This window comes from Bacillus sp. FJAT-27245, assembly GCF_001273955.1.
GTDB lineage: Bacteria > Bacillota > Bacilli > Bacillales > Cytobacillaceae > Bacillus_D.
The window spans coordinates 907003-1137688 of the sequence record NZ_LIGI01000001.1 but is presented as its reverse complement, the minus strand read 5'-3'; the positions used below and the strand labels follow the sequence as shown (position 1 = coordinate 1137688).

At 46.4% G+C, this 230686-nt stretch carries 242 protein-coding genes, 2 riboswitches and 3 other annotated features (2 of these 247 running past the window's edge); of the genes, 72 read left to right on the top strand and 170 right to left on the bottom strand.

Annotated features, from left to right (window positions below; genetic code table 11):
* Positions 1 to 157 carry the 5' end (the start) of an Lrp/AsnC family transcriptional regulator gene (locus tag ADU24_RS05600; RefSeq protein ID WP_053365701.1) on the bottom strand. 290 nt of this gene lie to the left of the window's left edge, so only the first 157 of its 447 coding nucleotides appear in the window; the start codon lies at positions 155 to 157; its stop codon lies beyond the left edge, outside the window.
* Between the two features lie 306 nt (positions 158 to 463).
* On the opposite strand from ADU24_RS05600, the gene ADU24_RS05595 reads away from it, so the two are divergent.
* Positions 464 to 1183 carry a suppressor of fused domain protein gene (locus ADU24_RS05595; protein ID WP_053365700.1) on the top strand — a complete coding sequence of 240 codons (720 nt, stop codon included), beginning with the start codon at positions 464 to 466 and terminating at the stop codon, positions 1181 to 1183.
* Positions 1184 to 1255: 72 nt separating this feature from the next.
* Here the strand turns inward: ADU24_RS05595 and ADU24_RS05590 are convergent, their stop codons facing one another.
* The gene (locus tag ADU24_RS05590) at positions 1256 to 2257 is read right to left on the bottom strand and encodes a VanW family protein (protein WP_053368797.1); all 1002 of its coding nucleotides are present in this window, start codon (positions 2255 to 2257) and stop codon (positions 1256 to 1258) included.
* Positions 2258 to 2560: 303 nt separating this feature from the next.
* Here ADU24_RS05590 and ADU24_RS05585 point away from each other — a divergent pair, with 303 nt between their 5' ends.
* The gene (locus ADU24_RS05585; RefSeq protein ID WP_156324521.1) at positions 2561 to 3388 is read left to right on the top strand and encodes an STAS domain-containing protein; all 828 of its coding nucleotides are present in this window, start codon (positions 2561 to 2563) and stop codon (positions 3386 to 3388) included.
* Between the two features lie 272 nt (positions 3389 to 3660).
* Here the strand turns inward: ADU24_RS05585 and ADU24_RS05580 are convergent, their stop codons facing one another.
* On the bottom strand, positions 3661 to 3969 hold the full coding sequence (locus tag ADU24_RS05580; RefSeq protein WP_053365698.1) for a winged helix-turn-helix transcriptional regulator: 309 nt from the start codon (positions 3967 to 3969) through the stop codon (positions 3661 to 3663).
* Positions 3970 to 4122: 153 nt separating this feature from the next.
* On the opposite strand from ADU24_RS05580, the gene ADU24_RS05575 reads away from it, so the two are divergent.
* From ADU24_RS05575 to ADU24_RS05565, 3 genes are read left to right on the top strand one after another with little or no spacing between them, the layout of a single operon-like run.
* Positions 4123 to 4968 carry a VOC family protein gene (locus ADU24_RS05575; RefSeq protein ID WP_053365697.1) on the top strand — a complete coding sequence of 282 codons (846 nt, stop codon included), beginning with the start codon at positions 4123 to 4125 and terminating at the stop codon, positions 4966 to 4968.
* A 39-nt stretch (positions 4969 to 5007) separates the two neighbouring features.
* The gene (locus ADU24_RS05570) at positions 5008 to 6069 is read left to right on the top strand and encodes an LLM class flavin-dependent oxidoreductase (protein ID WP_053368796.1); all 1062 of its coding nucleotides are present in this window, start codon (positions 5008 to 5010) and stop codon (positions 6067 to 6069) included.
* A gap of 22 nt (positions 6070 to 6091) precedes the next feature.
* The gene (locus tag ADU24_RS05565; RefSeq protein ID WP_053365696.1) at positions 6092 to 6688 is read left to right on the top strand and encodes an NADPH-dependent FMN reductase; all 597 of its coding nucleotides are present in this window, start codon (positions 6092 to 6094) and stop codon (positions 6686 to 6688) included.
* Positions 6689 to 6809: 121 nt separating this feature from the next.
* Here the strand turns inward: ADU24_RS05565 and ADU24_RS05560 are convergent, their stop codons facing one another.
* From ADU24_RS05560 to ADU24_RS05490, 14 genes are all read right to left on the bottom strand, one after another.
* Entirely contained in the window at positions 6810 to 7106 is a 297-nt protein-coding gene (locus ADU24_RS05560; RefSeq protein WP_053365695.1) for a hypothetical protein, read from the bottom strand.
* Positions 7107 to 7390: 284 nt separating this feature from the next.
* On the bottom strand, positions 7391 to 7714 hold the full coding sequence (locus ADU24_RS05555; RefSeq protein WP_053365694.1) for an SdpI family protein: 324 nt from the start codon (positions 7712 to 7714) through the stop codon (positions 7391 to 7393).
* Positions 7715 to 8417: 703 nt separating this feature from the next.
* Positions 8418 to 8603, bottom strand: coding sequence for a hypothetical protein (locus ADU24_RS05545; protein ID WP_053365692.1), 186 nt, complete (start codon positions 8601 to 8603; stop codon positions 8418 to 8420).
* 121 nt (positions 8604 to 8724) lie between these two features.
* On the bottom strand, positions 8725 to 9570 hold the full coding sequence (locus tag ADU24_RS05540; RefSeq protein WP_053365691.1) for an MBL fold metallo-hydrolase: 846 nt from the start codon (positions 9568 to 9570) through the stop codon (positions 8725 to 8727).
* 262 nt (positions 9571 to 9832) lie between these two features.
* On the bottom strand, positions 9833 to 10972 hold the full coding sequence (locus tag ADU24_RS05535) for a YdcF family protein (protein ID WP_053368795.1): 1140 nt from the start codon (positions 10970 to 10972) through the stop codon (positions 9833 to 9835).
* Positions 10973 to 10996: 24 nt separating this feature from the next.
* A complete protein-coding gene (locus tag ADU24_RS05530; protein WP_053365690.1) occupies positions 10997 to 11842 on the bottom strand; it encodes an endonuclease/exonuclease/phosphatase family protein in 846 nt (281 codons plus the stop codon).
* A 259-nt stretch (positions 11843 to 12101) separates the two neighbouring features.
* Positions 12102 to 12650: a DUF4240 domain-containing protein gene (locus ADU24_RS05525; RefSeq protein WP_053365689.1), complete on the bottom strand. Its 549-nt coding sequence runs from the start codon at positions 12648 to 12650 to the stop codon at positions 12102 to 12104.
* A 214-nt stretch (positions 12651 to 12864) separates the two neighbouring features.
* Entirely contained in the window at positions 12865 to 13218 is a 354-nt protein-coding gene (locus tag ADU24_RS05520; protein ID WP_053365688.1) for an acylphosphatase, read from the bottom strand.
* A complete protein-coding gene (locus ADU24_RS05515) occupies positions 13190 to 14047 on the bottom strand; it encodes a nucleotidyltransferase domain-containing protein (RefSeq protein WP_053365687.1) in 858 nt (285 codons plus the stop codon). The genes ADU24_RS05520 and ADU24_RS05515 overlap by 29 nt, the downstream gene beginning before the upstream one ends.
* Before the next feature lie 608 nt (positions 14048 to 14655).
* Positions 14656 to 15999 (bottom strand): Na+/H+ antiporter family protein, encoded by a 1344-nt coding sequence (locus tag ADU24_RS05510; protein ID WP_053365686.1) that lies wholly within the window; start codon positions 15997 to 15999, stop codon positions 14656 to 14658.
* Between the two features lie 135 nt (positions 16000 to 16134).
* Positions 16135 to 17640: a histidine ammonia-lyase gene (hutH, locus tag ADU24_RS05505; protein WP_053365685.1), complete on the bottom strand. Its 1506-nt coding sequence runs from the start codon at positions 17638 to 17640 to the stop codon at positions 16135 to 16137.
* A 92-nt stretch (positions 17641 to 17732) separates the two neighbouring features.
* Positions 17733 to 18887, bottom strand: a complete 1155-nt coding sequence (locus ADU24_RS05500) for a M20/M25/M40 family metallo-hydrolase (RefSeq protein WP_053365684.1) — start codon at positions 18885 to 18887, stop codon at positions 17733 to 17735.
* A 3-nt stretch (positions 18888 to 18890) separates the two neighbouring features.
* Positions 18891 to 20159 (bottom strand): imidazolonepropionase, encoded by a 1269-nt coding sequence (gene hutI / locus ADU24_RS05495; RefSeq protein WP_082306824.1) that lies wholly within the window; start codon positions 20157 to 20159, stop codon positions 18891 to 18893.
* Positions 20160 to 20249: 90 nt separating this feature from the next.
* The gene (locus tag ADU24_RS05490) at positions 20250 to 21968 is read right to left on the bottom strand and encodes a urocanate hydratase (RefSeq protein ID WP_053365683.1); all 1719 of its coding nucleotides are present in this window, start codon (positions 21966 to 21968) and stop codon (positions 20250 to 20252) included.
* A gap of 233 nt (positions 21969 to 22201) precedes the next feature.
* Between ADU24_RS05490 and ADU24_RS05485 the strand changes: the two genes are divergently transcribed.
* Positions 22202 to 23089, top strand: a complete 888-nt coding sequence (locus ADU24_RS05485; RefSeq protein WP_053365682.1) for a LysR family transcriptional regulator — start codon at positions 22202 to 22204, stop codon at positions 23087 to 23089.
* 61 nt (positions 23090 to 23150) lie between these two features.
* Here ADU24_RS05485 and ADU24_RS05480 read toward each other — a convergent pair whose 3' ends face one another.
* From ADU24_RS05480 to ADU24_RS05470, 3 genes are all read right to left on the bottom strand, one after another.
* Positions 23151 to 23828, bottom strand: coding sequence for a hypothetical protein (locus ADU24_RS05480; RefSeq protein WP_053365681.1), 678 nt, complete (start codon positions 23826 to 23828; stop codon positions 23151 to 23153).
* A gap of 272 nt (positions 23829 to 24100) precedes the next feature.
* Positions 24101 to 24433: a hypothetical protein gene (locus ADU24_RS05475; protein WP_053365680.1), complete on the bottom strand. Its 333-nt coding sequence runs from the start codon at positions 24431 to 24433 to the stop codon at positions 24101 to 24103.
* Between the two features lie 27 nt (positions 24434 to 24460).
* Complete coding sequence (locus ADU24_RS05470) at positions 24461 to 24901, bottom strand: SRPBCC family protein (RefSeq protein WP_053365679.1); 441 nt, start codon at positions 24899 to 24901, stop codon at positions 24461 to 24463.
* Positions 24902 to 25041: 140 nt separating this feature from the next.
* Between ADU24_RS05470 and ADU24_RS05465 the strand changes: the two genes are divergently transcribed.
* Together ADU24_RS05465 and ADU24_RS05460 are read left to right on the top strand one after the other, a co-directional pair.
* On the top strand, positions 25042 to 25887 hold the full coding sequence (locus ADU24_RS05465; protein ID WP_053365678.1) for a DUF2268 domain-containing putative Zn-dependent protease: 846 nt from the start codon (positions 25042 to 25044) through the stop codon (positions 25885 to 25887).
* A gap of 113 nt (positions 25888 to 26000) precedes the next feature.
* Positions 26001 to 26444 carry a hypothetical protein gene (locus ADU24_RS05460; protein WP_053365677.1) on the top strand — a complete coding sequence of 148 codons (444 nt, stop codon included), beginning with the start codon at positions 26001 to 26003 and terminating at the stop codon, positions 26442 to 26444.
* A 351-nt stretch (positions 26445 to 26795) separates the two neighbouring features.
* Here the strand turns inward: ADU24_RS05460 and ADU24_RS05455 are convergent, their stop codons facing one another.
* Both ADU24_RS05455 and ADU24_RS05450 read right to left on the bottom strand, forming a co-directional pair.
* Positions 26796 to 28088 carry an Nramp family divalent metal transporter gene (locus tag ADU24_RS05455; RefSeq protein ID WP_053365676.1) on the bottom strand — a complete coding sequence of 431 codons (1293 nt, stop codon included), beginning with the start codon at positions 28086 to 28088 and terminating at the stop codon, positions 26796 to 26798.
* A 297-nt stretch (positions 28089 to 28385) separates the two neighbouring features.
* A complete protein-coding gene (locus tag ADU24_RS05450; RefSeq protein ID WP_053365675.1) occupies positions 28386 to 28841 on the bottom strand; it encodes a GNAT family N-acetyltransferase in 456 nt (151 codons plus the stop codon).
* Positions 28842 to 29036: 195 nt separating this feature from the next.
* On the opposite strand from ADU24_RS05450, the gene ADU24_RS05445 reads away from it, so the two are divergent.
* Positions 29037 to 29453: an ester cyclase gene (locus tag ADU24_RS05445; RefSeq protein WP_053365674.1), complete on the top strand. Its 417-nt coding sequence runs from the start codon at positions 29037 to 29039 to the stop codon at positions 29451 to 29453.
* Positions 29454 to 29494: 41 nt separating this feature from the next.
* On the opposite strand, the gene ADU24_RS05440 is transcribed toward ADU24_RS05445, so the two are convergent.
* The 6 genes from ADU24_RS05440 to ADU24_RS05415 all read right to left on the bottom strand — a co-directional run bounded on the left by ADU24_RS05440 (position 29495) and on the right by ADU24_RS05415 (position 34092).
* Positions 29495 to 30283 carry a TatD family hydrolase gene (locus tag ADU24_RS05440; protein ID WP_053365673.1) on the bottom strand — a complete coding sequence of 263 codons (789 nt, stop codon included), beginning with the start codon at positions 30281 to 30283 and terminating at the stop codon, positions 29495 to 29497.
* Positions 30270 to 31028, bottom strand: coding sequence for an ABC transporter ATP-binding protein (locus ADU24_RS05435; RefSeq protein ID WP_053365672.1), 759 nt, complete (start codon positions 31026 to 31028; stop codon positions 30270 to 30272). Before ADU24_RS05435 ends, ADU24_RS05440 begins: the two co-directional genes overlap by 14 nt.
* Positions 31028 to 31789, bottom strand: a complete 762-nt coding sequence (locus ADU24_RS05430; RefSeq protein WP_053365671.1) for an ABC transporter permease — start codon at positions 31787 to 31789, stop codon at positions 31028 to 31030. Before ADU24_RS05430 ends, ADU24_RS05435 begins: the two co-directional genes overlap by 1 nt.
* Entirely contained in the window at positions 31789 to 32079 is a 291-nt protein-coding gene (locus ADU24_RS05425; protein ID WP_053365670.1) for a thiamine-binding protein, read from the bottom strand. The genes ADU24_RS05430 and ADU24_RS05425 overlap by 1 nt, the downstream gene beginning before the upstream one ends.
* Positions 32080 to 32092: 13 nt before the next feature.
* Positions 32093 to 33085: an ABC transporter substrate-binding protein gene (locus ADU24_RS05420; RefSeq protein ID WP_053365669.1), complete on the bottom strand. Its 993-nt coding sequence runs from the start codon at positions 33083 to 33085 to the stop codon at positions 32093 to 32095.
* Positions 33086 to 33268: 183 nt separating this feature from the next.
* Positions 33269 to 33376, bottom strand: a riboswitch (TPP riboswitch).
* 62 nt (positions 33377 to 33438) lie between these two features.
* Positions 33439 to 34092, bottom strand: a complete 654-nt coding sequence (locus ADU24_RS05415) for a DsbA family oxidoreductase (RefSeq protein ID WP_269432247.1) — start codon at positions 34090 to 34092, stop codon at positions 33439 to 33441.
* 196 nt (positions 34093 to 34288) lie between these two features.
* On the opposite strand from ADU24_RS05415, the gene ADU24_RS05410 reads away from it, so the two are divergent.
* Positions 34289 to 34552, top strand: coding sequence for a hypothetical protein (locus tag ADU24_RS05410; RefSeq protein ID WP_053365667.1), 264 nt, complete (start codon positions 34289 to 34291; stop codon positions 34550 to 34552).
* Between the two features lie 216 nt (positions 34553 to 34768).
* Positions 34769 to 34927 (top strand): hypothetical protein, encoded by a 159-nt coding sequence (locus tag ADU24_RS22925; RefSeq protein ID WP_156324518.1) that lies wholly within the window; start codon positions 34769 to 34771, stop codon positions 34925 to 34927.
* An 86-nt stretch (positions 34928 to 35013) separates the two neighbouring features.
* Here the strand turns inward: ADU24_RS22925 and ADU24_RS05405 are convergent, their stop codons facing one another.
* Positions 35014 to 35859 (bottom strand): nucleotidyltransferase domain-containing protein, encoded by an 846-nt coding sequence (locus ADU24_RS05405; RefSeq protein ID WP_053365666.1) that lies wholly within the window; start codon positions 35857 to 35859, stop codon positions 35014 to 35016.
* Positions 35860 to 35884: 25 nt separating this feature from the next.
* Positions 35885 to 36745, bottom strand: a complete 861-nt coding sequence (locus ADU24_RS05400; protein WP_082306820.1) for an AraC family transcriptional regulator — start codon at positions 36743 to 36745, stop codon at positions 35885 to 35887.
* 218 nt (positions 36746 to 36963) lie between these two features.
* Between ADU24_RS05400 and ADU24_RS05395 the strand changes: the two genes are divergently transcribed.
* Together ADU24_RS05395 and ADU24_RS05390 are read left to right on the top strand one after the other, a co-directional pair.
* A complete protein-coding gene (locus ADU24_RS05395) occupies positions 36964 to 37782 on the top strand; it encodes a cobalamin-binding protein (protein ID WP_053365664.1) in 819 nt (272 codons plus the stop codon).
* Between the two features lie 33 nt (positions 37783 to 37815).
* Complete coding sequence (locus ADU24_RS05390) at positions 37816 to 38328, top strand: GrpB family protein (protein WP_053365663.1); 513 nt, start codon at positions 37816 to 37818, stop codon at positions 38326 to 38328.
* A gap of 143 nt (positions 38329 to 38471) precedes the next feature.
* On the opposite strand, the gene ADU24_RS05385 is transcribed toward ADU24_RS05390, so the two are convergent.
* From ADU24_RS05385 to ADU24_RS05370, 4 genes are all read right to left on the bottom strand, one after another.
* Complete coding sequence (locus ADU24_RS05385) at positions 38472 to 39011, bottom strand: GNAT family N-acetyltransferase (protein WP_053365662.1); 540 nt, start codon at positions 39009 to 39011, stop codon at positions 38472 to 38474.
* Positions 39012 to 39098: 87 nt separating this feature from the next.
* On the bottom strand, positions 39099 to 39455 hold the full coding sequence (locus ADU24_RS05380) for a cupin domain-containing protein (RefSeq protein WP_053365661.1): 357 nt from the start codon (positions 39453 to 39455) through the stop codon (positions 39099 to 39101).
* Positions 39456 to 39576: 121 nt separating this feature from the next.
* Positions 39577 to 40104 carry a histidine phosphatase family protein gene (locus ADU24_RS05375; protein ID WP_053365660.1) on the bottom strand — a complete coding sequence of 176 codons (528 nt, stop codon included), beginning with the start codon at positions 40102 to 40104 and terminating at the stop codon, positions 39577 to 39579.
* A 288-nt stretch (positions 40105 to 40392) separates the two neighbouring features.
* The gene (locus ADU24_RS05370; RefSeq protein ID WP_053365659.1) at positions 40393 to 41544 is read right to left on the bottom strand and encodes a DUF4317 domain-containing protein; all 1152 of its coding nucleotides are present in this window, start codon (positions 41542 to 41544) and stop codon (positions 40393 to 40395) included.
* A gap of 232 nt (positions 41545 to 41776) precedes the next feature.
* On the opposite strand from ADU24_RS05370, the gene ADU24_RS05365 reads away from it, so the two are divergent.
* From ADU24_RS05365 to ADU24_RS05355, 3 genes are read left to right on the top strand one after another with little or no spacing between them, the layout of a single operon-like run.
* A complete protein-coding gene (locus tag ADU24_RS05365; RefSeq protein ID WP_197277475.1) occupies positions 41777 to 43585 on the top strand; it encodes a S41 family peptidase in 1809 nt (602 codons plus the stop codon).
* A gap of 21 nt (positions 43586 to 43606) precedes the next feature.
* On the top strand, positions 43607 to 45415 hold the full coding sequence (locus tag ADU24_RS05360; protein ID WP_053365657.1) for a S41 family peptidase: 1809 nt from the start codon (positions 43607 to 43609) through the stop codon (positions 45413 to 45415).
* A 50-nt stretch (positions 45416 to 45465) separates the two neighbouring features.
* Positions 45466 to 45915: an NUDIX hydrolase gene (locus ADU24_RS05355; protein ID WP_053365656.1), complete on the top strand. Its 450-nt coding sequence runs from the start codon at positions 45466 to 45468 to the stop codon at positions 45913 to 45915.
* Between the two features lie 41 nt (positions 45916 to 45956).
* On the opposite strand, the gene ADU24_RS05350 is transcribed toward ADU24_RS05355, so the two are convergent.
* A complete protein-coding gene (locus ADU24_RS05350; RefSeq protein ID WP_053365655.1) occupies positions 45957 to 46385 on the bottom strand; it encodes a hypothetical protein in 429 nt (142 codons plus the stop codon).
* A 114-nt stretch (positions 46386 to 46499) separates the two neighbouring features.
* On the opposite strand from ADU24_RS05350, the gene ADU24_RS05345 reads away from it, so the two are divergent.
* On the top strand, positions 46500 to 47060 hold the full coding sequence (locus ADU24_RS05345; protein ID WP_053365654.1) for an AAA family ATPase: 561 nt from the start codon (positions 46500 to 46502) through the stop codon (positions 47058 to 47060).
* A 23-nt stretch (positions 47061 to 47083) separates the two neighbouring features.
* Here ADU24_RS05345 and ADU24_RS05340 read toward each other — a convergent pair whose 3' ends face one another.
* The 3 genes from ADU24_RS05340 to pnuC form a co-directional block, all read right to left on the bottom strand.
* A complete protein-coding gene (locus ADU24_RS05340) occupies positions 47084 to 47677 on the bottom strand; it encodes an NUDIX hydrolase (RefSeq protein ID WP_053365653.1) in 594 nt (197 codons plus the stop codon).
* Positions 47678 to 48475: 798 nt separating this feature from the next.
* The gene (locus tag ADU24_RS05335) at positions 48476 to 48889 is read right to left on the bottom strand and encodes a GNAT family N-acetyltransferase (RefSeq protein ID WP_053365652.1); all 414 of its coding nucleotides are present in this window, start codon (positions 48887 to 48889) and stop codon (positions 48476 to 48478) included.
* A gap of 27 nt (positions 48890 to 48916) precedes the next feature.
* A complete protein-coding gene (gene pnuC / locus ADU24_RS05330; protein ID WP_231689569.1) occupies positions 48917 to 49621 on the bottom strand; it encodes a nicotinamide riboside transporter PnuC in 705 nt (234 codons plus the stop codon).
* A gap of 224 nt (positions 49622 to 49845) precedes the next feature.
* On the opposite strand from pnuC, the gene ADU24_RS05325 reads away from it, so the two are divergent.
* Both ADU24_RS05325 and ADU24_RS05320 read left to right on the top strand, forming a co-directional pair.
* The gene (locus ADU24_RS05325; RefSeq protein ID WP_053365651.1) at positions 49846 to 50331 is read left to right on the top strand and encodes an acyl-CoA thioesterase; all 486 of its coding nucleotides are present in this window, start codon (positions 49846 to 49848) and stop codon (positions 50329 to 50331) included.
* A 125-nt stretch (positions 50332 to 50456) separates the two neighbouring features.
* Positions 50457 to 50843 carry a RidA family protein gene (locus ADU24_RS05320; protein ID WP_053365650.1) on the top strand — a complete coding sequence of 129 codons (387 nt, stop codon included), beginning with the start codon at positions 50457 to 50459 and terminating at the stop codon, positions 50841 to 50843.
* A gap of 95 nt (positions 50844 to 50938) precedes the next feature.
* Here the strand turns inward: ADU24_RS05320 and ADU24_RS05315 are convergent, their stop codons facing one another.
* Positions 50939 to 51652 carry a nucleotidyltransferase domain-containing protein gene (locus ADU24_RS05315; protein WP_053368792.1) on the bottom strand — a complete coding sequence of 238 codons (714 nt, stop codon included), beginning with the start codon at positions 51650 to 51652 and terminating at the stop codon, positions 50939 to 50941.
* Positions 51653 to 51825: 173 nt separating this feature from the next.
* On the opposite strand from ADU24_RS05315, the gene yfkAB reads away from it, so the two are divergent.
* Positions 51826 to 52944, top strand: a complete 1119-nt coding sequence (gene yfkAB, locus ADU24_RS05310; protein WP_053365649.1) for a radical SAM/CxCxxxxC motif protein YfkAB — start codon at positions 51826 to 51828, stop codon at positions 52942 to 52944.
* 31 nt (positions 52945 to 52975) lie between these two features.
* On the opposite strand, the gene ADU24_RS05305 is transcribed toward yfkAB, so the two are convergent.
* Both ADU24_RS05305 and ADU24_RS05300 read right to left on the bottom strand, forming a co-directional pair.
* The gene (locus ADU24_RS05305; RefSeq protein ID WP_053365648.1) at positions 52976 to 53938 is read right to left on the bottom strand and encodes a hypothetical protein; all 963 of its coding nucleotides are present in this window, start codon (positions 53936 to 53938) and stop codon (positions 52976 to 52978) included.
* Between the two features lie 12 nt (positions 53939 to 53950).
* Positions 53951 to 54430, bottom strand: coding sequence for a GNAT family N-acetyltransferase (locus ADU24_RS05300; RefSeq protein WP_053365647.1), 480 nt, complete (start codon positions 54428 to 54430; stop codon positions 53951 to 53953).
* A 119-nt stretch (positions 54431 to 54549) separates the two neighbouring features.
* Here ADU24_RS05300 and ADU24_RS05295 point away from each other — a divergent pair, with 119 nt between their 5' ends.
* On the top strand, positions 54550 to 55092 hold the full coding sequence (locus ADU24_RS05295; RefSeq protein WP_053365646.1) for a DUF402 domain-containing protein: 543 nt from the start codon (positions 54550 to 54552) through the stop codon (positions 55090 to 55092).
* A 115-nt stretch (positions 55093 to 55207) separates the two neighbouring features.
* On the opposite strand, the gene ADU24_RS05290 is transcribed toward ADU24_RS05295, so the two are convergent.
* On the bottom strand, positions 55208 to 55726 hold the full coding sequence (locus ADU24_RS05290; protein WP_053365645.1) for a DNA topology modulation protein FlaR: 519 nt from the start codon (positions 55724 to 55726) through the stop codon (positions 55208 to 55210).
* Positions 55727 to 55870: 144 nt separating this feature from the next.
* On the opposite strand from ADU24_RS05290, the gene ADU24_RS05285 reads away from it, so the two are divergent.
* Together ADU24_RS05285 and ADU24_RS05280 are read left to right on the top strand one after the other, a co-directional pair.
* A complete protein-coding gene (locus ADU24_RS05285; RefSeq protein ID WP_231689568.1) occupies positions 55871 to 56377 on the top strand; it encodes a GNAT family N-acetyltransferase in 507 nt (168 codons plus the stop codon).
* Positions 56378 to 56973: 596 nt separating this feature from the next.
* Positions 56974 to 57474 carry a DoxX family protein gene (locus tag ADU24_RS05280; protein WP_053365644.1) on the top strand — a complete coding sequence of 167 codons (501 nt, stop codon included), beginning with the start codon at positions 56974 to 56976 and terminating at the stop codon, positions 57472 to 57474.
* Positions 57475 to 57564: 90 nt separating this feature from the next.
* Here the strand turns inward: ADU24_RS05280 and ADU24_RS05275 are convergent, their stop codons facing one another.
* Entirely contained in the window at positions 57565 to 58047 is a 483-nt protein-coding gene (locus ADU24_RS05275; RefSeq protein WP_053365643.1) for a hypothetical protein, read from the bottom strand.
* A 158-nt stretch (positions 58048 to 58205) separates the two neighbouring features.
* Positions 58206 to 58643 (bottom strand): RrF2 family transcriptional regulator, encoded by a 438-nt coding sequence (locus tag ADU24_RS05270; RefSeq protein WP_053365642.1) that lies wholly within the window; start codon positions 58641 to 58643, stop codon positions 58206 to 58208.
* 166 nt (positions 58644 to 58809) lie between these two features.
* On the opposite strand from ADU24_RS05270, the gene ADU24_RS05265 reads away from it, so the two are divergent.
* Together ADU24_RS05265 and ADU24_RS05260 are read left to right on the top strand one after the other, a co-directional pair.
* On the top strand, positions 58810 to 59682 hold the full coding sequence (locus ADU24_RS05265) for a sulfite exporter TauE/SafE family protein (RefSeq protein WP_053365641.1): 873 nt from the start codon (positions 58810 to 58812) through the stop codon (positions 59680 to 59682).
* Between the two features lie 213 nt (positions 59683 to 59895).
* Positions 59896 to 60396, top strand: coding sequence for a DoxX family protein (locus tag ADU24_RS05260; protein WP_053365640.1), 501 nt, complete (start codon positions 59896 to 59898; stop codon positions 60394 to 60396).
* Positions 60397 to 60456: 60 nt separating this feature from the next.
* On the opposite strand, the gene ADU24_RS05255 is transcribed toward ADU24_RS05260, so the two are convergent.
* From ADU24_RS05255 to ADU24_RS05235, 5 genes are all read right to left on the bottom strand, one after another.
* Complete coding sequence (locus ADU24_RS05255; protein WP_053365639.1) at positions 60457 to 61014, bottom strand: hypothetical protein; 558 nt, start codon at positions 61012 to 61014, stop codon at positions 60457 to 60459.
* A gap of 60 nt (positions 61015 to 61074) precedes the next feature.
* The gene (locus tag ADU24_RS05250) at positions 61075 to 61713 is read right to left on the bottom strand and encodes an HAD family hydrolase (RefSeq protein ID WP_053365638.1); all 639 of its coding nucleotides are present in this window, start codon (positions 61711 to 61713) and stop codon (positions 61075 to 61077) included.
* A 127-nt stretch (positions 61714 to 61840) separates the two neighbouring features.
* Entirely contained in the window at positions 61841 to 62170 is a 330-nt protein-coding gene (locus tag ADU24_RS05245; protein ID WP_231689567.1) for a hypothetical protein, read from the bottom strand.
* A complete protein-coding gene (locus ADU24_RS05240) occupies positions 62160 to 62621 on the bottom strand; it encodes an HIT family protein (protein ID WP_053365636.1) in 462 nt (153 codons plus the stop codon). Before ADU24_RS05240 ends, ADU24_RS05245 begins: the two co-directional genes overlap by 11 nt.
* Before the next feature lie 43 nt (positions 62622 to 62664).
* Positions 62665 to 62893 (bottom strand) — a binding site (T-box leader).
* Between the two features lie 48 nt (positions 62894 to 62941).
* Positions 62942 to 63499, bottom strand: coding sequence for a GNAT family N-acetyltransferase (locus ADU24_RS05235; protein WP_053365635.1), 558 nt, complete (start codon positions 63497 to 63499; stop codon positions 62942 to 62944).
* A 148-nt stretch (positions 63500 to 63647) separates the two neighbouring features.
* On the opposite strand from ADU24_RS05235, the gene ADU24_RS05230 reads away from it, so the two are divergent.
* Positions 63648 to 65066, top strand: a complete 1419-nt coding sequence (locus ADU24_RS05230; protein ID WP_053365634.1) for a S8 family serine peptidase — start codon at positions 63648 to 63650, stop codon at positions 65064 to 65066.
* A gap of 655 nt (positions 65067 to 65721) precedes the next feature.
* Here ADU24_RS05230 and ADU24_RS05220 read toward each other — a convergent pair.
* On the bottom strand, positions 65722 to 66045 hold the full coding sequence (locus ADU24_RS05220) for a hypothetical protein (RefSeq protein ID WP_156324517.1): 324 nt from the start codon (positions 66043 to 66045) through the stop codon (positions 65722 to 65724).
* Between the two features lie 134 nt (positions 66046 to 66179).
* Positions 66180 to 66419, bottom strand: a complete 240-nt coding sequence (locus tag ADU24_RS05215) for a hypothetical protein (RefSeq protein WP_156324516.1) — start codon at positions 66417 to 66419, stop codon at positions 66180 to 66182.
* Between the two features lie 340 nt (positions 66420 to 66759).
* Between ADU24_RS05215 and ADU24_RS05210 the strand changes: the two genes are divergently transcribed.
* Complete coding sequence (locus ADU24_RS05210; RefSeq protein WP_231689566.1) at positions 66760 to 67176, top strand: cbb3-type cytochrome c oxidase subunit I; 417 nt, start codon at positions 66760 to 66762, stop codon at positions 67174 to 67176.
* A gap of 77 nt (positions 67177 to 67253) precedes the next feature.
* On the opposite strand, the gene ADU24_RS05205 is transcribed toward ADU24_RS05210, so the two are convergent.
* The 4 genes from ADU24_RS05205 to ADU24_RS05190 all read right to left on the bottom strand — a co-directional run bounded on the left by ADU24_RS05205 (position 67254) and on the right by ADU24_RS05190 (position 71498).
* Positions 67254 to 68477 carry an MFS transporter gene (locus ADU24_RS05205; RefSeq protein ID WP_053368789.1) on the bottom strand — a complete coding sequence of 408 codons (1224 nt, stop codon included), beginning with the start codon at positions 68475 to 68477 and terminating at the stop codon, positions 67254 to 67256.
* A 263-nt stretch (positions 68478 to 68740) separates the two neighbouring features.
* Positions 68741 to 69286 (bottom strand): signal peptidase I, encoded by a 546-nt coding sequence (gene lepB / locus ADU24_RS05200; protein WP_053365630.1) that lies wholly within the window; start codon positions 69284 to 69286, stop codon positions 68741 to 68743.
* A gap of 93 nt (positions 69287 to 69379) precedes the next feature.
* Positions 69380 to 69877, bottom strand: a complete 498-nt coding sequence (locus tag ADU24_RS05195; RefSeq protein ID WP_053365629.1) for a cupin domain-containing protein — start codon at positions 69875 to 69877, stop codon at positions 69380 to 69382.
* Positions 69878 to 70016: 139 nt separating this feature from the next.
* Positions 70017 to 71498, bottom strand: a complete 1482-nt coding sequence (locus ADU24_RS05190) for an MFS transporter (RefSeq protein ID WP_231689565.1) — start codon at positions 71496 to 71498, stop codon at positions 70017 to 70019.
* Between the two features lie 241 nt (positions 71499 to 71739).
* On the opposite strand from ADU24_RS05190, the gene ADU24_RS05185 reads away from it, so the two are divergent.
* Positions 71740 to 72162, top strand: a complete 423-nt coding sequence (locus ADU24_RS05185) for a MarR family winged helix-turn-helix transcriptional regulator (RefSeq protein ID WP_053365628.1) — start codon at positions 71740 to 71742, stop codon at positions 72160 to 72162.
* Positions 72163 to 72624: 462 nt separating this feature from the next.
* On the opposite strand, the gene ADU24_RS05180 is transcribed toward ADU24_RS05185, so the two are convergent.
* Positions 72625 to 75936, bottom strand: coding sequence for a polysaccharide deacetylase family protein (locus tag ADU24_RS05180; protein ID WP_053365627.1), 3312 nt, complete (start codon positions 75934 to 75936; stop codon positions 72625 to 72627).
* 578 nt (positions 75937 to 76514) lie between these two features.
* Between ADU24_RS05180 and ADU24_RS05175 the strand changes: the two genes are divergently transcribed.
* Positions 76515 to 77483 (top strand): LCP family glycopolymer transferase, encoded by a 969-nt coding sequence (locus tag ADU24_RS05175; protein WP_053365626.1) that lies wholly within the window; start codon positions 76515 to 76517, stop codon positions 77481 to 77483.
* A 184-nt stretch (positions 77484 to 77667) separates the two neighbouring features.
* Here ADU24_RS05175 and ADU24_RS05170 read toward each other — a convergent pair whose 3' ends face one another.
* The 17 genes from ADU24_RS05170 to ADU24_RS05095 form a co-directional block, all read right to left on the bottom strand.
* Entirely contained in the window at positions 77668 to 78822 is a 1155-nt protein-coding gene (locus ADU24_RS05170) for a DegT/DnrJ/EryC1/StrS family aminotransferase (protein WP_053365625.1), read from the bottom strand.
* 6 nt (positions 78823 to 78828) lie between these two features.
* On the bottom strand, positions 78829 to 79467 hold the full coding sequence (locus tag ADU24_RS05165) for an acetyltransferase (RefSeq protein ID WP_053365624.1): 639 nt from the start codon (positions 79465 to 79467) through the stop codon (positions 78829 to 78831).
* Between the two features lie 3 nt (positions 79468 to 79470).
* Positions 79471 to 80070: a sugar transferase gene (locus tag ADU24_RS05160; protein WP_053365623.1), complete on the bottom strand. Its 600-nt coding sequence runs from the start codon at positions 80068 to 80070 to the stop codon at positions 79471 to 79473.
* Between the two features lies 1 nt (position 80071).
* Positions 80072 to 81310 carry a glycosyltransferase family 4 protein gene (locus tag ADU24_RS05155; protein ID WP_053365622.1) on the bottom strand — a complete coding sequence of 413 codons (1239 nt, stop codon included), beginning with the start codon at positions 81308 to 81310 and terminating at the stop codon, positions 80072 to 80074.
* 27 nt (positions 81311 to 81337) lie between these two features.
* On the bottom strand, positions 81338 to 82495 hold the full coding sequence (locus ADU24_RS05150; protein WP_053365621.1) for a DegT/DnrJ/EryC1/StrS family aminotransferase: 1158 nt from the start codon (positions 82493 to 82495) through the stop codon (positions 81338 to 81340).
* The gene (locus ADU24_RS05145; protein ID WP_053365620.1) at positions 82467 to 83618 is read right to left on the bottom strand and encodes a glycosyltransferase family 4 protein; all 1152 of its coding nucleotides are present in this window, start codon (positions 83616 to 83618) and stop codon (positions 82467 to 82469) included. Before ADU24_RS05145 ends, ADU24_RS05150 begins: the two co-directional genes overlap by 29 nt.
* Positions 83615 to 84916, bottom strand: a complete 1302-nt coding sequence (locus ADU24_RS05140) for a hypothetical protein (RefSeq protein ID WP_053365619.1) — start codon at positions 84914 to 84916, stop codon at positions 83615 to 83617. The genes ADU24_RS05145 and ADU24_RS05140 overlap by 4 nt, the downstream gene beginning before the upstream one ends.
* Before the next feature lie 14 nt (positions 84917 to 84930).
* A complete protein-coding gene (locus tag ADU24_RS05135) occupies positions 84931 to 86172 on the bottom strand; it encodes a lipopolysaccharide biosynthesis protein (RefSeq protein WP_053365618.1) in 1242 nt (413 codons plus the stop codon).
* Positions 86173 to 86243: 71 nt separating this feature from the next.
* Positions 86244 to 86381 carry a hypothetical protein gene (locus ADU24_RS23270; protein ID WP_197277474.1) on the bottom strand — a complete coding sequence of 46 codons (138 nt, stop codon included), beginning with the start codon at positions 86379 to 86381 and terminating at the stop codon, positions 86244 to 86246.
* A gap of 34 nt (positions 86382 to 86415) precedes the next feature.
* Complete coding sequence (locus ADU24_RS05130) at positions 86416 to 87753, bottom strand: nucleotide sugar dehydrogenase (RefSeq protein WP_082306817.1); 1338 nt, start codon at positions 87751 to 87753, stop codon at positions 86416 to 86418.
* Entirely contained in the window at positions 87750 to 88775 is a 1026-nt protein-coding gene (locus tag ADU24_RS05125) for a Gfo/Idh/MocA family protein (RefSeq protein ID WP_053365617.1), read from the bottom strand. Before ADU24_RS05125 ends, ADU24_RS05130 begins: the two co-directional genes overlap by 4 nt.
* Positions 88776 to 88825: 50 nt before the next feature.
* Positions 88826 to 90643, bottom strand: a complete 1818-nt coding sequence (locus ADU24_RS05120; RefSeq protein WP_053365616.1) for a polysaccharide biosynthesis protein — start codon at positions 90641 to 90643, stop codon at positions 88826 to 88828.
* Positions 90644 to 90802: 159 nt separating this feature from the next.
* Complete coding sequence (locus tag ADU24_RS05115) at positions 90803 to 91564, bottom strand: tyrosine-protein phosphatase (protein ID WP_053365615.1); 762 nt, start codon at positions 91562 to 91564, stop codon at positions 90803 to 90805.
* Between the two features lie 38 nt (positions 91565 to 91602).
* A complete protein-coding gene (locus ADU24_RS05110; RefSeq protein WP_053365614.1) occupies positions 91603 to 92301 on the bottom strand; it encodes a CpsD/CapB family tyrosine-protein kinase in 699 nt (232 codons plus the stop codon).
* A complete protein-coding gene (locus tag ADU24_RS05105) occupies positions 92291 to 93040 on the bottom strand; it encodes a YveK family protein (RefSeq protein WP_053365613.1) in 750 nt (249 codons plus the stop codon). The genes ADU24_RS05110 and ADU24_RS05105 overlap by 11 nt, the downstream gene beginning before the upstream one ends.
* Positions 93041 to 94009: 969 nt before the next feature.
* Positions 94010 to 96385 (bottom strand): M14 family zinc carboxypeptidase, encoded by a 2376-nt coding sequence (locus tag ADU24_RS05100; RefSeq protein ID WP_053365612.1) that lies wholly within the window; start codon positions 96383 to 96385, stop codon positions 94010 to 94012.
* A 217-nt stretch (positions 96386 to 96602) separates the two neighbouring features.
* Positions 96603 to 97229 (bottom strand): class I SAM-dependent methyltransferase, encoded by a 627-nt coding sequence (locus ADU24_RS05095; protein ID WP_053365611.1) that lies wholly within the window; start codon positions 97227 to 97229, stop codon positions 96603 to 96605.
* Positions 97230 to 97473: 244 nt separating this feature from the next.
* On the opposite strand from ADU24_RS05095, the gene ADU24_RS05090 reads away from it, so the two are divergent.
* Entirely contained in the window at positions 97474 to 97689 is a 216-nt protein-coding gene (locus tag ADU24_RS05090; protein ID WP_053365610.1) for a hypothetical protein, read from the top strand.
* A gap of 45 nt (positions 97690 to 97734) precedes the next feature.
* Here ADU24_RS05090 and ADU24_RS05085 read toward each other — a convergent pair whose 3' ends face one another.
* Entirely contained in the window at positions 97735 to 98187 is a 453-nt protein-coding gene (locus ADU24_RS05085; RefSeq protein WP_053365609.1) for a GNAT family N-acetyltransferase, read from the bottom strand.
* A gap of 135 nt (positions 98188 to 98322) precedes the next feature.
* Here ADU24_RS05085 and ADU24_RS05080 point away from each other — a divergent pair, with 135 nt between their 5' ends.
* Positions 98323 to 98613: a GNAT family N-acetyltransferase gene (locus ADU24_RS05080; RefSeq protein ID WP_053365608.1), complete on the top strand. Its 291-nt coding sequence runs from the start codon at positions 98323 to 98325 to the stop codon at positions 98611 to 98613.
* Between the two features lie 172 nt (positions 98614 to 98785).
* On the opposite strand, the gene metG is transcribed toward ADU24_RS05080, so the two are convergent.
* Positions 98786 to 100420, bottom strand: coding sequence for a methionine--tRNA ligase (gene metG, locus ADU24_RS05075; protein ID WP_053365607.1), 1635 nt, complete (start codon positions 100418 to 100420; stop codon positions 98786 to 98788).
* 55 nt (positions 100421 to 100475) lie between these two features.
* Positions 100476 to 100747 (bottom strand) — a binding site (T-box leader).
* A gap of 552 nt (positions 100748 to 101299) precedes the next feature.
* Between metG and ADU24_RS05070 the strand changes: the two genes are divergently transcribed.
* From ADU24_RS05070 to ADU24_RS05060, 3 genes are all read left to right on the top strand, one after another.
* Positions 101300 to 102022 carry an alpha/beta hydrolase gene (locus ADU24_RS05070; RefSeq protein ID WP_053365606.1) on the top strand — a complete coding sequence of 241 codons (723 nt, stop codon included), beginning with the start codon at positions 101300 to 101302 and terminating at the stop codon, positions 102020 to 102022.
* A gap of 245 nt (positions 102023 to 102267) precedes the next feature.
* On the top strand, positions 102268 to 102786 hold the full coding sequence (locus ADU24_RS05065) for a YjcG family protein (RefSeq protein ID WP_053365605.1): 519 nt from the start codon (positions 102268 to 102270) through the stop codon (positions 102784 to 102786).
* A gap of 3 nt (positions 102787 to 102789) precedes the next feature.
* On the top strand, positions 102790 to 103212 hold the full coding sequence (locus ADU24_RS05060) for a GNAT family N-acetyltransferase (RefSeq protein WP_053365604.1): 423 nt from the start codon (positions 102790 to 102792) through the stop codon (positions 103210 to 103212).
* A 39-nt stretch (positions 103213 to 103251) separates the two neighbouring features.
* Here the strand turns inward: ADU24_RS05060 and ADU24_RS05055 are convergent, their stop codons facing one another.
* A complete protein-coding gene (locus tag ADU24_RS05055; protein WP_053365603.1) occupies positions 103252 to 103476 on the bottom strand; it encodes a hypothetical protein in 225 nt (74 codons plus the stop codon).
* A gap of 147 nt (positions 103477 to 103623) precedes the next feature.
* Between ADU24_RS05055 and ADU24_RS05050 the strand changes: the two genes are divergently transcribed.
* Entirely contained in the window at positions 103624 to 105885 is a 2262-nt protein-coding gene (locus ADU24_RS05050; RefSeq protein WP_053365602.1) for an ATP-dependent helicase, read from the top strand.
* Between the two features lie 74 nt (positions 105886 to 105959).
* Here ADU24_RS05050 and ADU24_RS05045 read toward each other — a convergent pair whose 3' ends face one another.
* Complete coding sequence (locus ADU24_RS05045) at positions 105960 to 106490, bottom strand: GNAT family N-acetyltransferase (RefSeq protein ID WP_053365601.1); 531 nt, start codon at positions 106488 to 106490, stop codon at positions 105960 to 105962.
* A gap of 64 nt (positions 106491 to 106554) precedes the next feature.
* Here ADU24_RS05045 and ADU24_RS22920 point away from each other — a divergent pair, with 64 nt between their 5' ends.
* On the top strand, positions 106555 to 106707 hold the full coding sequence (locus tag ADU24_RS22920; RefSeq protein ID WP_156324515.1) for a hypothetical protein: 153 nt from the start codon (positions 106555 to 106557) through the stop codon (positions 106705 to 106707).
* 80 nt (positions 106708 to 106787) lie between these two features.
* On the opposite strand, the gene ADU24_RS05040 is transcribed toward ADU24_RS22920, so the two are convergent.
* From ADU24_RS05040 to ADU24_RS05010, 8 genes are all read right to left on the bottom strand, one after another.
* Positions 106788 to 107042, bottom strand: a complete 255-nt coding sequence (locus tag ADU24_RS05040; RefSeq protein WP_053365600.1) for a stage VI sporulation protein F — start codon at positions 107040 to 107042, stop codon at positions 106788 to 106790.
* A 137-nt stretch (positions 107043 to 107179) separates the two neighbouring features.
* On the bottom strand, positions 107180 to 107317 hold the full coding sequence (locus ADU24_RS22490) for a YjcZ family sporulation protein (RefSeq protein WP_082306816.1): 138 nt from the start codon (positions 107315 to 107317) through the stop codon (positions 107180 to 107182).
* A gap of 173 nt (positions 107318 to 107490) precedes the next feature.
* Positions 107491 to 107847, bottom strand: a complete 357-nt coding sequence (gene spoVAE / locus ADU24_RS05035) for a stage V sporulation protein AE (protein ID WP_053365599.1) — start codon at positions 107845 to 107847, stop codon at positions 107491 to 107493.
* Position 107848: 1 nt separating this feature from the next.
* Complete coding sequence (gene spoVAD / locus ADU24_RS05030; RefSeq protein ID WP_053365598.1) at positions 107849 to 108871, bottom strand: stage V sporulation protein AD; 1023 nt, start codon at positions 108869 to 108871, stop codon at positions 107849 to 107851.
* A complete protein-coding gene (gene spoVAC, locus ADU24_RS05025) occupies positions 108871 to 109344 on the bottom strand; it encodes a stage V sporulation protein AC (protein WP_053365597.1) in 474 nt (157 codons plus the stop codon). The genes spoVAD and spoVAC overlap by 1 nt, the downstream gene beginning before the upstream one ends.
* A gap of 13 nt (positions 109345 to 109357) precedes the next feature.
* Positions 109358 to 109828 (bottom strand): YhcN/YlaJ family sporulation lipoprotein, encoded by a 471-nt coding sequence (locus tag ADU24_RS05020; protein ID WP_082306815.1) that lies wholly within the window; start codon positions 109826 to 109828, stop codon positions 109358 to 109360.
* 183 nt (positions 109829 to 110011) lie between these two features.
* On the bottom strand, positions 110012 to 110137 hold the full coding sequence (locus tag ADU24_RS23635; protein WP_269432217.1) for a hypothetical protein: 126 nt from the start codon (positions 110135 to 110137) through the stop codon (positions 110012 to 110014).
* A 67-nt stretch (positions 110138 to 110204) separates the two neighbouring features.
* Positions 110205 to 110549, bottom strand: a complete 345-nt coding sequence (locus tag ADU24_RS05010) for a DUF1360 domain-containing protein (RefSeq protein WP_053365594.1) — start codon at positions 110547 to 110549, stop codon at positions 110205 to 110207.
* A gap of 143 nt (positions 110550 to 110692) precedes the next feature.
* On the opposite strand from ADU24_RS05010, the gene ADU24_RS05005 reads away from it, so the two are divergent.
* A complete protein-coding gene (locus tag ADU24_RS05005) occupies positions 110693 to 111202 on the top strand; it encodes a CotY/CotZ family spore coat protein (RefSeq protein WP_053365593.1) in 510 nt (169 codons plus the stop codon).
* 229 nt (positions 111203 to 111431) lie between these two features.
* Here ADU24_RS05005 and ADU24_RS05000 read toward each other — a convergent pair whose 3' ends face one another.
* On the bottom strand, positions 111432 to 112310 hold the full coding sequence (locus tag ADU24_RS05000; protein WP_053365592.1) for a hypothetical protein: 879 nt from the start codon (positions 112308 to 112310) through the stop codon (positions 111432 to 111434).
* 153 nt (positions 112311 to 112463) lie between these two features.
* Entirely contained in the window at positions 112464 to 113234 is a 771-nt protein-coding gene (gene fabI / locus ADU24_RS04995) for an enoyl-ACP reductase FabI (protein ID WP_053365591.1), read from the bottom strand.
* Positions 113235 to 113521: 287 nt separating this feature from the next.
* Between fabI and prpE the strand changes: the two genes are divergently transcribed.
* Positions 113522 to 114262 (top strand): bis(5'-nucleosyl)-tetraphosphatase PrpE, encoded by a 741-nt coding sequence (prpE, locus tag ADU24_RS04990; protein ID WP_053365590.1) that lies wholly within the window; start codon positions 113522 to 113524, stop codon positions 114260 to 114262.
* A 497-nt stretch (positions 114263 to 114759) separates the two neighbouring features.
* On the opposite strand, the gene ADU24_RS04985 is transcribed toward prpE, so the two are convergent.
* The 4 genes from ADU24_RS04985 to ADU24_RS04970 form a co-directional block, all read right to left on the bottom strand.
* Complete coding sequence (locus tag ADU24_RS04985) at positions 114760 to 115671, bottom strand: RluA family pseudouridine synthase (protein ID WP_053365589.1); 912 nt, start codon at positions 115669 to 115671, stop codon at positions 114760 to 114762.
* A gap of 209 nt (positions 115672 to 115880) precedes the next feature.
* Entirely contained in the window at positions 115881 to 116681 is an 801-nt protein-coding gene (locus tag ADU24_RS04980) for an NAD kinase (protein ID WP_053365588.1), read from the bottom strand.
* Positions 116682 to 116723: 42 nt separating this feature from the next.
* Entirely contained in the window at positions 116724 to 117359 is a 636-nt protein-coding gene (locus ADU24_RS04975) for a GTP pyrophosphokinase (RefSeq protein WP_053365587.1), read from the bottom strand.
* A 163-nt stretch (positions 117360 to 117522) separates the two neighbouring features.
* The gene (locus ADU24_RS04970; RefSeq protein WP_053365586.1) at positions 117523 to 117882 is read right to left on the bottom strand and encodes a hypothetical protein; all 360 of its coding nucleotides are present in this window, start codon (positions 117880 to 117882) and stop codon (positions 117523 to 117525) included.
* A 122-nt stretch (positions 117883 to 118004) separates the two neighbouring features.
* On the opposite strand from ADU24_RS04970, the gene ADU24_RS04965 reads away from it, so the two are divergent.
* From ADU24_RS04965 to ADU24_RS04955, 3 genes are all read left to right on the top strand, one after another.
* Entirely contained in the window at positions 118005 to 118604 is a 600-nt protein-coding gene (locus tag ADU24_RS04965) for a CYTH domain-containing protein (protein ID WP_053365585.1), read from the top strand.
* 146 nt (positions 118605 to 118750) lie between these two features.
* Positions 118751 to 119158, top strand: a complete 408-nt coding sequence (locus tag ADU24_RS04960; protein ID WP_053365584.1) for a globin domain-containing protein — start codon at positions 118751 to 118753, stop codon at positions 119156 to 119158.
* Complete coding sequence (locus ADU24_RS04955; protein ID WP_053365583.1) at positions 119155 to 120021, top strand: ClpXP adapter SpxH family protein; 867 nt, start codon at positions 119155 to 119157, stop codon at positions 120019 to 120021. Before ADU24_RS04960 ends, ADU24_RS04955 begins: the two co-directional genes overlap by 4 nt.
* 50 nt (positions 120022 to 120071) lie before the next feature.
* Here the strand turns inward: ADU24_RS04955 and ADU24_RS04950 are convergent, their stop codons facing one another.
* The 6 genes from ADU24_RS04950 to spxA form a co-directional block, all read right to left on the bottom strand.
* Complete coding sequence (locus ADU24_RS04950; protein ID WP_053365582.1) at positions 120072 to 120368, bottom strand: hypothetical protein; 297 nt, start codon at positions 120366 to 120368, stop codon at positions 120072 to 120074.
* 785 nt (positions 120369 to 121153) lie between these two features.
* Positions 121154 to 122971, bottom strand: coding sequence for an oligoendopeptidase F (pepF, locus tag ADU24_RS04945; protein WP_053365581.1), 1818 nt, complete (start codon positions 122969 to 122971; stop codon positions 121154 to 121156).
* A gap of 151 nt (positions 122972 to 123122) precedes the next feature.
* Complete coding sequence (locus ADU24_RS04940; RefSeq protein ID WP_053365580.1) at positions 123123 to 124313, bottom strand: competence protein CoiA; 1191 nt, start codon at positions 124311 to 124313, stop codon at positions 123123 to 123125.
* 198 nt (positions 124314 to 124511) lie between these two features.
* On the bottom strand, positions 124512 to 126008 hold the full coding sequence (gene cls, locus ADU24_RS04935; RefSeq protein WP_053368786.1) for a cardiolipin synthase: 1497 nt from the start codon (positions 126006 to 126008) through the stop codon (positions 124512 to 124514).
* Positions 126009 to 126212: 204 nt separating this feature from the next.
* A complete protein-coding gene (gene mecA, locus ADU24_RS04930) occupies positions 126213 to 126872 on the bottom strand; it encodes an adaptor protein MecA (RefSeq protein WP_053365579.1) in 660 nt (219 codons plus the stop codon).
* 395 nt (positions 126873 to 127267) lie between these two features.
* Positions 127268 to 127663 carry a transcriptional regulator SpxA gene (gene spxA / locus ADU24_RS04925; protein WP_053365578.1) on the bottom strand — a complete coding sequence of 132 codons (396 nt, stop codon included), beginning with the start codon at positions 127661 to 127663 and terminating at the stop codon, positions 127268 to 127270.
* Between the two features lie 548 nt (positions 127664 to 128211).
* On the opposite strand from spxA, the gene ADU24_RS04920 reads away from it, so the two are divergent.
* The gene (locus ADU24_RS04920) at positions 128212 to 128394 is read left to right on the top strand and encodes a hypothetical protein (RefSeq protein ID WP_053365577.1); all 183 of its coding nucleotides are present in this window, start codon (positions 128212 to 128214) and stop codon (positions 128392 to 128394) included.
* 264 nt (positions 128395 to 128658) lie between these two features.
* Here the strand turns inward: ADU24_RS04920 and ADU24_RS04915 are convergent, their stop codons facing one another.
* The 5 genes from ADU24_RS04915 to ADU24_RS04895 form a co-directional block, all read right to left on the bottom strand.
* Positions 128659 to 129591: an ABC transporter ATP-binding protein gene (locus ADU24_RS04915; RefSeq protein ID WP_053365576.1), complete on the bottom strand. Its 933-nt coding sequence runs from the start codon at positions 129589 to 129591 to the stop codon at positions 128659 to 128661.
* The gene (locus tag ADU24_RS04910; RefSeq protein ID WP_053365575.1) at positions 129592 to 130659 is read right to left on the bottom strand and encodes an ABC transporter ATP-binding protein; all 1068 of its coding nucleotides are present in this window, start codon (positions 130657 to 130659) and stop codon (positions 129592 to 129594) included.
* Between the two features lie 13 nt (positions 130660 to 130672).
* Complete coding sequence (locus ADU24_RS04905) at positions 130673 to 131587, bottom strand: ABC transporter permease (protein ID WP_053365574.1); 915 nt, start codon at positions 131585 to 131587, stop codon at positions 130673 to 130675.
* Positions 131588 to 131589: 2 nt separating this feature from the next.
* A complete protein-coding gene (locus tag ADU24_RS04900) occupies positions 131590 to 132525 on the bottom strand; it encodes an ABC transporter permease (RefSeq protein WP_053365573.1) in 936 nt (311 codons plus the stop codon).
* A 254-nt stretch (positions 132526 to 132779) separates the two neighbouring features.
* Positions 132780 to 134411 carry a peptide ABC transporter substrate-binding protein gene (locus ADU24_RS04895; protein ID WP_053365572.1) on the bottom strand — a complete coding sequence of 544 codons (1632 nt, stop codon included), beginning with the start codon at positions 134409 to 134411 and terminating at the stop codon, positions 132780 to 132782.
* Positions 134412 to 134879: 468 nt separating this feature from the next.
* Positions 134880 to 135101 (top strand) — a binding site (T-box leader).
* 60 nt (positions 135102 to 135161) lie between these two features.
* Here ADU24_RS04895 and trpS point away from each other — a divergent pair.
* Positions 135162 to 136154: a tryptophan--tRNA ligase gene (gene trpS / locus ADU24_RS04890; RefSeq protein WP_053368785.1), complete on the top strand. Its 993-nt coding sequence runs from the start codon at positions 135162 to 135164 to the stop codon at positions 136152 to 136154.
* Positions 136155 to 136363: 209 nt separating this feature from the next.
* Here trpS and ADU24_RS04885 read toward each other — a convergent pair whose 3' ends face one another.
* The 10 genes from ADU24_RS04885 to ADU24_RS04840 form a co-directional block, all read right to left on the bottom strand.
* Positions 136364 to 137110: a YjbA family protein gene (locus ADU24_RS04885; protein WP_053365571.1), complete on the bottom strand. Its 747-nt coding sequence runs from the start codon at positions 137108 to 137110 to the stop codon at positions 136364 to 136366.
* Positions 137111 to 137198: 88 nt separating this feature from the next.
* Positions 137199 to 137414, bottom strand: a complete 216-nt coding sequence (locus tag ADU24_RS04880) for a hypothetical protein (RefSeq protein WP_053365570.1) — start codon at positions 137412 to 137414, stop codon at positions 137199 to 137201.
* A 147-nt stretch (positions 137415 to 137561) separates the two neighbouring features.
* Positions 137562 to 138473 (bottom strand): oligopeptide ABC transporter permease, encoded by a 912-nt coding sequence (gene opp4C, locus ADU24_RS04875; RefSeq protein ID WP_053365569.1) that lies wholly within the window; start codon positions 138471 to 138473, stop codon positions 137562 to 137564.
* Between the two features lie 12 nt (positions 138474 to 138485).
* Positions 138486 to 139451, bottom strand: coding sequence for an oligopeptide ABC transporter permease (gene opp4B, locus ADU24_RS04870; RefSeq protein ID WP_053365568.1), 966 nt, complete (start codon positions 139449 to 139451; stop codon positions 138486 to 138488).
* A gap of 268 nt (positions 139452 to 139719) precedes the next feature.
* Complete coding sequence (gene opp4A / locus ADU24_RS04865; protein ID WP_053365567.1) at positions 139720 to 141426, bottom strand: oligopeptide ABC transporter substrate-binding protein; 1707 nt, start codon at positions 141424 to 141426, stop codon at positions 139720 to 139722.
* A 96-nt stretch (positions 141427 to 141522) separates the two neighbouring features.
* Complete coding sequence (locus tag ADU24_RS04860; protein WP_053365566.1) at positions 141523 to 142533, bottom strand: ABC transporter ATP-binding protein; 1011 nt, start codon at positions 142531 to 142533, stop codon at positions 141523 to 141525.
* A complete protein-coding gene (locus tag ADU24_RS04855; protein WP_053365565.1) occupies positions 142530 to 143558 on the bottom strand; it encodes an ABC transporter ATP-binding protein in 1029 nt (342 codons plus the stop codon). The genes ADU24_RS04860 and ADU24_RS04855 overlap by 4 nt, the downstream gene beginning before the upstream one ends.
* Before the next feature lie 170 nt (positions 143559 to 143728).
* Positions 143729 to 144499: a DUF2268 domain-containing protein gene (locus ADU24_RS04850; RefSeq protein ID WP_197277473.1), complete on the bottom strand. Its 771-nt coding sequence runs from the start codon at positions 144497 to 144499 to the stop codon at positions 143729 to 143731.
* Positions 144500 to 144644: 145 nt separating this feature from the next.
* Positions 144645 to 145883 carry a beta-ketoacyl-ACP synthase II gene (gene fabF / locus ADU24_RS04845; protein ID WP_053365563.1) on the bottom strand — a complete coding sequence of 413 codons (1239 nt, stop codon included), beginning with the start codon at positions 145881 to 145883 and terminating at the stop codon, positions 144645 to 144647.
* Between the two features lie 45 nt (positions 145884 to 145928).
* Positions 145929 to 146861 carry a beta-ketoacyl-ACP synthase III gene (locus ADU24_RS04840; protein ID WP_053365562.1) on the bottom strand — a complete coding sequence of 311 codons (933 nt, stop codon included), beginning with the start codon at positions 146859 to 146861 and terminating at the stop codon, positions 145929 to 145931.
* A 193-nt stretch (positions 146862 to 147054) separates the two neighbouring features.
* Here ADU24_RS04840 and ADU24_RS04835 point away from each other — a divergent pair, with 193 nt between their 5' ends.
* Positions 147055 to 147318: a hypothetical protein gene (locus ADU24_RS04835; RefSeq protein WP_156324514.1), complete on the top strand. Its 264-nt coding sequence runs from the start codon at positions 147055 to 147057 to the stop codon at positions 147316 to 147318.
* Positions 147319 to 147519: 201 nt separating this feature from the next.
* Here ADU24_RS04835 and ADU24_RS04830 read toward each other — a convergent pair whose 3' ends face one another.
* Positions 147520 to 148170, bottom strand: coding sequence for a hypothetical protein (locus tag ADU24_RS04830; RefSeq protein ID WP_053365560.1), 651 nt, complete (start codon positions 148168 to 148170; stop codon positions 147520 to 147522).
* 121 nt (positions 148171 to 148291) lie between these two features.
* Positions 148292 to 149023, bottom strand: a complete 732-nt coding sequence (locus tag ADU24_RS04825) for a hydrolase (protein ID WP_053365559.1) — start codon at positions 149021 to 149023, stop codon at positions 148292 to 148294.
* 175 nt (positions 149024 to 149198) lie between these two features.
* Here ADU24_RS04825 and ADU24_RS04820 point away from each other — a divergent pair, with 175 nt between their 5' ends.
* Positions 149199 to 149381: a YjzD family protein gene (locus ADU24_RS04820; RefSeq protein WP_053365558.1), complete on the top strand. Its 183-nt coding sequence runs from the start codon at positions 149199 to 149201 to the stop codon at positions 149379 to 149381.
* A gap of 228 nt (positions 149382 to 149609) precedes the next feature.
* On the opposite strand, the gene ADU24_RS04815 is transcribed toward ADU24_RS04820, so the two are convergent.
* Positions 149610 to 149789, bottom strand: coding sequence for a YjzC family protein (locus ADU24_RS04815; RefSeq protein WP_053365557.1), 180 nt, complete (start codon positions 149787 to 149789; stop codon positions 149610 to 149612).
* Between the two features lie 242 nt (positions 149790 to 150031).
* Between ADU24_RS04815 and ADU24_RS04810 the strand changes: the two genes are divergently transcribed.
* The gene (locus tag ADU24_RS04810) at positions 150032 to 150724 is read left to right on the top strand and encodes a Crp/Fnr family transcriptional regulator (RefSeq protein ID WP_053365556.1); all 693 of its coding nucleotides are present in this window, start codon (positions 150032 to 150034) and stop codon (positions 150722 to 150724) included.
* Between the two features lie 102 nt (positions 150725 to 150826).
* On the opposite strand, the gene ADU24_RS04805 is transcribed toward ADU24_RS04810, so the two are convergent.
* From ADU24_RS04805 to ADU24_RS04790, 4 genes are all read right to left on the bottom strand, one after another.
* The gene (locus ADU24_RS04805) at positions 150827 to 151549 is read right to left on the bottom strand and encodes a YwiC-like family protein (RefSeq protein WP_053365555.1); all 723 of its coding nucleotides are present in this window, start codon (positions 151547 to 151549) and stop codon (positions 150827 to 150829) included.
* 160 nt (positions 151550 to 151709) lie between these two features.
* Complete coding sequence (locus ADU24_RS04800; RefSeq protein WP_053365554.1) at positions 151710 to 152159, bottom strand: respiratory nitrate reductase subunit gamma; 450 nt, start codon at positions 152157 to 152159, stop codon at positions 151710 to 151712.
* Positions 152160 to 152281: 122 nt separating this feature from the next.
* Positions 152282 to 152821 carry a molybdopterin-guanine dinucleotide biosynthesis protein B gene (gene mobB / locus ADU24_RS04795; protein WP_053365553.1) on the bottom strand — a complete coding sequence of 180 codons (540 nt, stop codon included), beginning with the start codon at positions 152819 to 152821 and terminating at the stop codon, positions 152282 to 152284.
* Positions 152809 to 154074 carry a molybdopterin molybdotransferase MoeA gene (locus tag ADU24_RS04790; RefSeq protein ID WP_053365552.1) on the bottom strand — a complete coding sequence of 422 codons (1266 nt, stop codon included), beginning with the start codon at positions 154072 to 154074 and terminating at the stop codon, positions 152809 to 152811. Before ADU24_RS04790 ends, mobB begins: the two co-directional genes overlap by 13 nt.
* A 220-nt stretch (positions 154075 to 154294) precedes the next feature.
* On the opposite strand from ADU24_RS04790, the gene ric reads away from it, so the two are divergent.
* Positions 154295 to 154990 carry an iron-sulfur cluster repair di-iron protein gene (gene ric, locus ADU24_RS04785; RefSeq protein ID WP_053365551.1) on the top strand — a complete coding sequence of 232 codons (696 nt, stop codon included), beginning with the start codon at positions 154295 to 154297 and terminating at the stop codon, positions 154988 to 154990.
* A gap of 368 nt (positions 154991 to 155358) precedes the next feature.
* Here ric and moaA read toward each other — a convergent pair whose 3' ends face one another.
* Complete coding sequence (gene moaA / locus ADU24_RS04780) at positions 155359 to 156375, bottom strand: GTP 3',8-cyclase MoaA (RefSeq protein WP_053368784.1); 1017 nt, start codon at positions 156373 to 156375, stop codon at positions 155359 to 155361.
* Positions 156376 to 156775: 400 nt separating this feature from the next.
* Here moaA and ADU24_RS04775 point away from each other — a divergent pair, with 400 nt between their 5' ends.
* Positions 156776 to 157480, top strand: coding sequence for a Crp/Fnr family transcriptional regulator (locus ADU24_RS04775; RefSeq protein WP_053365550.1), 705 nt, complete (start codon positions 156776 to 156778; stop codon positions 157478 to 157480).
* A gap of 295 nt (positions 157481 to 157775) precedes the next feature.
* Here the strand turns inward: ADU24_RS04775 and ADU24_RS04770 are convergent, their stop codons facing one another.
* From ADU24_RS04770 to ADU24_RS04755, 4 genes are all read right to left on the bottom strand, one after another.
* Positions 157776 to 158933, bottom strand: coding sequence for a TIGR04053 family radical SAM/SPASM domain-containing protein (locus ADU24_RS04770; RefSeq protein ID WP_231689564.1), 1158 nt, complete (start codon positions 158931 to 158933; stop codon positions 157776 to 157778).
* A 358-nt stretch (positions 158934 to 159291) separates the two neighbouring features.
* Positions 159292 to 159630, bottom strand: coding sequence for a DsrE family protein (locus tag ADU24_RS04765; protein ID WP_053365549.1), 339 nt, complete (start codon positions 159628 to 159630; stop codon positions 159292 to 159294).
* Positions 159631 to 159674: 44 nt separating this feature from the next.
* A complete protein-coding gene (locus ADU24_RS04760; protein WP_053365548.1) occupies positions 159675 to 159983 on the bottom strand; it encodes a metal-sulfur cluster assembly factor in 309 nt (102 codons plus the stop codon).
* 55 nt (positions 159984 to 160038) lie between these two features.
* Entirely contained in the window at positions 160039 to 160860 is an 822-nt protein-coding gene (locus tag ADU24_RS04755; RefSeq protein WP_053365547.1) for an alpha/beta fold hydrolase, read from the bottom strand.
* 205 nt (positions 160861 to 161065) lie between these two features.
* Between ADU24_RS04755 and ADU24_RS04750 the strand changes: the two genes are divergently transcribed.
* The 3 genes from ADU24_RS04750 (at position 161066) to ADU24_RS04745 (ending at position 162384) form a co-directional block, all read left to right on the top strand.
* A complete protein-coding gene (locus ADU24_RS04750) occupies positions 161066 to 161890 on the top strand; it encodes a Cof-type HAD-IIB family hydrolase (protein ID WP_053365546.1) in 825 nt (274 codons plus the stop codon).
* Positions 161891 to 162040: 150 nt separating this feature from the next.
* Positions 162041 to 162193: a hypothetical protein gene (locus tag ADU24_RS23265; protein WP_197277472.1), complete on the top strand. Its 153-nt coding sequence runs from the start codon at positions 162041 to 162043 to the stop codon at positions 162191 to 162193.
* A 2-nt stretch (positions 162194 to 162195) separates the two neighbouring features.
* On the top strand, positions 162196 to 162384 hold the full coding sequence (locus ADU24_RS04745; protein WP_053365545.1) for a DUF3813 domain-containing protein: 189 nt from the start codon (positions 162196 to 162198) through the stop codon (positions 162382 to 162384).
* Positions 162385 to 162677: 293 nt separating this feature from the next.
* Here the strand turns inward: ADU24_RS04745 and ADU24_RS04740 are convergent, their stop codons facing one another.
* The gene (locus ADU24_RS04740; protein ID WP_053365544.1) at positions 162678 to 163484 is read right to left on the bottom strand and encodes a BsuPI-related putative proteinase inhibitor; all 807 of its coding nucleotides are present in this window, start codon (positions 163482 to 163484) and stop codon (positions 162678 to 162680) included.
* Between the two features lie 98 nt (positions 163485 to 163582).
* Positions 163583 to 164425, bottom strand: coding sequence for a YitT family protein (locus ADU24_RS04735; RefSeq protein WP_053365543.1), 843 nt, complete (start codon positions 164423 to 164425; stop codon positions 163583 to 163585).
* 226 nt (positions 164426 to 164651) lie between these two features.
* On the opposite strand from ADU24_RS04735, the gene ADU24_RS04730 reads away from it, so the two are divergent.
* Together ADU24_RS04730 and ADU24_RS22485 are read left to right on the top strand one after the other, a co-directional pair.
* Complete coding sequence (locus ADU24_RS04730; protein WP_053365542.1) at positions 164652 to 165512, top strand: DegV family protein; 861 nt, start codon at positions 164652 to 164654, stop codon at positions 165510 to 165512.
* A 150-nt stretch (positions 165513 to 165662) separates the two neighbouring features.
* A complete protein-coding gene (locus ADU24_RS22485; protein ID WP_082306811.1) occupies positions 165663 to 165794 on the top strand; it encodes a DUF3941 domain-containing protein in 132 nt (43 codons plus the stop codon).
* 89 nt (positions 165795 to 165883) lie between these two features.
* On the opposite strand, the gene ADU24_RS04725 is transcribed toward ADU24_RS22485, so the two are convergent.
* On the bottom strand, positions 165884 to 166747 hold the full coding sequence (locus ADU24_RS04725) for a CvfB family protein (RefSeq protein WP_053365541.1): 864 nt from the start codon (positions 166745 to 166747) through the stop codon (positions 165884 to 165886).
* Positions 166748 to 166904: 157 nt separating this feature from the next.
* Between ADU24_RS04725 and ADU24_RS04720 the strand changes: the two genes are divergently transcribed.
* Together ADU24_RS04720 and ADU24_RS04715 are read left to right on the top strand one after the other, a co-directional pair.
* Positions 166905 to 167396, top strand: a complete 492-nt coding sequence (locus ADU24_RS04720; protein ID WP_053365540.1) for a YajQ family cyclic di-GMP-binding protein — start codon at positions 166905 to 166907, stop codon at positions 167394 to 167396.
* A 491-nt stretch (positions 167397 to 167887) separates the two neighbouring features.
* On the top strand, positions 167888 to 168757 hold the full coding sequence (locus ADU24_RS04715; RefSeq protein ID WP_053365539.1) for an SDR family oxidoreductase: 870 nt from the start codon (positions 167888 to 167890) through the stop codon (positions 168755 to 168757).
* Between the two features lie 246 nt (positions 168758 to 169003).
* On the opposite strand, the gene ADU24_RS04710 is transcribed toward ADU24_RS04715, so the two are convergent.
* The gene (locus ADU24_RS04710; RefSeq protein WP_053365538.1) at positions 169004 to 170554 is read right to left on the bottom strand and encodes an alpha-amylase family glycosyl hydrolase; all 1551 of its coding nucleotides are present in this window, start codon (positions 170552 to 170554) and stop codon (positions 169004 to 169006) included.
* 176 nt (positions 170555 to 170730) lie between these two features.
* On the opposite strand from ADU24_RS04710, the gene ADU24_RS04705 reads away from it, so the two are divergent.
* Positions 170731 to 172497, top strand: a complete 1767-nt coding sequence (locus ADU24_RS04705) for an alpha-glycosidase (RefSeq protein ID WP_053365537.1) — start codon at positions 170731 to 170733, stop codon at positions 172495 to 172497.
* Between the two features lie 285 nt (positions 172498 to 172782).
* On the top strand, positions 172783 to 173349 hold the full coding sequence (locus tag ADU24_RS04700; protein WP_053365536.1) for a DUF2777 domain-containing protein: 567 nt from the start codon (positions 172783 to 172785) through the stop codon (positions 173347 to 173349).
* A 108-nt stretch (positions 173350 to 173457) separates the two neighbouring features.
* On the opposite strand, the gene ADU24_RS04695 is transcribed toward ADU24_RS04700, so the two are convergent.
* The 14 genes from ADU24_RS04695 to ADU24_RS04630 form a co-directional block, all read right to left on the bottom strand.
* A complete protein-coding gene (locus ADU24_RS04695; RefSeq protein ID WP_053365535.1) occupies positions 173458 to 173814 on the bottom strand; it encodes a YisL family protein in 357 nt (118 codons plus the stop codon).
* 91 nt (positions 173815 to 173905) lie between these two features.
* On the bottom strand, positions 173906 to 174817 hold the full coding sequence (locus ADU24_RS04690; protein ID WP_053365534.1) for a fumarylacetoacetate hydrolase family protein: 912 nt from the start codon (positions 174815 to 174817) through the stop codon (positions 173906 to 173908).
* Positions 174818 to 174961: 144 nt separating this feature from the next.
* The gene (locus ADU24_RS04685) at positions 174962 to 175879 is read right to left on the bottom strand and encodes a type II secretion system F family protein (RefSeq protein WP_053365533.1); all 918 of its coding nucleotides are present in this window, start codon (positions 175877 to 175879) and stop codon (positions 174962 to 174964) included.
* A gap of 3 nt (positions 175880 to 175882) precedes the next feature.
* The gene (locus ADU24_RS04680; RefSeq protein WP_053365532.1) at positions 175883 to 176845 is read right to left on the bottom strand and encodes a type II secretion system F family protein; all 963 of its coding nucleotides are present in this window, start codon (positions 176843 to 176845) and stop codon (positions 175883 to 175885) included.
* A 1-nt stretch (position 176846) separates the two neighbouring features.
* Positions 176847 to 178277, bottom strand: coding sequence for a CpaF family protein (locus ADU24_RS04675; RefSeq protein ID WP_082306810.1), 1431 nt, complete (start codon positions 178275 to 178277; stop codon positions 176847 to 176849).
* Positions 178278 to 179129 (bottom strand): AAA family ATPase, encoded by an 852-nt coding sequence (locus tag ADU24_RS04670; RefSeq protein ID WP_053365531.1) that lies wholly within the window; start codon positions 179127 to 179129, stop codon positions 178278 to 178280.
* 26 nt (positions 179130 to 179155) lie between these two features.
* Positions 179156 to 179857 carry a Flp pilus assembly protein CpaB gene (gene cpaB, locus ADU24_RS04665; RefSeq protein ID WP_053365530.1) on the bottom strand — a complete coding sequence of 234 codons (702 nt, stop codon included), beginning with the start codon at positions 179855 to 179857 and terminating at the stop codon, positions 179156 to 179158.
* Positions 179858 to 179865: 8 nt separating this feature from the next.
* Positions 179866 to 180771, bottom strand: a complete 906-nt coding sequence (locus ADU24_RS04660; protein ID WP_053365529.1) for a Tad domain-containing protein — start codon at positions 180769 to 180771, stop codon at positions 179866 to 179868.
* Positions 180772 to 180784: 13 nt separating this feature from the next.
* Positions 180785 to 181168, bottom strand: a complete 384-nt coding sequence (locus tag ADU24_RS04655; protein WP_053365528.1) for a TadE/TadG family type IV pilus assembly protein — start codon at positions 181166 to 181168, stop codon at positions 180785 to 180787.
* Positions 181165 to 181680: an A24 family peptidase gene (locus tag ADU24_RS04650; protein WP_053368781.1), complete on the bottom strand. Its 516-nt coding sequence runs from the start codon at positions 181678 to 181680 to the stop codon at positions 181165 to 181167. Before ADU24_RS04650 ends, ADU24_RS04655 begins: the two co-directional genes overlap by 4 nt.
* Before the next feature lie 137 nt (positions 181681 to 181817).
* Entirely contained in the window at positions 181818 to 182006 is a 189-nt protein-coding gene (locus ADU24_RS04645; protein ID WP_053365527.1) for a Flp family type IVb pilin, read from the bottom strand.
* A gap of 30 nt (positions 182007 to 182036) precedes the next feature.
* Positions 182037 to 182369: a DUF192 domain-containing protein gene (locus ADU24_RS04640; RefSeq protein WP_231689672.1), complete on the bottom strand. Its 333-nt coding sequence runs from the start codon at positions 182367 to 182369 to the stop codon at positions 182037 to 182039.
* 100 nt (positions 182370 to 182469) lie between these two features.
* Positions 182470 to 182556: riboswitch (cyclic di-GMP riboswitch) on the bottom strand.
* Positions 182557 to 182655: 99 nt separating this feature from the next.
* Positions 182656 to 183180 carry a DNA topology modulation protein gene (locus ADU24_RS04635; protein ID WP_053365525.1) on the bottom strand — a complete coding sequence of 175 codons (525 nt, stop codon included), beginning with the start codon at positions 183178 to 183180 and terminating at the stop codon, positions 182656 to 182658.
* Positions 183177 to 184364 (bottom strand): DUF418 domain-containing protein, encoded by a 1188-nt coding sequence (locus ADU24_RS04630; RefSeq protein WP_053368780.1) that lies wholly within the window; start codon positions 184362 to 184364, stop codon positions 183177 to 183179. The genes ADU24_RS04635 and ADU24_RS04630 overlap by 4 nt, the downstream gene beginning before the upstream one ends.
* A 205-nt stretch (positions 184365 to 184569) precedes the next feature.
* Here ADU24_RS04630 and ADU24_RS04625 point away from each other — a divergent pair, with 205 nt between their 5' ends.
* Genes ADU24_RS04625 through ADU24_RS04600 form a run of 6 tightly spaced genes read left to right on the top strand, consistent with a single transcriptional unit; the run spans position 184570 to position 186501 of the window.
* The gene (locus ADU24_RS04625) at positions 184570 to 184791 is read left to right on the top strand and encodes a spore germination protein (protein WP_053365524.1); all 222 of its coding nucleotides are present in this window, start codon (positions 184570 to 184572) and stop codon (positions 184789 to 184791) included.
* Between the two features lie 14 nt (positions 184792 to 184805).
* The gene (locus ADU24_RS04620; protein ID WP_053365523.1) at positions 184806 to 185045 is read left to right on the top strand and encodes a spore germination protein GerPB; all 240 of its coding nucleotides are present in this window, start codon (positions 184806 to 184808) and stop codon (positions 185043 to 185045) included.
* A gap of 41 nt (positions 185046 to 185086) precedes the next feature.
* Positions 185087 to 185686: a spore germination protein GerPC gene (gene gerPC, locus ADU24_RS04615; protein ID WP_053368779.1), complete on the top strand. Its 600-nt coding sequence runs from the start codon at positions 185087 to 185089 to the stop codon at positions 185684 to 185686.
* Positions 185683 to 185862 (top strand): hypothetical protein, encoded by a 180-nt coding sequence (locus tag ADU24_RS04610; protein WP_053365522.1) that lies wholly within the window; start codon positions 185683 to 185685, stop codon positions 185860 to 185862. The genes gerPC and ADU24_RS04610 overlap by 4 nt, the downstream gene beginning before the upstream one ends.
* Before the next feature lie 4 nt (positions 185863 to 185866).
* Positions 185867 to 186247: a spore germination protein GerPE gene (locus tag ADU24_RS04605; protein WP_053365521.1), complete on the top strand. Its 381-nt coding sequence runs from the start codon at positions 185867 to 185869 to the stop codon at positions 186245 to 186247.
* A 35-nt stretch (positions 186248 to 186282) separates the two neighbouring features.
* Positions 186283 to 186501 (top strand): spore germination protein, encoded by a 219-nt coding sequence (locus ADU24_RS04600; protein WP_053365520.1) that lies wholly within the window; start codon positions 186283 to 186285, stop codon positions 186499 to 186501.
* Positions 186502 to 186538: 37 nt separating this feature from the next.
* On the opposite strand, the gene addA is transcribed toward ADU24_RS04600, so the two are convergent.
* The 6 genes from addA to ADU24_RS04570 all read right to left on the bottom strand — a co-directional run bounded on the left by addA (position 186539) and on the right by ADU24_RS04570 (position 198440).
* A complete protein-coding gene (gene addA / locus ADU24_RS04595) occupies positions 186539 to 190318 on the bottom strand; it encodes a helicase-exonuclease AddAB subunit AddA (protein ID WP_053365519.1) in 3780 nt (1259 codons plus the stop codon).
* Positions 190311 to 193808 (bottom strand): helicase-exonuclease AddAB subunit AddB, encoded by a 3498-nt coding sequence (gene addB / locus ADU24_RS04590; protein ID WP_053365518.1) that lies wholly within the window; start codon positions 193806 to 193808, stop codon positions 190311 to 190313. The genes addA and addB overlap by 8 nt, the downstream gene beginning before the upstream one ends.
* A 126-nt stretch (positions 193809 to 193934) precedes the next feature.
* Positions 193935 to 194486, bottom strand: coding sequence for a signal peptidase I (lepB, locus tag ADU24_RS04585; protein WP_053365517.1), 552 nt, complete (start codon positions 194484 to 194486; stop codon positions 193935 to 193937).
* 22 nt (positions 194487 to 194508) lie between these two features.
* Positions 194509 to 195117: a TVP38/TMEM64 family protein gene (locus ADU24_RS04580; protein WP_053365516.1), complete on the bottom strand. Its 609-nt coding sequence runs from the start codon at positions 195115 to 195117 to the stop codon at positions 194509 to 194511.
* A 76-nt stretch (positions 195118 to 195193) separates the two neighbouring features.
* Entirely contained in the window at positions 195194 to 196018 is an 825-nt protein-coding gene (locus ADU24_RS04575) for an LCP family protein (RefSeq protein WP_442853752.1), read from the bottom strand.
* Between the two features lie 427 nt (positions 196019 to 196445).
* Entirely contained in the window at positions 196446 to 198440 is a 1995-nt protein-coding gene (locus tag ADU24_RS04570) for a S9 family peptidase (protein WP_053365515.1), read from the bottom strand.
* Positions 198441 to 198730: 290 nt separating this feature from the next.
* On the opposite strand from ADU24_RS04570, the gene ADU24_RS04565 reads away from it, so the two are divergent.
* A complete protein-coding gene (locus ADU24_RS04565; RefSeq protein WP_053365514.1) occupies positions 198731 to 199114 on the top strand; it encodes a hypothetical protein in 384 nt (127 codons plus the stop codon).
* On the opposite strand, the gene ADU24_RS04560 is transcribed toward ADU24_RS04565, so the two are convergent.
* The gene (locus ADU24_RS04560; RefSeq protein ID WP_053365513.1) at positions 199111 to 199683 is read right to left on the bottom strand and encodes a competence protein ComK; all 573 of its coding nucleotides are present in this window, start codon (positions 199681 to 199683) and stop codon (positions 199111 to 199113) included. The two genes, ADU24_RS04565 and ADU24_RS04560, sit on opposite strands and share 4 nt — an antisense overlap.
* A 205-nt stretch (positions 199684 to 199888) precedes the next feature.
* Here ADU24_RS04560 and ADU24_RS04555 point away from each other — a divergent pair, with 205 nt between their 5' ends.
* Positions 199889 to 200125 (top strand): IDEAL domain-containing protein, encoded by a 237-nt coding sequence (locus ADU24_RS04555; RefSeq protein WP_053365512.1) that lies wholly within the window; start codon positions 199889 to 199891, stop codon positions 200123 to 200125.
* Between the two features lie 69 nt (positions 200126 to 200194).
* On the opposite strand, the gene ADU24_RS04550 is transcribed toward ADU24_RS04555, so the two are convergent.
* From ADU24_RS04550 to ADU24_RS04525, 6 genes are all read right to left on the bottom strand, one after another.
* Complete coding sequence (locus tag ADU24_RS04550) at positions 200195 to 200863, bottom strand: SOS response-associated peptidase (protein WP_053365511.1); 669 nt, start codon at positions 200861 to 200863, stop codon at positions 200195 to 200197.
* A 134-nt stretch (positions 200864 to 200997) separates the two neighbouring features.
* Complete coding sequence (locus ADU24_RS04545) at positions 200998 to 202188, bottom strand: M14 family metallopeptidase (RefSeq protein WP_053365510.1); 1191 nt, start codon at positions 202186 to 202188, stop codon at positions 200998 to 201000.
* Between the two features lie 238 nt (positions 202189 to 202426).
* Positions 202427 to 202885, bottom strand: coding sequence for a hypothetical protein (locus ADU24_RS04540; RefSeq protein WP_053365509.1), 459 nt, complete (start codon positions 202883 to 202885; stop codon positions 202427 to 202429).
* A gap of 210 nt (positions 202886 to 203095) precedes the next feature.
* The gene (locus tag ADU24_RS04535; RefSeq protein WP_053365508.1) at positions 203096 to 204367 is read right to left on the bottom strand and encodes a M48 family metallopeptidase; all 1272 of its coding nucleotides are present in this window, start codon (positions 204365 to 204367) and stop codon (positions 203096 to 203098) included.
* Positions 204368 to 204494: 127 nt separating this feature from the next.
* Positions 204495 to 204800 carry an AzlD domain-containing protein gene (locus ADU24_RS04530; RefSeq protein ID WP_053365507.1) on the bottom strand — a complete coding sequence of 102 codons (306 nt, stop codon included), beginning with the start codon at positions 204798 to 204800 and terminating at the stop codon, positions 204495 to 204497.
* Complete coding sequence (locus ADU24_RS04525; RefSeq protein WP_053365506.1) at positions 204790 to 205524, bottom strand: AzlC family ABC transporter permease; 735 nt, start codon at positions 205522 to 205524, stop codon at positions 204790 to 204792. Before ADU24_RS04525 ends, ADU24_RS04530 begins: the two co-directional genes overlap by 11 nt.
* A 179-nt stretch (positions 205525 to 205703) precedes the next feature.
* Between ADU24_RS04525 and ADU24_RS04520 the strand changes: the two genes are divergently transcribed.
* The 4 genes from ADU24_RS04520 to ADU24_RS04505 all read left to right on the top strand — a co-directional run bounded on the left by ADU24_RS04520 (position 205704) and on the right by ADU24_RS04505 (position 210185).
* The gene (locus ADU24_RS04520) at positions 205704 to 206552 is read left to right on the top strand and encodes a MurR/RpiR family transcriptional regulator (protein WP_053365505.1); all 849 of its coding nucleotides are present in this window, start codon (positions 205704 to 205706) and stop codon (positions 206550 to 206552) included.
* A gap of 217 nt (positions 206553 to 206769) precedes the next feature.
* Complete coding sequence (gene murQ / locus ADU24_RS04515) at positions 206770 to 207654, top strand: N-acetylmuramic acid 6-phosphate etherase (protein ID WP_053365504.1); 885 nt, start codon at positions 206770 to 206772, stop codon at positions 207652 to 207654.
* Positions 207655 to 207665: 11 nt separating this feature from the next.
* Entirely contained in the window at positions 207666 to 209039 is a 1374-nt protein-coding gene (locus ADU24_RS04510) for a PTS transporter subunit EIIC (protein ID WP_053365503.1), read from the top strand.
* 81 nt (positions 209040 to 209120) lie between these two features.
* A complete protein-coding gene (locus ADU24_RS04505) occupies positions 209121 to 210185 on the top strand; it encodes a DUF871 domain-containing protein (protein ID WP_053368777.1) in 1065 nt (354 codons plus the stop codon).
* A gap of 447 nt (positions 210186 to 210632) precedes the next feature.
* Here the strand turns inward: ADU24_RS04505 and ADU24_RS04500 are convergent, their stop codons facing one another.
* The 4 genes from ADU24_RS04500 to ADU24_RS04485 form a co-directional block, all read right to left on the bottom strand.
* Positions 210633 to 211409 carry an enoyl-CoA hydratase-related protein gene (locus ADU24_RS04500; RefSeq protein WP_053368776.1) on the bottom strand — a complete coding sequence of 259 codons (777 nt, stop codon included), beginning with the start codon at positions 211407 to 211409 and terminating at the stop codon, positions 210633 to 210635.
* Between the two features lie 130 nt (positions 211410 to 211539).
* On the bottom strand, positions 211540 to 213102 hold the full coding sequence (locus ADU24_RS04495; RefSeq protein ID WP_053365502.1) for a fatty acid--CoA ligase family protein: 1563 nt from the start codon (positions 213100 to 213102) through the stop codon (positions 211540 to 211542).
* 178 nt (positions 213103 to 213280) lie between these two features.
* Positions 213281 to 214270: a lipoate--protein ligase gene (locus tag ADU24_RS04490; RefSeq protein ID WP_053365501.1), complete on the bottom strand. Its 990-nt coding sequence runs from the start codon at positions 214268 to 214270 to the stop codon at positions 213281 to 213283.
* 72 nt (positions 214271 to 214342) lie between these two features.
* On the bottom strand, positions 214343 to 215077 hold the full coding sequence (locus tag ADU24_RS04485; protein ID WP_053365500.1) for an MBL fold metallo-hydrolase: 735 nt from the start codon (positions 215075 to 215077) through the stop codon (positions 214343 to 214345).
* A gap of 318 nt (positions 215078 to 215395) precedes the next feature.
* Here ADU24_RS04485 and ADU24_RS04480 point away from each other — a divergent pair, with 318 nt between their 5' ends.
* Positions 215396 to 215695 carry a hypothetical protein gene (locus ADU24_RS04480; RefSeq protein WP_053365499.1) on the top strand — a complete coding sequence of 100 codons (300 nt, stop codon included), beginning with the start codon at positions 215396 to 215398 and terminating at the stop codon, positions 215693 to 215695.
* 101 nt (positions 215696 to 215796) lie between these two features.
* Here ADU24_RS04480 and ADU24_RS04475 read toward each other — a convergent pair whose 3' ends face one another.
* From ADU24_RS04475 to hemE, 8 genes are all read right to left on the bottom strand, one after another.
* On the bottom strand, positions 215797 to 217992 hold the full coding sequence (locus ADU24_RS04475) for a YhgE/Pip family protein (protein ID WP_231689563.1): 2196 nt from the start codon (positions 217990 to 217992) through the stop codon (positions 215797 to 215799).
* Between the two features lie 73 nt (positions 217993 to 218065).
* Positions 218066 to 218638 carry a TetR/AcrR family transcriptional regulator gene (locus ADU24_RS04470; protein ID WP_053365498.1) on the bottom strand — a complete coding sequence of 191 codons (573 nt, stop codon included), beginning with the start codon at positions 218636 to 218638 and terminating at the stop codon, positions 218066 to 218068.
* Positions 218639 to 218754: 116 nt separating this feature from the next.
* Positions 218755 to 219144, bottom strand: a complete 390-nt coding sequence (locus ADU24_RS04465; protein WP_053365497.1) for a hypothetical protein — start codon at positions 219142 to 219144, stop codon at positions 218755 to 218757.
* Between the two features lie 5 nt (positions 219145 to 219149).
* Complete coding sequence (locus tag ADU24_RS04460) at positions 219150 to 221387, bottom strand: molybdopterin oxidoreductase family protein (protein WP_053365496.1); 2238 nt, start codon at positions 221385 to 221387, stop codon at positions 219150 to 219152.
* Between the two features lie 4 nt (positions 221388 to 221391).
* The gene (locus tag ADU24_RS04455) at positions 221392 to 221607 is read right to left on the bottom strand and encodes a hypothetical protein (protein ID WP_053365495.1); all 216 of its coding nucleotides are present in this window, start codon (positions 221605 to 221607) and stop codon (positions 221392 to 221394) included.
* A gap of 232 nt (positions 221608 to 221839) precedes the next feature.
* A complete protein-coding gene (hemY, locus tag ADU24_RS04450; RefSeq protein ID WP_053365494.1) occupies positions 221840 to 223258 on the bottom strand; it encodes a protoporphyrinogen oxidase in 1419 nt (472 codons plus the stop codon).
* Positions 223259 to 223285: 27 nt separating this feature from the next.
* Positions 223286 to 224224, bottom strand: coding sequence for a ferrochelatase (gene hemH / locus ADU24_RS04445; RefSeq protein WP_053365493.1), 939 nt, complete (start codon positions 224222 to 224224; stop codon positions 223286 to 223288).
* Between the two features lie 254 nt (positions 224225 to 224478).
* Entirely contained in the window at positions 224479 to 225522 is a 1044-nt protein-coding gene (gene hemE / locus ADU24_RS04440) for a uroporphyrinogen decarboxylase (protein WP_053365492.1), read from the bottom strand.
* A 236-nt stretch (positions 225523 to 225758) separates the two neighbouring features.
* Between hemE and ADU24_RS04435 the strand changes: the two genes are divergently transcribed.
* Together ADU24_RS04435 and ADU24_RS04430 are read left to right on the top strand one after the other, a co-directional pair.
* Positions 225759 to 226253 (top strand): antibiotic biosynthesis monooxygenase family protein, encoded by a 495-nt coding sequence (locus tag ADU24_RS04435; protein WP_053365491.1) that lies wholly within the window; start codon positions 225759 to 225761, stop codon positions 226251 to 226253.
* 219 nt (positions 226254 to 226472) lie between these two features.
* Entirely contained in the window at positions 226473 to 227873 is a 1401-nt protein-coding gene (locus ADU24_RS04430) for a hypothetical protein (RefSeq protein WP_053365490.1), read from the top strand.
* 264 nt (positions 227874 to 228137) lie between these two features.
* Here the strand turns inward: ADU24_RS04430 and ADU24_RS04425 are convergent, their stop codons facing one another.
* The 3 genes from ADU24_RS04425 to ADU24_RS04415 form a co-directional block, all read right to left on the bottom strand.
* On the bottom strand, positions 228138 to 228791 hold the full coding sequence (locus tag ADU24_RS04425; RefSeq protein WP_053365489.1) for a phosphatase PAP2 family protein: 654 nt from the start codon (positions 228789 to 228791) through the stop codon (positions 228138 to 228140).
* A 12-nt stretch (positions 228792 to 228803) separates the two neighbouring features.
* Complete coding sequence (locus ADU24_RS04420) at positions 228804 to 229538, bottom strand: EcsC family protein (protein WP_053365488.1); 735 nt, start codon at positions 229536 to 229538, stop codon at positions 228804 to 228806.
* Between the two features lie 173 nt (positions 229539 to 229711).
* Positions 229712 to 230686, bottom strand: partial view of an ABC transporter permease gene (locus ADU24_RS04415; RefSeq protein WP_053365487.1) — the 3' portion only. 237 nt of this gene lie beyond the right edge of the window; only the last 975 of its 1212 coding nucleotides appear in the window; the start codon falls outside the window, past its right edge — the gene reads right to left on this strand; it ends in the stop codon at positions 229712 to 229714.

Genomic DNA, 230686 nt, shown 5'->3' with positions numbered 1-230686 from the left:
CCCCCATAATCCCATTATCCAGAAGGTTTTTGTAACGAAGGCGAACGGTTTTTTCAGTCACATTTAAAGCAGCCGCAATTTCTGTAAACGACATCCGGCCATCCCTTGCCAAATGTTTAATTATGCCCCTGTCGAGCTCATCAACTTCATACTTCATACGCACTCCCCATTCCCTTTCGATACTATTTTCCTATTTTTCTTCCTAATTCAGTAATATATTTTGTCGAAAATATCATAATTAAGTAGTCTTTTTTGATTTTAGTACGATTTTCGAAATTAAAGAGAATTATAGTAAAACATTTTTCAAAAAGCAAGAATTATATGAAAATTTTATTATTTTTGTAAAAGAAGTTTTTTTGCTAAAAATAAAACCTTTCCCCCTGCAAAATTGCAGGATTCAGGAAAAGGCCTGGAGAACTACCTATATACAAATAAAATTTATTCTCCCAAGGGGGCAGAGCGTGTGTGGTTTAAAAGGAAGCAGAAGGTATCGAAATCCGGGGCGCCGGTGTACCAGTACGATCCGGTAGAGACGAAGTTTGAGGGGATAAGGGATTTTGACGCTGAGGCGAAGGAGTTGTTTGAGGAGCATATTGAAAAATATATCGGAAAAATCAATATGGTGTTCCACGAAATCATATCGAATATCGTCCATGTAGATGTGTACCATGTGGCTCCTACAGACGAACGTCCCTTCCATACAATGATCACGCACGGGATGAGCGACCTTCCGATGGCTGTCCCGGAAGGTGCGGAAGATTGGAGATACGCCGAGCTCGTTTGCTTTTTGCCTAAGGAATACGATGTTACCGAAGAAGGATTCAAGGATGATCGAAACTACTGGCCAATCAGGAATATGAAATTTCTGGCCCGCTTCCCGCATGAGTACAAGACATGGCTCGCTTACGGCCACACATTGCAGAACGGAAACCCGATTGAGCCGTTTATCGATGGCACGAAGCTCTGCGCCTCCCTGCTGATACCGCCAACGATTGTGGAAAGTGGATTTTTTCGGCTAAAAGTGAGGGATGGCAAACTGATCAATATTTACAATGTATTCCCTATCTATCTTGAGGAAATGCAATTTAAGATGGATCATGGCGTTGACGAGCTGACCGAGAAATTTGACCAATTCGGGGTGAATGATTTATACGATTTGAATCGTGTTAATACGTGTCGGTAACCCTGGCTGTTTTATAAAATAACCCACAACAAAATCCGCTTTCCCGAAAAGGAAAGCGGATTTTTCATGGAACTACCCCCGCTTCTTTATAACCCCTTTAAATTTGCCGGCAGTCCGGACTTCCACGGTCAGCGTGCCCTTCCCATAAACCGCCTTGATGAGGAACGGTGCGCCAGTTGTGTTTTTAAACCGGAAATCAGGGCCTCCGTAGGAAACGGTCGCGTCCCTTCCGGCCGGAACATATCCAACACTTAAGGAATGGTTGTGCTTCTCTACATACTCGACCCCCAACTGGTCGACTGCGTTAAAGAGCGTGGACGATGTTTGGCAAATGCCTCCGCCGATTCCCATGACGAGCTGTTTGTTGACGATTTCCTTGGCAGGCTGGTAGCCATGCGCCTCGTCGCTAGGGCCGACCATCGTGTTAAATGAAAAGATGTCCCCTTCCCCGACAATCACGTTGTTGATCGCTTGCGCGGACAGCTCGATGTTTTTCGCCCTGCCGGCAACTTTGCTATCAAATTTAGTCGTATATGAAGCAACAAGTTCTTCAGCTAAATGCGCGGCGTCCGCAGGGTCATAAGTATTTTCTGTTTTAAAAATTGGCAGAACGACATCCCCGCCTTGTTCGGAAACTTCCAGCACCTTTTCCACGAGTTCTGCTTCTTCAAGAATGACCCGCGGCTCCCCTTTAATGATATTCCCGTTGGCATCAATCCGGTCAAGCAAGCCGCGCCTATCATATCCAGGCTGGCCTTCTTTCCCTACCGCCAGTTCCCGCGCCCATTTTTCAAGCTCTTTCTTGTATTGCTCGTTGTTCGTCCCGTATCCCATATCCTTTGGGATAAACGCATAAATGGCATTGCTGATTGCTGGATCTTTTATATAAACGACTGCGGCCGGAGGTTTTTCAACAGGTTTACTTGCCGGCTCTTCCGCCTTTGGCGGTTCCGTTGTGTCCGCAGCTTGGACTGCTGTTGGCTCGGCTTTTTTAACCACTTCCGACTGGCCCGAACACCCGGCCAAACCAATGAAACTGCTAATCAACAATACTGTAACACTCCTTGTACGCATCAAAACCGTTTCCCCCAACCCGAATAAATGTTTTCACTTCAGAAAAAACACACTTCAGTATTATATTCATTATTTATTATACTTATCCCTTCAAGTTTATGGAAAAACTAATATTTTCCAACAAGGGATCACCAAGGCTTATCACCAAAAGTACGTTAGCTTACCTTTCATCTTTTCCCATGTAATTTCCCAAAACAAATTGCGGAATTATGACAAAAAATAACAAAATGTCTTATGTCCATTTTAGTAATGAGCTTGTATACTATTTTTAGATTAAATGAAACTGAAAGGGTGGTTTAAAGTTTGAGGTCTACAATGGAAGTTTGCCTACAGGAAATGGCCGAACACATAATAAGCCAAAAGGAATTTCTCGCCAGGCAACGGTTCGATGCTGATGAAAACATTTATTCCAATAAGGTGGATGAATCGTTAAAATGGTGGCGCGAAAACTTGATTTCTATATTTGCCCATTCCATTTTTGATAGTCTGGAAAAGACATATGGCCATTTGCAAGCTTGGGGATCAGAGGGTGTCAACCTCCTTGTTAACCTCAACCTCCCTTTGGATTTGGCGGTTGAAGAGGTACGTTTTTACCGCAATTCAATCGGTGAGTTTCTTAAAGAGGAAGCCGTAAAAGCGGGCTTAACAATCCCCGAATTCTATGAAATTATATCGCGGTTCGATTCGGTTGTTGACCGGGCAGTGCATTGGCTCAGCGTTTCGTATTCCACTACATATGCAGCCCGTATTACGGCCGCTGAGATCACTTCGATGGAGCTGTCCATACCGATTGTAAGAATAACCGAGCATATCGGAATTCTCCCGTTAATTGGGGATATTGATACAAAGCGGTCTCAGGAACTGATGGAAAAGGCTTTGAAACAAGGGGCGGATTTTGGGCTGAGCCATATGATCATCGACTTATCGGGCGTTCCAATCATCGATACGATGGTTGCGAACCACATTTTTAAAGTCGTTGATGCTTTGAAATTACTCGGCATCCAGTCCATATTGACCGGCATCCGCCCTGAAATCGCCCAGACAATGATCAGCCTCGGCATCAAGGCGAGCGGCGTCTCTACGTTTGCAAGCCTCCATAACGCTGTTAAATACCTTCAAGCGAAGATTTAACTATTTTTAGTACATTCACACGAATGTACTTTTTTATTGCCACAAACTTTTAAGCGACAGAAAAAAGACTATCTCAGGTTTTGGTGTCGCTCAAATAAAATAAGTAACAAGATTGAGCAAAATCGGGTATCACTCAAATTCTGCTGATAAAAGCTTATTTTACGGGATATTTTTTTGAATAGTAAAGCTCAAACAGCCACTTGTTCCGGAAACAAAAAGGATACAAACCAGTGCGGCCTGCCTCACTTGTTTGTATCCTTTTTAAAATAGTTTTAAACTTCCAGCCAGCTTTGGGACCATTGTTCAATTTCTTTCATTAACGGTTCCAATGCCTTACCTTTATCGGTCAGCGAGTATTCAATACGGACAGGGGTTTCGGGATAAACCTTGCGTTTAACGATTCCTTCATTCTCCAGATCCTTCAGCCTTTCGGAAAGCACCCTCCCGCTGACGCCGATGGAAGATTCAATGGTACAGAACCGCTGCGGACCCGAAAGGAGCTGGTGAATGATCAATCCAGTCCATCTCTGGCTCAGAAAACCCATGGCTTTTTCGAATTTAGGGCAAATAGATTTATCCAACTTGATCAGCTCCTTACATCTCCATTATACCCATTTTAAAAAAATATTAAATTACTTTTTACAAACTTAGGCACTTGACGTAATTTAATTATAAAAATATAATTACTTACATAAAGTAACTAACTATCAAAACATGCAAAGGAGGTAACGTTTATGAAATTCCACCGTGAGCCTGCAACTTTTGTTGGGCAGGTACATTTGAAGGTACAGGATTTGGAGAGGGCCATTTCTTTTTATAAAGAAGTAATTGGATTTAAGGTTTTGAACCAAGCTGAACAAAAAGCAAGCCTTACTGCTGATGGAAAGACCGTTCTCTTAACTTTGGAGCAGCCGGAAGCCGTCGGGCCGAGACAAGCTGGGACGACCGGGCTTTACCACTTCGCCCTTTTGCTTCCAGAACGCTCCGACCTGGCAAGTATCGTGGGGCATTTTATGAATATTGGCCAGCGGATTGGTTCATCCGATCATCTCGTCAGTGAAGCCCTGTATTTATCAGACCCTGATGGAAATGGCATCGAGATTTATATCGACCGCGATCCTTCAGAATGGACTTGGTCCGGAACTGAGGTCGACATGGCTGTTGATCCTCTGGACTTCTCAGCTCTACTTTCCGGCGGCATGCCAAAATGGGAAGGCCTCCCTGCTGAAACAGTGATGGGCCATATCCATTTGCATGTAGCCGAGCTAAAAAAAGTCGAGGAATTTTATACAAAAGGCCTTGGCTTTGAGGTTGTGAACCGTTTCGGTAGCCAGGCGCTCTTTATTTCCACAGCGAAATACCATCACCATATTGGGTTGAATACGTGGAATGGCGTCGAAGCTCCTCGGCCTGATAAAAACAGCCCCGGACTGGAGTCATATACACTTGTGCTGCCGGACGAGGAGTCAAGGGCTGCCGTTGTCGCGAATTTGAAGGCAATTGGCGCGAGTGTCACAAAGGAAGATGGCCTATTCGTAACCGAGGACCCATCCGGAAATCGGATTATCCTGGTACTTTAACTATGAAGGAGTTCAACTGAAGGGAGGGGAAAAACAATGATGGAAATCGGCCTTTATACACTGGGCGATATTTGCCCCGAGCCTTTTAGCGGTGCCACTATCAGCGCTCATCAAAGGATTAAGGACATTATTGAAGCGGCAAAACTCGCTGAGGAAGCAGGCCTGGACCTATTCGGGGTCGGTGAGCACCACCGCTTGGACTATGCGGTTTCAGCGATTCCGGTTGTGCTTGCTGCAATTGCCGAGGCAACCAGCCGAATCAAACTGACGAGCGCAACGACCGTTTTGAGCACAGTCGACCCAGTCCGCCTATTCGAAGATTTCGCCACTCTCGATCTCGTTTCCGATGGCCGCGCTGAAATCATTGCAGGCCGGGGGGCATTTATTGAATCCTTCCCTCTGTTCGGGTATGACACGAATGAGTATGACGCCTTGTTCACTGAACATATTGAGCTGTTCTTAAGACTGAATAAACACGAACGTGCCACATGGAACGGCCATTTCCGTCCTCCTTTGCGGAATGCGGAAATTGCACCGCGCCCCCTTCAGAAGGAGCTTCCGATCTGGGTTGGAGTCGGCGGCTCGCCTGAAAGTGCAGCCCGCGCAGGAAGACTTGGAGTCGGAATGGCGATTGCCATCCTGGGTGGTAAGCCGGAACGATTCAAGCCGCTGGTCGATTTATACCGTAAAGCAGGAATCGAAGCCGGCCACCATGCCGAAAAGCTGAAGGTCGGAATTACCGGGCATGGCTACATTGCGAAAACGACCCAGCAGGCAAAGGACGAATATTATCCTTATTACTCAAATTACTGGTCAAACGTAAATCGCCAGCGCGGGATGGGCGGCACCATTGGAAGGTCGGACTTCGATCGCATGGCTGATCCGGACACAGCGTTGTTCGTGGGCAGCCCGCAGCAAATTATCGAAAAAATACTTTACCAATACGAATTGTACGGCCACACGCGTTTCATGGCGCAGATTGACATCGGCGGCCAACCATTCAAAAAGGTCGCGGAAGGCATCGAGCTGTTGGCAACACAGGTCGCTCCGATTGTCCGCAAGGAAACAAACACGGAAAACAAACAAAAAGTTGCAAACTAGACATCTTGAGGCGGTGCAGAAAATGGGTTTTTTCAATAAATTGTTTGGTACATCTAAGGAGGAAGTTGCAATGACAACAGAAAAATTGAACATCGGGATTATTTTGGGAAGCACACGCCAAGGCCGTGTAAGCCCACAAGTTGGAGAATGGGTAAAGTCAATCGCTGACAAGCGCGGCGATGCAAACTATGAAATCGTGGATATCGCTGATTTCAACCTTCCATTCCTCGGAACAACCGATGGAACGGAGCCGGGGATCGCAGCTTGGAACGAAAAGCTGGCAAACCTGGATGGATTCGTGTTCATCGTGCAGGAATACAACCACAGCATTAGCGGCGCATTAAAAAATGCCCTTGATTTCGCACGTGAACCATGGAACAACAAGGCAGCGGGAATCGTGAGCTACGGTTCAACAGGCGGAGCACGCGCTGCCGAGCATTTGCGCGGAATTTGCGGCGAGCTGAAAATCGCCGATGTCCGCACACATCCAACCCTTTCCCTGTTCACTGACTTCGTAAATGGATCTGAGTTCAAGCCACATGAACTTCACCTTACAAACGTCAATGCCATGCTTGATGAAGTTGTTTCATGGAGCGGAGCACTGAAAACGATTCGATAAAATGCAAAGAGCGGGATTCGTACCCGCTCTTTTGTTATGTTGGCTCAGATAAATTTTAATAGTGTTCCCAATTAAGATTAAAGATAATGTATTTTTATCACTTCCCCCTACACTTCGTAATTTACCGTAAAAAGCAATAATGAATTGGTGGGAAAATTAATAACAATACAGAGAAAGATACTACAAGATTAGTGGTTTTTCGAGGTAGCGTTACTTTACCTTTTCCTTCGTACCAACCTTCAAATTGCCATTTGTTCCTATACCTAACAAAAAGCAATAACAAAATAGCCAAGGAGCCCAACCACTCATATTGGGTAACGCCTAATGATTTGTAAAAGTGGGTTAGAACGGAAGAGAAAACACCTCCTAAAAGTCCAAATATCAGAATGATTCGTATAAATTCTAATAAAACTCTCATTGTAGACCCTCCCTCTCCTTGTTTATTGATTTTCAAAGTTAACTCCTTTAACTTAGGTTCAGATATTTACATATAATAAATAGTGCATATCCTAGTTCTCCAAATAGACCATATCCACAGATTTGATAGATGTCATTCTAAAAAGCCTTAAAAGTCTTTTCAGCATCACTATTAATTTAAAGTAATTCCAGGTGATCATACTGTACACTTTCTCCATACTAATCCCATTCATTAGTTTATAAATTTATCGCAGAACACTGAGTACCCCACCTCCATTACCAGTATTATGGTAATCTAAGTTCCACAATGACGAAAATCGCAATACCTAGTATTATCATAGTGATGATGGTAATTAAGTAACTGGATGTTAAATAAGCTACAATACAGATGATGGCTCCAAATAAAATTAATAGTTTACTTGCGAGTTTATTTGCAGCCTTCCAATTTCCTATATTCCGCTTAGAGCTTTGGGTTCTGTAACCGTAAATGTTATTCATTTCACGTGGGGGGAAAATAAATAAAACAAGCCCCGCAACTAAGAAAATACATCCAATTAATAGTGGTTGCACTTCCCTCACACCTCGTATACTAGTAGTATGATCTCTCACCAGAAAATCCCCAGTTGATTAGGAGCCTTATCTCGTTAACCTGCCCGCTCAATATTGAAATTTAAAAAATGTGGTTAATCCAATCTTTTTATCCCGAATTAACTATTACGTTTTTTTTAACAATCAAATTAGCGATAATTAAAAGAACAATAAACATTACGACGTATATGAGGATATGCATTCCCAACACATAAGCTAATTTACCATCAGAAGACCTTTCACCTCTCGACAGCAAGATGAATAGGTAAATTAATGGAATGATAGAAGGAATATATATGTACTTAGTCTTCTTCGGTTTCATTGAATACATAATTAAACCTGCTAGTAAGAAAGGTACAACAAAATCAGTTACTATCCAGCTTAATAAAAACACTTACTTTCCCCTTAAAATGTTCAGTAACATACTCATTAAGAGCCAGTATCCATCTTTCTTTAACTAAACACCATCAATACTTTGGAGCGTTTCTTCATTTCATTTCAACATAAATACCCAGTGGTAATTTCATCTATATTTTTAAAATGATCATCCCTTCAAACTTGAGGATAGAGAACCCAGATGCTTATGGGTTTCCCTTCGTCCCGATGGATTTTTTAAGCCATGTTTCTATGAATTTAGAGGTAATTTGATTTGTTTTCCAAAAATCAATGAACAAAGCCTGCAAGTTTACTGTGTAAAAAATAATAAATCCAAGTATCTAAAGGCTTAATCAGAAGAATCTCCTTTTACCGCCAGTGCGATTATTTCATCGACACTTTTGATGACCAGTTCCCGTTTTGAAGGGGGCAAATCTGACAGGTTTTTAATGATTTCCTTTCTTTTCGCTTCCATTTGTTCCAAAGCTTTATGATTAATCCCCTCTATATCAAAACTCTTTTCACTAGCCTCCATTTTGTGAACCCCCTCTCAAATTAAATCGCTTCTATAGCTTTAATCTATTCATTATTTTCAACGAAAACTCCCCCATTAGCCTGGGGGAGTTGTTACTATAATTGACCTGTGGTTGAATACTCTAATTTACGTACTTTCCGTAATCAGGCTTGGCAACTTTATCAAAGTTTTTAACCAGGAAGTCCAGACTGTCTGATAACAATGCACCAGACATAGGTAATCCATGTCCAGTAACTGCGAAAGTTGGTTGAAGTTCAGCCAACTTTATAACCGATTCCTTGGCAGCTTTCCAATCGGTCGTCAAATACCTTGGAGGGCCACTGATTTCCTGTTCTTGTGTTAAAACCTTATCAATATATTCTTGTTTAACGGTAGAAAATGCATCACCAGCTATGAGTACCTTGTCTCTTTCCCTAAAGAAAGAAACATGGCCGGGCGAATGTCCAGGAGTGTGGATCCACTTGAATCCTGTCATATATGGTACTGATCCATCGGAAGACAGTGGTTTGACGTTATCTCCTAAATTGATGGGTTCATTAGGAAACATCGGTGATAATTTTGCAATCATGCCTCCTTCGACAGTCGGATCGGGTGCTGGGTAACCTTTTTGCCCTGTTAGAAAAGGCATTTCCAACTCATGTGCATAGACAGGAACTTCCCATTTTTTTACCAGCTCAATAATTCCCCCAACATGGTCAAAATGTCCGTGCGTTAAAATAACTGCCTTTGGACGGCTGCCTTTGCCAAATCTGCTCTCAACAACTGAGATAATTGCCTCAGCCGACTCCGGCATTCCCGCATCTACTAATACAAAGTCTTTCGACTCTGGGTCGCCAACCAAGTGAATATTCGATATTTGGATTGTATGGCTTAAGAGGTCTGGCAATACTTCTACCCCAGTGCCATTAGCAAGAGAAGTTGTTGGGATAAATTTATAATCTTTGCCATAATTCATTTGCTTGTCCACAATAATCTCCTCCTTCAAAAGTTGAATCCCCACATGTTTATAGGTACCCATTATTTAGTGTATAACACTAACAAAATGCTATATCGATAAAACGACTGTTTAACTAATTGTCGGAAGAGGGGAAGCCTTTGAAGAGGCTTTGGGACAATTTGTTATCTGATGCAATCATTTTTTATTTTTTCAAATTCCTTCTGCCCCGCTCAAAATAAAATGCTTGGAGCTGGTCCAAGCATTTTATATGCTTATTCAATTACAAAATGTTTTACCTCTGCATGCCAGGATATTGCCAGATGCCGCTTGCCCGGAAAAGGTCACGGTAGATGACGAGAACCTCATCCATCGTTACTTTATGCGCATTTTCTAGTGATGGATTATCGAGATAAACCATATTCGTGAAATTTCGGTTGCTATTTTTTGCATTCATTTCATCGTAGAAGCGGGTTGCTTCGTGGAAGATAGTCAGGGCGCGCCTCATATGGCTGGCACTGGTGACAAGCGTGACATCCTTCAGCCCTTCTTTTTCAAGGATTGCCGTTGTGAAGAGGGCATTTTCGACGGTGTCGGTTGATTTATTTTCCTTGATGATCCGGCCGGCGGCTATCCCGTTGTCAATGAGCCACTTGTTCATTGCATCGGCTTCTGTAACCCCTTCCTTCGGGMCCCCGCCTGTCACAATAATTTTCGAGTTCGGATACTGCTTGGCCACCGCAAGGCCCGCCTTCAGCCTTTCAATCAACGGTTCCCTCATCGTTCCGTCATCAGCAAGGGCATACCCGAGAATGACAATGGCGTGGTCCTTTGCTGGCAGGTTACCCGGAACGGATGTGTTTAATTTCGTTTTAAGAATGCTTTCAGTAACATCAAACTTATCAAGGTATTCTTTCGTTTTATCATTGTCAATTTTTCTTAATCTGGAGATGGATTTTTTATAAGCTTCATCATCCCTATTGAGTTTTGAATAAACCGCGTATAGAAGATTTGCGTTAAAATGATTCGGTTCCAAATTTAGAATCTGTCTATAAGTTGTGAGAGCTTCGGGGATTTTCTTTTGGATGATTTGTGTGGACGCCAATGAAAGCTTCAGGTCTACACTATGCGGGTCGAGAATCGTTGCTTCCTTATAGGCTGCTTCAACAACATCGTATTTTCCTTTGAGTGTGATTCCTCTGAAAATTTCTTCTTCGGCTTTTTTCAGATCGCCGCCATGCCAGTAATAATACATGGCAATTTCTTCAAGCTGCTTGATTCTTTGCGCGGTTGGTTCATCGGTCTTGATGGGAGCGATAATTGGTTCTTCTGTCGCCTGCGGTTGCTGCGTTTCTGTGGAACCATATGCTGTTGGCAGAGTAAGAGTTGCACAGATTACCAGGATTAAGCCAAGCCTTTTTCTAAAATTCGTCATGCCTTGCATCCCCTTTTTCATATATTAATTCCCATTTTGGTAAGGAGCCGTGCGTTCCAATTCAAAATCCGCAACAACCGGCAAATGATCGGAATAGGTTGAATAGACCACATACTGATTGGAAACCTTCAGCCCAAGGCTTGAAAAAATATAATCGATGCGAATCCTCGGGTCTTCAACAGGAAACGTATTTACGGAATCGATATTTTCAAAAACATCAATAAAGTTTGATCCTTCCAGCAGCAGCCTGATTTCATCACTTTCCGGCTCGGCATTTAGATCACCAATTAAAATGGCCGGCGTCTTTTTCGCAGCAACAATCTTTTTGATTTCCGTTACTTGTGCAAGGCGCTGTGGAACATCCAACCCAAGATGCGTATTGTAAACACGGATTTGATTGCCCTTCACATTAATGGTCGTTTCCAAAAGCCCTCGCTGCTCCTGGCCGAAACTCGGCAAAAAGTAGTTTTGAGAGTGGATAATCGGGTATTTGCTTAATACCGCGGTTCCATATTGGCGGCGGTTTGCCCCGTCCTCAAGTGGATTGAGATCAAGATTGGCCGCGTAAACATAATGATAGCCCAAAAGGTACGCCAGCTTTTTCGCCTGGTCTTCAAAATTGCTTCGCGCGCCAAAGTGCCTGTCTACTTCCTGGAGCGCCACAATGTCCGCCCCTTCTTCATCGATCAGGCCGGCAATCCGACCTAAGTCCAGGACATTATCAATACCCACACCGTGATGGATGTTGTACGACATCACCTTAATAGGCGTACTTCCACCCTTTGGAAAAATAGATTGTGCCTTAACACTATGTACTGTACTCGCCACCAGAAGAAACATGCATAGCAAGGCTCCGACTCTCTTCCGCAAACCTATCCCTCCCTCTTAGTTTTCGGGGTTTTTCACCCACTTGGTTATTTACCCTGCTTTCCTTTGTGGAAACTGCATCTAAAATCCTAATACAAAGCTCATGGCTGCCTATCAACAAATAGGAAAAGGCATCCGAAACGGCTTCTCGGATGCCTTTTTCTATCTATCACATTCGTATGTTGGCAAATCTATCTGCAACTCTCCAGATAACTGGTATTACGAGATTTTGAGATAATTCCATTAATAAAATTCTCTTCATTTAACCTAGTGGTTCTTCTCCAAATCTTTCCCATAGAATAGGGAATAAATGTTCCAAATCATCTTCTTCCCAATCAAATTCTATGTCGGGTACAGGCTGTAACCCCTTTTTGCCAAGAGCCTTCAATAGCTCATCGTATATACTGTCATCCCATTCAAGAGTACCTGTCTTTATCAGGTTATAGGCATCCCATCCAACCAGGAGCAATTCTTCATTTTGCGGGAACCCTTCATCATCAAGGTTATCTTCATTTATGTATTCTGCTAAAAATTCAGGGTCTTTCATTACCTTGTTAAATATTTCTTCACCCTGTCCAATCAGCCATCCACGAAAATAATCAAAAGCATCGTCAGAACAGCCACCCATCAAAACAAATGCCGCTCCCCATAACCGAGATTTATAACTAGAGTTCATTAATTCTCGAAATAAAAATTCAAAATCTAAAACTTTCTCTAATCCTTTTTGAGCTAGTACCTCAATTAACCATTCCGCTTGATCATCATAATCTCTGGACTTTTCAATTAAGCTCCAAAATTCTTTCTGTTCCACTAAATAAAACCCCCACTTCATAGAAAAATTAATTTTATTAAAGTATTCCCACGCTCATCAAAAGCACTATATAAATGAGTTACACATAAAGGTTCTCCTCTACCGATACAAATACTTCAAATTCCTCTCTCTCTGTATCAATAATTAATCGTTCCCACATGTTTTCTCTCTCTCACCTTATATACAATAAAAATCTTTGCCTACATATACTTATTTATTTTACTATTGCAAAGTCTTTCCCAGTCTTACTAATAGGAATGTTTATGACATCACATTCCCTTACAGATGCACGTTTCAAAGACTTCATCGATTTTATTAAAAAATCTACTTTCGATACTTCCCCCTGCAATTCTGCTTCTACGCTCCCATCTTCCAAATTTTTCACCCATCCCGATAGTTTCAGTCTCTTAGCAAGAGTAAATAATTCTAAACGGAATCCTACTTTTTGAACTCTTCCAGAAAAGATCACTTTTTTTCTAACTATAATACTCGAATTAAAATCGGGGAAATCAATACTATTGGCATGCCAAATCACGTATTTATCTCTTAACCTTTTTAATGCATTCATTTATCTTATCCCCTTCTCTGTTCGTATTGTGGTAGTTGATTAATTTTTGTACCTTGCTGGCAATATAATCTCTTATGGCTAGGAGCTCTTCCTCTTTAAAATCATAGAAGTCATACTTGTGGGAGTAGTTGTGATTTACCTTCTTAAGTGTTCGGGTCATCTCTTTTGGCAATGATGAAAATCCCCAGGTTCCAGCTTCCTGTTTCGATGAGATAATTCCTTCGCTTAGGTACCAATACACTCTAATAAAATTCAGAGTACAGTATACAGGGTTCTCGAATATATTTTCCAAACAGTCATTAAAATCCTCCATTATGGAGGAAATGTAATAGGAGTGGGGAATCGAAGGAAATACTTCCCCAATGGATTTTCCTTCAATACAAATTCCCCGATGGGTGGTTATCATTATGTGTGCCGCCAAATCAGGATCTCTCCGAATCTCTCTATTCAAGTGCTTACATGTCCCTACTGACAAATCCTCTTCATACCGGGCTCTCCAGAATTCACTAAAATGGAAATCATAAGGGCTTGGGTGCTCAAACTTCTTTAATTGTTCGCGATTTATTATGCTTATTTCAATAGGAAAGGGGTTGTTCGAGTAGGTTAAAAATAGTTTAGCGAGCCTTTTCCTGGTTTCAATTTCTATTGACCTTTCAGTGGCAACCAAGATATCAATGTCACTGCTAGCAGGATTGAAGCCTCCCATTGCCAACGAGCCATGCAGGTAAAAGCCAATAAAATTATCACAGAGTATTTCTTTGGTCTTATTGAGGATAGAGAAAACAAATTCTTTTATCTCCGGGGTACTTTCAGCCCAACTATAAGTCATATATAAAACCACCGCCTCCCGCTTAGCAGCCAGCTTCTAATAGATACAACAAACTTCTTGTTTTATCGTACTGCTAGCTCAAAAATATCTGCAATTATTAACAGGAAGTCTTGGCACCATTCAATTCAGCTTCCCACAATACTTGGTATAAGCATCTTCTTCGACAATTCATGCTCATCTTCCTCCCCTCCTGCAAATACTCGTATTGGCAATTATAATTTTTTTTGTTTTAAACGGCTAAAAAAGCCATTAAAACTACTAATGCATAAAAAAAGAGGGCTCCATTATCGTAAAAGAGGCCCTCTATATTTTGGATGTGATTTCATGCTATTGAATTATCTATGCGGCTAAAACCTGTTAGAGGATGGCTCTCAAGATATATGAAAGGCATCCAATCATAAATACACCCCACAAAATGATGTCAACAATTCCGATGATGTCATGCTTCTGTTCCAGGGTCTCTTTACTTTCCAAAACCTTGCATCTCCCTTTGAGTAGTAGTCGTTATCGCAATCATAAATTGAAATAACCTGATCTACTGTAAGGTTTGTTACACTTTTTTTATTTGTCATAGATTCGACATTACTGAATCATTACTTGTTAAGAAGTTATAGCACAATCGCCGCAATGGTTCCGAATATCAGCAAGGGAATATTATAATGCATAAAGGTTGGAACACATGTGTCCCAAATATGGTCATGCTGCCCATCTGCGTTCAAGCCTGCCGTTGGGCCAAGGGTGCTATCCGATGCGGGCGACCCTGCATCCCCAAGGGCACCAGCTGTTCCAATTAATGCGATTGTAGCCAGTGTACTAAACCCGAGTACTGCACATAGTGGAACATAGACCGCAGCAATAATCGGCACTGTTCCGAACGAGGTTCCGATTCCCATTGTAATAAAAAGTCCAACCAAAAGGAGTACAAATGCTGCAACAACCTTGCTGCTGCCATCAAGGATTGAACTGGCGTTTCCCACGAACTCCTGGACCGCTCCTGTTTCTTTCAAAACATTTGCATAACCGGAAGCAATCAACATAATAAACGCAATCGCTCCCATCATGACCATCCCTTCCTGGACAACTTTGTCTCCCGTATTAAGAGGTATGGCTCTTGATAAAAACAGGATGGTGATTCCACCAATAGCGCCTACTACCATGGATCCAAAAACCAGCTGGAGGACGAAAGCTGCAACAATTGCAAGTAATGTAAAGAAAAAAAGCTTTTTATCATTTCCATTTAACTTAGGCCGATTTTCCGCTCCAACAGCCGTTTCTTCTATACTTTTATCGATTTTTTTCAGTTCTGCAAAATTGTAATCCCTTGGCTTTTTATACGTAAACAAAATGGCAATAATTAGTCCAAGGATCATACCTGCTCCCGGTAGCAGCATGGCAAAAGGTACATCTGACATATTAATTGCCATCCCATTATTTTTCATCTCGGCTGCAATAATGCCGTGAAAAATAAGCCCATATCCTATTGGCAGGACCATATAGGGKGTCTTTAGGCCGAATGTCAGGGCTGATGCTACCGCCCGTCTGTCAATTTTAAGTCTATCGAATAAAATTAGCAAAGGTGGAATTAATATGGGAATAAAAGCTATGTGGACTGGAATCAGGGTTCCCGATAAACATGTAAGCCCAGCGATGAGGAATAGCAAAAAATACTTCTTTTCTTTTATCACTTTAAGCAAATATTGGACAAGAGCGTCCGTAATGCCCGTTAAGGCAATCATGGCAGCAAATATCCCAAGTAAAATATAGCTTAAAGCTGTTTCGGCCTGTCCGCCCATGCCGCCAATCAGCGTGGAAATCGTTTCATTAAGCGGCAGTCCAGCCGTTAATCCAGCTACTAAGGCCGAGACAACCAATGCAAAGATTACATGTACTCGAAACAGGCTTAAAATAGTTAACGTTAAAACAGACAACACTACAGGGTTTAATAATGCCATTTTATCACTCACCTTTTATAAGGATTAATAATTATTTGAAGATTCAGTTATCTTTAGGCAAAAGTATGGCTCAGCCATACTTTTTCATGGTGTAATCTTGTTTAACGTTGGTGAATGAAGCATGTTTCTAGTAAGCTATTGAATAATCTCATTCCTTAAAATGAAGGTTGCCAAAGCTTCTATTTCTTCTGATATATCCCGGTCACTTTCAAGTGGCGGGCAAATGCTCCGAATCTTTTTCAAATACTCTCTTGTTACAGGAGCCAGTTGATCCTCGGCATTTTCCAGGTAAATAGCCTGGGACGAACAAATCATTTCAATTGCTATGACCCGTGCTGAGTTATGGATGATTTCACGCGCCTGCCTTGATCCGATCGTTCCCATGCTTACATGGTCTTCCTGATTCGCCGATGTTGGAATTGAATCAACACTGGACGGGTGTGCCAATACCTTATTTTCAGAAACAAGAGAAGCAGCTGTATATTGGGCAACCATTAACCCGCATTCCAATCCTGGATCTTTAGCAAGAAATGGCGATAGGCCGCTTAATTGTGGATTTACAAGCCTTTCAATACGCCGTTCCGCTATATTGGCCCACTCAGCCGCGGCAATTTTCAAATGATCCATCGAGAGAGCAATCGGCTGTCCGTGAAAATGCCCGCCAGATAAAACCCTGCCATCTTCCAATATAATTGGGTTATCCGTTGTGGAATTAAACTCCGTACTCAACACAGATTCAACATGCCTGAATGTTTGCCAGGAAGCACCATGAACCTGGGGAATACAGCGAATCGAATAAGCATCCTGCATCCGGATTTCTCCCTGTTTGGTAATTCGGTTACTCCCCTCAAGCCATGTCCTTATTCTGTTTGCCACATTTTCTATTTCCCGGTGAGGGCGAATTGCCAATAAATCAGGATCAAAGGCGGAAATGATTCCCCTGAGGGCCTCCATTGTCAAACATGCCGACATATCCGCTGCCAAACCCAGGCGCTCTGCTTCATTAATGGAAATGGCCCCTACACTTGTCATCGCCTGCGTCCCATTTATCAACGCAAGCCCTTCCTTTGCCTTTAAGGTAACAGGGCGCAATTCTGCTCTTTTCAAGGCTTCTCCCCCAGGCAGAACTTCTCCCTGGTATTCTGCCTTCCCCTCACCAATTAACACAATCGCTACATGTGCAAGAGGAGCCAGATCCCCGCTCGCCCCAACAGAACCCTTACAAGGAACAATAGGGTGGACTCCCTTATTTATCATTTCCATAAGGAGAGCCACGGTTTCCTCCCTGATTCCGGAGAAACCTTTCACTAGGGAATTGGCACGCAGTACCATCATTGCTCTTACAACCGGTATTGGAAAAGGTTCTCCAACCCCTACCGCATCCGCCCGTAAAAGATTAAGCTGTAACTTCTCGATATCCTCGTCCCTTATCTGAATATCACTTAGCTTTCCGAAACCAGTGTTAACCCCATAAACAATCTGTCCTTCATTAAGCTGCCTTTCAATTCGTTCCCGGCTATTTCTGATTTTCTCCTTCGTTTCTTCCGATATGGCCACTTTAGCCATTCCATAAGCAATTTGTTCGATTTGATGGCGGTCCAATCCAGAACCATCTAGTTGGATAACTTGGTCAGATAGCAAAATTAATCTCTCCCTATGTTTTTTAAAATGTCGGCCAGCTAGTCGAATGGGCAGTAATATAGTAGAGCCAGCTTCAACAAAGACCTTTGTATTTAGTTTTTCTTATGGGATTCATACCAATCCTTGATTAACGTGACTACATATCTTCCACCATTCATTAAGTTCTCAATACTGATATGCTCCTGAAAGGTATGAAGGTTTTTGAATCCATTTCCCAGTGTCAGGCACTCAAGTCCGTTTTCATTAAGGACATTTGTATCCGCACCGCCCAGGGTTTTCGTTGTGTATTTTTTAACGCCAATCTGATCGGCAGCTCTGATGGCCGTTTTTGCTATTTCATGTTCGAGCGGAATACGAAATCCCGAATATTTCTTTTCAAATCGCACGTTAGCCCTGCCGCCATGCTTACTGGCCGCTTTCTCAGCAGCTTCTTTCATATTTCCCAGTTGGGTATCCAGTGCTTCTTTCGAAAAACTTCGAACCTCACCTATTAACTCAACTTCACCAGGGATAATGGAGGACATGGTTCCGCCTTTTATTACGCCAATATTGGCGAGCGTCTGGTCATTAACTTTCCCCAGCTCCATATCTCTCAGCGCATCCGCGGCAATAAGGAACGCATTAATGCCATCTTCCGGATTCAGGCCAATATGGGAGGACCTTCCTTCTATTTCGCAATAAATCCTGCAGCTGAAAGGACCCTGCAAGATGATTTGTCCAACGTCGCCGGTACTGTCAAAAATAAATCCCTTTTTGCTCCGCACTAATGAGTAATCAAGATATCTGGCACCCACAAGTCCAGGCTGTTCATTGACGGTAAGAATCAACTCAATCGGCCCGCAAGGAATCCCTGACTCCTGGATTACTTTTATCCCTTCCAGATAGGCAGCCAATGCGGCCCTGTCGTCCGCCCCAAGAATGGTCGTTCCATCTGAATAAATAATGCCATCCTTTATAACCGGTTTTAAGCCTTCCGTAGGAAGAACTGTATCTAGATGCGTTGAGAAAAATAAGGGCTCTGCATCCGGATCCGTGCCATTCCACCATGCAATAAGGTTACCGCAATTTCCGCCAAATTCTTTATGGGCCTCATCAAACTGAATGGAAAAACCTAATTCCTGAAGCTTCGGAACCAGATATTCAGCCATCGGTTTCTCGCTGCCACTGGGTGCATTGACCTTTGCCATTTGCAAAAAGCTTTCCAATAAACGGTGTTCGTTTATTTTAATCAACGTTTTACTAGCCATTCTTTAACGATCCCTTCCGAGTTGATTTTTCACAAAAATGGTTTTCCCTCTTTTTAAGACACGATCAACCACGTTACTGCCAAGACGGTAAATTACATGTTCATATGATGGGATATCCCAAATTTGAATGTCTGCAAGTTTGCCTTTTTCAATAGAGCCTCTGTCGTGTTCCAGTTCCAGAGATTTTGCACCATTGATTGTGGCAGCGCGAATGGCCTCTTCTGGTGACATACCATACAGCCTGCATGCAAGGACCATGACAAATTGCATCGATTCTGTCCAGTTCCCTGGATTCAGGTTGGTAGCAAGTGCTAAGGTCATGCCGGAGTCAATCATTGCCCTCGCGGCAAAAGGCCGCTTGTGGGCTACCGCGAAATCCAATGAGGGCATCAGGACTCCCACAACACCCGCGTCGGCCAATCTTTTCATCACCTCTGGCGGAGTAAAATTAAGATGGTCAGCAGAAACAACCTTCCTTTCCGCTGCGAGATCAGATCCCCCAATATACGAGTAGGCATCCGTATGGACCTTCGATTTTAATCCTGCCTGTTCACCGGCATCCAATAACCGAATTGTATCTTCTACATTAAAATGGGAATCCTCTATCCAAACATCATGGAAAACCGCAAGCTTCTTTTCTTTAATCCGCGGAATCATTTCATGAATAATCAAATCGATATAGCTTTCCTTGGTCATGTCTTCCGGCCATCCATGTGCGCCAAGAAATGTATTGATTATATCGATAGGAGTATTTTTATTTAGCTCGGCTGCCACCTCCAAAATTTCCAGCTCATCTTTTGTACTCAGGCCATACCCGCTTTTTATTTCAACCGTTGTTGTTCCGGACTCAAGCATGCCCTTGATTCGTTTTTCAGTAGACTTATAAAGTTCCTCCTTGGTTGCCTTCCTGGTTTTATTCACAGACACCGTTACACCTGTTTCAATACCTTTTCGTTTGAGTTCAAGCGGATCGGATATAGTCATTTTTGCCGCATATTCTTCAACACGGGAGCCACCAAAAACCGCATGAGTATGGCTATCCACGAAACCGGGTGCCACTACTTTTCCTGTAGCGTCAATAATTTCCGCCTGTTCAATGTCAACTTCCTGTAATACTTTTTCCTTTGTACCGGCTGCTGCAATTTTCTCACCCGTTATAGCTACCCAGCCATTTCGTATCCTTCCAATAGAATCTGCTGTATCTCCGGTACATGTAATGAGTTCATTTGCATTTACGATGATAATGTCGGCTTTCTCTTTTTTTCCAACCAACTGCTTTACCTCCTGGAATCATGAACTTTTAAGAGAAAAGGGTACGGAATCCATTGCCGTCCCCTTAAATCTTGTTCTATTATTGGATCGTTAATTTTCATCCGGCCCAAAAGTTGCAGTAGGTGTCCACCAAAGTGGGATCTTAATGCTCTCTTTTGTAAGTTTGCCTTGTCCATTAGCAACGTCTTTGGCTGTTTCATAGCCAGCTTGGGCATGGCGGACAACACCGATACCAGAATCCACTGTCATACAAATCTCTAAGCGCATATCCGCTTCTTCAGTTCCGTCGGCTATCATTGTGACACCTGTATGGACTGCCTCGCCCATTGAATAGTTTGCTTGCAGAGCTATTAGATCACACATTCCAACAGCATTAAGCAGGCCATTGAGGACAGGCCAATCAGAAATCAAGTCGCCGCCATCCGGCATATTTTCCGATTCGAAAGTAGGGTTTACGATTGAACCGGAATCGAGATTGTCCCGAGAGAATGCTACCGGTCCCTTTAGCTCACCGCTCTTAACCATTTTATTGACTTCCAAGGCAAATTCCTTTCTTTGCCCGAAGCCGAGGTAGCATATACGTGCAGGCAAACCTTCAATCGGGATATGCTGCTTGGCTAATTTGATCCACCGGGTAACCAGTAAATCATCTTTAAACTTTTCAAGAACCATGTCATCTATTTTTTCCAAGTCAGATGGGTCACCCGACATACAAGTCCAGCGGAAAGGACCCCGTCCTTCGCAGAATAGCGGCCTAATGTATTCAGCCACAAAGCCAGGGATCTTCATTGCTTCTTCTTCAGGCATCCCTGCATCGCGGCACTCCTTGCGCAGGCTTGTTCCGTATTCAAAAGCATGTACGCCATCCTCGAAAAATTTATTGGTAACTCTTAATTCTCGGATCATCGTTTCCTGGGCTTTTTTCAAATATAATTGCCGATCCTTTTTCCGTAATTCTGCTGCTTCTTCCACCGAGTATCCAGATGGAAGGTAGGAAATAGGGTCGTGGGCAGGAGTCATGGAAGTAAGTATATCTGGCTTGAATCCCTTTTCGTATGCTTCTTCAAAAAGATCTGCCGAGTTTCCAACTACTGCAATTCCTATTGGAGTACCTTCAGTCGCATGCCTTTCCGCCAGCTCAATCGCTTCATCGAGCGATTCTGCGAGCACATCAATATAGCCAACTTCCATTCTGCGCTTGATTATTTCAACATTTGCATCGCAAACGATTCCAACGCCTCCATGCATGGCCATAGCCCTAGTCTGGTTTCCGCCCATGCCTCCCGCGCCTGCAGTCAACATGATTCTTCCAACGAGAGAATCATTATAATGTTTCCGGGCAATAGCGGAAAGGGTCTCAAATGTCCCCTGAATAACGCCTTGTGTTCCAATATATTGCCATGGAGCCGCAGTATACTGCGCAAACATCGTTAAGTTCTTATCCTGCAATTCATAGAAAGTTTCCCAGGAAGGCCTCATAATATTGGTTGTCGCCATAACGACTGTAGGGGCATATTTATGTGTTTTAAAAACCGCTACGGGCATACCGGACTGGACAACCAATGTCTCGTTGTCTTCCAATTCCTTCAAAGCCTTTATAATAGCATGGTAAGACTCCCAGTTCCGGGCAGCCTTTCCAATCCCACCGTAAACAACAAGTTCCTCTGGCTTTTCGGCATTTTCCATATTATTTTCTAGCATCCTAAGAATGGTTTCCTGCCTCCAGCCCTTGCATCGCAATTCGGGTCCCCGTTGTGCTTTGACAGAATAAAGAATCTCCGGCTTTTCTATAATGTTTTGATTAACCATAATCATGCCTCCTGTAACGAATTTTTTTCGATAGTTTCTTCCTTTTAGCAACCGCCAGTTAAGATAGCGCTTACAATTTTGAGTACTTATTGCTTTTTTTAAAGCGAATCCACCCCCTGGCCACTTTTTAGAATTTTCTAACTTTAATTTATATTGTAAATAGAGTAATCTATAATTACAAATACATCTTAACAATGGTTCTATAGTTTGAAACTATAAGAGGTGAGAGATTAATGGATTTACAGCAACTTTATTATTTTGTAATGGTTACGGAAAACTTAACATTTACTGCTGCGGCCGAAAAACTGCATATTTCCCAACCTTCTTTAAGCACTTCAATTAAAAAGCTGGAAAGAGAAATGGGATTTGAACTTCTGGATAGAAGCAAAAGGGATTTAAAGTTAACAAATGAAGGGAAAATTCTGTACCAGGAAGCCAAAAAGCTCCTGATTCACTTTGATCATGTATCTGAAGAGATGGGAAGGTTAAAAAAAGAGGGGCCGTTAGAATTGTCAATTGGAATTATCGAATCCTCAAAGTTTTGGGTTCCTAAAGTCTTAACCAAATTCAAGCAAGAATACGATAATGTGTTTATCCGATTATTTGAAGTCCTCAGTTTAAAAGATGTTGAGCAGGCATTGGACAACTTCGAAATCCATCTTGCTATTACGAACCAATACATTAACGGTGATAATATCAATTTAATTCCTTTATATGACGAGAAATTAGTGGCAGTTATACCAAATTCGAATCCATTAAAAAACAAAAGTTTTATTACTATCAAGGATCTTGAAAATGAACAGCTAATCATTGCCAAAAAAGGCTTCCAAACCCGGACAGATATTTTAAATGCTTTTCGAAAAGCTGGTATAAAGCCAAAAATCCAATTTGAAATCGGGCGCTTTGAAACAGCTATCGACCTTGTGGAAGCGGGGTTGGGAATTACAGTAGCACCTGAGAACTATGTTAAGCATATAAACAGGTCCAACTTCCACTTTAAGCGAATACACGATTCAAATATCTCAAGGACTGTTTACCTGGCTTTTGATACAAACAGATACTTACCTCCTTTGGTCGATAAATTCATTGGATTGGTTAAAGATAACTTTGGGAAGTCCTGAAGCGGTGCAAACCCTTTTCAGATAAGCGTATCGATACAAAAATGGTTCACCGGCAACTTTCCTACTGAGCCTGTCCGCTTCTCCGCTTTACCCTGAATTTATAGAGCAGCCATGATTTGACGATAGATTCCGTGTCTTTGTGGCAGGAAACCTTGTCTAGAAAATAAAAGTCGGTGGGTTCGACGCTAATTTTCGCAATCGGCTTCACCGGGGTTTTGCTGACCCACTCATCAAAGGAAACGAGCCCGCTGCCTGCCCGTTCGAATGTTTCACCGGGCAGGAAATATATCATCCCGCTTGTCCATGGATCGCCTTCAAGTGTTTCTTTATTCAAGGAAAAAAAGTAATGGGGACGGCCGCCAGCCACCTTTAAACAGGCGTTGCGGATTCCTCCTTTGACCTTGTTCTTATCAAGGACTGCGTAAAACAAAGGCCAGATTCCGTCCTTCGTGCCAAATACCGCATTGACGAATTGTCCGTTGTACAGTGTTTGCCTTCTCGCTTCAAATTCGCCAATTTCCCGATTGTTCGAACCGTGAACAATGACTTGCTTCCTTGACGCGATGTACTGAATGAAGCGGTGTTTTGGGAATCTGCTGGAGTAGTTGACTTCGATGTTGCCCGCTGCGGATTCCTCGTATATTTTTTCAAACTCCAAGCGCTCTTCCTCCGAAAAATCAAGCACAGGCGCACGGTAAAAAAAGAATCCCATTAATCCTGACACAGCTTTACTGATCATCTTCATCCTCCAGAAAATAAAGTTGCTTAATCCGTTATCCTTCTTTATACATATTCAGCCATCCGGGCCAAAATCCTCCAAACATCTTTTATTACCGCATAAAGAAAGAGCAGCCACTTTTAGCGGCCGCCCTCAACATTGTCGATGAATTCTATTCCATGGTCTTTGCACCATTCGATGGCGATTTGTTTCAGTTCGTTGTCACGGTAAGCAAACCAGTCATCACGGACACCCAGGTCAATAATTTTGTCCTTGAATCTCCGGAATGCTCCTTACCCGCTAATTGCACTTAGCAATGCGTCCTGTTTACGATCGTCATTGAGGGAATAGCAAAACCTTTCCATGATGCTGTACTCGTGGATATCATATTGGCTCGGTAAAGGGATGTAGTTCTCTTCGTCCTCCAAAATTTCAATCGCGGCATCACGGTCTTCGATTTGCCAATCGAGTAAATCATCGTCAGCTTCTTCCTCTTCGGCAAGCCGGATGTCGTCCGCAGTCAACCTTACAATTTCTCCTGTCTGCTTATTCAGCAACACTTGCTCATCGTCAAACTGAATGTCCATTTCATCGATAAGTTCCCTTAACTTCACCGGTTTGTTCAAAACATTTCACTTCCTTATAAGTCTAACCTAATGCACCAATGAGGCACGCAGAGTATTAATTCCGTTTTCCAGATAAGCTTTTAAACAGGTCAGCATGTAAATCCAGCCCTGCTGCTGGCCCAGCAATTTGCTAATTAGTTGAGGGTCGTCTTCCTTAAAGCCGGATTCAGTCACTTTGACAATCGTGTCACCGAACTCTTGCTGTTCCAGGAGGATTTCCACAACCGTTTCTTCCCCTGCCCCGCCCCAAGAAAAAACAATTTTCCGATTTTCTTCTGTTTCATTAACATGAATGTTCCCTTCTGCGTTGTACTCATCGTACCTCCAGGTGATGGTCTTGCCTTCTTCGACTCTCGCAGTACCGGATGAAAACCAGTAATTCGCCATTTTTTCAGGATTTACAATCGCTTCAAATACTTCGTTGGCAGGCTTATGTATGTTCATTTTGGATGTGATTTCGGTGATCATTCAAGTCTTCCCCCTTTCTGAATTTATTAATTCAAGAATAAAAGATTTATTTCCTCCTGTCCATTTCACCCTAATTAAAGGATTTTGATAGCTCAGTGTTAAATATTTACAATGTGATGATTCATTTAGGGGGATGGCTCTTGAATATTTATAATGGATTAGACCTGTTTAGGGAAATAATTAGCAATCGTTCTAATGAAGAAAAATACAAGGCTTGGTTCAGATATTATGAGGAGTACCAGGAAGTTTTCAACGCCATTTTCCAAAGAATTTATATGGCGGATGTTGAAGCATTAAGGCCGGTTATTAATTCCCTTGATTTTGATGCACTCCTGTCCAAGGCGGAAAGCGGGCTGGCTTTACACACGGTTTCAAAAATCAAAGAAGCCTTACGCCGATGTGCCGAGTTTTTCAAATTGGATGAGGGGTTTGATGTATTTTTACTAGTGGGATTCGGCCATATTGACGGAACCGCACCGCCTACTTCCAAACCGTCCTTGTATTTTGGCCTTGAGAGGCTTGCTGAATCCGATATGAATATCTTAATCCCCCACGAATTCAATCATCTTGTACGTTTTCACAAACTAAATTCGGCCGGGAGTTCTGAACGTCTAACAGTAAAACAGTTAGTGATTGCCGAGGGGCTCGCGACGATAACCCCTTTGATTCTAAATCAAGCGGATCTTACCGACGCCAATTTTGCAAAAGCACTGATGCTTTCCGAAGAAAAATACCAATTACTCAAAACCAATTTAACTGAAATTGAAAATGAAATCCTGAAAGACTTCGATCAACCTTTGACCCAGCCATTCCTGGAAAAGTATTTCATGGCCAATGAAGGCGGCCAGTTGCCTGTGAAATCCGGTTATTATTACGGACTTAACATTATCACAGCACTTTTACAAAATGGACTCTCGCTAACTGATTTAACAACCCAGGAAACGGATGAGATTTATGAGAAGTATATGAATTTGCAGGATGGTTAAGCAATTTGGCTCGCAATAGAATTTTTCAAATGGCTGTTTCTAAATAATTGTTATTTTGATTCCAAGAAATTTTCAAAACGACAAAGTAATCTGGTTAACTGCTGGAGGTACGTATGAAAAGAACTGCAATGTTTTCTCTAATGCTGATAATTTTGTTTTCTTCCTCAGTCCAGGCCTTATCATGGGCTTATCCTTTTGTTGTCTGGAAAGGGAAGGTCTATGAGGTGAAACGGGAAGAGATAATCGCTGCCAGCGAGATTGGCGAAGTCATTGGAAAAGTTAAGACCAAACCCAATGAGATGACGGGGAATTACTACGGAGATGCTTCAAACTATTATCCAAAAGGCACAAACTATTATGAAATAAAAGGGACATCAACTTCCACTGCCATTGCTGTAAAAGAAAATAACCAATGGGTAAAGGCTGTTTATGTCCATAGAGCACCTTTTCACATAATGAATGTACTCTCTAACGCCTATTTCCTAACAGCCATTGTACTCATTGCAGTCGGAGTAATATGGAAAAATACTAAATCTAAAAAATCACCAGTTAGATAAATATGAAACCTTAATTTACCACAGAGGAAGGGGGCACGTTCAATATGTGGGCGTTTGTTGGTTTTGTTCTCATTATGCTAGCTCTACTATCTATTGAAGGCCTGCTCAGGAAAGGGCATAAACAAAATGAAGAAATAATTGGGTTACTAGAACAAATAAAAGATAAATTGTGATAACGGGGGCTGGAATTTGAGTAAAAGAAGAAAGATGCTTTTTCGATTTTCAATTGGCCTAAATATGTTGCTTATCGCCTTATTGACTTGGAACTATATAAAAATGAATATTGCCTCATCTCATAATTCAAAATCGCTCAAAGTTTTACCTTGAGCGATTTGTTTCGATTTCTAGGGTTTACCCCAGGAAAGTCTCCCCCAGCAGGAACAGGTTCAGGGCGATAATGATGACCGCGATGATCCAGGCAATGGTGGTGGTAATCTTCTTGTTGACGAGCCCTGCCATAATCTTTTTGTTGCTGGTGAACATGATGAGCGGGATCAGGGCGAACGCAATCCCAAATGACAGGACGACCTGGCTGAGGACGAGCGCCTTTGTCGGATTGATGCCGAGGACAATTATGGTGAGCGGCGGCAGCATCGTAATGAAGCGCCTTAAGTAAACCGGAATCCTCCTCCTGATAAATCCCTGCATGATGACGTCGCCCGACATTGTTCCGACCGAGGAACTTGAAAGTCCCGCGAGCAGCAAACCGATGCCAAAGCATATCGCGGAATGCTGGCCGAGTAATTGGCCGAATTGGTTATACGCTACATCAAAATCCTCAACCTTCAGGCCTGTTTTATGAAAAAGTGCCGCGGCAACAATCAGCATGCTCGCGTTAATTCCACCAGCGATGACCATCGCAATGATGACATCAATGGTTTCAAATTTAAAAATCCGTTTTTTCTCGCGCTCATCTTTTCCAACAATCCGTTTCTGCGTTAAGGCAGAATGGAGGTAAATCGCATGCGGCATGACGGTCGCCCCGAGCATCCCGGCCGCGAGCAGCACACTGTTGACCCCTTCGAATCTTGGTACAAACATACCTGCCAGCATTGGTCCGGCTTCGGGCTTGGCGTCGAAAACCTGGATGCCGAATGCGATGACCACTACGAAAATCATTCCCGTAATGATTGCTTCGAGCGGCCTGACTCCCCGCCTTTGCAGTTCCAGGATTGCGAATGACCCGACCGCCGCGAGGAGCGCAGCCATGATCATAGGTATGTCGAACAGCAAATATAAACCCAACGCGGCCCCGATAAATTCGGCCAGGTCGGTCGCCATAACAACGAGCTCAGCCTGGATCCATAACAGTATCGACGTTTTTTTGGAAAATTGGTCCCGGCAAACTTCCGGAAGGTTTTTCCCCGTCGCAATGCCAAGTTTTGCCGACATGACCTGGATCAGCACCGCCATTAAATTTGAAGCGAGGATGACCCAGAGCAATTTATAGCCATATTGCGAGCCGGCCGCTATGTTCGTGGCATAGTTTCCCGGGTCGATATAGGCGACCGCTGCGATGAATGCAGGTCCGAGGAACGGCAGCAGCCCCCTAATTCCATTGGCGTTTCCCGACAGCGACTTAGCCGCACTCATTTGCAGGCCTTTATTCCACTTTCTTGCTGTATTCTCTTGATGTACGCCCATCTTTATCCCATCTCACTCTCTTTACTGTTTGACAAAATGTTTCCTTAGGAGAACTTTTTTTATGTTGTTGGACTAAAAAATGTCAATCCTGAATTTCCGTAATTTTAATTAATTTAAGGAACCAAACTTTATACCGAATTCAGGCCATTGCCTTCAGTGAATAGTTCGATTCATTTTTAATGTTATCGTTTCGTTTTCGTATTGTAACGATTCATTTTTTCCTAATATCGTTCTTTATACCCGCACATCAGCAAATTAAAAAATCACCCTTTCCAATTTGGAAAAGAGTGATTTCACTTAAAAATTGTATTTAATCATCAAATACCTTGGGTCGCCGTTTTCGTCTTCGTACGGCCTGATGATTTCGTAGCCGTTCCGTTCATAGAAGGCGACGGCTTCTTCGTTCATCCCGCTAGCCTGAAGGATATAATAGCCAGGTTCCTCCAATCCCTGCTCGAAATGGTTGAGGAGCACTTTCCCGTACCCCTTCCCCCGCAGCTTTCCGGAAACGAACATCTGCGATAAGTAGCCTGCCCCTTCCAGGTATTGGGCCAAGTAGAACCCGGAAACCTCTTCATCTACAAGCAGGACGAATGCCTTCCAATCCTGGTTTTCCAGTGCAACTTGGTACCAGGAAAGAATCATATCGTAAAACTCCTTGTTGAACACCATGTTCCTGAAGTTCATGCTATACAGCTCTTTTTGAGCGTGAAGGATTTTCGGGATATGAGTAATCTCCAGCTGAACAATCATGGCGGCGCACTCCGTTCTCTGTTTATCTTCCTCTATTTTAGCCGAAACAGCATGTTTATGAAAAATAATAGAGCAGGACCCTGCTACAGAGTCTCCGAAGCCTCATAAAGATAGTTGTCTTTATTTAAAAAATGGCCCCACTATCATAAATTGCATTTAAATGCATATATCATAAAAATGAAGGGGGGAGATACTATGTCCAATAAAGAAATTGTTCAGCGTTTCCATGACGAGGTGTTAAACGAAAGAAAGTACGAGAACACCGGTGAGTTCGTTTCACCACATTTTGTTTTTTACTCAAACAACAGCCCTGCATCTGAAGGAATGGAGTCATTTAGGCAGTATATGGGGGTCTTCCAAGGGGGATTTCCTGATTTGATATTTGAAACGCTGCACCTCGCAGAAGATGGAGATGCCGTTTATCTTCACTGGAAAGGAAAAGGAAAAAACACGGCTTCATTGATGGGATTGCCGCCAACGAATAAATATGTTGAGATACAAGGCATCTCCCTATTTGAACTGGAGCAAGGAAGGATTAAATTGAACCGGGTTGTTTTCAATACGTTGGACATATTCCAACAAATTGGCGTAAATCCTTCTCAACTGAACTAGTGCATTTGGAGACACAGATTTTTTAAATCGGTGTCTCTTTTTTACTTGGTATCCTTAAGCTTGTAAAATCGCTTCGTATTCGCATAAAGAATGGAGGAAACTTCTTCAACAGGCATTCCCTTGATCATCGCCAGCTCTTTCACAACGTCATGGGCCATGGCGGGATGAGTCATTTTTCCGGAAAACTTTCCTTCAAACGGCCAAGGTCCGTCTGTTTCCGCCATCATTAGCTGCAAAGGATACTGTTTGGCAACCTCCCTCGTCTCTTTTTCATACAGGATGTCCGGGGTGAACGAAACATGATACCCATTTTCAATCATCCGCTCAACTGTATTCCTGTCGCCTTTGAACCAATGGAAGTGCGCGTTCTCGATGTTGTGCTTTTCCAACAACCCGCAGGCAATTGGTGCGTCGTCGTAAACGGCATGCAGTATGACTGGCTTGTTGAACTTTTTTGCCAATAGGATGAACTGCTCGAGCAGCTCGACATACCCTTCATAAGGGAATGCGGCGTTCTTGGACTCGGCACGCATATAATACGGAAAGCCGACCTCGCCAATCGCAATCATTTTTTCCTTGTTGCCACTGATCCAGTTGAACAGTGTAGAGAGCTCAGCATCGGAAGGAAGCGGCTGCTCCGGGTGGTAACCGAATGCGGGATGGATCCGTGAGCAGCTTTCAGCAAGCTTCAGGTTTTCCTTGCAGGAAGGCAGGTCCATCGAAACGGAGATCAAAGCCTTAACCTGATTTTCCCCTAAACTATTGATGATCAGCTTTTGTTCCGCCTCCGGATATTTGTCCAAATGGATATGTGCATCAATGACTTTCAAGCATCTCGCCTTCCTTCATGGCAGAGTAAATCTCGCGTTTCAGGTGTAAAAAGTGATCCTCCAGCAGCAGGCGGTCCGTCCTCGGTCGATTGAACGGTACCTTAAATTCTCTTATTACTTTCGCCGGGCGCTGCGACAGAAGTACAATCCGGTCTGATAAAAACAGTGCCTCTTCGATATTGTGGGTGATGAACAGGACCCATTTCCGCTTTTCTTCCCATATGGATAGGAGCCATTTTTGCATATCGAACCGTGTAAATTCGTCTAGTGCGGAAAAAGGTTCATCGAGCAGCATGACGGGCTGCGGACAGAGGAGAGCCCGAATGAACGCAACGCGCTGCTTCATTCCGCCTGAGAGCTGGTGCGGGTAGGCATTTTCATAGCCCGAAAGGCCAACCTTGGCAAGCCACGTTCGCGCTTCAGCTTCATCCGTCTTGCCAGCAAGCTCCTGGGCGAGGAGGACATTTTTTAAAACAGTCCGCCACGGAAGCAGCGAGGACTGCTGGGGCATGTAGGCAATGTTCCCCGTTTCCCCGTTAATCCTTCGCCCCTCCAGAAAAATGTCTCCCCCTTCTGGCTTCAGCAAACCGCCAATCGTTTGAAAAATAGTGCTTTTCCCGCTTCCTGACGGGCCTATAATTGAAACAAATTCACCATCGTTTACATGGAGCGAGATTCCGTCAAGGACAAGGCCGGTTTCGTTAAATGAATGGGTTATATTTTCAAGCCTGATTTTCACGTCCATCACTGCACTCCCTCCCTTGCCCATTTGATGACTGTTTTTTCAAGCATAGTAATAAGGCTATAAAACAGCATACTAAAGATTACAATAATGAAAATGGCAATAAAAACGCGATCGGTACGAAATGCTGAGGACGAAAGGGTCATAAAAACGCCAATCCCCTTTTCCGCGCCGAGCCACTCGGAGATGACCGCCCCCATGACACTGTATGTTGCGGATATCTTCAAGCCTGAGAAAAACGGAGGCAGCGCATTGGGAAACTGGACTTTCGAAAACAGCTGGAAAGCTGTCGCACCGGACATTTTCATGTAATGGACGAGCTCTCTTGGCGCACTCCTGAAGCCGTCCAACAGTGCGATTGTTATTGGGAAGAAGCAGACAAGCGTTATGATAATCAGCTTTGGCAGGTAGCCGAAGCCAAACCAGATGACCAACAGCGGCGCAAGGACGATGATTGGGACATTTTGCGAGATGATTAAAAAGGGGTACATCGTTGTTCGCAACGGCGGTACGAGGTGCAGCACCGTCGCGATGATGAAGCCGATTAATGCTCCGAGTAGAAGCCCTGAAGCAGCTAGCATCACCGTTGCCCCCACATCCGGCAAAAATAGCTGGTAATTGGCGAAGGCTTCTTTTAAAATCGCGCTCGGGGTAGGCAGAAGCCAGGCTGGAATTTCAAATAGCTTGGCAGCCCCTTCCCAAACAACGAAGAAAAGGAGGAGCACCGCAATCGGGCTCCACCCTTTGTTCCCGTACTTTTTCATCAGCGGTACTTCTCCGTTAACCGGTCCATCGTAATGCCATCCGGCTGATAGAGGATTTTCACCTGAGAAATGACGTTCGGCGTCCCCAGTTCAATCATTCTTTCATTCATCTTTTCAATGACGCCAAGCAGCTCGCTAAGTTCGCCTTCCAGCGTTGTTTCAAGAGGATGGACCTCGTACTTCACACCTGCCTGGTCAATTACCTCAATCGCGGCATCGACCAATTTGATCGTCTCCTCGCTTGTCGCGGCTTTCGGTATGATTTGGATACTCACTAGCGCGTTCGCCATTTTCAATTCCTCCTTATTCAGGTAAAAATTCATTCGTAAAAGCTTTTTCGGCTTCGAGTTCCTTTTCGAGAAGGCCGTTTTCGAACATCCATTGGCTGTAATTTTCCCATATTTCAAGTTTTTGTTCGCCCCATCGCTTTGCATCGTCCTGATACTTTGGCGAGAGCCACTCCTGGCTTTTTTTCACAAGCGCGGGATCAAGGTCAGGGACCGCTTTTAGTAAAATATCAGCGCTCTCGGATGGGTTCTTAATCGTAAATTGGTACCCCTCGGAAACTGCTGCAACGAACGCCTTCACTGTCTCCGGGTCGTTCTTTATCATTTTTTCATTCGTGGCAATGACAGGCGTGTAATAGTCGAGTTTTTTGGAATAGTCGGTCAGGTATACCATGTTGATCGGTTCATTCCGCAGCTCCGCTTCAATCCCAGTCCATGCATAGTAAATCCATGCGAAATCAATGTCCCGCTTCACAGCCGTAAAGAAATCAGAGTCGCCCATGTTAACGATTTTCACTTTGTCCACATCAGCATTTTCCTGTTTCATCAACAGGCTCAGAACCGCTTTTTCAACTGGCGATCCCCAGCCGCCGTATGTTTTACCTTCAAATTCTTTTGGTGAAGTGATGTTTTTCACTTTTGGTGAAGCAAACCCGGACGTGTTGTGCTGGATGACAGCCGCTATCGACACAAGCGGTACACCCTGGATTCTCGCTTGGGTAATCGATTCCTGGTAGCTAACCCCGAATTCTGATTTACCGGACGCAACCAGCTGGTCGGCACCTGCCTCGCCAGGAAGAATAATGTCGACATCAAGGCCGTGTTTTTTAAAATAGCCCTTCTCTTTCGCCACATAAATCCCTGTATGGTTCGTATTCGGCGCCCAATCAAGGACGACCTTGACCTTCTTCAACGATTTTGCATTGTCTGGCTCCTTTTTGTCCGCTGAACAAGCAGTCAGGCCAATTGCCAGTAATACTGCAGATAATACGATAAGCAGCTTTTTCATACTTTTCCCTCACATCCTGATTTTTTTGACATTGAAGCGGAAAAGATGGCGGGTATGTAAATTAGGGCTAGCTCGTTTTTTGCTGCCAAGCTGATAGAGGCGTTCATCAACTTGCCAAGGATAGCCAAATAAAAAGCGCCCGGGATGTCCCGAGCGCAAAAAAATCCATAATAGGCGTTTATACGTCTACTAGAAGATGTTCCCTACGCTGGTACGAACCAGATCAGGTAAAAGGGTCAGCATCTCTGGATACTATCTCAGCCGGCCACACCGGCTCCCCTACATTTCCAAACCTTCAATTGTCACTATTACTATATAAGAAAGATGTTTAGCCGTCCAGAAAAGAGGTTTCCCTACTTTTTTGGAATTTCGCATCCGTCTTCGTCACACATATCTCCATCCAGGTTGTTTAAGACGACGATTTGGTCCTCGGCGAGTACTTTTTCCAACGCCTGGACGAATGCTTCGGTCGGCTGCGCACCGGAAATAGCGTATTTTTTATTAATAAGGAAGAATGGAACTCCGGAAATCCCATACTGCCGCGCTGTTTGTTCATCGGTATGGACAGCATCGGCCATGTCATCGCCGGCAAGCATTTTTGCCACTTCTTCCCGGTCGAGTCCGACTTCAACCGCCAATTCCGTCAATGTTTCATGGTCGCCAATATGTTTGGACTCCGTAAAATAGGCACGGAGAATTCTTTCCGTTATTTCCTTCGCAAGGCCCTTCGTTTTCGCGAACATCGTCAAACGGTGCGCGTCAAAGGTGTTGGTCAAAATGACTGAATCCAAATGGTACTCAAGCCCAACTTCCTTCGCCATCCGCTCCACATTGTCGCAATTTGCTTCTGCCTGGGCAATGCTCATCCCGTATTTTTTCGCCAAAACTTCATACATGTTCTCTTTGATATCACGGCCCGCATTTGGGTCCAGTTCGAAGCATCGATATGTCACATCGATCTGTTGGCCAATCTTCTGAATAGCGTCCTCCAGACGCTTTTTGCCAATATAGCAGAATGGTCAGGCGAAATCTGTCCACATTTCAATCTGCACATGAATCCCTCCAATCTTTCCTATTAGTATAGGGGTTGGGTCTTTATTTTACACAAAATATGCCTGTACGAACTATAAGATTTCCACACAATAAGCATGGCGCATGCTCCGGCTGGTAAAACTAACCCAAACCAAAAAAGGGGCGGAAACAATGATTATTGAAGGTTCCATTATTTCAGGAGAATTTGATCAATCAATGAATGAATTCTCCTTGCAAAAAGTGAAAAATCTTAACACCGAATCTATCCTGAAGGAAAGCCAATTAATGAGCATCTACAACTATTTAAAAAAGCATGAGCACGAAGCGGATGGGCAAATCATAACCCTTAATGACCAAATGCCAATTCGCTTAAATCCGGACGAACTGCGGCAATTAATGGTTGACCTTGAAAAAATTTTGTCCATGTATGGCTAAAAAAGCGCCAGAATACTCCTCTTTTTGAAGAAAAAAGTCGAAAATAGTCGTAATGTATCTTGATTTATTTATAAAAATCCTAAATAATACTGACAGGGAATGGTTTTCAAGCAGGAGACCACCTGCAATCATTCTGAGCCTTGAAGGAAGCAATTTTTAAAAAAAGATATTGTTGGCAGTCATGGGTTATTTCACATGAATGGGAAGGTAGAAAGTATGAACGTTAATAAAGATGAATTAATCGAGAGGGCCAGTGCAATTTTAGGTCGCGATGTAACGCATGAAACAATCATGAAAACAGTTGAGTCCCTTGTGGAATTGCTGGAAAAGGAAAAGGCAGCCAAAGAAGACCGGTATGCCACTGTGAAATTATAAGTTTAAATAGCCATTGGTTTTAACCATTTTCCTGTGTAAAAAACCCTTTAAGGTCCATTTTCCTTAAAGGGTTTTTATTTGATCCACTAGACGTTCGCATTCATACAAAGTTCATCAGTTTCTTCAATGATCTTCTTAAGCCTATGAATTGCCTCGGTTAATTGGGCTTGGTTGGGTGCAATCATTTCAAAAATATCATTGACCCTTTCCTTATAATGAGGAGGCTTCACCTCAAATGAACTGATGAATTCGACAGCTCCTTTTTCATTCGTGCAATAGCGTTCGTTAATCGCAAATATCACTTGGTTCAAACAAGAAACACTCCGAAAGAAACACCCGGCAACGTACGCTATGTCTTCCCTGGCGACAGCTTTCTTTGCTGCTTCAAGGGAAAAGGAAGCCTCCCATAAAAATTTCTGAATCGTTGCCTTTTTAAATTTTCCAGAGAAGGGGCTTGTTCTTTCTTTTAATCCGGTAATGATATTTTTAGACTCCCACAAAATTTTACAGGAAGCTATTTCGCCTAAATAGATGCTATTCACAAATCCGTGGGGATGTCCCGGATAATAATCGATGGTTATGTTTCCATCAAGACAGGCATCGATCGTTCGGGAAACAAGGTTTAGGTCACGGTAGAGAAGATCAACTGCGACGTTTTGAACTTTAAGCCAGCCTCCGCCATTCACCCAGTTTCCCCATTCGTTCACTTCCGTCATGATATTTTCACGGTGGCCATCATCAATTTCTCTCGCTATTTTTTGCAATCCCTCAATATCAAGGTCTTTCGCAGATTCATAATAAAGGCCAATATCAATATCCGAATTTGAGATATGCGTCCCTTTAGCCCGAGAGCCCCCTAGGACGATGGCGGAGATGCCTGAAATGTGCTTTAAACGATTGGTTATATCAGCTAAGATATTTTTTCCGTCCATAAAACCACCTCGTTACCACTATCTATTATTTCTTAATAGGAATCCAAATCTCGCTATAATAATCCTCGGAGTAAGGGTCAGCCGGGCTGCAGTAAACCTCCATCTCCATACCGCCCGCATGCTCGTACCCGGTTGCTGGAAACCATTCTGAATAAATCCTGCCCCAAACCTTTTGGATTGCAGCAGGCATGGCGCCGTGTACCGGAAAAACCGCCCACGTTGCTGCAGGTATTTCCCTTTCCTCCCAATCTTCCGGAAGCTGGCTAATATTTTTTTCCGCCCCGATCATGTAGGTTAGGTTTTCTTGATCTTTATCAAACTCCACGCAGGCTCCGATTAACCCAAGCGGACCGCAATTTTTCGCAAGCTCCTTGACCAATCCGTCCCGATTCGATTCAACCCAGAATGCAGGAATATTCCGTCTGTTTTCTCCTCCAATGGTGGATGTCCGAATACTTTTCCCAACAACCGTAAACGCTTCTTTTTCCACAATCCTGTAATCCATTTCCACATCACCCTTCAACTGAATTTGAAAAGAGAGCCTTGGGTACGCCTTCAAGGTTTGGCTGATTTTCTTGGCATCCGACGGGCTGATTCCATGAATGCGCCGAAAAGCTTTTGTAAACGATTCCGGGCTTTCGTATCCGTATTTCATGGCAACATCAATTACCTTGGTCTTCGAGTTAACCAGCTCCTGCGCGGCTAAAGTAAGACGCCGGTTTCGGATATATTCACTTACGGTATATCCAGTCAGCATACTGAACATCCGTTGAAAGTGAAACTTAGACATACAAGCTACTGCCGCTATGTCTTCAATCATAAGATTGTTGTCCAAATTCCGTTCCATATAGTCAATGCTGGCCAGCATTCTTTGAAGGCCCTCCATGCGCAACCCCCTCCTCTTAAACACAGTCTATCAGCTGTGACTCGTCCACTCCTGTTCTTCCGTGCTCAAATAAAACAGGTGATTATGTTGGTTTTTACTTATTAGGTTATTTTCGACTAAACCGTTTGTTTTTCCTGTAAAAATAATTACCTTTAGCTTCAAGCTAACGATTTTACTATAATAGGGGTAACGAAGGAACTTGGGAGGAGCCAATTTCTATGAAACTGATTTCCATTTGTCCGAGCAATACCGAGCTGGCCGCTTACTTGGGGTTAGCGCCTTCGCTTATTGGTGTGGATGACTTTTCCGATTGGCCAGCGGAAATCAATGGGCTGCCCCGTCTTGGACCTGATTTGAATATCGACATGGATAAGATTGAAGCCCTGCAGCCGGATCTGGTTTTGGCCTCCCTGTCCGTCCCAGGAATGGAACGAAACATTGAGGAACTCGAGAAACGAAACATTCCGTATGTGATTGTTCCAAATCCGAAAACATTGAAGGAAGTCGGCGACTGTCTACTTTTCGTCGGCCAAGTTACGAAGACATACGATAAGGCTGAACAGCTTTTTGAAAAATTCAACCGAGTTCTCGTATTCTATGAGTCCTTAAGCATGCAGGTAGAAACACCGAAAACCCTTTACTGGGAGTGGTGGGCAAAGCCGATTTTCACACCGGGCGCAGCTAACTGGCTGACTGAAATCAGCAGGCTTGCTGGGGGACGGAACGTTTTTGAGGACAGACCTGAAGCGAGTGTGCAAACCGATTGGGATGATGTAAAGGAACGGAATCCGGACGTCATTTGTGTTGTCTGGGTCGGCGTCCACAAAAAGAAGGTCAATCCAAAGGTCATCCTGAAACGGCCAGGCTGGGAAGAAATCACGGCAATCAAAAACAATCAGTTGTACATACTCGATGAGCCGCTGTATTGCAGGCCGTCTCCCCTATTGCTGAACGGCTTGGCGCAAATCGCCCACATCCTGCATCCTGGCATTTATCCCCCGTTCGACGAGGAAAAGGATTTGTTAATGGATTACTGACCTTTTTAAAAAGACAAGAGGGAGATGGATTGAATGCTAGGCTTGCCGCGCGGAGAGGTGTTCCTCGTTCCCTGGTCATTTGAATGGGAAGAAGAGTTTTTAAAAGAGAAAGTCCTGATTGAAGAAAAAATTGGCCAATACATTGTGGCGGTCCATCATATCGGGAGCACGGCGGTACACCATTTAAGCGCGAAACCAATCCTTGATATCGCAGTTGAACTTGAGCATTTCGGCGATGGCTTGTATTGCGTTCACGCTTTGGAAGCTTTGGGTTATCGGTATAGAGGAACAAACGTGTTGCCTGACCGGCATTATTTTAACAAAGGCGAACCGAGGACCCACCAGATTCATATGTACGAAAAGGGAAACAAGTATTTGATCGAACAGCTCCAATTCAGGGACTACTTGCGAAAAAATGAAGCCGCCCGTATTGAGTATGAAAACTTAAAGATCCGGCTTTCTGGTAAAAACAAACATGATAAGCACCAATATGCGGACGATAAAACTGCGTTTGTAACATCAATATTTCGTAAAATAAATACATAAGAAAAAAGCTTGCGGGTTACTTGCCAAATAACAAAAGTTTCGCAAAATACATCATAGGTAAAAAAGGCTTAGATCCCCCTAAGCCTTTTTCATGCTCTTATTTAAAAACAGCACTCTTTAAGTGTAATTCTCCTCATTCACAATTATCTATCTGATAATCTTTTGTTTCGTAAAACAGTTATAAACCCATTCAAAATATTATGGCTTACAGCAAAACCTTTACGTTTATAAAATTCTAATGCATCATTACCATTTGAAACAAAAATAAAATAATCCTCTATATCATCAAATTCGTTCAACCATTTTATTGAAATATCAAAGAGCACTGAACCAATCCCATATCGTCTATATTCTTCTTTTATATAAAACTGTGATAAACACCCTACATTGTTACCATTCACTGAAGAAGGGTCAAAAAAAGTTGCAAAATCATTTGAGTAGGCTTCTTTAGGAGAGATATTTGAATAAACATAACCAACAATTTTGTCACCATCTCTCACAACCACGATTTGATTGTCTATTGCACTTTTTATAGAAGGAAGCATCCTTGTCTCAAAATTCATGTCATCAAACAGTTCAGGTGCAATTTTTGCCTTTGATTTTTGAAAAGCCATAAGTTCATTGCACAACTCTTTACAATAGTAAGCTTTTTCAATTGGTATAATTTCATATTTTATATTCATCTTTTATTTCACCCCTTTTGATATCATACTAATAATTATATAATCCTTCCTTATCTAACAATTCTGCTTTGTTAGTTTAATAACAACCTAATTCTTTAACGGCATAAAGGATGCAGGAGTCAATTCCTCACTTTCAATGACAATAGCAGTTAATCCTGCATACGTTTTAGTTTCGTGCCACTCACCTTTTTTCCAAAAAACAGCATCCCCTGGCTCAACTTTAATATATTCGTCTTGTTCATTACGGACATAACCCTCGCCGTTCAAAATTAAAAGAAGCTGGGATACTACTGCTTGATGATAGCCAACTATTCCATTTTTATCTAAGTGCATACATCCAATGTTAGTTTCCTTATTTGTTTGGATAATACGAGACATAATAAAATCCGAATTGAATTTTGAAATCTTTTTACCGTGGTCTTTGTTAAAGTTATAAAACCCCATTATGACCTCCTGGAATGGGAATTAACCCCGTTGCTTAATAAGGAATTCAACAAAAAAGGGGGGAATCCTGCTAGACAACCCACCCGTTTGTTAATGTATACTTCTTCACACAGACCAGACCTTACTTAAAATTGAATGTTTTATAATCCCCTGTATCAGAGGAAAATTTAAGCAAATTTCCATCTGTCGGTATTCCTTCAAAATAAGCACCTATACAACCAGTGGTACATCTGTGACCAGATATAAGAATATTAAGTTCTTCCTTTCCATATTGGCTTTCAAGTTCTTCCATAAAGCTAAACACTCTTTTAACAAATCTATTTGGGTCTTCTACCCCTTGATAGACCGAAGAATCAGGTAATGGACCAGTCATTTTTACTTCATTAATATGTAGCCTATCCGCTTCTCCTAAATCAAAAACATCCAATCTATCATCCAAATTAGCTCGTTTCCCACTAACAATTTCTGCTGTTTGTACCGCTCTCTCTTGTGGGGAAGAATATACAAAATCAAAATCTATATTCTTTAATCTCTCTCTTAAAGCCTTGGCTTGTTCTATTCCGTGCTCGTTTAATGGTAAGCCCATTCTTCCCTGCATTTTATGTTCTTTATTCAAGTTTGTTTGCCCATGTCTTATTATGTATATCATGTCTAATCCCCCCTTATGTTGAATAGCTTTCCTATCATTTTAACATAAATACCCAAAAACCAACTTATCATCTTCAGCACACCAAATCGCATTCTAATTCGCATGTTGACAATAATTTTTGTCAGTCTGCTAAAAGGGGTGCAAATTCGAATGTTAAAAGGCCATTAAAGGCACGGAAAACCTAAATACATCCACAATAAAAAGCAGTCCAATTCAGTTGCGAATTGGACTGTTTTTTTGCGTGCTAATTAAGTTCTTGAACTTGAAAACAAAACCCTTTATCCGAAACTACAAGGACACATTCTCCAGCTGGAATCCTTCTACTACCGCGTCTTCTTCGACTTCAAGCAGCAGGCAGCGTTTTCCGTTGATGGTTACGTAGCGGACGTTGCTCAAGTCTTCGGGGCTGATTGTCACGGTTGCAACCTTCGTATTGATTTTTATCGTTTTTGGAACGAGGCTGGTTGCCTTGATTTCTTTTTTCTCATTGTCGAGGACATTTTTAAAAGCGAATTCGACTTTTTCCGATGTAACGTCCTTCACGCCGCTATCGGCTAGGATCCGTTCAACATCGTGGTAGTCCAGCAACGGCGCTTCCGTCTCCTCTGCTTCCTCTACTACTTTATTGATTTCGCTGTAGATGTTCGAGAGAATGTCCGTTTCAACCTTCTCGCCAATCAGCGTCTGCAGGACTTGCTCGAAATTTTCCTTCTCTTCTTTTGCCGTATTGATTGGCTCGCATGACAAGACATGTTCAACAAAATGCGGCGAAGGCTGGTTAGGCTTGCCAGCGGAATAAAGGATGTGGTTCACATCCGCCGCCCCCTGGTTGAATGTCGGGAAAAGGAAGCCGAACATCGGTGCCGACAAGTTGATGATCGGATCAACCGCGCTGCTTGCCTTGAATGCCTTCTCAATATAATCGAAGATGAGCGCTGATTTTGGCTGGTCGGTCCGGTTCAGGCTACAGAGGATGAACTTTTGAGCATATACTTCATCGTCCCCGCCCTCTTCGGAATCCGCACTCCTTTTGCTCGTTGGAATCCTGAATTCACCGCGGATAAACGTGACAACCGTATCCATTTCATAAAACAGCCCGTCGAACAATTTGGCTACAATTGCGAGCATCGCTTCCTGCCAGGCCTCGGTGTCAGCGTAATGCAGGCTGTCGAACAGAATGGTCTGAGTGCTCCCTTCCTCCCCGCGCCTGAATTTCAAATCAAACAGCTTTGAATCCAGCTGCCCCGCCACAACCTTCTTAAAGTTATCCATAAACAACTCTTGTTGGAACTGCTCCAGCATCCCGAATGGTTGGCTTTCCATATGATAGATTTCCGACGTTTCCTTTTTTACATATACATTGAAAATCTCTGAAATATTTAATCGGTCATTGTCTATTTTGAATTGCTTCCGTAMGGTGCTGACATCTTTATTGTTCAAGTGAATTCTCCTCTCTCAGAAAGTTGATTTTATCACTGCTGTTCTGGCGTTACAAGATTGTTGGCCTTTTTTTAAAAAAGCCAGATTGGGAAAGTTTAAGAGTTTGGCCTTTTCATCCTATGCATGTCCATGCAACTTTTTTCTAGGAAAATTTATAAAATTTTTCTCAGACTCTTCCAACTGGACTATAATGGAAGTTAAGGAAATGGATAACCAGGGGGATATTTTAAAAATGGACAGAAAGAAACTGCGCATCATTGGATTCATCTTGATTATTGGCTTGGCCGTAGCGGGACTTAATTTCGTGCCTGACGACGAAGCTGGAACGACGGTAAAGAAACAAAACATAGAGCGCCGAGTTGCGAATCTTGAGGCGTTTGGCAGACTGTATGGATATGTGCGGTATTTTCACCCGAGCGATGAATCGGCGAGCCTTAACTGGGATCGATTTGCAGTTTACGGGGCAAGCCGGGTCAAGGATGCCGCCGATGACGAAGAGTTAAAGAAAGCGCTCGAGGAGATATTTTTGCCAGTCGCACCTTCACTGGTGATTACGGAAAAAGAAAAAAAGGCTCCTAAACTACCAGAACCACAAAAGAGCTCGGAGGTAGTCGCCTGGCAGCATTATGGTCCGCCCGGGACGGACACTCAGTTTTTCAAAAGCAGCCGGGTCCACGCCTACCTAATTGATGGTGCATATTCATTCGATGACAGAATGTTATTTTCAAATTATCCGAATCTTGACCAAAAACACAATGAGACGTTGAGTGGGACGCTTCGTGTTTCCATGCCGCTTACCCTATATGTCGAGAACGGCAAAACACTTGGCGCCACGAAGAAAAGCTGGAACAGGTTTGAAAAGCTGAAAGAAGAACTCGCAAGTATGGACCCGAATCTGACGAGCGAGGATGAGGATGTCCGGTTTGCAGGGGTGATTACTACCTGGAATCTCCTTGCCCACTTTCATCCTTCCGCTCCCAACCCAAGTGAATTAAAGGCAAGCCTTGCGTCTGCTCTGAAGTCTGCCGCCGATGATCGGACACGGGAAGAGTATATGGAAACGATAACCTTTCTTTTGGAAAAAACAGGTGACGGCATGGCGGAAAATACATTCAATCAGGATTACTCAATTTGGGAGCGCCTCCCCTTCGCTCTGGATATTGTGGAAGGCAAGCTGGTCGTGACGGCCGCAGACCAAATAGCATATGTGAATGTTGGCGACATCGTTGAAAAGGTGAACGGTGTTAGCTGGAATGATTTTTTGGAAAAACAGGCCAGTAAGATTCCGGGTTCCGGGCAATACAAGGGCTGGCGGGCAATCAATTCGCTCATCTATAAGGATGAAATCAAGCTCCGGATTATGCGGGAAGGCCTTTCGAGTGACATCACGGTCGATAAGAGCCGCTATGGATTTATGGATGAATTCAACCGAAAGGATACTTTTAAAGAACTCGGAGATGGAATTTACTATCTGAATATGGCGCTTGATGCCCGGGGCGCGTTTGTAAGAAATATGGACGCACTCAGCAAAGCAAAAGGGATCGTTTTTGACCTCCGTAATCCTGAATACGATGTGGATTTCACTGAAAAAATTATTACACAGCTGCTGGATAAGCCTGTAAAGGGGCCGGTTTTAAGAATAACGCAAACAGTCTATCCGTATCAGTGGAAAGCAACATACAACGAAATCCAGGAGGAACTAACGCCAGAAGAGCCGGAATTCAAAGGAAAAGCCGTTTTCCTTGCTTACAGCGGTACAAAAGCGAGGACTGAAACCCTTATTTGCTATGTAAAAGATAACGCTCTAGGGACAATTGTCGGACAAAGAACTGCTGGTGCACATGGATATTTGCAAATGTACCCAATCAACGGGAACCTGAGAGGTGTGATGACCGGTACAGAAACGTACAATGCTGCCGGGAAATCGACCTATAAGTTCGGAATCGAACCCGATGTGCAAGTTTCAAGGACAATGAACGGCGTTCGGAATGGCGTTGACGAATACATTGAAAAAGCGATTGAAGTGATTGAAGGGAAATAAGTTTTCCAAAAGGGGGCTGCGATGGAGAGGTCAAAGCTGCGAGTCATTGGGTTTATTTTCATTGTCTGTATGGCAGTTGTGGGGCTGAATTTCCTCCCTGAGGAACAGGCTTCAGTCAAGGTGAAAAAGAAAACTCCTGATCGCCTTTATACCAATTTGGAGGCGTTCGGACGGCTTTATGGCTACATCCGCTATTTTCACCCGAGCGATGAAGCCACCAAGCTTGATTGGAACCGATTCGGGATTTATGGAGCAAGCAAAGTGAAGGATGCAAAGAATGATAAGGAATTGAAGGCTGCGTTAGAAGAACTGTTTTTGCCGATTGCTCCCACCCTCACGTTATTTTTAAAAGAAGAAAAGCCCCCAGCGCCGAAAAAAGGAACGCCTGCTGGAAAGGTTGTTGCCTGGCAGCACTACGGTCCACCCGGACTTCAAAGTTCTTTTTATAAAAGCAAGCGTGTCGAGGCTACAATTGTGGACGGCAACTTGGCATTCGAAGACGGGCAATTGTTTCCCAACTATCCGAAAGTTGTGGAACGGTACGAAGGCGAGCTGGCGGATTCAATCAACTTCCAGTTCCCCCTCGTCCTCTTCGTGGACAATGGCAACACGGTTGGCACCACGAAAAAAAGCTGGGAAAACTTTAAAAAACTCAAGACTGAACTCGACCAATTGGACGAAGAGGTGAAATCGGAGAATGAGAATTACCGGTATACCGGCATCATTTCAGCCTGGAATATCCTTGTCCACTTCCACCCAGCTGCGATAAGTTTCTCCATTAATCCAAATCAGGAGCTGCGGGCAGCGCTTGAAGATGCCGCGGATGACAAAAATCCGGAAGATTATTTCAGGACTCTAACCGCTTTAATGAAGAAAACCGATGATGGACAGGCGATTTTATCCTTTAGGGAATCGATGAAAGACAACAAGCGGCTGCCAATCATGATGGATGTCGTCGAAGGCAAGGTCGTTGTGACCGGCTCCAAAGATTCCCCAAATTTTAAGGCTGGAGATATCATCAAATCGATAAATGGCGTGGAGGCCCGCGGGTATGTAGAACGCCTTTCCCAAAGCCTTCCGGGATCACGGCAATTCACAACATGGATGGCGATTGATTCGCTCCTTGATTCCGATCGGGCGGAAATCGTCTATACACAGGACGGAGAGGAGAAAACAGCTACCCTAACAAGCTGGGAAAATGCCAATGTTGATGAGTTCAACCGCATGGACGATGTCTGGGAAATCGAAGACGGCATCTATTACTTCAACCTGTCCAAGGACATAAAACAGACATGGAATGCATATCTGAACCTTCTTGAAAAGGCAAAGGGCATTATTTTTGATATGCGCACAATGAAATCCGACGATTTACTGTATAGGGATATAATCGGGCACTTAACCGACCAAGCCATCTCAGGCCCAGCCGAACAGGTGATACAGGTTATTTACCCCCACAAGGAAAAGGCCACTTTTTCAGAAATGCAGGACATGATTGAGCCAGCCCAGCCCAAGCTCAAAGGAAAAATTATATTTCTCGCAAATGCCGGAACAGTTGGCCAGTCCGAATATTTCCTTCGTTATGTTAAAGATCATAAACTTGGGACGATTGTCGGCCGTCTGACTGGAGGAAGCTACGGGAAAACCCAGTCCTATCAGGTTGTCCCTTCTATCCTCGGAAAACTGAGCGGCTCCCAAACAATTGGATTGGATGGAAACAAGATATTTCATACCGGCATCGAACCAGATGTACCTGTTACAAGGACTTACGAAGGCGTCAGCAATCAAATCGATGAGGATTTATTAAAAGCCCTTAGATTGATTAAGGAATAGATTTCAGGAAAATCAACTCTATCATTTTTTTCAAGAAAGGTGTTTTCGTCATGGATAAGAGTATTGTAGTGGCTGTAAAAGGGGTTGTGGTAAGAGACGGCAGGATGCTGATTGTGAAACGCTCATCGGATGACGAGACGGGCGGCGGCACATGGGAATGCACTGGCGGAAAGCTGGATTTCGGGGAGACACTCCAATTTGCGTTAGCACGGGAAATTGTGGAGGAAACCGGACTTGAAGTTGCGGTCGGGGAATTGCTTTTCGCGACAACCATCCTCACGAGTCCCGTCAGACAGGTCGCCATTCTAACTTATCTATGCCGTGCTGAATCTGATGCAGTCCTGCTATCTGCGGAACATTCCGATTTCTGCTGGGCGGACAAGGATGAAGTTAAAGCGATGCTTGCCCCGGATATTATCAGCGATTTTGAAAAGCATGGCGTTTTTGAGCGCGCTGAAATCTGGGAAGGTGTGGGAAACCTCTCCAGCATCATTCACTAGGCTGTTCGGAAAGATATTACTGCTTTGACCAAAAAGAGCCCTTACTTGCAGGGCCTTTTTTCATAATGGTCTCCATCCCCCGGAAGTTTCCCCTCCGGCGGAATCCAGCCGGTTTGGCAAATCTTTTTATCGTTACCCACAAAATACATATACGTCCAGTCCATTTCATTATTGAATGTAACCTTAAATATGTTCTGATTCTCATGCCTGCCGGTGCCCCTAAAGATTTCCCATTCCTCACCCGGGTATTGGGAATCCAGGTATGAGTGTAAAATGGCACTCTTTTTAACATACTGAAAATCATACCAAAAGGGTCGAAAAGTAAAAAAGACAATGATAGCCGCGGTAAGGAGCAAGACAACTGTGAATCCATATATCCTTCTTCTTAATGGCAAAAGAAACACACTTGCAAAAAGGACAATGATAAAAACACCAGATGCGATAATTTCAACCACTGATTTCGGATCCATAAAGGCCCCCCTTTAAAAAATGAAGCTTTTAAGTGAATGATTTACTATAATGATATAAAAAGGAAATAATTTACGAGAGATGTGTCGCGCTTTTTTCGTAAAAAAGGAGGATTTATGAAATTCGTCTTGATTGTCGGGCCTCAGGCTGTAGGGAAAATGACAGTCGGCATCGAACTTGCTAACTTAACTGGTCTTAAGCTTTTCCATAATCACATGACAATCGACCTCGTCAGTCAGTTCTTTGATTACAGCACCCCGGAAGGGAAAAGATTGGTGGGCCTCTTTCGCCAGGAAATTTTTGAAGAAGTGTCAAAGAGCAATCTGGACGGGCTGATTTTCACCTATGTGTGGGCATTCAACCTTCAGGCGGATTGGGATTATGTCGACCGCATCTGCTCCCTTTTCGAATCGAGGGGTGCTGCCGTTTATATCGTCGAACTGGAGGCCGACCTGGAGGAAAGACTCCAGCGGAATAAAACGCCGCTTCGGCTGGAGCAGAAGCCGGGCAAAAGGGACCTCGCTTGGTCAGAAGCGAATTTACTGAAGTCATTGGAAAAATACCGTTTGAATTCCTATGATGGGGAAATTACCAGGGAGAATTATTTAAGATTGAACAACACGAATATAAGTGCAGTGGAAGCTGCCCGTTTGATTAAAGAGAGATTTAATCTGTAAGGACCGGAATTTCCGGTCCTTTTTTAGAGCGGCTCATTCATTTGTTCTCTTATCCTCTTTAAAACCTTAACGTAATAGGAACCGTGGCCGACAAAGCTGTCTGTTGCAACGATTTGGCTTTCTTCGCCATCAAGCGTAGTTACTTCAACCGTTTGCGAAACGCCTTTGAAAAGATTCAGCGCGTCTTCAAGCCTTATTTTATGGATGCTTTCCACTTCTTCTTCTTGAAGTGTAAATGTCGGCATTTCGCGGCACTCATACAGAAAAACATGGCAAAATTCCCGATCGTATATCGTCTCAAGTTTAATCTCTTCTTTTAAAACGCCCAGGGAAATCAGGTCATTGAATTGGAGTTTGACCCCAAGTTCTTCCTCAATCTCCCTGATTCCGTCCTCAATCGTTTCATCCGCCATTAAATGGCCGGCGGAGGTTATATCGAAGAGGCCGGGATAATCCTTTTTCGTCCTGGATCGTTTCTGAAATAGTACATCCTCTCCAAGTGTGAACCAGCAATGGAAGGTCTCATGCCAGTCGCCTGTCCTGTGAACTTCTTCCCTCGCCTTCTCACCAATGCAATTCATATCAGCATCAAAAATTCGTATGATTTCTGTCGTCATGTATAGTACCTTTTACCTCTCATTTAAGATCGGGGTTCATAATGTTGATCTCAAAACCGTTTTACGGAAAATCTCCGGTGCAAACGGTCTTCATAACCGCCATCAAGACCGTTTCAGGGAAAATCATCACGACAAACGGTCTTCAGAACCCTCATCAAGACCGTTTCCATTCAATTCTCAACCCCAAACGGTCTTGATGACCTCGATGAAGACATTTTCAGCCTTCCAACCGCTCCCAAACAGTCTTCATAAACTCAATGAAGACACTTTCAGTCTTGCCACTTCTCCCAAACGGTCTTCATAAACTCAATGAAGACATTTTTAGCCTTCCAGCCCCCTCAAAACGGTCTTCATAAATTCAATGAAGACACTTTCAACCTTCCGGCCGCTTCCAAACTGTCTTCATATATTCAACGGGGAAAACCTAACCCTTTCAAAGTGAACACACTGCCAGCCATTCTTAAAACACCACGTTTTTTAGATAGAAAAATCCATACAGCAATGCGCCGCCCAGTAAAACGAATGCCGAAAACAAAATAAACCCATAAACAAATCCCTTAATCATCGCCCAAATATCCAAAAAGAGGTTCTTAAAAAAATCAACAATCACGTACATAGGCTAACACCCGCCCGCAGCATTTTCTCCATTATACCATAATCATCCAATTCAATTTCCAATCATGCAGAAGAACTTTATTAACCTCTGTCCCGAAGGAGCTACAATGTCTTTAATTTTTTTCCCAATGATTACAATAAGGAAAACCTGATAATGCCAAAAAGGAGCAGCTGCCTGCTCCTTTACCTGTTCAACCTCATCAATGTGCTGCCGTTGACTTCCGTTGAGAAGCCGAATCGTTTATAATAGGGCAGCAGTCGCTCGGGGCAATAAAGTTCCACCCTTTCAACATCCTTTATCTTTGGGTGGCTTAAAATTGCATTCATTAAAATGGAACCGGCTCCTTTTCCTCTGACATCCTCAGCGACGATTACATCGAAAATGAATGCCCTGTATAGCGTATCGGTCATGGCGCGGGCGAAGCCAACCAATTTGCTGGACTGGCTGCATACTAACCCGACCGCAACCCCGCTTTGGGATATAAGTTCCTTAACATCCTCAAAACTCCGATTGCGTGTCCACCATTCATTTTGAAATAACTCGTGGACCTCAACCAGCCGGTGAAAATCAAAATCTTCAATGATAGAATACTCCATTTGAAATCCTCCGTTTAATTATCGAGCTTATAGCTGCTTTCCTAATTTGTTTGCAGTCCCCTGCATCTTGGACATTCTGATCCAGTTGATGTAGCCGTAAATGCTGTTAATGAGGAATGCGGTCCACATGACGAGCATGTTATAATCATTGCCACCGGTTTTATAAAGGGTAATTGCCCAGAGCGCGATTGACAGAACGTTAACAAGAATCCAGAGGGCCCACTGTTCGGCAAAGCGCTTGACCATTAAGATTTGCGCAATGATGGACACTACGACAGCCACAGAGTCGAGCCGGACCTGCTGGCCACCTATCAAATGGAGGAGTTCGGCGTACAGCGCGGACGAAGCGACCGTGATGGCGCTCAGCCAAACCCACTGCTTTTTGTTCAGGCGCTTGACTTCGACATCCTCACCGATCGTCCCCTCGCCAATCTGATTCTTTTTCCAAAAATAAATGCCGATAAACTGGAGCGGGAAATAGAACGCGGCGTTCAGCATGGCCTCCCCGTACAAGCCATAGCCATAGGAGATATACGCATATGTAGCAGTCTGGATGATACCGAAATAATAGTTGCTAATCTTTCCTTTCGCGACCAACACGACACAAAGCATGCCGGAAATCGAACTGATCAGCCCGATCAGCGTGTCCTTCCACGCATAATACAAAAAGATATTCACCGCTGTAAAAACAACCAGCCATACTTTCTCAAACAAGGTCCAGTCCTTTAACACGCCTATCCCTCCCCCAAAATGTTTGAATGCAAGCCCCAAAAAGGCGAACCAACCCAATAGTGGTAAAAAAATCATACTGTTGGCATACTAGAAATTGTATACTACATTAAATATATACGTCGAGTTGGTTTTTTATTGTTTTAAAACTTAATATAGGGATAACCCGGTCCATCAATCTAATATGATGGGTTTTTTACATAAAATATCGAAAGAAGGACGTTGCAATGAAAAAAAACCTATCTACCAATGTGTCCAGGACAATTCAAACAAAACTTGTCCTGCCGCCGGATACGAACCATATGGGAACGATTTTTGGCGGGAAAATCCTCGCCTTGATCGATGAAATCGCAGGAATCGCAGCCATGAGGCACAGCAAGGCAGAAGTGGTGACTGCCTCGATAGACAAAGTCAACTTCCTGTCCACTGTAAAAGTAGGCGACATCCTCACGTTTGAGGGATTTGTGATTTCAACCGGAAGGACTTCGATGGAAGTGTACGTGAAAGTGGTGTGCGAGCATCCCGATACCGGCGAGCGCAGGCTGACCACAGATTCATTCCTGACGATGGTCGCCGTTGACAGCTCCGGCAAGCCAATCCCGGTTCCCGGAGTCATCCCTGAAACGGATGAGGAAAAGGAACTGTATAAACAATCACTAGAACGGCGAGAGCGCAGGCTATCGGCAAAGCAGTTCAGAAAAACGGACCAGTAAAATCATACATTGAAATGGGGCATTCAATTGGATGCCCCCTTTTCATTTTAGTCTATTCAGCCAAAATAGCCGTGTTTCGTGCTGTTTGCTATAATTAGGAAAAATCCTTTTGCAGGAGGCAAAGCATGAAGATTCAAAAGTCAAATCCCGAAAACGTTGCGCCGCCAATCGCCGCGTACCATCATGTAACGGTCATTCCCCGGGATGCCGACCTGGTTGTTTTATCCGGCCAAATTGGCAGCGACAAGGAAGGCAATTTGCCCGATGACATTGAGAGCCAATTCGCAAATGCATTGGAGAATATTAAAGCCATTTTAAAAAGCGAAGGCGTCGAACTCAGCAATGTTTTCAAAATCAACTTTTGGCTAACTGAGAAAATTGACAGGGAATTCTATTTGGAAAAATGGAGCGCCATCCACAATCAATCGCCACCCGCGACGACCCTCGCGTATGTATCCGCTTTGGCCCGGCCGGAAATCAAGGTCGAAATCGAAGCCTGGGCGGCGAAATAGACTTTTTAGATGCTGAGAGGCATCTTTTTTTAAATTCGATAAATCTACTCTGCCTTTCGAATCAACCCTATCCTGCCCAAACCACAACGCTCCCTCTACATAAGCCCTGGAATTTTCCCAAGGCTAAAACCGTCAAATAACCGCCCGCCATACGGTTCCATAATCCCGTCAACGAGTTCAATAATCTTATCTTTCTGACCGGTTTTGTAAAAACAGTCAAACGCCTCGGTGAAGTGTTCCGCAAATTTTTCATCATATTCCCTAAGGGAACGAAAAATCCATTTTGATTTGCCAAGCCATTTCCGGTTTACCCGCAAAACAAATTCACTCGCCAAATTTGCTAGAGTCATTGCGATGAAGAGGGATTCCGCCCTGTTAGAGCTGCCAATGAAATCATCCAATACGTCGGTTAAAAAGTAGCGTTTTGTTATGATCAGATCATCTGGCCACTCTTCTGGCCCTTTTTCCAAAAGCTTGTTCGCTTCTTCTTTTATGGGGCCGATAATGTCGGCACCCTTTAGGACGATGCCCTCGGAAACCATTCTTACTAAAGACGGAACTCCCCGCTCTATGTCCGACTTGAAGAACTCCTTATATGAGGTGAGGTTATGGACAAACAGTTCGATCGGCCAGCCGTTGTCTATTAAAGATTCCCGGTAGCAAGCGTAGAGATTTCCATCAAATAAGATGATATCAAGGTCTGACGTATCGGTTGCTTCCCCGCGGACCACACTGCCCGCAAGCAATGCAGCTTGGCAATTCGGGAACTTGGCGTTTATGAAATTCTTGGCATCTTCAATTGGTTTCAGAGTATCCATTCTATTTTTCATCTCCAATACATTTTAAAAGTACCTCCGGAATTTCCTCAGGAACCGGACAATATAATGCTAATGAACTATTAAGTTGAATAGTATGGTTACAATAGGAACCCAAACAGTGATATAATAGAATAGTTTTTCAAAAAGCTTGTAAGGAGTTTATCATGTTAACAAAACAAAAAATGACCCCGCAGTTTGACCCGTGGGAGGCTTACCTGGACATTGAACAGTATGGCAAGCCCATGCTTACCAATATTGAATTTACGACGACAACGCTTTGCAATATGCGCTGCGAACACTGTGCGGTTGGCTATACGCTTCAACCAAAGGATCCCGATGCGCTTCCACTAGATTTACTTCTCGGACGGCTGGATGAAATTCCAACATTGAGGTCATTAAGCATAACGGGCGGAGAGCCGATGCTTTCGCTGTCGTCTGTGAAAAATTATGTTGTTCCGATTTTAAAATATGCCCATGAACGAGGAGTAAGAACGCAAATCAACTCTAATTTGACTCTTGACTTGTCCCGCTATGAACTGATTATCCCCTACCTCGATGTTCTTCACATTTCCCACAACTGGGGAACGACCGATGATTTTGTCGAAGGCGGTTTCGCCCGGATGGAAAGAAAGCCGGACTATCGGCAAAGGGAGAAATATTTTGAAAGAATGATTGAAAACAGCAGGGCGCTTGTGAAGGCCGGAGTCATGGTGTCGGCGGAAACGATGCTCAACAAACGCACACTGCCTTATCTCGAAAAAATACATAAGCAAATTGTCAACGGCATGCTTTGCCAGAGGCATGAGGTGCACCCTATGTACCCGAGTGACTTTGCGAGCAATCTTGAGGTGTTGACCCTTGAGGAAATTCGGCAAGCCATCCACCATTTGCTTGATATACGTGATGAAAATGTCTGGATGCTGTTCGGGACGCTACCTTTCTACGCCTGCAGCCATAATCCCGATGACCAGAAGCTGTTGAAGAGGCTGTATGGCAGCAGGAACGTTACGGTCCGGAATGATCCTGATGGACGTTCCCACCTGAATGTAAATATTTTCAACGGAGACATCATTGTTACGGATTTTGGCGATACGCCTCCACTTGGCAATATCCAGACGACAAGCCTCCCGGACGCTTATGATAAATGGCAGGGAACCGCGCTTGCAAAAGAGCTAAGCTGCCATTGCCCTGCTGTGGCCTGCCTCGGACCAAATATACTGGTGAAAAATAGCTATTATCAAGATACAGATTTTACAAAGCTCCATAATTTAATTGAAAAATAGAAAGCAGGGGCGCCTGCTTTCTATTTTTGTTTTATAAGACTTCTTGAACGGATTTCCTGTACACCACAAATTGTTTTCCCCAGGCCTCAAAAAGCTTTTCCTTAGTGATGATTTGCCACGGATTCATGAACGTCTGGCCGTGTTTGTTAAAGAAAAACCCGTCCCTTAAATGGAAGGCTGCATGCTGGATGCCGTTTGAGTTTTTCCAGACAAGGACGTCTCCCGGCAGCAGCTTTTCACTGCCTTCCTCTTCGTAAAAATAATGATTTGCTTTAAGGCCATTTTCAAAAACATAACCACCGACCCATTTTGAAATCAGCCATTCCGTATCGGCGGATCTGCCAGCGATTGCGGCGAGGACTGCGGCTAGGCAGTTTGCCCCGTTGGCAGCCGAAAATGTATTCATAAATGGGGCGATATAAGGATATTCCATTCGAAACTCAGTTAATTGGGACTCACTTATGTCTACATCATCGATGAATTGACCAGCCATTCCTACTAGAAACGCCTGCTTAAATTCAGTGGATAGCTGCGCCCATAATCCTGCCTGCAGGGCAAGGTATTGTTTTGACTCATAGCCAAAAACAAATGGAGCCAGCATTTCTAGCAGCGGTTCCATTCCGTGTTGGGCTACGAACGGCTCAATCATTTCCCATTCAAAAAGCATCCCCCTATTCAGCTTTTTCTGAATCTGAAAAATTCTTTTCCGGAGAGAGGCATCGACCGAGGAGATTGCCCCAGGGTGTACGACGCATACAAATGCCGCCTCCTGCCGATCGATTTGCCACAACTGATAACTATTCAAGGTGTTAAAATCATTAAAGAACGAGTCCGGGAAAAACTCTTTTACCGGGATGGCCATCACATTCGGTCCCAATGCTTCAATCAATGATTCATCTTCTTCGGTGAAGAAGAACAGATCATTTTTGGGAAAATTATTTCCCATCCAATAGCATAACGTTTCATCCTTTATTTCAACATTTTTTAAAAACATTGCTTCCCCCTATTAAACTTCCAGCACCATCCTGATTGTTTTCAAAATATGGCCTTCGAAATCTTCTTCCATTTCCTGTAACATCTTAAAACCTTTCGCTTCATAAAAAGCCTTCCCAATCGAGTTGTCGCGATTGACACTTAGGTAAATTTCCTTCACCCCGTCCGACTTTGCAATTCCTTCGTTTAACAGAGCGGTTCCGATTCCCTTTCCCTGAACCTCCGGCAGTAGGTATATCGCATAAAGCTCCACCTTTCCTCCATCCCTAACAGGGGAAAAATTTGCAAAACCGGCAATTCCCCCATCCGCTTCAGCAACTAGCATCAATGAACGCTCCATCCGCCGTTTCATTATTTCGTCATTGTACGCGGAATTTAAAAATCGTTCCTGGACCTCATAGGGAATAATCCCCTCGTATGTCGCATTCCAGCTCGTTTTGGCAACATGCTGAACCTGTTTCGTATCTTCCGGACTCATTTTTCGGATCACCATCGATTACTCCCCCCTCTTTGATTTGAAGCTCTTAAATTAGAATTTTACGAATTGGAAAATATATCTATAATAATACCATTGCAATGCTATAATTAGGTAAAACTTTTTAGGGGGATAAGATGCAAAAACGAGTGTTCGGAAATCGGCCTGGATGGAAACGGATCACCAAGAGAAGATATGCCCAATCTTATTTGGATACGCCGGAGTTTAAAGGCTATGTCACACTGCTTCATACAGTGGAGGCAGCCGCACCCCTGGTCGTCGACTATAAAACGAGGAAGGTATGCATCGTGGACAGTGGCTACTTCTGGCTTCAACAGTTTCCAGAGGGAAAGAACCATTCCGTTACCACGATGTTCGATTGCACCGGTGAAGTTGTCCAATGGTACATAGACATCTGCCTCCAAAATGCTGTCGAAAACGGCATTCCTTTTTACGATGACCTATATTTGGACCTTATTGCTTTTCCATCCGGCGATGTAATTTTAAAGGATGCCGAAGAGCTTGATGAAGCCCTGGCGAAAGGAATTATTAATCAAACTCAATACGATATGGCCTGGACGGAAGCAAAATTTATCAAGCAGCAGCTCGCCAATGGCAGCTTTCCATTGCTGAAATTGTCTTGCGTACATAAAGACCAGCTTCTCGAAATGCTGGAGTAGTTTTTATAAATGGGTACGTGTCCAAAAGGTGCCTCATGCTTGGACAGCATAGTGATTTTTCTAAGGGTGCGTGTCCAAGGAGGCACTTTCACTGCGGATTAGCTTAAGACTGTCTTCATTTATCCATAAACTTTTTCAGCTGTCTGTTATTCTTCAATATTATGATTTTATCCGTGTAGAGAGAGTAGTTTTTAAAGAAATTCGGCTTTCCGTTCTGCTCGAAATACATATTCCATTTGAACATCTTGATTAAAATCTCATATGTAACTTTATAGTGGGCCTTTTCGCGGCCGAGCTTTTGTAATATGAATCGCTTTATAATCCGGAAAGTCCTGACGGAATAAGCGGGATCGAGAAAAACAATGGCGTCCGCCTCCCTGAAGCTCCCCTCTGTCCATTCTTCATTATGGACCCCTTCAATAATCCAAGCCTCTGACTTTAAAATAGAATCCAAGTATTCCGCTCGCTCTTCCTCTGTCCTTCTCCTATCCCCAGCAGGGTTCCTTTGCCAGACAACATTGTCCAGTTCAAAATAAGGTATATTCCACTCATCGGAAAGCTTGCGCGCCAATGTCGTCTTGCCGCTTCCGACAGAGCCAATAATGCGAATTCTATTAATAGCATTTCCCAACAATACCCGCCACCTTTCCGATACTTCTTTAATCCATGGCACCTTATTAAGCCTATTATAGGGTATTTACGAAATTAATAGTCAAAATTTTCTTTATATATAGCTGCATGATAGTATAAAAAATATACTTCACATTGGGGGATACACATGGAAATCACAATTCGAAAAGCGACTCTAGAGGATGCCGGGGCTATCGCCAAAGTTCACGTTGCGAGCTGGCAAACAACCTATAAGGGCATTATGGATGAAGGCTTTCTAAGAAGGCTGAGTGTGGACAAGCGGAAGGAATTGTGGCTAAATAACATTCCACGTGAAGGGAGCATCGTCCTGGTTGCCGAATTGGATTGCGAAATTATCGGTTTCGCGGATGGGTCGCCTGTAAAGGAAGGCGAGTACCCGGGATATGACGGCGATGTCACGTCGATTTATTTTTATGAAGAACATCAGGGAAAAGGGTACGGAAAACAGCTCCTGAACCGCCTTCTTGACGGGTTCAGGCAGCAAGGCTTTACGAGCGCTATTGTTAAAGTGCTTGAAGACAATTCAGCATGCAGGTTTTACGAATCACTCGGTGCCAGGCACATTGATGAAAATATGATTGAGGTCGCAGGTGGAAAAGCGAATCTGCTTACTTATGCATGGGGCAAACTCTAATGCAAAAATTTCACCGATTAAATGTTTTTTAAAAAAATGGGTTTAAAACGGTTTCCTCCCGGGTAGAGAACTAATGTAGCGTCGCAGGACAGGGATAACCGGGAATGTGAAGGTTGATGGTAACAGAACATTGACGAATGTTAATGTGGATCGGTTATCATACTGTTGTTGTGATTGCCTACTTTGGAGAAAGATTTGCTTTCTCTGGCGATGGCAAGTATGCGCCAACGGTATATTTAGCAGTAGCTGCTAAATTGGGGCAGGGTTTGACTGCTGAATAGGGCAAGTCTCACTCCTCAAATTCCCCAATCTGGGGAATGGAGAAAGCCTGTACCAGAGCCGGTAGAGGCTTTTTTCATTGTTTTTTAAATAGACTGTGGCCGCAATCCATTCGTGGATTGCGGCCTTTTTGTATGCAGTGATTTCGTTTGCATAGGACTTCCCCTTCTCGTTTTGTGACCTTTGTCACACCTTCGTCAAGAAGCTTTGTCTATTTGTTGAATAAACTGGAAACCCCCTACCGATAGGTTGAAAACCGGATTATGATAACAGTGTAAACAACATATTTAAATTAATAACGAAAAGGGGAATTATCCATGTTTAACAATTTCTTAAGGGAAAACAAAATCGCCGCCGCTCTTCTCGCTGTGTTACGTATCTATCTTGGCTACGCCTGGCTCACTGCCGGCTGGGGCAAAATCACTGGAGGCTTCGATGCAACAGGATTCCTGAAAGGCGCAGCCGCAAATCCTGTCGCTGGCCCTAACGGAATCGTCTACGGCTGGTATGTCGACTTCCTGAACGCTTTCGCCATTCCAAACGCTGAACTGTTCAACGTCCTGATTCCTTGGGGTGAATTCCTTGTCGGCCTTGGCCTCATCCTTGGCTGCCTGACTACTGCGGCAATGTTCTTCGGACTTGTAATGAACTTCAGCTTCATGCTTGCTGGAACAGTCAGCCACAACCCAACTGACATCCTGATGGGCTTCATCATCCTTGTCGCTGGCGCCAACGCAGGCAAATACGGCCTTGATCGCTATGTGCTTCCTTTCATCAACAAGACTGTTTTCAAAAAAGATGCCCGGCTTCAAGAGTAACAGGTTCTCTTTCGGAAGAAAAAAGTATATTTAATAGAAAAATATCTTAACAAACAGGGAGTGCCAAAATGGTACTCCTTTTCGTCTTCTTTAAATTGGTACACCTTCTATTAAAACTTTATTTTCCCAATCGCGTGTAATTTTTATATCTCCATCCTTCAAAACTGTTAATTGTCCATTCTTTTCAATTACCTTACTTGATTGTTCATCCGATATCTTTAATTTTAATGTGTATTTATAATCTATTGTTCCATCATCATTTTCTTCTTCTTTTTCAAGAATAACATCCTCTAATTCAATCGTTTTGTTGGTACTCATCACGAAATTAGGTGCAATTTGGAAAACTCGATTTGCATTTAATTTATCGAATGCACCTTTTGATAGGTATTTTTTCACCTTATTTCCAATTTCAATCTCTGATGGAGGTTTAGTAGAATCTGTGAGGTTATATTGTTCAGCTTTGTATTCCTTCACAAACTTTTCTACATCTTCTGTTTTGATTGTGTGATTACTGCAAGCAGCGGCAATTACACCAATAATGAAGACGAAAACTATGCCAAGTATTTTTTTCATAAAACTCCCCCCTCGTATATTCTCTACTCCATTATACAAAATGTGGAATTCGTTTCATAATTAATCACCAAAATCACCAATTGAAGTTAAACTTTTTTCGGATATCCCTAATAAACCCGCAAGAATCCCTCCGAATTAATGGCAAAGGGCAGGCTATTTCATTTACCGCAATCCGGAAGCTTCGGTACTACCTTTCCATCCAGTAAATCTTTCAAAGTTGTCCTATCCAGCAATTCCGCAACCGTATCCCGGACAAGAGCCCATAATGGTTTCAGCAGGCAGCCTTCTTCAAGCGGGCAGCTTTCGTATGACGTAATGCTGACACAACCCATCGGCGCCAGCGGACCTTCCAGGTTCCGTATGACATGCCCAATTACAATTTCACTGGGCTTTTTGCTTAGTTTGTATCCTCCATTTACCCCTCTTTTGCTTTGAACGTAACCATTTCGTTTCAACTGCAAAAGGAGCTGCTCCAAATAATTGATTGGTACGAGAGTCCTTTCGGAAATCTCGCCAATAGGAACGAGTTTATGATCATTTCCCCCTAAACAGATGAGTGCCCGCAGCGCATATTCTCCCCTGCTCGACAGCTTCATTGCGGCACGCTCCTTCTGGGCATTCGGACTATTTTTCCCAATTGGTTAGAACCACCAATTTTGTCCGTACATACAGTAGGTTACAAACCTGATTAGATTAGTCGACAATTAGAGAATGCCCTTTTTCATAGTCTATTCAGGACTTTTTTAAAAAGGAGAGATTTTTTTGAGGAGGCTAATTGTTCTGGCACTGATTGGATTGGCCGCCCAGCTAGTAGACGGTTCACTGGGAATGGCATATGGGGTAACTTCGACCTCTTTGCTGCTGATGTTCGGAATTGCGCCAGCTGTCGCATCCGCATCCGTCCACATGGCTGAAGTCGTCACGACCGCGGCTTCCGGCGTTTCTCATATACGCTTTGGAAATGTTGATAAGCTGGTTGTTAAACGGCTGATCATCCCGGGTTCCATTGGCGCATTCATTGGCGCATGCTTTCTGGGGAGTATCCCAGGCCATCTAATCAAGCCGTATATCTCTGTTTTTTTACTTATGCTGGGCGTGTTTGTCCTTTATCGTTTCTTATTTAAGTTCAATCCTTCAAAAAAGCCTGCTGAAAGGAAGTTCGGCAAAAAGTTTTTCATCCCGCTCGGTTTCATCGCCGGCTTTTTTGACGCGACCGGCGGCGGAGGCTGGGGCCCAATCGCCACTCCAGTCCTTCTTACCAGCAACCGCATGGAGCCAAGGAAAGTTATTGGATCAGTAGATACAAGCGAATTTGCGATCGCAGTATCCTCCACAATTGGATTCCTTTTGACACTGGGCTGGTCGACGGTCAATGTCCAATGGGTCCTCGCCTTGATGATAGGCGGAGTCATCGCGGCTCCAATTGCTGCATGGCTTGTAAAAATCATTCCTACAAACCTGCTCGGCACTCTCGTCGGCGGCATCATTATCTTGACGAACATCCGGACTCTGTTCGGTGCTTTGCATGTTTCCCAGTCCGTTGCGCAGTACACTTTTGTTGGGCTAGCCATCCTCTGGGCCGCGGCGGTCATTACTGTAATATATAAAATAAAGAAGGTGGCAGTTGAAGCTTAGGTTGCAAAGAGGAAGTTGGATAAACGTCCACCAACCAGAAAAGGTCTATTTCCCGCCTCCCTGGCAACAATTGTGACCATTGTCACACCTTCGTCAAGAAGCTTTGTCTAATTGTTGAATAAACTGGAAACCCCCTATCGATATGTTGAAAACCGGATTATGATAACAGTGTAAACAACTTATTTAAATTAATAACGAAAAGGGGAATTATCCATGTTTAACAATTTCTTAAGGGAAAACAAAATCGCCGCCGCTCTTCTCACTGTGTTACGTATCTATCTTGGCTACGCCTGGCTCACTGCCGGCTGGGGCAAAATCACTGGAGGCTTCGATGCAACAGGATTCCTGAAAGGCGCTGCCGCAAACCCGGTCGCTGGCCCGAATGGAATCGTCTACGGCTGGTATGTCAGCTTCCTTAAAGCTTTCGCTATCCCAAATGCCGAGCTATTCAACGTCCTGATCCCTTGGGGCGAATTCCTGGTTGGCCTTGGCCTGATTCTTGGCTGCCTGACTACTGCAGCAATGTTCTTCGGCCTTGTGATGAACTTCAGCTTCATGCTTGCCGGTACAGTTAGCCACAACCCAACTGACATCTTGATGGGCTTCATCATCCTTGTCGCAGGCGTCAACGCTGGCAAATACGGCCTTGACCGCTACGTGCTTCCTTTCATCCGCAAGGCTGCAACAAAGAAGGAACATCAAATTCAGAGTTAACTAAGGGATAACCAATTTCATGTATTAAAAAGAGCACCTAGCCTGGTGCTCTTTTTGCATCTAAAATTCATATGGATAGTCATTTGGTGGAATTGAAGCTGGCTTTCCATTAAAATCAATAAACTGATCTTTTTGTTGATAATATAAAACCATCCCCCCAATAAAATTATCCTGGCCATTTGAAGTCACCTGGCCACCATATATTATTACTCTTTGCTTGTTCAGTTCCATATCAGGCAAATCATTTTTTATAACAAATGGGTAAATATTGCCGTTCTTATAAGGACTAACGACACCATCCGCCTCGCTTTGGTATGTTTTCTCGACAAGCAGATTTAAAACATCTTTTCCGTCTTTATTCTTTTGAATACTCTCAACAATCCCTTGTACATAGTACAGCCTATGTCCCAATTGAACCCATTTCCCATCCGTTCCAGGCGATGTTGAAGTAGTTTGATCAGGGTCCGCTTTTCCTAATTTGTTTTCACTTTCAGCTGAAGTTGTTGAGACAGCCTTTTCTTGTGTAGCCTTGTTTTTTTCATTAACTGAAGATGTTTCTTTAGTGCAACCAACTAAAGCTAAAACCAACAAGGTAGATAAGATAAAGACTTTTTTCATATTTAGTCTCCTTCGATATTATAAAGTGTTTTTATTAATATCATACAGAAAACTGAGTCCTCAAGGCTTTTTCAACATTTCCACCAATTCCCCAAAGCTTGTGAACACCTCATCCGGTTCTACCGTAAACTCAAGCGATTGGTAGTTAGGGAGCCATTGGACCCCGATTGTATGAACGTTCGCCTGCTTCCCGGCAAGGATGTCCGCATCGCTGTCCCCGAGGAAAATTGTGTCGTTCTCCGAAACCCCGAGCTCAGAAAGCGCGTTGTGAATCCCTTCTGGATGGGGCTTCGGGAACTCCACATCATCCCCTGTAACCTCAACATCGAACATTCCTTCCATCCCAAGGCACTGAAGCGAAATATCAAGGCTCCTCTTTGCCTTTCCAGTCACGATACCCATTTTATAGCCTTCGCTTTTCAACTGCTTCAGCAGGCTGATTATTTCCTCATTTTTTTCGACCAATTCTCCATGTTTTTCGCTGTATGTTTCATAAAATAACTCAATCACCTCGTCATGGCTATTGTGCAGTAAATTTTCTCGGATAATGCCAGTTTCGGAAGGGCCGAACATTGCCTTAATCTGCTCAGGTGTTAAATCCAAGCCGTCATATTCTTTAAAAACCGACTGAAAGGCAAAATAGCAAATAGGCAATGTATCGGCGATGGTTCCGTCAAAATCAAAAATAATCGCTTTCATTTTTAATCATCCTTTCTGCCAGCTGAATCGCTTGGCTGGCTTGCCGCTTTTCCATTTTCAATCTACCAGGAAAGAATTGTCGTACTGTCGCGAACATTTCTTTCCTTTACCACTTTCAACAGCTTTCTTACCCCTTCTTCATTCGTATTCGCTTTTCCAATTCCTTAAAGCATATATTCATCGGCATCCGTAGAATCTCCTGTATTTCTTTATTCCATTTTTCAAATTCGCTCACAACCAATTCCGCACTGTCGGCTGTACTGTGCGAATCGAGAAGGACTGCAAATTCATACCGATTGTCCAAATCCGTCCAAACGATGCAGCCATCCTCATTTTTATGCTGGCCCGCAGAAGAATTCCCGCCAAACCAGCCGAGGACTATCGGGCCCACCATTTCAACGCTGATTTCATCTACAAAATCTTTCTCGCTTCCAACCCAGCTGATTTCACCTTTCACTTTTTCCATCCGCCTCAAGAAACGACCGGATGCGCCGGCAAACCTGGATTACTTCGTTGTTTGTCCCCATCCGCGCGTTTGGCGAGTCATAAACGGCAAATGGCCCCCAAAACTCTTCCGGTGTGCCCGGATACCTTGGCACCAGGTGCATATGAAGATGCGGCACGGCATTTCCCGAGACAACAGCATAAATGTGCTCGCCCCCTTCACATTCCTTCAAGCCCTTGCTTACCCTGGACATAATCAAGCCAAATGCCTTCGCTTCTTCCGGCTCCATGTCAGCAAGCGTTGGTGCATGCCTTTTTAGATCGATCATGACATGGCCAAGATAATTCGGCTTGCCGCCGCTCTCGATATGGCCCACGTACACATAGTCGTCTTCATAAATCAATTCCCCTGCTGTTTGAATCAATCCTTTATGCTTTTTGCAAATAAAGCATTCCTCCGACATCCACACTTCCCCCTTTTTGAAAATAAAAAAGCCTGCCGCCCCATAAAGAGACGACAAGCTTTTGCTTCCGTGGTACCACTCTTCTTGGTCTGCAAAATGAATAAGCAAACCATCTCAAGACTCGATTACGGGAGTTAACCGTCCAGGCCTAATCAGTTCAGCTCAGCCTGGCCCCTCAAAGGCGAGTTCAGAAATGGTATTGACTGCTTTTCACCAGCCAGCAGCTCTCTGACAATAAGAAATCCCCTACTGCTCCTCATCATTGCGTTTTTTTATTGAAAACTTTCAATTATCTTACTGCTCGCCGAAAGTTCTGTCAACTATTTCCTGTTATTTTCTTCCTCCCCGAAATCCTTCTTCAACAGTGAATACACATATGTATCATGAACCGCCCCATCCTGGACCATATAATCACGCAGTATCCCTTCCTTTTGAAAGCCGGCTTTCAGAAGAAGGTTGCTTGATGCTTCATTTTCGAGGAAAACGACCGCACCAATGCGGTTCAACCCCAATTCTTCAAAACCATACGAAATGACTCTCTCCAACGCCTCTGATACAATCCCCTTTCGCCAGTGGCCTGGATGGAGTTCATAGCCAATTTCGGCGCGTTTATGCTTTGGGCTCCAGGCGTTGAAGCCAATGGTCCCAATCAACCCTTTTTCCCCTTTTAGTTCAATTCCCCAGCGGATGCCCCTTTTTTCGTGAAAGTTTTTCGAAAAAAACTCCACGAATCCTTCTGCCTGTTCAATTGTTTCAAGGCGCTCCTGTCCATAAAAACGGACCACATCCTCATTAGAAAAGCAGGCGAAAATGGCCGCCGCATCTTCTTTTCCGATCTCACGCAAAATTAGCCTGTTTGTCTCAAGTACTGGAAACATATAACTTCCCCCTTATCTTGTCCCCATCATACCCGATGGCTGCAAAACATACATCTCATTTTTTCAAAAAACCCACTAATTCCCTTCGTTAAATTGAGCAGTTGATTGCACCCTATACATATACAAGAAAATTGGGGTGATTTTTGCCATGATTAATAAATATCTTCTTGCGGGCGGCATCGTCGCGGTCGCGGTGCTTGCAGGCGGCGTCCTTTTCCTCGATAAAGGCGAGACGAACCGCCAAGGGACATCCCGGGTTCAGTTAAGCCAGGGACTCCAGGAAATTCAGCAGCGCGACGGCCACAGGCTGCGGATTACCGAATATGACAACGTCTGGAATGGCGGGGAAACGAAACGCTACCTGGACACACATCCTTCCATCCAGAAAATTTATCATAATGACCGTGACACAAGCCATTTTGTGGAAAACGAAGTGGTCGTCGACTTTGCCGGCCACCCGGCGCCCGCGGAAATAACACGGATCAATGCGGAAATTAACGGCGAACTTGTGAAAAAATTCAATTCAACCTATATTTTCAAGTCAAAAACTTTGAACGCCGAAAAGCTAATTGCTTTTTTTGGAAAAAGAAAAGATGTCGAGTTCGCGGAGCATCATTATATCCTCATGCAAAATGCAGTCCCTATTCCAAACGATATTTTTTACCGCGAGCATTACCAATGGAATCTCCCTGAAATCGGGACTGAAGGCGGGTGGGTGATTTCGCGGGGTTCGAAAAAAGTCACGATTGCCCTTGTCGATACCGGAGTTGATTTGGACCATCCGGATTTAAAAAACAGGCTTGTTACCGGCTATAATGTCCTCGCCGGTAATAACAATCCCGATGATGACAACGGCCACGGCACCCACGTCGCCGGCATCATCGCATCGGAGACGAACAACGGCCGCGGGGTTGCCGGAATAACCTGGTTCAACAAAATCATGCCTGTAAAAGCGATGGGCAAAAAAGGGTACGGAACCACTTCCGATATAGCAAAGGGCATTTATTGGGCCGTCGACCACGGAGCGAAGGTAATAAATTTAAGCCTAGGCAACTATCAGCCGTCACGGGTACTGAAGGAAGCGATCGATTATGCCTACAAACGTGACGTTGTGCTCGTGGCCGCAGCTGGAAATGACCATTCACGGCAGCCAACCTACCCTGCCTCCTATCCGGAAGTCATGGCTGTTTCTGCCGTCGGCCAGGATGGAATGCTCGCGGAATTTTCCAACCATGGAACATACGTGGACGTCGCCGCGCCGGGTGTTTATATTCCAAGTACGTATTTCAAAAATCAGTATGCGGCATTGTCCGGCACCTCGATGGCTTCGCCGCATGTTGCCGGACTTGCCGGGCTAGTCCGCTCGGAAAACCCAAACCTGACAAACAGGCAAGTCACCCGGATTATCAAAAGATCATCAGCCGACCTTGGCATCCCCGGCAGAGACGCACAATACGGAAACGGATTGATCGATGTGAACCGGGCCCTCCAGCTCGCCCGCGAAAGCAAACAGGCCCCCCGCAAGCCTGGAACGGAAAGCTGGCTGCTTAACCTCTTCAATCAGTGAAGACCAACGCCCGCCTAAGTAGCGGGCGTTTCTTTTAAAAAAGCCGTGGGATCTCAACCAAGTCGAAACGGAATCCATATTAGCGTTCCGATAGCTATTCAGGATTTCGACCCAATCGAATCAGAAGCCCCTGCTACTTCCGACAGCTTTTCAGAATTTCGCTCAAATCGAGTCAGAAGTTCACCCATCTATCTGGACCGCTTTATTAAAAACCGAACCCCTTGGTCTACCGAATGGCTCCCTTACTCAATTCGCCTTGCTAGGTTCCATCCATATAAATGGTGGAGGATCCCATTTCACTTTATCAAATCGGCACATTACACAGTTATATTATTTAAACACAGCCTTCATATTTACCACCTTCGCCTTGTATACTTTACTCTGATACTCCCACGGCTAAACCCGTGGGGTTCTGAATCCATTGCCTTCTTCCTGGCCGGCAGCCACAGTCCGCATCTTGATACGCTCGGCATCTAGGGCCAGGACACTGGGACAACTACATTCAGGACTTTCACGGCCAAAGCAGCCCCCGCTGCCATTAGCGGCCGCATCTTTTGGCTTTCGCAAGCCCGGTGGCATCACACCGCCTAATGTATTGTATTTTTCCATTACAGGAGAATCCCGGAGTTGAGGATCTTCCTTTTTTCTTTTTTGATTATATGGATTTCTTGGTCGTGTAGGTTCCTGAATCGTGGAAAGGTTTCCATGCATGCATTGCGTTTCGCTTTACCTTCCCGCGGATGGCTTTCCTTACAATTCGGACATATTTGACATGATAAAAATCGGTGATGGCTTGGGTTTCCCCTTTTTTCTTGGTGGAATAGGTGAATGGGGTTTTCTTTTCAAGATGGGAGAGGATTTCGGATACATAGCCGTCATGCTTCTTCCACTTCAGCGGGGTGGACATGTCCTTATAGACGAGATGCTTATTGTTATACCGCCAGCCTGTCGTGTTGGTTTTCCCTTCGAAGCTCGCCATTTCCCCTTTTTGTAGGAACACGACCTTCTTTGCCTTTCCGAACAGTTTCTTCCTGAAGGCAAGCCAGGCGCAGGAAGCTGTTTTCTGGGCGACGGCTGCGTTTAGCCTGTCCCCAAAATGCTTACGGATGCTCTTTACTCAGCGTGGGAGGCATATTCGGTCAGCTGGTATTGTTCCCTTAAGTCCTTGAGCCTTTCCCGGAGGCATTCCAGCTCGTTTAGCAGGCAGGGGTTCCCTTCATCAATTGCTAATTTTCTCTTGAGTCCATGTAGCTGCCGTATGCTTCTTTTGTATTCCTTCAGCCGTTTCATCTGGTTTTCCCGCTTCAGGTAGTTGCCAAGGACAGTGTTGTAGATGACACGGAGGATTTCCAATTCTTTGTCGGCAGCGGACAACGCCTGGGATGGCTGTCAAGCTCCAGGGTGAGGACAAAGCTGGGCGAGCGTGGAATGGCCATATCAAAAACCCCCAAAAAACAAACGTATGTTCCCTCATTTTGATTATACTATAGCTGAAGCGAGGATACAAGAAATGGCCTCTATTATTAATGCAAAACAATCATGATGCTAATTCCGGCTTCCAGATACTTGAGGTGCCTAAAAGCTGTTGGTTTACGGCACCCCGTATCTGGCCTCACTCCCATCCCACCCCTGAAGGAGTGGGCTTTCCCGTTAGGAAAGTCTGTAAACAATTCCTACTAAGGAGGTGATTTTCGTGAAAATCGGCACTCTCTTCCTGAAACTCGCCGCTCTTTACTTTTTGATTGGCGTGGGAATGGGGCTGACGATGGAGATTATCGGCGACCACCGTCTGATGGGGGCACATGCCCATATCAACCTCGTTGGCTGGGCATCCATGGGTTTGTTCGGCGTCATCTATGTCCTTTTTCCAAAAGCCGGCGAGACACTGCTGGCAAAGCTTCACTTCTGGCTTTATAACATCTCATTACCGTTATTCATGCTTGGCCTGTCTTTCCTTCTCCTTGGAAACGAATCACTCATGCTCCTGCTGCAAATCTTCCCTAACGTCCTCGTCCTCGCCGTCCTGTTCTTCGTCATCAATATCTTTCAAAACGTCAAAGCCGCAGATGTCGCACATCATTTTCACAGGGATAAAGGCTTATCCCTTTAAACTCGAAAAAGTAGTGCCTGCCAGCTTGGCAACGCACTACTTTTTCAACTCGGCCCATTTTTATAAAAAATGGCTCCCTAACTTGTAACACCCTGGGCCTTTTCTTTAAAATACCCCGCCCTTGACGGCATGATGATTGCCGCAAACAGGCTTGCAGATAAGAAAAGCCCTGCAACCGAGAACGCGATGCAAATAAACTGGAGGCTGAACCATTCCGCAAAGAAGCCGACCAATAGTGTCAACCCAATCTGGATGACCCCCTGCGCCATTTCCGCCACGCTTGCAAAACGCCCCATCAACTCGACCGGCACCTTGTTCTGGAAAAATGTTGCATAGCCGGTTGTCGCGAATGCCATGAAAAATCCAAGGAAAACAAACGCCGCCGTAGCGGTCAGGAAATTAAACGACGAATAAAATGCCAAATAGCCTACCGATGTCAGCAGCATACCCCCGCCGAGATAAAATTTCAGAGGGATTTTCTTCGACACCATCGCAGCGACAGACGAACCTGCCAGCGCCCCGATTCCTGTAATGCTCACAATTAACCCGTAATCCCTGGTCGACAAGCCCAGGATTTTTTTAATAAACGTCACTTCCTGAGGATCAAGGGCGAACCCAATCAGGACCGCACCCTGGTACAACAAATAGACGACAATAAAGAACTTGGCACCGACTACGAAATTCCGGACCGCCTTCCAATCCTCCACTAATGTTTTCAGTCGGATCGGCTCCCTGCCTTCCGCTTTTGCCTCATCGACATCCGGGAGCAGGTAGATAAAGAATGCGCACACAATGAACGAAATTGCGTTGATGATGATGCAAATATCCGTCCCCGCCACCATAATAAGCGCACCCGCGATGGCCGGCCCGAGCAAAAACGCCCCCGAAGCGGTCATGCTCATAATTGAATTGAACCGCTTCCGGTTTTCTTCAGGTACCAATTTTGTAATATACACAGTTGAACTAGGGCCGAAGAACGCCCCAGCAATATTGATCAAAAGCATCATAAAATAAATCAGCCAAAGCGAGTCTGTAAAAGGAATAACAAAGACAAGCAAGCCCCGAATGACATCGGTCGCAATCATAAGCTTTCGTTTATTTGCCCGGTCGATGACAGTTCCCGACCATGTATTCGTAATCAATACCGCAATTGGCCTGATAATATACAAGCCAGCGACTGCTGCGGCCGATCCCGTTAAATCGAGGATGGATATGTTCAGCGCGACAAGATACAGCCAGCTGCCCAAATACGAAATGCCTATCCCCGTCAACAACAGAATCGGATTTTTCCAAGAACCCATTCGCTCACCCTTCTCCTTCCAATTTCCCCCATAATACCATTTTTCCGAAAATTTTAAAAAGATTTTTTTCTTCGGCAATAGAGCAAACACCCAACCCGCCAAAAATTTTCCCAACCTCGGAGTGAAGCCGGGATACGCCAATATTTCACAAAAAAAGGGAAGCAAGGGCCATCCAACACTCTACATTAAAATGTAAGGCAGACAAACCTTCCCGCCAAATCACAACAAAAAAAGCTGCCAAACCGGCAGCTTTTCGCACGCAATTATTCTTTAATAATCCTCATTTCCTTCAATGGCCAGTACACAACCTTTGTCGTCCCGACCACATTTTCAATCGGAATTGCCCCGATATGGCGGCTATCCTTGCTGTTTCTCCTGTTATCACCCATCACGAACAAATGGCCCTTCGGAACAACAGACTCGCCAACAGCCGTATCCTCCAGCTTAAACGAATCCGTCAGCGTACCACCCGGAATCTCCTTTTTAAATTCGTCAAGGTACGGCTCATCATACGCCTTGCCATTCACATAGAGCGTATCATCCTTGTACTCGACCCGGTCCCCCGGCAGCCCAATGATCCGCTTTATGTAATCCTCCCGCTCATTCGCATGGAAAACCACAATATCAAACCGCTTCAGCTCGCCAATCTTCGTGACAATCATCCGTTCATGGGTCTGCAAGGTCGGTTCCATCGAAGCACCCTCAACCTCAATCGGCGTAAGGAGAAAATTCCTTATCAAAAAAGCTAACAGAATCGCAATCACAATGGCTTTTCCCCATCCAAGCATTTCTTCCCTGCTATTCACCATTCTCTTCATCCTCTCACGTTAGCCATGGCAGTTTTTTTACCAATCAAAGGCACATTTCGCCAAATAAATCAAGCCACAAAAACAGGGCGGTTCCTATTCAGGAAGCGTTTCATACGCCATTTTCCCAATAATCTCCCGATGCTGGGGATACTCGTTTTTCAATTCCTCCTGGGTAAAAAGCTCGAAATCCACATATTCAAAACCAGGAGACACCATGCAGCCAACAAGCGCATACGTGCCATCCCCCGAAACAGACGACCCAAAAATCGTATTCTTCGGCACAAGAACCTGGGGAACCTCCCCCTTATCCAAATCCAGCCCGAGCAGCACTTCCTCATACTCGCCATTCTCATGGATCATATGCACCGAAAGCGAATCCCCCGCATGAAAATACCACAGCTCATCCGACTTCAGCCGATGAAAATGCGACACCTCCCCGGAACGAAGCAAAAAATAAATGCTCGTATAAAGCGCCCGCTCCTTCCCCGGCACATCCTCCTCCGACCGGTACGCCTGCTTAAAATAGCCGCCCTCCGCATGCGCCTCAAGCCCCAACCGGGAAATCCAATAATCCGCAGTCTGTCTGTCCATTCGTTCAGCTCCCAAAATCAATGTCTTTCCCTTATTTTTGCACACCCGTTCCCCAAATGACAAATGAAACTTGGACCATTTTTACGTTCAACCCTCTCTTTTTAAAAAAGGGCCTGCTTTCCGCAGACCCTCGTCCACATCAATGGCCGGCATAGGCATCATCGACGTGTTTCACGTGCACATGGTTCACTGCAATAAACACAACAGACAGCATCACAAACGCCGCGCCAACGAAGAAAGGCATGCTTGGATTAAACCATTCGGCAAGCTTTCCGGCAAGGAAAGGCGCAATCGCCCCCCCAATGAACCGGAGGAAGCTGTATGCCGCTGAAGCGGTGGCGCGCTCAACCGGCGCTGAATTCATGACAGCCGTCGTAATGAGTGTATTGTTGTTGCCAAGAAGCGCGCCCGCAATAATGACAGACACAATAATAACCCACTGCGTCGACGTCCATATCCCCATTGCGGCGAGGACGAGCGCAAACAGAGTCAACATGGCGCACATCGCCTTGACCGTCCCGAACCATTTTTGCAAATACGGCGCCGTGAACACAGACGTTACCGCCAGCAGCAGCCCCCAGCCAAGGAAGACATATCCGATGCCATGCTCATCAAGCCCCATAACAAAGGGCGCGAACGCAAGCAGTGTAAAAAAGCCGAAATTGTACAAAGCCGCACCGATTCCGAAAACAAGCAGCGCGCGGTGTTTAAGCGCACGGAATGGATCCTTGATTGAAGACTTTGCCCGGGATGCACCAGCCTGTTGTTTTGCCTGGGGCATTAACGTAATAAGTCCGATAAAAGCAATCACCATTAGGGCAGCAACACCAAAGAACGGCCCCCTCCACGACATGCTCCCAAGCCATCCACCAAGCAGCGGCCCGACGGAAATCCCGAGGCCGATTGCCGCTTCATACAGGATAATCGCTTTTGCGGTCCCGCCCCTCGACAGTGACACCATCGCCGCAAGCGCGGTTGCAACAAACAACGCATTGCCTAGGCCCCAGCCGCCACGCAGGCCGACCAGCGCCCAAATATTGTTCGAAAGGCCGCCAAGACCGGAAAATACTGCGATAATGACGATTCCGGCAAGAAGCGTCCACTTTATTCCCAGCCGTGAAGAAATCATTCCCGTCACCAGCATTGCCACAGCCATGACAGCATTGTAGCTTGTGAATAGAAGCGTCACCTGGCTCGGTGTCGCGTGAAGCTGCTGTCCAATTGCGACAAGGATCGGATCAACAAGGCCAAGGCCCATAAAGGCAATAATGCTGGCAAAAAAGACTGCCCATACCGATTTCGGCTGGTTTAACAATCCGCCTTTTGATTTCCGCCCGGTTCCGGCCGCCCCTTCCGTTCCCCGAGCAATTTCATCCGCCGCCAAAGCCCCTGCCACTCCCGCTGTTCCAACTGGGGACCCAGATTCCGCCAAAGGCACAGTTCCGTCTGCCATCACAGATCCTGTTAAAGGCTCGGTTCCTGCGGCCACCACTGATTCTGCTATTGGCGAAGTTCCTCTTGCCACCACAGATTCCGCAGTCCCCGATGTTCCAATAGTGGACACAGATTCCGCTTCTCTCGAAGTTCCATCCGTATCCGGAAATTCATTTATATCCCGCATTCCATTCCCTCCTCTAATTCATTCCTCTATTTTTTGCTTTATAGCCAAATTTTATAGTTGTATAATAAAACTACATAATTGCATTATACAACTATTATGTTTTATGTCAAGAACACGAACAGTGCCTGGCACCACCCGAATAATCCTGTTCCACAGTTATGTTTCACAGAAGCGCGAATGTTAAAAATGTGGCCTGTATGGTAAGATAATGGAAGGAAGATAGAAAAAGTGAGGCAAAACGATGAAGGATAGTAGTATAAAAATTATAGATATGGAGCTCGCCCGCCTGATTCGCCGCGTTACCTCTACAAGCAGGAAAATCGGCCATCTCGACCGCTCCGCCTATCTGATTCTATATCGGATTCTTTCTGAAGGACCCGCGGGAGTAAAGGCACTCGCCGAGGAATCGCACCTCGATATTTCCACGATAAGCCGGCAGACCGCCTCCCTTGAACAAAAAGGATACGTTGAAAGAATTCCAGACCCGATTGACCGCAGGGCCTACACACTCCAGATCACCGAGCTTGGCAAAAAGGAATTTCTTGAACACCAGAGATTGCGTTTCGCCGCCCTCGATCAAGCCCTTGCGGAATGGACTGATGAAGAGAAGGAATTATTCTCCAAACTATTAATGAAATACAACAACCCGTTTCAACATAAATAGGACCAAATATATTTTAAAGACCGGTTCGCCTTTCATTTCCAGGCGAACCGGTCTTTGCGTTCCTCTATTGGCCAATTCGCCTGAAAACCTCCTTGTAATGGTCTTCTGGAAGCAAAAAAGTGATTTTAGCTGATTCCCTTCTTACTCGAAAGTTTCTTTATCTGGATTCTGATAGCACATTGCTAGCATTTTGCTATCGATTCCCTGAATTTTTTTACTTTTATCTGGGATTTTCACTACTTATCCAGAGATTCTTTTTTACTTCTTATCCAGAGATTTTTACTTTTTATCCTTAGGATTATGAAAAACTCGTTTATCCAAAAGTTTACCGGATGTATCCGCAAATACTTCAATAGAACACCTCTCTAAACAGAACAAGACCGCTTCACTTTTTCAAAGCGAAACGGTCTTATCCTGCAAACTATTAATAAAAGCTCCCCAAATCATAGGGCCTAAAATCTTCTACCCGAAAAACCCCCGTTCCGGTGCCAAATCTCCGCTCCGCTTTAATTTCCCCCAGCCAACCCGGGTTCCCTTAAGCGCGACCATCAACGATTTCCAGGTAACCCACAGCAGCAAGTAGCGATAAACAATTCTTTGCAGAATCACCGTCATCAGCGGTTTCACACTTAACTTTTCAAACCTGAAGGCAACCAGGCTGACAATCAAATCGATTAGGAAATACGTCCCGAAAATAAGCAAGGATGTGCCTACTTCGCCAGTTGCGAGCTTCCAGATAAACAACACGTCAATAACCGGCGCAAAAAATGGCACAACGAACTGGAACAGCAGCATATTCGGCATCGCCAGGAATCCGAGTGTTTTATGTTCCCTTCCAGCGAATGCTTGCTTATGCTTCCAGAAGCATTGCAACGTCCCGAATGTCCACCTGAAACGCTGTTTAAGGAAATCACGCAAGGTTTTAGGCGCCTCGGTATAGGCCAACGCTTTTTCTTCAATCGTTACTTTATAGCCTCCACGAAGGATCTTCAAGGTCATGTCCGTATCTTCAGCCAGGGTATCATCGGAAAAATAGCCGAGCTTCTCAACGACCTGTTTCCTCCAGGCACCAATCGCTCCGGGTACAACCGTAAGGCAGTTTTGCGTGGCAAAAGCACGTTTTTCGATATTAAAACCGGTCACATACTCAATGTGCTGCCAAACCGTTAGCAGGTTCCGCCTGTTTCCAACACGGACATTCCCTGAAACCGCCGCCATCGCTCCGTCCTCGAAGTGGCCCACTAACATAGAAATTGTTTCACGGGTGACACTTGTATCGGCATCCACAACGACGAGGATTTCCCCATTCGCCTTTTTCGTTCCTTCATTGAGTGCAGACGCTTTTCCGCCATTTTTTTTACGCACTAGCCGGACATTATCGTGTTCTGAGAAATTCCCCTCCACTGTAAGGGAAGTCCCATCCTTCGAGCCGTCATCGACGACGATGATTTCAAGATTCGGATAGTCGCTATCCATGATCGACTCAATCGTCTTTTTTATCACTCTTTCTTCATTGTACGCAGGAATGACAACACTGACTAAAGGAGTAAAACTCTCTCCCTGGCTAACCTGCCGCCGCACAACTTGCTTTTTATGCTTTATAGCCAAAAAGCCTAGGACCAAAAGCCGAAGAGCGAGAACAAGCATGAAACCGATCAGCAACCCCACGGTTATTGTTTTAAAATGCGCGGCCCCCCAAAGAACGAGTTTCGAACTATGGACAATCGGTTTTTCCACATCGGCCACAGCGGGCATGACATTGTTCTTATTTTGGCCTATCAGCTCACCGACAGTCGTAAATGTATATCCCTTGCTCTTTAATTGTTCAATGATGATTGGCAGGGCTTCAACCGTTGCCTGCCTGTCCCCGCCGCCGTCATGAAGCAAAATAATATCTCCGCCGGAAGCCTGTTTCAGGACTTTATCCACAATCGCATCCTTGTCACGAAGCTCCCAGTCCCTAGAATCAACATCATAGTTTACAGTTATATAACCCATTTCCGTCACATTCTTCATCCGTTCGAAATGCTCCGGAAAATATTTTGCCTCTTCATCTCCCAAAGGAGAACGATAGAGCAAAGTAGTATGGCCGGTAATCCCCTGAATCACTCGCTGGGCACCATTCAACTCGAACTTCAACTTTTCCTTGGACAGATTCTTTGTATTCGGATGTGTAAACGTATGGCTGCCAACCTCATGGCCATCCTTAACCATCTGTTTCACGATGTCCTGATGGAGGGCCGCATTTTTCCCAATCAAAAAGAACGTCGCAGGTATTCCTTGTTCTTTCAGGATTTTCAAGATTTTTTCCGTATATTCGGGGGTTGGCCCATCATCAAACGTCAAAACAATTTCCTTCCCATTCGCTTTGCTTAACCGCTCAAACTCATATGCCCTAGGATTGGAAATATACGATTCATTCGTAATGAAGCCTTGCTTATCGAACGAAAAGCTGCGCCTTCCTTCCTCCCTGCTTTCCGAGGCCCTGTAAATATTCCCTTGCCCCTTGCTGAAAATGTTCCCGCCATTTTTGACCGTTTGCATATTTTCAAGCTTATTCCCCTTCAAGATATCCCACACCGAGGGGTCCTCTGCTCCAAGGCGCCAGAGGGCAATCCCTTTCGCACCGGCCTCTTCGGAAAGTTTCAGCTGATTGTAGAAAGTTGCACTGTCAAGAAACCACACTTCATGCACTTCACCGTTTTTCGTATATTTCACATATGGGTTTTGGCTAATATCATCCCACTGGATGTTCAAGCCTGCTTTTCCGGCAAGCCTCGTAATATCATCAAAAGAAACGGCCTCCCCCGGCTCCTGGCTTTCCCACTCCCAATCATAGCCGTAATTCCCCAGGGCCACGATAAGCTTATCCTTAGGCAATTTCTCCAGAATACTTTTAAACCAGGCGTTCGAAGCAATCGGACCCGGTGAGTCGACATTCTCATCGTAGGCCATCACAATCAACCGGTCCACATGCTTTTCCAGCTGCCGATAATCATACGCAGGATTTGCAGCGGCGACATCCATCGAGACGGTAAGCCCATCCGCATGGAACACCCCATACAATTCCCTCATAAACTGCGTCAATTCATCCCGGTCGGACCTGTCCAGATTTTCAAAGTCAATATTGATTCCATCAAAGCCATTTTTTTTAATAAGAGCATGCAGATTACTTATCAACTTCGCCCGTTCCCCTGGCGAATTCAACAAGGCACTTACCCTTTCCCGGCTCCACTTGCCATCCTGTATGTTATGTAGCAAAGGGGTAATCTTCATCCCCTTCTCGTTCGCAAACTTTACGATGTCCGGATCGATCTCGCTCTCTACCCCAAGGTCCTCATTCAGGCGCAGCCATTGCGGAACCAGCACATCAATTTCATCACTATGCTCCTTAAGCGACTGTTCACTGTTGCTGTCCCAATTCACATAAAAAGCATAAACATCCTTGTTATACGTGACTTTTTTTTGAAAAAAACTGACATCCTGTTCGGATGGATCAGGCAGTGCGGCCGCCCGCGACTCCGATGGTGCAATAACGTTAAATTCATCGGCTACCTTCATTTCCAGTTTTGGCATCACAGGATTAAAATAAAGGCCTAGGCCGGAAAAAAAGATCGCAAGCGCGAACAGTGCGGCAAAGGAAGCACAGAAAAAGACCATCACATTCCAGCGTTTACTTGATTCACTTTCAAAAATGAAATCCTTATCGCCACGTTCACCCGTTACATCCATGTTCCTACTTTTATCCCTTTTGAATTGAAATCGTTTCTTCATTTATTTACCTGCCTCGAGTCATTTTGCCCCACTCTTTTATAGGGCCTACTTATGGAAGATTCCTAAACATTTTCCAAAATAAATCTGTTCTTCAATTTTGAAGGAATTTTGGCATGTTTGAGTCTTCTATTTCCTTTATAGCCATATCAACCGTACCACTGAGGTTCGATTGTTTGATATATGCTTATTTATTCATTTTGAAAAACGCCGTTCGTGCATCTCAGCAAAAGGAACTATAAACGAACCACATTTATCTGTTGAAATCACGCTCCTGGTACTTATGTAGCATAACCCTTGATATCCCTTATCCCATCAGAATTCCATTCCCTAAAAACACCATTTACTCGATCCAAAGGCCGGTTTTTCAAAAAGAATCACTCTTTCGTAACATATAGTTAACAAGCCATTAATATAGCGGAAAAATTTTTAATGATAAAAAGGACCTCTCTCCCAGGGATTTTTCCCTAGTGATAGTGATTTTTCCGGAATATTGGGGTTTTACTAGTCATTTCGTCGAATAACGTTAAGCTGTCCCGAATGATACAATTAACCTAGAGTGCATCAAAGGAAGTGTAATAATGGAAAAAGAAAACAAGTCACCAAAAACGAACAAACGAAAAAAAGGTTTTCGAATTACGCTCGCCCTCATCCTGCTTTTATTCGCAGGGGCAGCTGTGTACGGTTACTCTGTCTATCATTCGATAGCCACCACACTAAAACAAACACATGAACCCCTGAATAGGGGAAAAAATGCCCACCGCCAGATTGATTTAACAAAACGGGATCCCTTCTCGGTCTTATTATTAGGGGTTGACCAGCGTGAAGGAGACCGTGGACGCCCGGATTCGCTCATGCTGCTCACAATTAACCCCGATGAGGAATCGATTAAATTGGTCAGCATTCCCCGTGATACATATGCGAAAATTATCGGAAAAGGGGTAGAGGATAAAATCAACCATGCCTATACATACGGTGGAGTGGATATGAGCATTAAAACAATTGAAAATTTCCTCGATGTCCCAATCGATTACTTCATCGCGGTTAACACCAATGGTTTCGAGGACCTGGTCGATGCTGTAGGCGGTGTAACGGTGAATAACACACTCGATTTTTCATACGGCAAGTTTCACTTTCCTGTAGGGAAGCTGCATTTGAATGGAGAGGAAGCCCTTAAATTCACGCAAATGCGCCATCTCGATCCAAAAGGGGATTTCGGCCGCCAGGAACGGCAGCAAAAAGTCATCCAGGCGTTTATTAAGGAAGCTGCAAACGTAAAAACACTCACAAATTACCGAAATATTTTAGAGGTTATTGGCGATAACCTGAAAACAAATTTAACCTTCAATGAGATGAAGAATATCCAAAAAAACTATTCCAAGGCGAGAAAAAACCTTGATCGCATCCAGATAAGCGGAAACGATATGAATAAAAACGGAGTCTATTATTATGATGTACCTAATGAAGAGCGGCAAAAGCTCTCACTGATGCTCAATGAACATTTGAATATTGAATCGAGCAAGAAAACCGCAAGCGCTGAAGCTAATTGAATCTCACGGAAAACCTCAAAAGCTATTTTTATAAAAGCCATGCCCATGGACACCTAGGGGCATGGCTTTTTCTTTGAACCGGCCAAACAAACAAGAGGTCCATTTAAACCATCTTGGATGTTGATAGAATCGTAGTTTAAAATGCAAAGAGGAGGCCTGTCTACGGCCTCCTTATTTTAATGGATCAGTTAAACGCATCCTTTACCGCTTCTATGACCCGTTCCTGTTCATCCAATGTCATATTCGAGCCCGAAGGCAGGCAAACACCGTTCCTGAATAAAGCCGATGACACACAATTCCCTGGCTCATGCGGGTAATAGTCGACTCCATCGAAAACCGGCTGCAAATGGAGCGGTTTCCAAACCGGGCGGGCTTCAATATTTTCTTCAGCAAGACTGTTGATGAGCTCCATCGGAGAAACGCCAGAAACGCTTTGGTCAAGTGTAAATGTCGTGAGCCACCGATTTGACATGGTTCCTTCCAGTTCAGGCATAAATTTGAGCCCACGGATGCCCCTAAGTGCTTCAGCATACCTGTTGAAAACGGCCCTTCTTGCCTCAACCCGTGCATCAAGGACCTCGAGCTGGGCACGCCCGACTCCAGCGAGGATATTGCTCATCCGATAGTTAAACCCTACCGTGCTATGCTGATAGTGAGGAGCGGGGTCACGCGCCTGCGTAGCTAAAAACCTCGCTCTTTCCAAAGCAGCTATATCATCGGAGATAAGCATGCCCCCTCCTGACGTGGTGATGATTTTATTTCCATTAAACGAAAAGATGCCAAATTTCCCAAAGCTGCCACTTTTTCTTCCTTTATATTCAGACCCAAGCGATTCAGCCGCATCTTCAATGAACGGTACTTCGTATTCATTGCAGATGGCCGAAATTTCATCCATCTTGGCGCTTTGCCCATAAAGGTTGACGACAATTACGGCTTTTGGGAGCTTATTTGTTTTGGCGGCTATTTTAAACGCCCGTTTCAATGCCTTTGGGCACATATTCCAGGTGTCGGGCTCCGAGTCAATAAAAACAGGCTCCCCTCCCTGATAGAGAATCGGGTTTGCACTGGCCATAAAGGTTAACGACGAACAAAACACCCGGTCACCCCTGCCAATCTCCAAAAGTTCCAGTGCCAGGTGGATTGCAGCAGTTCCCGAACTGACCGCTGCCGCGCCATTCACACCGGCATAAGCGGCAATTTCCTCTTCAAACGCATTGACATTCGGGCCCAATGGGGCAATCCAGTTTGTTTCAAAAGCCTCCTGGATATAAGATTGCTCCCGTCCGCTCATGTGTGGGGAAGATAGGTAAATTCTTTTTTGTTTTTGTTTAACGATCATTCAGTATCACACCCTTACCTTAGTAATTGGTTTTGCCGGTGTTCCTGCTACGGTTTCAAAGTGATTTACAGGATTGATGACAGTTGCTCCGGCCCCTACCATGCACCAGTCGCCAATTTGGATGCCTGGTATGACAGTTGCGCCGACCCCAATCTGCGTTCCTTCCCCAACTCGAACCCCGCCTGTTAAAGCGGCATTCGGACTCACATGAGTGTAATCTTCCAGAATCGTATCGTGTTCAATCACGGAACCGGTATTTAGGATTGCATGATTACCAACTGTAGCAGCTGCATTCACGATGCAGTTGGGCATGATGACCGTCCCGTTGCCAATCCTTGCCGACATGCTGACTACAGCAGTTGGATGTGCAAGGACAGCATAACGGTCCAGCGGCAATGAAAGCTCCCCGGAAATCTTTTTCCGGGCTTCATTATCTCCTATGGCAAGTACAAACTTCATACTCTTGTCGGTTTGCGAAAGTTCCTTCGCCAGGAAAACCGGGCCATACACTATCCCATCTTTTTGCTCGACATAATTAAATTTGTTATCAAGGCGTGCTGCTATTTTATATTCATTCGACGAGAGAACAATATCTTCGACTACTTTGCTGTGGCCGCCCTGGCCAATGATGCATAGTTTTATCATGATTTACCCCCGTTCCGATGATCCCTTGAATTTTTCAACGGTAGCAATGCCCTGCTGGCTAATCCCTTCGGATTTAACGACCTTGTAAAATGTCATGAATAAAATTTTCATATCGAGCCAAAAAGACCGGTTATCGACATACCACACATCAAGCGCGAACTTTTCTTCCCAGGAAATATCATTACGCCCATTTACCTGGGCCCAGCCAGTGATTCCCGGGCGAACCTCATGTCGGCGCGCCTGCTCCTCTGTATAGAGTTCAAGGTATTCCATCAATAATGGGCGTGGCCCGACAAGGCTTAAATCGCCCTTCAATACGTTCAGCAGCTGCGGCAATTCATCGAGGCTCAATTTTCGCAGCATCTTGCCAAATCCCGTCAGACGCACATCATCCGGGAGCAGTTCCCCGTCTTCCCCCCGCTCATCTGTCATGGTCCGGAACTTATACACATGAAACGGTTTGCCATGCAGGCCGGGGCGCTGCTGTTTAAAAAGAACCGGGGAGCCGAGTTTTATCCTTACAAGGAAGGCTGTCAGTAATAGAACTGGCCAAAGGAAGGCTAATCCAATGAGTGCACAAGTAAAATCAACTAATCGTTTCATGTTATTTCACACCACTAACATCATTTACGATGAACGTTTCAAGGCTGTCGGCGAGCTTTCCCCAACAATAATTTTGTTCAGCGTATTTTTTGAGCTGGTTTCCTTCCCGCTCCAATAGCTTAGGGTTCCGGTAATGCTCCTCGAGCCAGTGTGCAGTTTCTTCTATATCGTTGTTTGCATAGATGCCGCTTTGGCTGCTTAATGACCCGATTAAGCCCGGGTCAGTAATCATGATAATCGGGAGGCCCGCTGCCATATAGTCATATATCTTGTTCATGCTGAAACCCCAATAATAAAGAGGCGAATCCATGATCGAGAGGATTCCCATCTGCGCCTTGCTCAACAGGTAAGGAATTTCCGTTTTCGGAATGGCATCGTGAAACGTGATATTTCGGATCCCTTCCCGCTCAGCTTTTTCCATAAGCCTGCCTTTTTCCGGCCCATTGCCGATAAGGAGCAGATGCAAATCCGGATTGTTTTTTAAGCGTGAAAATAACTCGATGACTGGCTCCAGGTCATTGGCAATACCATGGGAGCCGGCATAGACAACAACAAACTTGTCTTTTAGCTTACTGAACAGGATGTCAGTCTCGACTGATTTTTCCAATTGGTCGTATTTTGAGAGATCCACGCCATTTGGCAAGTATATAACCTTGTTCGGGTTAACGCCTCTCGCTTGTATGTAGTACTTTGCTTTATCAAACAGGACGATGATGCGGTCCGCCTTTTTATATAAAAAGCTTTCCAGCCGGTACAGGGCGACTGCCACCGGATTTCCCGGCGACAGCTTTCCAAAGTCGACGAACGTTTGGGGCCATAAGTCCCGCTCTTCAAAATAGAATTTGCACCCGGCTTTCCTGGCAATCAGGTATCCTACGATAGCTGCGAGCGGGTGGACGCTCGAGCCGATCACGATGTCGGGCTTGCTTTTGCCGCAAGCCGCTCTCCCAATTTTATGGCTTTTCCACGTGTAGCTCATGATATTTTTGACTCTTCCCACGATACTTTCATATGGAGGAGTATGAATCCAAACATACTTTACTCCATCAATCATTTCTGATTTGTATTCGCTTTTCTCTCCTTGGAAAACCATCTCTTTTTTTGAAAAGTGATTAAAGGAGGAAGCAAAGATTGTAACATTGTATCCTTTATCGGTGAGATGCTTGGCTAAATCGTAGTGCCTCGTTCCACCTACATGAGTAGGAGCGGTTGCATAATGGTTAAATATCCAGATGTTCACTCAGGCACCTCATTTCTTCTCTTCTTTCTACTGGCCAATCGCTTTAAGTTCCTCTTGCTGGTTATCATTCTGGTGTTTCGTATAGAATTCTACGATTTTTTTAATCACATAATCTTGTGCTTCCCGCTCCAATTCAGGATACATTGGGAGTGATAAGGCTTCTTTTGCGGCTTTTTCCGTTTCCGGCAGGTCGCCTTCCTTGTAGCCAAGATTTTTGAATACTGGCTGGACATGCAATGGCAGCGGATAATAAATCATTGTTGCAATGCCCGCCTCTTTCAGGTAGTTCTGCAGTTCGTCCCTATGCGGAACCCTTAGTGTGTACTGGTGGAAAACGTGATAATTTCCTTCTTTTTCAGTTGGCGTTTGAATGACGTCGGCCAATTGTTCGTTCAGCTTTTCGGTATAATAGGCTGCCCTTGCACGGCGGGCTTCCGACCACTTATCAAGATGCGGGAATTTCACATTCAGGATTGCTGCCTGCATTTCATCAAGCCGGCTGTTGTAGCCCAGTACATGGTGGTAATATTTCGGCTTGCTTCCATGGACACGGATGACACGCGCTTTTTCAGCGAGGTCCTCATTGCTCGTAATAATCATGCCGCCGTCCCCATAGGCTCCAAGATTCTTTGTCGGGAAAAAGCTGTACGTAGCCGCTGTCCCAAGTTCGCCAACATTATAGCCCTTGTATCTTGCTCCAATTGCCTGGGCCGCATCTTCAATTACCGCCAATTGATGCCTGTCCGCTATTTCCTTGATTTTGTCCATATCGGCCATTTGTCCATACAAATGAACCGGGATGATTGCTTTTGTTTTAGCGGTAATCGCCGCTTCGATTTCGGAAGGATCGATGTTAAAGGTAACCGGGTCAATATCGACATAAACCGGGGTTGCGCCGGCACGGACAATTGCCCCGCCTGTCGCGAAGAACGTAAACGCGGTCGTGATGACCTCATCCCCTTCTTTGACTCCGGCTGCCTGGAGGGCAATATGGATCGCATCGCTGCCGTTTCCGACCCCGATCCCGTAGCCTGCAGCGCTGTACCTGGCTACATCCCCCTCAAGTTTCTTAACATTTTCTCCTAGAATAAAACGGGAAGAAGACATGACTTCATCAATCGTCTGAAGGATTTCTTCTCTCATTGATTGATATTGTTCAGATAGATCTAGCATTTGAATTTTCATGGACATATACCTCTTTTGAAAAATTTTCGTTAATCAGTTGTTCATAGGCGTCAATGAGCTTTTTGCTCTCCGATTCCCAGTTATACTCGGTTTCCACAGCCCTGCGCCCGTTCTCACCCATCTGTTTTGCCAAAGCGGGATTTTCCTGAAGGAAACCAATCGCCTCGCTTAGCTCGTTCGGATTAGCGGGGTTGACGCAAATGCCACAATTATGTTTTTCAACGATTTCGCGCCATAAGGGAAAATCGGAGCAGATAACGGGAATACCAGCGGACATATATTCAAACATTTTGACAGGAAGCGAATATTTAAAAGGTTCATTTTCCTCAAGGACGACAAGGCCTGCCAATGAATTTCCCAGTAAACCGGCAACGCCCTCCTTGTCCAAAAAGCCAACATAGTTTACTTTTTCGTTTTTCATCTTTTCAATTCTGGCTTTGTCAGCAGGATTGTGGAAATTGCCTGCCAGATACAGGTTGCAGTTGGACAGGCGGATGGCTTCTTCCATTACATATAAGCCCCTGTCCCCTGCCAATCCGCCTATATAGCAAACATACTTTTCTGCCTGGGAGACCGGGTTCAAAACCGCAGGCTGTTTTCCCAGTTTTGGATAGTTCTTCACATCAATTCTTCGCGGGTTGTATTTTTCGAACTTTTCGCTAATATGCGGAGTCGCCGCGCATATGAGATCAAACTTCCTGGAGGCATTCTTCTCCACAATCTGAATGCCTAGCGACATTGGCTTTTTCAGGAAATTAGGGATGTATGGTTTCCGGTAAATTTGCATCGGCAAATCTTCATGGACGTCATAGACCACTTTCTTGCCGAGCTTTTTTAGCTCCCTGCCAACAAAAATCAATTCGGGATCATGGAAGTGGTATACATCCGCATCGATTGCTTTTACCTGGGCCAAAATATATCGTTTATTTTTCACAATTCTTTCGAAACGGTTTTTATTATGAACCCTAAGCCGTCGGAGATGCACCCCGTTTATTGTTTTCTCGGGGGCATCCGGTGCGAGTAAATACACCTCATGCCCAGCCCTGGCAAGGGATACACATTGCTTCAGGTTGATTCTTATATCGGTGTAAGGGTGCACAGATGTCAAATGACATATTTTCACGATGGTACTCCTTCTGCTTTAGTTTTCTTAAAGATTTGAGAAAACAGCCAAATAGCCGTAATCTCAAACAGGATGCCGTGGGTCACCAAGCTTGTCGGCAGCGCTGAATTGATAAGTGCCATTGACGGAATGACGATCAATGGCGCCGAAAAATAAATCGGCACATTCCTTGCGACACTGTCCAGCATTTTCAACACCACTCCGAGAGTAATCGAGTAGACAATAATCCCCATGATTCCGAAGTTGGAAAAGGCATCACCCAAATAGCCGACATTCGGGCTGAAGTTTTCATTGTTAAAGACCACACTGGCAATAACATCTACCGGAGTTGGGCTGTTATAGGGATTTTCAAATAAAAAGGATAAAAAGGAATGTGACAGTTTCATCGTTTCATGTGTGGAAAAGAAATCGAAATAGACAAAATGCAGTTGGGCTGGTACGAGCAGCAATCGCCTGACAAAAATGGATGCTGTATTGATATTGTCAAAGACGCTGTAAAGCAGCACCGACAATGAAACGATGAAGAGCACGCCGACAGTCATCATTTCAAGAACAAGATTTCTTAATCTGATGTTTTTCAAGACATAGTACAAACCAATCACGACGACTGGCGAGAACAGGAAGCTTTTTAAGCCTGTCATGCCAAAAAGCAGCAGCTGCAGGAACAGGAAAAGGCAAAATAGCGGTTTCTTCCGGCCCTCCAGCGCATAAATGAGCATCGACATATTGATGGCATAGGCCTGCCAGGTAACAAGATAATTCATCAGGCCGGAATTATTTTGCTGGTACACGCTCCGGACGTCATAAACTGCAAGCAGGTTGAAGCTCAGCCGCGAAAGCCCCCCAGTTGCGATTAAATAGGCGTATACATAGAGGGTGATTACGGCAAGGAGGAAAAAGACCGGCTTGACACTGTCTTCAATCATGATGACGCGAAAGTCTTTCAATCTTTTAACAATCCAAACTGTGAGCATGAATCCAAACAGAATGCTGTACAAATACAGCCTTGCTCCGTCCTGCATTGAATAAAAGGTTAAGAGAGGGACCAGAAGATTAAGCAAGATGATGTACAGGATCACTTTGCTCGGCTTCTCCATTTCCTTTGTATACATAACAACCCCGGAGATTAACAGGAATAACAAAAGCCACGACTCACCGTATTTAATGTAATTTTCCTTAATGACAAATCCCGAATAGGCAAAATTCCCGACCAGAAATGTCTTATACGCATAATCGAGAATGAACTTGTAAAGAAAAGCCAATAAGAGAATAAGTGTATAGTTTTTTTTATTGCCCATGCTGTTTACTGCTCCTACCTTTGTTTTTTCAGCACCCTGAAGATCATCCCGTACAATAGGGCATAGCTTGCGACTGAACATATTCCAAAAAGCCTGATCAGCTGATAGAAATCATATTCGAATAAGAAGCCGGCCAGAAATGGCACTACTGTCAGGATGAGCCGTACAATATCCCAGATAAGCTGCAAATCCTGCCTGTTTAAAATATTCAATGTCTGGGACAGAGGGCTGACGATAAACTGGGCAAGATACATCAGGGACAGGATTTGAATGATTGTTCCCGTTTCCTTCCAGGCATTGCCGAAAATGAGCCCGAACAGGCTCTCTCCGGCAAAATAAAGAATGCCGATTGGAATCATCCCGACGAGAAGCAATTTAAAAGACGTCTTTATAAACATCCGTTGCAGTTCGCCGGGAGTTTCGATTTTCGCCGCCGTCCCGTAGAAAACATCAGCGACCGCCCGCCCAATAATGGACAGGGGTGAAACAATAACCCGCTGGGCGAGCGCGAACAGCCCTACCTCCGCCTGGCTGTACATCGCACTAAGCAGGATTGGGGCCAACTGAAGGCCTGCGCTGTTTATAAATGACGAATAACTTGAAATAAGCGGGAATTTCCGGTATTTCCCGGCAACTTCCCTTATTTCATTTAAGCTGATTAAATTGGCGGATTTCCTGATTTCCCTGAACATTTTCATCATCAGCTTAAAGCCGCCGAGGATTCGGCCCATCACATCACCGGCAACCAATCCTACCGACTGAAGGGAATACAGCCCCGCCTGTCCTCCGACCGTAAAAAGCGACTTGTTGACCTTCAGGATAGCCAAATCCTTGTACTTGCTTTTATGAATCCCGTAATAATTTGTTATCGCAGTAATTCCTTCTCCTAAAAAAGCAAGCGGCAGCAGCCAAAAAAGAAACTCGGCAAACTGTTTTTCAAAGAAAAAGAAACCGAGTATGAAAACCGCCGCCGTGCAAATAATTGTTGTGCCGCCCAGGATACCAAGGCACAGCACAACCAGGTTCAAGAACTTCTGTTGGTCCCGTTCAAGGGGCAAGGCAAGTTCATATTTCAGGCTTGTAAACACATTAATCATCGCCACGACCGAGATGAATACAGCCAGTTGGCCAAAAACTTCTGGAGAATACAGCCTTGTAAGAAGAGGGGATGATGCGAAAATCAGCCCCTGTGACAGTACGTTCCCGCCCAGTACAATGAATACTGACCGGTTAAATGATATTTTTTTAGTTGACAAGCTTGGCACTCCATCACTGTTTCGAATTTAGGCTCCTCGCCACGAGGAGTGGTTTTGTTAAATTTGTTGATTTACGCTCCAGGCGCTTCGCTTTCCGCGGGCCTTTCGGTGAGCCTCCTCGGCGTAAGCGCCTGTGGGGTCTCACCAGTCCCGTGCATCCCGCTGGAGTCTTCGCGCCTTCCGCTCCAATCGTCTACTACAAAATTCATTAATAAACCAGCATTTATGGTGAAGAAACCTAATTTAGATTTTTTGGTAGATTCCCGAGAATTCTTTGCTTGGTTCAAATGTATTCCGTGTGTCCAGAATAAGCTTTGCATTGTTTTGCAGCATTTCATGGTCAAAGCAGCTGTGATTCGTCGTAATTAATACAAGATCTGCCTTGCTCAGCAGGTCCTGGTCCAACTCCTTACACGCAACTTGCTCCCCGTTGAGGGTGAATTCCTTCACATACGGATCAACTGCCACCCAATCGGCTCCCGCCTTTGTCAGTCTTTCCAATATTGGCAATGCCGGAGATTCGCGGTAGTCCTCGATGTCTTTTTTGTAAGCAACGCCAAGGACAACGATTTTGGAACCGTTGATTGCTTTGCCTTGATCATTCAGCATTTCAGCGCAGCGCTGCACAACAAAATCAGGCATGCTGTCATTGATTTCGCCGGCCGTTTCAATCAGCCGCGTATGATAGTTATATTCGCGCGCTTTCCAGGTCAGGTACCACGGATCGATTGGGATGCAGTGCCCGCCAAGGCCAGGGCCCGGATAGAAAGGCATGAATCCGTATGGCTTCGTTGCCGCCGCATCGATGACTTCCCACACATCGATGCCCATTTTGTTGCAAAGGATCGCCATTTCGTTTGCTAAGGCGATATTGATATTACGGAATGTGTTTTCAAGGATTTTTTCCATTTCAGCTACGGCCGGGCTTGAAACCTCATGTACTTCCCCTTCGAGCACAGAGCGGTACATGGCCGCCGCTACTTTTGTACAGGCCGGTGTCATGCCGCCGACTACCTTTGGGGTATTTTTTGTATTAAACTGTTTGTTTCCCGGATCCACCCTCTCTGGTGAATAGGCGAGGAAAAAGTCTTCGCCACAAACAAGGCCGGATTGCTCCAGGATTGGCTTGATCAATTCCTCAGTTGTCCCCGGATATGTTGTACTTTCGAGAACAACGAGCGTTCCTTTCGTAAGGTGCTCGGAAATTGCTTTTGCAGAGCTTTCAACATACTTCATATTAGGCTGCTTATAAATGTCCAATGGTGTCGGCACGCAAATCGCAACCGCGTCCACTTCGCCAATAAAATTGTAATCGGAGGTCGCCATCAGCTTCCCTTCCGCAACGAGCGCTTCCAGGTCAGCCGGGATTACATCCCCGATATAATTTTGTCCTTTGTTTACAGCGCGGACTTTTTCCTCCTGTACATCAAAACCAATGACATGAAAACCAGCTTTCGCTTTTTCAACCGCGAGCGGCAAACCGACATAGCCAAGCCCGACTACACCGATGGTCGCTGTTTTCGTGTGAAGCTTGTTTATCAGTTCTTCGGCCAATTTGTTTTCTTTCACTTCAGTCATCATAGTAAAACTCCTCTTCTCATTCCGATTGGCGAGTTAGTTCTTGCTGTTTCATAAAATGCCAGCACCAGTTCGAGCGCCCTTTTGCCATCCTCGCCTGTTACAAGGGGCTCGCGGTGTTCCTTTACGGCTAGAATGAGATCGGAAATCGCCTGCTCATGACCCGGAATTCCCAATGGGTCTGCTTTAACTTTTTCCATAATCTGTTCCGTTTCCGTTTCAGACAAGCTCTGAACATCAAAATGTTCGAACGAAAGGGCGTTTTGGCCGCCGATCTTAACCGTTCCTTTTTCTCCAAAGATGGTGATTGACTCCTCGAAATTGCGGTAATAAACGGATGTCGATGTTTCGACCATTCCAAGCGCCCCTGATTCAAACCGGATCAGCCCGGCGGAAACCTCTTCCGTGTCCATGTTTCCAAATCCCGTCGCCATGCTGAACACCTGCTCCGGCTGTCCCATGAACGATAGGAGCAAATCCAGATAATCAATTGCCTGGCCCATTAGTCCTCCAGCCTCACGCAGTTTCGCTACCCGCCACAAAGCCTCGTCGCAGAAATCCATGTTTCTGTTCAAGTTGATCCTCGCGCTCGCGTGGCTGATTTTTCCGAGCATTCCTGCGTCAATGATCTTCCTCAGTTCCATGACGACAGGGCGGAATCGGTGTGGATGGACAACTGTAAGCTTCACACCATTCTCCCGGCAAACCTCCACAATCCGTTCCGCTTCATCAAGCGTCATCGCCATCGGCTGGTCTAGGACGATATGTTTCTTTGCCATGGCTGCCTGCTCGGCCATGAATGCGTAAGAACTGGCTGGAGTACAGATGCAAACCGCATCAACCGCTGCATCCGCCAGTATCGCATCGTAATTTTGATGAGCCCGCGCCCCGTACTCTTTCACATACGGCTCCATGGCTGATTCGTCGATATCGCAGACGGCGGCCAATCTTGCTTCGGGAATCCGCTCGATTGCCGTTGCATGTTTCCGTGCCATAAATCCACAGCCGATCATTGCAAAATTCATAAAAGGAACGCCTCCCTGGGCAGCGCATGCCATTTTGTTGGTTTTCTGGCTCACTTAATCACCGACAGTTGCTTTTCTTTTTTGTTAACAAGATTCAAAACATAGTCTTTAAGCTCACGTTCATTGAATGAATAGTAGTTTTGGATTAGATTCGATATCATCTCATAATTGCTTAGCGAAGCTTTGCCGACAAGGATCTTCGGATAGATCGGCACATCATTCACTTCATTTTCATTTAGAAGCTCTTCAAACATCTTTTCCCCAGGACGAATGCCGGAGTATTTAATGTTGATTTCATCGAGTGAAAAACCGGAAAGTTCAATAAGGTTTTTAGCCAAATCAACAATCTTGACCGGCTCGCCCATATCGAGGACAAATACTTCCCCGCCCCTGGCAAGGGAACCGGCCTGAATAACAAGCCTCGATGCCTCCGGAATGGTCATGAAGTAACGGGTCATTTCAGGATGGGTAACTGTCACTGGCCCGCCAGCCTTGATTTGCTTTTTAAAAAGGGGAATCACACTGCCCCTGCTGCCAAGCACATTCCCGAAGCGGACGGCAACAAACTTGGTCGCGCTTCGCTGGTCAAGGTGCTGGATGACCATTTCCGCTATTCTTTTCGTCGCCCCCATTACATTCGTCGGGTTGACCGCTTTATCGGAAGAGATGAGAACAAACGTGCCGACATGGTTTTGGTGGGCTGCTTCTGCGACATTTTTTGTTCCGAGGACATTGTTCTTCACAGCTTCCCTTGGGTTATATTCCATGAGCGGAACATGCTTATGCGCGGCTGCATGGTAGACGACATCCGGTTGATGCTCCGCCATTATTTCCATCATCCGTTCCCGATCCTGGATATCGCCAATCGCCGGGACAATTTCCACTGTATCCCCATACTTATTGCGAAGTTCCATGTCAACCAGATAAATACTGTTTTCTCCATGGCCAAGCAATACAATTTTTTCGGGTGAGAATTTACAAATTTGCCGGCAAATCTCCGACCCAATTGAACCTCCCGCGCCTGTTACAAGGACTGTTTTCCCGGATATGTATTCAGAGATGCCTTCAATATCAAGCTCTACCGGTTCGCGGCCCAGCAAATCCTCTACTCCCACATCCCGAAACTGGCTGACGGCGACCTTTCCGAGCATGACATCCTCAATCTTCGGCATCACCTGCGTCTTCACTTTCGCCTTTGAACATTCGAGATAAATTTTGTTCATCTCAAATTTCTTTAATGAAGGGATGGCGATGACGATTTTATTGATTCCAAATTTCTCTACGGTTTCAACAATGTCATTCGTTGTCCCGGCTACCGGTATGCCCAATATATGCAATTTCAATTTCCCCGGGTCATCATCAATAAAAGCGGCAGGTACAAGCCTCAATTCAGGATTGTTTATGAGCTGCCGTGCCACGAGGGTTCCCGCCTGGCCGGCGCCTATGATAAGCACTTTTTTCATGCCTTGTTTCGGCTTAAGGCAATGGTCCAGATACAAGCGCCAGGAAAACCGCGAGCCACCTACGAAAAACATTGTCATCATCCATACGGAAAGCAGCATCCTTGGGTAAAAATTCGACAATGTTAACAGCTGGAAAGCTGCTGTCGTAACGATTGTAAGTGTGACGGCTTTGAAAATGCTTTTCAGCTCCATGACACTGGCATATTCCCATGATTTGTTATACAAATGAAAACTGTTTGCGAAAATATAATAGCTAATTAGCAAGATAAGAGAATTTAACAAGAGCTCTTCATCAGGGACTGATCTCAGTAGCGGATGAAATTGGATATAGCTGATAACCGCTGCGGCCAACACCAATACCGAGTCCAGAACTGCCAATAACAGAAAACGTTTTTGGTAACTCATCAAAATCCTCCTTTTTAAAAAAGTTCTAAACGCTAAGCGTTGCCCGCTGGCTTGGTTCCTCCGAAGAATTGGGAAATTATTTTTAACAATATTTAATTCGATTAGTCCTATTGGCTAACTTAGTTTTGTGAATAAAAACAGCCATTTGCCAAGCGTTCTTCAGAAGATCCCAAGAAGCTTTTTTCTTTTCACCTTTTGCGGCTCATCTTTATAGACGTTTTTCCCTTCAACCAACCGTTCGGCATTCTCCATAAAAAAGTAGGAAACATCGCTGCCGTACCTGGTTTTTAATTCATCAAAAGCCCTCTGCATATGAAACGTGCGGCGTTTTGTATTGTGCGCATCCGAAGCGATAAAATGGACAAGGTTTGCTTCAATAAGCTGCCGGGAAAACCTCTTTATATTCTTTCCGAACACGCCACAAAGGCTGGATGCGGTCAGCTGCGCCAATGCCCCATTTCGTATTAGCCCATAAAGGATTTCCGGTTGCTCAAGAATTCCCTGGTTCCGCTCAGGATGGACAATTATCGGAATGGCGCCGGAATTTTGCAGCTCGTATAAAATATGTGAGGTATATCTAGGTACATGGCCCGACGGTAGTTCGATAAAAACATATTGAGTGTTATTCAGCGCCAAGATATTCCCTCTCTGAAAATCTTCGAGAAAGTCCCCGGTAATAGCCGGCTCCTGCCCAGGCAAGATGGAAAGCGGGACATCCTCCTCCCTAAGCCTGCGGTTCAATTCAGCGGCCTTCTGAATAACAGCCTCTTTCGGATTTTCGTAAAAACGATTACGATGGGGCGTTGCGATGATTGCCTGTATCCCTTCCTTTACAGCTTCCCGCGCCATTTCAACGCTTTCCTCCATCGATTTTGCCCCGTCATCAACGCCGGGAAGTATATGACAGTGAATATCGATCATGAGTGAATTCCCTACTTTCGACTAAACCAACCTACCGACTAAGTCCCATAGTAATAAGAATAAGTGTCGTTCTTTATTTTTTTCTGGTTAAGAACGACGCCAAGAATCTTCCCATTAGCAGCTACTAACAGGTCTTTTGCTTTCGTTGCCTGCTCAATCTCTGATTTCCCGCTGTACAGGATTAGGAGAACACCGTCACAAAGGTTGGCCAGGATTTGGGCATCTGTCACAGCGAGTGTTGGCGGTGTATCAAAAATAATCACATCAAACTGCTTTTTTGCTTCCTCCAGCATTTCCTTCATTGATTTTGAACCCAAAAGTTCAGCGGGATTTGGAGGGATTGGCCCGCTTGTTAAAACGGATAGAAAAGGGATGTCAGTTGAGCGTATTGCCTGGTCCAGCGATTTGCTTTTTGCAAGTACGCTTGTAAGTCCATACTGATTCACTAAATCAAACGTATAGTGAACCGTCGGCTTGCGGAGATCCGCATCGACCAGAAGCACCTTTTTTTCCTGTTGGGCCATGACAACCGCCAAATTAGCCGCCGTCGTCGATTTTCCTTCCCCCGGCCCGGCGGAAGTCACCATCATTGCCTGTATATCTTCGTCTACCGAGGAAAACTGGATATTCGTCCTGATTGTCCGATATTGCTCGGAAACGACCGATTTCGGATCAAGTGAAGCAACAAGCTTCCTTCGATTAGATAGGCTTGCCTTCTTTTTTTTCTTAAGAACCAACTGTTTCACCCCTCGTCTCCAACGTTTTCACTGAGTTGGGCGCTTTCTTTGTCCGAAATTTCACATCTTCAATCACAGGAATGATGCCAAGGACTGGCAGGCCAAGGACTCTTTCAACATCTTTTTCCGTCTTGATTGTGTTATCAAAATACTCGAGGAGAAACGCCAAACCCACACCCGCCATCAAGCCGACAACAAGGGCAGCCACCATATTTAAAAGTGGCTTTGGTTGAACGGGCGCCTGCCCTTCCGTCACTTCCGCCTTTGCCAAAATGCTGACATTGTCGACATTCATAATTGCAGCAATTTCCTGTTGGAAAACCGCGGCGATCGTATTCGCAATTTTGGCCGCCATTTCCGGATTCTCATCCTGCACCGAAATTGTTACAACTTGCGAGTCTTTTTCGCTCGCCACGCGGATTTTTTCATTTAACTGCTGAAAGGTTTGTTCCAAATCCAGCTGCTTTATAACCAGATCCAGGATAGCCGGGCTTTTAATAATGACATTATATGTATTGATGAGCTGTAGATTGGTTTGCACATCCGCTGTACTGTAAACTGCCTTCTGATCCTTTGCCTGGTTTACAAGGATTTGCGTAGATGACTGATACACTGGGGTTAAAAATGAATAACTAACAACCCCCGTTATCACTACTGCCAGAATGGCGAGCGATAAAATGAGGATGAGATGTTTCTTTAACGTTTGCAGCAATTGTTTCAAGCTAATCGTTTCTTCCATAATTCCTCCACTTGTTCCGACATTTAAAAAATGAAAAATTTGCTGATATGTGACGAATTTTGCCTACCTCTTAATTGAATCCTAGTTTTTTATTCGTTAAAAGTGAATAAGGGATTATTTCATACCAAAGGGAAATTCTCGAAGTTTCAGTTTCGGGGATAAAGTAGGGGTAAACATTAAAATTATGTTACGTTCTTTACATGCCTAGGTAAAACAACCTGTTTTTTAAAACTTATGGAAGAAACGCATGAAAAAATAACTACGTAAAAGAAAAGAAAAGGAAAATTTCCGATAAGTTTAGTATGGGGGTCAAAAACAAAAATAGGCCTTTCTCATACAGTTTTTTTGAATAAAAATTCAAATGTAAAAAAGATATTAAATATTCTAGGTAAAACTACCCTCCTGGCAGCCCTACCTTAAGTCCTACTTGCGATTTTTTTTAACATTTCATTTAGGTACTCAGCAAGCTTGACAAATATAAAAACAGAGCAAAATTCCCCTATTATCCCAGTTATTATTTTCCAAAGGACTTAACTCTTCACCATAAGGAGGAGGGTTAATTCCTCTTTTTGCCCGCAGGAGGGGCTCTCCACAGCTGTTCGGGCGTTACACCTTCCTTAATTGCCCGAAGGAGGGGCTAGCCAACACTATTCGGGCGTTTAGAACGCCATACCGATTTCCATGGCGAAAGCTAGCCTTTAGTACTCGAAAGAATGCCGGGAGGTTCCAGTTCTGCCATCCAGCTAGCAACCCTGTTTTATGCTACTTTTTTGAGAGGGCAGTACTCTTACTTTTTGTGGGGCTTTTCTTCTTGTATTTTTCGGATATTCGCGGATGGTCCTGTATCAGCTCATTCGTTAAAACCACTATTTGCGGTAAAAAACGCGTTACACACAAAAAACGCATTGAATCCAACAATCAATTCAATGCGTTTTCCTGGATATTTATTATGTGAATCCCTTACACATCTTACTTCGTAAAAATCGCGTTCGACAGGAGCCTGAACAGGTAATCCGTATGGTCGCGGAATCCGGCTTCAAGCCCGATCAACGTTACATCCTTCGTATCTTCTTTTACAATCACCGGCTGGGATGCCACGTTCGGGCGCCCTCTCCAATGGCCGGCAAGGAAATAGTCCTGGCTGTTGTCAAACGTTGCGGCAACCGTGTCATTGCCAACGACCGTGTACCATGCCGGGCGGTAGACGAAGCCGATGTCGTCCTGCCCGTATCCAGCCGCAAGCCCCGTTCCGCTGTAATCAACCTTCACGATGCCATTGCTATTGCTGCCGCCCGAGTTGATGGTGTTATCCGTCAATCCCAGCGTTTTCGTTGCCCGTGAAGCACCGGCGCCGACAGCGATGTATTTGCCACCATTCGCAAGGAAGTTATTCAAGTTCGACTTAAATGCATCAAGCTGGCCAGCGTTCTGGAAGCCAAACTCCTTATTCGCCGCGCTTAGATTCGTCGAAATGAGGCTTTCCGTCCCGCTATACACGAATACATCAACTCCGCCAAGCCCCTTCACAGCAACATCAACAGGCGTTACCTCACTTACATTAAATCCAAGGCGCTTAAGCGCAAGCTTTGTTCCTGAATGCGATTGGACCTTCCCCATACCGCCATCCTTCAAAATCGCGACCTTTACGTTTTTAACAGCCTCGGCGCCAGCCGGTACTTTGGCAGTGCCAATTTGCAGTCCGCTCTCCTTCACCGCGGCGAAAATTTCATTCGCCGCCGCTTCGGCGTAGAAGTTGCCTGAAGCATCTCGCTTTACAGCAACACCTTTTGCCAGCAGGTCATTCACCAGCTTCACCGCCTTAACGGAGCTGTTCGGAATGAGGAATGGCCCTTTGCCATACACAGATCCCTGGCCGCTGACACTGTTCACCTTGGATGCAACAACATCAAGCTTTTCATGAACCTGGTCCGCTTCAAAGCCCCACAGCTCTGGAAGGCTCCATGCCGAGATGTCATACATCGCCGCGGTATCATTCGAGATGTCTTCCCCATCCCAAAGCATCGTGTTGGCGAGGCCGGCCTTCGCCTGGTCCATTTTCACGATATACGTCCCTTTTGCATACGGCTTGCCGCCCGCGGTAAACGGCTTAGCCGCCTGCACGACCTCTATGTCATTGTTGATCAAATGGTTGACTGCTTTCTCCACGACAGTCGGATCTTTTTCATCCACCGGTAAAATATAAGCCTCAGGGAAATGCCCTTCCTTATGGGTCGGATGCTCGAAATTGATGCCGCGCTTGAAAATCTCAATTTGGTCCTTAATCATCGTTTCCTTATTCTTAGTCGCGAACTTCAAAGCCCCCATGATTGCGTCGTACATCCAGCGCACCCCGTCTTCATTGTTCGTCGGGGCTTCAAGCGTATGCCCGTAAGCGCCATGGTACATCGCGTACATCGGCGTGAAAATCGGCGGATAATCATCCCAACCGTCCGCATCATTCCGTTGCGGGATATACGTACCCTTCATATCCTTATATAGCTGTCCTTCATAGGCGGACTTGTTGCCCATGATTTCAGCTTCCATTGCTTCCGCCTGCCCAAAAGCCCACTTATTGTACAAATCATACTCATAGTTCGGGTTATGTGGAGGCGTACACGGCTCAATCAGCCCCTGCAAGTTAGGACCGTAATTTTTCACATAGCCATGCGTATCCAGGAACACCATCGGATTCCACTCTTTCAAAAGCGCCACCGTTTCCCGTGTTTCCGGCTGGGACTGGGTGATGAAATCCCGGTTCAAGTCGATCCCTTCGCCGTTGAAACGCGTCGCATCGACACGCCCATCCGGGTTCTGGACAACGTTGAAGATAAGAATATTATTATTCAAAATTTCCTTCGTTGTTTCATCGTTCCCAGTCGCAAACCGCTCAATCAGCTGCATGACGGCATCACTTCCGATAAACTCGGTCCCATGAATGGAACCATTAATCATCACTGGCACCTTGAAATCAGGATTCGCCGCAATAAAATCCTGCGCCTTCTGAGGATTTTTGAACATCTGCTTCCTCAGCGCCTGGAACTTCCCGAACTTCCCCTGTGCTTCCGGATCGGCAATCGTCACCACGTAAAGCGGATACCCCTTCGACGAAGTCCCCTTCACCTCAACCTTCACCCGGTTCGACTGCTTGCTGATTTCCTCAAGCTTTTTGCCAATCTGTGAAAACTTCATAAACTCATAGTTTTCACTATTGAACAGGCTCCCATCCTGCTCCTCGTTCACATTCACATTCACCCACTTCACCGGGCTCGCCATCGCCGCCGGCCAAGGCAGCGCCGCAAGCATCCCCACTGCCAAAAATCCCGAAACCAACCTTTTCTTCTTCACTCAATATCCCTCCCCAATATGTATATAGGAATAAGCATTTCGTATAAATATACGAACATTTCCATTCTAATTGTGGGGGTCGCCTCAGCGCAATAGGATGAAATAACTAAATTATTTTCCCTCTTTCTAAGTACAATCCAACCCCTTTTTTTATAAAAAAAACCGCCCACACAAACAGCGGGCAGTGGCAAAACAATACAAAATATGCACAAAATATTCACTTTGAAACGACAAAAACTCCGCCGCAATGCGACTTCGGAAAAAATTCGCACTTACAAAAGCCATTTAACTCTCTGGAGATTTTATCACTGACAAAATAATACTCATCTTCATCCCAATACTCCCGGCTTTTCTCCCTGCACGCTTCGAGCTGATCCTCTGTGCCAAACGCGATATCGCCAATCAGTGTTTTCCCATCACCAGCAACGCACGTGAGCAATTCCTTTATAAAGAGAATTTTCTCATCATCAGCCAAGTGGTGCAGCGTATACGTGCTTATGATAAAGTCATACGTCTTTTCTTTTACAAAATCGGGAAGTCCCTTTGAAATATCCCATTCGACCAAATTCGCGGCGGGCATCTTTTCCTGGGCGATTTCAATCATCTTTTTTGAAAAATCCACCCCGTCAATCCTGTGGCCATTTTCATAGAGCTTGGCCGTCAGCACCCCGGTTCCGAATCCGATATCCAGCACTTTTGCTTCCTTCTTTTGCATCACTTCATTGAAAATCGTCCCCAATACGGCCTTGTAGCCGGCAAAAGGATATGAATCGCTTTCCTCGCTTAGCTTGACGGACTGGTCGTAGCCATCAGCCCATAAATCAAACCCCTGGTTATTTAGCATGAATTCTCCTCCTGAAAATCATTAGCAACCGCCGTTTTAAGCCCCTCCATTATAATACCGGTTGTGGTTCCAACATTATTCAGCCCCAATATATATCGGCTACCCTATCCGAGCTGGCATAATTTTACAATTATCCGTCCGAAACGCCACTAGATTTTTCTATAAAAAAACTTAATTTCCAGGCAAATACTATGAATAAAGAACAGATGTTCGTGTATAATAAGAATAGAAAGAAGGTGTTGAGATGAATGGAATGCTACACCGTTCAATGGAAGAAAACATGCCTCTTGAAGTGATTTATTTGTCCAGGAAAAATGAAATTTCCCAGCGCAAAATGATTATCCGCAGCGTAAAGGGAAACGATGTCTATGCGTTTTGCCTGCTCCGGAACAAAATGCGCACGTTCAAGCTAGAAAACATCCTCTCGGCAAGGCCAGACAAGCCAAAGCGTGTAAGTTAATATATATGGAAAAAGAACCGTTTTGCATGAATGGTTCTTTTCTTTTTAAAGCGTTTGGGACAGGCGGATCATATCCATGCAGCGGATACCGTTTTCAAAAATTTCTTCCTTGTAATTTTCAACAAAATGATCCCTGACAACTCGCTCGATGCGGAAGCCACATTTTTGATAAAGCGCCAGCTGCCCAATGCTCGAATTTCCAGTCCCGACTTCAATACTTTTAAAACCCAGCGATTTTGCCGTACGAATGGCATCGAGGACGAGCGCCTTCCCAATTCCCCTGCTATGCAAATGTTCGGCGACAGCAATGTTTTTCAACTCGACAGTCCCTGCTCCTGCCTTCAGAAGTACATACGCACCAATCGTTTCACCTTCCGCTTCCGCGACAAAGCAATTCCCTTTGCTAACATACTCTTTTACAAGCTCCTCCGACGGGTCCGCCAACAGCAATAATTCCATCGGCGGCCGCTCCCTGCGTTCCAACTTTCTGATTCTCATTTTCTTGCACTTCCCCCGCAACATTTTTTACCATCTATTGTACATGAATAATCAATTTTTTCACCTTATCGATTAATCGCTTCTTTTTGGGGAAAATGATGAGTAGGATGATTGAACTGGATGGGAGCTGATTAGATGGCGGAAATTAAACACGGCAACAATGAATTTTATATTGAGGAAAATGGCAAAGTAATCGGCCGGATTCAATATGTCCCAAGCGGCACCGGCAAGGATGGCAAAGAAATCATCACCGTCACCCACACACTCGTCGATGAGGACCAGAATGGCCGCGGGCTTGGCAAAAAGCTAGTTTACCGGATCGGGGATTATGCGAAGGAGGAGCAGAAGCTGATTATACCCGCATGTTCCTTTGCGAAAAGAGTTCTTGAAAGGAAAGAGGAGTACCGGGAAGTTCTTGCCGAATAGGAAGGTGGCTGAATCACTCAGCCACCTTTTTTGGGGGGATAGCTAGCTCATTGATAGCACTTTGCTATCGATTCCCGGAGATTTTCCTTGTTTATCCGGAAGTTTTTCTGGTTTATCCGGAAGTTCGGTTTGCCTACTATATCCGTATATCCACAAACTCATCCAATCTCCCCTACTTCGCCCGTCCCTTTAATTTCTCAACCTCTTCATCTATCTTCTTTATGTCTATCCTTTCAAATAGGGGTTCCACCCTTTCTATCCCCCCGGAAAAATTCAAAACGGGTTCCCAGGTAGCCTCCTCAATCCCCAGCATCGCATTCAGCTTCCCGCTTGAATAAGGTAGGAATGGCGCTAGGAGCCTCGCCAGATTCGCAACCACAACTACACAATTAAACAGCGTCCTGTGGCACCCAGCCTGGTCTTCCACTACCTGCTTCCAAGGCTTTTGGTCATCGAAGTATTTATTCGCAAGCCTTACAAGCGCGAAGATTTCCTCCAGCGGCTTCTTAAAATGGCCTCCTTCAATATGCCGCCCCACTGACTGGTAAATAAGATTAATCTCCTTCTCTATCCGAGAGTCCAGCTTTGCCTCAGGCACCTCTCCGCCATAATATTTTTCAATAAACTTCAGTGTCCGGTTCACAAGATTTCCATATCCGCCAAGCAGCTCGGAATTGTGGCTGTAGATGAACTCCCGCCACGAGAAATCCGTATCCCGGCTTTCCGGAGCGTTAATGGTGAGAAAATAACGGATCGAATCCGGATCGTAGTCCTTCGAAATATCCGGAAGCCATACGGCCCAGTTTCGGCCAGTCGAAATCTTTCTTTTTTCAAGAGTGAGGTACTCATTCGAAACAATATGGGTCGGCAAGGACGGAGTTCCCGCACCCATGAGGATTGCGGGCCAGATAATACTGTGGAACGGAATGTTGTCCTTCCCGTGCACATAGTACGCCTTCGTCCCTTCGTTCCAAAACTCCGAATCGTCGGCACCCGTTTGCTCCGCCCACAGTTTCCCCGCTGAGTAATAGCCGGACACAGCTTCAATCCAAACATAAATCTTCTTCGCCTCGTAACCCTTCACAGGAATGCTGATGCCCCTGTCCATATCCCTTGATACCGCCCTATCCTGTAGTCCCTCTTTCAAATACCGCTCACTTAACTGAATGGCATTTTCCCGCCAGGCCGACGAATTTTTCGCCTCAGCCACATATTTGCCGATTCGCTTCTGGAAATCCGACAGGGAAAAATAAAAGTGTTCGGTGCTCCTGACAGACGGCGGGCTGCCGCACAGTTTGCATTTCCGATCCAGCAAATCGAGCGGATCAAGTATTGCTGAGCAATGGTCGCACTGGTCGCCGCGGGAATGCTGCCCGCAGTGAGGGCAATTTCCCTCAACATATCGGTCGGGAAGAAACTGTGCACACGTTTCGCAGTACGTTTGCTCGATTTCTTTTTTATAAATATGGCCTTTCTCCAAAAGCTTCAGAAAAATTTGCTGGACGGTTTCGTGGTGGTGCCGTGAGTCCGTCCGCGTGTAGCAATCGTATGAAAAGCCAAGTTTCTTAAACGTTTCCTCAAACTCTTTGTGATAGCGGTCAGCCACCACGTCGGGAGTTATCCCTTCCTGTTTCGCCCTTATCGTAATTGGCGTCCCGTTGCAGTCACTCCCTGAAACATAGAGCACCTTTTCCCCTTTCTGCCGGTAATAACGAGCCAGAATATCGCCTGGGAGCAGGCTCGCGATGTGCCCAAGATGCAGCGAACCGTTCGCATACGGCCACGCCCCACCAATAAAAACTGCCATTCCAATCTCCTCCTTATTTTAAAAACAAAAAAGCCCCGCCCTCATCTAAAAAATAGATAAGGACGAGGCTACAGTCTCGTGGTTCCACCTTAATTCACCGGCTGCTCGCACAGCCAGTCTCTGCAAGTACGGAGCAGCCAGACTGCTCTTATACCGTGGCTTTGATAACGAGGGCCCGCACTCGCCGCAGCCTACTTGCGCAATTTCCACGCTTTCGGTACGGGGCTCCGAGGCCATTGTTCAAATGGGTATTTTTGCTTCTTTTCAGCACCCGAAGCTCTCTGTGAAAAATCACATCATTCTACTTTTCCTCTTCAACGCCTGTATTCAGTTAGGTTGGATTTATTATAATTCGGCTGGCAATTTTATGCAATAACTATAGAGTTGATTTTCTATACTTTATCATTCCGTTTTTAATTTTCACATACCGCTTCCATTTCTCTATGCTTTATTGATAGAGCACTTCTCCTCCCTCTTGATGACTGGGCCGCGCCCGGATAAGCCGGTCTTCATTCTTCCCTTTTAAAAGTCTCCTTCCCGCAGTCGGCTTCCGGCAATTTTGTAAAATCAACCTCTTTCTTCTTTTCATTTACAAGAAAAGAGACTATTGTCTCGTTAGTAAAGCATTCAAAGCCTCTGCTATCATTATGCTAGCAGTCTACTATCGATTCCCGGAGATTTTCCTTGTTTATCCGGAAATTTTCCCCTTTTATCCGGAAATTATTCACCGATGCGTCCCCTTGCTCCGCAGATTCCCTAACCTTTCACAATTTTGACAATTACTTCATTTAACAACCTCTCCGTTTCTCTTCCGAAAAGCTTTTCCGCCCCTGTTATGATAAACTCTTTTTGAATATCTTATGAGCCGGAGGAACTGCAATGGAATACCCGCGTGGAACTATCCAGGAAGTACAATTTGAAAGCGTTGCCTTGGGTGAGGCAGTCGAATTATTGGTCCACCTGCCCGCAACTTTCTCGCCTCTTTATAAATATTCCATCATGGTCGCCCAGGATGGACACGATTACTTTAGGCTAGGCCGGATCGGAACGCTTGCCGATGAACTTTTAGAAAAAAAGGAAATTGAAAATGTGATTATTGTTGGTATCCCATATAAGGACACGGACGACCGACGGAGCAAGTATCATCCTGATGGAGAAAAGCATGAAGCGTACATCCGTTTCCTCGCCCACGAACTCGTTCCGTGGCTTGACAGGGAATACCCGACATACCAGATGGGGTCGACCCGCGCGCTTGCCGGAGATTCGCTGGCCGCGACTGTTTCGCTGCATGCGGCGCTTACGTATCCGCATACTTTCGGGAAAGTGCTGGCACAGTCCCCTTTTGTCAATGATGCCATTCTGGACGCCGTAAAAAAATACAATGCGAATCCACCACTTCATGTGTACCATTCAGTTGGGAACAAAGAGGATGCGGCTGAGCTCACAAATGGGAAAATCGTGGATTTCCTCTCGCCAAACAGGGAACTGAGCTCCCTATTTGCAAAAATGCCGATCAGCTATCAGTACCGGGAATTTGAAGGCGGACATGCCTGGACCCATTGGCAGCCCGATCTGCGCGGCGCACTGAAAGCATTATTTTAGAACCTCCATCAGGGCTAGGTAAGCCCGTTGGTATTAAATTCCTTTTACCAATAAAGCTTTTTCCTTATTTTAAAATTTAAAACAGTACTTATATCCCTTAATTCGACAGACTTTTTATCTATTTTTTCTATTTTCCTTGACAACAATATATTTTAGAAAACAAATTTGCTATAATATTCAGAAGGATAAAAACCATAAGCTGTATAATCACATACAGCAAATTTGGAATCTTGGAGGTAGGTCGTATGAGATTCGGAGTTGCGCTTTTCCCATCAAAACAGCTTCAGGACTGGGTGAATTCTTACCGAAAACGGTATGATCCACATTATGCCCTGATCGCCCCGCACCTTACGCTTGTCAACGCGTTTGACACATCTGAAGAAGAAGCTGAGACAATTGCAAAAAAGCTGCGTGATGCAGCAGAAAAACACGAACCTTTCAAATTAAGGACATCCAAGATTAGCTCCTTTCATCCTGTAAACAATGTGATCTACCTGAAGGTCGAACCAAATGAGGAGATTACAGCCCTTCATAAAGAGTTGAATGACATCATAAACACCCCTGGCCAAGATTACAAATTCGTCCCTCATATTACGATTGGCCAGAAGCTGTCCAACGACGAACATTTCGACGTATACGGGACACTCAAGATGCAAGGAATCGAACATGAAGAAGAAATCGACCGCTTCCACTTCCTCTATCAGCTGGAAAATGGCCAGTGGACGGTTTATGAAACATTCCGACTTGGGAAGGAAGCCGAGTAATTTATGGATGTCGTTTTAGCCACAACCGAGAGAGAAATACAAGACGCCTTTTCTGTCAGAAGAACGGTATTTGTTGACGAGCAGCAAGTGCCGGAGGAAGAAGAAATTGACCAATACGAGGATGATTGCGCCCATTTTGTCCTTTATAATGGGACGGAGGCGCAGGGCGCGGGCCGATACCGCTTTGTCGATGGATACGGGAAGGTGGAACGTATCTGCGTCCTGAGAGAAAGCCGTGGCACCGGCGCCGGCAAGGCAATCATGAACAAAATCGAGGAATACGCGAAGGAGCAGGGAGCAAAAAAGCTGAAACTGAATGCCCAGGTCCACGCGATTCCCTTCTATGCAGGACTTGGTTACGAAGTTGTTTCGGATGAATTCCTGGATGCGGGAATCCCGCACAAGACAATGGTGAAATCCATATAAGCAGAAAAGCTCTTGCCGGAATAATTGGCAAGAGCTTTTTTATAAGTATGAGTCACCTGTAATCTCTTCCGCTCCGAAATCCTGGTTTACCGCCGAAAACTTAAGGCCGGCCGAGACGGATGCAGCGATGAACAGAAATCCCAACAGGGAGCCCAATCTGTAATATTCAAGCAAAATACTGGCGATTGCCGTGCCCATCAGCATGACCAGGCTGTATACGACGGTATTTTTCATTGCCGCGCCTCGTTTCATCATAATCTGCATCGACTCTCCTTTACCCGATACTCGAACTCTTTAAACCATCAACCGAAAGCTGTTTATAAAAAAACGTGACAATCGAAACTTCCGGGGACACTGAATGTCTGTTATCATAGAGTTCGTGTTATCACTGTTAGATATGGGGATAGTAAAATGAAATCAGCAATTTTTCAAAACGGAACAATCCATTTACATACATTGAGCCGCGAGCGGTTTCAAAAGATTTATTTGGCAGGCCGGAATGGGGAACTGTCATGCCCCGCCTGCCTTGAGCCAGTCCGCCTTTATTTGGGGATTGACCAGGAACCTCATTTTTTCCATCTTTATGATTCTAATAAAAAGTGCCCCGATGCGGCAGATACAATCCGGGAAACACGTGAAATCGGAGGCTTCCGCGTCCCTACAGCCAAACCGGTCGGTGAATCCTTCCAGGCGGCCCAGGAGCTTGCGATTCAGGGAGGGGCAGCCACCGCTGTGCTACCTGTACCGGAAGACCCGCACGATTATTTGAAACTGCTGGAGGCGGAAGGGTTTACGCTCGACGGCAACCAGGCAGCGGCCGTGACAGAAACAGAAGGTCCAATCCTTGTCCTTGCCGGTGCCGGAAGCGGCAAAACGCGCGTGCTCACGGCAAGGACGGCTTACATGATTGATGTGCGCGGCATTGCCCCATCTGAAATTATGCTTGTCACGTTTACAACTAAGGCCGCCCAGGAAATGAAGTCCCGTCTTCTCCGCTATCCGAATATGAAAAGCCAGCTTCTTTCAAAGCTTGTGTCCGGGACGTTCCACAGCATTTTCTACCGGATTCTGATGCATGCGGACCACGACAAATGGAATGGGGACAAGCTGTTGAAAAAAGAGTGGCAGCGCGAACGGATCATCAAGGATGCGGCCAGGGAGCTCGGTTTGTCCGAAAAGGAGTTTCCATTTGACCTTTCCCTCCAGCAGATCGGTTTTTGGAAAAATTCACTCCTGTCTCCCCCGGATGTCAGGCCGGACTCCGAATGGGAGGAAACCGCGCTCCTCCTCTATGAGCGTTATGAAGCATATAAACAACGGCAGGGCCTGTTTGACTTTGACGATATGCTGACCGGCTGCCACGATCTGTTCCGTTCTTCTCCGGACACTCTTGAAATGTACCAGGACCGGTTCCGTTATTTCCTTATCGACGAATTCCAGGATATTAACAAGGTCCAGTATGAATTGATCAAAATGCTGTCGGCAAAAACAAAAAATGTCTGCGCCGTCGGAGATGACGACCAGACGATTTATTCATTCCGCGGCAGTTCGCCGGAGTTCCTGCTGAATTTTGAGCATGATTTTCCAAATGCCCAGCTTGTTTTGTTAAGCCAGAATTACCGGTCCACAACAGAAATTGTCGCTGCCGCGAACCGGATTATTTCATTTAACAAAAAAAGGCGCAGGAAGGAAATGGCCGCGCAATCGATAGCAGGCATTCCCCCGGTTGTGTTTTTTCCGTATGACGAAGAGGAAGAGGCGACAATGGTCGTGACCGACATCCAGGAAAAGATCGCGGCTGGCGCCGATCCAGGAGACTTCGCCATCCTTTACCGGACCCATGCCGGCTCAAGGGCGGTTTTCGAACGGCTTGCCTCGTCGAATCTCCCCTTTAGAATCGAACAGGATGCCGAATCATTTTACGAGCGCCGGACGGTGAAAACGGTCCTAGGATTCCTGAAGCTAGCTGTTGACGAGGATGACATCCAGGCCGTCTCCTCCATCCTTCCGGCATTATTTTTAAAACAGGAAGTCCTTTCGGATATAAAAGCCGCCACAATCCTTGACGACTGCACCGCCCTCGAGGCACTCGGCAAAGTAAAAACCGCCCATGCCTTCCAGCAGAAAAAGCTGAAGTCAGCTGTCGAGGCACTAAAGTCGATGAGGTGCCTGGCACCGTATGCCGCGATAGAGAAAATCGAAAAAGAGCTTGGATTTCTGGATTATTTGAAGAAGCGCGGCAGTGAGGGGAATAAGCTTGAGAAAGGCTCGGATGATGTAAAGGATCTAAAGGTTGCAGCGAAGCCATTCGATTCTATTCCGGCGCTCCTTGAGCATGCTTCGCACATGGCAGCGATGAACAAAGAAATCAAGAATCTCAGCAAGCATTTTACAACCGCCATTACCCTTAGTACAATTCACCGCGCGAAAGGCCTCGAATACAAGACCGTTTATATCCTCGGTGCTGTCGATGGCAGCCTGCCGCATGATTATGCGCTTGAAAGCCTGCGGAGCGGGGACTCGGCCCCACTCGAGGAGGAACGCCGGCTCTTTTATGTCGCGATCACAAGGGCAATGCAACGGCTGTACATTTCCGTCCCGTCAATGCGCCGCAACCGGGCAGCCAATCCGACGAGGTTCCTCACCCCAGTGAGGAAGGATTTAAAGCGTTAATGGTATTTTTCTATAAAAAAACAGGGCACCCCGCCGATTTTGGCAGAGTGCCCTGTCTTATGTTTGCCCGGAGTTTACCGGATTTCGACCTTCCAAATCATATGGTCAAACCCTTCGCCCCAATAATCCTTTAATACGAAATCGGGTTCGCCAAACTTCTTCTTCCAGATTTGCTGGGCGTTCCGGTATCCGCTGTCAAGGCAGCAACCCCCAATCCCCCGACTCTTAAGCACCCCAAATATCGACGCCAACAGCAGATTGCCAATCCCCTGCTTCTGGAATTCAGGATGGACGAAGACAGTCCCGACCTCCAGCAGGCCACTTAACTGGCCATCCGTGCATTCCCGGATGAGGCTGCTGGCTGGACCAAATTCAATGGTGCCGACGATCCTTCCCCCCGTCTCCGCGATTAAAAAGTACCGTTGCCCTCCATCGCTCGATAAGTCTTTTCGAAGGTAAGCTTCTTTTGTTTGGATCTCATCTTTCATATCGTCCACAAGATCTCCAATGCCTTCCCTCATGTATGTATCCGAAATGACTGTCCGAAAAAAACGGTGCAGTTCTTCGGCATCGGCGCTGTTTGGCCGCCTAATGGCAATGTCCATCCCCACTCCCCTCCCTTGAATATTCGGCTCCTGTACTGCCAATGATAAGGGAGAGGTGAATGTGATGGAAGAAAAAACTTATTCTGCCGCGGATTTGTCCGAACAATTGGTTAACGAAATCAAATCCTTTGAAAAGTCCCTGAGCGGCCAGGCCAATAAAAATCTTGTAGTCATTGCCTATGAAAAGGAAAACCAAGCTGAAGCGAGGACTGAATAGCGTCCTAAAAGACTGGCGTGGCAAACCTCATCCTAACAAGAATAAAAGTCCGGCCAAATGGTGAAACGGCCGGACTTTTATTATTTTTTGTTCAGCATATTCGCGATCGTGTTAAAATCAAGCGATTTTCCATCATTGATAATGGACTGGACAATTTTATCCTCCATGTCCTTAGCAACTGGTTTCCGCGCAATCTGGGACACCCGCTGAATGACGCCCCGTACGGTCTGTTCATCTTTAAAATTCGCATTTTGCAAAGACGCGGCAAGATCAAAGATATCCTTCATATTGACACCGGTCTTTTTTTCAATGTTCTTGAAAAAGCCGTTATCCATGTCTGTCGTCACGCTCCTTCATAGGCTACTTTATAGTATGAAGGCCGCGCGATAATGTGATAGGAAAGTGTTCCCCATAATAAAGAAACGCGGAAATAAAAGCCCTGCTGGATGTCCGGCAGGGCTTTATTCCTGTATTAGTAGAGGCTGGCGCCTACAATAATCAACAGGATGAACAACACCACAATCAAAACAAATGTGGAACCATAACCATAGCCGCCGCCGTAGCCATAACCGCCATAGCCGTATCCGCAGCCACCGAATCCGAAGCACATAGATAGTCACCTCACTTTTCTACTTTCACTACTACAGTATGTGAAGTGCAGACAAAGTGTATAGGCCTCATCCCATCCGCTTTGTGATTCATTTTGAAAAAATTTTATACTCATCACCCACAGGGTGAAGGGCATAGTTTGGTGAATCCTGATAAATCACAGGCATTGAAGCGTCATCCCTTTGGCTTAAAGATTAGCGCCCCGATGAAGCCGAAAATGATTGCCGCCGAAATACCCGAGCTCGTTACTTCGAACATCCCGGTCAAAACGCCGACAAGCCCGTGCTGTTCGGCTTCCTGGAGCGCGCCGTGGACGAGCGAGTTGCCGAAGCTTGTGATCGGTACAGTTGCTCCCGCCCCGGCGAAATCCATGAGCGGCTCATAAAGGCCAAGGCCATCGAGAATGGCCCCAATAACGACGAGCAGGCTCAGCATATGGCCCGGAGTCAGCTTGCCGACATCAAGGAGGAGCTGGCCAACCACGCATATCAGCCCGCCGGTGACGAACGCCCAAAAAAACATTGCCAGCATTTTATTGCCTCCCGTCCATTTCAATTGAGACCGCATGAGCGATACAAGGAATGCTTTCACCCTGCTGGAACGTGAGCGGGGACAGAAGCGCTCCGGTTGCCACAACAAGGATGCGCCGGTACGTCCCTTTTTTCAGTTCATTCAGCAAATGCCCATAAAGGACAATGGCAGAGCACCCGGCACCGCTTGCGCCCGCCTGGACGGGCTGGCTGTCTTTGAAAAGCATCATCCCGCAATCTCGGAACTGGTCTTGCCGAATTTTTAGGCCTTTATTATTAAGAAGCTCATAAGCGACGCTGCTGCCTACCTTTGCAAGGTCGCCCGTCACAATTAAATCGTAATACGATGGATCGAGGCCGGTATCGCTGAAATGGGCCGAAATTGTATCAGCTGCTGCGGGTGCCATCGCTCCACCCATATTGAACGGGTCGGATAGCCCCATGTCGATTACTTTGCCAATTGTCGCCGACGTTATGTAGGGAAGCGTCCCTGACCCGCTGTTTGTCTGCAAAAGTGCCACCCCGGCGCCTGTTGCGGTCCACTGAGCCGTCGGCGGCTTCTGCCCGCCATACTCGGTCGGATACCTGAACTGCTTTTCGACAGCGGCATTGTGGCTCGATGCACCTGTCAGGATGTAACGCGCGCCCCCGTTATTTAGGATAAATGCTGATAAAGCCAGTCCTTCCATTGATGTTGAACAGGCACCAAACAAACCAAAATAGGGAATTTGCGCCTTTCTGGCAGCGAAGCTTGTAGGGGTAATCTGGTTGATCAAATCMCCCGCCAAAAAAAATTGGACTTCCTTCCCCGTTACGCCCCCCTTCTTCAGGGCCGCATCGACTGCTTTATCAATGAGGAGCCTGTGCGCTTTCTCATACGTGTCCTCCCCCATCCACAAATCATCGTGAAGGACGTCAAAATCGTCCGCAAGATTGCCGGCCGCCTCAAGGGGGCCGACGGTTACGCCGGTGGACAGGATTTCCGGCCGGTTGTCGAAAATCCATGTCTGGCTGCCCTTTAGCATTAAATGACCCCCCACATAACCAGCAAAGTTTTAATAAGGGCAACGACAAACGCTGAAAACACCCCAAAAAGAATGACCGATCCGGCAAGCTTGAACATATTCCCGCCAACCCCAAGAACAAATCCCTCTGTCCTGTGCTCGATTGCGGCCGATATGACCGCGTTTCCGAAGCCTGTAACCGGAACCCCGCTCCCTGCGCCCCCATATTGCCCTAGATGGTCGTAAACGCCGAAGCCGGTCAGAAGCATCGATAAAAAAACCATCGTCGCGACTGTCGGATTTCCCGCTGTCTGTTCGGTAAAATTAAAAAAATAAATGTAAAAGTAGCTGATGGCCTGCCCTACAAGGCAGATTGCCCCGCCTACCCAAAAAGCCCTTAGGCAATTTTTTGCCACTGGCCGCTTCAGTTCATGTTTCTTTTGAAGTTGTTCATATTTTTCCTGCTCGGCAGTTTTTTGATTTGAGCCGCCCATCGTCCTAGCCTCCTTATGTTTTCTCCTGCTGCAATGAAATAATTTGCTGAAGGCGGTCCTCCGCTTTTTTTCCGGACAATTTTCCGCGCTTTATCCCATCCCTTAACCTTGAGGCTTCGAGGAATATTTTATAATCGCTGGAAACAGTGAAATTGGCGTCCGGGTATTTTTTCTCCAGCTTTTTTGTCAGCTTTGACTCGATCGCCTTCATCCTGAAGCGGTACATGTGTTTAACCTTGTAGGCTACCAGGATATCCTTTTTCCCTTTTATAACCGCAACATCATAAAGTTCCGGCATGGAGGCGACATCCTTTTTGACGTCCTGCTCCGATGCATCCGTGTTGCTGTCTTGGGTTCGTACAGGCTCGGGATTGGTGGTTTTCATAAGGGCAAGCCTCGTGCTGCTTGTGTCATCCCTGCCCTGGCAAGCGGTTCCCGCGAGCATCGCGAGCATTATTGTAGCCACTGCTAACGTTTTTCTCAAAATACAACCCTCCCTGCCTGAATCCATTTGATGTTTATTTTTCGCAAGGATTGTGTTTTTATGCCTTTTGTGTTGAATTTGTATCCGCTATGCGTTGTGTATGGGCTTGGGGCGCCGGCCTGCCGTATGGGCCCCTTTTTCAAAAAAAACAAAACAAAAAAGCTGTCCCTCGAAAGGCAGCTTTTAATCATAATAATTGCGTTTCTTGGATCCGCCGCAGCCGCAGCCTTTTTTCTTCTTGGGGGTTTCGGGCTTTGCGCCAGGCTGGGCCTTGGGTTTGTATACGGGACGTTTCTGTTTCTTCTCCATTCCCATGCTCCTTTCTATCTGATTCCCTGCCCTTTAGTATATGGTGCCGGGAAGGAGCATGTTCACTTCAGTCGCCCAGGAGCCGCCCGATTATTGTTTCAATGATGCTGGCGATTGCGGCTACAGCGAATAGGAGGATGGCGGGGATGCCGATTTTCGGAAAATAGGCATATGCGGCGAGGAGCCCCGCACTTACCCAGACGCCTGTGCACCAGTAGCAGCTGATCAGTTCACCGATCCATTTTCGGATTCCCTTTCCTTTAGGGACAATGTATACTTCCCCATCTTCAATTCGTTCTTCATGGAAGGGAGCGCGGATAAATTCAGTAATTTTGTCATAAACGATTACGCGGGTCAGCCTGAAGGATGCGAGGCCGATGAGTGCCAAAAGCCCGATTGGGAAATTTTCCATTTGCGCCACTCCTGTCTTTTTAAAAAAGTAGGCTTGTATCTTTGATGAAAATAACTAAAAATGGGCGGTTTGCCCATCCCACCTTCTCTTTCCAAACATAGTCTGATAATGCAAATACTATTCACCTAAAAGGAGGAGAATCCATGAGTTGTGGTTCAGAATTCTTCACGAGCAACTGCGTATGTGATACTTTGCTCGCAATCGTGGAAGCCCAGGATAAGATAAACCCAATTACGGATGAGTGTACATTTGGCTGCAGCAGGGCAATCCAGGAGCTGGTCGGCGGTACTACTGCGACGGGTAACGATACTATACCGGTCATTCTGATTTGCAAAAGTACATGTGCGCCGTTCCAGGCAACTGGCGTAAGAAGGGATACACAAACTCCGACAACCCCGTTTGAAGTTGTTTGCGGCTGCGTGTTCCGGGTAGTGGATGTGGATCCGGAAACATGCTGCGCCACTCTGGAAATTCTAGGCATCAGGCGTGGCGGAAGCCAAAATCCGGATTTCACACTGTGCGAATCTACCGGGTTTGCCTGTGTAAATAACCTCAATGAGGCAACAGCCCTTGTTCGCTCCGGCGTATGCATCACTGTCGACCTTAATTGCTTCTGCGGCGTTTCCTGCATATTCCCACAAAACTTGCTCTGATGAACTGGCAGACTGTTTCATTAAACCTGAAACAGTCTTTTTTTGTGCTTCTTTTATCGTGGGTGTGGGTTTCGGAAAGATTGGCGACCCCTTTTGTATTTCGGTGCCTCGTTTCATACATATGCAGCCGGCAATGTATTTTTACCAAAAGAATGAATCCCCATTTTTAGTTTCTTCTCATAAAAACAAAAGGAACTTCCTGTCGCCAGAGAGTTCCTTTATTGCATCTTTATAGGATTTTTATTTCCGAGATATCCTTGATTTTAATGATTTTCATTTCGTTTTCAATTTTGATCCGGAGTTTGTCTCCCCGTTTGCTGTCAATTTGGAATGTGAGCGGTACGCCGTTCACGACCGCAGTGACAAGGGGCGGATCAAGGAATTTCGGGTACCTGGCAAGTGTCGTGACCATGCGCCATATTTTCTCGGTATTCTCATTTGGTTCCGGAAGGTCAGCATGTTCTTTGGAGGAGTCCTCTAGTTCACCGAATGTTGAGCCGTTCGGGTTAGCCGGCGGAATAATTTTTTCTTTCAATTGCTGCATGAAGTGTTGAACGAGTGCCGACTGCTTGGCAGCATTGCGTTGATTCATCGGTTGCTCCTCTTTTTTGGCTATCGGCTCATGCTGGACTTCTCCCGCGTTTGCTTCAATCGGAGTTGAGCCCTCAGCGGCTTCGGCTAAATCCTCCAAATCATCAAGAGACGCTGCATGCGAGTCCGTTGGAGTTTTACTGAAGATATCAACTTCCACAAATGCTTCCGTTTCTATTGCCAGGCTTTCGGCAACCGTTTTGGTTACGTCGGCATGGTTACCGGAGATTGGTTCGGTTACTTCTGCATAGCTATCCGAGATTGGTTCGACTTCTTTTGAAAGGCCCGGGCCACCTAACGCCTCGGTTTCCATTGTGGCATTCACTGAACCATCCATCCGGTTTTCCGGGCTACTTTCCCGCATCTCTTTTTCTTGAAAAAATTCACTGTTGCCCCCGGTTTGCGGTTTCTCCTTCTTCTTTCGCCAAATGAAGTAATCCTGCATTGGCGGACCATTGCTCACTTCAGGATTAACAATATAGAGCGTTGGTTTCGGGGCATTTTTTTGTTTATCCATCCTCATCCCTCATTTCACTTTAAAAGCAATCTTTATTTACTATTAGTATGCATGTGTGGGAGAAGTGGTTAAGAATGTAAAGCCCAGTCTGCATTGCAGGGAAATTTGGCAAAGAAAATCCCGCCTTCCTCAGAAAACGGGATTACTGTGTAATTAAAGAATGTGGTATCCGGAATCAACGTGGATGTTTTCGCCTGTAATACCGCGGGACATGTCGCTGAAAAGGAATACCGCTGTATCCCCAACTTCCTCGGTCGTCGTCGCGCGGCGGAGTGGTGCTTTTTCTTCGATAACCTTAAGAATGTCGTTGAAATCGCTGACGCCCTTTGCGGATAGCGTACGGATCGGTCCGGCAGAGATTGAGTTAACGCGGATGTTATCCTTGCCCAGGTCAGCAGCCAGGTAACGGACGCTCGCGTCAAGGGAAGCTTTCGCAACGCCCATAACGTTGTAATTCGGGATTGCGCGCTCGCCGCCAAGATACGTCATCGTGACGATGCTGCCTCCTTCAGTCATTAAGCCGCGTGCTTCTTTCGCGACCGCGGTCAGTGAATAGGAGGAGATGTTGTGGGCGAGAAGGAAACCTTCACGGGTCGTATTCATGTATTCGCCGCTTAGTTCCTCTTTATTCGCAAACGCAATGCAGTGGGCGACGCCATGAATGGTGCCGGCTGCTTCTTTAATCTTGGAGAAACACTCCTTAATTTCTTCATCTGATGAAATATCGCATGGAAGGACGATGGTGTCTTCCGCTTCAAGTGAGGCCGCCAGTTCACGGACCGAATCCCCCAAACGCTCGCCCGCGTATGTAAAAATAAGGCGCGCGCCCGCTGTGTGGAGTGACCTTGCAATCCCCCAGGCAATGCTACGTTTATTTGCAACTCCCATGACAACAAATGTTTTACCTTTTAAAGAAAAGCTCATAAGTGAGATCCCCCTGTTTAATACAAGTTATTAGTAGTTGGTACTAATTGTACACTATTTCATTTTAAAAGAAAAGCATTGTACATGACAAGTGTCATATACACTATTCCTGCAGTGCAAAACCCAGCGTCCTTATTTTGCCCATTTACGGATTAATAAGACAAAGTCAGCTAAACTAGTTAAGAGCATGGTATAAAGGGAGGAAAGGTGCATTTTGGCGGGTTTTCCATGAGCTCTTTCCCTTGATCTTATTATTTTTGAAATTTCGCTTATTTCGGAGGACTGGAATGAAACTTGATATTATTGGCGATATCCACGGATGCTTTAGCGAATTTGAAAACCTCACAAAAGAACTTGGCTACGATTGGGAAAAGGGCATACCCATTCACCCTGCTGGCAGGAGGCTTGCCTTCCTTGGCGATTTGACTGACCGTGGGCCTGGCTCGTTAAGGACAATCCATGTTGTCTGGGAGCTCGTCGTCAAATGGAACCTCGCCTTTTATTCTCCGGGTAATCATTGCAATAAGCTATACAGATATTTTATTGGAAATAAGGTGCAAATTTCGCATGGCCTTGAAACGACAGTCGCGGAATATGAAGCACTCGATCAGTCAGGACAGCTTCTAGTAAAAGAACGATTCATACAGCTTTATGAGCGGGCCCCCCTCTATCAGATTCATGATGGCGGCGCACTTGCCATTGCGCACGCCGGCATTAGGAAGGATTATATTGGCGAATATTCTTCAAAGGTAAAAACCTTTGTCCTCTATGGTGACATAACAGGCAAGACGAACCCGGACGGCACCCCTGTCAGAAGGGATTGGGCTCTGCAGCATCCAGGGAAGCCAATCATTGTGTATGGACACACGCCTGTTAAGGAGCCAAGAGTTGTGAATAACACCTATAATATCGACACAGGCGCCGTCTTTGGCGGTAAACTGACCGCTCTTCGTTATCCGGAAATAGAACTCGTTTCCGTTCCTTCATCAATGCCGTATTTGGAGGAAAAATTTCGGAAGTTTCCGTAAGAGGGTTCATCGGGTTATGCATACGGTTTCGAAACATATGAAGGTCTGAATGTGTCTTCATCGGGGTTAGAAAGACACTTTCAAAGCATGTGGAAGGTTAAAAGTATTTTCATTGAGGATTTAAAGACCGTTTCCCTCGGTAGATCCTGCTCGAAACGGTCTGGAGTGGGTTCTAAAGACCGTTTCCCTCGGCAATCCTACCCGAAACGGTCTTGATGTGGGTTCTAAAGACCGTTTACATCGGTAATCCTACCCGAAACGGTCTTGACGTGGGTTCTAAAGACCGTTTACATCGGTAATCCTACCCGAAACAGTCTTGACGTAGGTTCTAAAGACCGTTTCCCTCGGCAATCCTACCCAAAACGGTCTTGATGTGGGTTCTAAAGACCGTTTCCCTCGGCAATCCTACCCGAAACGGTCTTGATGCGCGGTCTAAAGACCGTTTCCCTCGGCAATCCTACTGGAAACGGTCTTGATGAGTTTCCCACGTCACCTTATCAAAAACAATGTTCCTTCAAAAGGGCCGCCATATCTCCGGGGAGCGGCGCCTCGAAAGACATTTCCTTCAAAAGGAATGGATGGTAAAAGCTGATCCATCGGCAATGGAGAGCCTGGCGCCGAATAAGGGCAACATCCCCACCGTACAAGTCATCGCCGAGCAAAGGATGGCCGATGTACGCTAGGTGGACGCGGATTTGATGGGTCCTTCCTGTTTCAAGGCGGAGCCTGACACGGGAAAACAACCGTCCGCACTCCCCCATCACCTGATATCGTGTACAGGCATACTGTCCATCCGGGCGCACTTCCCGCTCAATGATGCTGTCCGATTTTCTGCCAATAGGCTGTTCAATCGTTCCCGATTGCTCCTTGAACTCCCCTTCAGCAAACGCCTCGTATTCACGCTTTACCTCGCAAGATTTTTGCTGTTTGCTTAACAGATGGTGGACATGGCGGTGCTTTGCGACCAGTACAAGCCCCGATGTATCGCGGTCAAGGCGGGTGACAATATGGGCAGTTGCCCTGAGGCCGATTTTTTCATAGTAACCGACCAGTCCGTTCGCCAGGCTGCCGGATGGATGCTCACGTGAAGGGATGGTGCTCATAGCCGCAGGTTTGTTGAGGACAATCAAATAGTCATCCTCATAGACAATAACAAGCGGGATGCCCTCCGCTCTTATCCCTTCCGATGGTTCCTCCGGGGGGAAAGCGACCGAGACAAGGTCCCCTTCCGATAAGCAATAGCGCACGGTTACATCACGGCCATTCGCCTCAATGCTCCCGCCTTTAAATTTAATATCGGTCAGCGCAGTCGAGCTGATTTCCTTTTCCTTCAGAAACTCCCGCAGCAATTTGCCGGAATCGGAAGCGCCGGCTTTCCACTGTAATGTAAAACGGCTAGAAGCCACCATGGTGATACCTCATTGAAGCCATGTGCAAAACCTCATTTTTCTTTAGTCCAATTCTCACTTATGTACAGTCATTCCGAATCCCTTTTTGGCGGTGGAAACTTAACCGGAATGACTGAAAGGCCTACTATTCAACTTGCCAGCTGCGAAACCAAAGCAATTTATCAGCTCAACGCGCTTCCCTCACAAAATGAGCGCAATACGCCACCCAATCAATCCGAATCCGAGATAAAGGAATCATGGACCCTTTTCCAGAACGGAAATGGCCTGAACCGCGCAAACCTGACCTTCTCGTCCGGCACCCGGAACTGGATTGACTTCACTTCCTTATGGAGCATTGTCAAATGGTCGATCGTCACCTGGAAATCAGTCCGGTTGACCGGCCTTAGCATACATGTATGATGGGAAGGTAGGATGAGCGGAGAACCGACTGTCCTGAATACCCGGTTGTTGATCGATGCCATTTCAGCAAGCTGGATGGCCTCGATGGACGGATGGATGATTGCCCCTCCAAGCGCCTTATTGTACGCGGTGCTCCCGGAAGGAGTCGAAACACACAGCCCGTCGCCGCGGAAGCGCTCGAAGTGCTGGCCGCGGATATCGACATCCATGACGAGAGTTCCCTCAAGCCCCTTCACAGTCGATTCGTTAAGCGCCAGGTAACGTGATTCCTTCCCAGCATGCTGGTAACGGATGATCACTTCAAGGAGCGGGTATTCAATCACCTGGTATGGCGTTTTCGCAATCGCGATGACCAATTTCTCAATTTCCTCCGGCACCCAGTCCGCATAAAACCCGAGGTGCCCTGTATGGACGCCTACGAACGCAGTTTTGTCCAGGCGGCTGCTGTAACGGTGAAACGCATACAGCAGCGTTCCGTCACCGCCTATCGAAATAACTATATCCGGACGGTCTTCATCATAAACGAGATCAAAATCCAGAAGATACGTCCTCATCTTATGCATCAGCGTATTCGATTTTTGGTCGCCTTTGGTTGTAATCGAAAATTTCATAGGCCGCACTCCTCCCATGTTCCTCATGCCATTCATTTTGAGTTACTCCCGATCCTGGTTCGTTTCCTTCTTTCTTGTAAAAAAGGCCTGCGCCTCCTGGATTTCATGCCGGATAGTCGACATTTCCTCATCCAGGCGGAACGCTGCTTCAGCCGCGCGCTGCAGGCGTGTTTTGATGGCTTCCGGAAACTGTCCCTTATATTTATAGTTAAGCGAGTGTTCAATCGTTGCCCAGAAATTCATAGCCAGCGTCCTGATCTGGATTTCGGCGAGGATGTTCTTTTCCCCGTGAATTGTCTGGACAGGATAGCGGATCACAACATGGTACGACCGGTAGCCGCTTGTCTTTTTATGCGATATGTAATCGCGCTCTTCCACGATTTCAAAATCATTCCGGTTCCTCAGCAGCTTGACGACTTTCCTTATATCATCGACAAACTGGCACATTAGCCTAAGCCCGGCGATATCCTGCATTTCTTCCTCAAGCCTGTCGAGCGGAATTCCTTTGTGCTGGGCTTTGTCCAAAATACTTGGAATCGGCTTAACCCTTCCTGTTACAAATTCAATCGGGGAAGGGCTTGAATCCAGTTCAAACTGGCCCCTCATCCCTTTTAATTTCACTTTCAATTCTTCGACCGCCTGTCTGTACGGTGCGAGAAATTGATCCCAATTCTTCATTGTATTTGTACACCCCCGGCCAATTGGAAAAGCGTAAGTGCTCGTTCCAGCCCCGGCATTGCCCTTTTGGAACGGGAACCGATGGCGCTTTTCGGCATTCGCACCGAAAAACGATTCTGGGACTGGCAGTAGCAGCTAAACAATTCGTAATTTAGTGTCTTTTTTAAAAAATGCTTTCCACCTTGGAAACCATGGTTTCCCCATAGTTTCCGTTGCCTTTAATATTCTCGGCGAGGTATTCAAGTTCACCATGGAAACCGGTCAGCTCTACTTTTCCTCCATCAGCCACCAAATACACAGGCAAGCTTTCATCCAGCCCCTTCTTTAAATCCGCCCACACAAAATCGGGCAACAGTACATATGTATATTCCTCTTCCTTTTCCATCAAGTACACAAAAGAAAGATTATCAGAGTCGACAAGCATCTGGCCTTTAGGCTCCAGACCGCCAACCGGTTCCTCTGTTGTTAAAATAAGCTGGCCGTCCTGTATGGCCGAGCCGGTTACAAGCAGTTTCTTTTTCATTGAATCAACCTCCCGCATTCACTTACCTATTTTAGCATATGAGGGCCTTTTCCCCCAAAAATTGCAACGCAAAACAAAACAAAGGATAATGGATTCATTAGAAAACGGAAGTTGGTGCACCATTGGAACAAAACCTTGAAATTGAATTTAAGAACCTTTTAAAAAGAGAAGAGTTTGAGCGGATTGCAAAGGAGTTCGCCCTCGGCCCGGACATATTCCGGCGCCAGGTGAACCATTATTTTGATACACCATTGTTTTCCCTGAAGGAAAAAGGAGCCGCCCTCCGCATCCGTGAAAAGGGAGGAAACTATGTGCTGACGCTGAAACAGCCACAGGGAGTCGGCCTGCTCGAAACGGACCAGAGAATATCCGCGGAAGATGCAGAAACTGCAATTGGCAATGGGGCCCTCCCACTTGGCGGGGTCGCCGGCGAAGTGGAGAAGATGGGGATTCGAATCAATGAGCTTGTTTATTTTGGAACCCTGGCCACCTTGAGGGCGGAGGCCCATTACCATAACGGCCTGCTTGTGCTCGACCACAGCAGCTATCTTGATACCGAGGATTTCGAACTGGAGTTTGAAGCCGACGAATTTGATGAAGGGCAGAAGGCATTCCGCTCCCTCCTCGAGAGGCTTGAAATTCCTGTACGGGAAACGCCAAACAAAATCCACCGGTTTTACAAGCGGAAGCTTCAGATTGCACGGGCCGGGAACCCCTACTAGTATGGCGGGCGCTTTTTTGCGCAAAATATCCGGGACGATGGACGAGGCGAACCGAGTGGAGGCATTTCCTTTCACAAGGCGATTTATTTGAGATATAAATAGTGCATTGCTAAAATAAAACCAATACACTTAAAGGAGTTGTCAACATGACCGGGAAAATGCCTACACCTTATGAGGCCCTCGGGAAAGATACATTGCATCGGCTCGTCGATGCGTTTTATGGACTGGTTGGACAGCATCCTGAACTTTCTCCCCTTTTTCCAAATGATTTTTCCGAAATTGCCAAAAAGCAAAAGCAATTTCTTACCCAATATCTTGGCGGTCCTCCCCTTTACACAGAGGAGCACGGCCACCCGATGATGCGCGCGAGGCATCTTCCCTTCCCGATTACGCCTTCCCGGGCAAAAGCTTGGCTTTCCTGCATGAGCAAGGCGATGGATACAGTCGGTCTTGAAGGGCCTCTGCGGGATGAATTTTTCGCAAGGCTCCACCTGACCGCCCAGCATATGGTCAATACGCCGGACGACGGCGATTTCACGGGTGAAGACGAATGATGGAGCAGGAAAAGAGGCTGTTTGCGCATCATTGCCACGGCACCGAGAAGAAACCGATTGAAATTTACATCTTCATCGATCCGCTTTGTCCGGAATGCTGGGCCCTTGAGCCGATCATGAAAAAGCTGCAGATTGAATACGGGCGTTATTTTTCGATGAAGCCGGTATTAAGCGGCAAGCTGACGATGCTCAATATGGGAAAAAAGAAGCGGTTTGAGAATATCGCCGAAATGTGGGAAAAGACGGCCAGCCGGTCGGGGATGTCGTGCGATGCAACCCTATGGGAGGAAAACCCGGTCACCTCCCCCTACATTGCTTCAATTGCTGTTAAGGCCGCCGAACTTCAGGGCAGGAAACGGGGAACGCGCTTTCTGAGGCGCCTGCAGGAAATGCTCTTTTTGGAAAAGAAGAACATCTCAAATTTTGAAGTGCTGAAGGAATGCGCCAGGGCTGTCGGACTTGATGTCGAGGAATTCATTACTGATATTCATTCGGAAACAGCCGCCAAAGCGTTTCAGCAGGATTTGAAAATAACAGCCGAAATGGAAGTCGATGAAATTCCGACTCTCGTTTTTTTCAACGAGAACGCGGAAGAAGAAGGTATCAAGATCGCAGGCTATTATCCTTACGAGGTGTATATCCAGGTTCTCCAGGAAATGCTTCCAATGGAACCTAAGCAATCGTCGCCTCCTTCACTTGAGGCATTCCTGAAATTTTTCCAGCTTGTCGCTTCAAAAGAAATCGCGGTCGTTTATGACCTTTCCATTCCCCAGGTAAACCGGGAGATGAAAAAACTTCTCTTAAAGCAAAAAGTCGAGCAAATTCCTGCGAAATACGGGACTTTTTGGAAATATATCAATTAATCCATTAAGCCACTCCGAACTGCCGGAGTGGCTTTTTATATGCTGGGGGGTTATCCCCATTCTCTTGTTTTTTCATATAGATACCATTTATAGTTCATTAATGAATAGTATTTCTTTACAGCCACAAATTGCCTATCAAATGTTGTAATGATATAAGTCTGGCTTCCTGCGTAGTTTACATTTACGATTTCCTCTATGTTTAACAAAGCGGCAATTCCCTGGTCATGTACAATATTTTCTTCTGTGAGCTTATGGAGGAGATTATAGGGACTTAATAACGAAAGGAAAAACAATATTGCAACGGTAACGGCAATTAATTTTCCGATCTTTTTTAGCTTTGTTTTCAATTGGTTTCTCCCCCTTTGAAAAAAACGTTGAATTATACAGAGTTTCTATATACATCTTAATTCTATGTATTATAGTCTATTTACTCAAGCTAATTATTTCGACAATTGCCAATAGATTTTTCTCTTTTAATTATTCAAGAATACCATTTTTGTTATGTTGGATTTGTTAATAATTCTGAGGACGATTTTATTTGTTTTTACTGGACGGAAAAGGGGTGTATATTATTAACCGTGAAAATGAAAAATGCCCCGTTCCGGCGGGGCATTTTCCTATAAAAACGAACAAAGGGGATGGGAGAAATTTTTCACGGTTTCAAACAAAGGGGTATATGTTTGTTGTGAACAACTTCACGTATAGAATATAACATGGTTTTGAACTACATTTCAACTACTTTGTGCTTTATTTCACAATATTGTCATATATGTTTTTTTTGCCATGCGTTAACCTTTATTATCAGCATTCTTCTGAAAAGTGGAATAGCCATTCATGAATGCATTCCCTCAAAAATAAACTGATACTAAAGTTTATCTAACCCAGGAGGCGAAAAAATGAAAAGTGCACAGTTTCCGATCCTTGCCCTGCTTCTCCTCTTCTCATTCTTTCTAAATTTGCTTGGTCTAATGAAAATATTCCCTCTCATCTTTAGCTCTCCCCTTTTATTCCTATCCATATTTCTCATTTTTTCCTCGCTCAATCAGCGAAACCGCTTTAGGGGGTTCTAATTACTCCCAACTGAATGGGGCCAGGCACCTTCCTTAGTAGGATGGTGCCTGGCCCCATTTGATTAGCTTAAAATTTGTTCAATTTCATTCAGTGCCTGTTCGAATGCTTTGCATGCGTTCTCGACTGGTTGCGGGCTGGTCATGTCGACGCCTGCTTTTTTAAGAACTTCGATTGGATAATCGGAGCTTCCGGACTTCAGGAAGTCGATGTAACGGCTGACCGCCGGCTGGCCTTCCTCGAGGATTTGCCTGCTCAGAGCGGTAGCGGCGCTGTAGCCTGTCGCATATTGGTACACATAGTAGTTGTAGTAGAAATGCGGAATCCTTGACCACTCAAGCCCAATTTCCTCATCGATGGTGATATCCTTGCCGCCAAAATATTTTTTGTTCAGCTCATAATAGTCCTTTGTGAGCGATTCCGCCGTAAGCGGCTCGTTGTTCTGCCCCTTCACGTGGATTTGGTGCTCGAACTCCGCGAACATCGTCTGGCGGAAAACTGTCGCCCTGAAACCTTCAAGGAAATGGTTGAGCAAGTAAAGGCGCTTTTGTTCGTCGTCAATTGTTTTTAGCAAATAGTCATTCAACAATGCTTCATTGCATGTCGAGGCGACTTCGGCAACGAAAATACTATAGCTGCCATAAGGGTATGGCTGCGTTTTCCGGGTGTAATAGCTATGGACGGAGTGGCCGAATTCATGGGCAAGCGTGAACAGGTTGTTGACGTTGTTCTGCCAGTTCATCAGGATATACGGATTTGTGCCGTATGCGCCTGATGAATATGCCCCGCTCCGTTTCCCTTTGTTTTCATGCACGTCCACCCAGCGGTTTTCAAAGCCTTCCTTCAGGATGCCCTGGTATTCTTCCCCAAGCGGCGCGAGGCCCTTCAGGACCAGTTCACGGGCTTCGTCATACGATACTTCCATTTTTACATCCTTTACAAGCGGCGCGTAAAGGTCGTACATATGAAGCTCGTTAAGGCCAAGCACTTTCTTGCGCAGCTTAACGTAACGGTGCAGCAGGTCCAGGTTATTGTTAACCGTATTGACTAGGTTGTCATACACGCTTTCCGGAATGTTGTTTGCAGCAAGCGCAGCTTCGCGAGCCGACTTGTAGTTCCGCACGCGGGCATTGAAGTTGTCCTTTTTTACCTGGCCGCCAAGGGTGCTGGCAAACGTATTTTTGAATTTGCCATACGTATCATAAACAGCCTGAAATGCGTCATGGCGGACCCGCGGATCCTCGCTCTCCAGGAATCTCGAATAGCGCCCGTGGGTAACTTCGACTTCTTCGCCATTTTCATCCTTGATGGAAGGGAACTCAAGGTCCGCGTTATTCAGCATCCCGAATGTCGTTGAAGAAGCAGCCATCACTTCGCCCGCTTCGGCTAGGAGTGCTTCCTGCTCCGCTGATAAAACGTGCGGCCTTTGCAGGTTGATTTCATCGAGGGCGTGCTCATACAGCTTCAGCTCCGGCTTTTCCTCCAAAAATCCTTTAATCTTCTCCTCATCGATTGAAAGGATTTCCGGTACGATAAAGGCGAGCTGGCTTGCTGCTTGGGAATAAAGTGCCTTCATCCGGCTGTCAAGCCCTTGGTAAAAGGAATTCCCCGTATCCTGGTCATACCTCATATGGGAATATGTATACAGCCGGCCAATCCGCTCAAGCAGCTGGTCCTGCTCCTGAAGTGCGGTGTAAAGGCTTTCGGCGCTATCGCCAAGCTTTCCACGGTGGCTTTCCATACCAGGAATAAGCCCTTTCACTTCCTGGAATTCCTTCTCCCAGTCATCATCTGTCGCAAAAATATCTTCCAGGCGCCATGTCTCTTCAACAGGCACCTCATTTCTCGCAGGCAACTTTTTTACTGCAGTTTCGTTCGCCATTTTCATCCTCCATTCGACATTTCGATTTACGAAGCAATACCTTTAATACTATTCTCCTTTTGTGCAAAAATTCCTTCCTATTCCGAAAAAACCTTTCAATATAGCCTTCCCTTTTCCACACAAAAATGCCCATTTACCCAATAAAATAATTTCATTTAGGAGGATCCGGAAATGCCTTGTAGAAAAGCTCCTCACATTCCATCTGCTCCGCAATTGTCTTTGGAATGTCCAACCCCCTCCCTATCAGGAATACCCCATCACCCTTTTGGATAAGCACTCCGCTTAGGGAAAGCAAATACAAATATTCGGATGCCGCGCTCTCAAGTGTCATTTCCGAAGCCAATGGAAGGGGCCTCGTCTTTATCTCCCCCCTCCCGGCCCGCCAGGCAAGGCTGGCCGCTGCCTCCCTTACTGTCACAAAGCTTCCCGCTTCCCTATCCAAAAGGACATCGAGAACAATATACGCTTGCCATATGAAGGGAAACATAGAGATTGCGGCCGCTTTAAGCCCAGGAAGGCCGATTTCCGGCGGGAAAAGAAATAYATTCAACCCTGCCTCGTATAATTCTTTTAAAAACCGCATATAAGGGGTTTTCGGATGGGCTCCAATGGAAAGCTTACTGCGTAGAAGCCTATCCTGCCAAAGTGGGAGACAAGGCACGGACGGTGGCGCAGGGGCCACGAGGCCATCAATGTTAAAGGCCTCCTGCTTCTTTGCTTCGATCCGGGCAAATGCCCTTGAAGGTGAATAAGGAATAATGGAATGGACAATGTGGAATATGCCCTGGACGGGGCAAAAATAAGGGATGAAACCGGGATGTCCCGGTGAAGTTCGTAAAAAGAGGTATTCAAAGCCGGATAACGCAATCGAGCTGCCCGGTTTACGGGAGATATGGCTTGCCCCGAGAATCCAAAGCGGTGTATAACCAGCGTAGATGTAAGCTTCTGTTCTTTTCATGAATAAACGGTCGGGAATGGCGCTGCACTGGAATTCAAGCGCATAACGGCGTCCTTGAAACTCGAAGGCTATATCGGGGCGCTGGCGAATGGAAGGGTCATAATATTCCAAACCAGGCTGAATTCCCTGGCGCTTCAGCCAATGGAAAAGGGCCAGCTTCCCGGAAAGGTGGTAATCCGACTCCCTTTCAAAATTGCTTTCTTCACAGGCGTCCTTCAGGTGGGCAAAATGGAATATCTTCCTCTCGCCGAGTTTCAGGATTAGCTTCCCCTTGCAAATCGGGCAAAAGAATTCTTCGCTGCTTCGCCAGCTTTCCAGTGCCTGGCGGCTATAACCATCCGCAAGGCAAACCCGACCGCCATTTTTCGTTGTGGCAGTTAACACGTGCAATCTCCTCCATCTCATTTTTTTAGGCATTTTTTTAACCACTTTGTTCAATAGAATACATTCTCCCAGCGGGAGGAGAACTCCTTCATCCGACCCCATTTTATTTAATCAAAGTAGGATGCTTTGCAAACTTCGTCCGATGCCTATATTTTCCCGAAAAAAAAACCGGCCTGGGAATCCGGGCCGGATTAACGATTAGAGAAGCGGCGACATGAGCCGTGAAGTGGATTCGAGGAGCCGGTAGCCAAAGTGGCGCCTACTGAAGCTCTCAAGCTCCAGTTTTTTCGCATGTTTTAGATCATTCACATATTCCTTCACAAGCTTCCTCGTGCTTTCGGTCCTGTATAGGAACGCGTTTACCTCGAAATTAAGATGGAAGCTCCTCATATCCATATTCGATGTTCCAATCGATGCGAGCTGGCCATCGACGATAACGATTTTGCTGTGCATGAACCCCCGATGGTACTCATATATTTTCACCCCTGCTTCGAGCAGGTCGGGGAAATACGAACGGGACGCATGGAACACAATCCGTTTGTCCGGCTTATCCGGCACTAGAAGCCTTACATCGATGCCGCTTAGCGCCGCAACCTTGATTGCAGAGAAAATGTCTTCATCCGGGATGAAGTACGGCGATGCGATCCAAACCGACTTTTCAGCCGAGGTAATCATCGCAAAAAAGATGTTTTTGATTGCTGTCCATTCATTGTCAGGGCCTCCGGCGATTAACTGGACCCCGCCCTGGTACCTACCGGGCTGCGGATTCTGCAAGTACTCCCCTGTCAACAGGCTGTTATTGGTCATATAATACCAATCCTGCAAAAAGATCAGCTGAAGCGACCGGACAGCCTCGCCCTTAAGCATCAAATGGGTGTCGCGCCAAAAGCCGATTTTCTTGCTCCTGCCCAAATATTCGTCCCCGATGTTCAAGCCCCCAACAAAGCCGATAGTTCCATCAATTACGATGATTTTCCGATGGTTGCGGAAGTTGAATTTATTATTCAGGAAAGGCAGCTTAACCGGCCCGAACGGCACCGCCTCGACGCCTGCCTTCCTCAAGTCCGCTATATACTTTTTTGAAAGCTGCCACGAACCAACCGCATCATACAAAAATCGGACCTGTACGCCTTCCCGCGCCTTTTTGGCAAGAAGTGTTTTGATTTCCCGCCCAATCCCATCATCCCTGACAATATAGTATTCAAGATGAATATGATGTTTAGCCTTTTTCAGTTCGTGGAGAATGTGCTCGAACGTTTCCAAACCATTCGTCAGCGTTTTTGTTTCCGTTGAAAATGAAATCGGGCTGTTCCCAAGCCGCTGTGCTAGCGTCACAAGCTTTTGCATGCCCTCATAATTTCTCGGCAGGTCGTTTCCATCACCCTCAATACTCGAAAACGTCTGCTTATCAAGAAAGTACTTCTTTCGGAAAATCCGCTCTTTTTTATAATTCCTACCGAATAATATGTAAAAAATAAACCCGAGAAGCGGAAAGCTCCCAAGTACAACAAGCCAGGTAATTGTCTGGGTTGGATGCCTGTTTTCAAGGAAGATGACGAGACTTATAAAGAATACGGAAAATGTAATTAACAAGCTGAAAATCCGAAATAATTCCGACTCAAGGTTTTCCCGAAAAAGAAAAATAACCCCAGCCAAAATCAATAAAAAAATTAAAACCCTCACCGTGTTTTTCAACCAATTCACCTGCCAATGTCCTACAATACAAGAAATGACCGGACCGCTTTTCCTCATTTAAGGCTTCCGGTTGGCTATGAGTAAGCTTCCCCTCCATCATGCCATAAAACCCGGGTGTTTCCTAGTAATGACGCTTTCTGCCAGCCTCCCGGCAAATAAAAAGCCGATTTCAGAATCGTGTTTGATTTGAAATCGGCTTGTTTATTAAAAGTGTTTCCTAAGTTCGGAAAAGACGTCATGAGAAAGGATTTCCTTTCCGTACTCCTCCAGGCGATGGATGGTGGCCTGGCTCTCATTTCCGTATTCAAGGAGGATGCTTAGCAAGTCATCGATTTGGTCCTCATTGAACTGGTCTTCAGGAAACTCGGTATAGAGATAATATTTATTTTCAAAATGGAACAGCCTTGTCGCTATCCCGTCAAGTCCACCACGCTTCGAAAGCTGGATCAGGTCCTCGAAATCATTGAAGGAAAGAAGGAAATCAAGTATCTCATCATCCTCTTCTGTTTCCTCAATTCCATGCCCAAAATGGTGGTCGAGCATATCTTCAATTTGCTCATCAACTGGAAGGTCCTTCAGCTTATCGTTTGGAATTGGCAGCTCGAATTTCTGCCCATCCTTTGACAACTGCGCTTTTGTTACAAGAACCTCGAGCCCTTTGTCGAGCGCCTGCACCTGAATCCAAAGCGGCCCTTCCACCGTGAATTCCTCTTCCTGATGGATTTCGTCCATCATTTCCCAGAAAAGCTCTTCGCTTCGTTCACGGTTATACCAGATTTCTTCCCGGTCAAAGCCTCTTTCTTCTATATCAATATACGAGATGTAAAACTTAACAGTATTCTCATTAATCCGTTCTATCTCCATCTTTAACTCTCCCTTCCGGCAGCAAGAGTGAAGGGACTGATTACCCCCATGCAGATGATATTACTTATCTATTACCCTTATCCAGGCTGTTTATTCCGGCTGGCGCCTTGTACCTTTATTTTATGATAAATCAGGCATTTAGGGAAACAAAACATGCCATTTTCAAAAAAATGAGCAAATGCCTCATGCTGATTTTCACATGCGTGGTGGGCCACAAAGTATTTGAAAACCAGAACCGGATACCCAAATCCAAATGAAGGGTTACATTATAGTCTAACAAAGGCCCGTCCAGTTAACAATCTTTTTTTACTGGGAAAAACAAAGGCGGGTAACAGGGGAGTTGCAGCAAGGAATTGTAAAGGACCCCCAAAGCCTGGAGGTCCCTGATAGTAGTTTTAGTTGACCATGCGTTGTGCTTCGCGAAGCTGGAATGTACGTACCTTCCTTGGAAGGAAACGGCGGATCTCATCCTCATTGTAGCCGACCTGCAGCCTCTTCTCATCCAGGATGATTGGGCGGCGCAATAGTCCGGGATTATCCTTAATTAGTTCAAATAGATTTTGCAATGGCATGGATTCCAAATTTACCTCAAGCTTCTGGAACGTCTTTGAGCGGGTCGAAATAATTTCATCTGTCCCATCCTCGGTCATCCTCAGGATTTCCTTGATTTCATCAATGGAAAGCGGTTCGGAAAAGATATTCCTTTCTGTGTATGGAATTTCATGCTCCTCCAACCATGCTTTAGCTTTTCTGCAAGATGTGCAGCTTGGTGAAGTGTATAGCGTTACCATAGTTTTCACACTCCTTCTAAAATAAAGGCCATCTATATGGTTTAAATGGGAATTTACGATTGCAATGATAATAAATTAAAATAACTATAATTAAGGAATATCTATTATTAATTATACAGTAGTATGGCCAAAAGGGGTATCATTTTTTGAAAATAATATCTTGTTAAAAAAAGGGCTCTTTGCGGTGCTACGTAATATAAGACGAATCAGGAAGGAAAAAGTTTCACGAATTTTATAAAATAATTTATTTTTATGATTACTCATCCTCCTAAACCTATTATAATTTTCGTGTGTGGTTAGATATTTATGTAGGTAATTTGGAAAAAATTAAAACATATAAACTTATACCCCTCCCCGAGACTAGTTAAACATGTTTTTTTAAAAATTTGATTCTCATTTAATTTTTCACAAATGAAAAAACACAATCACTTCCGATTGTTTGCCAGAATGTCGATTCTTTTCCTTTTAATCTCTGTCTCTTTCTTTTAAAATAGATATATAAGGCAAGATAATAAGCGTTTCTGAAGAGAGGGGCAGGAGAAGCATACATGGCAGCATATTTAACTGATTTTGCTATTGTCACTGTTTTGATTGTTGGGATTACCGCTTTAATGGGAGTCATCACCAACAGCATCGGGGAAAATATTTTCGGAAGAAACAACCGCACCGAGTTCACTGACCAGGCTTCAAAATTTGTTACCGGCTGGAAGGAAGTCGGCGGGAGAAAATAGGTTAAGAGAGGCTGCGGAACCTGATTGGTGCCGCAGTTTTTTAATTGTGTTGGATAAGGCTTATCATGACAACTATACTGGATCTTACCCCATCAATGTCACTCATCCTCGCTTTTACTTACATGTAAGCCAAAGGAAGTCCCCCACCCTAAAATGATCCAGAAAAAAAAGAAAAACGACCCTCATTGGGCCGTTTTATTTGTTAATTCGAAAGTTTCCTAAGCGGATTCCCCTGTTTTGCTGAGGGAATCAAGCCGATGAATGTTATTTATACTGAGCCTTATATTGCTCAAATTCCTTTTTGGAACAATAAACGAAGTGGCCGGGAGCAACTTCCCTCATCTCAAGCTCTTCATTTTCTTCATACTTGTGGACACCTGGGTCATAAGGAATCCTCTTCCTTGTCCGTTCACTATCCGGATCCGGAAGTGGGATTGCCGAGAGGAGCGATCTCGTATACGGGTGCAACGGGTTTTTATACAATTCCTCGGCAGGAGCAAGTTCAACCAGCTTTCCGAAATACATAACGCCTATCCTGTCACTGATGTACTTGACCATAGAGAGATCGTGAGCGATGAACAGGTACGTCAGACCCTTTTCCCTCTGCAGTTTTTTCATCAGGTTGACAACCTGTGCCTGAATGGAAACGTCAAGCGCTGAAATCGGTTCATCCGCGATGATAAAGTCCGGCTCCACGGCAAGTGCGCGCGCAATCCCGATACGCTGCCTTTGGCCTCCGGAAAATTCGTGCGGGTACCGGTTTGCGTGTTCCTTGTTCAAGCCGACTGTCTCGAGCAATTCATATACCCTCTCCATCCTCGCCTTCCTGTTCTTGGCAAGGCCGTGGATGTCGATTCCTTCGGCTATGATATCAGCCACCGTCATCCGTGGATTTAGGGACGCATACGGGTCCTGGAAAATCATCTGCATTTTCCGGTTGAATTCTTTTAGTTTCTTAGTCGATTTATGGCCGTGGACATCTTCGCCATTAAAAAGCACTTGGCCATCAGTCGCGTCATAAAGGCGGATGATCGTCCTGCCGGTTGTTGACTTTCCGCATCCGGACTCCCCTACAAGGCCAAGGGTTTCACCTTTGTAAATATCGAATGATATACCGTCGACAGCCTTGACCATATTTGGGCGGCCGACATTGAAGTACTGCTTCAGGTTTTTTATTTCAACCAATTTTTCAGCCATCTATTTTCCCCCCTTGACAAGCCTTGGCTCATCGAACGCAGAGGCCAGCTTCCTCATCCGTTTCTTTACTGCATCAGGCGGCTCGACCTTTGGTGCATCCGGATGGAGGAGCCATGTTTTTGCAAAGTGTGTTTCCGAAATTTGGAACATTGGCGGTTCTTGTTCAAAATCAATTGCCATAGCATACGGGTTCCTTGCCGCGAACGCATCGCCTATTGGTGGATTTGTCAAGTCGGGCGGCGTTCCTGGAATTGCGGCAAGATCGGATTTATCGTCACTGTCCAAGCTCGGCATGGACGCGAGCAGTCCCCAAGTATAAGGGTGGCGCGGATCATAGAAGATTTCATCCACTGTCCCCATTTCAACGATTTGGCCGGCATACATAACGACTACCCTATCTGCAACGTTCGCCACAACACCGAGGTCGTGCGTAATGAAAATGATGGAAGTATCCATCTTGCTTTGCAGATCATTCATAAGGTCGAGGATTTGCGCCTGGATTGTCACGTCAAGCGCTGTCGTCGGCTCATCGGCAATCAGGAGCTGCGGATTCGCAGCAAGGGCAATCGCAATCATCGCACGCTGCCTCATTCCGCCGGAAAACTCGTGCGGGTATTGGTTGACGCGCCGTTCAGGCATCGGAATCCCAACAAGGCGAAGCATTTCAACCGCCCGTTCCTTGGCCGCTGCCTGGCTCATATTTTGATGCTTAATTAGCCCCTCCATGATTTGGCGTCCAATTTTCATCGTTGGATTCAGGGAAGTCATCGGATCCTGGAAAATCATGCTTATTTCTTTTCCCCGGATTTTCTCCATTTGCTTTTCCTTTTTTGGAACGATGTCTTCCCCATTGAAAAGGATTTGCCCGCCTGTAATTTTACCTGGAGGCATTGGAATCAGCTTCATGATCGTTTGTGCCGTAACACTTTTTCCCGAGCCCGATTCTCCTACAATCGCAAGGGTTTCACCTTTTTTCAGGTCAAAGCTTACGCCGCGGACAGCCTTGACTTCTCCGCCATAAGTCTGGAATGAGACTTCCAGATTCTTTACTTCTAGCAACTTCGTCATTTCTCATTCCCCCTTATTTCCGTAGTCTTGGATCCAATGCGTCGCGCAATCCATCACCGATTACGTTGAATGCAAAAATGGTTAAACAGATGAACGTAGCCGGGAAGAAGAGGCGCCAAGGATAATATTTAAGAGCTGGCAGGCCTTCTGAAGCCATCGTTCCCCAGCTCGCAAGCGGAGGCGTCAGTCCAAGCCCCAGATAACTCAGGAAGGATTCCGTAAAAATAGCGGATGGAACCGATAAAGTCATTGTGACGAGGATTGGCCCCATTGTATTTGGAATAAGGTGCCTCCCCATAATCCTCGGTAAATCCGCTCCCAGTGTCCTTGAAGCAAGGACGAACTCCTGGTTTTTCAGAGAGAGCACCTGCCCCCGGACAATTCGCGACATATTGATCCAGCCCGTTATCGTCATAGCCAGGATCATCGTTCCGACTCCTTGTCCAAGAACAACCATCAATAGGATAACCAACAGCAAATACGGAATGCCCCAAAGAATATCGGCAATCCGCATCATCATATCGTCGACGCGTCCGCCCTTATAGCCGGCAAGGCCGCCGTAGAATACACCGATGAAAAAGTCAACGAGGGCAGCCGCAACACCGATGAACAATGAAATCCTTGCCCCATACCAGGTGCGCGCGAACACATCGCGGCCCAAATCGTCCGTACCAAACCAATGCTCACTGCTTGGCGCCTTATTCGTATTCATCAAATTGTTTGATCGGTAATCATGGTCAGTCATAAACGGCCCAAAGATTGCCATAAAAATCAAAAGGATCAGGAGAACAACACCGAACATAGCAAGTTTATTTTTACGGAAGCGGATGGAAACGTCCTTCCAGAAAGAAAGGCTCGGTTTCGAAATCCTTTCCGCTTCGGATGCCTTTGAACCGACTATCTGGAATTTTTCTTTTGATATCTGCATTGTTATTCTCCTTTCTTTCCGCCAGCCAGTTTAATCCGTGGATCAATCAAGCCATACGCGATGTCGACGAGGAGAATGGCCAACAGCAAAATGATACTGAAGAACACTGTAACACCCATGATAACTGTGTAATCGCGGTTGGTGATTGATGTTACAAAGTGGGATCCCAGTCCAGGAATGCCAAAGATCTTTTCGATAACAAAGCTTCCTGTGATAACTCCTGCGGAAAGTGGTCCCAAATACGTAACAACAGGCAGAAGGGCATTCCTGATTGCATGCTTCACTGTAATTGCCCTTTCGCTAAGCCCTTTCGCCTTTGCGGTACGGATATAGTCATTGGACATAACCTCCAGCATGCTCGATCGGGTTAGCCTGGCGATAAACGCCATTGGTGTCGACGCGAGCGCCACGGCCGGAAGAATCGTATGGGCAAAAGAATCCCAGCGTGCCACCGGCAGAACTTGCAGCTTGATGGCAAAAATGTATTGAAGGAACGATGCCATGATAAAGGATGGAACAGAAATACCCATGACCGCAAAGATCATCGCGCCATAATCCTGCCATTTATTGTGTCTTAACGCGGCAATAATTCCCAAAAGCACACCAAGCGACACGGCAATAAAAATGGCTTCAAGCCCAAGGGTAAGCGAAACCGGAAACCCTGTTTCAATCAGGTCGTTTACTGTCCTTGACTTGTATTTAAATGATGGGCCAAAGTCCCACTGGGCGATCCGTCCCAAATATTCTCCATATTGGACATACCATGGTTGGTCCAAGCCGTAATGCTCATTCAAAGCTTTTTCTATTTCTGGAGGCAATTTTTTCTCAGATGTAAACGGATTGCCCGGTGCCAGCCTCATTAAAAAAAACGTGGCCGTAATGATCAGGTAAAGGGAAAGCAGCATAAAAATCAATCTTCTAAAGATGTATCTAACCAAAAGTGCCCACCTCCATTGTTTGCCCTTTACCTTTTTAAAATTCCAAAAGATAAAGAGTCTGCCAGAATCTGTTTATTTCCAGAAATACTCTGAAAGCTTAGAAAAACTTGGCATTCATACGCCAAGTCCTAAAGGAATGCTAATTTTTCTATACTTCAGAATATTCCTCTAATATACCCTATATCAGAAAGGAAGGTATATGGGAACAATACACCCATATACCTACCTAAGTTGTAAACCATATTCAGCTTTGCTTATTCGAACTTAGCCCACTTCAGCTGGACATCGCCAAGGCCGGATACAACTACACCCTTCAGGTTGTCTTTCTTAACCCAAACGTTTGTGTAGAAGTAGATTGGGGCAGCCGGCATTTCATCCATGAAGATTGCTTCGGCTTGTTTCAGCATGTCAAGGCGCTTGTTGGCATCGCCTTCTTTTTGGGAATCGATCAGAAGCTGTTTATATTCTGCATTTTCCCAGAAAGTATCGTTGTTGCCGCCAAGTTTGTCACGGTAAATCTCAAGGAAGTTGATTGGGTCGTTAAAGTCGCCCAGCCAGCCCATACGGCCTACCATGTAATCTCCCTTATGCATCTTGTCGATGTAGACAGCCCACTCCGCATTGTCGAGTGTTACATCAACCCCAAGGTCCTTCTTCCACATATCCTGGATTGCCTGGGCAATCTTTTGGTGTGTTTCGGAAGTGTTATAGGAAAGAGTGATAGTAGGAAGCTCGGAAACATCTTTATAACCAAGTTCCTTCAATCCTTCTTCAAGGAATTCCTTTGCTTTTGCAACATCGTGGTCCTTGAAATAGCCTTTCTTATTGTCCTCGATCATGGAAGGCGGTACGATTGCCATCGCAGGTACCTGTCCGCCCTGAGTGATATTTTCAACGACTGCCGTACGGTTAATCGCGTAGGCAAGCGCTTTACGGATGTTTTTGTTGTTCAATGGCGGCTTTTCAGTCTGGAACTTATACCAGTACGTACCAGCAATTGGCTTAATGTTCAGGTTGCCCTCGTCCTTCAACTGCTTAAGCGCGTCTGTCGGTAGTGTTCCGAATGGAGAACCAGCCCAGTCAAGCTCGCCGTTTTCGAACATGGAAAGTTCGGTGCTATCATCGTTAATCATGTACATTTCAACTTTTTTCAGGCTGACAGCATCAGCATCCCAGTAGTTTTCGTTCTTCTCAATGACGATTTTGTCCTGGTGCGCCCATTCGGTCATCTTGAAAGGACCGTTGGATACATAGGAATCGCCTGCATCTGTGTACCACTTGTCATTTGCTGTTGCTACATTCTCGTTTACAGGGAAATAAGTGTAGAACGCAGTAAGCTCCAGGAAGTATGGAGTCGGGTTCTCAAGCGTAACAACGAGTGTCTTATCATCCTTCGCTTCTACCCCAAGGGTTTCAGGCTTAGCCTTTCCATCATTGATTGCCTGGCCGCCTTTAACATAATATAGCTGGTATGCATACTGTGACTGGTTTGCTGGGTCAACTGCCCATCTCCAGGCATAAACGAAATCATTGGCTGTTACAGGATCGCCGTTTGTCCACTTTGCATCGCGTAGCTTGAAAGTGTACTGGGTCAGGTCATCTGAAACCTGGATATCTTCAGCCATCGCAGGCTGCGGCTTTCCGTCCTTGTCGATACGGGTCAAGCCTTCGAATGTTTGCAGCAATACGCCGCCGGATGTTGCGTCGTTAGCCAATCCAGGATGCAGGGAGAATGGCTCGGTTCTGATGTTAACTTTCATTTCCTGTGGTACATCTTTTTTCTTCTTGTCCTTGTCGCCGCTCGCGCTGTCACCGCCGCTGCAGGCAGCAAGGAACATGCTCATTATGAGTAGCATGCTGAAAAAGATAGCAAATCTTTTCTTCACGGTCTTACCCCCCTAGTTTTTTAAATTCCGCAAACGGGATCCCGCTCCGTCTCTCAGCCACGCTACATTTGTATGCCCGGGAAATATTGATTTAATAGTCTGATAATTTAAAAGAAAAGAAAGAACCACCCTTTAAACCAATAAAAAAAGCGAATTTATAGCTTTGCAGATTCATGAATCTCCAGAAGTTATAAACCGGCTTTTTTTATGCTCCGGCTATTAAGCACACAAATGTAATAAATGAGACAAAATCGTAAAATTGTCCGTTTGTTACGTTTATTATAAATAGTTTAAATCTTGAATGCAAGCGGTAATTGGGACACATGCTACTATTCCGGAATAATGTTACAGTATGGCGCTGGAAAACGAGCAAAGATTTCCCTGGAAAATTCCCTCTTTCACTGCCCTTTTCTCCCTGATTCACTTGATTTTCTATGGAATTTGATGTATTTTAATACTACATTAAATACGACGGCTTTGAGAAAGAATAGTACTGCCAGCAATTGGTTTAACAGAGAGTTTGTGGATGGTGCGAACAAACAACCGGCTGCCAGGAATGGGCTTTTGAGCCCCGGAATGGAACTGAAGTATATTCCGGCGCGTGCCAGGCGTTACCATGGCTTCCCCTCCAAAGGGGGTAAAGTGGCTTTTAAGCAATTAGGGTGGCACCGCGGACCATTCGTCCCTATCATGATGGGGACGAATGGTCTTTTTTTATTATTTTTTAAAAATAAAAAGGAGGAAACTTCCATGAAAACAATTTTTTCAGGCATACAGCCAAGCGGCACGATTACACTTGGAAATTACATCGGCGCCTTAAAGCAGTTCGTCGAGCTTCAGGAGGAATATAACTGCTATTTCTGCATAGTCGACCAGCATGCCATTACCGTACCTCAGGATCCCGTTCAATTGAGGAAAAATATCCGCAGCCTCGCCGCACTTTATTTGGCTGTTGGCCTGGATCCAGAACGGGCAACCCTTTTCATCCAGTCCGAAGTTCCCGCCCACGCCCAGGCCGGATGGATGATGCAGTGCGTCTCCTATATCGGGGAACTTGAAAGAATGACCCAATTCAAGGATAAATCAGCGGGAAAAGATGCCGTCTCCGCAGGACTTTTAACCTATCCGCCGCTAATGGTCGCGGATATTCTCCTTTACAGCACAGATCTTGTCCCGGTCGGCGAGGACCAGAAGCAGCATCTTGAACTGACGAGGGACCTCGCGGAAAGATTCAATAAAAAGTATCGGGAAATTTTCACCATACCGGAAGTGCGGATTCCGGAAGTCGGCGCCAGGATCATGTCACTACAGGAACCGATGAAGAAAATGAGCAAGTCCGATCCGAATACAAAATCGTTTATTTCCATACTTGACGAGCCAAAACTGATTGAAAAGAAAATAAAAAGTGCAGTTACCGATTCCGACGGTATCGTGAAATACGACAAGGAAAACAAGCCGGGAGTTTCGAACCTTTTGACCATTTATTCGATTCTCGCTGGAAAATCGATTCCTGAAATCGAAAAATCTTACGAAGGAAAAGGGTATGGAGAGTTTAAAGCAGATTTGGCCGAGGTGGTCATACATTCGCTGAAACCAATCCAGGATAGATACCATGAATTGATGGAGTCCACAGAACTCGATGATATCCTGGACAATGGCGCGGAAAAAGCAAGCAGGGCGGCATCAAAAATGCTGAAGAAAATGGAAAATGCAATGGGGCTTGGCAGAAAACGACGAAAATAAAACAACGACAAACAGTAAATAAGAGAGGCAGCTCGTTTAGGGCACCTCTCTTTATTATTTTAAAAAACTTTCCCGTCTACTGACTACAAGCATATCCATAAAACTCCATACATCATATATATAGAAGAAACTCGGATACTTATGATTTTTTTCAAAAAAATCCACTAGCCAGTTAAGGAAAACTCTTCATCTCCTGGCCAAATAGATGATTAATTAACTTTTGGCCCGTGCTCCATTTCCCACAGTTTTTCAAAAAACGGTTGCCCTTTAATTAGGTTTTCACAGAAATGCTCATGCTTCCTGCTCCATCCGGGCTTTACATTTGTAAAAAGCTGCTTCCACGCTTCATCGAAATTCATTTTCTGGATTGCTTCATAATTTTCCGGCGACCATTCTGTATACCAATAACGGATTTCAGCTTCATTCCCTGATGATTGCAGCTGGTCGAGAGCCATGAATAAAAGCTGCTTCAACTGCCTTTCCTTCCTGGTTAACCCGGTCATTAATTCTGGTTCAGGGGAAAGAATATGGAACTCTTTTGAATCAGGTTCTGGCCTGAATTTGTAAACCGAGGAATCCTGGTTTTCGAGCATTTCATACACAAGCTGTTCCTGCCTCGGAATGAGCCGGCTTTTTCTAACCGGAATATTGTAGCCAATTGTGTCAACTGCCAGTATGTCGACGCCGTCACTAACAATAAAGCAATATTCCAATTGAATACGTTCATGGTTTTTTCGCAAATAGGCCTTTTGATAAATATCATCAAGAAGCTGCTGAGGCAGTGGCGCCAAGTCATTTTCAATGTAACGGAACAAGATTGGCTCAATCTTTAAGAGCGGCACCTGGTCAAGCAATTCAACGCCATCATCTTTTCTCCACTCGTGAAAATGGCACACATTGTAGCCATTTTCTTCTCCTTCAAACCAGTTCACCCAGACATCATGAAGATATAACATTGACCGACCCCTCACTTCAAGAATCCATTTGTCAATCAGTATAGGCAGCGTCAAGTTAAATTATTCCTTCTTTGCACGATGAATCCACTCATTCATCTTCTATTCCTCCGGGCAGAAAAATGCTTAAAGCGACAATGGCCATGCCAACGGGAAGAAGATAACATTCAGGCCTTTTCAATACAAATTGAAGATAGTCCAAGTAACCCATTCCTGCGGCAAATACGTTCAGATAAGCGACTAAACTAATTCCCCCGGAAACCGAAATGCCAAAACCCGTCAACAAGAAAAAGATCCTAACCGCCATAGTCCCGGCTTCTCCTGTCCATGCCGTCCCCCCTGCATGTCCGCTTTCTTACCTCATATGTATGATTGAATGCTCGAGGTTATGAACAACCATCGCCTGGCTCGCATTTTTCCCACAAAAAAATCTACCATTTTGGGATGGTAGATTTTATCTGCGTGATTTAGGGTTGAAAGCATCTTTCAAGCCCTCTCCGATGAAGTTGATCGACAGGATTGTAATTGTTATGACCATAGCTGGCGGAACCCATATCCATGGTTTGGCTTGCAGAACGTCAGGCTCATTTGCGGAAGAAAGCATGTTTCCCCAGCTAGGTATTTCCTGTGGTACTCCGAAACCAAGAAAGCTTAGTCCGGTTTCTGCAACAATCATACCCGCGAACAATATGGTTGCCTGGACAATAATCGTGGACGCCACATTGGGCAAAAGATGTTTCGTGATTATCTTGAATGGCGAACATCCAATCGATACCGCTGCAACTATATACTCGTTTTCTTTCTCAGCCAGAATTTTACTTCTGACAATCCTTGCCACGCCTCCCCAACTCAACATGCTGATTGTTCCGATCAGTACCGAAACCCCCGATACAATTCCGAACAGGATTGCATTAAGGACAATAACGAATACGAGAAAAGGAAAGTTAAGGATAAAGTCAGTGAACCTCATTAGAAGGCTATCGACAGTTCCCCCAAAGTAGCCAGCGATTGAGCCGACAAGCGTTCCGAGAAAGATGACAAAGAATGTACAGGAAATCCCGACCAACAATGAAATCCGGCCGCCGTAAAGCAGCCTTGTAAAAACATCCCGGCCGCTTTTGTCCGTACCGAGCCAGTGGTCCGCTGATGGTTTTAACGACATTTGCCCTATATTAATCCTTGTCACATCCGCAGTTGTAATATATGGTGCCAAGAAAGACAAAATTGCAACAATGGTTAGAAAAATAAGGCTGACCATCGCCAATTTGTTTTTCAGGAATTTTTTACGGGCAAGCGCCATTGGAGACAAGCTTCTCTTTGGCGGCTCCGTATTCAAATTCGTGTCTTTTTGAGTTGCGATTTCCATTATTCTCTCCTCCTAATCCAGCCTGATCCGCGGATCGACTACACCATATAGAATATCTGCTACAAGGTTTCCGATCAGAGTCAAGAACGAAAACATCATGGTCAGAGCCATCATCACTGGATAATCATTGGTGCGCACTGATTGTAAGAAAAGCTGTCCGATTCCGGGATAGGTGAAGATCGTTTCTGTAATGATTGCGCCGCTAATGATCGCGACAATATCAAAGCCAAGGAAGGTAATGAGCGGAATAATGGAATTCCGTAAAATATGGACCTTGTAAATACGCTTTTCCGGTGTACCTTTCGCCCTCGCAGTCCTTACGAAATCCTTGCGGCTGTTTTCAATAATATCGTTTCGCAGGAATTGCGTATAGCTTGCCGTACTAAGCATGCCAAGCACAAGGGCCGGTAGTATAACGTGATGGAGCTTACTCAAATACCATTCAAACGTGCCGTCCGTTATCGTAATATCAACCGATCCATTTGAAGGAAACAGGTTCAATTTAAACGAGAATATATAAATAGCGAAAACCCCGGCAATAAATGAAGGGATCGACAGTCCCAGATAGTTGAAACCCCCGATTAAATTATCTTGAAGCGTGTAAGGCTTTCTGCCTGCATAGGTCCCCATAATAAATGCAAGGATGTATGTAATCAGGATGGACGTCGCACCCAGCATGAGGGTATTAGGCAACTTTTCTACAATTACATCAGCAACATCTATCTTGAATCGTGTCGATTTGCCGAAGTCTCCCTGTACAAAGCCGGAAATCCAGTTGAAATATTGTACTGGAAGCGGATCGTAATAGCCCAGCTTCTGCCGCATTTCTTCAATATATTGGGGATCTGTATTATTCGGGTCTATTTCTCCACTCAGTCCGTCACCCGGCATTAATTTTGCCAAAGTGAAAACCACAATGGAGATAAGGAGCAACATTGGGATCATCCCCAATATTCTTCGGAGCGAATATTTCAACATATGCATTCTCCTTACCTTTGCTGCGTCTTGGCTGCCGTTCAACTTACAACAGCAATGCCCCACCTCAAAACAGTGGTACAGCAATCTCAAGTTTTGGGTAGGGCCAGCTGCCCCATTTAACCGGTTGGCGTCTGTAATTAAACTAACCGCGGCGGTGATCCGCGGTTAGCTATAACCAACTGGTTTTTATCAAACATACATTTGCGGTTGGATAGTAAAACGAGATTCCCATCAGCGGGCATTGTTGTCCGCTGATGGAAAAGTCATCTTACTGCTCAAGCCACCATTCGTTCGGGCGGTTTGAACCGGATACATCGTATTTCACGCCTTTAACGCGCTTGCTAAGGGCAACGATTTCTTCAAGTTCCGCGATTGGAAGCGCAGGAAGCTCATCCATGAAGTGTTTCTGCCATTCAACGTAAAGTTCCTTACGCTTATCGGAGTCAGTACCAACCACTTCCATATCAAGAGCGTCATCAAGCAACTTGTCGCTCTTCTCGCTTACCCAGCGTGGGTAGTTCCAAAGTGCATCGGATTTCCACAGGCCGGATGGATCCGGATCTGTTCCAGTAGACCAGCCGCCGAAGAATACTTCCATCTTCTTGTCGGACTTTTCAAGCATGTCATAGTATAGGCCGGCGTCTGTCATTGTCAGCTTGGATTTCAGGCCAATATCTTCCCAGTACTGAGTCAATTGTTTCGCACGGGCTTCGAACGTTGGGTTTTGTGTTGCATAGTGCGCAAAGTTAACAACGAATGGCTTGCCATTTGGATCTTCACGGAATCCGTCTCCGTCAACATCCTTCCAGCCTGCATCCTCAAGGATTTGCTTCGCTTTTTCAGGATCAAAGTCATATTGCTCAAGTTCTTTATTGTCAGCCGCGATCCAGTGGTTTGTAGGAACAGGGCGGTTAACCGGCTTACCTACTCCGAAGAAGAAAGCTTGTACCCACTCCTCACGGTTAATAGCATGGTACATAGCCTTGCGAAGTTCTTTATCCTGGTACTTAGGCTCATTCATAACGTTTTTCTTGCCATCCCAGTTGCCAAGCTTGAAGCCTACATAATAGTAGGAAAGGCCAGGGTATTTCACAACATTGATATTATCGAGTGCTTCAACCTGCTCGATGATGCTTGGGTGGAACCCAGTCATATCAAGTGTACCGTTCTGCAATTCACCCACTGTAAGAGACGGGTCGATTACTTTCATAACTACTTTTTCAATATGAGGCTTTCCTCCGAAATACTCATCGAAACGCTCAAGCTCGATTGATTCGCCAGGGACGATTTTTGAAACCTTGAATGGACCAAGGCCGACCGGCTTTGTACGAACCTGCTCGGAAGCCATCATGTCTTTTACTGCCACGCCTTCGAATGCCTTACGGGACATTGCGTATGTCCAGAAGTTTTCAAGGTTGTTTACGCGCGCTTTATCAAACGTTACTTCCATTTCGTAGTCATTGATGATTTTGATTCCGGAGATGGAATCTGCCTTGCCGTCCTTGTACTCAGGAACGCCCACTACGTCTTGGACGTTGACGTAACGCGGGCCGTCATAATCTTTGTCAGCAAGGACTTTGATCGCGAATTCCCAGTCCTGCACAGTAAGCTCTTCGCCATTGTGCCATTTTACGCCTTCTTTAATCTTGAACTTGTAAACCTTGTTATCGTCTGTTTCCCATGAAGCGATATAAGGCTGGGCTTTCAGGTTCTTATCATAGTCAATCAGGTTTTCGTCAAAGAAATCAATAACTTCTGCATCAGTTGCAGTTCCATAGAAGTTCGGGTTGAACTTTCCTTCTGGTGCGGAGTCAAGCGAGTAAACAAGCGTTCCGCCGTCTTTCGGCTGTTCGGATGCATTATCGCCATCGTCTCCCTTTTTCTTCGTGCTGGACTTTTCTCCTCCGCTGCATGCCGCTAGGAACATGGATAAAACCAGTACAAGCGCTGACAGCCATAACCAACTTTTCTTCATTGTGGTCCCCCCATATAAGTATTGGTAGTGCAAGCGCCCAGAAAGGTAATTTGGGCACTTTTATAAAACACGCCTCATGTTGCATTCGCCGTGTTTTTAATAAAGGTGGCAAGCGACTCTGTGAGAGGGCTTCACCTCCTTTAATTCCGGCTTTGTAACGGAACATTGCTCCATGGCCATCGGGCACCGCGGATGGAATGGGCAGCCGGATGGCGGATTCAATGGGCTTGGCACATCCCCAGTCAGGATGATCCGCTCCTTCTTTTTCTTTGGATCAGGTGAAGGAATGGCGGATATGAGCGCCTGGGTGTACGGATGGAGCGGTTCGGCATAAAGGCTGTCCTTTTCCGCGATTTCCACCATGTTGCCAAGGTACATAACCCCGATCCGGTCGCTCATATGCTTGACGACGCTCAGATCGTGGGCGATGAACAAAAACGTCAGATCGAATTCCTCCTGCAAATCCTTCAGCAGGTTCAAAACCTGGGATTGGACAGAAACATCGAGGGCGGATACCGGCTCATCAGCGATAATCAGCTTCGGCCTTAAAGCAAGCGCCCGCGCGATTCCAACCCTTTGCCTTTGGCCGCCCGAGAATTCATGGGCGTATTTGTAATAGGCATCCTCAGGAAGGCCGACCTTTTGAAGAAGGTCCATGACTTCCCTTTTCAGTTCTTCCTTTGGTTTATTCATATAGTTATAGATTGGCTCGGCAATAATATCGCCAACCATTTGCATCGGATTAAGCGACGCATACGGATCCTGAAAGACCATCTGCATGTCTTGGCGGATTTCACGGAGTGTCCTGCCGCTAATATTCGTGATATCCCGTCCTTCAAAAATGATTTGTCCTCCGGTAGGCTTCAGGAGACGAAGGATTGTCCGTCCCGCAGTCGACTTTCCGCAACCGGACTCGCCAACAAGGCCAAGCGTTTCGCCTTTTTTGATTTCAAAGGAAATATCATCGACAGCTTTGACATTCCCGACTGTCCTTTTGAAGAATCCACCTTTGACAGGATAGTAGGTTTTAAGATTCCGGATTTCGAGCAAATTCTCCTTGCCGGAACCGGTAGTCTTTTTGCTTGCTTCTGTTGCTGTACCGCTCACTGGCTGATCGCTCCTTCCTTTGGCCTGCTTGTTTCAAAGAGCAGGCAGGCAACCTTGTGGCCGTCGCCGTTATCCGCAAGAAGCGGCGTTACAGTTTCGCACTCCGGCATAGCCATTGGGCAGCGGTTGACAAACCTGCAGCCTGTCTTTTTCATGTTTGTAATCGATGGGACGATTCCCTGGATCGAGCTGAGCCGGTCCGCCTCTTCTTCCATTTTTGGAATCGCGCCAAGCAGAAGCGTTGTATATGGATGTTTCGGTTTGTAGAAAAGCGTTTCAACGTCGGTTTGTTCGACGATTCTTCCGGCATACATGACAATGACTTCATCACACATCTCCGCGACGACGCCAAGGTCGTGGGTAATGAGGATGATGGACATGTCATTGACTTCCTGGATTTCCTTTAGAAGCTCCAGAATCTGGGCTTGTACTGTTACGTCCAAAGCTGTAGTCGGCTCGTCGGCGATCAGAAGTTTTGGCTGGCAGGCAATCGCGATGGCAATCATGACACGCTGCCTCATCCCGCCGGACAACTGGTGAGGATACTCATCAACAATTTTTTCCGGCCTGGAAATCCCAACACTCTTCAAAAGTGCGATCGCTTTTTGGCGGGCTTCTTGTTTTGTGATTTTCTGGTGGTTCAATAGAACTTCCTGTATTTGCGATCCAATTGTGAATACAGGATTCAATGACGTCATTGGTTCCTGGAAAATCATCGAGATATCCTTGCCGCGAATTTTATTAACTTGGTTCTCGTCCAGTTTTTCTATATGGATGCCATCGAAGACAATCTCGCCTGATTTGATTTTGCCAATCCCTTTAGGAAGAAGCTGCATGATTGACAGGCTCATGACAGACTTCCCGCAGCCGGATTCCCCCACTACCCCGACAATCTGGCGGGGTTTAACTGAAAATGAAACATTGTCAACAGCGTTATAAAACGTCCCATCAATATCGAATGCGGTTTCCAGGTTTTTGACTTCCAGTAATGGTGTTCCGCTTTGCTGGATTTTTTTTGTGCTCATACGACACCTTCTTACTCAAAAATTTTCTGTGAATTCGCTATATTTAAATAAAATACTATTACAAATTTGTTACAATTGCAAGGATTTTTCGTTATTTTTTATCAAGATGTTGGAAAATAAGGAAAAGCCCGTCTTTACAGGCTTTTCCTATTCGAAAATATGAAAATTGTTTAAAAAAAGAAAGAAGTTTCTTTAATTTGGAAAGAACTTTCTACAGAAAACCTGTGACTTTGGTAATAATTCCTTACTAAATAGTACCCATAACAGTAGCCCAAAAGTCTTGGAATTCCGTTTCCGCCAAAGAGAAGCCGATCATGCTCCTTATCGGTCCTCTTTAAATTTAGATTATCGTGCAATAGCTTATTGTAAAAACCTTCAAGCTCTCTTGGTCCGTACATCGTGCACCAATCGGCCTGGTACGGCTCGCCGCATTCCTTTAATACCGCATATTCCGCCAGCCCTTCCATGATCATGGATTCACGCAGGGTATTTTCCCGGACATCTTTCCCAATTGCATTGATTCTGCACGTATGATGGTATTCGTGGACGAACAGCGCTTCCCATTCTTTTATGTCCTCCATATGGGGAAGGAACAGAAATAGTTTATCAGGATAGGAGACACCGGATTTTTGCGGTGGCGCCTTACGGAGGAAGGATGTTCTTTTGGCAGCGGGGAAAATAAAAATGGGGATATCGGATCCATTCCATTTCGCCCGGTACTTTTTAAAAATCCTCCCCATTGTCTCCCATGCGCCGCTCTCAATAAGGAGCTGTACCTCCTTACCGATTGCCGCAGACGGCCGATACATCCCGAAAGCCGCTAATTCCTTGTATATGTCCCGTGGCTTCCTTCCTGGAAAATAAGGTTCAAGCCGCTCGCATAGTGCTTCGGGCCGCTGCCAGCCTTTTTCAAGCCATTGGTCCGTCTGGATAATTGCCATCCTGGTTTTCCCTCCCATGAATGCACCTCTTTCTATCCTATGGGGACCAATGGAGAAAATTCGCCATCCAGGGTACAAAAAAACCAGTCTGTATGTGAAAATACAGACTGGTTGATTTTGATTATTTTGCTTTAGCCGCTAAAGCCTATTCGTATTTTTTGAAGGCAAGTGTTGCATTGTGGCCGCCGAAACCGAGCGAGTTGCTGATCGCAGCCCTGATCTCTTTTGGCCTCGATTGATTCACGACATAATCCAGATCGCATTCAGGATCCGGTGTTTCATAATTGATTGTCGGTGGCATGATCGAATCCCTGATTGCCAGGGCAGTGAAAATTGCTTCGACTCCGCCGGCAGCGCCAAGCAGGTGGCCTGTCATCGACTTGGTCGAGCTGACGGCTAGCTTGTATGCATGTTCGCCAAACACTTCTTTAATGGCATTTGTTTCGAACCTGTCATTATAGTCGGTGCTCGTACCGTGGGCATTGATATAATCAATGTCTTCCGGTTTAAGGCCGCCATCTTCAATGGCCATCTTCATGGCGCGTACGCCGCCTTCTCCACCTGGTGCCGGAGCGGTGATATGGTAGGCATCGCCTGTAGCGGCATATCCTACTATTTCCGCATATATCTTTGCCCCGCGGGCTTTCGCATGCTCCAATTCCTCAAGAACAACGATGCCAGCGCCTTCGCCCATGACAAAGCCATCCCTGTTTTTATCAAAAGGCCTGCTTGCGGTTGCCGGATCCGGGTTGGTCGATAGCGCCGTGTTCGCGCAGAAACCAGCGACGGCCATTTTTGTAATTGGCGCCTCTGTACCTCCCGTAACCATCGCATCCGCGTCGCCGCGCTGGATGACCTTGAACGCATCGCCAATCGAATTCGTCCCTGTGGCACACGCAGTTACGGTGCAGGAATTGAATCCTTTCGCACCGAGCATAATGGAAACCTGGCCCGCTGCCATATCGGGAATCATCATAGGGACGAAGAATGGGCTGACCCTTCTGTAGCCCCTATTTTGAAAAACTTCGAACTGCTGTTCAAATGTTTCCATACCGCCGATTCCGGAACCAATCCAGACACCTACCCGATGGGCATTTTCGTCCACGATTGCAAGCCCCGAATCCTTAACGGCCATCAAAGAAGCCGCCACTGCATATTGGGTGAACCGGTCCATTTTCCTTGCTTCTTTTTTCTCAATATATTCTTCCGGATTAAAATCATTGATCTGCGCCGCTACTTTTGCCGGGAAATCATCCGCGTTAATCCTTGTCAGCGGCCCTATCCCTGATTTGCCTGCAACGATATTCTTCCAGGTTGTATCGGCATCAAGGCCGAGCGGGGTTACTGCCCCTATCCCTGTTATAACTACCCTTCGTTTCGTCACGAAAAGCCATCTCCTTTACCGTACTATTTATGTTCATTGCAATAATTATTTTCCCCAGCGGATTGCGATGGCCCCCCATGTGAGCCCGGCGCCGAATCCTACCATGACGATTACATCGCCATCCTTAATTTTTCCTGCCTTGACTTCATCAACGAGCGAGATTGGAATCGACGCCGCCGATGTGTTCCCGTATTTACTAATTGTATAGGATACTTTTTCAACCGGCAATTCCAGCCTCTGCCGAGCGGCTTCAATAATCCGGATATTTGCCTGATGGGGAACGAGGAAGTCCACATCATCCTTTTCAAGGCCGGCTTTATGAAGGACGTTGACACTGCTTTCCCCCATTTGCCGGACTGCGAACTTAAAGACTTCGCGGCCATTCATGATAAGGGCTTCATCCTGGTAAAGATGCTTCCCGCCTGTTCCATCTGCGCCAAGTTCAAACGAGAGAACGCCCCGGTCACCCGACACAGGGCCAAGCATAACCGCGCCCGCGCCATCACCGAAAAGAACAGCCGTATTCCGGTCTTCCCAATCGACGATTTTCGATAATTTCTCTACCCCGACAACGAGAACGTGTTTATACACACCTGTTTCAATGAACTGTTTTCCTGTCACAATGCCGTACATGAATCCGGCGCATGCAGCGCTCACATCCATCGCGGCCGCATTTACTGCTCCAAGCCTCTCCTGGAGCATACAGGATACTGATGGGAACGGCCTATCCGGGGTTACGGTCGCAACGAGGATCATATCAATTTCGGATGGGGCTATTCCCGCTTCCTCAATCGCCATCCGCGCAGCATTATAGGCCATATCGGATGTATCCTCATTATCCCCGGCGATTCTTCTTTCCTCAATCCCGGTCCTCGTCCGAATCCATTCATCGGACGTATCCATCCTCTTTTCGAGGTCAAAATTCGTTACAACATTTTCAGGGACATATTTTCCTAAACCAACTATGCCAGCTCGCATCGTGGCCATCTCCTTATAATATGAAATAATCATTTTAGCTTGTTATCAATTATTATGACTTGGTACTAATTTTAACAAATAAAAACGCCTCTTTGCAACAGTTATTTGCCGGATAGCCCATTCAGCGGGCTTTCCCTTTACAATTTCCAATCATATAGTGGAAGTGAAGATGGTTTTTGGAAGGAGAGGAAAAATGGACGGGAATCAAGTGAAACAGGGAGGCCGGCAAGCAGATCCTTTCTCCCGGATGATGTTCGGTCCGGATTGGGAGAATGGAGGATTATCCAACGGCTTGGAGGGAAAAGAGTCTTCCTTGCAGCCTCAGCCTGGTGGAGTGCCCATCAATTATTTGCAGCTCATGGAGGTTATTGATGGGATGGTCGGCCTGGCCGACCAGCTTAAGCCGGTATTTGCCGATATTTATCCTTACATCCAGCAGTTCTGGAAAAAGAAGTAGCTGCCATTGATGGCAGCTGCTTCTTTTAATTTAGCCGGGATTCCTTTTTTTATATGAACCTCCCATCCACGGTGCTGGTTGGTGGGGTGAAACTTCGCACGAAAAGGCCACCCCGCCGTTAGATAGTTAGTGGAGGTTTCTTTAATTGGATTCGTCTTCGCAGCTGTATTTGTCATGACACCTTTATTAGCTGGGGCAGCATCACCGGCCATTAAGAGTAGGGTAAATCCCTTCGAGTGTACGGATCCCCGTTTCGCCTTTGTCAATTAGCAATGCAATGTGATCAGCGGCCTCCTCCCAATCCGGCACGCCATCCCCGGTGCCACACGGCCGGCCGGCTGTTTCAGAAGTATTATTGTTGCCGGGTTGCACCAAAATTGTCCGGGGAGTGCCTGGCACCGGTAAAAATACATGCAACACCTTTTCCGCTGTGGACTCCGCAAGATCGGCCGCTTTTCGTATTGCTTCAATGCTGCCCGCTTCCCGGTTGCCGCGGCCAAGCCCATTGGGCAGCAGAAGCACTACTGATTTCCAATGATAATTCAAGCGAACAAGCGCTTCCAATTTTTCGCCAAGGCGTTCCGTACCGGTTTGCGGGGTTTTTCCTTCGGTATAAAGGTCGTAAAGGGAAAAAATAATTGCTTTATCCTTCTCTAAATGAAGATCGTCGCCGTCCAAGGGCACTTTTACAAAATTGCTGTTCCTTCCGATCTCTAGTTCCATGTCTTCTTCTGTTACATCCGGTGCGGGATTAAGGGAAATCCCGCCTACTTCATAGCCCATCTCTAGCAACTTTTTGCACAGGTGAAAGCCAAGCCGCTCAAATACCCCAATGATCAAAGCCCCTCCCATCAATCTCCCTCCTTCCTGCCCGGCCTCATTGTATCCTATGCAGGCGGGGCTGAAAATTTACCATTGGGCCCAGCTTATCGCCTTACGGTCTGTTTCAGAAAAAAAACATATGATTTGACGTTTACAGAACCTTTTCATTCCTCGAAAAGAATCTTGCTATTTCCATTCCTAGTTGGCCCGCCTTTTCCGGAAGCATATACGTTTCAGCAACTGGAGGTTTCGGCTCGAGGCTAGACAGAAGATTTTTGCACMCCCTCGCATTCTTGTAGGCCCTCCCGCCAGTCAGGATATGAAAAATCCGGATTGGGGCACCGAAATCAAAATCAGGAACGGGTTCCTCCTTTATTTCACGTTCCATCCTTCCTCTTTCCACCTCATGGGCTTCGGCTAATTCCCCAAGGACCTTTTTGTAAAAAAATTTATGTTCCTCTTCCTGTTCCAGGTGATGTTTGAGTGACAAGATTGGGTTGATGAGCACAATCGACCTGACCTTTCCCTTTAATTCCCGGGCCAGCTTCAGTGCCGCCAGCGCTCCCATCCCCTCTGCGAGTATGTGGATTTTTGGATTGAGGATCTCATTTTTCATCACAATTTCATAAAGCATGGCAGCTAGCAGGACAGCTTTTGCCGAGCCCCAGTGCTTTCCGTAAAGATTTGATGTAAATAGCGTGTACCCCGCTTCCCTAAGGCTGGAGAGAATTTCCCGTTTACCTGCATTTTGGTTCCAAAAGCTTGTCTCCTCATCCACAAAATGCCTTTCATCGCCAAGGATTATCACTCCAAAGCCGGACGGCTTTACAGGGTAGTAGACGCAGCTCCATTGATTCCCAAGTTGAAAACTTCTGTTATCCATACGAAAAACTCCTTCTGCCATTTTCCAGTATTAGTGTATGTAAACCAGCAAAGAATGAAATGGGGACTTTCCTCATTTCCATTCGGCCAATTTCTTTTCGTTTTTATCTATTTGCGTTTCTTCTTTTTTCCCTATATGGTAAGATGAGAAAGATAATACGCTATGAGGTGACGGTATGAGATACTTCTGGACACTGTTTTGGGTTCTGCTTTTAGTGGAAATGCTTGCTTATGTGGTAACGTCAATGGTCGGTGTTGCGTTTGATTTTAAAATTGCCGCGGTACTTGGTGTGCTGACGACCATTTTAATCCTAGTTGTACCATCAATTATTCCAAATGAACCAGTGGACAACCATTAAAAACGTTGAAGGCCATCCCGAACAGGATGACCTTTTTCATTGTTTATTCGGGGTTTCTTCAGTCTGATGCTGCAGGAACGGCTATATTTGCTGTTTATCGGGATTTGTCCACTACCTTTCCATACCCGGGATGGTTGCCGTTCAACCCAGCAGTACGAAAAATATTGTAAATGCTCCTAAAGCTGTAAAAGCCACCCATAACGGATGGCTTTTTCTATTTATTGTGGATTATGGTTTCCTTGTGTACGCCCAAATCCTTTCGTGATTTGAACCTTCCGGGAATGGCTGCCCTTTTTTAAGATAAATTTTCCTCGGATTCATCACCTGGCTGCCACTATCGCCAATTTCAATATAAGTTCCATTGTTGGGTGCTTTTTGGCCAGGTTTGAATTGGTGGTTTTGTCCCATATAATTGATCCTCCTTTCCAGTTTGGGGGTACCCCCTTACCTTTTAGTATTCCAAGGCATTCGTCGGTGATTAAGGAGATTTTTTGTCAGTATTTCCCGAGAAATAATTGTCGAATATGACTATTGTATGAACCTTCATTCGGGTCTATAGTTTTTTTCCTTGGTTAGCAATATAATTATAGTAATAAATTACAATTGCCATATGAAAATAGCAGAATTTGTGTAGAAGGTAGGTGGCCAACATGCAATCCTATGCAGGAGCGCCCGCGAAACTGACCGAATTGCTCAAATATACTCATCATGTTCAAAAAATTGAAAAAGGGCATTTTCTTTTTCAGGAAGGCTCACCGTCAAAAGAAATTTACGTTCTTTTAAGCGGTTTTGTGCAAATCAGCAAAATTATTCCCGATGGAAGAGAGTTGACGCTAAGGATTTGCTCCGAAGGCGATTTAATCGGGGAATTGAATATATTTTGCTCGACTTCAAAAAATTTATTAAGTGCCAAAGTGGCCGAAAGCGGAGAAGTCGCCGTTATTATGAAAGATACCCTTGAAGCAAAGCTTGCCAGTGAACACTCGCTCGCAATGGAATATATGCAATGGATGAGCCAGCATTACAGGAAAACGCAGACCAAGTTCCGCGATCTTGTCCTTCATGGAAAAAAAGGCGCCCTCTATTCAACATTGATTCGAATGGCGAACAGCTATGGCGTCAAGACGGGCAACGGGATTATGATTGACCTACTTCTAACAAACCAGGAAGTCGCCAACTTTTGCGGAACTTCCCGTGAGGTTGTAAACCGGCTTCTCAGCGAGCTGCGGAAAAAAGGCGTCATTTCAATCAATAAAGGAATCATCACCATCCATCAGCTTGCTTATTTAAAAAAGGAAATTGACTGTGAGAACTGCCCGAAGGAAATTTGCAATATAGATTAAGAAATGCAGAAGCGCCCGCTTTTTAGGCGCTGGAACTGGACAAAAAGCCTGCCGGGTACGATTGCTCCGGCAGGCTTTTCGTTTCGTATTCGTTTTCTCGGCTTATGTTAAAACCAGCCAGCTGGCGATTACCGAGAAGAAAATCACCGAGTTTATGATTTCATAAATGCCGATTTGTTTTGGCGTGAGGGTTTTCCCATAAAAACCGATGGCGCGCACTAAGCTCGGAAGAAAAGCCAGTGCGACTAGCCATTGCCCAAAGACGAGCCATGCCGCAACAACAAGGGTATGATAGCACCAGGAAATCCACTTGTAATGGATGTTTCGTTTTTCCCTGATCATCGTCTTTACAAAAAACGTGCTGCCAATAAAGAAAAGCGAAGAAACTGCAAAAACGAGGAACGCTTCTTCGGTCACGTTTCCGGTATTTAGATACGCACTTGCAATTCCGGCAAGGGAGAAAGCAAAAACGGCGCTAAAGTCGTTCAGTAGGGCCCTGTCGTTACTTTTCGACGAAAAGAAGGCATTAATTGCGAAAAACGGAATCATCATCACGCCAAACCATGCAACAGACGGCCGCTCAACCAGCGGAAACATCAGCAGCAAAATAGCCGGCGCTAGATAAATCAGCGACCACTTTGCATAAAAGCGGAGTTTCTTCCTCTTGAAGAGGAGAAGCATTGGATACGTTGACAAATACAAAAGCAGCCACCCGAAGAAGAAAGGTATGTGCTCCCATAAAAAGCCTCCCGAGGCAGCCCCAAGCCAAAATGGAATGATAAGCATCGCCCAGGCGCCATGCTGCTTTGGCATAAATAGTTTCATTTTCAACACCTCTTGCTTAGCATCTTACCTTCACTATAAGGCAAAGGATTTTACCACAAAGTGAAATGCATCACATATTTATGTGTAAAAGTGTCAAAAATGGCAACATGGGTTATAGAGCTTTCCCGTAAAACCCCGAGGGCTAGCCACGTGGAGTAAGTCAGACCCTGCGGTAACTGGCATGATCGGCCTGTTTTTCTTTTCCCAAGGAAAGCGTTTTCAATAAAAGGATTGGTTTAGAAACAATTGAGACATATTTTGTGAATGAGAAAAAAAGCAAGAAAGTAAATAGCAAGATCACATGGATTCGCAGCAACAAGGAGGCGTGCTGCAAAATCTCCATATCAGGCCTAAAGTGCAAAAGGCCAATCAGCCMCCCTGCCATAGCCGCCAATTCGTCCGTCGCTTGATAAAATGCTATCAAGCCGATGCCTGTCAGCGTTGTTAATAGCCAGAGCACCTTTACAATCCTGTTCAGGACCAGCCCCGACTTCCGCTGCATGCTCTCGAATTGATCGGGGGTATCGTATTGCCAAACAATCCCCATTCCCAAAACAGCAGCCACCGTATAAGGATAGACCAGCCATACAACCCAATGCAACAACCCCATCCCATCACTCCCCTTAAATCCACAACCAACTCCCATTCTAACGAAGAATACGTGACAATTCAGTGACTTAAGTAACTCTTGTCAAAAAAAATTCTCTTGACAAAAAAAGGTGCCAGGCACCATCAGTTTTTCTGCGGTGTCTGGCACTCGATTTTTTTTAGGATTAATTTCGCCAGGAGATCTGGGGTTTGTTTGTCCAGGATAGGGTAATACGGGTAATCCGCCATTGCAGTTGGCTTGGTATCCCAGTATGCTGCAGCGATGATGTTTTTCAGTTTGCGCAAACTTTTTTCATCTTCCCCGCTCCTAAGGAGGACGATTTTCGGATAAGTGGCGTTTTTATGCCCTTCAATTAAAATCACATCCGGATTGAAAGCAGCAAGAATTTTAACTTGTTCTTCAAGTTGCCATGATTCCCTCTCGGAATGAAGGACAAGCCGGCCACCTCCTTCGACTATTGACGCCGAGGCACCGGCGGCGATATGCCTGCTGGAATCCTTCCCTGCCGCAATGTCGGGTTTTCCCCCGTGCCCATGGTGCTTGATTGAGGCAACAGCAACCCCCGCTTCTTTAAGAAGCCGGATCAATGCTTCCACAAGCGTTGTTTTCCCGCTGTTTTGGTACCCCGCGACCTGAAAAACGAATGGCCTTACCATGGCCATTCGCTTCCTTCCTGGTCTTCAAGCAGAAGCACGTCAACTTCCATGCCCGCTTCAAACCCTCTCGTCCCCCCTGGCAGAATCATCAGCGAATTCGCACCGGCAAGGCTCATAACAATATTTGATTTATCAAGGCCGCTCGGCGTTGCGGCCAGCCGGCCTTCCTTGAAATAAACAGTGCTGCGGACAAATCGGGAAAACGGGTTCGCTTTTGGAAAATCAGTGTCAAGCACCGCCAATTCCTTGCGCAAATGAGGTTTTTCTGAGCAAAGCATTGTCCTGATGACCGGCCTCGTAAACAGCTCGAACCCAACATAGCAGGCGGAAGGGTTCCCGGATAGCCCGAACAGAAGCTTGCCGTTATACACAGCAACCGTTGTAACGCTCCCCGGCCGCATCGCCACTTTGTTGAACAAAACTTCCGCACCTAGCTTTTCATAAATGGCCGGCAGGTAATCGTAATCCCCGACCGAAACGCCGCCCGTTGTCACAAGCATGTCGACTTGATCAAGCGAGTTTTTAACCGCCTCAAAACACGTATCGAAATCATCCGGAAGGCTGCCGAAATACTCCACTTTTCCGCCAGTCCGTTCAATTTGTGCAGCAATCATATACGAATTGCTGTTCCGAATTTTCCCTGGAACCAACGGCTCGTCAACGCCTAAAAGCTCAGTGCCGGTTGCATAAAGGCCGACAACAGGTTTTTTTGCAACCGGCACGTTCGAATAGCCAAATGTCGCAAGCATTGCCTGAATACCGGGATTAATGAGCGTGCCCTTTTTTACAAGCACTTCCCCTTCTTTTGCATCCTCTCCCTGAAAGGAGACATTTTCGCCCTTTTTGATTTTCCGCTTAATGGTCATATAGTTTTTGCCGCCGCGCTCGGCCGTTTTAACGAGCTCGAGCATCATGACAGCATCGGCCCCTTCAGGCATCATCGCCCCGGTCATAATCCTGACAGCCTGTTTTTCGCCGAGAACTTTAGAAGTCGTCTGTCCAGCGCCGATATGGTCGATTACCTCGAATTCAACCGGATTGTCAAGCCCAGCTTCCTGTGTATCGACTGACCGGACCGCAAACCCGTCATACGGCGCTCTTGTAAAATGGGGGACATCGCTCGTAGCCACCAAATCTTCCGAGAGGAAACGCCCATAGCTTTCATTAATTGATATGAATTCGGTTTGACCCGATTGCCTGCAATCCATAATACGCTTCACAGCCTCGCCGATTGCGATCGGCCTCCTCATTTCAACCATGCCATCATCTCCTGCACCTTTACAATATATTCATCTCCCTTATAAGGGTAGCCGAAACCCCAATCGATGGCAAATAAGGAATGTGAACGTTTTTTGGCAAAATGCCAGCTCTTTTGAAAAAAAAGTGTGAGTGTGATGCAGGTCACCATGTTTCATTTTTTTATGAAGTATCCTTAATTTAGAAAACAACCATAACCTTTATCAAGGAGGATATAATAGAATGCTTACAACATACTCAGAACAAACCCTTGTACGTGACCTCGTCAATGATTTTCCAAAAACAGCCGATGTATTCAAACGCGTCCGGATCGATTTCTGTTGTGGCGGGGCTACTCCAATTGCTGAAGCGGCTACGGCCGGCGGCATAGACCTTGGCACCCTGATGGCAGACCTCGCGGAAACAATTGAAAAAAGCAACGGAACAGAAACTGACTTGAAGGTTTGGGTAGATTCCGATTCTGATACAATCATTGACCATATCATCGCAGACTACCATAACCCGCTCCGCGAAGAATTTTTGAACCTAAGCCCATATGTCACAAAGGTTTCCCGCGTCCACGGCGGCCACCGCCCGGAACTTTTGAAAGTGTATGAACTTTATTACGAGCTGAAAAAAGAAATGCTTGAGCATGTCGCCAAAGAAGAAGAAACCGTCTTTCCATTGATTAGAAAGCTCGATGCCAATACAGTGGAGAACCGGGAACAGGCCCTGGACTACATTAAGGAGCTCGAAAAAGAACATGACCATGCTGGCGCGATTTTGAAGGAGCTGCGCGAAGTCACTTCTGATTTCACCCCTCCTGCGGATGCATGCGGCACGTACCGCCTCGTCTACAAGCGGCTCGAAATGCTGGAAGGGCAAACGTTCATGCATGTCCATTTGGAAAACAACATCCTATTCCCAAGGTATTTTTAAGCTTTTCGGAAAATAATAGCCTGCCGGACTATCCAATAGCCGGCAGGCTTTTTTGTGTTCAATAAATCCAATATGGTTACTAGCCGAAATTGGTGTTTAGGTCCAGTTTTTTTCATTTATAGTCCAGCGTTGGGCATTGGTGTTCAGGCCAAATCATTCATTAATATTCCAGCGCTGGGCATTAATAACGGGTTATTTGGCATTAATATTTAGTTAATCGGCATTATTATCGGCTTGTCCGGCATTATTATCGGGTTAATTGGCATTAATAACGGGTTACTTGGCATTAATAAAGAACGCCTTCAAACCACACCCTATAAAAAAAGAAAGGCCGACCCTGCTCATCAGCAAGGTTCAGCCTCCCAACTTTATCCTCCAATATAGGACATTTCGATTTTCTTCCGGTTTGCGGCCGTTTCCTCTGTCCGCTCATCCGAATAACGGTCCCCGCGCCCTTCCCAAATCGCCGTAATCCTCTCACAAAGCTCCTCATCAGTGGCCCCGTTCCGCAGGAAATTACGGATATCATGCCCGTTTCCGTTAAACAGGCAGGTAAATAGCTGGCCGTTCGCCGATAACCGCGAGCGTGTACAGCTACTGCAGAATGATTCGGACACAGACGTAATAAATCCTACATCGGTATCGGTCCCTTTGTAACGGTAAAGCTTGGCCACTTCGCCAAAATAAGCCGGCTCCAGCGCCTCAAGCTCGAACTTTCCTTTTAAAACCTCATAAATCTGTTTCTTCGTAACGACATCATCCATCTTCCAGCCATTCGTACTGCCAACGTCCATATATTCAATATAACGGAGCTGCAGCCCATTTTCCTTGCAGTATTCAGCCATCGGAAGAATCTCCTGGTCATTCAGGCCTCTTTTCACAACCATATTCACCTTAACGCCAAGGCCGGCCTTCCTCGCAGCGGCAATACCATCAAGCACCGGCTTCGTGCCAACATTCCGGCCGTTAATCTCCCCGAACAGCTTGTCGTTCAGGCTATCAAGGGAAACGTTCACCCGGATCAGCCCCGCCGCCTTCAACTGTTCCGCAAACTTCGGAAGCAGCACCCCGTTCGTGGTCAGGCCAATATCGCTCAACCCTTCTATTTTCGAAAGCTTTTCAACCAGGATTGGCAAATCTTTGCGGAGAAGCGGCTCCCCGCCGGTCAGGCGGATCTTTTCCACCCCGAGCCCGACGAAAATCTTCGCAAGCCTCTCTAGCTCTTCATATGTCAACAGCGCGCTTTTAGGCAAAAAAACAAAGTCCGGACCGAACTTATCCGCGGGCATGCAATACTGGCAGCGGAAATTACAGCGGTCGATAACCGAAATCCTTAAATCTCTCAGCGGCCTGTTCAACTTATCTTTAATAATGGATTTTCCCATTTTATCAACTCCAATATTCAGGATAGCCAACACCGCTTCCTTGGCTCTAAGGAAACAATCAGCATTCCGGACCGCCCCGCAGGAAGTGCCCCATTGACCCGGAAGGACGCCTTTTCCAGAAATGTACATACCAATAATCCACATATACATATTGTTAACTATATTATTTATACATTCTAGCACATCTTTACCCTCTTTTGGTAAAAGAGCAGCCTTTTAAAGGAAGAATTCAAATAAAGTTCACTTTTTCCCGGAAAACACTGTGTTGGAAATCCCTCTTCCAGTTTTCACTATATTGTCATTGTTATCAACTTCCTAGTGAATGAAACTGATATACAATGAAAGTAACAAAAATCACAGACAATACGTGGCCAAATAAAATCGTAAAGAGGTGGCACCTATGGAAGCTGTAAAGGCAATGAAACCAACCCACTCCATCGAAATAAAAGAACTGTTGCGATTCGCAGACCGGAAATTCCGTTCCGAACGGGGCACATACCTTTTCCAGGAAGGAATGGAAGCCGAAGAACTGTACATCGTCCTCTCCGGCAAAATCCAAATCAGCAAGATCACTTCCGACGGACGGGAGCTCTCACTCCGAATTTGCGGAGAAAATGATATTTGCGGTGAACTGACCCTGTTCACATCCAACCCTAAATACCTTCTGAGCGCCAAAGTCCTGGAGGAAGGCGAAATCGCCGCCATCCGCAAAGACGTCATTGAAACGGAAATCTTCCAAAACAGCACACTCGCATTCGAATTCATGAAGTGGATGAGCGACCACTTCCGCAAAACCCAGACAAAATTCCGTGACCTCGTTTTGAATGGAAAACGCGGCGCCCTATTCTCGACACTCATCCGGATGACAAACAGCTACGGCATCCACAAACCGGACGGCATCCTAATCGACCTGCCGCTCACTAACCAGGACCTTGCCAACTTCTGCGGCACATCCCGCGAAAGCACCAACAGGATCCTCAGCGAACTGAAGCGCGACGGCCTCATCTCCGTCAAAAAAGGCAAAATTACCATTCATGACCTCGACTACCTCAAACTTGAAATCGGTTGCGAAAACTGCCCCGCGGTCTACTGCAGCATCGAATAAAAAGGATGGACTCCCATCCTTTTTTCTTTTGCCCTTTTATGAAAATCGGCCCAGGCGCAAGCATATGCAAACATGCTGCCCCCACCCCGTTAGCTTTGGTGCCAGGCACCACGCAAGGCGCCTCCTTACTATTATCCGACACCACTCCCGCCAAAGAGACAGCCGGAGCGAATCTCGTCCCGGCCACTGCTTTTATGCGAACAGATAGCCCGTTGCGCCGGGCTCCTGCACTTTTTAAATAAAGAGTTCGCATTAATCAGGAATTCCCTTTTCAGGAATAGGGCTAAGGCAAAGGCTAGCGCGCCTGCTTTTCCCGCAGCGCTTTCGGGATATAAACACAGAATGGCTCACTCTCAAGGTAATCGCCTGTCATCGCAAACGCACGCGAACGCGATCCCCCGCACACATGGCGGAATTCGCAAACGCCGCACTTCCCTTTGTATTCATCCGGATTGCGAAGCGATTTGAAAATCGGCGATTCACGATAAATTTCGGCGAGCGGAGTTTCCCTGACATTCCCCGCCTTGATCGGCAACAGCCCGCTCGGGTACACATCGCCGATATGGGAAATGAACACAAAGCCGTTGCCATCGTTCACGCCCATCGGCGCCCGGCCTAGGCCGTCGATTGAACCGGTCAGGCCATGTGCTGTCAAGGCGTTCAAGTATTCGATCTCACCCTGCTGCTCCTTCGCCTCGCGCATTTTTTGTTGGATGACCACACGGCGGTAATGCTGCCCGGCCGTCGTTTTTATATCGAATTTGACCCGTTTGCTCAAGTCATAAAGCCAACGGAACACATGCTCATGCTGGACCGGGGAAATCATGTCGCTCTCCTGCCCCCGGCCTGTCGGCACAAGGAAAAACACGCTCCACAGGACGCACTCCAGTTCTTCCATCAATGCCGCCATTTCATCAAGGTGGTCAATATTGTAACGGGAAATAACAGTATTAATTTGGATAGGAATTTCAAGCTCATGCAAATACTTGATCCGTTCAATCGTCAAATCAAACGAGCCAGCCGTTCCACGGAAATAATCATGAATTTCGGCTGTTGGCCCATCAAGGCTGAACGCCCATCGGGAAAGGCCAACCTCCTTCGCCTTTTCAATCGCTTCCTTCGTCACATTCGGGGTGGCGCTCGGAGTCATCGACACACGGACGCCCCTCTCGACGGCGTACTTCGCGATATCAAACACGTCCTTGCGCATCAACGGATCACCGCCTGTAAAAACAAGCAAAGGATTTTGCATATCATATATTTGGTCAATCAGGTGCTTTCCCTCTTCAAATGTCAGCTCACGCGGATCGCGCATATACTGCGCCTCGGCCCGGCAGTGCAGGCACTTCAGCTGGCATGCACGCGTCAGCTCCCAAATCACAATAAACGGGTTCTCATTGAAATCCCTCGCATACGGATTCTTCTTCATCATCATTTCCGGGTTAAAAGCCATGAATAACGCCTCCTAAACGGCTGGCTCCCACTAGCCTTATTACTAGTATTATAAAATCGCCCTCATAACCAAAAAGTGATATCCCTCACACCAAACCCCAATAATATGGCATCTTTGTGAAGGCGTGGTGAACAACATTAGACACTACACTTTTCTGTGAGGCAGTGAGGCAGAGTGAGGCAGGGACGGATCTACTGTTTCATTCTAAACTGAAACAGAACTGAAGCAATGAAGCAGGGGACGTACCCCGTGCATCATCCCAAACTTGAAATAAAAGGTACGTCCCCTGTTTCATTTGAATGCAGTACAGGAAAACCCACAAAAAAAAAGCAACCAGATTTCCGGTTGCTTTTCGTAATTACGATATTGTTAGCACTTCGTATTCCGAGGCCAGGCTAATAAAATCGCCCATTGTACTTATTTTTCCTACAGTAATCTTTTCCTCAAGGCCATAGTGCTCCACACATGTTTTGCACGCGAGGATGTCAACACCTTTCTCCTCAAGCTCCTTAAGGTGGACAGACACGAATGAATCATCCGTCATCAAGGAAACACCCGAGTTCATGCAAAATACCGCCCGCGGCAACTCATCCCTCTGCTTAAGAAGCGTAAAAAAAGTTTCCAGGACACTTTCGCCAAGCTGCCCGTCTCCCCTGCCAAGCTGGGTAGAGGTTACCAAAATCACTTTATTTTTCAAAAAGCTCTCCTCCTTGACATATCCCTGGCCAAAATCTTCACGACCTACCTGATGCCCAGTGCAATTTTCGCGTAGCGGGACATCATATCCTTTGACCACGGCGGGTTAAACACGATGTTGACATCAACGTCCTTTACTTCTGGAATTTCCTCAAGGGCGCGCTTTACCTGGTCGACAATCGTGCCAGCTAGCGGGCAGCCCATCGACGTAAGCGTCATTGTGACAGTCGCTTTTCCTTCGTCATCCATTTCAACGTCATAAACAAGCCCAAGATTGACAATGTCAACTCCCAGCTCCGGGTCAATAACCAGTTCCAGGGCTCCCATAATATTATCTTTTAATTCCTGATCCATCTTAAATCTCTCCTTAATCTATTTTTAAAATGAAAAAATTCATTTTACTGCGATGTCAACTATTGGACAGTTCAACCGTGGCTTCCACCTGGACCGCCAATTCCCGGGCGCTGCCAAGATGTTCGGCAAACCAGTCCACAAGAGCGTACGTCCCTTTCCGGGTAACCTTATGCCCGGCATGCTTCTCGGACACAAACGCAATTTCCGCCTCACCGCCCGATTCCTTCAACAGCTTTTGGTAAAATTCCCACGCATACCTGTGGGGCACTACCGTATCGGCTTCCCCATGCCAGAACAGCAGCGGCCGCCCGCCAACCTTCTCCGGCTGCAGACTTAAGTCGTACCTTCCAAGGGCATCGATCTGCCCAGCCAGTTCCTCGTCCGAAAACGGAAGCTGATATCCCCTCTTCCGCAATTCGTCCACCTGCCAGCCCGCCATTTCACGGTAGCTTGGCGAACCCATCAAACTGACGGCCGCACCAATCCAATCGTATTGGGTCATGGCGCCTAGAGTGACAATCCCGCCCATCGACGTTCCGGCCAACCCAATTGCTCCCGGGGATGCAAGGCCGCCCGCCACATAAAAATCCTTAATGGCATTTACTTCATGGATGGTTTTTATTACAATATCCCAAAACCTTCCCGACAACTCTTCCTCGCCAAGCCCCTGATCCCGCTCGCCATGATAAGGAGCGTCCGGGAGCACCGCCCGGAAACCCCGTTCAGCCAAAAGATAAGCAATGTGAAGGTTATTTTCCTTGGCGCTCGTAAAGCCATGGACAAAAATCGCCAATGGCAGCTTTTCACTCAGCTTCTTCTCCTGGACAACCTCGAGAACGGGAATACTGTTTACAGACTCTTTACGGATAACGACCAAAGATGAAACCTCCAAACCTCAAAGTTAGTTTACCGCATCGAACAAAACGGCAATGTGATTTTTTTTACAGGCACGCTGTATAATTGGTAACATAGTGACTATGGGAACCGCAAAAATGATCGCAGTATTAGTTTACCATTTTTGCGGCGGCATTCATAAAAGTAAACCTTGGCGACAAGGAATTAACGGACAAAAAGGAGATACCATGGCTAATAAACACCTCATCGCACTTGATTTGGACGGGACACTTCTGACAGACGACAAAACCATTACCGAAAAAACGAAACAAACCTTAATGACAGCCAAAGAACAAGGCCATATCGTCATGATTTCAACCGGTAGGCCATATCGCTCAAGCGAGCCATACTATCATGAATTGCAGCTCGACACCCCCATCGTCAACTTTAACGGCGCGTTCGTCCACCACCCAATGGACAAGACATGGGGCACGTATCACACGCCGCTTGATATCAGAGTCGCAAAAGACATTGTCGAAGCATGCCGCTCGTTCACATTCCACAACATCATCGCGGAAGTCATCGACGATGTGTACTTCCATTACCATGACGAAAAGCTCCTCGACATCTTTAGCTTCGGCAACCCCCGGATAACCTCCGGCGACCTTGCCGAATACCTCGAGGACTCGCCAACAGCCATGCTCATCCACACCGATGAGGAACATGTCAAAACAATCAGGAAGCACCTCAGCGACGTCCACGCCGAAGTCATCGACCACAGGCGCTGGGCAGACCCATGGCACGTCATCGAAATCGTCAAAACCGGAATGAACAAAGCAGTCGGCCTCAAACGCGTCGCCGATTACTACGGAATTCCCGCAGAGCGCGTCATCGCTTTCGGCGACGAAGACAATGATCTCGAAATGATCGAATACGCAGGCCGCGGCATCGCAATGGGCAACGCCATCAGCCAGCTCAAAACCATCGCCAACGACATCACCCTCACCAACGAACAAGACGGAATCGCCGTCTACCTTGAAGAAACGCTCAACTTGAAAAAGCGCATTTACTAGGCTTTTTAAGCGCCTTTTTGGAAAAATTCCCTTCGGGGCCGCCGCGCAAGGAAGGGTTTTCCATTTTATCCTCCTTCCGATACGAGCATACTAAACAATGAAGCAGCCACGCTGTTTCGGATAAAAGCTCATAAAGTGGAGGGATTTCGAATGGGCAGACGAACCAAATCGAAACGCTTTGTCAAGCAGGGCGCAGACGCAGTTGCGAGACACAGCCAGCGCATCCCGTACCATACGACCTATGCGGAAGCGGAAGCCCGGAAGCTCGAGGATGACAGGGAATCCTCTTATGGAGGGATTTAGCTATGGCCAACCAGCTTTTCCAACAAGCCAGGAAGTACACTGCACTTGCAATGGAATCATCTCCTGAAGGAAGGCCGGACGCTGTCGCCAAAGCGAAAAACGCGCTCAGCTCTGCCTACGCCAACTCAACCTTTGCCGAGCAAAGGCAACTGGCCGAGTTGCAGGAGCAACTCGACACGCTCGGCGGCTAGCAGAAATGTTAGAGCAGCTTGACAGGCCGGCGGCTAGCGCCGCAACTTTCTTTGGAGCGCCAAACCCTGCCTTTTAAACCGGGCGACCAGCTTAAACCAAAACGGACGTAATGAGCAATGAAAAGGCCGGCACCTTCAAGGGTTCCGGCCTTTTCATTTTTTAGGCGCATTAGGGCTTTTTCAATGCAACTGTGAAGGAATTGGGCTTCCGCTGCCTGTATCCCGATTTGTGCTCCACCCTTGTTTGTCCCACTGCACGTTTACGTTCCCAACGATCCACGGAGGCTGGCCAGCTATTCTGTCCCCCGGAATTGTTCAAGAATGACTGCCAGCGGCTGGCCCGTTATCGACCCGCCTTTTCTCTCATAGAGATTCAGGACGAGGGCGCCGTTTTTCGGGAGCTTCCCAGTCTGTACAGTAATCGGTATTTCAAATTCCGCCCATTCGGGATACGATGTACCGCTCGAAATCTTCGTTTCAGGAACAAGCTGGCTATGCCCATCCTCCACTGTATAAAAGAACTCCCCAGAATGCGGGCGCGCCTTGCCTGTAACTTTGTAGCTGCCGTTTTTCCCCTCTGCCCCCACATCCATGAAAATGGTTAGCTCATCAGGATCTTCGGTGCGCGTTCCTTCCTGCCCGGGAGGCGGAACGGCGACTGCCGTTTCGGCATTTAGGGCAAGCTGGACGGGAGCCTTTCCGTCGACACTAGCCGGCAGCAGCTCCACAATCACTTTGTAGGTTCCCGCCGGTACACGGATTCCGTCTTCCGAGTAGTTCCATTTTTCTTTCCATTCCTTCATCCCGCCAGCAGGGACAGTCACTGTCTGAAATGCCTGCAGGAAAGCCCTCCCTTTTGAAAACAAAAAGACTTCTCCCCCATTTTCATCCAGCACGGTAATTTCATAAAATTGCGATGTCGGAAACTGGAGCCGTGCTGTTGCCGGTCCGCTGTTTGCGAGCTGTATCCGGAATACCGCCCCGTCCTTACCCGCTTCTGCCTGGACACTCAGCTTAAGCCCTTCCGGAAGCCCTTGGCCATTTTGCGCAATGGGAAGCCAAAACGAGAAAAGAAGCCATGACGCAATTGTTAAATACATTGCCATCCCTCCAAATTTTCATATGAGTCCTCATGGTTCATGTTTCGTAAAGTTTGGCCATCAACTGATAATCCCTTTGAAGATCCGGGCATCTTTCGTCAATCCTTCCTGAAGAACCCAATGACACCGGTTGTCGGAACAATATTTGTAAATGCCTCCGGATCTGTCTTTCTGATTATCCTTTCCAAATCGAACAGCTCATACCGGGTAATCACAACCATCAGGATTTCCTTGTCCTCGTTTGTAAAGGCGCCCTTTGCCTGAACAGCTGTCATGCCCCTGACAAGCTTCGTTTGAATCTCTTTTTTCAACTCAGGCGCATTTTTTGAAACAATCAACGCGGTCAGCTTTTGGGCACGTGTATGAATTGCATCGATGACCCGGGTCGAAGCGTACAAATTCACCATCGTATACAGCGCTTTTTCCCATCCGAACAAATACCCTGCAGAAAGCGTGATAATGGAATTCAGCGCGAAAAAATACGTCCCGACCGGTTTGTCTTTCATCCTCGACAGAATCATTGCTATAATATCGAGCCCGCCAGTCGATGCGCCCCACTTCAAGGTTATGCCCACCCCTATCGCCGAAATTACCCCTCCAAAGACAGCATTCAGGAGAATGTCGCCCGATATATGGCTGATAGGGATAAGTTCAAGGAATAGGGACATCGACGCCACACTGATAAAACTGTAAATGGTGAACGACTTTCCTACTTTCATCCAGCCAAGAATCGTAACCGGAATGTTCAACAGAAACAGCAAAAAACCGGTCGATACCATAAGCGGCGTAGCCTCCGTCAGAACCCTCGAGAGAAGCTGGGCGGCACCGGCAAACCCGCCTGCATACACATCAGCAGGGATAAGAAACAGATTAAACGCAATCGCGTTCAACAACGCCCCAACCAAAACGATCACAAGCTTCTTTACATGCAGCCAAACCATCCAATCCTCCCCTTCCCCCACCCTCAATAATTTGACAAACTACGGGTGGTGACAGGCACTATTCGTATTTTTCCCGTTGTTCGTATTTTCCCGCCGCCGGCTCCTTGCCACTGCCTACTTCTATAATTCCCCTTTTTTTTCAATTATGTCCTAACATCATTGTATTTTTAAGGTGAAACCGATAAACTGAGGAAAAAGAGAAGATATTGAAGGCAGGGTGAGTGTATTGGCATTGAGACTATTTGCCGACAGCGCATGCGATTTGCCGCTTGCATTTTATGAGGAGAACAATGTCGGGCTTTTCCCGTTGAAGGTTCACGTGGATGATCGGGAGTACGAGGATTTAAAGGACATTTCCCCACAAACAATCTACAGCGCCATCCGTGGCGGGAAGGTTCCGAAAACGTCACAGGCGTCTCCGCTCGGTTTTGAAAAAACGTTCACCGAAATGGCCGAGAAGAAAGAAGACGGCATCTACATAGCGTTTTCCTCTGAGCTGTCAGGCACCTATCAAACAGCGGTAATGATTCTTGATCAAGTAAAGGAATCATACCCGGATTTCAACCTGACAATTGTTAATACGAAATGTGCTTCGCTTGGCTATGGCCTTGTTGTCAAGGAAGCGGCCAAACTGGCGGCATCCGGCGCATCGAAGGAAGAAATCCTCAAGGATGTCGAGTTCAGAAGCAGCCATATGGAGCATTTGTTTACCGTTGAAGACCTCGATTATTTGGCAAAAGGAGGCCGGGTCTCAAAAGCCTCTGCTTTTCTTGGCGGCCTGCTGAATATTAAGCCGCTCCTGAATGTTGAAGATGGGAAGCTCGTTCCCCTTGAAAAGATCCGCGGCAAGAAGAAGCTTTTGCGCCGGGTCGTCGAGGTTATGAAGGAACGCGGGAATGATCTCGGCTCGCAGGTGATTGGGATCAGCCATGCCGATGACCTGGAAACCGCAGAGGAAATGAAGCAATTGATTGTCAGCGAATTTTCGCCGCGTGACGTATATATTACGGAAATCGGCGCTGTAATTGGCGCCCATACAGGCCCTGGCACAATCGCGATTTTCTTTTTGAACGAACTGCCGAAGTAGTTAGGCTGATTCCAGGCTTACACTATTTAACGGAATTACGCGCTAATCTTACCCAAAACGGTTTTGTAAAAATTACAATATGCCTACTCGCATACTCCTTTTCCGGACTACAGAAACTACACCTGTATCTTCGGGAAAGGAGTTTTCCATATGCCTCGTACATCGGATAATGACAAAAAAGCGAAGGACAATAACGCCCTCCGCCATGAAAAAAATATGATGCGTGAAAAGAACAGGGAAGCCGGCAAGAATTCCTATTCGAAAAAGACCGACCATTTATAAGGGCCCGCCATAGGGCCCTTTTTCAATCTTTGCTGATTTGCAAATACCCGGCTCCTCTAATCAAAACGCGAAAAACCGCCAACTCGGGATTACTGTTCCTTCTTATACGTCCAGGTCCCTTCCTGATACACTTTTCCATCCTTCATCAGCTTTCCGAGGGCGCGTTTGAATGCTCCCTTGCTCAAGCCGAACCGCTCCTGGATATCCTCAGGCATGCTTTTGTCGCTGTAAGGCATCGCGCCGTTCCGGGAGAGCAGATAGTCATAGATGGAAGCGGCATCGTCCTCGACAGCATCCTGTTTTCGCGCCAAAAGCGAAACATTCACCGTTCCATCCTCTTTCACATCGATGACCCGCCCCTCGACCTTTTGCCCGAGGCGAGGCTCTTCCGCCCGCTGGGATTCGTGGATGAACCCACGGAAACCTTCTAACGTATAAATCCAGCTTCCTACTTTCGCCGTCCGGTAAATATGGCCCTGGACATTTTTGTTAAAATCCTTCCGTGTTGCTTGTGACGAAATGGATTGGATGACCGGGTCCGTCGCAAGCTTTGCATAAAGCCGGTACTGCCGGTTCACCCTAATCGTCGCATAAACCATATCTCCCACAGCCGGCCAAATCGCCTTATGTACTGGCAAATCTTCTTCCCCAAGCAGGATGTCCTTCTGAATGCCGATATCGAGGAAAACTCCGACCCCGGCCTTTGTATCTACAACTTTCAGCCACGCATATTCGCCAGCGGTAATTACCGGCATTTTCGATGTCGCTGCAACGCGGCCATGCGCATCTGGATAAAGGAAAACCTCCACCTTTTCCCCTTCCTCATACTCCGCTGCCGCTTCATTGCTGTGAAGGAGCACATCTTCCTCCCCATCTGTTAAAAAATAGCCATACGCTGCCTTCCGGGCAATTTCCAATGTAACCTTTTGCCCTGCTAGTTCAAGTAATGCCACTCTTTCTTCCTCCGTTCATATCATGAATTAGGCGCATTAAACACCTTCGTTATAGTTTGAATTTTTCCAAAACAGCTCACTGTTGCCATCTGTTGTTTCACTTTCTATATTCTACTATAATGGAAGCAATAATGAAAAACAGTTCGGGAGGTTCTATATGTCAAAAGATAGCTCATTCGATATTGTATCCAAAGTTGATTTTTCCGAAGTAACAAACGCCGTTACGGCCACAATGAAAGAAATCCAGACCCGTTATGATTTCAAAGGATCCAAAAGCCAGGTTACTCTTGACAAGGAGGAGCTCGTTCTTGTGTCGGATGACGAATACAAGCTTGGGCAGCTAAAGGATGTTCTCCTAGGAAAATTGATCAAGCGCGGCGTTCCGATCAAGAACCTTGACTACGGCAAACTGGAAGGCGCATCCGGCGGCACCGTCCGCCAGCGTGCGAAGCTTGTCCAGGGAATCGATAAAGATAATGCAAAGAAAATCAACACGATTATTAAAAACAGCGGCTTGAAAGTAAAAAGCCAGATTCAGGATGACCAAATCCGCGTGACCGCCAAAAGCCGCGATGACCTGCAGCGCATTATCGCCGCGGTAAAGGACGCTGATTTAACCGTTGATGTTCAATTCATGAATTACCGTTAAGCCGGGACGGCAAGTCTTTTTAAAAACAGCCATCACCAAAACGAAGACAGTTTCGGGCCTGTACAGGTTCCAAACTGTCTTCTTGTTTCTGAGGAAGGCACTTTCCCACCGCCGAACCGTCCTCATACTTAGTGAAGACAAGTTCATCCCGCCACCCCCTTCAAAACTGTCTTCATTCCCCCGATGAAGACACTTTCACCACGTTAAACCCACTAAAACTGTCTTCATTCCCTCAATGAAGACACTTCCACCACCCCAAGCCCTTCAAAACTGTCTTCATCCACTCGATGAAGACACTTCCAACACGCAAAACCCTTCAAAACTGTCTTCATACTCCAAGCCCCAAAACCCCGAAGCCCTTCCTCCAAACATCACTCGGAAAACGCAAGCCTTCCGCTACTCCACGCCACCTTTCTATTTTTTCCCATGTTAGTTTCAGTCCAAAAGAAGGAATTATGTGAAATAGGACCAAATAGAAGGAGGCAGATACAATGAATGAAAAAGAATTGCCAAAAGGCGGATTCCCGCCGCAGCATCAGGATGAACAGCCGGGCCTGACAAGCAAAATGGACCCCGAACCGATTCATGTCGATCCAAATTATAAAGGCAGCGGCAGGCTCTCCAATAAGGTAGCCCTGATTACCGGAGGAGACAGCGGAATCGGGAAGGCAACGGCCATTTATTTTGCCAAGGAAGGCGCCGATGTGGCGATCGTCTACCTTGATGAGGATTCGGATGCGGACGATACAAGAAGGCAGATCGAGGATGAAGGCAGGAAATGCCTGCTCATCCCGGGCGACGTCGGCGATGAGGCGTTCTGTCAATCCGCTATTGAAAAAACGATAGACAAGTTCGGAAAACTAGATGTGCTCGTTAACAATGCCGCGGAGCAGCATCCGCAGAAAAGCCTGCTTGATATTAGTTCCGAACAACTCGAGAAGACGTTCCGGACGAATATCTTCTCCATGTTCCATTTGACAAAAGCTGCACTTCCGCATTTGAAAAAAGGGGCATCCATCATTAACACGGCTTCCATTACAGCGTATGCCGGAAATGAAACGCTCATCGACTACTCTTCTACGAAGGGGGCAATCGTCTCCTTCACCCGCTCACTGTCGATGTCGCTAGCAAAGGATGGCATCCGGGTAAACGGTGTTGCGCCAGGTCCGATTTGGACGCCGCTCATTCCGTCAACGTTTGATGCCGAGAAGGTCGCAAAGTTCGGTGCGGATTCGCCGATGGGGCGCGCAGGCCAGCCATTTGAGCTTGCACCGGCTTATGTTTACCTCGCTTCCGATGAATCATCGTACGTCAGCGGCCAGATGATCCATGTGAATGGCGGCACGATCGTGAACGGGTAAGCCTTTCGCTGAACACACCCAAGAACAAAATGCGCAAGCGCCTTGGTCAGCCCCGACCAGCATAAGACGGGTCCCGCAGGATGGGCCTGCCCTCCGGAGGGAACCGGCTTATGACCTCGAGGGGCTAGGCGCTGGAGCTGGATTACAATAACTTAATTCGAGTTATCCACAAGGTTCAATTGTATAATTTCATAGACAACAAATAAAAGCCGGACCCACTAGTGTCACTGGGTCCGGCTTTTCATGCTATTCTGTTTTTGCCGCTTGCCGACGCTTTTTACCGCGCCGCGCCAGGAATATAAAGAAACAAATAAAGAATATCCAAATTCCCGCAATCATCGCGATGAACGGATAGTTCAGCCCCAGTTTTTGGCTGAGGACATAAATTTCACTCTCATCACGGTCAAGGACAATCGTAAATCCGTCCTCTTCCCCTGCCGCTTTCTCATTAATGAGAAGCCCCCTCAGTTCATGTCCTTTCGGGTCAGCCTGATCCGGGGACAAGGACACATATTGGGTCTTGCTCGTATTGTTAATGGCGATGATGGCTGTTTCTCCCCGATAAACACGCTTGTACACGGCCATGCCATTCTTTTCATACAGCGTCTCCATCGTTCCCCTTGTCAGGGAAGGAAGCATCTTCCTTAGCTTACTCAGTTTTCCGATATGGTCAATCAGCTCTTTTTCGGTCCTGAAATTCATCAGCCTGCTATTATCAGGCGGCTCGCCGCCGTCGACCGCAATCTCCGTTCCATAATAGACAACCGGAATTCCCGGAGTTGTATACATAAAGGTAAGCGCCTGCTTCCACTGGCTGCCCGGGAACTGCTTCACATTGACCATGTCCCTCGTAAACCTGGGCAGTTTTTGGTCGTCAAAAAAAACAGCCATTTCATATGGATTTGGGGCAACGCCCTTATTTTTCCCCCAGCGGTCCAAAATCCCTGACATGCTCCTGTCAGGTTTTACGAGCCCTGAGCGAAGTTCCTCCATTAGCGGATAATCATTAATGCTATCAAATCCTGCATTCTTGTATTCATCGTATAGGGATTCACTCTCACGCCCCAAGTCGCCAATGAGATGGAAACCGCTCTTTTGTGCCTTTACAGCTTTGGAAAATTCCGTCCAGAATTCAGCCGGGACATGGTTCGCAGAGTCAAGGCGGTAGCCGTCGATATTTGTTTCCTTGATCCACCATTTTGCCGCATCAATGAGATAGGCGCGCACTTCCGGATTTTCATGGTTGAAATCGGGAAGCTCATCAACCCACCCATTCAGTTGTGCATCCCTGTCCGAACCAGCCCCAGCCGTGTTTTTCTCATGGAACCATTCAGGCCCTTTTTCCGTCAAAAGCTTGCTGGCCGGCCCAACATTGTTGGCAGGGAAGTCAATCAGCACCTTGAGCCCTTCATCATGCGCCTTTTTCACAAGCGCCTTGAACTCCTTCATTGTCCCGAAATGCTCTTCCGTTTTGTAAAAATCATTCACCCAGTAGCCGTGGTAGCCGCCATCCACATTATCGAAAACAGGCGTCAGCATAATGGCCGAAAAACCCATGTCCTTTATATGGTCCAGCTTGTCGATGATTCCCTGGAAGTCTCCGCCATTGTATGCCAATGGATCATTCGCATCGACTTTTTTATCATTTTTTTGGCTGCCGTTGTTGAAGCGGTCAACCATCAAAAAGTATACTGTTTCGTCCTGCCAGCTCCGTCCATCCTTTTCAAGCGCATGTACGGGCAATACGCCGAAAAGCAGGAACGAAACCAGGAAGCATGCCGCCAGTTTGGCCTTCATGCAATCCATCCCCCTAGTGGCAGGCACACACTCCCGCCATAATTTTTTTCGATCCCTATTTCCACATTGTATTGTACCATATGTCATCCCTTTCAGGCGGGGCGCGTAGAATAGTTTGACTTTTCAGCATTCGGGTAACTACATACGGTACCGAGAATCAAAAGGGGTTGAACAATATGATGAAGGAAGCCATTTTCCACCGGCCGACAGACCATTTCGCATATCCATCCGGAAATGGTGAGCTCCATATCCGGCTGAGGACGAAGAAGCAGGATGCCTCCACTGTCGTTCTCCTGCATGGCGATCCATATGAAATTGAAGATGGGGTTTGGCAATATGCGGAAACAAAGATGAACAAAACAGGGACCGACTCCTTATTTGACTATTGGTCCGCGGCTGTTTCACCTCCATACAGGAGGCTCAGGTATGGATTCGAAATCAGTGATGGCCAGGAAACGCTCATCTATGGGGAGCAAGGATTTTCGTACAAAGTTCCCGAAAATGCCGCGTTTTATTTTGCGATACCGTATCTTCACGATTCCGCGCTATTTGAACCTCCGGGTTGGGTGAAGGATACGATTTGGTACCAGATTTTCCCGGAGCGGTTTGCCAATGGCGATAAAGGAAACGACCCAGAGGAAACGCTCGAATGGGGAAGCGCTGAACCTGATGTTGATAACTTTTTCGGCGGTGACCTTCAGGGGATTATCGAGAAGATCGATTACTTAAAAGAACTCGGCATTAACGGAATCTACCTCACCCCTATTTTCAAAGCATACTCGAACCATAAATATGACACGATTGACTATTTTGAAATCGATCCCTCCTTCGGGACGAAAGAAACATTGAAGGAGCTTGTGGAAGCTTGCCATAAGAATGGAATCCGGGTCATGCTGGATGCCGTTTTTAACCACAGCGGCTATTACTTTCCCCAGTTCCAGGATGTTTTGGAAAAAGGCACGGAATCAAGGTATAAAGACTGGTTCCATATTTGGGATTTCCCTGTCGTCACGAAGCCGAAGCCAAATTACGATACATTCGGTTTTTTCCCGTCAATGCCAAAGTTCAACACCGATAATCCCGAAGTAGCCGATTATTTAATTAAAGTGGGCCGCTATTGGCTTGAAGAATTCAATATCGACGGCTGGAGGCTTGATGTCGCCAACGAAGTGAGCCCCGCTTTTTGGCGAAGGTTCCACGCTGAACTAAAGGCCATTAAACCGGATTTATATATCCTCGGCGAGATTTGGCACGACTCCATGCCTTGGCTCAGGGGCGACCAGTTCGACGCGGTCATGAATTATCCTTTTACAACGAATGTCCTGAACCTATTCGCAAAAGAAGCCATGTCTCCCAAATCATTTGCCGAGGAAATGACGAAGGTGCTGCATATGTACCCCGCGAATGTAAATTCTGTCATGTTCAATCTAGTGGGTAGCCATGATACGCCAAGGGTTCTGACAGAATGCGGCGGGGACATCGATAAAGTGAAACAAATCTTCACCTTGATGCTAACTTTTACCGGCACGCCGTGTATTTATTACGGCGATGAAATCGGCCTTGAAGGTGAACTTGATCCCGGATGCCGAAAATGCATGGAGTGGAACCCGGTTCGCCAAAACCGTGAATTGGCGGAGCACATAAAAAAACTAATCTCACTTCGAAAAGAAATCCCAATCCTCGCGAATAGCGGGGAACTGTTCTTCCTTCCTCACTCCGAAGATGAGCCTTGCCTGGCGTACGTGAGAACAGGCAGCGAAAAAATGGTTGCCATTGTTTTAAACACCTCCGGCAATTCGGTCGAATACACGCTACCGAGCCAATATTCGGGATACCGTGCCAGGGACCTGCTAGCCGGGGAAAAAACAACCGTACAACAATCCAGTGAATTTACCGTTACGCTTAGCGGAAGGGGCACTGCGATAATCGAGTTGGAGAAATAGTTATAAGGATGAAGCCAGCCGCAGTCCCGGGCTGGCTTTTATATGTATGGATTCCTTTAAAAATTGCGGTTTTCGCCCGGTATCGGATTGTCCGGCGGAAGAATACGATAGTATGAAGTGCTTTTCTGTGATAGAGTCTGTAACTTCCTAAGCAAGCCTTTCCATGAAAGAAAAGATTGTTTTTGTGCTTTCGGAATTGGCATATTTCCGGATTGTTCACGAAAGGTTATAAATCCAGAGGTTTATGTCTAAAAAAGAAGTAGCACCGTTCACGGAGGTAAAGTGATGAATCGACAGCAGCGCGACAAAATGTATGAAACCCAGGAAAGGGCTTATACAGAAGGTTCAATAGAGTATATTAATGAACAATGGGTATTTTTTGAAAAAGAAACGGATGAAGCTTCATTGCTTGAGGAGCACCTTCTCCAGGAAATTGAATTATTCAGGCTAAATCGTTGGCGAAAAGGCATTCTTGTGGAGGTGGGAAAAATTTCTTTCGGGGATGAAAGCCTGTATCTCCGCGACCATGACAAGGTGCGGGTGAGGAAGCATCTCGTTTATTCCCTTGAGAGGCTTCTGGAACGGCTCCATCCTGACGCCTTTTTCCAATTTATCACAACACTGAATTCACTAAGGTTTTCCATTTACGATTGCCTTTACTGCTACAACCACCTTAATTTCCTAAGCGAGCATTCACCAAAAAGCGGCGTTAACTTTATGATTTTCGATAACCAGGAAGAAATTTGCAGTGTCCAGCACCATTTCTGCTATTACGAAAAGGAAAGCGACCGATTTGAATTTACATTGAATACCGGAAAACGCCTGATTATCGAGAAGCTGGCCTCCTCTTAGGCAATAACCAATGGGGGCAAGCTTTTATTAAAATTGCAAGTGCTCCGCCAGCCAATCTCCGGGAGCATTTGATTCATTAAATTGAAAAAGCCGCCAATTGGCAGCTTTTTACAACCAGTCGAAGCCCATCGGCAGGCTAAAGCCAAGGAGCAGGACAAGAATGAATGCAATGGCAAATTGAATCCAAAGGACTTTTGTTTGTTCCTTTTTGCCAGTCTTCATAAGGATAAATTCCATTAGGGCAATCACCCAAAGGCCGACCGCCGCTTTCAAAATGTAAAGCAAATTAATATTGATCCCGGAAAAAAGCATCATGAAGCCGGTCGCCAAAATAAGCAGGTAAACAACCCTTAAAATCATATGGGTAATTTTCGCGCCTTTCTGGTTGCCGCCTTTATACATGGAATGGGCGACGAAAAATAAAATCGCACCTAATACCCAGGCTGTAATATGGGCGTGTGTCATCCACTTTGCCTCCTTTATATTTTTCGCTACTATCATACCATAGGCACTATGAAAATCCTAAATATATGATGGAAAAAGTGGAAACGACTGACTATTCCGAGATAGTATTTCGGAGCATGCCGATTTTCTCTATTTTGATTTCAATTGTGTCCCCTGGATTCAAAAATTTCGGAGGATGAAAGCCTTTGCCGACTCCGGCAGGCGTTCCAGTCGCGATAATATCCCCAGGCTCGAGGGTCATTCCTTTTGAAAGGTCAGAGATAATTTGCTCTATTGAAAAAATAAAATGGCTTGTATTCGAATCCTGCCTTACTTCCCCGTTCACACGCGTTTGGATGTCAAGCTTCCCCGCATCCCCCACCTCATCTGCCGTCACAATCCATGGGCCCATCGGGCATGTTCCATCCAGGCTTTTCCCGATGAAAAACTGCTTGTGGCGCTTTTGGAGGTCGCGGGCCGTAATATCATTTACAATTGTATAGCCATACACATAATCGAGGGCTTCCGTTTTTGATATGGCCTTTCCCGCTTTTCCTATGATAATCGCAAGCTCTCCTTCATAATCCAGCTGCCCGGTAACGCCGCGATGGCAGGGAACTTCGTCTTTATCAGCGATAACCGCGGTTGGCGGCTTTGTAAAGACCATGATGTGTTCCGGTATATCTTCCGGCCCGCCCATTTCGATTGCGTGGTCGGCATAGTTTTTTCCGACACAGAACACATTTTTTAACGGCCGCGGAATCGGGGCCAATAATTTAGCCTCATCCAAAGGAATCCACATGTCCCGGCCTTCCTTCTCTTCACTCGCCCAATCCAAAATTTCCTTTATGTATTCATTAAGCGGCTCGCCGTCCTCAATAATCTCAAGAATGGTATCAGGGATTCTATTTCCTTCGCCTGTAAGCCTTTCGGCTGCAGCAGTAAGCGGGAGGAAGGATTGTCCATCATTGTTTACGAGAACCGGAATTGATTCTTTATTATACAGGACAGTTGCTAGTCTCATAGTGAGCGCTCCTTATTGGGTCATTTTCTTTTAGTATATCAAAAAAACCTTCCATTTTAGGGGAAGGTTTCGGAATCTTTCATTTTTTCAATACTTCGTTGTTTTCCGCTGCGGGCGCACGCTTTCCGCAACGGGTTCAATCTCTTAAAACCCTTTAATAAACTGCATGACGACGGGGCCGAGTAGGACGATGAACAGGCTTGGAAAGATAAACAAGACAAGCGGGAACAGCATCTTGATCGGAGCCTTCATTGCGGCCTCCTCTGCACGCTGCCTTCGTTGTTCCCTCACTTCAATCGACTGGGCCCGGAGAACCTGGACCATCCCAATCCCAAGCTTTTCGGCCTGGAGGATGCTGCTGATGAAGTTTTTTACAGGGTCCACTCCTTCTAGCCTGTCCCTCACACCGCCCAATGCTTCCCTACGGAGCTTGCCAAGCCTCATTTCCTCAAGGGAGCGCTGGAATTCCTCGGCGAGGATCCCTTCCTTTTTGGATACGAGCTTGCTTACTGCGGCATCGAATCCCAGTCCTGCTTCAAGGCTCACCGTCAAAAGGTCGAGCGTGTCGGGAAGTTCCTTAAGGGCCATCTTCTCACGGTATTTTGTCTTTTGCTTTAAATAAAAATGCGGAAGCATATTCCCAATAGCCAATCCCGCCATGGCTCCAAAGAATACCGCGGATGAACCAAGGTTGATCAGGAAGCTGTAACCGGCAAAAATGATTGGCAAAACGATGCTTGCCGCCGCCTGCAAAAGCCGGAAATCAACCGGCGTCATCCCGAAAGGAAAGCCGGCACGTTCAAGCTTCCTCTCGATTTTCGCTTCCTTTTCGCCGGGCATCCTTTTTTTGAAGCTCTTTTTAAAATCATTCACCGCAGATTTAAAGAATCGCTCGTAAAAGGAAAGCTGCTCGCCTTTTTCCTCGCCCGATTCTTTTGTCTCGTGCCCGCCAGTGATATAAACGGATACCCGCTTATCCAAATGTTCCTTTGTCTTCGTTCCAAAAGTCATGATTCCATAGGCAAACAGTGTAACAGCCAGAAAAAAAGTGAGGTAGACCAAACCCTACACCTCAATATTCGTGATTTTTTTAATGAACAGGAAACCAATCATGCAGGATACCGCCCCAATCGCAATCATACCGATTCCGATTGGATGGGTGAACATCGGTTTCATAAAATCGGGCTGGATGAAATAAAGGGCCACCCCGAGAAATAACGGGAGCAAGGCAATGACAATCCCGGACATCCGCCCCTGTGCCGTAAGGGTTTTGATTTGCCGCTGGATCCTTGTCCGATCCCTAATGGTTTCGACAATCTTCTCCAGCACCGTTGCAAGGTTTCCTCCGACCTGCCGCTGAATCAGGATGGCCTGAATCATTAAATCAAGGTCTTCGCTCGGCATCCGTTCTTTCAGCTCATGGAGCGCATCCTCAATGCTGCTTCCATATTGCATCGACTTAATGACCGATTCAACTTCCTCTTTAATCGGCGAGTCCGATTCATCGGCAACAGATTTCAATGCCTGTGGAAAACTAAAGCCAGCCCTCAGGGAGCCAATAATGGTCGTAATCATGTCGGCAAGGCCCTCGTTAAATTTATCAATCCGCTCTTTTTCTTTCTTTTTTAAAATTACTCCAGGGATCATATACCCGATTAAGAATCCCGGGAAAAACAATAGCCAGTGGCTGAAAAAGAGGATGAGAAGCATTCCGGACAATCCAGCCGCAATCCATTGAAACGTAATAAATTCGTCCGGCTTCAAGGGTACTCCAGACCTGGCAAGCATCGTTTCAAGCTTATTGTTTTTCTGCTTTGTCAGAAGCTTTTTGGTAAGATTTTTCCTCGCCGCCGTGTACCTGGCAAACAAATCTAGGTCATTATTGCTGATTTCAACTTCCCCCGAAGAGGACAAATACCTCTCCATCCTTTTTTCTATCCTCTGGTTGCGGAAAAAGAAAAACTGGAACATCCCATAGAATAAAAGAAAGGAAGAAAGGAGAATAAGCAGCAGGAGAATTGCTTTCATGCTACCCCTCCCTTTCAATGAATACGTTTGGTGGGATATGAATGCCAGAATTCTCAAGCCGTTCGTAAAACTTTGGCCGAACCCCTGTCGGGACGAGTTTGCCGATATATTTTCCCGAAGCATCCACTCCGGTCTGTTGGTACACAAAAATATCCTGAAGGACGATGACATCGCCTTCCATGCCCTGGACCTCGGTGATATTCGTTATTTTTCTCGAGCCATCCTTCAGCCTTGATTGTTGGATGATCACGTCAAGCGCCCCGGAAATCTGCTCGCGGATTGCTTTAATCGGGAGCTCAACCCCGCCCAGGAGAACCATCGTCTCCAGCCTTGAAATCATGTCCCTTGGAGAGTTGGAGTGGCCCGTCGCGAGCGACCCGTCATGCCCCGTATTCATGGCCTGAAGCATATCAAGGGCTTCCGCGCCGCGCACCTCGCCAATGACGACTCGGTCCGGTCTCATCCGCAGCGAGTTTCTCACCAGGTCGCGGATTGTAATCGCGCCCTTCCCTTCAATATTCGGCGGCCTTGATTCGAGCGAAACAACATGGTCCTGGCCAAGCTGAAGCTCCGCGGCATCCTCAATCGTGACAATCCGTTCGTCGTTAGGGATGAAGTTGGATAACACGTTCAGGGTAGTAGTTTTCCCTGAACCCGTTCCGCCGCTGACGAATATGTTCAGCCTCGCTTTGACACATGCATCAAGGAAGATAGCCATTTCTTTCGTAACCGTGCCGAAGTTGATTAAATCTTCTATTTGAAAAGGATCCTTGGAAAATTTCCGGATAGTGATGGTAGGCCCATTTAGCGCAAGGGGAGGGATAATCGCATTTACCCTTGATCCGTCCGGAAGCCTGGCATCGACCATTGGCGAGCTTTCATCAATCCTTCTGCCAATCGGCGCGACAATTTTTTCAATGACGTTCATTACATGCTCGTTATCCCGGAACGTGATATCCGTCAGGACGAGCTTTCCTTTTCGCTCGCAATACACCTGCTTCGGCCCATTAACCATCACCTCGGAAACTTCTTCATCAAGAAGCAATGGATTGATTGGGCCATAGCCTGTCAGATCATTCGCCAGTTCAGCTACAACAAGTTTCCGGTCGACGATTCCACGGAACGATTCATCTTCCTTAATCACTTCCATTGCCATTGAATCCAGCTTCGGAATGATGGCCTCCACTTCTTCATCCTTAAGCTCATGGAGGATTTTTTTATGCAGGATGTTTTTCAATTCCTGCTGTTTATCAAATTGTTTTTGGCGGATCGGCTCGATTGGCTGCTCCCTTGGAGATTCTTTTACTTTGGGAGTATCAATTGTTTCCGCCTTCTGCAAGTCTTTTTCCGGTATGGACTGCACCACTTTAGGCTGCTCGGGAATAGGTGATTCTGTTTTGTTTTTCTCATTGATGCGGTCAAGCAGCTTCATTTATATTCCCCCTTTCTTGCGTTTCCAGGGGAACAGTGACAAAGGCTTTGCCTTCTTCTTCCCAATCCCTTCCCCCGCCTGGTTGGATGCAATCAGTTCCGCCATTTTAAAAACGGCTTTGGCAATTTCCGATTTTGAATTCGCTTGTACAAATGGGCTGCCCATATTCAGCGACCTTGAACATGTTTGGAAATCATTCGGGATATAAATGGGCGCCTCTTCTCCAAGAATCCTTGCCCCATCCTCGGCTTTGATGACACTTTCCATGTTGGCTCGGTTCAAAACCACGCGGACTTTTTCCCGGAGACCGAGGATATCGAGCGTCTCCAGCAACAGCTTCGTGTTTTTCATTGCGGCCATCTCAAGAGTTGCAATAACAAGAATTTCATCGGCTTTTTCGATTAGGTTAAGCGTCTGCTCATTCAATCCAGCGCCAGTATCGCAAACAACAAAATCATGTTTCATCAGCAGAAAATCGACCATTTTCGAAACGGCTTCTTTAGTAAGAAGATCCGCGTGTTCCGGCCGCTCCGGCGCGGGCAGGACGCGGACGCCGCTGCCATGGACGCTTAAATACTCCTCTAGGCGATGTTCATCAAGCGAACCGATGCCGTCCATCGCTTCCTTAATGGTGAACGTGTGCTGCAAATCCATTGCCAATGAAACATCCCCGAATTGAAAATCCCCATCCAGAACAGCGACGGAGTGGTTCCTTTTGGATAATGAGACAGCCAGATTGACGGAGAGGATTGTACGGCCAATCCCGCCTTTGGCGCTGCAGACAGCAATCATTCTACCCCGGGTTGCCGGAGCACCGCCCTCTATCGTTGTCTTTTCATCAAACCCCGCCATCTCCATCACCTTCCATCAATTAACTCTCATTTTCCTTCCGCAGGAATAGCTTCCGCCTTCATGACTGGCCTCGTATGCACCATTAAATGGACGATTCCTTCCTGTGATGCCTTGATAAGTTTTACCGCATCTGCCGGCTTAAKTTCTAGCGTAACCGCCGTATATTCGACATAGGGTTCCTTCGTATCTTCCGGCAGGGTAATTTTCCTGCCGACAGCCAATACCCTTGCTTTTTCAAGTAAAATATTTGTCCTGAAATCGGGTACGTCAGCCGCTTTTTTATCTTCTTTCGCAAAAATCACGTCCACCTCATCTTCAGGCTCGATCAGATTTGTGACCGATTGTGGCAGGTTCAAGGAAACGGAAACCCCCCGATACCCCTCCCTCACCTTACGTGAAACATACACGGTTTCTTCTCTTTGCGAAACGAGCCTGTGGCTGAGAATCGGTTCACCTTTTTCAATCATTGCATCGGCAATCTTACCTTCTGCCTGCGAAATGGAGGTAAGCGCCTGTGGAAGAGCCCTTTCTTCAGCCACCTGGATTACCGCAAGTTTATCAGCCGAAATCACTTCGTTCCTATCGATTCTTTCTTTCGCCACGACGATTTCCGCCATTGGCGCGGATGCCGTTTCCTTTTTGTCAAACTTCGCCATGTATTGATAAAACAATGCTGTCGTCATCACCCCCATCGCGAGGGCAAGCACTAATACCATTTTTGATTTCATTTTTCCACCTACTCTGTCAACCGGATGGCATAGGCTCCCCGGTCAATACTGCCTTCTTCGTAAAAACCGGTTCCCGGCCATTTAATGAACATCCCGGTGATTGCCGTATCATTGCTGCTCATCGGTTCTGTTATATAAAAATAGGCAAACCCGGTTACTTTGATCGTTTTCAACTGGTTGGTATCGAATTGATACGGTTTATAAACGGGGATCAGGATAATCCTAGAGCAATCCCTGTCGGATAAATCGCCGATAGCAGACGTACATCCGTTTATCAATTCCTGGACAACCGTCCTCGTCTTTCCGGCGATATTACCTGTCTCGGTTGGGATAATTTCCCCCACCTTAATTTCCTGCTGATATCCGTAGCGCAGATTTTCTTCATACGTCTTCGCACCTGGTCCATTTAGGGCCAAAACGCCGAACACCCCGCTGACCGAGCCAGTTGAATCTGTTTTTAATTTTACAACCGCGCCATAATTTAATGGAGTATCCTCATGGACCCCAAGAGGCGCAACTCCTTTCGCCCTTCCCATTGGTGCAATTGAGGCGGTAGCGGCTGCCCTGACATCGACTATCTCAAACCCGAACAACCCCATAAATGCCGGCTTCACCTTTTTTGTCAGGCCCACTCTTACCTTTTTGTCCTTCACGATGAGCAGGCTTTCCTTTGATCCCGATTCACCATGGTCGGCAAGGATTCTGCTTACCACCTTATTGACTTGTTCTTGCGAATTTGTAAGCTCCTGCGCGCCGGAAAGGACTGCCGCGTTCGCCGCCTTTTGAAGTTTGCTTTTTGTCATGTAAAGCAGGCCGCCATCAATGGCAAGACCCGTGATGCAAAGCAATGCCACCATGGCAAGTGCGACATAGATGATGGCGACTCCCTTTTCTTCTTTTAAAAAATTCCCCATGCTCCGTCCCTCCTTACTCAACTCGTATTGTGGAATCAGTCTGGGCATAAAGCGGGGACGGAAAGAGGCTTGATAAAAACGGGGTGTACAGTTTTATTGGATATTTCAATTTCACCTTCACATAATCACCGGATCTTCTTATTGAGCCGGGCGGAGTGATTTCGACAATTAATTTACTCGAATCCCCAAGGTGGACATAATTTTTAGCAAAAGTAGTGATTTCCGTATCGGACTTCCCCAATCCGCCTTTTCGGACTGTTTCCTGGGCGGCCATGTGGAGGTGTGCATACGAATATGTGACTCTGCCAAAATCCAGTATCCCGATGACCAATAACAATAAAAGGGGCAGGACAAGGGCAGTCTCCACCAGTGATTGGCCGGATTCATTCTTTATCATAAAATCATTCCGGCCCGGAAAAATTGAATGGCGGCGCCAACCGCGATTGCAACTCCATATGGATATGTCTGTTTCATCGCTTCTTTATCGTACATGAGGGGAATTTTCAAACCGTTCATTAAACCGCAAAGTGAATAAAAAATCCCTTTTAACAATTGTTTTGCACTCTTGCGGGACACGATGAGGAATAAAGCGAAAACCCCTCCGGCAAGCGCCATATAAATCGCCGATAGCGCGACAAATTTCGCCCCCATTAGAGCCCCGATTACGGCAAGGAGTTTCACGTCCCCCGCTCCCATTCCACCCAGAAGATATGGAATAAGCAGGATCCCGAAACCTGCGAGGAGCCCGAGCATCGAATTCGTCACTCCTTCAAGCCCGCCTGCCAGCCCATTTACCACGAGCGACACAATCAGGAAAGGCAGCAAAACCTTATTGTATATTTTCCGCTCCCGTACATCCGTGACCGTACAAATGGCCAGCAGCAGAAACAGTAAAATGGCGTTTATCATTCTAAAAACCTCTTTTCCGGGCGAATCTCTGATTGAAAAAAGCCCCACGTTTACTCCTGAACGCAAGGCTTTTGACTGCTACTAACAATAAAAATTAAAACTAAAATTCATTAACGTTAGAAATCAAACAAATTCGATTAAGGTGTAGTTTTAGTAGTTGCATCACCAATTTCCTTTGTTGCATTATTAAATAATTCAAGGATTTTCCCCTTAAATGTGACTAGTACTCCAACTACCCCAATCGCGATTACGCCCAAAACCAAACCGTACTCAGTCATACCTTGTCCTTGTTCTTCAGTTAGTAATGCTTTCATTTTATTCATCATGATTGTAAAACTCCTTTTAATTTTTATTTTTTATTTAATGGATAAACAATGTCCCACTTTCAAGTCCGTATTCTGTATGGTTCCCGCCGGCAATTCTAGTACTGAGCGGGCTTTCCGGCGGACCTTTCCAATCTTTGAGGGCGCCATATTTTCGTCAATGCCCACGACGATGCTGTTTCCGTCCAAATACACAACATCGATTGGATAGTTCATGAAGAATGTGTGGATGGATTGGCAGGGTTGTATAAGCAGGCCGTGACCCGCGGGCAGATCCTTTGTAAACATCAGGCCCTTCAGCCTTTTGAAAAAACTGTCGGCGCTGCCTACCGTATCTGCAATTTCCGTCCCGTTCGACAGATTCACGACCTTCAACCTTCGTCACCTCCTGTAAAATAAAATGMCCCCGCCTTTACCGAAAGGGGGGTCATTGGTAAATAAACACACCTATGATGCACCCTGATCTTTCGGTAACTGGCTGGCATAGCACAAATGTGCCTTAGCCCCTTTAGCTTTGCGTCACTGATTTTCATCAGTTTTGCCTTTATCGAGATACAGCGCGCATATCTTGTCGACTGTTCTCTTACTCACATCATAAATTGTTTATAAATGGATGAATATAGTACAAAAGAATTATTTTATTGAAAAACAACTAGTTCTTTTGTGTTATTTTTTCATTTAACCCCCTTAAAAATGTTTCAGCCTCCGAAGGTCGGGTAAAAATATAAGTTTGCTTATCTTGTAATTTATTTAGTTTTTCGAGTATGTATGGAGCATTTTTTCGGTTATATCCGGCGACCCAGGTGATGAATTGCCAATCCAGTTTTTCTGGACATCCATCTCCCATATCGGGCCTTGTCCTTCCTTGGTATTGAATCCTTCGTTTTACTACCCGATAGAGGCAGCGAATGGTTGAATAATGGAGGAATATAACCGTATCGGCTCTTTCCAATCTGGCGTCCATCGTTGAACCGAAGTTTCCGTCAAGGATCCATTCCCCGCCACCTATGATGCCATTTTGCAAGCGGATAAATTCGGTCCGGTCCATCGGAACCCAGCCCGGTTGCCAAAAGAGGGCGTCCAAATGATAAACTTTGATACCAAGTTTTTTGCCAAGTTCCCTTGCAAATGTGCTTTTTCCGGCCCCTCCGCTTCCAATTATGGCAATCTTCTTCACGCTTTTTCCCCCCTTTGCATTTTTTGGAGTTTGAAATACGTGAAACTGCGCCACATCCATTCCATCGGCCCGTACCGGKATTTTTTAAGCCACATGCTGCTAACTGCGATTTGAATAAGGAAAACGGCGAAAACCAAAAGCGTTCCGTATGCGGCGGAGACCTTTCCATAAAGGCCGAAACCATATCCATAAAAAATGATTGTCGACAAAACGGACTGGAACAAGTAATTTGTCATCGACATTCTTCCGACATTGGCAAGCCCGCCAGCGACTGCCCCAAGTTTTCCCGCTGCAAGTACAATGATTCCCGCATAGCATAGGGCCAGAAGCGGGCCTCCGAAAAAGTCCTGGAAAAATTCCGCGCTGTAGCCTTCCCACCCGTAATACGGCAACGTTTTAAGAGCCATCGCAGGCAGCAGCAGCCCAAAAGCGGCCCCCTTGAATTTTCTCAAATGCCTCCCTGGATCCTCAAGCCATTTGAACTTCGCAACCGCAGCGCCGAACAAAAAGAGCGGCAATATCGTGAATAACGTGATTGGGAACGTTTCAGGGCTGTTGGAGAAGTTCCATTCGTATATCCTCATTTCAGTAATCTCCCGAAATGTCCCATTTCCATATACATCAAGCGCTCGCTGTGCATCGGCCTTGTACGGCTCCCATAGGTTTTCAATCGGCCCTGCCACGTCAGCAACCAACAGGAGCAAGCCCAAAAGCAAGCTTGGAACGATGTATATAGCCAAGGCTGTGACGAGAAGAGCCTTACCGTTTAACCGAAGGCAAAGCAAGGCAATGAAGCCGATGCACGCATACGTAATCAAAATATCCCCCGGCCAAATGAGAAAGGCGTGAACCATCCCCACAGCAAGAAGAAAGGACTGCCTTCTCGCGGCGAATACAGTAAAATTTACCCTGCGCCCTATCGCCCTGTCCCTCATGAGCATGAGCCCATAACCAAAAAGCATCGAAAACAAGGGATAAAAGCTCGCCTGGGCAAATACATCAATAAATATAAAGGCAATGCGGTCAATGCCTTTATTCCACCATTCGAGCGGTGCGATGAATACATACGGGGAGTGGAAACTAAGCATATTGACAAGATAAATCCCAAGTATCGCAAACCCTCTTATTATATCCAATGAAACAATGCGTTTCCCTTCAACTGTCGGCGCCAGTTTAACGTCCACTCCGCACTCCCCCGTCCAATTCACATCGTTATGTTTTTTAAAAAATCCCCCGCCATCTGATTCACGGCGGCATTCCGTAATTATATAGTAGATTTTGCCACTGCGCACTTGTTTTCTTTTCCAATTCTGTTTTTCTTTCACGCCGCTCACATTCCCGGGCTCTATACATACGATAATAGAAGAATAATTTCAAAGGGGGTAGCCCATGCCAGCCATCGTAGGTATTGTTCAGGTCCTTTCTTTGGGTACGAGCGCCGTTATGAACATTGGCGATGTTCTCAACCTATCCCCCATCTCCTCCGCAAAAACGTTTTCAGGGGCCGGATCCTTTAATACCGGGGAAGCGATAAGCAACCTTAATAGCGTAAGTTCGACGAATGTGTATGACACGGATGGAATCGACCAGCCTATCGCATTCAATATTTAGTGAGGTGGCCGGAAATGAACTTTTATATCCAGCAAACGATCCAAATCAATTTTATCAAAATCGGCGGGATATCGAATTCCTCTGTTTTTCAAATCGGGAGTGCCGGGATAATCAAGCCTGCTTCCTATCTAGCGAATACTGGAGGTTTCACGGGCCCTGCCCCGATTGCGCAAAAGCCTTTTACCATTCCGGCACCGGCCCCTGGCGAAGCAGGTAAACTTCCATTGATTCAAACTCCTTCGGTTCCCCTTTAAAAAGGGCGTCCTTGTCAAATCGAGGAAGAGAGGTGTGCGCCGTGGATTTCTATCAACTTTTTCAATGGGTGCAAGGACAGCTCCAGCTTTATGAACGGAGAATTGCAGCGCTTGAAAACTCCCTCAGGTGTGCCGAAGATGACATAAGGCAGTTGAAGGAAAAACCCCCGATCCATGTAGGGACAATTCAATACAAGTTTGACCAACTGAAGGTGGAAACATTGGAGGGTACGCTTAGCATTGGCCTTAATCCCCAGGATTTGCAAGGGATCGAGGATTTTGCCATCCAGAACGGCCAGCCCGGGATGCCCCTCCCTCCAATGGAAATGATGAAGCGGGGAATGAAAGTTGAAGAAGAAATCAATCATTACATCGAATCGGAACTGCCTGGATTCGTCGCTTCCGTCGAAGAAAAGTATGGTATGCAACATGCCGGTTCCTACCTTTCCTTCATTCAAAATGACATAAAAAAACAGCTTCCCGGCAGGATTGAAGCCCATTTAAGGAAAGCCGGGGCAGCCGGTCCGGATGACGCGTCAATCGCTAGCACCGCCGAAGCGCTGAAAAAAGAAATTGAAACTGGGGTATTGGCGTTTTTCAATCATTTGCCCGCAAATATGAAAGAAGGAGAACAGCCATGATTTTTCAAACGTACAACAGGGAACTGTCCGTCGGCAGCATAAGGATTATCGGGGTCTCCAGCTCTTCCCTGCTTCTCGTTGGTGATGCACAAACCATCCAGCTTGCATCAGCCTTTGATACGCCGGCGGAATCACTGATTATCGGTCCATTTGTGCCTTTGAGCGGGGGTTCGTAGCAAGATGCTTCAAAGGATATCAAAAGTCGATTCCCTTTTTGTAAAATCAGCTCTTTTCTCATCAACAATCTTACTCGGTGATGCGATGAGAATCTTCGGGAACTCCCGGGCACTTGCCGTCCAGAGGGAAGCGGAAATCTTTTTTGATGAAGAAGGAGACTTTGCCCAATACAAAGTATTTTCCGCGCCGCTCCCACTTCCTCCGATTTATGAACCGATAGCCATGGACACCTTTCCGGTGAATCCGGTCATCAAGGTTGGCACGATTGATGTAAAGGGGCTTTCGGCGGCATCAATTATACAGATTGGAAGCACTCCGTATATAGGCATGGAATCCCGAATCCATCATATCAGGCAGCTGCTTGAAAGGGGAAATACACAATAAGCAGTCAGATTTTCAGATGAAAGGCGTGTTAATTTATGCCGGCACTTATCGGACCGGTGAGTATCCAAAATCTTAGTGGCGGGACTGTTAATTTTGGCGATGCTTTCAACATTTCCCCCAAAAGTACTTCCAAGACCTTTGAAGGCGCGGGAAGTTCGAATATAGGCATCTTCGTAGCGACCGGAAGCGCGGTCAGCGGAACGAACGTCCTTGATACGAAGCTGGTTGACCAGCCGATGACTGGGAATAAATAAAATGACATGAACCTGTTAGCGGTTCATGTCATTTTTTTCATGCATTTTCGTTTTCCCTTTCAAGTTTGAGGAGATGGGCTCCATCAAAGAAGAAGAGGTAGCGCTCATCTACCCGGCGCTTCCAGATTTTTTCGAGCGCCCTTGTATACAGGTCAATTTGGAGACGGTAGCGGTCGGCTAGAATCGGCGCCGCCCCTGAAAACCCGGTGCGGAACCGGCCAGTAATCCGATCAGATTTGAAGTCGATCATGACGAGGCCTTCGCTGTCCTCAAATAGGCAGTCGATGATTCCCTGGATAAATATTGGTTCATTTTCATCCTTCCAATCAGGATAAACTTCTTTGGCCGCAATCGAAGCGGTAAACGGCACTTCCCGGTAGACTTTTTTTGCCGAAAGAAGCCTTTGGCCAAGGCCAGATTCAAAAAATTTAACTATCAAAGCGGGTTCGATTACCTCGCGCTGTTCTTCTGTCAACAGTTCCGCCTCAACCATTTGGCTTGCCAGCAATGCGATGGAATCCTCGGTTATTGGCTGGTCCAACCTCACATGCTGCATGATACTATGCAAGGCGGTTCCACGTTCGGCAGCGCTAAGCGATTTCTCCTGCATAAATCGCGGGCGGTCAAGAATTGTTTTTCTCGCCTTCCTCAGAAGGTCTGTGCCGCTTTGCTCATCCGCCAGTTCACGGTTCCGCTTCATATCGGACACTGTCTGCTTTGCCCTGTGGGCAGCGGCATCCTGGAAGCGATAGTCCCATGTAAGCCTTTCCCTGACTTCCGTTTCACGGCTGGACGATTCCGTCACCGGCTGAAGGTCACGGACGCGCGCCAATAAACCATCTCCGTCCGGTTCAGCCTGCTCATCGGCGCTTCCAATATCTTCGGCGTCAAGCAATGTTACAGTCCATTTCGAGCCATCGTGCGATATCGATTCCGGAACCCCCGGGCCCGTTTCCGAGAGGCGAAGCAAGCCGCAATCCCTGTGGCGGACAAGCGCCGGCCCTATCCAGTCGAAATACCCTGTCGCCGAGGCCCTGTCGGCATCCTCAAGAAGCCAATCCGGATAGAAAGCGATATCTTCCCACTGGTTTAATTTCTTTTCGGCGTCCTTTAAGGTGGCGATCATAAACAGCTTTTCTTTTGCCCGGGTCATTGCGACATAGAGGACGCGCATCTCCTCGGCGAGCATTTCCATCCGCTTCTTACGCTTGAATGCAAGCTGCGGAAGAGAAGGATAGGCAATCCGCTTTTCAGGATTAATATATTTCGAGGCAAACCCGAACTCCTTATCAAGCATATAGGAGCTTCGAATGTCCATCATATTGAAGCTCCTGGCGAGCCCGGCCATAAACACAACCGGGAACTCAAGCCCTTTGCTTGAGTGGATGGTCATGATTCGGACGACATCCTCCTGTTCCCCGAGCGCCCTCGCAGCGCCGAGGTCATCGCCCCTGTCCACCATCCGTTCAATAAAGCGGAGAAATCTGAACAATCCCCTGAACGATGTTTCCTCATACTGCCTTCCCCTATCATATAGAGCGCGGAGATTGGCCTGGCGCTGTTTCCCGCCCGGCAGGCCTCCGGCAAAATCATAAAATCCGGTATCCCTGTATAGCTGCCAAATAAGCTCAGACAAAGATCCCTGCCTTGCGAGCGATCTCCATCCTTCCAGCTGTTCTCTGAAACGATGGATTTTCTCATGGAGGCCTTCATGTTCCGCTGGAGGGTTCGATGCGCAAAACGCGATGACACTGTCCCAGAACGAGCCCCGTTTATCATGAATTTTTATAAAAGCGAGTTCGGCTTCATTCAGCCCGAAGATTGGCGACCTCAGGACCGCGGCGAGCGGAACATCCTGATACGGATTGTCAATGACCCGGAGGAGGGACATCATAATCGCAACCTCGGTGGCCTGGAAGTAACCTGTTGACAGATCTGCATAAATTGGCAATCCCTGCTGCTTGAACTCTTCCATGATTTGCGGTGCCCACGTCATTGATCGGAGCAGGATAACGATATCACGGTAGCGGATCGGCCTCGTTGTTTGTGTTTTGGCTTCATAAACCGGCTTGCCCGAAGCAATCATTTCCTTTATCCGCGCCGCCATCACCCTCGCTTCAAGCTGCGATTGTTCCAGTTCTTCCGCTTCAAGCATCTCGCCATCCAGCTCAACATCGTCTTCACCACTGCTGCCATTTTTCGCGCCCTGGTCAATGACAAGCACCTCGGCAGGGTATGGTTCGTCAGGATAAGCCGCTCCAAGCTTCAGCTCCGCATCCTCTCCGTATTCAATTTCGCCCACTTTTACGCCCATGATTTGCCTGAACAAATAGTTTGTCGCGTCGAGTACTTCCTGCCTGCTCCGGAAGTTTTTTGCCAGGTCAATCCTTAATCCGCCAGTCACGCCATCTTTCGTAAAGAGGTTGTATTTTCCAAGGAACAAGTTCGGCTCAGCCAGCCGGAAACGGTAAATCGACTGCTTGACGTCCCCGACCATGAACAGGTTTCCGCTCTCGCCATGCCCCCCCGAAACAAGCTTCAGGATCGTTTCCTGCACCATATTCGTATCCTGGTATTCATCCACAAGCACTTCACGGAACTGGTTCCGGTAAGAAAGCGCCGCGGCGGATGGAGCTAGCCGCTCCCCTTCGTCCTCTTTCATGGTAAGGATGTCGAGGCAATAATGCTCCAGGTCGGAAAAATCGACGATGCCCCTTTCCCTTTTGGCAGCTTCGAACCTTTCGGAAAATTTCCTTACTATACCTGTCAGCGTCTCAATGACGGGTTTCATTTCATCCATATCGCGCAGGAAGCTTTCAGGCCTTCTTGAAAACAATTCATCCCTAAGTCCCGTCACCATTTTTTTGGCTTTATCCCTGAACTTTGCGGCCTTTTTCTTTAAGTCTTCATCCGCGGTCCCCTTTTTGATTGGCTTCGCTTTTGAAAATTCCACTGTTTGTATTGCCGCATACAGTGCTTCCCAGGAATCGCTGACGGCAAGCAGTGAATCAATCAGCCGGATATCGTCCGCCAGGGCATCCCCATAAGGAGCCGGACCGCCAGGAAGCATCGCAACTGCCATTGCCTTTTCCGCAAATTGCCGCGCACCTTTCAGCTGGAGTTCAATATCGAAAAGAAGCGCGCCGATAAACGGGAGCTCTTCAACCTTCGAAATTTGCGCAGTATCATACATGGAAACAATTCGATCCAAGTAAAGGTCCGGATCCGGATTGGAACGGGCAAAGTTGAAAATCGCCCCGACAATGTCCTGCAGGGCATCATCCGTTCTGTCTGATGTAAAGGTATCGACGAGGCGGAAAAAAGGCTCGTTATCCTTCGTTCCATATTCCTCTTCAAACAGGTCATCAAGTACCTCATCACGGAGAAGCAGCGCTTCCGTTTCATCTGCAATCCTGAAGCCCGGATCGACATCAATCAAGTAATAGTATTTCCTTACCACATCGAGGCAAAAGGAGTGTAACGTGGAAATTGAAGCCTTGTTCAGAAGGCTAAATTGTCTGCGCAAATGCCTTGAATCCGGGCTTTCGTTAATGGCTTTCTCGAGCGCTTCCCCAATCCGGTGCCGCATTTCCGCTGCGGAGGCATTTGTGAACGTTACGACGAGCAGCTGGTCGACATCAACGGGATCTTCCGGCGATAAAATTTTTTGAATGATCCGTTCGACCAGGACGGCTGTCTTTCCGGAACCCGCCGCCGCGGCGACAAGGATATCGGTATCCTTCGCCTTGATTGCCTTCCACTGGTCATTCGTCCATTTCAGTCCTGCCGGCATCGGCGGTATCGATACTTTACTCATGTTCCTTAACCTCCTTCCTGATCAGTTCAAGCGCTTCTTTGTCATTTTGCGGTACGAGCCTCCGGTATTTGCTTCCTTCGATTGATTCGTCAAATTGGCAAACCGGCTTAAAGGAACAAAATGTGCACGGACTTTTATCCTTCAACCTGAATGGATCGATTCCGACTTCACCGCTGATGATTGCGTTGCCTGTATCCCTGTATACCTTCCGCACAAATTTGCGGAGGTCTTCAATATCCTCGGCAGTCGCTGTTTTGGATGCTTTCGTCAGTGTTCCGTCCTTTTTAAAGCCAGCGGAAATGATTTGCGATTCTCCGCTCTCTAGGCTCTTGTCCATCAGGCGGATTACTTCTTCGTCTTCAAGGACGAGGCCGCTCATCTTGAACTTCTTTAAAATTTCCTGTTCGATTTCTTCTTCGGACAGGCGCCGTGTCGTATTGACCATCGGGTTGTGGACATGGAAGTAGAACACACCGGCCGGCTCCGCTTCTTTTTCAACCAAAACCGCAGAATTTGATATAGCGATATCAAGATAAGTGAGCACCTGGAGGGCGATCCCGTAATAAACTTCCGACAAATTAAGGCCTCTGCTGCTCGATTTATAATCAATGACCCTTAAATACAGTTCGCCATTTTTTCCTTGGCCGCTGTCAATTCGGTCAATTCTCCCGGCAAGCTCCATTTTGCTGCCATTTTTAAGTGTGAATCCAAGCGGCGGCAGTTTCCCCCCACGCCCAAATCCAACCTCAAGGCCAATTGGTTGGAATTCACTCAATTTGGAGTGCTCACTTAACACGACGGATGCCCTTGTAATGATTTGTTCGAGCTTCCTCTTAATATAGTGATGCCTTTCCGAGCTTAGCAGAATTTCATTTTGAAGGCGTGGCGCAATCGCTGCGACGGCGCTTTTGGCAAGGCTCTCGCATTGCTCCCTTGAAAGGTCCGCCCAGGAGATGTTCTGCTCGTTTACTGTATCGGCGATATATTTCAGGGCCGCGTGGAACAATTCGCCAATGTCCGGGGCATCCAGCTTGTAAATTTGGCGGTCGCGGAGCTTTAGTCCATGCTGTATATAATGGGAGAACGGGCAACTATTGAACAGCTCCATTCTCGATACGCTTCCCTGAATGTCCTCCCCATAAAGTTCAACGGCAAGATCGGAAGGAAGCTTTACGGTCCTGTTCGTATAGAATAGGCTTGATAGAACCATCCGCGCCTTTTCCCTAAGGACCGGGCTTTCCGCAAAATAATTGTACACGTCCCACCAAAAGGTATGGATTGGATAATTCCTTTGTTTCAGCTGCAGCTGGGACGTCAAATAGGCAAGCGCCGTTTCTTTGCTGCTGACAAACGCAAGCTGTTCTTCCTCGCTCAGGTCCGCGGGGTCTGCCGCCAATATCCATTTCTCGCTGCCAGGGAACAAATCTTCCATTCTTTTAATATATGAAGATGGAACGAGCGACTTCCCCTCGGAATTGGCTAGCGGATAGCTGATGTATAGCTTGTCTGCAGGGGTGACGAATGCTTTATAGGCGATAAAATTTTCATCAAGAAGGCGCTCGGTACTGCCGGGGCCAATCTTTACCCCAGCCAGCGCGAGCATTTCCCTTTCCGAATCCCCAAGAATCCCATCATCGGAAATTTTCGCTGGAAGGACTCCTTCATTCAAGCCAAGAACAAAGACGACTTTGATTTCAGCAAGCCGGGATTTGTCAAGATTCGCCACCATTACCTGGTCAATTGCCGGGGGAACTAGTGAAAATTCCAGCGACTCGAGCCCGGCATCGAGTATGGAAGCGAATTGGCGTGGCGAAACAGGCTCATCGCCAAGCATTTCCACGTATTGGTCCAGTAAATCAATTATAGCGTTCCATACTTGATCATGTTCCCGGCCCTTGATAAGGTTGCCTTCCACTTCCGCCTCCGCTTTCCAGCCTTCAAGCTTTGCCGGGATATCGAGTTCTTCGAGGAGAAGATAGACAGCCTCGCACATTTTTCGGCCATTCTGAGCCCTTTTCAGCCTTCTTGACAGCCTCATCAGTGGAGTGGATATAATCAGGCGAAGTTCGTTAAGCTCCTGCTCCATCCTGATTTCTTCATTTGTCTGGACCGATGATGCAAAGTCCAGCCCGCGAATCCTCCTGTACCTCCAGCGTTCCTTGCCTGTCCACTTTCTCCCCTGTATCCCGTGGGATAGGACATAATTTTCGAGCTTATCCATCTGCCTTCTCATCCTGGCCACATTTCCGCCGGGAGGGAACAAAAGCTCTGTCTTCACGGCCCGGAAAACCGCCTCATAACCCCAATGCCCGTTGACGGTCTCAAGTGAGGAACGGATCAGCTCGACAAGCGGATGGTTAAGCATCGTCCTCTTTTGGTCTATGAAAAAAGGAATCTCATAATCATAAAAAACCGGTTCAATCGTTTCATGGTAATCGCGCCCATTCCGCAAAAGGAGCGCAATATCTCGGTAACGGTAGCCTTCTTCCCTAACAAGCCTCCTGATTTCCCTGGCAATCCCTTCAACCTCGGACCTCCGGTTGACCGCCTGGATAATCGTTACCCCGGATTCCCCTTCAAAAGGTCTTGCCGGCCTGGAGTCAAAATGGGCTTCCAGATGCCGAAGCGCACTATTTTCCCAGCGCATTTGCTCCCCCAGGATGACTGGGCCTTCCATTTCGGCCCTCTCATTTCGGGCTAGCTCAAAAAGATTTTTACACGTTTCTCCGGACATCCTGAACAAGTTCAGTTCATCCGGTGCCTTATCAGGGCACGGCTTGTCGAGAGTGAGCGTGACGGTTACCCTTTTGCATACTTTCAAAAGCTCCCCGATAATCCGGTATTCCTGAGGGGTGAAGCTGTAAAATCCATCAATGTAAACTTCGGCGTCCTTCAGATAATCCGAACTTCCTGTTTTTTCTGCCAGAAGGCGGAAGTAGTCCTCCGAATCAATATATTTCCCCGAAGTGGTTTCTTCAAAGTGTTTAAAAATGACTTCCAAATCGTGCATCTTGTCGGCGAGCGATTTGTCCACCCTGCCTTCGATTCCAATCCTTGCCCTGCCCTCGGCAAGCTTTTCGGGTTCAACGCAATAACGCTTAAATTCAATGAGCATTTCCTCAACCTGCTGGATGAAGCCGTTTTTATCGGCCGCCCGCTTAAAGAGGCGAAGCTGGTCCTTCTGCTCTTCAATGATTTTTCTAATCAGCATATTCAAGCCGACATTGCTCAAATGATACCTGCTTGAACCGCCTGTCTCCTGAAGAACCCGCCATGCAAGCCGTGTAAAGCTGTAAACCTGCGCACGAATCATTCCTCCTATCGTTTCATCGGCCGCAAGCCTGTATTCAGACAGGAACGTCATTTGCTCCGGTACGAGGTAGATGATTGCCGGGCCTTCAGGGCTTTCGGCAAGACGGCTTTTTATTTCTTCAAGGCAAGTAAGCGTCTTGCCGCTACCGGCTCTTCCAATCAGCATTCTTAGAGACATCCAAGTCCCCTCCGTCCTTTATCAGCATACCTACATTTTAACATATTAGGGGCACAAATGTTTGCCCAGGAGTTGCCATTTGGAGGAAGGCCTTCTCCATGCAAAAAACCCCGCTGCGCAGGGTTTTTACAAAGAAATGGCTACGTCCTTGATAGGCCAGTATAAGAAGTTCACTTTCCCGACGACATTCTTTACGGGAATGAATCCAAAGTGCCGGCTGTCCCAGCTTTCAAGCCTGTTGTCGCCCATGACGAACAATTTTCCCTCGGGAACTTTCATTGTTCCGGTAAGCTCCTTAAGGGTAAAGTCGCCGGTCAGCATGGCCCCACTGACATCCTTCCTGTACGGTTCCAGAAAAGGCTCATCGAACTCCTTTCCGTTAACGTAAAGGCGGTCGCCTTTGTATTCAATTAAGTCTCCCGGTAAACCAATGATTCGTTTCACGTAATCTTCTCGCTTGTTTGCATGGAAGACAATGACATCAAACCTGTGCAGTGCTCCAAACTGGTAGCCAAGCTTATTCACGACAAGTTTATTTCCATCCTTCAAGGTCGGCATCATCGATTCCCCTTGCACCACATAATTCGCGAAAAGGAATGACCGGATTAAAGCAAAAATAATGATGCCAACGAATAAGGCCTTTACCCACTCGAATGCTTCCTTTTTCCATCGTGCCAAAACGTACCGCCCCCGCAAAATTTCATTCGCGCTTTCTAGTTGCCATGTTCAACCTTCTTTCAATCTGCTTGCCGGCAAGCCAGAGAATAAAGATGATGGCGGCTACAGCCAGCGTCCTGATTGGCTGGGTAAAGAGCGAACGGATATCGTAGCCAATGAAGCTAATGGTGAAAATCATTACCATCTTACCCGCAAGGACAGCCAGCATATACTGCTTAATGCTGATTTTTGACAGGCCGGCAACAATGTTTACGACCGCGGAAGGAGTAAACGGGAAGCACAGCATGAGAAACAGCGGCCCGAATCCGTGGCGTTCGACCCAGTTCATCAGCTTCCTGACTGCAGGGTGCTTTTGCAAAAAGGCAAGAAAACGCCTTTGGCCATAGCGCCGGAATAGGATAAAAACGAGCATGGCTCCCGTACAGGCACCCACCCATGAATAAAGGAATCCAAACCAAAGGCCGAATGCGCTCGCATTCGCCATCACGAACAGGAATAACGGCAGGAATGGCAGAAACGCTTCAAGCATTGGCAAAAGGATTCCGGGGATTGGACCGAACGACCTGTACTCCCCGATAAGATCCATAATATTTTCGAGCGTAAACCATGATTTCAATAGTTCGACATCCATTTGAAACTCCTTATAGCCAGCTTCTTTTTTTATATCCCTTTTGTTTCTTTTTTAATCTATCGGGGGCAAAATATCATCATTCTGTAATAAACTGGTGAAGCGCGTCGCGGTTTTTTTGCACATCAATCCGAAGGATAGCACCTTCCCCGCGCACGCGGTCATCTGTATAGCCGTTTTTTATAGGGATACGGAATGTCTCAATATCCTCTTTCCCTTTTCCAATGAAGCCTTTCGCCATGAAAAGCATGTTGCCCTTGTCCATGTTCGTGTTGATAAACGGGACGACAATGCCGACCAGCTTCGGAAGCTTTGGCAACATTTCAAAGCTGGACAAATCACTGGCAACCTTGCCGACCACCTTTTGCTGTCGCTCAACTCTGCCAAAATCCCCGACTGCATCGTGGCGGAAGCGCGCGTAGCCCAGTAGATGCTTTCCGTCCAGGCGCTGAAGCCCCGGCTCGAGCTTCACGCCAATGTATTCGCTCATCCTTTTTTCCACATCGATTTCAACACCTTGAGGGAAAGCTTCGTCAATCAGTTGGACGAAGCCCTGAAAATCGATGATTGCATAATATTGAATGTCCAAATCAAAATTTTCCTTGATGGTTTTCCTTAAAAGCTCAGGCCCGCCAATTGCGAAAGCAGCGTTGATTTTATGCTTCCCATGACCCGGAATGTCCACATACGAATCACGCATGATCGATGTCAATTTGTATGTGCCTTTTGCTTCATTGTAATGGGCAATCATGATTGAATCGGACCGCGAGTTTCTGCCGCCGTCCTTATCGATGCCAAGGAGCAGGATATTGGTGCCGCCATACTGGTCCTTTTTTCCCGAAAATGTGTATTCAACTTTTTTCTTATCGCCGATTACTTTTTCAGACTGCTTAACGCCTTGCATATATTGAAAATACGAGTAAGCCCCTATGCTCAAAACAAGAAGGGCAATGATGCCGAGAATTCGTTTCCAAACGCTCTTTTTTCTTTTACGCCTCTGTTCATATCTCATGTTAATCCCGTCCAATCTTATAAATTCGACATTGGTGTCGTGCATTGTCTGATAAAGCTGATACGGCATGATTAGATGGATTTATCTTATCAATTTTTTCTCCGTATTCCTAATTTGATGATGAAAAAAGTCGATTATTCAAGAAATGCCCCGGACTGGACTTGCTCACTCATTCGATTCGAACACACTCCCGCCCAAAACGTGGATTGCTGTCCGAAACCCAAAAAGCCGCCCGCAAAAACGGACGGCTTTTCATATAAATCATATTCGATACTATCAGGACATCCCATTTGCTTTTACCGCAAGCAAGCAAATCTGCTTACTTACTCAAATACTCATCAAACCAGTCGACAATATAATTCAGGCGGGCAATCCGCAGATTCGGCCTGCCGCTCCTTGAAAGCTCATGGTTTTCCTCCGGGAAGCGGATGAACTTCGTCTCCTTTTTCTGGCGCTTCAAGGCGATGTACAGCTGCTCCGCCTGCTCGATTGGGCAGCGGTAATCCTTCTCGCTGTGGAGGATCAGCAGCGGTGTTTCAATGTTTTCTACATAGGCGAGCGGCGAATGCTTCCACAGCCTCTCAATATCCTCAAGGCCTGAGCCAATCTGCCATTCTGTAAAATAATAGCCGATATCGCTAACCCCATAGAAGCTGACCCAGTTCGAAATCGAACGCTGGGTAACAGCCGCCTTGAAACGGTTCGTGTGGCCGACGATCCAGTTGGTCATGAACCCGCCGTAGCTTCCACCCGTAACCCCGAGGCGGTTTTCATCAATAAAATCATACGTTTCAAGGGCATAATCGACCGCCCTCATCAAATCCCTGTAATCACCACCGCCGTAATCGGACCGGACTGCGTCGACAAACTCCTGGCCGTAGCCGTGGCTTCCGCGCGGATTGATGTAAAGAACGGCATATCCCCTTGAGGCAAGGATCTGGAATTCATTCATGTACGTATTTCCGTACATCGTGTGCGGGCCGCCGTGAATCTCAAGGATGAGCGGATATTTCTTCCCTTCTTCGAATCCAGCCGGCTTCATGATCCAGCCATGAAGCTCGACGCCATCTTCCGCCTCGAAGCTGATTGCTTCCGGCACGGAGAGGGTTTTTGTTTTCAAAAATTCTTCATTGATCTCTGTTAGCCTTGTCAATTCGCCGCTAGTAATCTCGAGCATGTATATGTCGCCCGGCTCATCAGGCCTGCTGATGGCGACCGCCGCGCGCTGGTTTTTGCCGTCAAGCGACATCCCGTATACATACTGATTGTCAAGAAGGGCAGGGTATAGTTCCCCATCCACGTTCCCGAAGTAAACAACCGTGTTTCCAAGGTCGCTGACGATAAAATAAAAGCTCTTGCTGTCATCCGCCCAAAGGATTCCCGGTGAAACCGTCCCCTGGAGGAAATCGCCTCCGAGTACGGGAGCGACCGTCGCATCAAGATCGCCGGTTACGCAAGTAAAGGTTTCCGATTCAACATCGTACAGCCAAACCCTCGACAATGTTGCATTTTTATACTCCATGTTATGGCCTGAAAGGGCGATCGTCCTTCCATCCGGCGACCAGGAAGCATTCGAGAAGGACAATTCACCCGACTCAACCTTCTTAAGCTCGCCTGATTCCAGCTGAAGGAAGTACAGATCCAGCCTGAACGAATTATCCTTGTCTTCGCTATAGTCCGCGCCAACGGCAAGCCGCTTTCCATCAGGAGCCCAGCAAAACAGATAATGATCGTTCGGCCCGTCCGTCAGCTGGCTGACTTCGCCTGTTTCCACATCGACAGCCGCGATTTGCTTGTACTTTCCTTTCCAAAAACCTTCCGCATCCGATTTATATTTCATCCTGGTGACTTCAAGCGGCTCAAGCTTTTTCTTGTCTTTGTCCTTCTTTTCTTCTTCTTTATCAGTCAGCTTTTTCCCAAGTTCCACCGACACCTGGAAAGCGATTTGCTTGCCGTCCGGGGACCATACGGGTGAGCCCGCCCCGTTCGGAAGGTCGGTCAGCTGCTTCGCTTCCCCGCCGTCCGCACCGATGACATAAATTTGATTTTTACCGGTACGGTTGGATACGAACGCAAGCTTCGCGCCATCCGGGGACCAGCGCGGCGAATGGTTTTTATTTTTTCCATAAGTCCATTGCACCGGCTGCTTGCCGCCGTCTGCACCCACTGTGAAAATATTTGAAAAGTAATCTCCCTTTTCCTCGCAAATGCTTGTTTCCGTATAGGCGCAAACCTTTCCATCAGGTGAAAGCCTCGGGTCTGCAGCCGATTTCAATTCATATAAATGCTCCGCTTTGATTCCTGTCTCGCCCATTATTTTCCCACCTTCTTTATGTAGTAAGTAAGTATTTCGATAACAGAAATACTTTTTCCTTCTTATTTTTTTAAAATAGGAAAAATTCTTTTCATTTTCAATAAAATGCCGGAATAAGAGGAATACTACCCAATTGGAAAGCGCGGAATTTTTCAAAAAGAAAAGGATTTTCAAAACTCTTTCGATAAAAAAGATCCGGGCCCGCTTCCCCGCTATTGCGAATTGCAAACAGATTTTGTATGATAAATACGAACAAATGTTCCGTTTTTGATGAAGGGAGCCGTGGGACGATGACAAGAATACCTGAAAAAGACCGGGATGTGATGGAGCAGGCCATTTATCTGCCAATGGTGCTGACTGTCCTGAACCGGGATCTTTCCGTCATTCAAGCGAGTCCGTTCAAGCTCAGGAAACCCTACCTGGAATTGGTTGAGGAGACAATGAAGGTGGTCCAGAAGGAACTTGCGGAGGTGAAAGCGTATATGAAAGCCCATCAATTGAAAGTGATGGAAACGAAACGGGACGATGCTTTTACAATGTTCCTGTTCCTTTATAAAGGGTATGAGGAATACCATAACTACTTTAATCCACGTATCCGGAACAAAGTCCAGGAGCTGATGGGGTATTATTTGTTTGGCAGGCATCTGTCCCGTCCGGGCGAATTCATCCGCTAACTCCTGTTCCGGTAATCAATAAACTGTCCATATTCACGATGGTTTTCGGATGCTTCCATCATTTTTGACTTTTGGAGATAAAAGGACTTTCTCTCCATATGTTCTATTCGTTGCATTAATTTTGTCCGCAACAATGCCGTGCGCAGCAATTGATTTTCAAAAGAACTATATGAAACAGGAAACGGGTAGGAATGTTTATTTTGGAAAGTGACGAGCGTGTCTTCGGTAGATGTCCGGTTGTGGTGCAATACATGTTCATGGGAAATCCAAATGCACTCTGGCCGGTTTGGCGAGGTGGTGGGGAAAAAATAGATGAAGTTCGTGGGGTCAATGGCAATGGGAACCTTATGGGTAATTCCGATGAGCTGCTTTGTCCCTTCTTTGCGCCCCTCAAAAGAGCTCCCGAAATATTCGCAGCTCTTTTTAATAATCTCGATGGGTTTGAACGGCGAAAGGTACTCATCACTGACTTCGACTATCTGCGAGTAAACCTTCGTTCCATACACGAACGGCTTAATGAACATGGTGCATGGATTGATTTCATATTCTTCGATTTGTCTTTGCCTCATTTCCTCACTCCTAATAGAATATGTTAATATACGGAAATATCATACCATTATTCTCCCATAATTTCTCAGTGTTATGAAAATGTTACGAATTTATTCATAAATATAAGCACAAAACGTTAAAAATTTATCTGAAAATTATAAAAACTTGGTTGATTTTGGTCCCCGATGGCAATATAATTAAAAAAAGCAGCAGGGGGGATTATAAATGAATGAGAAGTCCTACACTGAGCTGATGAAAATCGGCGCCATGAAAAGGGAGAAGGCAAAACAATCGTCGCTTCAGGAGCTATACATTGAGATGCTGCTGCATGAAATCCAGTTGAACATTGAAAAGGAAAAATTGTTGCGTACAATCGACGAAGCACTTGATCAGGGCGACAAACCGGCATTTATGAAACTGACCCGTTCCTTGGCCAAATTAAAAAAGAGATATGGGGCTTAGCCCAAAAATCCGTCCCTCATGCCGGGACGGATTTTTTTGTAGATTATCTGGCTCCTTCGCTGTACCTTATTATTTGCTGTTCAACGGAACAATGATTTCCTTGTCTTCGTTCCTGGCCGAATTGACCAATGTCGAAACCTCATAGAAGGCCATTTTTTCGGAAGGATAAGGTTTTAAAAGAGAGGTAAGCGCCATGGTATCACTCACCGCCGGGTCAAGCCAGATATCCTGCTCATCAGGGGTGAGAATGGCCGGCATCCGATCATGAATCTCTGCCGTTTTTTCATTCGCCGCCGTTGTTATAATCGTGCAGGAAAAAACCGGCGTTCCCCCTTTGTCCCATCGGTCGTAAAGCCCAGCAAACATGAAAGGGCTATTATCCTTATTAATGAACCGGTATGGTTGCTTGATTTTTCCTTCCCTTTTCCATTCGAAATACCCGTCCGCTGGAATAAGGCAGCGCCTTGATTTAAGGGGGTTCCGGAAGCTGGCTTTTTCATGTACCGTCTCGGCGCGGGCGTTGATCATTTTGTAGCCGATTTTTTCATTGTCAGCCCAAAAAGGAATCAGCCCCCAGCGCAACTCGCCCCCAAGCCGCTTTCCCCCATAGGAGGCAATCGCCAGGATATCCGTTCCTGGAGCGATATTGTAGCGCGGCTCAAGCTCACCTTCAAACTCGAACTGATAGTGCCGCATCAATGCATATACATCTGTAATCAACGAAAATCTACCACACATGCCCATCAGCCTCCGTTCATGTTGCCAAAATTTTAGCATGAACAGACGGCAAAAGGAACCGTTCCGATAGTATGCTGCCACAGCGTTTTTGGTAGAGCGAGAAAAATTTCAACCAGTCCTATTTCAAAAAAATGTCAGACGTACAGGCCTGCCAATAAAATGCCAAGCGCTTCCTCATAAATTTGGTTAAATTGGGAAATCGGCAGTGGGTTTGTCCCCCTCCCCAATTCAACTGTAAAACCAGGCCGTCGCCAATCCTGGATAAACCAGTCCTTGTACCCCGCATAGCTTTCGATTGTCTTCACCGGTTCATAGCCGCTCACCCTGGCAAATTCCCTGACAAGCGCGGCAGATTCCGGCGGTTCACGATTTTCAAACCCCCAATAAATAACCTGTCCCTGGGTATGAAAAGCGATTACTCTGGAAAAATCGCGCCTTCTTGTCAAATTGGCCATGGCAATCGCTTCAGGCTCCGACAACGGCCTTTCTCCACCGTAATCCCGGGGGCCAGGCACTTTAGGATTTCGTGCGCGTTCAAGCTCCCATTTAGCAGGAAACTGGTCGTTTAAGTCGACTCCCCGAATATTTGCCTTCCAGCCTGAAAAGTTTGTGCTACCCCTGTTCCAGGCAATCACCCTACTCCTCCATGGATCATTTGCAGGGAGCCCGTTCAGGACCAAATGGACTCCGTCGGGATTTACCATGGGGACAATCGATAGCGTGGACTGCCGGTATAACGGCAAAGCCGCCCTTCCCCTAATGCCTGTCTGGTTGGTTAAGGCTAAAAGATAATCATTCAGGAACGTCATTAGGACTGGGGTAGTAATCCATTCATTCGCATGAAAGGACCCATTATAGTGAACCCTTTTTCCTCCCCTGCCGACGAGGGCTTCAGGAATAGTCCTTCCGGCTACGGTATCCCCGATTGATGCCACCTTGAGAAAAGGATACACATTCTGCAGCCTGCCTAAATCATTCACCATTGCCCCGTGGTCATAATTCCGCCTCCCCTGAACGAGCCTCCAGGTTATCCTTGTTGGAAGGCGAACCATCTGTCCAATTCGGAGCCGATTTGGGTTGATTCCTGGATTGGCCAATAGAAGCACATCAAGCTGAAGATTCCGGCTTCTGGCAATCCCCCACAATGTATCTCCCGCCTTTATTTGATATCCGGTTGCGACAAATCCGGGGATTTGCACCCTCTGGCCAATCGAAAGCGCCGCTGGATTAATATTCCGATTTGAATGCGTTATGAGCTGGAGGGGAATTTTATACAGCTGGCTGTAATACCAGAAAGAATCCCCTCTCCTTACCGTAACCTCCATCCCGCTTCGCCCCCCATTTAAACAATCACTCAGGTAACTATATGAAGTGGAATGGCTCTTTATCCCGAGGGCTATGAAGACACGATATTAGTTGGGGCAGAACAAAATGCGCAAGCGCCTAGGGCAATCCCGGCAAGGAAAAATAAGGACTCGCAGGACACTGAATGACTTTCCCTTAGTTCGCCCATGCCCGAAGGAATTACGAGCACAAAGGAATGCTTCAGCAAACTTACCTCTTTTACTTCTTCGTTTCCCAGTCAAGATCTAACTTTTTGATTACTTTTTCAAGTTTGTTCTCAGCGTCCGTTATTACAAAATAACTATCTGCTATATTAATCAATCCATCACCAAAAATAATAGAATCAACTTCCACTTTATTATCAGTGTAGACAGTCAACGCATAGTCAATCCCAGGAGTCGCATCGATTTCTTTTAATTTCATAGAAGAAGGTTCTTCAAGTAACGTTAAAATCGTATCTTTATTAGTTATCGTTACTTTTTTTTGCGTAAGACCACCCTTTTTATCTTTAATGTACCTGTCGATTTCTATTTTATTGATTGAATTTTTTTCGAATTCAGTTGAAATTGCTTCCCCGAAAGTTGTTTCTTTTTCTTTTTCTTTTGCTTGATTCCAAAAGAAGACCAATCCTGCAATAATAATCAAACCCATAACTCCAAAATAAACAAATCGGTTCACTCTTCCCGCCTCCTTCTGTTAAATCATCATATTATAAAATTAAAAAGCCGAGTATACATTCTTGGAAGCCATATATAAGGCCTAATACTATTCTTACAAATTCAGCTTCATATTTAGAAGAAGGCCTGAAAAATCTATTCCATATTTATATCTAGACGACAAAAAAAGGGCCGGAGTTACCGGCCCCACCATATTCTTTATTTTTTCAAATTAATCCTCGCGGTGCTTCACTTCATACTCTTCAAGCATGGATATCCTTTCAAGCATCGTAGGATGGCCGTAACGGAATATTTTCACAAGGAAGGGCGGATTCACCTGGCTCAGTCCCGCCCGGGTCAATTCTTGGAAGCTTCCAATGGCCGCACGCGGATTCTTTGTCATATTAATCGCATACGTATCGGCCCTTGCTTCCTGGTAGCGTGACACCGCATTCGACAATGGGCTTGAGATGAACATGAGCATCGACAGGAGCAGCAAAATCAACGGGAGGCTCCGGTAATCAGAAGTAGACGGGATTTTTGTCTCCCTCCCCCATTTGGCCAGCACTTGATGCATGAGTGTATGCACTAAATAAAGGCCGAGGAGCGACAACAGCAAATATCCCGCAATGCCAATGTACAAATGCTTCTCCACGTAATGCCCCATTTCGTGTGCCATGATGAACAGGATTTGGTCATCTGTGAGTTTGTTCAGCGTCGTGTCCCAAAGGACGATTCGGGAATTGGAGCCGATTCCTGACACATAGGCGTTCATCGCGTTTGTTTTCTCAGCCATATTAACCTCGTACACATGCTCTGCCGGTATATGGGCTTTGGCGGCAAAGTCGAGGATTTTCGCTTCAAGTTCTTTATTTTTCAAAGGATAAAAGTCATTGTACAGCGGATCAATGATAACAGGCTGCAGGAACATCATGAACAATGTGAACGGGACTGACAGCAGCCAGGCGAACAACCACCAGCGCTTTGGGCTCTTTTTTAAAAGAAAGTACAAAACAGGCACGATAATCAGCAGCATGCCGTAATTGAGCCAGAAATCAATCAGTTCATCCTTCATCCAGGATGGGAACGTTTGGGTCGATATATTGTACGTTTTGGAAAGGGAATAGCTGATATATCCCAGCGGAAGGGCGGCAAGGTAACCTACAAACGAAAGCCAGAACAAATAAATCGGCAGTTTAAGGAATTTCCGCTTTGTCGCCTCCTCAGCCCAGCGTTTAAAGCAATTGTTCAGCCCTGTCAGCAATATGAGAATGTAAAACAGCCATTCCCACGGGGATGACAGAAAGAACAGCAAATTTCTTATTTTCGAGTATTCTTCGGTAAGCACAAGCTCCCGTCCATTCATGAATGTGACGGGGTCGGCGCTCGTCCCCTGGTATTCAAACGGCAGGGAGGAACTTGAGAAATGGAACAGGTACCAATAAAAAAAAAGTCCATAAAGCACAAAAGCCAGGATTGAGAAGACCCCCATCTTCCTTGCCATAAATTGTCCTCCTTTTTGTACAGCCTATCTCTTATTAGTTTAGTAAAAAAGGATGTGTTTAGAACAGTTTGTCCTTGTTTTATATGTTCTCCAAAAGAAAAACCGGCCCGCGTGGAACCGGCGTTTCTTATAGCATTCCCGAAAAGACGGTTAAAACGGCAATCGAGCCGAGGACGACGACAATGACATTCGCACCGAGGATGGCGGCGATGAAAGCGGCTGCCGCGCCAATCAGCCCGTACCTTATGTCTTCATGAATGAAAAGTATACCCGGAAAGATAAGCGCGCCGAGCGTTGCGTATGGAACATTTTTTAAAATGCCCTGCAAAAAAGGAGGCAATTCCTTTCCTTTAAAAAGGACAAACGGGAGCATCCGCGGGACATACGTGACAATCCCCATGCCGATAATCATCCAGACAATCTCACTCTTCATGGCCAGGTACCTTCCTTCCTTTCAGGTAAACAACAGTTTCAGCGATGATTGCGGCCAAAAGGGTTGCAATGACAATGGCCCAGCCCGGTTCAAGGATTTTCCCCATTGTAAAAATCGTGTTGAAGCAAGCCGCCATCGCTGCAAGGTAAATGGCTTTTACACTTTTTTTCATCGAAGGGACGAGCAGCCCGATGAACATCGCGTACAGGGCGACCGCCATGCTCTCCTGAAGGGTTTTCGGTAGGTTCGCGCCAATCAAATGGCCGACTCCGGAAAAAATGACCCAGCTTGAATACGAGATGAGCACAAGTCCGAACATATACCCTTTTCGGACCTCACCTTCCTTCGTCGCGGCAACCGAAAAGGTTTCATCGGTCAAGCCGAAAGAATAAACAGCTTTTGCGGCGATATCCCCTTCCGGAGCCTTCTCGTTCAGTGAAGTTGCCATCAGGAAATGTCTGATATTGACGATGAAGGTTGTCAGGACGATTTCAAAGATGCCAGTCCCAAGGGTAAGCAGGCTTAATGAAATATACTGGGATGCCCCCGCGAACACCACAAGGCTCATAAGAAAGGTTTCCCCAATTGATAGTCCTGCAGTTTTAGCCAAAAGCCCGAATGTCAGGGCTATCGGAAAATAGCCGATTGCGATGCTGACCCCGGCCTGTGAGCCGGCTTTAAAATCGGAATAAGGAGAAATTCTCCCCGCCGTTGTTTCCGCCATTTCCAATCCCCCGTTTCTTGTATGCATGAATAACCATTATTTAAAAATACATTTTATCAAATTTTCAGGAAATGGACAGCCCGAAATTTTCACTGGAAGGCTTTCCCCATGAATATTGCGCCGAGGCACCTTTCACCCTATGATGGTAATAGCTAATTAAAAACTGGGAGCTGGAAAATGTGAATACTCTGTTGGCTAGGATAGAGCGGGAACTGGAGAAATTATCGGAAGCCGAGCGAATGATCGGCAAATATATTATCGGCCATCCAGAATTTGTCCCGAACATGACTACAAAGGATTTGTCACAAAAGACCGGGGTCAGTGAATCGAGTGTCGTCCGGTTTTGCAAGTCGATTGGGATTGGGAGCTTTAAGGCGTTCAAGTTGGAACTGGCGAAACACAATGCTCTGTCCGGCACGAGCTTGACCGATTTTTCAATCCTGCAGCAAAAGGATTCTCCGTACGACCTGTTCCACAGAATTACATATACGAATAAATCGGCAATCGAATCATCGCTCGCTTCCCTTGACAGGAAGGAGCTTGAGCGGGCGGTCGAGGCAGTATCCCACGCATCAAAACTGATTTTCTTCGGAGTCGGCGGCTCGGCAACCGCGGCGTTGGATGCACACTATAAATTTTCCAAACTGGGATACCATTCGGTCATGGCGCATGATTTCCATTACCTGCTGTCCCTTATTCCCTACATGTCACCGAATGACATCTTCGTGGCCATCTCGATGTCTGGAAAAACCAAGGATGTCCTCGAGCTTGCCGAATTCGCCAAAAAGAAAGGTGCTATCGTCATCGCACTCACAAATTTGGATAAATCCCCTTTATATAAACTGGCTGATATCCGGCTCTGCACACCAGCGGTTGAACAGGATTTCCGGATTGGAACCATTTCTTCGAGGATGACGCAGCTGAATATTATTGATGCACTTTACTTAAGCGTGTTCAACCTTGTCGGCGAAAAAGTCGTCGAACATTACCACGAAGCGCGGAACGAGGTTATAAAGCTAAGGCGGTGATGATTCGAAGCGTTTAAACCAGCAGGGAAATTCTTTGCTTTTTAAAAAATACTCATTCTAAAACAGGTGCTTGCCATTCTATATGGCAGGCGTTTTTTATTTTTTAAAAATTTAATTATTTGAAATTACAGTTCTTTAAAATTATTAATTATATTGACTTTAAATTTCACTGGAATAAAATAGAGGTGTACGCATTTATAAGAAGAAGGATGATTCCATGCTTGATAAGTTGACAACAGAAAAAAGGAACGCGAAGACAATGGACCTTGACCTTATGTCGGTAAAGGAAATCCTTGAAACAATGAACAAGGAAGACCTGACCGTTCCCCAATCTGTGGCAAGTGAAATTCCCCGGATTGAGGAGGCCGTGCAGAAGACTATTTCTTCCTTCCGAAAAGGCGGACGACTGATTTACTTGGGCGCTGGCACAAGCGGGAGGCTTGGAGTGCTTGACGCGGTTGAATGCGTTCCAACATTCGGTTCCCCGCCCGAGATGGTCCAGGGCTTAATCGCCGGCGGAATGAAAGCGTTCACAAAAGCGGTCGAGGGCGCAGAGGACAACGAGACGCTTGGTATCGAAGATTTGGACAACATTTCCGTCAACGAGAGTGACACGGTCATTGGCATTGCCGCAAGCGGCCGCACGCCTTATGTAATCGGCGCGTTGAAGCATGCCAAAGCAAAAGGGGCGACTACCGTCAGCCTCAGCTGCAATAAAAACAGTGAAATCAGCAAGTACGCCGACATCGCCATAGAGGTCGAAACAGGGCCAGAAATCCTGACCGGATCGACAAGGCTGAAGGCCGGGACAGCGCAAAAGCTTGTCCTGAATATGATTTCCACCGCATCCATGATCGGGATCGGCAAGGTGTATAAAAATCTGATGGTAGATGTCCAGCCAACAAACAAAAAGTTGGTTGAACGTTCAAAGCGGATTATCATGCAGGCTACCGAAACAGATTATGAAACCGCCGCCCAATTTTACGAAAAGGCAAATGAAAATGTAAAGGCGGCAATCGTTATGATTCTCCTGGGCTGTTCGTATGAGGAAGCCGCGGAGAAACTTGGCCAATCCAACGGTTTTATTAGAAAGACAAAATAGGAGGAGTAAACGTGAAAAAAGAACAACGTATGGCCAATGATATCCTTCAGCATATCGGCGGCAAGGACAACGTTAGGAGACTGGCCCACTGTATGACCCGCCTTCGCCTAGACCTGAAGGATGATTCCAAGGCCGACATCCAGGCTTTGAAAAAAGTCGACGGCGTCATGGGCGTTATCGAGGATGACAACCTGCAAATCGTTGTCGGCCCAGGCACGGTCAACAAGGTCGCCGCTGAAATGAGCCAGTCAACCGGATTGGTTGTTGGCGAAGAAGCGGATCCGGAAGATTTAACCCTTGAAGAAAGGGCGGCCCTGAATCAATCGGCTATCAAAAAGAAAAACAGCACGCCATTCAAGAACCTGCTCCGCCGGATTGGGAGCATTTTCATCCCGCTCATTCCAGGCCTTGTTGCTTCCGGTATCATCAACGGGGCAGCCAACTTCGCGAAAAACGCGGGCGTTGACCCGACCCAGACATGGATGCAAATCCTGCTTGTCCTTGGCGGCGCCGTATTCGGATCCCTGGCTGTCCTTGTCGGCTGGAACACAGCAAGGGAATTTGGCGGAACCCCGGTGCTCGGTGCGATTGCCGGTATTGTCCTGTTCAGCCCCGGGCTTGCAGAAATCAAGTTGTTTGGTGAAGCGCTCATACCGGGCCGCGGTGGATTGTTTGGCGTAATATTTGCTGCCTGGCTAATGACGGTCGTTGAAAAACGTGTTAGAAAAGTTGTTCCGAGTTCAATTGATATTATTTTTACATCCCTTATTACGGTTTTAATTGTAGGGTTCTTTTCACTATTCGTTATCATGCCAGTCGCGGGAGTCCTTGCTGACGGAATCACGACCGGCCTGAAAGCAATCCTTGATGTTGGCGGTGTTGTCGCGGGTGCGATTCTTGCCGGCTTCTTCCTGCCGCTCGTTATTGTCGGTTTGCATCACGGCTTGACTCCAATCCATCTGGAATTGATCAATTCGCTTGGAAACACACCGTTGCTTCCGGTTCTCGCAATGGCTGGAGCTGGACAGGTTGGTGCTGCGATTGCGATTTTCGTAAAAACAAAGAATAAGAGATTGCGCAACGTAATCAAGGGTGGTCTTCCTGTCGGATTCCTTGGAATCGGCGAACCGCTCCTTTACGGGGTAACGCTTCCGCTTGGACGCCCGTTCATTACGGCTTGTATGGGCGGCGCGGTAGGCGGTGCATTCCAGGCGGTCATGAAGACTGGCGCGGGCGGCATCGGCGTATCAGGGCTTTCCCTGACTCCGCTAATTGTTGATAACAAATATCTGCTTTACTTGCTCGGCATCCTGCTTGCCTACGCTTTCGGCTTTATTTTCACCTACCTGTTTGGTTTCAAAGAGGAAATGGCCGATAATATTTAAAAGAGGAACAATATAATGTGGCTTGGCACTCTTCACCAGGGTGCCAGGTCTTTTTTTCTGAAAGGAAAGGAGTTTTTGAGTATGCTAGGAATTTCCGTCTATTTATCAGAGCCTGTTGCCAGCCAGGAAGCCTATATCCGAAAAATGAAGGAGCATGGCTTCAACTCGATTTTCACATCCCTCCATATCCCCGAAGATAATCCTGCCGTTTACCGCAAACAACTGATGGATCTAGGCAAACTTGCCCGGGAACTTGATATGGAATTGATCCCGGATATATCACCGAATTCACTTCGCCACCTCGGCTGTACATGGGAAACCGCCGATACTCTGCTTGGCTGGGGGCTCAGCGGGCTTCGCGTCGATTATGGGGTCGAGCCCGAAACCATCGCCCTCCTCTCACAAAAAATGAAGGTAGCCCTGAATGCGAGCACGCTAACTTCTGAGGAAATCAGTGCGCTGAAAGCCCACGGACTAAAAACGGATTCCGTAGAAGCATGGCACAATTTTTACCCAAGGCCTGAAACAGGTCTTGGGAGGGAAAGTTTCAGAGAGAAAAATCGCCTGCTTCGGAATGAGGGAATTACGGTCATGGCGTTCGTTCCGGGAGACGGAACAAGGCGCGGCCCTTTATACCAGGGGCTTCCGACATTGGAGGACCACAGGTTTTCGTCGCCTTTCGCTGCCTATTTGGACCTAAAGGAAAATGAAGGCGTCGATAAAATCCTCATCGGCGACCCGGGCGTGTCCGACACGGTGCTTCAGCAATTTTCCGCGTTTAGGGATGGCGTTTTTTATCTCCGCGCCCGCCCATTTACAGGAGACCAAAATCTCCTTGAAACGCTCGCGGCCACCCAGTCAAACCGCCAGGACAGCGCCCGGGATGTCATCCGTTCAATGGAATCCCGGATGTATGCACTCATTGGCAGCAAGAACGTGCCGCCACTCAATACGGTTGAGCGTGTAACAGGCTCGATTACAATTGACAATGAACGTTACGGCCGCTACCAGGGCGAAGTGCAAATTACGAAAACAGACCTGCCCGCAGATGAAAAAGTCAACGTCGTTGGAAGAATGATTGAAGAAGATCTCCCCCTGCTTCCGTTCATCAAAGGCGGATGCAAATTCATGCTGAGGTGGGTTTAAGGGGATTGACCCTTTGAAAATAGTAAAAAGCCAGCTGTCCGGGATTCGGCGCTGGCTCTTTGTCTGTAAAACTCGAGTTGTTGGTCCTTTTTCACAATGGTCAAGACCGTTTTGGCTCCCAAGCTTGGCGAAACGGTCTTGAGAACCTCTGTCATGACCGTTTTGACTCCCACAACTTAGCGAAACGGTCTTGAGGACCTCTGTCATGACCGTTTTGCCCCCCGTTGCTTAGCGAAACGGTCTTGAGAACTCCTGTCATGACCGTTTTGACTCCCATAGCTCAGTGAAACGGTCTTGAGAACCTCTGTCATGACCGTTTTGACTCCCGTAGCTTAGCGAAACGGTCTTGAGAACCTCTGTCATGACCGTTTTGACTCCCGTAGCTTAGCGAAACGGTCTTGATATCCCAAGGCAAGCCGCTGCCAATGCTTTATACTACTTATCCACTTACTTCCCCTGGAAATTTGGCTTCCTTTTTTCGCTGAATGCCACAAGCGCCTCCACCCGGTCTTCCGTATGGATCAGTCCTTCATATGCCTGCCGCTCGATTTTCAATCCTGTTTGCAAATCGGTATCCATTCCCTTTTTGATCGCAAGCTTAGCCTGGCGAAGGGCAATCGGTCCGTTGTTCAATAGCTTGGCGGCAAATTCAAGGCTTAGCTCCATCGCCCTCCCCTCACCGGCTATCCGCGTCAATAATCCATACTTGTTCGCTTCCCCGGCAGTCAGCCTATGCGCGCCAAGGATCAGTTCCAAAGCTTTCGCTTGGCCAATCAGCCTTGGCAGCCGCTGCGTCCCGCCTGCACCCGGAATGATAGCCAGGCTTGTTTCGGTTAGGCCAAGCTGGATGCCTTCCTCGGCAATCCGGAAATCGCAAGCGAGAGCAAGCTCCATCCCGCCTCCGAAACAGAATCCATTGATGGCAGCGATGGTCGGCTGCGGCATCAGGTCGACAAGATTGAATACCTCACTGATTTTCCCTACATTCCGAAGTACCTGTTCAATCGTCAACGTCTTTCTTTCCTTAAGATCCGCCCCGACACTGAATGCCTTTTCGCCGGCACCAGTGAAAATCACAACCCGTACATCGTTGTTCTCGCTCACTTCCTCAACAACTTCCTGAAGCCTGACCAGCGTATCATAATTGAAAGCATTCATCGCTTCCGGGCGGTTGATCGTGATGATTCCGATATGCCCTTTTTGTTCAAATAAAATCTGATCCATCATCCACATTCCCTCCGAGTTGGCATTGGCAAGGGGCAGACACTGGCAGCCTGCCCCTTACCCTATATGTTAAAACCCTTTCCTGCTATGAAAACTTTAATCTCTTAATCTTCCTTTTAGGGCTATAAATCTACCGCTTCGCAGCTTCAATAACCTGCGATCTGAGCGCCCTACGCAAAATTTTACCAGTCGTATTCTTAGGCAATTCTTCAAGGAATTCAATCCTTGATGGCACCTTATATTTTGCAAGCCGTTCATCGCAATAGTCAAGCAATTCCCTTTCCGTTAATTCCTGGTTTTTCGAAACCGCGTAGGCAACGACAGCTTCCCCGAAATCCGGGTCTGGAATGCCGACGACTGCGGCCTCAATAATGTCCGCATGGTCATACAGCACTTCCTCGACTTCGCGCGGATACACATTGTAACCGCCCACGATGACCATATCCTTTTTCCTGTCGACGATGTAAAAATACCCCTCGTCATCCATCCTCGCCAGGTCCCCTGTATAGAGCCATCCGTCACGTATCGTTGCGGCAGTTTCCTCAGGCATTTTGTAATAGCCTTTCATGACGTTCGGCCCCCGGACAATCAGCTCGCCAACCTGCCCTGGCGGAACTTCCTCGCCCAGCTCGTCGACAACCTTGTTTTCCACATTCACAATCGACAGGCCGATTGATCCAGGCTTACGCTCCCGTTCGAGCGGATTGAAGCACGTAACCGGGGAGGCTTCGGACAGTCCATACCCTTCAGAAACCCGGACATTGAATTTTTCCTCGAAATTAAGAAGCAGGGCGACAGGCATGGAGGCCCCCCCGGATACACAAACCCTCATCTTCCTGAAATCATCCGGATTACCGGCATCATATTGATAAAGGAAATTGTACATCGTCGGAACCCCGGCAAAAATCGTTGCTCCTTGGTCCCTGGCCATATCAAAAACATCCTTCGGGCTAAATTTCGGTGCAATCAGCATCGTCGCGCCAACCATTAGCGGAGCGTTTAAAGCAACCGTCAGGCAGAAAACATGGAACATTGGCAGGACTGTGATAATCCGGTCATTCTCATCCATTTTTAAATACGTGCCAATATCAATGGCATTGCTGTACAGGTTCTTATGGGTGAGCATCGCGCCCTTCGGCTTTCCGGTAGTACCCGACGTATAGAGGATGACAGCAGTCTCATCTTCCTGCAATTCCGGCCCGCTATAATCAAGCCGTCCGGCAGCCAGCACGTTTGTAAACGCCTTCATTTTTGGATATAGTGAAAGTTCTTCTTTGTTAATCCCGGCAGCTTCAGGCTGATTGGAATCACAGATAATATAATGTTCGATCTTAGGGAGCAGATGGTGGGATTTTTCGGCTAGGGGGAGCAGCAGATCGAGCGAGACAACCGCCTTAACATCCCCGTTATTCAGGATATAGCCAATTTCGTCCGCACTGTAGATTGGATTGACAGGTATGACCGTGGCACCCATCCTTATTGCGCCGTACAGGCTAATGATAAAGTACGGTGAGTTTCCTAGAAGAAGGGCGATATGGTCCCCTTTTTTGATTCCCAGCTGTTCAAGCCCCGATGCAAACTTCGTAATCGCGGCATCCAGTTCCCCATAGGATGTTTCGCTTCCCATAAAATAATAGGCTGGTTTTTCGGGTATTGCTTGCGCCGTTTCGTGAAGCTTGGACGATAAGTTCAACTCCCTCTCCCCCTTCAGGCGTGAATCGGCCTACCATTCAACCGCCTGTAAAATTAAAAATATTCTAAATTCATTATAGAGAATGAGGGGTTCTATCTTCAAGTTTTACTGCGGCGTTCGTCCTACTTAAAAACGACAAAAACCTCCACCACAAGCCAGGCGGAGGCTATTTTTCCAATTAATAAACCAGCTCGAGGAACTCTTCTTTCGTGACATTCCCAAAATAGTGCTTGATGTCAATGCCCTCAAGCGCACGATCGATTTCCGATCGGTCATAGCGGATCCCTTTTAATTTTTCCTCAATTTCTCCTACCTCGCCGACCCCGAAAAAGTCACCATAAATCTTGCAGTTTTCAATAATCCCCTTTTCCACTTCAAGCCTTACATCAATGGACCCGATTGGGAAACGGCGTGTACGGTGCAGATTGAATTTCGGCGATTTCCCATAATTCCAATCCCAGTTCTGGTAACGTTCCTTCGAGAGCTCGTGGATTTTTTCCCAGTCGCTTTCTGTAAGGACGTATTCGGGAATATCCTCTACTCCATCGAAGATATACTTCAGAAGCAGGGAACGGAATTCCTCCATGCTGATTTTCCGGTCCAGGAACTCGGAAATATTAGCAACCCGGCTGCGGATCGACTTGATTCCTTTTGATTCAATCTTGTCCTGTTTCACCTTCAGTGCCGAAACGACAGCATCAATTTCGGAATCGAGAAGCAGTGTACCGTGGCTGAACATTCTGCCCCTCGTTGAAAATTGGGCGTTGCCGGATATTTTCCGCCCCTCGGCTACAATATCGTTCCTGCCGCTCAATTCAGCATTCACGCCTAGCCTTGCGAGTGCGGCAACAACCGGCTCCGTAAATTTCCTGAAGTTATGGAAGCTTTCTCCGTCATCCTTCGTAATAAAGCTGAAATTCAGGTTGCCAAGATCGTGGTAAACCGCGCCGCCGCCTGAGAGCCTGCGGACAACATGGATACCGTTCTCCTCGACATAATCCGTGTTGATTTCCTCAATCGTATTCTGATTTTTGCCGATGATGATGGACGGCTCGTTTATGTAAAAAAGCAAATAAGTCTGGTCGATATCAAGGTTTTTCAGTGCATATTCCTCGATTGCCAAATTGATGCGCGGGTCGGTAATTCCTTTATTGTCAATGAACAGCATAATCCATTCCCCTTTTCTCTATTTGTCTGGCGGCTTTTAAATGGCAGCCAAAAAATTAACCCCCTAAGGTCATTACAATTCGATTTCCATGAACTCTTCGGCGAGGCGGACTTTGCCTCGGAATTCCTTTGACGCCTCATCCACGAGCTGTTCAACATTTCCGTAATGCGGCAAATGGGTCAGGATCAATTCGCCAACCCCGGCATTTTCCGCAAGGCGGCCTGCTTCGGTGCTCGTCATATGGCCCGCGCCCTGGCCGGACTGATTTGCGTAAAAATTGCATTCGCACAGCAGCAAATCCGCATTTTTGCTGAACGGAATAAACTCCTCCTTGAATGCTGTGTCCGCGGTGTACACAACGGATTTTCCGCCCGCTTCGAACCGCATCGCATAGCATGGGACAGGATGGACTGTTTTTAGAAAAGAAATGTCGAAAGGCCCAAGCTTGAGTCCCGCATTCGGTTTGTAGGCAATACCCTTCGTCACGCCATCATGGGTTAGCTTTTTGAATTCAGCCTCGTCCTGTGTATGGCCATAAATCGGGAGCGCAGGGAGTTTTCCTTTGAGAAATCCCTGAATCAGCCTCGCATGGTATAAAACACCGATATCGGCAATATGGTCCGGATGATAGTGTGAAAGGATGACCGCGTCCAATTCCTCGGGCTGGACTACATTCTGCAGCTTCGCCAAAACACCGCTGCCGCAATCAATAAGCAGCTTAAAGCCGTCATGCTCTAGCAAATAGCCGGTGCTCGCTCCATTTTTCTTAGGGTAGCCGCCCCAGAAGCCAATAACCGTCAATTTCATTTATTCCACCTCATTATCGCTGATTTTCCTAGTATTTACTATACTCAAAAAAGCAAACTTTTTCATGTATCTTGTTTAGATTTTCACATTGTACCCTTCCTGGGATTCCTTATGAGATTCTCTCAACAGAACCTGCTAATATGTACCCCATATGCCATATAAAAGTTACCCTACCTTTAAAACAGGAAACTGGTACTTGGAAACTTCAAAAATATATTTCTTGTTAAAAATATTTATATAATTAGTCTCATAGATGATTATAAATAACTCTACTAAATATTAAGCCCTCTGATAATTAACATTGACGGAGGTTAGATCATGTTCGGAATCGGAAGTGCATCATGGGATTTTATTTTAGCAGTTAGCGCCACTATAAATTTTATTTTGCTTAAAAAAATAAAGTGGTCAATATTTTCCGCAATAATAGCAATTGCCCCGATTTATACATTTATATTCATTCTATCTGTTAATGCTGCAGGCTTCCAAAGTACTTTAATAGACTTTTTCTCAGACATAGTATTCACAGTTATTCCTGCTATCAGTAGAATGCTTTTGATTATTTCCCTATTCTTTTTAATAAGAAAAGGAATTATAAAGGTTTTGTTTAAGAAAAATTAAATCTATCTTTTGAATAGAATTATTCTGATTATGAATCTTACACAAACTATGAAAAAATCATAAAAAACAGCCGCCCACTAAGATAGGGCGGCTGCCAGATTCTAATTCGCCATGGCGGCGAATTTTTTCTTATGGATGGTTGTGAAATACCCCAGCGTTCCCAGGACGAACGCGGCCATGAAGCCAAACAATACAAGCATGTTATGCGACATGAAGGCGAAGTCACCGCTTGAGATGACAGCCTTGAAGCCCGCAACCGAATACGTCATTGGCAGGAAGGCGTTAAATTTCTGCAGGAAGTCCGGAATCAATTCGAGCGGGAATGTCCCTGCGCTTGTTGTCAGCTGCAGAATCAAAATGATGATCGCGATGAAGCGTCCAGGGTCTCCCATTGTTGTAACAAGGAACTGGATGAGCGCGATAAAGGTCAGGCTCGTTACGATTGAGAATCCGATGAATAACGGAATACTCTTGACGTGAATGCCCAGCGCGCCCAAAAGGATTGCATCGGCAAGCAGCGCCTGGATAATGCCTGTTCCCGCAAGAATCCCGAACTTCCCGAGGAACCAGCTGATGCCGCTCTTTGGCACTCCAGCCGGCTCCCTTAATGGGAACACAATTGACAGGAGCAGCGCACCAACAAACAGCCCAAGTGACAGGAAGTATGGCGCGAAGCCAGTGCCATAGTTCGGTACGGTGTTAATCCTCTGATTATCGACCTTGACCGGGTCGGCCATCATGTTGTACGTTTTATCATCCGCTTTGACGCCGGAAGCTGCTTTGGCCCCATCGGATAGCTTATCGGCAAGCTCTTTGGAACCATCTGCGAGGGCAGTTGTCCCTTGTGCCAGCTTTTCCGAACCGGCGGCGAGCTGCCCGGAACCCGATTGAAGAGCGCCTGTACCGGATGCAAGCTGGCCGGTACCGCCCGATAGCGCAGATGCTCCCGCTGCAAGCTCATCGGCGCCCGCCTTGGCCTTTGCAAATTCCGCTTCATACGTTTTCAGGCCGGAAAGGACATCTCCCTGTCCCTGAGCAAGTTTTTTCGCACCTGCTTCAAGCTCGGCGCTTCCTTTTGCAAGTGCACCAATTCCTTGCTGGGCCTGTATTTCACCCTGCTTCAGCTCGCCAAGCCCGCTGGCAAGCGCCCCGGCGCCGGATTGGATTTTTCCGGCTCCATCACTAAGCTGTCCTGTAGCGGCGGCTAGCTGCGCGCTTCCGGCTTTAAGCGCCTGTAGCTTGGCATTGAATACTTTTTGCTGTTCTTCCGGAAGGCCGGCCATCAATGGCTGAAGCTGTTGGACCATGGCGCCGATACTCTCGTCAAGTACCGCTGCCCCTGCAGCTGCATCCTGTGAGCCTTTTTGCCATTCGCCTGTTTTCGCAGCAAGTTCATTCGCCCCCTTTTGAAGCTTGGCAGTCCCATTAACGAGCTCAGGCATTTTGCCATTTAGTGTTTCAAGCCCCTGCCTTGATTGCGAAGCTCCTGCGGCAAGCTGGTCCGCACCACTCTTCAACTGTTCGGTACCGGCAGTAATTTTTTTATGGCCGGCCTGTAGCCCGGAAAGCCCCGTTGCTAACTGTTTCGTTCCCTCGCTTAGTTTGCCTGCTCCCGCATTTACCTTGTTCACCCCTTCGGAGAACTCGACTGCTTTTGAAGCGAGTGTTTGCAGGCCTTTATTCAGTTCATCGGAGCCATTCTTCAGCTCCACCGCCCCGTTATTTAACTTTCCGGCTCCTTCGCTCGCTTTTTCAACACCCGAAGCAAGGTCGCCAATTTTATTAAACATCGTTTCCGCATAGGTTTCCGTGATTTTTTCGGAAAGCGAGGCTTTAATTTTCTCAATGGCCGTGCCCCCGATTTGCGCGGAAAGGAAGTTATAGCTTTCGTTTGGAACATATATCAAGCTGAGTTTTTCCGGATTATCCTCCAGCAAGGTTGTTGCATTTTCGGAAAAGTTCTCGGGAATCTCGATTAGCATATAATAGTTCTGGTTTTCGAGCTGCCTGTACCCTTCTTTTTTGCCAACGATCTTGAAATTAAATTCCTTGCTGTCCCTCAGCTTTTCAACGAGGTCGTTGCCAAGTTGAAGCTGGTCGCCGTTGAACTCGGCTCCCTTGTCACTATTGACGACAGCGACCGGCAGTTCAGGCAGCTTGTCATAAGGATCCCAGAATGCCCACAGGAACATCCCCGAATATAAAACAGGAATGAACATGACGGCAATGAGCGGAATTAGCAGTTTGCGGTTTTTAAAAACAGCAAGAAGTTCCTGTTTCATCATGTTGTTCTTCACAATTGATGCCTCCCAAAAATAAGTGACTATTTTGTTCATTTGGTCACACGACGAATAAAAGGAAGGATTATCGTCAGTTTGATAATCCTTGGAAAATGTATAGTTCAAATAGGTTTGCAATTTCAGCCTTTTCGAGCGGCTTATGGTTCTTTTCCCAATCAAAAATAAGCGCGATATACAGCTTAAGGATGATAAAAGCCGTCACTTCTGGGTCGCACTCCTTTATTTCGCCTGCCTCGACAGCGGCTGCTACCCTTTCCTTTATATAGGTGATAATCGCCTTTTCAATCTTGGCCATGACCTCCATGACTGCAGGAGTCCCCATTTCCTTTTCTTCCTGGAAAAGCTTTATCGTCAGCTGGTGCTCTTTCCGGAATTCCAGCATTTTATAAAGAGAACGGTGAACATTTTCCTGAAAGGAGAGTGACGGATCAAAGACTCCGTCCGCCGCTGCCTTCATTTCCTTAATCAATGAGGTGATGATTTCATCGAAAAGCTCTTCCTTATTTTTAAAAAAAGTATAAATCGTGCCCTTTCCGACATTGGCAAGCTTGGCTACCTGATCTATCGTGGTCGCCTTATACCCAAATAAAGAGAACGATTTCGTTGCGGCTTCAATGATTTGTTGCCTGCGGTCAACTGCCAAACCTCCACCCCATTCCCGACTTTTTATAGGTATGACCAAATGAACATTTCGGTCATTTTGTACAAAAAGTAGTATAACAAACGGAATCCAGGATTACAAGGGGCAGCCTCAAAATTTTACCACAAGCGGGCAAGCACCTGAAACTTCGGCGTGATGATAAACAGGGCCTCCCGCTTTCCATAGCCATCCACGACCATTTTTGTAAAAAAAACAAGGCATTGCTTAATGAACTCAACCTCATTTTGAATGGAGATTGGGGTTGAGTTTTTCAGCATAATAAACTCTTCATCGAGAATGTCTCCCGCCCTGTATAAAATTCCCCACAAGTCCTTTGCTTCCTCGGTCCCGTTTTTTACAACTGAAAGCCTCTGTATCGTTTCCGTTATTTCATGAAGGGTAATCCCAATTCTAGAAAGTAGCGGATTGATTTCCTCGCGCGCCTTTTTCCTGGCTTTCGCTTCAATCTGGCCGGAAGCCTCGATAATCTCATTTGCATAAGGAATCATCGCTCTCAGCTCCGTTCATGGATTTTTTCCACCTTGCAGGCGCCATTTTTAAAATGGGGCTGCTTGGAAACCTGGTCCCATGCTTCCAATGTCAGATTATTGGCTGCTTCCTGACTGGACAGGGCCCCAAAATGAAAGGGGATAAAAATTGACTTTGGCCGCACCGCATCAGTAATCCTCGCCGGAACACGGACCGTTCCCCTTTTCGTCGTAATCAAGACCATTTCGCCCATTTCGAGGTCCAGCTCTCCGGCGTCAGCGGGATTGATTTCCGCATAGGCCTCAGGTGAAGCAAGATGGAGCATCGGCGCCCTGCCCGTCTTTGTTCTAGTGTGCCAGTGAAAAACATTCCGACCTGTATTCAGTTCAAACGGATACTTTTCCCCCGGGACTTCAACCGGCGGCGACCAATCAAAACCATAGAGGATTGCCCGTCCATTGGCATTCAGTCGTTCGAATTCCCCCTTCGTCCTCGCCCTTCCTGTCTTGAGGTGCCTGCCGTACGATTCCGCGTAATCCGGGTGGGTGGGGAATGCCCCGTCCGTATACAGCCTTTCCTTCCCATTCGGGTACTGGTCGTTGCAGGGCCACTGGATGCCTCCGAGCCTTTCCATTTTTTCGTATGTCATCCCCGACATATCGCATGGACGGCCAGCAGAAACCCGTTTCCATTCATTAAAAGCCTCTTCAGGAGTCTTGTAAGAGATGAGCGGCCGCCCGTTTTTATCCTTGAAACCCATCCTTTTTGAGAATTCGAGCAGGATTTCAAAATCCGAAGGCAGGCCGAATGGCGGGTCGACGGCCTTGCGGAGGACATTGACGCGCCGCTCAAGGTTGGTCATCGTGCCTTCCTTTTCTCCCCACATCGCCGATGGCAGGACTAGATCGGCTAGTTCCGCCGTTTCACTCAGGAAAGGATCCTGGACAACAAGGAATGGCTTCTTTAGTGTTTCAACCATTTTGTTCCGGTGGGGAAGTGATACTGCCGGATTCGTATACATGACCCAAAACAATTCGATTTTCCCATGTTCAATCAAGTTCATGATTTCCATAATGTAGGTTTGCGGCCCTACCGGAAGCCGCTCGGGTTCAACTTTCCAAAGCCCGGCGATTTCACGGATATGTTCCGGATTGTCATTGTTCCTATATCCGGGATAAAAGCCAGCCCCGCCGGCCTCCCGGTTCGACATCGCGCTCGGCTGGCCGGCATGCTGGAACGGTCCCGATCCTGGCTTGCCGATTTTGCCCATAATCAAATGCATGGAATTCACCAGCGTCCCCGCGGCGGTTGCATCCATGCTTTGATACACTCCCTGAAGCAGAATGGTCAGCGTTTTCCCTGATCGGCCAATCCACTCTGCGCATTGAATCAGCTTTTCCTTTGGGACTCCGGTTATGTCTTCAACAAGCGAAGGTGTGTATTTTGCGGCAGTCCTTTCAAGCTCTTCATAACCAATCGTATGCCTTGTAATATACCCCTGGTCAATCCAGCCGTTTTTGATGATAAGGTGAATCAGGCCATTTAATATTGCCACGTTTGTGCCGCTTTTTGGCTGCAGGGAAAGGTCGGCCATTTTGTCGCTCAGGTCGCTCCGCGGGTCGATCTCGATAATTTTCGTGCCATTCCGCTGCCTCGCGCGTAGGACCCTTTCCCATAAAACCGTATTCGTTTCATTTGAATTGCGGCCGATAAAAACAATCACGTCGGCTAGGTCGACATCCTCCTCACAAGCGGGCGGGCCGTCTGAGCCAAAGCTTTCGATCAGGGCCCACTCTGCCGTCGCGGTGCAGAGCCTTGTATTGGCATCAACTTGATGCATTCCCAAGCCTGCCCGGGTGATTTTCGCAATTGTGTAATAGTCCTCGAGGAAAGCCTGTCCCGTATGGTACATCGCCAGCCCGCCGGGTCCTTTTTTAGCCAGAACCTCTTTTACTTTGCCGGTTAAGAGCGAGTAGGCATCCTCCCAGCTGGCGGACAGCAATTTTCCGTTGTGGCGGATAAGCGGGGCCGCGAGTCTGTCAACACTGTTATTCGCCCACCATTGGTTTTCTCCTTTCGGACCGAGCCTCCCCCGGTTTACTGGGTACTGTTCATTGCCTACGATGCCGACAATCTTTTCATCCTTTACGGCGATGAAGCACCCGCAGCCATTCGAGCATAGATTGCATGTTGAATAGACAAGGCGGTCAATTTTCCCCTGTGAGTAAATGTTCATATCCACCCTGGAAGAATCCCAGCCCATCCTGTTACCCCCTGCCTTTTACATAGCTTTTTAAAAGGATTTCCTGCTGGCCTATCGGGGGATCCATAGCGAACCTTCCTATCTTTCGATTTAGCAAAAATGGAGGGACCGGAGGCGTTGATGCCGCATAAACAGGGAGAGCCCCCATCGGGACGCCGGTTTCCATCCTGTACGGAGTAAAGAGGAGCTGCCGGATTGCAAGGTCGTCTTTCTTATTCATATCGCCACCACCTGGATATCGTTTTATTCATCCTATTCGGTGAAATGGACATTTATCCGTAAACGTTCTCTCCGTAGCCGAAGATGGCATGCGAAAAGCGCGAGTATTGTGTGGTAGGTCGTGCTATCAGCTGCTGAACACTTTGTGAAACAAGAAAATTCGGGGCGTGCCAGTGAATTGTTCGCATTTCCACAAAAAAACGCGTGGGATCGCTCCCGCGCGTCTAAAAAGTCTATGATAATTTAAGATATTCCAATACATCGCGGACAGCGGCTTCCCCCTGGTCAATGCAGTCGGGAAGTCCGACTCCTTCATAGGAGGCTCCGGCGAGGTAGACGCCTGGCAGTTCCTCCGATACATGCCTTCTCAACGTTTCAAGGCGTTGCCTGTGCCCGACCGTATATTGCGGCATCGAGTCCTTCCAGCGCGAAATCACGACAAATTCCGGTTTTTCGGTAATTTCCATCGTTTTGTTTAAGTCTTCAAGGACAATCCTGACAATTTTATCGTCGGACAGGTCAACTACCGTATCGTCACCAGCCCTTCCAACATAACAGCGGAGCAACGCCTTCCCGGGCGGAGCGGCGTGCGCCCACTTTTTATGCGTCCAGGTACACGCAGTAATCGTGTAATCGGCGTTCCTTGATACGACGAACCCGGTCCCCTCAATGTCTTTTTTAATCGCGCTTTCCGGAAACGCCATTGCGACGGTCGCCACTGATGTGGAGGGTATACTCTTCAGTGGTTCAAAAAACGGATACTCCGAAAAAACCGATTGGGCAACGTGATGCGGGACGGCCGAAATTACACAGTCCGCAATAATAGGTTCCCCGTTCGCCAGGTTTATTTCGTAAAAACCGTCTTCTTTTACAATGTTTGTTACCTTAAATCCTTTTAAAACAGAATTCGGCTCGAGCTTGCTCTCAATTGCATCGACAAAGGATTGCAGGCCCGTCCGGAAAGTAAGAAAACCACCGCCTTTGCTCTTCGCCGGAGCGGCCGGCTGCCTGGCAGCTGATGGTGTTGTTTTTTTCATGCCAAGAATGAGGCTGCGGTATTTTTGCTCAACCTGGTAAAATTGCGGGAACGTCGACATCAGGCTCATTTTGTCAATATCCCCTGCGTAAATACCTGAAAGAAGCGGCTCAATCAAATTCTCAACAACTTCATTACCAAGCCTTCTCCTGAAAAAGTGGCCAAGTGCCTGGTCCTTTCCAGCAGGAGATTTCGGAAGGATGAAGTCTGCCGCTGCCCGAATTTTACCAGGGATTGAAAATAGGCCGGTTGTAATGAACGGGGCAACCTCGGTCGGGATTCCCATGATTGAGCCTCCTGGCATTGGATGGAGCCTTTGATTGACGAGAACGTAAGACTTCCCTGTGGAATTGCTTACAAGCTCGTCTGCCATCCCCACTTCAGCCGCAAGCCGGGACATGCTTGTTTTCCTGGCCAAAAAGGAATCAGGGCCCCGCTCAATGATAAATCCATCTTTGACAACGGTTTGCATTTTTCCGCCGAGGCGGTGGGAAGCTTCCACGAGGACCACTTCAACAGGGAGATTCCTTTCGCGTGCAGCTTTCTGAAGGTAGTAGGCTGATGAAAGCCCAGCCATCCCTCCTCCTATGATTACGATTCGTTTCTTCCCTTCCACATCTATCGCCTCTTCTTTTTCCTTAGTCTATTCGCCTTTCCCGAGTGTTTTCAGGATGACGGTTGCCATGGCGTCAATAAAATCGGCCTGGCTATTCGGCATTTGCGGCCGGTAATACGCCGCACCAATTTCGTCTGTAACAACCTTGCATTCATAATCATTGTCATAAAGCACTTCTAGATGGTCTGACACGAAACCAACGGGCACATACACGAATGCCTTGTAACCGTGCTTTTCGTGCAGTTCCCTGGTCAGATCCTGAACATCCGGCCCAAGCCATGGCTCCGGAGTTTGCCCGGCGCTTTGCCACCCAACTGCATATTGGCTAATACCCGCCTCGGCTGCAATTAAATCGGCCGTTTCCTTCAGCTGATCCGGATACGGGTCACCAGATTGGAGAATCCGTTCAGGAAGGCTGTGCGCCGAAACGATAAGCACTGCCTTTTCCTTTTCGCCGGAAGGCATTTTTTCAAAAACGTCCTTGACCTTTTTGGCCCAGTGCGAAATAAATTTAGGCTCATCGTACCAGCTTTCGACTGAAACTATTTTTGGGCCGCCAAGCTTTTCCGCTTCTTCTTTCGCCCTTCCATTATACGATTTGACGCTGAAAGTTGAAAAATGGGGGGCAAGCACGATACTGACCGCTTCCTCTATCCCGTCTTCATGCATTTGTTTGACAGCATCCTCGATAAACGGATTGATATGTTTCAAGCCTAGATACATTTTAAACTCGATTTCTTCCTGAACTTCATTCAGCCTGTCTTCCAGGCCTTTCGCCTGCTCTTCCGTAATGTGGGAAAGCGGTGAAATACCGCCGATCGCCTCGTAACGGCCCCTTAATTCCTCAATCATTTCCTCGGAAGGCTTCCTGCCATGCCGGATATGGGTATAGTAGCGCTCAAGGTCATCAAGGGTATACGGTGTGCCGTAAGCCATAACCAGGAGGCCCATTGTCTTTTTTGCCATGTTCCACACCTCTGATTGCTTTATCTATTCTTTCGGTTGTTCAACCATGAACGGCAGGGATTTCTCCCTGCCGATTTGAGCTTGAGCCATATGCTTCCGCCTTTTTATTCACCTCATTGTTCATTGGAAAAGGCAGAAGTATGGGACTTTTCATCAGTAGGTTCTAAATCCTCCCCTGATGGAAGGCCCTTTTTATTTTGCCAAATAAATAGCGTGTTTGCCATCATTTATTTTTTACACATAGCAATTCTTGCTTAGCGGCCCAGTTTGGAAGCGGAATACTCATGGACGAACGCAGTCAGCCTCTTCAGGACATCCGGATTTACGGATGGGAAAACGCCATGGCCAAGGTTGAAAATATAACCAGGCTGCTCCATTCCCTGATCGAGGATTGCCTTTGCACGCTCCTCAATGAGTTCCCATGGCGCTAGAAGGATGGCCGGATCGAGGTTTCCCTGGACCGGCTTGGTAACGCCGAGTTTACGTGCTTCACTGATTGGAAGCCTCCAGTCCAGCCCGACGACATCAAGAGGCAGATCATTCCATTCGACGGCAAGATGGCTTGCACCGACGCCGAACATGATGAGCGGTACATTTTCTTCCCTAAGCTCGGAAAAAATCCGCTCCATTACAGGCTTGATATAGTAACGGTAGTCCGCGACATTCAGTGCGCCTACCCATGAATCGAAAATCTGAATTGCTTTCGCCCCTGCTTTAATTTGCGCCTTCACATATGCAATGGCTGTATCGGCAAGTTTGTCCATCAGGGCGAACCATGCTTTTGGTTCGGCATACATGAATGCCTTTGTTTTGTTATAATTCTTGGAAGGGCCGCCTTCGATCATATAGCTTGCAAGTGTGAATGGCGCCCCGGAAAACCCGATGAGCGGAACCGAAAGCTGCTCTTCTGTCAGGATTTTAATTGTTTCCAATACGTATGGAACATCTTCCTCCGGGTTGAGTTCCCCAAGTTTTTCAACATCCGCGACCGATTTGATCGGATTGGAAATGACCGGACCGATTCCTGCCTTGATGTCCACGTCTACTCCAAGCGCCGGTAGCGGGGTCATGATATCTTTATATAAAATTGCCGCATCGACATTGTATTGTTCAACCGGAAGGCGGGTAACGTACGCACACAATTCAGGCTGGTGGGTAATTTCAAACAGTGAATACTTCTCTTTGATGGCACGGTATTCAGGCTGGGACCGTCCCGCCTGGCGCATATACCATACTGGAACATGGCCTGTTTTCTCACCCCTCGCTGCCTTCAAGAACGTTTCGTTGATTTGTCTCATCTCATTTTCCACCTTTCGCAACTTCTCATTTAACATTCTAATATATTCACAGTAAAAATAGAAACCTTTCACATCTTTATACTGTTTTCACTATATCTGTTAATGTTGGGAGTGTATAGGTACAGCCGGCAACTGTCAAAAAAAAGTCGTTTTTGTGTTTGCAGGTCTGTAATAAAAGGAAAAATCTAATTGGGTTGACATTGTGCGGGGAAAAAATAATAGTTGGAGTTGATATGATGAACTTGTTTATGACCTCTGGAACGTATGATTTTTTGGAAAAGCTTGCGAAAAAACATGAGGGAGAGAAAATGGTAATTATGTCGGGAGATGACGGCGCCCTTCTTATCCATGAAACGGAGGGGAAAACCGTCTTCGCATCTCCGAGGAAGTTTGAAGTGCTCGAAGCAGTCGGGAATCTTGGCCATCCAGGCTTAGTCGTCATGAACAACATTCCTGTCACTGATGAAGGCAGGCCAGTCTTCGAATACCGGTTCAAAATCCGGGCCGGGAAAATCGAAAATACCCCCGGCTTCCAAGCCATCCGCGTCCTTAGGCCGATCAAGTCAAACACATATGTCATTTTAACTGCATGGGAAGATGAACTCGCCTTCCAGCGCTGGAAAGAATCAAACGACTTCGGAAAGTCCCACGGCCAAAGCAAACCCGAGCCTGGGCCAAGCATCTTCTCCGGCCAACCATACATCACCAAATATACAATCTCCGAAGAATAGGAAAGGACGAGGCAGCCGCCTCGTCTTTTTTGTTTTCGACAAACTTCGGGTGGTGCTTGGCACTGTTCGGTTTTCGACAAATTCCGGGTGGTGCCTGGCACTGTTCGGTTTTTTGCACCCTTCCCCGCACCCCTTCCTTCCTTTTTCATATTCTGTATTACATCGGGCATGGGCGGTTGGAGTGGTCTATTTCCCGGTGAATGAAGGGAGGATTTTTCCATGGTTGCGGAGCTTACGGCTCTCCACTGGATTTATGTTGTTTTTATCGGCCTTATCATCGGTTTTATGGTTATGAGGAGGGATACAACGCTTGTATGCATCACAGGCATCTTCATAATCGCCATTACCGCGACGGGTTCCCTGAGCGGCTCGGTCAGCAGTGTTTTTAACAGCTTCATATATGCTATCACGGAACTGCTGTCGACGATTCTCGTCATCTCCATTATTGTTGCGATGAGCAAAACGCTAACCGCGACAGGAATCAACGATGTCATGATATCCCCATTTTCGAAGCTCATACGGAACTCTACACTTGCCTACTGGACGATCGGCATCCTGATGATGGTCATTTCCTGGTTCTTCTGGCCATCGCCGGCAGTCGCGCTACTCGGAGCCGTTCTCTTGCCGGTTGCCCTTAGAGCCGGCCTGCCCGCACTTGGCGTCGCCATGGCGATGAACCTTTTCGGTCACGGAATCGCGCTTTCCGGTGATTTTGTTATCCAGGCTGCTCCGAAGCTGACAGCCGATGCAGCTGGACTATCAGTTAATGAAGTACTAAGCGCAAGCATTCCGCTTGTTTTCATAATGGGCACTGTCACAACGGTTGCAGCCTTCTATTTTTTAAAAAGGGATCTAAAAAACGGCAAGTTGACATCCTCAACGGGCGTTGTCCCCGGCGGTACCACTCATGCAACAAAGGCAGGCGCTTTGCTATTATCGCTTGGCAAAAAACGTTTCTTTGCCATCCTTGTCCCCTTGCTGTTCATACTGGATGTCGCAGCGATGTTCCTGTTGAAGCTTCAAGGCGGCGATGCAACAGCGTTGATTGGCGGTACATCAATTTTCATCCTTCTCGTCATCACTCTTACCGCCTATAGGAACAAAGGACTTGAAAAGACTACTTCCTATTTGGTTGAAGGCTTTCAATTTGGCTTCAAAGTATTCGGGCCCGTCATCCCGATTGCGGCTTTCTTCTATCTTGGCGATGCGGGTTTTGGAAAAATCATCGGAGATTACCTCCCCGACTCGTCGCATGGTATTGTTAATGATCTCGGCGCAGCCCTAGCCGGCCTCGTCCCGCTCAGCAAGGAAGTCGCGGCGGTTACCCTGACTGTAGTCGGTGCCATTACTGGACTGGATGGATCCGGATTTTCGGGCATTTCCCTTGCCGGTTCGGTCGCAGCATTATTTGCGGTCTCGATTGGCAAAGGCGCAGCCACTTTGACTGCGCTTGGTCAGATTGCCGCAATCTGGGTAGGCGGCGGAACCCTCGTTCCATGGGCGCTCATCCCAGCTGCAGCCATTTGCAATGTTGACCCATTTGAACTTGCGAGAAGGAATCTCGTTCCTGTACTGATCGGCCTTGCCGTTACAACCATCGCTGCGATGTTTCTCATTTAAGTTTGATATATTAAGACATTTTCAGAGCAATTCGGGGTTCGAAAGAGTCTTCATCAAGGTTATGAAGACTCTTTCACCTCGATTCAACCCCCGAAACTGTCCTCATCGGTGTTATGAAGACACTTTCAGCTGAATTCCGCCCCCGAAACCGTCTTCATCGGGGTTATGAAGACACTTTCAAGCCGGCGTAACACCCAAAATTGCTTTCATCCCTAAATAACATCACTATCCTCATACGGAAAAAAACAGCCCCGCGGCTGTTTTTTACTTTCTTTCTCTTTCTGTCTTCATAAAAGGATAAGCATCGCGCATTCTTTCATAAACTGCTATGAACAGCGCAGACCATAGAAACCCAAAAGCATAACCGCCGATAATATCCGATGGATAGTGGACGTTCAATATAATTCGGCTGGCCCCGATTAAAAGAACAGCTGCAGCCGAAAGAACAATTATACTCGTTCGCGCTACAGGGTTTTTGTACTCCTTCAGCAAAAAGTACGCAATCAGTATATAAAGGATTGACCCCATCATCGCATGGCCGCTCGGAAAACTAAGGCTTTTCACATGAACCAGATGCTCAAGCAAAGGCCTTTCCCGCCCAATCAAAACTTTCAAAAACTTGTTCAACTCGTTGCCAAACGCAACCGCAAGCGCAAAAATGCCCATTGCAAAATAATCCCTGCGCTTGAACAAAAGCCAAACCAGCATGATCAGCGCTGTTATCCCAACGCCCTTTTTATCTCCAAGATGGGTAATCCCAATAAAAATCGGGTCAAGGGAATCAGGAACCCCACTAAACATCCCCTTGACAACCCTGTCGACAAGCAGTTCCCTCCCCTGCAATACTCCAGGCAGGATAAGCAATAGAACCATAACTGAGAACGCCATGAATACTGGCAGCATTTTTTTCCTTTTCAAAAAACTATCCCCCTAATAATCAAGCCTTGGGGTTTGGTCCCCATCCAGCACCCTTAGCCGATACGCATTCATCGCTGTTTCACCCAAATGGCCGAGCAGCTTGTTGTTGGCATATGCCCCGACAACAGCCCCTATGCCAGGGACGAGCTGAAGCATTTTCGCAAGGTCGATATAGTCCCGGTATTCCTGCTGGAACTCGCGCCAGTCCATATCGGCGAGCGTCCTTTTCCTCTCCTCCCAATTCTCGATTGTATCGAGCGTTTCAAACCTCGTTTCATCGCTTGAAAAGGCCAATTGGAATACATGAAGGATAAACAGCCTTTCTTCATACTCCTCCGTATTAAAACCGTATACAGATGCGACTTCAAAAAGAAATTTCATTTTTATAGTTAATAGCAAGGGAAAGTCGGCAAGGCCAAGCAAAATTCCTCCAGCCCCCGTTTCTGCCCCTTCAATCATAGCGGTTTTTTGAAAAACATTGATTTTCTTCCTCGCCTCTTCATCCATTGCCTGAAGGGCAGGCCTTGGTTTCACCGGCTTTTTTGTTGTGAAATTGGACCCGGCCAGTGTCGCCTTGACCATTCCCTTTATTCCTTCCGTCAAGGCCTGATGCACTTTTTCGGGAATAAGCCCATTTATTTTTGTTTGCGCCTTTTTCGATAGCCGGTTAAACATACCCGACCGGGCCGATAATTTTCGCTTCCATTCAACAACTTCCTCATATACTTTCAATTCATACTCGTTCATTTGGAGAAAAACCTCTTTTCTGACGGGGCTGGCCCGTGTGGATTACCAGTATTTATTCCTAAGGTGGCTATTATACGAAAAAATCCCCTGCCAGTTTCAAATACCATTCTTCACATAATCCCCTGGATTTTCAAATACTTTTTTCAAAAAACCCCTTTCCAAATGGAAAGGGATCAATTTTTGAGTTTTCGTATGCTGTAATACCGGACAAAAACGAACGTGAACAGTGCGCCTAGAGCTAGCGAACCTAGTGCGGGGGCCAATTCACCCCTGAAAGCGATCGCGGTGGAAAAAACGACCGCCTGAACGGCCAGCACCAGACCAAGCATGTGCTGGAACGCGGCCTTTTTGGCGCCATCCGGGATTGGGTAGATATTTTCCCATAAGCTGTTTTCATGATGCGAAGCAAGCGGCATTAGCTGAAACCCGGTTAAATATAGAAAGAGCAGGGCGAAAAACACTTGTCCAGGCCAATAAGAGATAAGCCCGATGGCAAGCGCCCCCATAACCCCAAGCCTGATGGAAAGGCCAAGGTAATCGCCTGAACGCAAAAATGTCCGTGAAAGCAGATAAAGGGAGGCATGCCTTCTGCCAAACTGGATTCTCGCGAGCAAAAAATCGAGCCAGCGCCGCCTTTTCACACTTTCCTTCAAATGCGGGACATCCGTGAACATGTTCGCCAGCCTGTAGAAGGCCATCATCCGCCGTTCTTCCCCCGCGATTAGGGCTTCCCATTTCAAGCCTTTCCCTCGCGCAGCTGAAAGGCAATAGCCCAGATAAGCAAACAGGATTCCTACAAACGGGACCAGGATCAGAAGGCCATTCCAGCTAAATAGGAAATAACTGAAGGCCACATTCACTACAAATCGAATCACCTTGTCGGACGCCCTTTTTGAAGTATCGACCAAAAACGCAACCTTCCACTCCACGGCGATGTTCCAGGCCTTCAAAGCAAGCAGGATCAGCAGAATCGGCAAAAAGTTCCCGAATCCCGCTTCTGTCGTCCTGGCAACCAAAGGCATGAACAGCGCCAGCAGCATCAAAAGCACATACCCTTGCAAACCGCCGCTGGCAACAGCCGAACGGAGAAAATAGCCCTGAAGCCTGTCTTCAACCGGCAGGAGGAATACTTTATCAGGTTCTTTCAA

Bases quoted from the DNA above. Each gene is read 5' to 3' on its own strand.
- ADU24_RS05335 (WP_053365652.1), bottom strand. From the start codon at position 48,889: ATGGAGTATTCTATCATTGAAGATTTTGATTTTCACCGGCTGGTTGAG.
- ADU24_RS04815 (WP_053365557.1), bottom strand. From the start codon at position 149,789: ATGGGACAAAACCACCAATTCAAACCTGGCCAAAAAGCACCCAACAAT.
- ADU24_RS05295 (WP_053365646.1), top strand. From the start codon at position 54,550: ATGCAAAAACGAGTGTTCGGAAATCGGCCTGGATGGAAACGGATCACC.
- ADU24_RS04480 (WP_053365499.1), top strand. From the start codon at position 215,396: ATGTTCGGAATCGGAAGTGCATCATGGGATTTTATTTTAGCAGTTAGC.
- ADU24_RS05560 (WP_053365695.1), bottom strand. From the start codon at position 7,106: ATGAGAGTTTTATTAGAATTTATACGAATCATTCTGATATTTGGACTT.
- ADU24_RS22925 (WP_156324518.1), top strand. From the start codon at position 34,769: ATGAACGTTAATAAAGATGAATTAATCGAGAGGGCCAGTGCAATTTTA.
- ADU24_RS04760 (WP_053365548.1), bottom strand. From the start codon at position 159,983: ATGGATCAGGAATTAAAAGATAATATTATGGGAGCCCTGGAACTGGTT.
- ADU24_RS05305 (WP_053365648.1), bottom strand. From the start codon at position 53,938: ATGTTTTTAAAAAATGTTGAAATAAAGGATGAAACGTTATGCTATTGG.
- ADU24_RS04465 (WP_053365497.1), bottom strand. From the start codon at position 219,144: ATGATTCCTTATGCAAATGAGATTATCGAGGCTTCCGGCCAGATTGAA.
- ADU24_RS05320 (WP_053365650.1), top strand. From the start codon at position 50,457: ATGAAGATTCAAAAGTCAAATCCCGAAAACGTTGCGCCGCCAATCGCC.
- ADU24_RS04715 (WP_053365539.1), top strand. From the start codon at position 167,888: ATGAATGAAAAAGAATTGCCAAAAGGCGGATTCCCGCCGCAGCATCAG.
- ADU24_RS05500 (WP_053365684.1), bottom strand. From the start codon at position 18,887: ATGGCTAGTAAAACGTTGATTAAAATAAACGAACACCGTTTATTGGAA.
- spoVAC (WP_053365597.1), bottom strand. From the start codon at position 109,344: ATGGGCGGCTCAAATCAAAAAACTGCCGAGCAGGAAAAATATGAACAA.
- ADU24_RS04955 (WP_053365583.1), top strand. From the start codon at position 119,155: ATGATGGAGCAGGAAAAGAGGCTGTTTGCGCATCATTGCCACGGCACC.
- ADU24_RS04670 (WP_053365531.1), bottom strand. From the start codon at position 179,129: ATGGCGGGGTTTGATGAAAAGACAACGATAGAGGGCGGTGCTCCGGCA.
- prpE (WP_053365590.1), top strand. From the start codon at position 113,522: ATGAAACTTGATATTATTGGCGATATCCACGGATGCTTTAGCGAATTT.
- ADU24_RS04565 (WP_053365514.1), top strand. From the start codon at position 198,731: ATGACAAGAATACCTGAAAAAGACCGGGATGTGATGGAGCAGGCCATT.
- spoVAE (WP_053365599.1), bottom strand. From the start codon at position 107,847: ATGCTGGCAATGTTTTTTTGGGCGTTCGTCACCGGCGGGCTGATATGC.
- ADU24_RS05365 (WP_197277475.1), top strand. From the start codon at position 41,777: ATGGACAGAAAGAAACTGCGCATCATTGGATTCATCTTGATTATTGGC.
- ADU24_RS05090 (WP_053365610.1), top strand. From the start codon at position 97,474: ATGAATGGAATGCTACACCGTTCAATGGAAGAAAACATGCCTCTTGAA.
- ADU24_RS04545 (WP_053365510.1), bottom strand. From the start codon at position 202,188: ATGGAGGTTACGGTAAGGAGAGGGGATTCTTTCTGGTATTACAGCCAG.
- ADU24_RS04550 (WP_053365511.1), bottom strand. From the start codon at position 200,863: ATGTGTGGTAGATTTTCGTTGATTACAGATGTATATGCATTGATGCGG.
- ADU24_RS04695 (WP_053365535.1), bottom strand. From the start codon at position 173,814: ATGACACACGCCCATATTACAGCCTGGGTATTAGGTGCGATTTTATTT.
- ADU24_RS04660 (WP_053365529.1), bottom strand. From the start codon at position 180,771: ATGGGGAATTTTTTAAAAGAAGAAAAGGGAGTCGCCATCATCTATGTC.
- ADU24_RS05205 (WP_053368789.1), bottom strand. From the start codon at position 68,477: ATGGGTTCTTGGAAAAATCCGATTCTGTTGTTGACGGGGATAGGCATT.
- mecA (WP_053365579.1), bottom strand. From the start codon at position 126,872: ATGGAGATAGAACGGATTAATGAGAATACTGTTAAGTTTTACATCTCG.
- ADU24_RS05490 (WP_053365683.1), bottom strand. From the start codon at position 21,968: ATGGTTAATCAAAACATTATAGAAAAGCCGGAGATTCTTTATTCTGTC.
- ADU24_RS05260 (WP_053365640.1), top strand. From the start codon at position 59,896: ATGTTTAACAATTTCTTAAGGGAAAACAAAATCGCCGCCGCTCTTCTC.
- ric (WP_053365551.1), top strand. From the start codon at position 154,295: ATGCTTACAACATACTCAGAACAAACCCTTGTACGTGACCTCGTCAAT.
- addB (WP_053365518.1), bottom strand. From the start codon at position 193,808: ATGTCTCTAAGAATGCTGATTGGAAGAGCCGGTAGCGGCAAGACGCTT.
- ADU24_RS04525 (WP_053365506.1), bottom strand. From the start codon at position 205,524: ATGGCGGAAACAACGGCGGGGAGAATTTCTCCTTATTCCGATTTTAAA.
- ADU24_RS05280 (WP_053365644.1), top strand. From the start codon at position 56,974: ATGTTTAACAATTTCTTAAGGGAAAACAAAATCGCCGCCGCTCTTCTC.
- ADU24_RS05570 (WP_053368796.1), top strand. From the start codon at position 5,008: ATGGAAATCGGCCTTTATACACTGGGCGATATTTGCCCCGAGCCTTTT.
- ADU24_RS05060 (WP_053365604.1), top strand. From the start codon at position 102,790: ATGGATGTCGTTTTAGCCACAACCGAGAGAGAAATACAAGACGCCTTT.
- ADU24_RS05120 (WP_053365616.1), bottom strand. From the start codon at position 90,643: ATGAGTTACCAAAAACGTTTTCTGTTATTGGCAGTTCTGGACTCGGTA.
- ADU24_RS05140 (WP_053365619.1), bottom strand. From the start codon at position 84,916: ATGGGCAATAAAAAAAACTATACACTTATTCTCTTATTGGCTTTTCTT.
- ADU24_RS04620 (WP_053365523.1), top strand. From the start codon at position 184,806: ATGAACTTTTATATCCAGCAAACGATCCAAATCAATTTTATCAAAATC.
- ADU24_RS04530 (WP_053365507.1), bottom strand. From the start codon at position 204,800: ATGAAGAGTGAGATTGTCTGGATGATTATCGGCATGGGGATTGTCACG.
- moaA (WP_053368784.1), bottom strand. From the start codon at position 156,375: ATGGGAAAATCCATTATTAAAGATAAGTTGAACAGGCCGCTGAGAGAT.
- ADU24_RS05080 (WP_053365608.1), top strand. From the start codon at position 98,323: ATGGCGGAAATTAAACACGGCAACAATGAATTTTATATTGAGGAAAAT.
- ADU24_RS05010 (WP_053365594.1), bottom strand. From the start codon at position 110,549: ATGGAAAATTTCCCAATCGGGCTTTTGGCACTCATCGGCCTCGCATCC.
- ADU24_RS04810 (WP_053365556.1), top strand. From the start codon at position 150,032: ATGCAATCCTATGCAGGAGCGCCCGCGAAACTGACCGAATTGCTCAAA.
- ADU24_RS04770 (WP_231689564.1), bottom strand. From the start codon at position 158,933: ATGGCTTTTAACCCGGAAATGATGATGAAGAAGAATCCGTATGCGAGG.
- ADU24_RS23265 (WP_197277472.1), top strand. From the start codon at position 162,041: ATGGGCAGACGAACCAAATCGAAACGCTTTGTCAAGCAGGGCGCAGAC.
- ADU24_RS04625 (WP_053365524.1), top strand. From the start codon at position 184,570: ATGCCAGCCATCGTAGGTATTGTTCAGGTCCTTTCTTTGGGTACGAGC.
- ADU24_RS04680 (WP_053365532.1), bottom strand. From the start codon at position 176,845: ATGAAAGCAATTCTCCTGCTGCTTATTCTCCTTTCTTCCTTTCTTTTA.
- ADU24_RS05115 (WP_053365615.1), bottom strand. From the start codon at position 91,564: ATGATCGATATTCACTGTCATATACTTCCCGGCGTTGATGACGGGGCA.
- ADU24_RS04420 (WP_053365488.1), bottom strand. From the start codon at position 229,538: ATGAACGAGTATGAATTGAAAGTATATGAGGAAGTTGTTGAATGGAAG.
- ADU24_RS05400 (WP_082306820.1), bottom strand. From the start codon at position 36,745: ATGGAGGGCCTTCAAAGAATGCTGGCCAGCATTGACTATATGGAACGG.
- ADU24_RS04775 (WP_053365550.1), top strand. From the start codon at position 156,776: ATGGAAGCTGTAAAGGCAATGAAACCAACCCACTCCATCGAAATAAAA.
- ADU24_RS05470 (WP_053365679.1), bottom strand. From the start codon at position 24,901: ATGATCACCGAAATCACATCCAAAATGAACATACATAAGCCTGCCAAC.
- fabI (WP_053365591.1), bottom strand. From the start codon at position 113,234: ATGAGCTTTTCTTTAAAAGGTAAAACATTTGTTGTCATGGGAGTTGCA.
- addA (WP_053365519.1), bottom strand. From the start codon at position 190,318: ATGAGTAAAGTATCGATACCGCCGATGCCGGCAGGACTGAAATGGACG.
- pepF (WP_053365581.1), bottom strand. From the start codon at position 122,971: ATGGCGAACGAAACTGCAGTAAAAAAGTTGCCTGCGAGAAATGAGGTG.
- ADU24_RS05220 (WP_156324517.1), bottom strand. From the start codon at position 66,045: ATGGCGAGCTTCGAAGGGAAAACCAACACGACAGGCTGGCGGTATAAC.
- ADU24_RS05350 (WP_053365655.1), bottom strand. From the start codon at position 46,385: ATGGATCCGAAATCAGTGGTTGAAATTATCGCATCTGGTGTTTTTATC.
- ADU24_RS23270 (WP_197277474.1), bottom strand. From the start codon at position 86,381: ATGAATTTTGTAGTAGACGATTGGAGCGGAAGGCGCGAAGACTCCAGC.
- ADU24_RS23635 (WP_269432217.1), bottom strand. From the start codon at position 110,137: ATGGAGAAGAAACAGAAACGTCCCGTATACAAACCCAAGGCCCAGCCT.
- hemH (WP_053365493.1), bottom strand. From the start codon at position 224,224: ATGGCAAAAAAGACAATGGGCCTCCTGGTTATGGCTTACGGCACACCG.
- ADU24_RS04820 (WP_053365558.1), top strand. From the start codon at position 149,199: ATGAGATACTTCTGGACACTGTTTTGGGTTCTGCTTTTAGTGGAAATG.
- ADU24_RS05405 (WP_053365666.1), bottom strand. From the start codon at position 35,859: ATGGACGGAAAAAATATCTTAGCTGATATAACCAATCGTTTAAAGCAC.
- ADU24_RS05485 (WP_053365682.1), top strand. From the start codon at position 22,202: ATGGATTTACAGCAACTTTATTATTTTGTAATGGTTACGGAAAACTTA.
- ADU24_RS05230 (WP_053365634.1), top strand. From the start codon at position 63,648: ATGATTAATAAATATCTTCTTGCGGGCGGCATCGTCGCGGTCGCGGTG.
- ADU24_RS04535 (WP_053365508.1), bottom strand. From the start codon at position 204,367: ATGGCAAGGAAGATGGGGGTCTTCTCAATCCTGGCTTTTGTGCTTTAT.
- ADU24_RS04455 (WP_053365495.1), bottom strand. From the start codon at position 221,607: ATGAATAAGAAAGACGACCTTGCAATCCGGCAGCTCCTCTTTACTCCG.
- ADU24_RS05420 (WP_053365669.1), bottom strand. From the start codon at position 33,085: ATGAAAAAGCTGCTTATCGTATTATCTGCAGTATTACTGGCAATTGGC.
- ADU24_RS04560 (WP_053365513.1), bottom strand. From the start codon at position 199,683: ATGAGGCAAAGACAAATCGAAGAATATGAAATCAATCCATGCACCATG.
- ADU24_RS05150 (WP_053365621.1), bottom strand. From the start codon at position 82,495: ATGAAAATTCAAATGCTAGATCTATCTGAACAATATCAATCAATGAGA.
- ADU24_RS05160 (WP_053365623.1), bottom strand. From the start codon at position 80,070: ATGAAACGATTAGTTGATTTTACTTGTGCACTCATTGGATTAGCCTTC.
- ADU24_RS05050 (WP_053365602.1), top strand. From the start codon at position 103,624: ATGAAATCAGCAATTTTTCAAAACGGAACAATCCATTTACATACATTG.
- ADU24_RS05480 (WP_053365681.1), bottom strand. From the start codon at position 23,828: ATGATCAGTAAAGCTGTGTCAGGATTAATGGGATTCTTTTTTTACCGT.
- ADU24_RS05000 (WP_053365592.1), bottom strand. From the start codon at position 112,310: ATGGATAAACAAAAAAATGCCCCGAAACCAACGCTCTATATTGTTAAT.
- ADU24_RS05325 (WP_053365651.1), top strand. From the start codon at position 49,846: ATGAAAAAAAACCTATCTACCAATGTGTCCAGGACAATTCAAACAAAA.
- ADU24_RS04880 (WP_053365570.1), bottom strand. From the start codon at position 137,414: ATGGCGGTTAGGATCTTTTTCTTGTTGACGGGTTTTGGCATTTCGGTT.
- ADU24_RS05045 (WP_053365601.1), bottom strand. From the start codon at position 106,490: ATGGACATTGCCATTAGGCGGCCAAACAGCGCCGATGCCGAAGAACTG.
- ADU24_RS05165 (WP_053365624.1), bottom strand. From the start codon at position 79,467: ATGATAAAACTATGCATCATTGGCCAGGGCGGCCACAGCAAAGTAGTC.
- ADU24_RS04805 (WP_053365555.1), bottom strand. From the start codon at position 151,549: ATGAAACTATTTATGCCAAAGCAGCATGGCGCCTGGGCGATGCTTATC.
- metG (WP_053365607.1), bottom strand. From the start codon at position 100,420: ATGGCAGTTTTTATTGGTGGGGCGTGGCCGTATGCGAACGGTTCGCTG.
- ADU24_RS05250 (WP_053365638.1), bottom strand. From the start codon at position 61,713: ATGAAAGCGATTATTTTTGATTTTGACGGAACCATCGCCGATACATTG.
- ADU24_RS05040 (WP_053365600.1), bottom strand. From the start codon at position 107,042: ATGGATAACGGCTTTTTCAAGAACATTGAAAAAAAGACCGGTGTCAAT.
- ADU24_RS05410 (WP_053365667.1), top strand. From the start codon at position 34,289: ATGATTATTGAAGGTTCCATTATTTCAGGAGAATTTGATCAATCAATG.
- ADU24_RS05095 (WP_053365611.1), bottom strand. From the start codon at position 97,229: ATGCTAAATAACCAGGGGTTTGATTTATGGGCTGATGGCTACGACCAG.
- ADU24_RS04505 (WP_053368777.1), top strand. From the start codon at position 209,121: ATGCTAGGAATTTCCGTCTATTTATCAGAGCCTGTTGCCAGCCAGGAA.
- ADU24_RS04740 (WP_053365544.1), bottom strand. From the start codon at position 163,484: ATGTATTTAACAATTGCGTCATGGCTTCTTTTCTCGTTTTGGCTTCCC.
- ADU24_RS04610 (WP_053365522.1), top strand. From the start codon at position 185,683: ATGATTTTTCAAACGTACAACAGGGAACTGTCCGTCGGCAGCATAAGG.
- ADU24_RS05375 (WP_053365660.1), bottom strand. From the start codon at position 40,104: ATGATATACATAATAAGACATGGGCAAACAAACTTGAATAAAGAACAT.
- ADU24_RS05240 (WP_053365636.1), bottom strand. From the start codon at position 62,621: ATGTCGGAGGAATGCTTTATTTGCAAAAAGCATAAAGGATTGATTCAA.
- ADU24_RS05170 (WP_053365625.1), bottom strand. From the start codon at position 78,822: ATGATCGTTAAACAAAAACAAAAAAGAATTTACCTATCTTCCCCACAC.
- ADU24_RS04430 (WP_053365490.1), top strand. From the start codon at position 226,473: ATGGTTGCGGAGCTTACGGCTCTCCACTGGATTTATGTTGTTTTTATC.
- ADU24_RS05125 (WP_053365617.1), bottom strand. From the start codon at position 88,775: ATGAATTTTGCAATGATCGGCTGTGGATTTATGGCACGGAAACATGCA.
- ADU24_RS04650 (WP_053368781.1), bottom strand. From the start codon at position 181,680: ATGATAAACGCCATTTTACTGTTTCTGCTGCTGGCCATTTGTACGGTC.
- ADU24_RS04855 (WP_053365565.1), bottom strand. From the start codon at position 143,558: ATGAGCACAAAAAAAATCCAGCAAAGCGGAACACCATTACTGGAAGTC.
- ADU24_RS04675 (WP_082306810.1), bottom strand. From the start codon at position 178,277: ATGAAGCTGCTTGACCGCATCAATGAGAAAAACAAAACAGAATCACCT.
- ADU24_RS04745 (WP_053365545.1), top strand. From the start codon at position 162,196: ATGGCCAACCAGCTTTTCCAACAAGCCAGGAAGTACACTGCACTTGCA.
- ADU24_RS05435 (WP_053365672.1), bottom strand. From the start codon at position 31,028: ATGGACGTGAAAATCAGGCTTGAAAATATAACCCATTCATTTAACGAA.
- ADU24_RS04700 (WP_053365536.1), top strand. From the start codon at position 172,783: ATGAATCGACAGCAGCGCGACAAAATGTATGAAACCCAGGAAAGGGCT.
- ADU24_RS04490 (WP_053365501.1), bottom strand. From the start codon at position 214,270: ATGCTGTTCATTGACAATAAAGGAATTACCGACCCGCGCATCAATTTG.
- ADU24_RS22490 (WP_082306816.1), bottom strand. From the start codon at position 107,317: ATGTGCTTCGGATTCGGTGGCTGCGGATACGGCTATGGCGGTTATGGC.
- trpS (WP_053368785.1), top strand. From the start codon at position 135,162: ATGAAAACAATTTTTTCAGGCATACAGCCAAGCGGCACGATTACACTT.
- ADU24_RS05065 (WP_053365605.1), top strand. From the start codon at position 102,268: ATGAGATTCGGAGTTGCGCTTTTCCCATCAAAACAGCTTCAGGACTGG.
- ADU24_RS04645 (WP_053365527.1), bottom strand. From the start codon at position 182,006: ATGATGAATAAAATGAAAGCATTACTAACTGAAGAACAAGGACAAGGT.
- ADU24_RS05185 (WP_053365628.1), top strand. From the start codon at position 71,740: ATGAAGGATAGTAGTATAAAAATTATAGATATGGAGCTCGCCCGCCTG.
- ADU24_RS05460 (WP_053365677.1), top strand. From the start codon at position 26,001: ATGAAAAGAACTGCAATGTTTTCTCTAATGCTGATAATTTTGTTTTCT.
- ADU24_RS04720 (WP_053365540.1), top strand. From the start codon at position 166,905: ATGTCAAAAGATAGCTCATTCGATATTGTATCCAAAGTTGATTTTTCC.
- ADU24_RS22485 (WP_082306811.1), top strand. From the start codon at position 165,663: ATGCCTCGTACATCGGATAATGACAAAAAAGCGAAGGACAATAACGCC.
- ADU24_RS05590 (WP_053368797.1), bottom strand. From the start codon at position 2,257: ATGCGTACAAGGAGTGTTACAGTATTGTTGATTAGCAGTTTCATTGGT.
- ADU24_RS05430 (WP_053365671.1), bottom strand. From the start codon at position 31,789: ATGAAAAAGTACGGGAACAAAGGGTGGAGCCCGATTGCGGTGCTCCTC.
- ADU24_RS04605 (WP_053365521.1), top strand. From the start codon at position 185,867: ATGCTTCAAAGGATATCAAAAGTCGATTCCCTTTTTGTAAAATCAGCT.
- ADU24_RS04690 (WP_053365534.1), bottom strand. From the start codon at position 174,817: ATGAGACTAGCAACTGTCCTGTATAATAAAGAATCAATTCCGGTTCTC.
- opp4A (WP_053365567.1), bottom strand. From the start codon at position 141,426: ATGAAGAAAAGTTGGTTATGGCTGTCAGCGCTTGTACTGGTTTTATCC.
- ADU24_RS04750 (WP_053365546.1), top strand. From the start codon at position 161,066: ATGGCTAATAAACACCTCATCGCACTTGATTTGGACGGGACACTTCTG.
- ADU24_RS05180 (WP_053365627.1), bottom strand. From the start codon at position 75,936: ATGAAGAAACGATTTCAATTCAAAAGGGATAAAAGTAGGAACATGGAT.
- ADU24_RS05270 (WP_053365642.1), bottom strand. From the start codon at position 58,643: ATGAAGCTGTCGAGCAGGGGAGAATATGCGCTGCGGGCACTCATCTGT.
- ADU24_RS05195 (WP_053365629.1), bottom strand. From the start codon at position 69,877: ATGGACAGACAGACTGCGGATTATTGGATTTCCCGGTTGGGGCTTGAG.
- ADU24_RS05105 (WP_053365613.1), bottom strand. From the start codon at position 93,040: ATGGAAGAAACGATTAGCTTGAAACAATTGCTGCAAACGTTAAAGAAA.
- ADU24_RS04570 (WP_053365515.1), bottom strand. From the start codon at position 198,440: ATGGGCGAGACAGGAATCAAAGCGGAGCATTTATATGAATTGAAATCG.
- ADU24_RS05300 (WP_053365647.1), bottom strand. From the start codon at position 54,430: ATGGTGATCCGAAAAATGAGTCCGGAAGATACGAAACAGGTTCAGCAT.
- ADU24_RS04970 (WP_053365586.1), bottom strand. From the start codon at position 117,882: ATGAAAAAGAAACTGCTTGTAACCGGCTCGGCCATACAGGACGGCCAG.
- ADU24_RS04460 (WP_053365496.1), bottom strand. From the start codon at position 221,387: ATGGGCTGGGATTCTTCCAGGGTGGATATGAACATTTACTCACAGGGG.
- ADU24_RS04710 (WP_053365538.1), bottom strand. From the start codon at position 170,554: ATGAAGGCCAAACTGGCGGCATGCTTCCTGGTTTCGTTCCTGCTTTTC.
- ADU24_RS05450 (WP_053365675.1), bottom strand. From the start codon at position 28,841: ATGATTGTTCAGCTGGAGATTACTCATATCCCGAAAATCCTTCACGCT.
- ADU24_RS05070 (WP_053365606.1), top strand. From the start codon at position 101,300: ATGGAATACCCGCGTGGAACTATCCAGGAAGTACAATTTGAAAGCGTT.
- ADU24_RS04840 (WP_053365562.1), bottom strand. From the start codon at position 146,861: ATGCGAGCTGGCATAGTTGGTTTAGGAAAATATGTCCCTGAAAATGTT.
- ADU24_RS05190 (WP_231689565.1), bottom strand. From the start codon at position 71,498: ATGCGGGATATAAATGAATTTCCGGATACGGATGGAACTTCGAGAGAA.
- ADU24_RS05130 (WP_082306817.1), bottom strand. From the start codon at position 87,753: ATGATGACTGAAGTGAAAGAAAACAAATTGGCCGAAGAACTGATAAAC.
- ADU24_RS05565 (WP_053365696.1), top strand. From the start codon at position 6,092: ATGGGTTTTTTCAATAAATTGTTTGGTACATCTAAGGAGGAAGTTGCA.
- ADU24_RS05545 (WP_053365692.1), bottom strand. From the start codon at position 8,603: ATGGAGGCTAGTGAAAAGAGTTTTGATATAGAGGGGATTAATCATAAA.
- ADU24_RS05005 (WP_053365593.1), top strand. From the start codon at position 110,693: ATGAGTTGTGGTTCAGAATTCTTCACGAGCAACTGCGTATGTGATACT.
- ADU24_RS04910 (WP_053365575.1), bottom strand. From the start codon at position 130,659: ATGACGAAGTTGCTAGAAGTAAAGAATCTGGAAGTCTCATTCCAGACT.
- ADU24_RS04885 (WP_053365571.1), bottom strand. From the start codon at position 137,110: ATGTTATATCTTCATGATGTCTGGGTGAACTGGTTTGAAGGAGAAGAA.
- ADU24_RS04830 (WP_053365560.1), bottom strand. From the start codon at position 148,170: ATGGGAGGGGCTTTGATCATTGGGGTATTTGAGCGGCTTGGCTTTCAC.
- lepB (WP_053365630.1), bottom strand. From the start codon at position 69,286: ATGGTGAATAGCAGGGAAGAAATGCTTGGATGGGGAAAAGCCATTGTG.
- ADU24_RS04575 (WP_442853752.1), bottom strand. From the start codon at position 196,018: ATGCAAGGCGTTAAGCAGTCTGAAAAAGTAATCGGCGATAAGAAAAAA.
- ADU24_RS04555 (WP_053365512.1), top strand. From the start codon at position 199,889: ATGAATGAGAAGTCCTACACTGAGCTGATGAAAATCGGCGCCATGAAA.
- ADU24_RS05575 (WP_053365697.1), top strand. From the start codon at position 4,123: ATGAAATTCCACCGTGAGCCTGCAACTTTTGTTGGGCAGGTACATTTG.
- ADU24_RS05395 (WP_053365664.1), top strand. From the start codon at position 36,964: ATGAAACTGATTTCCATTTGTCCGAGCAATACCGAGCTGGCCGCTTAC.
- ADU24_RS05235 (WP_053365635.1), bottom strand. From the start codon at position 63,499: ATGTTTCCAGTACTTGAGACAAACAGGCTAATTTTGCGTGAGATCGGA.
- ADU24_RS04735 (WP_053365543.1), bottom strand. From the start codon at position 164,425: ATGGTTTGGCTGCATGTAAAGAAGCTTGTGATCGTTTTGGTTGGGGCG.
- ADU24_RS05285 (WP_231689568.1), top strand. From the start codon at position 55,871: ATGGAAATCACAATTCGAAAAGCGACTCTAGAGGATGCCGGGGCTATC.
- hemE (WP_053365492.1), bottom strand. From the start codon at position 225,522: ATGAGACAAATCAACGAAACGTTCTTGAAGGCAGCGAGGGGTGAGAAA.
- ADU24_RS22920 (WP_156324515.1), top strand. From the start codon at position 106,555: ATGGAAGAAAAAACTTATTCTGCCGCGGATTTGTCCGAACAATTGGTT.
- ADU24_RS05380 (WP_053365661.1), bottom strand. From the start codon at position 39,455: ATGGGGTTTTATAACTTTAACAAAGACCACGGTAAAAAGATTTCAAAA.
- ADU24_RS05445 (WP_053365674.1), top strand. From the start codon at position 29,037: ATGTCCAATAAAGAAATTGTTCAGCGTTTCCATGACGAGGTGTTAAAC.
- ADU24_RS05390 (WP_053365663.1), top strand. From the start codon at position 37,816: ATGCTAGGCTTGCCGCGCGGAGAGGTGTTCCTCGTTCCCTGGTCATTT.
- ADU24_RS04485 (WP_053365500.1), bottom strand. From the start codon at position 215,077: ATGAAATTGACGGTTATTGGCTTCTGGGGCGGCTACCCTAAGAAAAAT.
- ADU24_RS04975 (WP_053365587.1), bottom strand. From the start codon at position 117,359: ATGAAGAATTGGGATCAATTTCTCGCACCGTACAGACAGGCGGTCGAA.
- murQ (WP_053365504.1), top strand. From the start codon at position 206,770: ATGCTTGATAAGTTGACAACAGAAAAAAGGAACGCGAAGACAATGGAC.
- ADU24_RS04435 (WP_053365491.1), top strand. From the start codon at position 225,759: ATGAACTTGTTTATGACCTCTGGAACGTATGATTTTTTGGAAAAGCTT.
- ADU24_RS04580 (WP_053365516.1), bottom strand. From the start codon at position 195,117: ATGGATGTCGAACTATTGAAATCATGGTTTACGCTCGAAAATATTATG.
- ADU24_RS04915 (WP_053365576.1), bottom strand. From the start codon at position 129,591: ATGGCTGAAAAATTGGTTGAAATAAAAAACCTGAAGCAGTACTTCAAT.
- ADU24_RS04980 (WP_053365588.1), bottom strand. From the start codon at position 116,681: ATGAAATTTTCGATTACAACCAAAGGCGACCAAAAATCGAATACGCTG.
- ADU24_RS05520 (WP_053365688.1), bottom strand. From the start codon at position 13,218: ATGAATGCATTAAAAAGGTTAAGAGATAAATACGTGATTTGGCATGCC.
- ADU24_RS04790 (WP_053365552.1), bottom strand. From the start codon at position 154,074: ATGGTTGAAATGAGGAGGCCGATCGCAATCGGCGAGGCTGTGAAGCGT.
- ADU24_RS05085 (WP_053365609.1), bottom strand. From the start codon at position 98,187: ATGAGAATCAGAAAGTTGGAACGCAGGGAGCGGCCGCCGATGGAATTA.
- opp4C (WP_053365569.1), bottom strand. From the start codon at position 138,473: ATGGAAATCGCAACTCAAAAAGACACGAATTTGAATACGGAGCCGCCA.
- spxA (WP_053365578.1), bottom strand. From the start codon at position 127,663: ATGGTAACGCTATACACTTCACCAAGCTGCACATCTTGCAGAAAAGCT.
- opp4B (WP_053365568.1), bottom strand. From the start codon at position 139,451: ATGTTGAAATATTCGCTCCGAAGAATATTGGGGATGATCCCAATGTTG.
- ADU24_RS05055 (WP_053365603.1), bottom strand. From the start codon at position 103,476: ATGCAGATTATGATGAAACGAGGCGCGGCAATGAAAAATACCGTCGTA.
- ADU24_RS04905 (WP_053365574.1), bottom strand. From the start codon at position 131,587: ATGCAGATATCAAAAGAAAAATTCCAGATAGTCGGTTCAAAGGCATCC.
- ADU24_RS05355 (WP_053365656.1), top strand. From the start codon at position 45,466: ATGGATAAGAGTATTGTAGTGGCTGTAAAAGGGGTTGTGGTAAGAGAC.
- ADU24_RS05340 (WP_053365653.1), bottom strand. From the start codon at position 47,677: ATGACGACAGAAATCATACGAATTTTTGATGCTGATATGAATTGCATT.
- ADU24_RS05385 (WP_053365662.1), bottom strand. From the start codon at position 39,011: ATGAATATAAAATATGAAATTATACCAATTGAAAAAGCTTACTATTGT.
- ADU24_RS05175 (WP_053365626.1), top strand. From the start codon at position 76,515: ATGGAAAAAGAAAACAAGTCACCAAAAACGAACAAACGAAAAAAAGGT.
- ADU24_RS04600 (WP_053365520.1), top strand. From the start codon at position 186,283: ATGCCGGCACTTATCGGACCGGTGAGTATCCAAAATCTTAGTGGCGGG.
- ADU24_RS05515 (WP_053365687.1), bottom strand. From the start codon at position 14,047: ATGACTTATAGTTGGGCTGAAAGTACCCCGGAGATAAAAGAATTTGTT.
- ADU24_RS04835 (WP_156324514.1), top strand. From the start codon at position 147,055: ATGGACGGGAATCAAGTGAAACAGGGAGGCCGGCAAGCAGATCCTTTC.
- yfkAB (WP_053365649.1), top strand. From the start codon at position 51,826: ATGTTAACAAAACAAAAAATGACCCCGCAGTTTGACCCGTGGGAGGCT.
- ADU24_RS05255 (WP_053365639.1), bottom strand. From the start codon at position 61,014: ATGAAAAAAGTCTTTATCTTATCTACCTTGTTGGTTTTAGCTTTAGTT.
- mobB (WP_053365553.1), bottom strand. From the start codon at position 152,821: ATGGCCATGGTAAGGCCATTCGTTTTTCAGGTCGCGGGGTACCAAAAC.
- ADU24_RS04500 (WP_053368776.1), bottom strand. From the start codon at position 211,409: ATGGATCAGATTTTATTTGAACAAAAAGGGCATATCGGAATCATCACG.
- ADU24_RS04920 (WP_053365577.1), top strand. From the start codon at position 128,212: ATGGCAGCATATTTAACTGATTTTGCTATTGTCACTGTTTTGATTGTT.
- ADU24_RS05455 (WP_053365676.1), bottom strand. From the start codon at position 28,088: ATGGGCGTACATCAAGAGAATACAGCAAGAAAGTGGAATAAAGGCCTG.
- ADU24_RS04705 (WP_053365537.1), top strand. From the start codon at position 170,731: ATGATGAAGGAAGCCATTTTCCACCGGCCGACAGACCATTTCGCATAT.
- ADU24_RS04985 (WP_053365589.1), bottom strand. From the start codon at position 115,671: ATGGTGGCTTCTAGCCGTTTTACATTACAGTGGAAAGCCGGCGCTTCC.
- ADU24_RS04960 (WP_053365584.1), top strand. From the start codon at position 118,751: ATGACCGGGAAAATGCCTACACCTTATGAGGCCCTCGGGAAAGATACA.
- ADU24_RS05345 (WP_053365654.1), top strand. From the start codon at position 46,500: ATGAAATTCGTCTTGATTGTCGGGCCTCAGGCTGTAGGGAAAATGACA.
- ADU24_RS05425 (WP_053365670.1), bottom strand. From the start codon at position 32,079: ATGGCGAACGCGCTAGTGAGTATCCAAATCATACCGAAAGCCGCGACA.
- ADU24_RS04850 (WP_197277473.1), bottom strand. From the start codon at position 144,499: ATGGCAATTATCCAGACGGACCAATGGCTTGAAAAAGGCTGGCAGCGG.
- ADU24_RS05275 (WP_053365643.1), bottom strand. From the start codon at position 58,047: ATGAAAAAAATACTTGGCATAGTTTTCGTCTTCATTATTGGTGTAATT.
- ADU24_RS05360 (WP_053365657.1), top strand. From the start codon at position 43,607: ATGGAGAGGTCAAAGCTGCGAGTCATTGGGTTTATTTTCATTGTCTGT.
- ADU24_RS04655 (WP_053365528.1), bottom strand. From the start codon at position 181,168: ATGATAAAGAATGAATCCGGCCAATCACTGGTGGAGACTGCCCTTGTC.